The 230686-nt window shown below is 44.3% G+C and carries 179 protein-coding genes, 8 tRNA genes, 1 other RNA gene and 1 pseudogene (1 of these 189 cut by a window edge); 119 read left to right on the top strand and 70 right to left on the bottom strand.

The window, feature by feature from the left end:
* Window positions 1-200, top strand: the end of a protein-coding gene (gene gspE, locus AC58CZ_RS08235) for a type II secretion system ATPase GspE (RefSeq protein WP_494224006.1). 1354 nt of this gene lie to the left of the window's left edge; the window shows 200 of its 1554 coding nt (coding positions 1355-1554); its start codon lies off the left edge, out of view; its stop codon occupies window positions 198-200.
* 146 nt (window positions 201-346) lie between these two features.
* Here the strand turns inward: gspE and AC58CZ_RS08230 are convergent, their stop codons facing one another.
* Together AC58CZ_RS08230 and AC58CZ_RS08225 are read right to left on the bottom strand one after the other, a co-directional pair.
* Window positions 347-823, bottom strand: coding sequence for a Rid family hydrolase (locus AC58CZ_RS08230; RefSeq protein ID WP_494224007.1), 477 nt, complete (start codon window positions 821-823; stop codon window positions 347-349).
* An 87-nt stretch (window positions 824-910) separates the two neighbouring features.
* The gene (locus AC58CZ_RS08225; protein WP_494224008.1) at window positions 911-1639 is read right to left on the bottom strand and encodes a DUF4442 domain-containing protein; all 729 of its coding nucleotides are present in this window, start codon (window positions 1637-1639) and stop codon (window positions 911-913) included.
* Window positions 1640-1948: 309 nt separating this feature from the next.
* Here AC58CZ_RS08225 and AC58CZ_RS08220 point away from each other — a divergent pair, with 309 nt between their 5' ends.
* The 23 genes from AC58CZ_RS08220 to AC58CZ_RS08110 all read left to right on the top strand — a co-directional run bounded on the left by AC58CZ_RS08220 (window position 1949) and on the right by AC58CZ_RS08110 (window position 27407).
* The gene (locus AC58CZ_RS08220) at window positions 1949-3412 is read left to right on the top strand and encodes an AAA family ATPase (RefSeq protein ID WP_494224009.1); all 1464 of its coding nucleotides are present in this window, start codon (window positions 1949-1951) and stop codon (window positions 3410-3412) included.
* A 12-nt stretch (window positions 3413-3424) separates the two neighbouring features.
* The gene (locus AC58CZ_RS08215; protein WP_494224010.1) at window positions 3425-4972 is read left to right on the top strand and encodes a 5-methylcytosine restriction system specificity protein McrC; all 1548 of its coding nucleotides are present in this window, start codon (window positions 3425-3427) and stop codon (window positions 4970-4972) included.
* 233 nt (window positions 4973-5205) lie between these two features.
* A tRNA-Pro gene (locus tag AC58CZ_RS08210) sits at window positions 5206-5282 on the top strand.
* Window positions 5283-5390: 108 nt separating this feature from the next.
* Window positions 5391-5467 (top strand) — tRNA-Arg (locus AC58CZ_RS08205).
* Window positions 5468-5509: 42 nt separating this feature from the next.
* A tRNA-His gene (locus AC58CZ_RS08200) sits at window positions 5510-5585 on the top strand.
* Between the two features lie 434 nt (window positions 5586-6019).
* Window positions 6020-6955: an AraC family transcriptional regulator gene (locus tag AC58CZ_RS08195; RefSeq protein ID WP_071002397.1), complete on the top strand. Its 936-nt coding sequence runs from the start codon at window positions 6020-6022 to the stop codon at window positions 6953-6955.
* A gap of 292 nt (window positions 6956-7247) precedes the next feature.
* Window positions 7248-8303, top strand: a complete 1056-nt coding sequence (locus tag AC58CZ_RS08190) for a hypothetical protein (protein ID WP_494224011.1) — start codon at window positions 7248-7250, stop codon at window positions 8301-8303.
* Between the two features lie 227 nt (window positions 8304-8530).
* Window positions 8531-9733 (top strand): type II secretion system inner membrane protein GspF, encoded by a 1203-nt coding sequence (gspF, locus tag AC58CZ_RS08185; RefSeq protein ID WP_494224012.1) that lies wholly within the window; start codon window positions 8531-8533, stop codon window positions 9731-9733.
* Window positions 9734-10291: 558 nt separating this feature from the next.
* The gene (gene gspG / locus AC58CZ_RS08180; RefSeq protein ID WP_494224129.1) at window positions 10292-10732 is read left to right on the top strand and encodes a type II secretion system major pseudopilin GspG; all 441 of its coding nucleotides are present in this window, start codon (window positions 10292-10294) and stop codon (window positions 10730-10732) included.
* 241 nt (window positions 10733-10973) lie between these two features.
* Window positions 10974-11540, top strand: coding sequence for a protein-disulfide reductase DsbD domain-containing protein (locus tag AC58CZ_RS08175; protein WP_494224013.1), 567 nt, complete (start codon window positions 10974-10976; stop codon window positions 11538-11540).
* A 47-nt stretch (window positions 11541-11587) separates the two neighbouring features.
* Window positions 11588-13762 carry a cytochrome c biogenesis protein CcdA gene (locus AC58CZ_RS08170; protein ID WP_494224014.1) on the top strand — a complete coding sequence of 725 codons (2175 nt, stop codon included), beginning with the start codon at window positions 11588-11590 and terminating at the stop codon, window positions 13760-13762.
* 370 nt (window positions 13763-14132) lie between these two features.
* A complete protein-coding gene (locus AC58CZ_RS08165) occupies window positions 14133-15545 on the top strand; it encodes a phospholipase A (RefSeq protein ID WP_494224015.1) in 1413 nt (470 codons plus the stop codon).
* A 52-nt stretch (window positions 15546-15597) separates the two neighbouring features.
* Window positions 15598-16422, top strand: a complete 825-nt coding sequence (locus AC58CZ_RS08160; RefSeq protein WP_494224016.1) for a ComF family protein — start codon at window positions 15598-15600, stop codon at window positions 16420-16422.
* Window positions 16423-16690: 268 nt separating this feature from the next.
* On the top strand, window positions 16691-17188 hold the full coding sequence (locus AC58CZ_RS08155; RefSeq protein WP_494224017.1) for a GspH/FimT family pseudopilin: 498 nt from the start codon (window positions 16691-16693) through the stop codon (window positions 17186-17188).
* Window positions 17188-17754 (top strand): type IV pilus modification protein PilV, encoded by a 567-nt coding sequence (pilV, locus tag AC58CZ_RS08150; protein WP_075105693.1) that lies wholly within the window; start codon window positions 17188-17190, stop codon window positions 17752-17754. The genes AC58CZ_RS08155 and pilV overlap by 1 nt, the downstream gene beginning before the upstream one ends.
* Entirely contained in the window at window positions 17754-18737 is a 984-nt protein-coding gene (locus AC58CZ_RS08145) for a prepilin-type N-terminal cleavage/methylation domain-containing protein (protein WP_075105692.1), read from the top strand. The genes pilV and AC58CZ_RS08145 overlap by 1 nt, the downstream gene beginning before the upstream one ends.
* A 21-nt stretch (window positions 18738-18758) precedes the next feature.
* Window positions 18759-19634: a pilus assembly protein PilX gene (locus AC58CZ_RS08140; RefSeq protein ID WP_494224018.1), complete on the top strand. Its 876-nt coding sequence runs from the start codon at window positions 18759-18761 to the stop codon at window positions 19632-19634.
* Between the two features lie 32 nt (window positions 19635-19666).
* Complete coding sequence (locus tag AC58CZ_RS08135; RefSeq protein WP_494224019.1) at window positions 19667-23605, top strand: pilus assembly protein; 3939 nt, start codon at window positions 19667-19669, stop codon at window positions 23603-23605.
* Between the two features lie 12 nt (window positions 23606-23617).
* Complete coding sequence (locus AC58CZ_RS08130; protein WP_494224020.1) at window positions 23618-24169, top strand: prepilin-type N-terminal cleavage/methylation domain-containing protein; 552 nt, start codon at window positions 23618-23620, stop codon at window positions 24167-24169.
* Window positions 24169-24597, top strand: a complete 429-nt coding sequence (locus AC58CZ_RS08125; protein ID WP_494224021.1) for a type IV pilin protein — start codon at window positions 24169-24171, stop codon at window positions 24595-24597. The genes AC58CZ_RS08130 and AC58CZ_RS08125 overlap by 1 nt, the downstream gene beginning before the upstream one ends.
* 352 nt (window positions 24598-24949) lie before the next feature.
* Entirely contained in the window at window positions 24950-25435 is a 486-nt protein-coding gene (locus tag AC58CZ_RS08120; RefSeq protein ID WP_494224022.1) for a pilin, read from the top strand.
* Window positions 25436-25640: 205 nt separating this feature from the next.
* On the top strand, window positions 25641-26726 hold the full coding sequence (locus AC58CZ_RS08115; RefSeq protein ID WP_494224023.1) for a serine hydrolase: 1086 nt from the start codon (window positions 25641-25643) through the stop codon (window positions 26724-26726).
* A 210-nt stretch (window positions 26727-26936) separates the two neighbouring features.
* Complete coding sequence (locus AC58CZ_RS08110; protein WP_494224024.1) at window positions 26937-27407, top strand: prepilin-type N-terminal cleavage/methylation domain-containing protein; 471 nt, start codon at window positions 26937-26939, stop codon at window positions 27405-27407.
* Window positions 27408-27497: 90 nt separating this feature from the next.
* On the opposite strand, the gene fdxA is transcribed toward AC58CZ_RS08110, so the two are convergent.
* Window positions 27498-27821, bottom strand: coding sequence for a ferredoxin FdxA (fdxA, locus tag AC58CZ_RS08105; protein WP_011279554.1), 324 nt, complete (start codon window positions 27819-27821; stop codon window positions 27498-27500).
* A gap of 97 nt (window positions 27822-27918) precedes the next feature.
* Window positions 27919-31002: a DNA mismatch repair protein MutS gene (gene mutS / locus AC58CZ_RS08100; protein ID WP_494224025.1), complete on the bottom strand. Its 3084-nt coding sequence runs from the start codon at window positions 31000-31002 to the stop codon at window positions 27919-27921.
* Between the two features lie 459 nt (window positions 31003-31461).
* On the opposite strand from mutS, the gene secA reads away from it, so the two are divergent.
* Both secA and AC58CZ_RS08090 read left to right on the top strand, forming a co-directional pair.
* Entirely contained in the window at window positions 31462-34254 is a 2793-nt protein-coding gene (secA, locus tag AC58CZ_RS08095) for a preprotein translocase subunit SecA (protein ID WP_494224026.1), read from the top strand.
* Between the two features lie 232 nt (window positions 34255-34486).
* On the top strand, window positions 34487-35017 hold the full coding sequence (locus tag AC58CZ_RS08090; protein WP_252962646.1) for a hypothetical protein: 531 nt from the start codon (window positions 34487-34489) through the stop codon (window positions 35015-35017).
* A 98-nt stretch (window positions 35018-35115) separates the two neighbouring features.
* Here AC58CZ_RS08090 and AC58CZ_RS08085 read toward each other — a convergent pair whose 3' ends face one another.
* The 5 genes from AC58CZ_RS08085 to AC58CZ_RS08065 form a co-directional block, all read right to left on the bottom strand.
* Window positions 35116-35682: a YsnF/AvaK domain-containing protein gene (locus tag AC58CZ_RS08085; protein ID WP_212563954.1), complete on the bottom strand. Its 567-nt coding sequence runs from the start codon at window positions 35680-35682 to the stop codon at window positions 35116-35118.
* 242 nt (window positions 35683-35924) lie between these two features.
* Window positions 35925-36773 (bottom strand): DUF2382 domain-containing protein, encoded by an 849-nt coding sequence (locus AC58CZ_RS08080; RefSeq protein WP_093067530.1) that lies wholly within the window; start codon window positions 36771-36773, stop codon window positions 35925-35927.
* Between the two features lie 456 nt (window positions 36774-37229).
* Entirely contained in the window at window positions 37230-38411 is a 1182-nt protein-coding gene (locus AC58CZ_RS08075) for a thiolase family protein (protein ID WP_071002379.1), read from the bottom strand.
* A gap of 143 nt (window positions 38412-38554) precedes the next feature.
* Entirely contained in the window at window positions 38555-39913 is a 1359-nt protein-coding gene (locus AC58CZ_RS08070) for a homoserine dehydrogenase (protein WP_212563953.1), read from the bottom strand.
* Window positions 39914-40299: 386 nt separating this feature from the next.
* Complete coding sequence (locus AC58CZ_RS08065; RefSeq protein WP_494224027.1) at window positions 40300-41154, bottom strand: thioredoxin fold domain-containing protein; 855 nt, start codon at window positions 41152-41154, stop codon at window positions 40300-40302.
* Window positions 41155-41559: 405 nt separating this feature from the next.
* Between AC58CZ_RS08065 and AC58CZ_RS08060 the strand changes: the two genes are divergently transcribed.
* Window positions 41560-42489 carry a DUF808 family protein gene (locus AC58CZ_RS08060; protein WP_494224028.1) on the top strand — a complete coding sequence of 310 codons (930 nt, stop codon included), beginning with the start codon at window positions 41560-41562 and terminating at the stop codon, window positions 42487-42489.
* A gap of 125 nt (window positions 42490-42614) precedes the next feature.
* Here AC58CZ_RS08060 and AC58CZ_RS08055 read toward each other — a convergent pair whose 3' ends face one another.
* Window positions 42615-46811, bottom strand: coding sequence for an Rne/Rng family ribonuclease (locus AC58CZ_RS08055; RefSeq protein WP_494224029.1), 4197 nt, complete (start codon window positions 46809-46811; stop codon window positions 42615-42617).
* A 1203-nt stretch (window positions 46812-48014) separates the two neighbouring features.
* On the opposite strand from AC58CZ_RS08055, the gene AC58CZ_RS08050 reads away from it, so the two are divergent.
* Window positions 48015-49025: an RluA family pseudouridine synthase gene (locus AC58CZ_RS08050; protein ID WP_494224030.1), complete on the top strand. Its 1011-nt coding sequence runs from the start codon at window positions 48015-48017 to the stop codon at window positions 49023-49025.
* A gap of 139 nt (window positions 49026-49164) precedes the next feature.
* Window positions 49165-49878: an HAD family hydrolase gene (locus AC58CZ_RS08045; protein WP_423726535.1), complete on the top strand. Its 714-nt coding sequence runs from the start codon at window positions 49165-49167 to the stop codon at window positions 49876-49878.
* A gap of 362 nt (window positions 49879-50240) precedes the next feature.
* Here AC58CZ_RS08045 and yihA read toward each other — a convergent pair whose 3' ends face one another.
* Window positions 50241-50996 carry a ribosome biogenesis GTP-binding protein YihA/YsxC gene (gene yihA, locus AC58CZ_RS08040; RefSeq protein WP_494224031.1) on the bottom strand — a complete coding sequence of 252 codons (756 nt, stop codon included), beginning with the start codon at window positions 50994-50996 and terminating at the stop codon, window positions 50241-50243.
* 392 nt (window positions 50997-51388) lie between these two features.
* On the opposite strand from yihA, the gene AC58CZ_RS08035 reads away from it, so the two are divergent.
* From AC58CZ_RS08035 to AC58CZ_RS08020, 4 genes are all read left to right on the top strand, one after another.
* Window positions 51389-51724: a c-type cytochrome gene (locus AC58CZ_RS08035; protein WP_494224032.1), complete on the top strand. Its 336-nt coding sequence runs from the start codon at window positions 51389-51391 to the stop codon at window positions 51722-51724.
* A 323-nt stretch (window positions 51725-52047) separates the two neighbouring features.
* Window positions 52048-52716 (top strand): c-type cytochrome, encoded by a 669-nt coding sequence (locus tag AC58CZ_RS08030; protein ID WP_075107765.1) that lies wholly within the window; start codon window positions 52048-52050, stop codon window positions 52714-52716.
* Between the two features lie 291 nt (window positions 52717-53007).
* Complete coding sequence (locus AC58CZ_RS08025) at window positions 53008-54138, top strand: hypothetical protein (RefSeq protein ID WP_494224033.1); 1131 nt, start codon at window positions 53008-53010, stop codon at window positions 54136-54138.
* A complete protein-coding gene (locus AC58CZ_RS08020) occupies window positions 54114-54491 on the top strand; it encodes an RnfH family protein (RefSeq protein ID WP_494224034.1) in 378 nt (125 codons plus the stop codon). Before AC58CZ_RS08025 ends, AC58CZ_RS08020 begins: the two co-directional genes overlap by 25 nt.
* A 50-nt stretch (window positions 54492-54541) precedes the next feature.
* Here AC58CZ_RS08020 and AC58CZ_RS08015 read toward each other — a convergent pair whose 3' ends face one another.
* A complete protein-coding gene (locus AC58CZ_RS08015) occupies window positions 54542-54961 on the bottom strand; it encodes an outer membrane protein assembly factor BamE domain-containing protein (protein WP_494224035.1) in 420 nt (139 codons plus the stop codon).
* Window positions 54962-55288: 327 nt separating this feature from the next.
* Between AC58CZ_RS08015 and fur the strand changes: the two genes are divergently transcribed.
* The gene (gene fur / locus AC58CZ_RS08010) at window positions 55289-55723 is read left to right on the top strand and encodes a ferric iron uptake transcriptional regulator (RefSeq protein WP_058024231.1); all 435 of its coding nucleotides are present in this window, start codon (window positions 55289-55291) and stop codon (window positions 55721-55723) included.
* A 136-nt stretch (window positions 55724-55859) separates the two neighbouring features.
* On the opposite strand, the gene AC58CZ_RS08005 is transcribed toward fur, so the two are convergent.
* Window positions 55860-56981 (bottom strand): PilT/PilU family type 4a pilus ATPase, encoded by a 1122-nt coding sequence (locus AC58CZ_RS08005; protein ID WP_071002369.1) that lies wholly within the window; start codon window positions 56979-56981, stop codon window positions 55860-55862.
* 119 nt (window positions 56982-57100) lie between these two features.
* Window positions 57101-58156 (bottom strand): type IV pilus twitching motility protein PilT, encoded by a 1056-nt coding sequence (locus tag AC58CZ_RS08000; protein ID WP_058024233.1) that lies wholly within the window; start codon window positions 58154-58156, stop codon window positions 57101-57103.
* A gap of 365 nt (window positions 58157-58521) precedes the next feature.
* Here AC58CZ_RS08000 and AC58CZ_RS07995 point away from each other — a divergent pair, with 365 nt between their 5' ends.
* Entirely contained in the window at window positions 58522-59250 is a 729-nt protein-coding gene (locus AC58CZ_RS07995; RefSeq protein WP_494224036.1) for a YggS family pyridoxal phosphate-dependent enzyme, read from the top strand.
* Between the two features lie 66 nt (window positions 59251-59316).
* Here AC58CZ_RS07995 and paeA read toward each other — a convergent pair whose 3' ends face one another.
* Window positions 59317-60591 (bottom strand): polyamine export protein PaeA, encoded by a 1275-nt coding sequence (gene paeA / locus AC58CZ_RS07990; protein WP_494224037.1) that lies wholly within the window; start codon window positions 60589-60591, stop codon window positions 59317-59319.
* Between the two features lie 221 nt (window positions 60592-60812).
* Window positions 60813-62504 carry an NAD+ synthase gene (locus tag AC58CZ_RS07985; RefSeq protein WP_494224038.1) on the bottom strand — a complete coding sequence of 564 codons (1692 nt, stop codon included), beginning with the start codon at window positions 62502-62504 and terminating at the stop codon, window positions 60813-60815.
* 825 nt (window positions 62505-63329) lie between these two features.
* On the opposite strand from AC58CZ_RS07985, the gene AC58CZ_RS07980 reads away from it, so the two are divergent.
* From AC58CZ_RS07980 to epmA, 3 genes are all read left to right on the top strand, one after another.
* The gene (locus AC58CZ_RS07980) at window positions 63330-64487 is read left to right on the top strand and encodes an AI-2E family transporter (RefSeq protein ID WP_494224039.1); all 1158 of its coding nucleotides are present in this window, start codon (window positions 63330-63332) and stop codon (window positions 64485-64487) included.
* 77 nt (window positions 64488-64564) lie between these two features.
* On the top strand, window positions 64565-65683 hold the full coding sequence (locus tag AC58CZ_RS07975) for a DUF3410 domain-containing protein (protein ID WP_494224130.1): 1119 nt from the start codon (window positions 64565-64567) through the stop codon (window positions 65681-65683).
* A gap of 86 nt (window positions 65684-65769) precedes the next feature.
* Window positions 65770-66786 carry an EF-P lysine aminoacylase EpmA gene (gene epmA, locus AC58CZ_RS07970; RefSeq protein WP_494224040.1) on the top strand — a complete coding sequence of 339 codons (1017 nt, stop codon included), beginning with the start codon at window positions 65770-65772 and terminating at the stop codon, window positions 66784-66786.
* Between the two features lie 160 nt (window positions 66787-66946).
* Here epmA and AC58CZ_RS07965 read toward each other — a convergent pair whose 3' ends face one another.
* From AC58CZ_RS07965 to AC58CZ_RS07940, 6 genes are all read right to left on the bottom strand, one after another.
* The gene (locus AC58CZ_RS07965) at window positions 66947-67588 is read right to left on the bottom strand and encodes an SDR family oxidoreductase (RefSeq protein ID WP_423726543.1); all 642 of its coding nucleotides are present in this window, start codon (window positions 67586-67588) and stop codon (window positions 66947-66949) included.
* A 231-nt stretch (window positions 67589-67819) separates the two neighbouring features.
* On the bottom strand, window positions 67820-68269 hold the full coding sequence (locus AC58CZ_RS07960) for a YaiI/YqxD family protein (RefSeq protein WP_093067583.1): 450 nt from the start codon (window positions 68267-68269) through the stop codon (window positions 67820-67822).
* The gene (locus AC58CZ_RS07955; RefSeq protein WP_494224041.1) at window positions 68269-69597 is read right to left on the bottom strand and encodes a 5-(carboxyamino)imidazole ribonucleotide synthase; all 1329 of its coding nucleotides are present in this window, start codon (window positions 69595-69597) and stop codon (window positions 68269-68271) included. Before AC58CZ_RS07955 ends, AC58CZ_RS07960 begins: the two co-directional genes overlap by 1 nt.
* A 197-nt stretch (window positions 69598-69794) precedes the next feature.
* Complete coding sequence (gene purE / locus AC58CZ_RS07950; protein WP_494224042.1) at window positions 69795-70346, bottom strand: 5-(carboxyamino)imidazole ribonucleotide mutase; 552 nt, start codon at window positions 70344-70346, stop codon at window positions 69795-69797.
* A gap of 99 nt (window positions 70347-70445) precedes the next feature.
* Complete coding sequence (locus AC58CZ_RS07945; protein ID WP_494224043.1) at window positions 70446-71411, bottom strand: metallophosphoesterase; 966 nt, start codon at window positions 71409-71411, stop codon at window positions 70446-70448.
* Between the two features lie 83 nt (window positions 71412-71494).
* Window positions 71495-72103, bottom strand: a complete 609-nt coding sequence (locus AC58CZ_RS07940; RefSeq protein WP_494224044.1) for a rhomboid family intramembrane serine protease — start codon at window positions 72101-72103, stop codon at window positions 71495-71497.
* A 411-nt stretch (window positions 72104-72514) separates the two neighbouring features.
* Here AC58CZ_RS07940 and AC58CZ_RS07935 point away from each other — a divergent pair, with 411 nt between their 5' ends.
* Window positions 72515-74164, top strand: a complete 1650-nt coding sequence (locus AC58CZ_RS07935; protein ID WP_494224045.1) for a hypothetical protein — start codon at window positions 72515-72517, stop codon at window positions 74162-74164.
* A gap of 458 nt (window positions 74165-74622) precedes the next feature.
* A complete protein-coding gene (locus AC58CZ_RS07930; RefSeq protein WP_494224046.1) occupies window positions 74623-76215 on the top strand; it encodes an OmpA family protein in 1593 nt (530 codons plus the stop codon).
* Between the two features lie 155 nt (window positions 76216-76370).
* Here AC58CZ_RS07930 and nagZ read toward each other — a convergent pair whose 3' ends face one another.
* Entirely contained in the window at window positions 76371-77456 is a 1086-nt protein-coding gene (gene nagZ / locus AC58CZ_RS07925; RefSeq protein ID WP_494224047.1) for a beta-N-acetylhexosaminidase, read from the bottom strand.
* A gap of 556 nt (window positions 77457-78012) precedes the next feature.
* On the opposite strand from nagZ, the gene AC58CZ_RS07920 reads away from it, so the two are divergent.
* Window positions 78013-80223: a carboxy terminal-processing peptidase gene (locus AC58CZ_RS07920; RefSeq protein ID WP_494224048.1), complete on the top strand. Its 2211-nt coding sequence runs from the start codon at window positions 78013-78015 to the stop codon at window positions 80221-80223.
* A gap of 553 nt (window positions 80224-80776) precedes the next feature.
* On the opposite strand, the gene AC58CZ_RS07915 is transcribed toward AC58CZ_RS07920, so the two are convergent.
* Window positions 80777-81262 (bottom strand): FKBP-type peptidyl-prolyl cis-trans isomerase, encoded by a 486-nt coding sequence (locus AC58CZ_RS07915; RefSeq protein ID WP_494224049.1) that lies wholly within the window; start codon window positions 81260-81262, stop codon window positions 80777-80779.
* Between the two features lie 323 nt (window positions 81263-81585).
* On the opposite strand from AC58CZ_RS07915, the gene AC58CZ_RS07910 reads away from it, so the two are divergent.
* Window positions 81586-83616 carry a M61 family metallopeptidase gene (locus AC58CZ_RS07910; protein WP_497413144.1) on the top strand — a complete coding sequence of 677 codons (2031 nt, stop codon included), beginning with the start codon at window positions 81586-81588 and terminating at the stop codon, window positions 83614-83616.
* A gap of 327 nt (window positions 83617-83943) precedes the next feature.
* On the opposite strand, the gene copM is transcribed toward AC58CZ_RS07910, so the two are convergent.
* Window positions 83944-84795 carry a CopM family metallochaperone gene (copM, locus tag AC58CZ_RS07905; RefSeq protein ID WP_494224050.1) on the bottom strand — a complete coding sequence of 284 codons (852 nt, stop codon included), beginning with the start codon at window positions 84793-84795 and terminating at the stop codon, window positions 83944-83946.
* A 287-nt stretch (window positions 84796-85082) separates the two neighbouring features.
* The gene (locus tag AC58CZ_RS07900; RefSeq protein WP_494224051.1) at window positions 85083-85697 is read right to left on the bottom strand and encodes a pseudouridine synthase; all 615 of its coding nucleotides are present in this window, start codon (window positions 85695-85697) and stop codon (window positions 85083-85085) included.
* Between the two features lie 618 nt (window positions 85698-86315).
* Here AC58CZ_RS07900 and icd point away from each other — a divergent pair.
* The gene (icd, locus tag AC58CZ_RS07895) at window positions 86316-87575 is read left to right on the top strand and encodes an NADP-dependent isocitrate dehydrogenase (protein ID WP_494224052.1); all 1260 of its coding nucleotides are present in this window, start codon (window positions 86316-86318) and stop codon (window positions 87573-87575) included.
* 259 nt (window positions 87576-87834) lie between these two features.
* Here icd and AC58CZ_RS07890 read toward each other — a convergent pair whose 3' ends face one another.
* On the bottom strand, window positions 87835-90054 hold the full coding sequence (locus AC58CZ_RS07890) for an NADP-dependent isocitrate dehydrogenase (RefSeq protein WP_058024254.1): 2220 nt from the start codon (window positions 90052-90054) through the stop codon (window positions 87835-87837).
* Window positions 90055-90675: 621 nt separating this feature from the next.
* On the opposite strand from AC58CZ_RS07890, the gene AC58CZ_RS07885 reads away from it, so the two are divergent.
* The 4 genes from AC58CZ_RS07885 to AC58CZ_RS07870 all read left to right on the top strand — a co-directional run bounded on the left by AC58CZ_RS07885 (window position 90676) and on the right by AC58CZ_RS07870 (window position 95104).
* Window positions 90676-91986: a GNAT family N-acetyltransferase gene (locus AC58CZ_RS07885; RefSeq protein ID WP_494224053.1), complete on the top strand. Its 1311-nt coding sequence runs from the start codon at window positions 90676-90678 to the stop codon at window positions 91984-91986.
* Between the two features lie 76 nt (window positions 91987-92062).
* Window positions 92063-92566, top strand: a complete 504-nt coding sequence (locus tag AC58CZ_RS07880; RefSeq protein ID WP_494224054.1) for a chorismate lyase — start codon at window positions 92063-92065, stop codon at window positions 92564-92566.
* Between the two features lie 728 nt (window positions 92567-93294).
* Window positions 93295-94551, top strand: coding sequence for a serine hydroxymethyltransferase (gene glyA / locus AC58CZ_RS07875; RefSeq protein WP_075107723.1), 1257 nt, complete (start codon window positions 93295-93297; stop codon window positions 94549-94551).
* A 94-nt stretch (window positions 94552-94645) separates the two neighbouring features.
* Window positions 94646-95104: a hypothetical protein gene (locus AC58CZ_RS07870; protein ID WP_071002344.1), complete on the top strand. Its 459-nt coding sequence runs from the start codon at window positions 94646-94648 to the stop codon at window positions 95102-95104.
* A 175-nt stretch (window positions 95105-95279) separates the two neighbouring features.
* Here the strand turns inward: AC58CZ_RS07870 and AC58CZ_RS07865 are convergent, their stop codons facing one another.
* The 5 genes from AC58CZ_RS07865 to AC58CZ_RS07845 all read right to left on the bottom strand — a co-directional run bounded on the left by AC58CZ_RS07865 (window position 95280) and on the right by AC58CZ_RS07845 (window position 100117).
* Window positions 95280-95978, bottom strand: a complete 699-nt coding sequence (locus AC58CZ_RS07865; RefSeq protein WP_494224055.1) for a ZIP family metal transporter — start codon at window positions 95976-95978, stop codon at window positions 95280-95282.
* Between the two features lie 166 nt (window positions 95979-96144).
* Entirely contained in the window at window positions 96145-97419 is a 1275-nt protein-coding gene (gene gltS / locus AC58CZ_RS07860) for a sodium/glutamate symporter (protein WP_494224056.1), read from the bottom strand.
* A gap of 123 nt (window positions 97420-97542) precedes the next feature.
* Window positions 97543-97947 (bottom strand): barstar family protein, encoded by a 405-nt coding sequence (locus AC58CZ_RS07855; RefSeq protein ID WP_494224057.1) that lies wholly within the window; start codon window positions 97945-97947, stop codon window positions 97543-97545.
* 1 nt (window position 97948) lies between these two features.
* Window positions 97949-98692 (bottom strand): ribonuclease domain-containing protein, encoded by a 744-nt coding sequence (locus AC58CZ_RS07850; RefSeq protein ID WP_494224058.1) that lies wholly within the window; start codon window positions 98690-98692, stop codon window positions 97949-97951.
* Window positions 98693-98815: 123 nt separating this feature from the next.
* On the bottom strand, window positions 98816-100117 hold the full coding sequence (locus tag AC58CZ_RS07845) for a glutamate-5-semialdehyde dehydrogenase (RefSeq protein ID WP_494224059.1): 1302 nt from the start codon (window positions 100115-100117) through the stop codon (window positions 98816-98818).
* Window positions 100118-100517: 400 nt separating this feature from the next.
* Between AC58CZ_RS07845 and AC58CZ_RS07840 the strand changes: the two genes are divergently transcribed.
* The 10 genes from AC58CZ_RS07840 to AC58CZ_RS07795 all read left to right on the top strand — a co-directional run bounded on the left by AC58CZ_RS07840 (window position 100518) and on the right by AC58CZ_RS07795 (window position 112117).
* A complete protein-coding gene (locus AC58CZ_RS07840; RefSeq protein ID WP_494224060.1) occupies window positions 100518-100823 on the top strand; it encodes a hypothetical protein in 306 nt (101 codons plus the stop codon).
* Between the two features lie 354 nt (window positions 100824-101177).
* Window positions 101178-101975 (top strand): ABC transporter ATP-binding protein, encoded by a 798-nt coding sequence (locus AC58CZ_RS07835; protein WP_075107717.1) that lies wholly within the window; start codon window positions 101178-101180, stop codon window positions 101973-101975.
* 302 nt (window positions 101976-102277) lie between these two features.
* Window positions 102278-103078, top strand: coding sequence for a transporter substrate-binding domain-containing protein (locus AC58CZ_RS07830; protein ID WP_494224061.1), 801 nt, complete (start codon window positions 102278-102280; stop codon window positions 103076-103078).
* Between the two features lie 131 nt (window positions 103079-103209).
* Complete coding sequence (locus AC58CZ_RS07825; RefSeq protein ID WP_494224062.1) at window positions 103210-104115, top strand: transporter substrate-binding domain-containing protein; 906 nt, start codon at window positions 103210-103212, stop codon at window positions 104113-104115.
* 68 nt (window positions 104116-104183) lie between these two features.
* Window positions 104184-105113 carry a transporter substrate-binding domain-containing protein gene (locus tag AC58CZ_RS07820; protein ID WP_494224063.1) on the top strand — a complete coding sequence of 310 codons (930 nt, stop codon included), beginning with the start codon at window positions 104184-104186 and terminating at the stop codon, window positions 105111-105113.
* A gap of 458 nt (window positions 105114-105571) precedes the next feature.
* Window positions 105572-106306, top strand: a complete 735-nt coding sequence (locus AC58CZ_RS07815; RefSeq protein WP_071002335.1) for an ABC transporter permease — start codon at window positions 105572-105574, stop codon at window positions 106304-106306.
* A gap of 12 nt (window positions 106307-106318) precedes the next feature.
* Window positions 106319-107044, top strand: a complete 726-nt coding sequence (locus AC58CZ_RS07810; protein ID WP_494224064.1) for an ABC transporter permease subunit — start codon at window positions 106319-106321, stop codon at window positions 107042-107044.
* 192 nt (window positions 107045-107236) lie between these two features.
* Window positions 107237-107866 (top strand): fumarylacetoacetate hydrolase family protein, encoded by a 630-nt coding sequence (locus tag AC58CZ_RS07805; RefSeq protein ID WP_494224132.1) that lies wholly within the window; start codon window positions 107237-107239, stop codon window positions 107864-107866.
* Between the two features lie 282 nt (window positions 107867-108148).
* Window positions 108149-110374 (top strand): alkaline phosphatase PhoX, encoded by a 2226-nt coding sequence (locus AC58CZ_RS07800; RefSeq protein ID WP_494224065.1) that lies wholly within the window; start codon window positions 108149-108151, stop codon window positions 110372-110374.
* Between the two features lie 249 nt (window positions 110375-110623).
* Window positions 110624-112117, top strand: a complete 1494-nt coding sequence (locus AC58CZ_RS07795) for an alpha/beta fold hydrolase (RefSeq protein WP_494224066.1) — start codon at window positions 110624-110626, stop codon at window positions 112115-112117.
* 35 nt (window positions 112118-112152) lie between these two features.
* Here the strand turns inward: AC58CZ_RS07795 and AC58CZ_RS07790 are convergent, their stop codons facing one another.
* Together AC58CZ_RS07790 and hslO are read right to left on the bottom strand one after the other, a co-directional pair.
* On the bottom strand, window positions 112153-112896 hold the full coding sequence (locus AC58CZ_RS07790) for a hypothetical protein (protein ID WP_494224067.1): 744 nt from the start codon (window positions 112894-112896) through the stop codon (window positions 112153-112155).
* A 99-nt stretch (window positions 112897-112995) separates the two neighbouring features.
* Window positions 112996-113976 (bottom strand): Hsp33 family molecular chaperone HslO, encoded by a 981-nt coding sequence (hslO, locus tag AC58CZ_RS07785; RefSeq protein ID WP_494224068.1) that lies wholly within the window; start codon window positions 113974-113976, stop codon window positions 112996-112998.
* A 406-nt stretch (window positions 113977-114382) separates the two neighbouring features.
* On the opposite strand from hslO, the gene AC58CZ_RS07780 reads away from it, so the two are divergent.
* From AC58CZ_RS07780 to AC58CZ_RS07730, 11 genes are all read left to right on the top strand, one after another.
* Window positions 114383-115369, top strand: coding sequence for a glutamate/aspartate ABC transporter substrate-binding protein (locus AC58CZ_RS07780; RefSeq protein WP_494224069.1), 987 nt, complete (start codon window positions 114383-114385; stop codon window positions 115367-115369).
* 89 nt (window positions 115370-115458) lie between these two features.
* A complete protein-coding gene (locus tag AC58CZ_RS07775) occupies window positions 115459-116205 on the top strand; it encodes an ABC transporter permease subunit (RefSeq protein WP_494224070.1) in 747 nt (248 codons plus the stop codon).
* Entirely contained in the window at window positions 116202-116873 is a 672-nt protein-coding gene (locus AC58CZ_RS07770) for an ABC transporter permease subunit (protein ID WP_494224071.1), read from the top strand. Before AC58CZ_RS07775 ends, AC58CZ_RS07770 begins: the two co-directional genes overlap by 4 nt.
* Before the next feature lie 174 nt (window positions 116874-117047).
* Window positions 117048-117779, top strand: a complete 732-nt coding sequence (locus AC58CZ_RS07765; protein ID WP_494224133.1) for an ATP-binding cassette domain-containing protein — start codon at window positions 117048-117050, stop codon at window positions 117777-117779.
* A 330-nt stretch (window positions 117780-118109) separates the two neighbouring features.
* Window positions 118110-119369, top strand: coding sequence for an FAD-dependent oxidoreductase (locus tag AC58CZ_RS07760; RefSeq protein WP_494224072.1), 1260 nt, complete (start codon window positions 118110-118112; stop codon window positions 119367-119369).
* A 305-nt stretch (window positions 119370-119674) separates the two neighbouring features.
* On the top strand, window positions 119675-121453 hold the full coding sequence (locus AC58CZ_RS07755; protein ID WP_494224073.1) for an AMP-binding protein: 1779 nt from the start codon (window positions 119675-119677) through the stop codon (window positions 121451-121453).
* A gap of 126 nt (window positions 121454-121579) precedes the next feature.
* Complete coding sequence (locus tag AC58CZ_RS07750) at window positions 121580-123190, top strand: carboxyl transferase domain-containing protein (RefSeq protein ID WP_494224074.1); 1611 nt, start codon at window positions 121580-121582, stop codon at window positions 123188-123190.
* Window positions 123191-123361: 171 nt separating this feature from the next.
* Window positions 123362-124180 (top strand): enoyl-CoA hydratase-related protein, encoded by an 819-nt coding sequence (locus AC58CZ_RS07745; RefSeq protein ID WP_494224075.1) that lies wholly within the window; start codon window positions 123362-123364, stop codon window positions 124178-124180.
* A 70-nt stretch (window positions 124181-124250) separates the two neighbouring features.
* Window positions 124251-126368, top strand: a complete 2118-nt coding sequence (locus AC58CZ_RS07740) for an acetyl-CoA carboxylase biotin carboxylase subunit (RefSeq protein ID WP_494224076.1) — start codon at window positions 124251-124253, stop codon at window positions 126366-126368.
* A 15-nt stretch (window positions 126369-126383) separates the two neighbouring features.
* Window positions 126384-127304, top strand: a complete 921-nt coding sequence (locus AC58CZ_RS07735) for a hydroxymethylglutaryl-CoA lyase (protein ID WP_494224077.1) — start codon at window positions 126384-126386, stop codon at window positions 127302-127304.
* A 43-nt stretch (window positions 127305-127347) separates the two neighbouring features.
* Window positions 127348-128535, top strand: coding sequence for an acyl-CoA dehydrogenase family protein (locus tag AC58CZ_RS07730; RefSeq protein ID WP_494224078.1), 1188 nt, complete (start codon window positions 127348-127350; stop codon window positions 128533-128535).
* A gap of 135 nt (window positions 128536-128670) precedes the next feature.
* Here the strand turns inward: AC58CZ_RS07730 and AC58CZ_RS07725 are convergent, their stop codons facing one another.
* Window positions 128671-129399, bottom strand: coding sequence for a pantothenate kinase (locus AC58CZ_RS07725; RefSeq protein WP_494224079.1), 729 nt, complete (start codon window positions 129397-129399; stop codon window positions 128671-128673).
* A gap of 71 nt (window positions 129400-129470) precedes the next feature.
* A complete protein-coding gene (locus AC58CZ_RS07720) occupies window positions 129471-130445 on the bottom strand; it encodes a biotin--[acetyl-CoA-carboxylase] ligase (RefSeq protein ID WP_494224080.1) in 975 nt (324 codons plus the stop codon).
* A gap of 180 nt (window positions 130446-130625) precedes the next feature.
* On the opposite strand from AC58CZ_RS07720, the gene AC58CZ_RS07715 reads away from it, so the two are divergent.
* From AC58CZ_RS07715 to AC58CZ_RS07685, 7 genes are all read left to right on the top strand, one after another.
* Window positions 130626-131429 carry a TSUP family transporter gene (locus tag AC58CZ_RS07715; protein ID WP_494224134.1) on the top strand — a complete coding sequence of 268 codons (804 nt, stop codon included), beginning with the start codon at window positions 130626-130628 and terminating at the stop codon, window positions 131427-131429.
* Window positions 131430-131479: 50 nt separating this feature from the next.
* Complete coding sequence (locus AC58CZ_RS07710) at window positions 131480-132421, top strand: hypothetical protein (RefSeq protein WP_494224081.1); 942 nt, start codon at window positions 131480-131482, stop codon at window positions 132419-132421.
* Between the two features lie 66 nt (window positions 132422-132487).
* Window positions 132488-136432 carry an AAA family ATPase gene (locus AC58CZ_RS07705; protein ID WP_494224082.1) on the top strand — a complete coding sequence of 1315 codons (3945 nt, stop codon included), beginning with the start codon at window positions 132488-132490 and terminating at the stop codon, window positions 136430-136432.
* A 215-nt stretch (window positions 136433-136647) separates the two neighbouring features.
* Window positions 136648-137664, top strand: coding sequence for a cell division protein ZipA C-terminal FtsZ-binding domain-containing protein (locus tag AC58CZ_RS07700; RefSeq protein WP_494224083.1), 1017 nt, complete (start codon window positions 136648-136650; stop codon window positions 137662-137664).
* Window positions 137665-137971: 307 nt separating this feature from the next.
* A complete protein-coding gene (gene ligA / locus AC58CZ_RS07695) occupies window positions 137972-140086 on the top strand; it encodes an NAD-dependent DNA ligase LigA (RefSeq protein ID WP_494224084.1) in 2115 nt (704 codons plus the stop codon).
* A 3-nt stretch (window positions 140087-140089) separates the two neighbouring features.
* Window positions 140090-141688 carry a hypothetical protein gene (locus AC58CZ_RS07690; protein WP_494224085.1) on the top strand — a complete coding sequence of 533 codons (1599 nt, stop codon included), beginning with the start codon at window positions 140090-140092 and terminating at the stop codon, window positions 141686-141688.
* Window positions 141689-141907: 219 nt separating this feature from the next.
* A complete protein-coding gene (locus tag AC58CZ_RS07685) occupies window positions 141908-142768 on the top strand; it encodes a MauE/DoxX family redox-associated membrane protein (protein ID WP_494224086.1) in 861 nt (286 codons plus the stop codon).
* Window positions 142769-142804: 36 nt separating this feature from the next.
* Here the strand turns inward: AC58CZ_RS07685 and AC58CZ_RS07680 are convergent, their stop codons facing one another.
* The 3 genes from AC58CZ_RS07680 to AC58CZ_RS07670 all read right to left on the bottom strand — a co-directional run bounded on the left by AC58CZ_RS07680 (window position 142805) and on the right by AC58CZ_RS07670 (window position 146764).
* Complete coding sequence (locus tag AC58CZ_RS07680; RefSeq protein ID WP_494224087.1) at window positions 142805-143371, bottom strand: hypothetical protein; 567 nt, start codon at window positions 143369-143371, stop codon at window positions 142805-142807.
* A 179-nt stretch (window positions 143372-143550) separates the two neighbouring features.
* The gene (locus AC58CZ_RS07675) at window positions 143551-143961 is read right to left on the bottom strand and encodes a hypothetical protein (protein ID WP_494224088.1); all 411 of its coding nucleotides are present in this window, start codon (window positions 143959-143961) and stop codon (window positions 143551-143553) included.
* A 334-nt stretch (window positions 143962-144295) separates the two neighbouring features.
* Window positions 144296-146764: a YgiQ family radical SAM protein gene (locus tag AC58CZ_RS07670; RefSeq protein ID WP_494224089.1), complete on the bottom strand. Its 2469-nt coding sequence runs from the start codon at window positions 146762-146764 to the stop codon at window positions 144296-144298.
* Between the two features lie 519 nt (window positions 146765-147283).
* Between AC58CZ_RS07670 and AC58CZ_RS07665 the strand changes: the two genes are divergently transcribed.
* Window positions 147284-148594 carry an ammonium transporter gene (locus AC58CZ_RS07665; protein WP_494224135.1) on the top strand — a complete coding sequence of 437 codons (1311 nt, stop codon included), beginning with the start codon at window positions 147284-147286 and terminating at the stop codon, window positions 148592-148594.
* Window positions 148595-148604: 10 nt separating this feature from the next.
* Entirely contained in the window at window positions 148605-149237 is a 633-nt protein-coding gene (locus AC58CZ_RS07660) for a hypothetical protein (RefSeq protein ID WP_277077685.1), read from the top strand.
* A gap of 92 nt (window positions 149238-149329) precedes the next feature.
* Here AC58CZ_RS07660 and AC58CZ_RS07655 read toward each other — a convergent pair whose 3' ends face one another.
* A complete protein-coding gene (locus tag AC58CZ_RS07655) occupies window positions 149330-150082 on the bottom strand; it encodes a YidX family protein (RefSeq protein WP_494224090.1) in 753 nt (250 codons plus the stop codon).
* A gap of 144 nt (window positions 150083-150226) precedes the next feature.
* On the bottom strand, window positions 150227-150694 hold the full coding sequence (locus AC58CZ_RS07650) for an Lrp/AsnC ligand binding domain-containing protein (protein WP_494224091.1): 468 nt from the start codon (window positions 150692-150694) through the stop codon (window positions 150227-150229).
* A 246-nt stretch (window positions 150695-150940) separates the two neighbouring features.
* On the opposite strand from AC58CZ_RS07650, the gene rarD reads away from it, so the two are divergent.
* Window positions 150941-151960 carry an EamA family transporter RarD gene (gene rarD / locus AC58CZ_RS07645; RefSeq protein WP_494224092.1) on the top strand — a complete coding sequence of 340 codons (1020 nt, stop codon included), beginning with the start codon at window positions 150941-150943 and terminating at the stop codon, window positions 151958-151960.
* 284 nt (window positions 151961-152244) lie between these two features.
* On the opposite strand, the gene smpB is transcribed toward rarD, so the two are convergent.
* A complete protein-coding gene (gene smpB / locus AC58CZ_RS07640; protein ID WP_223334842.1) occupies window positions 152245-152721 on the bottom strand; it encodes an SsrA-binding protein SmpB in 477 nt (158 codons plus the stop codon).
* Between the two features lie 252 nt (window positions 152722-152973).
* On the opposite strand from smpB, the gene coaD reads away from it, so the two are divergent.
* Window positions 152974-153492: a pantetheine-phosphate adenylyltransferase gene (coaD, locus tag AC58CZ_RS07635; protein ID WP_058024491.1), complete on the top strand. Its 519-nt coding sequence runs from the start codon at window positions 152974-152976 to the stop codon at window positions 153490-153492.
* Between the two features lie 44 nt (window positions 153493-153536).
* Here coaD and AC58CZ_RS07630 read toward each other — a convergent pair.
* Window positions 153537-153587: pseudogene (locus AC58CZ_RS07630) on the bottom strand (hypothetical protein); the annotation flags it as partial.
* On the opposite strand from AC58CZ_RS07630, the gene AC58CZ_RS07625 reads away from it, so the two are divergent.
* The 11 genes from AC58CZ_RS07625 (at window position 153588) to recO (ending at window position 163365) form a co-directional block, all read left to right on the top strand.
* Window positions 153588-153836, top strand: coding sequence for a YfhL family 4Fe-4S dicluster ferredoxin (locus tag AC58CZ_RS07625; RefSeq protein ID WP_058024492.1), 249 nt, complete (start codon window positions 153588-153590; stop codon window positions 153834-153836). It begins immediately after the preceding pseudogene.
* 55 nt (window positions 153837-153891) lie between these two features.
* Window positions 153892-155202, top strand: coding sequence for an adenosylmethionine--8-amino-7-oxononanoate transaminase (gene bioA / locus AC58CZ_RS07620; RefSeq protein ID WP_494224093.1), 1311 nt, complete (start codon window positions 153892-153894; stop codon window positions 155200-155202).
* Window positions 155199-155915: a dethiobiotin synthase gene (bioD, locus tag AC58CZ_RS07615; protein WP_494224094.1), complete on the top strand. Its 717-nt coding sequence runs from the start codon at window positions 155199-155201 to the stop codon at window positions 155913-155915. The genes bioA and bioD overlap by 4 nt, the downstream gene beginning before the upstream one ends.
* A gap of 105 nt (window positions 155916-156020) precedes the next feature.
* Window positions 156021-156403, top strand: an RNA gene (gene rnpB, locus AC58CZ_RS07610) — RNase P RNA component class A.
* Window positions 156404-156524: 121 nt separating this feature from the next.
* Window positions 156525-156601, top strand: a tRNA-Met gene (locus AC58CZ_RS07605).
* A gap of 403 nt (window positions 156602-157004) precedes the next feature.
* The gene (gene lepA, locus AC58CZ_RS07600; protein WP_494224095.1) at window positions 157005-158804 is read left to right on the top strand and encodes a translation elongation factor 4; all 1800 of its coding nucleotides are present in this window, start codon (window positions 157005-157007) and stop codon (window positions 158802-158804) included.
* A 102-nt stretch (window positions 158805-158906) separates the two neighbouring features.
* Entirely contained in the window at window positions 158907-159809 is a 903-nt protein-coding gene (gene lepB, locus AC58CZ_RS07595; RefSeq protein WP_494224096.1) for a signal peptidase I, read from the top strand.
* A 143-nt stretch (window positions 159810-159952) separates the two neighbouring features.
* The gene (locus AC58CZ_RS07590) at window positions 159953-160345 is read left to right on the top strand and encodes a DUF4845 domain-containing protein (RefSeq protein WP_227674169.1); all 393 of its coding nucleotides are present in this window, start codon (window positions 159953-159955) and stop codon (window positions 160343-160345) included.
* A 103-nt stretch (window positions 160346-160448) separates the two neighbouring features.
* Window positions 160449-161246: a ribonuclease III gene (rnc, locus tag AC58CZ_RS07585; protein WP_494224097.1), complete on the top strand. Its 798-nt coding sequence runs from the start codon at window positions 160449-160451 to the stop codon at window positions 161244-161246.
* A 314-nt stretch (window positions 161247-161560) separates the two neighbouring features.
* Window positions 161561-162526: a GTPase Era gene (gene era, locus AC58CZ_RS07580; RefSeq protein WP_227675693.1), complete on the top strand. Its 966-nt coding sequence runs from the start codon at window positions 161561-161563 to the stop codon at window positions 162524-162526.
* Between the two features lie 62 nt (window positions 162527-162588).
* Window positions 162589-163365, top strand: coding sequence for a DNA repair protein RecO C-terminal domain-containing protein (gene recO / locus AC58CZ_RS07575; protein WP_494224098.1), 777 nt, complete (start codon window positions 162589-162591; stop codon window positions 163363-163365).
* A gap of 205 nt (window positions 163366-163570) precedes the next feature.
* On the opposite strand, the gene AC58CZ_RS07570 is transcribed toward recO, so the two are convergent.
* Entirely contained in the window at window positions 163571-164299 is a 729-nt protein-coding gene (locus AC58CZ_RS07570) for a GspH/FimT family pseudopilin (RefSeq protein ID WP_289116123.1), read from the bottom strand.
* A 585-nt stretch (window positions 164300-164884) separates the two neighbouring features.
* On the opposite strand from AC58CZ_RS07570, the gene AC58CZ_RS07565 reads away from it, so the two are divergent.
* From AC58CZ_RS07565 to mscL, 3 genes are all read left to right on the top strand, one after another.
* Complete coding sequence (locus AC58CZ_RS07565; RefSeq protein ID WP_058024499.1) at window positions 164885-166069, top strand: OmpA family protein; 1185 nt, start codon at window positions 164885-164887, stop codon at window positions 166067-166069.
* Between the two features lie 348 nt (window positions 166070-166417).
* Window positions 166418-168268 carry a translational GTPase TypA gene (gene typA, locus AC58CZ_RS07560; protein ID WP_494224099.1) on the top strand — a complete coding sequence of 617 codons (1851 nt, stop codon included), beginning with the start codon at window positions 166418-166420 and terminating at the stop codon, window positions 168266-168268.
* A gap of 272 nt (window positions 168269-168540) precedes the next feature.
* The gene (gene mscL, locus AC58CZ_RS07555; protein ID WP_494224100.1) at window positions 168541-168984 is read left to right on the top strand and encodes a large conductance mechanosensitive channel protein MscL; all 444 of its coding nucleotides are present in this window, start codon (window positions 168541-168543) and stop codon (window positions 168982-168984) included.
* 113 nt (window positions 168985-169097) lie between these two features.
* On the opposite strand, the gene AC58CZ_RS07550 is transcribed toward mscL, so the two are convergent.
* The 6 genes from AC58CZ_RS07550 to cysM form a co-directional block, all read right to left on the bottom strand.
* On the bottom strand, window positions 169098-169538 hold the full coding sequence (locus tag AC58CZ_RS07550; RefSeq protein WP_093067758.1) for a hypothetical protein: 441 nt from the start codon (window positions 169536-169538) through the stop codon (window positions 169098-169100).
* Between the two features lie 290 nt (window positions 169539-169828).
* Window positions 169829-170758, bottom strand: a complete 930-nt coding sequence (gene mutM, locus AC58CZ_RS07545; protein ID WP_494224101.1) for a bifunctional DNA-formamidopyrimidine glycosylase/DNA-(apurinic or apyrimidinic site) lyase — start codon at window positions 170756-170758, stop codon at window positions 169829-169831.
* Window positions 170759-170813: 55 nt separating this feature from the next.
* Window positions 170814-173351, bottom strand: coding sequence for a RelA/SpoT family protein (locus AC58CZ_RS07540; RefSeq protein ID WP_058025796.1), 2538 nt, complete (start codon window positions 173349-173351; stop codon window positions 170814-170816).
* Between the two features lie 379 nt (window positions 173352-173730).
* Window positions 173731-175284, bottom strand: coding sequence for a 23S rRNA (uracil(1939)-C(5))-methyltransferase RlmD (gene rlmD / locus AC58CZ_RS07535; RefSeq protein ID WP_083328877.1), 1554 nt, complete (start codon window positions 175282-175284; stop codon window positions 173731-173733).
* Between the two features lie 62 nt (window positions 175285-175346).
* Entirely contained in the window at window positions 175347-176171 is an 825-nt protein-coding gene (locus tag AC58CZ_RS07530) for a 3'-5' exonuclease (RefSeq protein WP_093067765.1), read from the bottom strand.
* A 27-nt stretch (window positions 176172-176198) separates the two neighbouring features.
* Window positions 176199-177155, bottom strand: coding sequence for a cysteine synthase CysM (cysM, locus tag AC58CZ_RS07525; protein WP_212564551.1), 957 nt, complete (start codon window positions 177153-177155; stop codon window positions 176199-176201).
* A gap of 593 nt (window positions 177156-177748) precedes the next feature.
* Between cysM and AC58CZ_RS07520 the strand changes: the two genes are divergently transcribed.
* From AC58CZ_RS07520 to tsf, 10 genes are all read left to right on the top strand, one after another.
* Window positions 177749-181216 carry an ATP-binding protein gene (locus AC58CZ_RS07520; protein ID WP_494224102.1) on the top strand — a complete coding sequence of 1156 codons (3468 nt, stop codon included), beginning with the start codon at window positions 177749-177751 and terminating at the stop codon, window positions 181214-181216.
* Between the two features lie 209 nt (window positions 181217-181425).
* Complete coding sequence (locus AC58CZ_RS07515) at window positions 181426-182238, top strand: crotonase/enoyl-CoA hydratase family protein (RefSeq protein ID WP_494224103.1); 813 nt, start codon at window positions 181426-181428, stop codon at window positions 182236-182238.
* A 293-nt stretch (window positions 182239-182531) separates the two neighbouring features.
* Window positions 182532-183791: a multidrug effflux MFS transporter gene (locus tag AC58CZ_RS07510; RefSeq protein WP_423609653.1), complete on the top strand. Its 1260-nt coding sequence runs from the start codon at window positions 182532-182534 to the stop codon at window positions 183789-183791.
* A 353-nt stretch (window positions 183792-184144) separates the two neighbouring features.
* A complete protein-coding gene (locus tag AC58CZ_RS07505) occupies window positions 184145-185017 on the top strand; it encodes a transporter substrate-binding domain-containing protein (protein WP_494224104.1) in 873 nt (290 codons plus the stop codon).
* Window positions 185018-185029: 12 nt separating this feature from the next.
* Window positions 185030-187237: an ATP-binding protein gene (locus AC58CZ_RS07500; RefSeq protein WP_494224105.1), complete on the top strand. Its 2208-nt coding sequence runs from the start codon at window positions 185030-185032 to the stop codon at window positions 187235-187237.
* Between the two features lie 62 nt (window positions 187238-187299).
* The gene (locus AC58CZ_RS07495) at window positions 187300-187662 is read left to right on the top strand and encodes a response regulator (protein WP_058025789.1); all 363 of its coding nucleotides are present in this window, start codon (window positions 187300-187302) and stop codon (window positions 187660-187662) included.
* 30 nt (window positions 187663-187692) lie between these two features.
* On the top strand, window positions 187693-188142 hold the full coding sequence (locus AC58CZ_RS07490) for a chemotaxis protein CheX (RefSeq protein WP_058025788.1): 450 nt from the start codon (window positions 187693-187695) through the stop codon (window positions 188140-188142).
* Between the two features lie 38 nt (window positions 188143-188180).
* Window positions 188181-188630 carry a chemotaxis protein CheX gene (locus tag AC58CZ_RS07485; RefSeq protein WP_058025787.1) on the top strand — a complete coding sequence of 150 codons (450 nt, stop codon included), beginning with the start codon at window positions 188181-188183 and terminating at the stop codon, window positions 188628-188630.
* A 394-nt stretch (window positions 188631-189024) separates the two neighbouring features.
* Window positions 189025-189810, top strand: coding sequence for a 30S ribosomal protein S2 (gene rpsB / locus AC58CZ_RS07480; protein WP_186475105.1), 786 nt, complete (start codon window positions 189025-189027; stop codon window positions 189808-189810).
* 363 nt (window positions 189811-190173) lie between these two features.
* A complete protein-coding gene (gene tsf, locus AC58CZ_RS07475) occupies window positions 190174-191055 on the top strand; it encodes a translation elongation factor Ts (RefSeq protein WP_494224106.1) in 882 nt (293 codons plus the stop codon).
* Between the two features lie 184 nt (window positions 191056-191239).
* Here the strand turns inward: tsf and AC58CZ_RS07470 are convergent, their stop codons facing one another.
* The 4 genes from AC58CZ_RS07470 to hflX form a co-directional block, all read right to left on the bottom strand.
* Window positions 191240-192049, bottom strand: a complete 810-nt coding sequence (locus AC58CZ_RS07470) for a lytic transglycosylase domain-containing protein (protein ID WP_075107657.1) — start codon at window positions 192047-192049, stop codon at window positions 191240-191242.
* 505 nt (window positions 192050-192554) lie between these two features.
* Window positions 192555-193244, bottom strand: a complete 690-nt coding sequence (locus AC58CZ_RS07465) for an LrgB family protein (RefSeq protein ID WP_075107845.1) — start codon at window positions 193242-193244, stop codon at window positions 192555-192557.
* Window positions 193245-193260: 16 nt separating this feature from the next.
* Window positions 193261-193695, bottom strand: coding sequence for a CidA/LrgA family protein (locus AC58CZ_RS07460; protein ID WP_494224107.1), 435 nt, complete (start codon window positions 193693-193695; stop codon window positions 193261-193263).
* Window positions 193696-194048: 353 nt separating this feature from the next.
* Complete coding sequence (hflX, locus tag AC58CZ_RS07455; RefSeq protein ID WP_494224108.1) at window positions 194049-195482, bottom strand: ribosome rescue GTPase HflX; 1434 nt, start codon at window positions 195480-195482, stop codon at window positions 194049-194051.
* Between the two features lie 307 nt (window positions 195483-195789).
* On the opposite strand from hflX, the gene AC58CZ_RS07450 reads away from it, so the two are divergent.
* Window positions 195790-196590, top strand: a complete 801-nt coding sequence (locus AC58CZ_RS07450) for a 1-acyl-sn-glycerol-3-phosphate acyltransferase (protein WP_494224109.1) — start codon at window positions 195790-195792, stop codon at window positions 196588-196590.
* 135 nt (window positions 196591-196725) lie between these two features.
* Here AC58CZ_RS07450 and AC58CZ_RS07445 read toward each other — a convergent pair whose 3' ends face one another.
* Together AC58CZ_RS07445 and AC58CZ_RS07440 are read right to left on the bottom strand one after the other, a co-directional pair.
* Window positions 196726-197766, bottom strand: coding sequence for an aldo/keto reductase (locus AC58CZ_RS07445; protein WP_494224110.1), 1041 nt, complete (start codon window positions 197764-197766; stop codon window positions 196726-196728).
* 48 nt (window positions 197767-197814) lie between these two features.
* A complete protein-coding gene (locus AC58CZ_RS07440; RefSeq protein WP_186475099.1) occupies window positions 197815-198312 on the bottom strand; it encodes an FKBP-type peptidyl-prolyl cis-trans isomerase in 498 nt (165 codons plus the stop codon).
* A 183-nt stretch (window positions 198313-198495) separates the two neighbouring features.
* Between AC58CZ_RS07440 and AC58CZ_RS07435 the strand changes: the two genes are divergently transcribed.
* Complete coding sequence (locus tag AC58CZ_RS07435; RefSeq protein WP_494224111.1) at window positions 198496-199152, top strand: DUF1294 domain-containing protein; 657 nt, start codon at window positions 198496-198498, stop codon at window positions 199150-199152.
* A 98-nt stretch (window positions 199153-199250) separates the two neighbouring features.
* On the opposite strand, the gene AC58CZ_RS07430 is transcribed toward AC58CZ_RS07435, so the two are convergent.
* From AC58CZ_RS07430 to AC58CZ_RS07410, 5 genes are all read right to left on the bottom strand, one after another.
* The gene (locus tag AC58CZ_RS07430) at window positions 199251-199865 is read right to left on the bottom strand and encodes an O-acetyl-ADP-ribose deacetylase (protein ID WP_494224112.1); all 615 of its coding nucleotides are present in this window, start codon (window positions 199863-199865) and stop codon (window positions 199251-199253) included.
* Window positions 199866-200091: 226 nt separating this feature from the next.
* Entirely contained in the window at window positions 200092-200742 is a 651-nt protein-coding gene (gene lspA, locus AC58CZ_RS07425) for a signal peptidase II (RefSeq protein WP_494224113.1), read from the bottom strand.
* Entirely contained in the window at window positions 200735-203593 is a 2859-nt protein-coding gene (gene ileS / locus AC58CZ_RS07420; protein ID WP_494224114.1) for an isoleucine--tRNA ligase, read from the bottom strand. Before ileS ends, lspA begins: the two co-directional genes overlap by 8 nt.
* Window positions 203594-204041: 448 nt before the next feature.
* Complete coding sequence (locus tag AC58CZ_RS07415; RefSeq protein WP_494224115.1) at window positions 204042-204599, bottom strand: redoxin domain-containing protein; 558 nt, start codon at window positions 204597-204599, stop codon at window positions 204042-204044.
* A 107-nt stretch (window positions 204600-204706) separates the two neighbouring features.
* A complete protein-coding gene (locus AC58CZ_RS07410) occupies window positions 204707-206344 on the bottom strand; it encodes a carbon-nitrogen hydrolase family protein (RefSeq protein ID WP_223334891.1) in 1638 nt (545 codons plus the stop codon).
* 534 nt (window positions 206345-206878) lie between these two features.
* Here AC58CZ_RS07410 and AC58CZ_RS07405 point away from each other — a divergent pair.
* Window positions 206879-207508, top strand: coding sequence for a BLUF domain-containing protein (locus AC58CZ_RS07405; RefSeq protein WP_494224116.1), 630 nt, complete (start codon window positions 206879-206881; stop codon window positions 207506-207508).
* Window positions 207509-207624: 116 nt separating this feature from the next.
* On the opposite strand, the gene AC58CZ_RS07400 is transcribed toward AC58CZ_RS07405, so the two are convergent.
* A complete protein-coding gene (locus AC58CZ_RS07400; protein WP_494224117.1) occupies window positions 207625-209067 on the bottom strand; it encodes a D-2-hydroxyglutarate dehydrogenase in 1443 nt (480 codons plus the stop codon).
* Window positions 209068-209402: 335 nt separating this feature from the next.
* Here AC58CZ_RS07400 and serA point away from each other — a divergent pair, with 335 nt between their 5' ends.
* A complete protein-coding gene (gene serA / locus AC58CZ_RS07395; protein ID WP_494224118.1) occupies window positions 209403-210629 on the top strand; it encodes a phosphoglycerate dehydrogenase in 1227 nt (408 codons plus the stop codon).
* Window positions 210630-210718: 89 nt separating this feature from the next.
* Here serA and trhO read toward each other — a convergent pair whose 3' ends face one another.
* The 4 genes from trhO to metX form a co-directional block, all read right to left on the bottom strand.
* A complete protein-coding gene (gene trhO / locus AC58CZ_RS07390; protein WP_494224119.1) occupies window positions 210719-211792 on the bottom strand; it encodes an oxygen-dependent tRNA uridine(34) hydroxylase TrhO in 1074 nt (357 codons plus the stop codon).
* Between the two features lie 252 nt (window positions 211793-212044).
* Entirely contained in the window at window positions 212045-212626 is a 582-nt protein-coding gene (locus AC58CZ_RS07385) for a tetratricopeptide repeat protein (protein WP_201600408.1), read from the bottom strand.
* 400 nt (window positions 212627-213026) lie between these two features.
* On the bottom strand, window positions 213027-213644 hold the full coding sequence (metW, locus tag AC58CZ_RS07380) for a methionine biosynthesis protein MetW (RefSeq protein WP_075107829.1): 618 nt from the start codon (window positions 213642-213644) through the stop codon (window positions 213027-213029).
* Entirely contained in the window at window positions 213641-214993 is a 1353-nt protein-coding gene (metX, locus tag AC58CZ_RS07375; protein WP_075107846.1) for a homoserine O-acetyltransferase MetX, read from the bottom strand. Before metX ends, metW begins: the two co-directional genes overlap by 4 nt.
* A 457-nt stretch (window positions 214994-215450) precedes the next feature.
* On the opposite strand from metX, the gene hemH reads away from it, so the two are divergent.
* Complete coding sequence (gene hemH / locus AC58CZ_RS07370) at window positions 215451-216470, top strand: ferrochelatase (protein ID WP_494224120.1); 1020 nt, start codon at window positions 215451-215453, stop codon at window positions 216468-216470.
* Window positions 216471-216585: 115 nt separating this feature from the next.
* Here hemH and AC58CZ_RS07365 read toward each other — a convergent pair whose 3' ends face one another.
* The 4 genes from AC58CZ_RS07365 to AC58CZ_RS07350 all read right to left on the bottom strand — a co-directional run bounded on the left by AC58CZ_RS07365 (window position 216586) and on the right by AC58CZ_RS07350 (window position 221620).
* Entirely contained in the window at window positions 216586-216936 is a 351-nt protein-coding gene (locus AC58CZ_RS07365) for a hypothetical protein (RefSeq protein WP_494224121.1), read from the bottom strand.
* Window positions 216937-217201: 265 nt separating this feature from the next.
* Window positions 217202-217738 (bottom strand): hypothetical protein, encoded by a 537-nt coding sequence (locus AC58CZ_RS07360; protein WP_494224122.1) that lies wholly within the window; start codon window positions 217736-217738, stop codon window positions 217202-217204.
* Window positions 217739-218003: 265 nt separating this feature from the next.
* On the bottom strand, window positions 218004-220892 hold the full coding sequence (polA, locus tag AC58CZ_RS07355; protein WP_494224136.1) for a DNA polymerase I: 2889 nt from the start codon (window positions 220890-220892) through the stop codon (window positions 218004-218006).
* A gap of 314 nt (window positions 220893-221206) precedes the next feature.
* Window positions 221207-221620: an organic hydroperoxide resistance protein gene (locus AC58CZ_RS07350; protein ID WP_071002265.1), complete on the bottom strand. Its 414-nt coding sequence runs from the start codon at window positions 221618-221620 to the stop codon at window positions 221207-221209.
* Window positions 221621-221758: 138 nt separating this feature from the next.
* On the opposite strand from AC58CZ_RS07350, the gene AC58CZ_RS07345 reads away from it, so the two are divergent.
* The 11 genes from AC58CZ_RS07345 to AC58CZ_RS07295 all read left to right on the top strand — a co-directional run.
* A complete protein-coding gene (locus AC58CZ_RS07345) occupies window positions 221759-222661 on the top strand; it encodes a hypothetical protein (protein ID WP_494224123.1) in 903 nt (300 codons plus the stop codon).
* Between the two features lie 181 nt (window positions 222662-222842).
* Window positions 222843-224438 carry a peptide chain release factor 3 gene (locus AC58CZ_RS07340; protein ID WP_494224124.1) on the top strand — a complete coding sequence of 532 codons (1596 nt, stop codon included), beginning with the start codon at window positions 222843-222845 and terminating at the stop codon, window positions 224436-224438.
* 217 nt (window positions 224439-224655) lie between these two features.
* A complete protein-coding gene (locus tag AC58CZ_RS07335; RefSeq protein ID WP_494224125.1) occupies window positions 224656-225510 on the top strand; it encodes a DUF3298 domain-containing protein in 855 nt (284 codons plus the stop codon).
* Between the two features lie 116 nt (window positions 225511-225626).
* The gene (locus AC58CZ_RS07330; RefSeq protein WP_494224126.1) at window positions 225627-226823 is read left to right on the top strand and encodes an FHA domain-containing protein; all 1197 of its coding nucleotides are present in this window, start codon (window positions 225627-225629) and stop codon (window positions 226821-226823) included.
* Window positions 226824-227060: 237 nt separating this feature from the next.
* On the top strand, window positions 227061-228557 hold the full coding sequence (gene trpE, locus AC58CZ_RS07325; protein ID WP_494224127.1) for an anthranilate synthase component I: 1497 nt from the start codon (window positions 227061-227063) through the stop codon (window positions 228555-228557).
* A gap of 194 nt (window positions 228558-228751) precedes the next feature.
* A tRNA-Thr gene (locus AC58CZ_RS07320) sits at window positions 228752-228827 on the top strand.
* Window positions 228828-228894: 67 nt separating this feature from the next.
* Window positions 228895-228978 (top strand) — tRNA-Tyr (locus tag AC58CZ_RS07315).
* Between the two features lie 85 nt (window positions 228979-229063).
* Window positions 229064-229137: transfer RNA gene (locus AC58CZ_RS07310), tRNA-Gly, on the top strand.
* 103 nt (window positions 229138-229240) lie between these two features.
* A tRNA-Thr gene (locus AC58CZ_RS07305) sits at window positions 229241-229315 on the top strand.
* Between the two features lie 211 nt (window positions 229316-229526).
* Window positions 229527-229844 carry a DUF6122 family protein gene (locus AC58CZ_RS07300; RefSeq protein WP_071002261.1) on the top strand — a complete coding sequence of 106 codons (318 nt, stop codon included), beginning with the start codon at window positions 229527-229529 and terminating at the stop codon, window positions 229842-229844.
* A gap of 315 nt (window positions 229845-230159) precedes the next feature.
* On the top strand, window positions 230160-230686 hold a 527-nt coding region (locus AC58CZ_RS07295; protein ID WP_497413145.1), incomplete at its 3' end, for a GTP-binding protein.

Raw genomic sequence — 230686 nt, 5'->3', positions numbered from 1 at the left:
TCGTACCAGTTGATGATACGCTGCGCCGTATGATTCATAGTAATACCGCTGAGTATGAGTTAGAAGCGTATGCTCGCCAGCAGACACCATCGATTCGCGCGGATGGTCTACGTAAAGTGATGGAAGGGCGAACGACGCTAGAAGAGGTACTGCGAGTGACGAAAGAAAGCGCCTTAACGGATGATACGATACTGGTATAAATGCTTAGCTATAAATGATGAGAAACGGTATTTGGAGAACAGTATTTGGAGAGCAAGGTCTGAAAAATAGAAAAAGATAACTGAGCGAAATAGTCAGTTATCTGGTCTTTTTTCTGAAATTAACGGGGTAACGTTTTCAACTGCTATTACTTGGCAGCGATGCATTCAATCTCAACGCTCGCTCCTGCGGCCAACTCCGATACGCCAAACGCTGAGCGTGCAGGATAAGGTCTAGACAGTTCTGCCTTATAGACTTTGTTAAAATCATCGAAGTCGTCCATATCTGCCAGCATAGCTGTGCATTTGATCAGGTCGGATTTTTGATAACCGTATTTGGATAGCGTGTTCTGGATATTATCTAATGTTTGCTTGGTTTCAGCGTCGATACCGCCTTTGACCAACTTGCCGTCTTTAATACCAATTTGTCCCGACATATATAATGTATTGCCAACACGTACGGCTTCTGAGAAAGGGTAGGGACCGCCATCACCCAAAAAAGTTGGGCTAGATTTAATATTAGCGGCAGGAGCTGTCGCCGGATTGGCGTTAGCACCAACAGCCAAGCCTAATGAGCACATAGCAACCAGTGGTACGATAGATAAATAGGTGCTAAGTTTGGACATCCTTGTCTCCTTATTAAGTTGATGGATCATAAACATGCTAGATGCGCCACAAAATGCAGATAGCAAATGTTATGTCGGTTTAATCGATTATTTGTTATTAATAGTCTCGTCATCTGCAGAGAGTGCGTCGTCTTGCTCGTTATCTACTGTAGTATCCGTATTATTTTCTGAGGCATTTTCATGTGCTTTGCCTTGGCGGCGCGCCTCTAGTTCAGATTTTGGAATCCAAGCCCAAGTCATCTCCACTACAATCGGGTCGCGGTCACTATCAGATTCACGGTCATCAATGACGCAAGGGATAACCATTTCACCTTTTGGCGTATTTAAAATCTGCAAGCGCTGCTCATCAGATAGGCTGGCTACGGCTGCAATTTGACCTTTTTTGATCGGGCGATAAAAATTAACGGAATAAGATTTAATCAGTAGTACGCGATCAGAGGGTAAGTTTAACCCCAGAATGAAGCCTGTTGCCGTTTCAGCTAGTAAAGTAATGGCTACCGCATGGATTGAACCAATATGGTTCTGTACCCCTTTGACATTGTTTAGACTGACGATGACTTGATTGGGCTCAACCATTTCATAGTAAACGCCTGTTGTCCCTACGTAGGGTACAACTTTGCCAAAGGCTTTTGAGAGAATACTTGAGCGTGCACTGGCAGGTAGATATTTGGTCACGGATAATAGTTTGGTAAATTGGTTACTGATTGGTTTTAGCGTGCTGCTGGGTTTTTCGATGGATGATCTTGTGCTGTCAGAGACTTTGGCTGGTTTTTTATTGGTCAGTTTGACGGGCAGTTTTTTTAATAATCCTGACATACAAATTTCCTTAACGTAGATAAATCGAATGTTGTTTTTGATAGTGGCAAACAGTAAGTGTTAGCAAGGCCATTACAAACACTATGGTACATTAACCGCTGCTTTCCTACTATTATTAGCATGAACTGCTGCGCTTATAAAACAGCAGTCATCTATATTGTGTTGCTAGGAAATAGTTTTAAATAATTAAAATCGCTCAATGATGATGCACGGATCTGCTTAGTAGACAATCTCTTACGAGACCACCGCGCTATAATAGCGTGATGTTGGTACGTCTTATTTCATAAATTTTCAATACTGGATGATGCTATGTCTGATATGTCTACTCACGAGCCGACCAATATTATTTATACTGGCGTCGCGGGTACTGGCAAAACCTATCGATTGCTCCAAATCGCGAAGCAATATACTGATTGTCTGCCTGAGACAGATAATGAAGCGCTACTTGGGCAGCTGTTGCAAAGCCTAAGCTGGCGTGATGTTGTATGCTTGATATTCTTAGATTTTCAGTCAAAAAAGCAAGATTTGGTAAAAGTACCTGAATTGGTTAATCATATATTCTTTGCTACAAAAGCACTGCAAAACGATCGAGAGAAAAACCTAAGCAATACCGCTTGGTCTGTATTGCAAATGCACAGTCCTACGACGTCAGATACAGTGAGTTATAAAAACCGTGCCAGCCAAGCGTATTTTGATAAAGATAACAGCGGCGCATGGTATTTACTGCCTGAGAGTATGGTGTTGCTAACAGAGTTGTCACAGCAATTGGCGGAGTTTCAGCAGGCACAGCATGATAACCAGTCCAATCAAAACCAAAACTCTGGTCAGCAGCGTTTTAGTATGGTGAGCTTTCATCAGGCTTACGGTTATGAAGAGTTTGTCGAAGGTATTCGTCCTGTTATGAGCGGCTCTATCCACGCAAATAACAGTCACTCGAGTAATACCCAGATGAGCTACGCCGTTCAAGATGGAGCGTTTTTAAAGCTATGTCAGCGTGCCGCGCGTGACTCTCAGCATCGTTACGCGATGTTGATTGATGAGATTAACCGTGCCAACGTATCACGAGTCTTTGGCGAGCTGCTCAGTTTGATTGAGCCAGACAAGCGCGCTGGCAAACCAAATGCGATGACGATTCATTTGGCGTATTCTGGGCGTGCGTTTAGTGTGCCTGCCAATATTGATATCTATGCCACTATGAATACCCAAGATCATTCACTTGCGCCGCTTGATATGGCATTACGTCGACGTTTTCGCTTTATTGATTGTCCACCGCAGCCTGAATTATTACCGATAATTGGTGATATCGCTAGCGCGACTGATCGTGCACAAGCAGAAACGGTAGATTTAAGCAAATTGCTAACAGGCTTAAACATGCGTATCACACAGACGCTAGGAGCCGAGGCGCAGTTGGGGCATGCTTTTTTATTTTCAGTCGATGATTTAGATCAATTACAAACGGTGTTGGTCGAACAGATCATTCCGCAGTTGGCGCAAGCTGCGGGCGGTCAAGTGGTTATATTGCAGTATATTTTTAGAGATGAGCAGCAACCGCTAAGCACCCAGTTCATCCACGACAGCCAAACAATGATAAATAATGATTTGTATGATCCGATGAGTAAGAACCATGCAACGACGCAACATCAAATGTTTGCAGAACAAGGCGCCTTTCTTGGTCAATCGATGAACGTAGGTGGCTATATGATGAATCCTGACCTTATTGCTAAGACTGGTGAGTTTGGCAAGCCCGCTACCTATCAGCGTTTGTACGAGTAAGGTGGCTGTTTAGTGAGAACTCATAATCAATACTATGCGCAAGGAAACTATATTAATGCAGATAATATTAATGCAGACAGTTTTTATGCTCGCATGCCTAACAGTAAGGCTCTCGTAGCAAATGTTATCACGGTATTTGAACATCAACGCCTCACAGCGTACGATTTCGCGCATGTCTCTGACTTTCATTGGCTAATGGCGCAAGAATTTGCCGTGTTTACCATCAAGCGTAAACAAGGACAGTGGCAACTCAAGGTTGGGCATCATATAGGAATTATCCTTTTGCCTAGTGGTATGACACTTGAGCTATTGCCAAAACTGAATCAATCCACTCAATATAATAATATTGCTCAGACTCGTCACTGGGTACAAGGCATGTTATCTGACTTAACTCGTCTTGATGCGCGTCAAAGTCGTAAGCTGCCTAGCATGAAAAATCTAGGTCAATTTAGTGATCAGTCAATGCCATTATCTGTAGAGGCTCCGCCATTGTCAGACTGGCTATTAGAGCAGTTTTTGCAGCGCTTGGTTCGTTATCAGCCAACCCAGCACTATCAGGCGCAGATCAATAACCAATCATCGCTACAAGGGCGGCTGGTCATCAAAGATCAGCTACGACACAACAGCATGCAGCCGCATAAGTTTGTCTGTGAGCGTAGTGTGCTCAGTCAAGATATGTTGGCCAATCGCTTGATTAAGAGCGCATTGGTATGGCTGATGCCGTTACTGCCTAGATCTACATGTACACCGCTCTTACGGCCATGGCAGCCGTTATTTGGGCTAAACCAGCGGGAACGACAGCGGCTAGAGTCAATATATACTCAAGCAAAGCAGCAGTTAAGCGTCCTGCCATTACAAAAACAGCAACTGCAAGCCGCACAGCAGTTGGTAGACCTAGCTTATTGGCTATTACAGCAGTCAAATGCATCGACAGGTTATGGTATTGACCCCACTCGACCAAACCTACCTCAGCCAAGATTGTGTCTATTAATCGATATGAATCAGGCGTTTGAACAGTGGGCGAGTCAGCGTATCGCGTCGATGTTTCAGCAAGTGAGTAGCCATTATCGTCCTTTTTATCAAACCCAAAGTGTCTGGCTCAATGATAGCGAGGGTCAAGCATGCGTATCGATACGACCAGATTTGCTGATATATAAAACGGCTGATAATGATAATAACCAAAATCAGAGTGACACCGCGGTTAGTCAAGAGACAGTAAACGGTTGCTATAGCCACGTCATCGATATCAAATGGAAATACCTGTCTCATGCTGGTGCCATTACTGCCAGCGATGCCTATCAGTTGACCAGCTATGCACAGGCCTATCAAGCAGGGCAAGGTTGGATGGTATATCCTGTATTAGGAGACAAGAGACGACCAGTGGCGCTTAAGCAGCAGATTTATCGTGACAATGGCGATAATAAAAGTAACATTAGCAGTGACATTAGCGATGGTACTAACAGTAACCACTCAAACCATGCGGATTTATGGCTAATACCGTTTGATGTGCTGACAGGTATGGTCAACGGTGATTTGCCTGCGAATTTGAATGAGGAATAATGATTTTATTAATGATAAGAATCATAATTAACGAAGGTTTTTAAAGAGACTATTTTTATAAGAATGCCTTTTTTGAAAGAATTTAGCATTTATTTAAAATTAATCGAAAATAGGTGTTGACACAATCGCCTTTACCCCTTAATATGTGCACCTCGATAGCGAGGAACATTAACAAGTTAGCGGCATTGCCAACAACGAGTTACTCAACAAACTATCGTGATAATAGAGAATTTCGGAGTGTGGCGCAGTTTGGTAGCGCATCTGGTTTGGGACCAGAGGGTCGTAGGTTCGAATCCTATCACTCCGACCATCTATTTTAAGAGCCTTACAGGCTTTTTTTTATGTATAATGATTTAGTTTCTGATATAGTAAAAGTTATATTATAGACTGAATGATAGTATATAAAAGTCCTCTAAGAGCGCCTGTAGCTCAGCTGGATAGAGCATCTCCCTTCTAAGGAGGTGGTCGCAGGTTCGAATCCTGCCAGGCGCGCCATTTAGCCTGCAAATCTTGCCTATTCTTTTGGCAATAGTTATGGCGGTTGTAGCTCAGTTGGTAGAGCCCCGGGTTGTGATCTCGGTTGTCGTGGGTTCGAGTCCCATCAGTCGCCCCATTTTATTTTGCATTGTCTGCATATAAATCCTATCTTTATACTAAACCTTATCGAATAAATAGCACTCGCCACTGTTGGCGTTTTTTTGTGCCTGCTTGATTTCTATTTCCCTGTATTATCCTATAATATTAAACGGTTAAAGCTTTCTGAACTTTTGATTGTTTAACGATTTATTGACTTCTTATTCATATCAATTTTGCGATAGGTTTTTCTTCAAAAACCTAAACTGACTGTGTCTACTCTACTATTTATTAGTACTGCTTATGAGTAAATAGACATCATGTTTTAAATCGGGCATTATGCTTAGGTCTTGATGCATCCTGCTGATTGAGACATCGTATTGGCTAGATCGAAAAAATTTAAAGCATTTTGGATACACACCCGCCTTTTTAAGATTTGTTGTTATTGACCCTGTATTATTGAGGAACTGATTGATGGACGCATTGAGCGTATTGCTACAGAATGTGCACCTATTTGAGACCAAGTATTATCGTTTGAATGGTGCTGGCAATTGGTCTTATTCTATGAGTAGAAAAGACACCATTTTATTTTACTTGGTGATGTCTGGTGGTTTTTGTATAGATGTTGGCAATGGTCTACGCGAAGCTCGTGCTGGTGATATGATTATGATCCCGAACGCGCATAAGCACGTAAGCTATGCACTCAATCATCATGGTGACGTGGCTGAACCCCTCGATGAATTACTGACCAATTGTCAAGATCGCACGCTTGAGATTGATGGCAATGGCGATCCTAATTCCTCATTGATTTTGATTGAATGTAAATACGATAAAGAGATGATTAGCCCTCTACTATCTGTGTTACCACCGATATTGCCTGAGCTCAATGATGCGGCTGATGGTCGGTTTGAGGTAATTGATGTGGAGATCAAGCTTTTGACCTTGGAGTCTGAGCGCGAACGCATGGGTAAAACGGCTGTGATCAATCATTGGGCAAGCATCATGATGATTGAATGTTTGCGCGTTTATATTGAAAGCTTACCTGAGGCGACTGAGAATTGGCTAAAGGCCATGAAAGATCCGTTTTTGACCAAGGCGCTTGCAGCGATGCATGAAGCGCCAAGTCAAAGCTGGACCATTCATAAGCTTGCAGAGGTGGCAGGTATGTCGCGCTCGAGCTTTGCCCAGCGCTTTAAAGATACAGTAGGGATGCCGCCGCTCACTTATTTGATTGATTATCGCTTGCGTTTGGCAGCACGTTATTTGCGCTTACAGCAAAATAGTATCAGCCGTATCAGTGATATGGTGGGCTATGCGTCAGATTCAACTTTTAGTCAGGCGTTCAAACGCGTTTATGGTGTCTCACCAAAAGCGTACCGTAAACAGTATCAACAACAAAAGCTTGCATAAGTTATTACTTTAACGTCCTCAGTGTTCATTTATTAAAAGCGTTAAGGCGACCAAGGTATCCTTAACGCTTTTTTCTGATTGATATATATCTAGCATTTGCCTAGGTAAAATACTTGGCAGTCAACTGGCGCTATTTTGGCTAGGCAAGGCTGACAATACGCTTGTGTTCAGGTACTATGGAATAATGAGTCGTCGAGGTGTGAGCGTTCATATTTGACGCATGATATGTGACTGTATACCAGTGATATAAAAGGATCGAGACGATGTTTATTTTTGCTGCTGATGGTATGTTATGACTGAACCGACCGCAAAGCCAAGTACAGAAGCCAATAGCCACCAAGGTACTACTGCAACTGCTAAAAAAGAACAGAAATCTGATAAAGCTAATGCGCAAGATAACGTGCATGCTAGCAAAACGGTGTCAGCTAATACGGCTGAGATGCCTGATAAAGCGGCATTATTAACGCTATTTACTTTGTCAGATACCAAAGAGAGCATTGATGAAGTAGGGGCTAGCGAGCAGCTTGACACCGATACATCAACCATACAGTCGACTGCTAACGAGTCAAACGTGGCCGCGCAGCGTGTGGCTCTTTATCATACCCAACACGAACGCACTCGACTGCTATATATGGCATCCGCCAATACGCGCCCCACGTATTTAGTACAAACCCTCAAATCACAATTTGCAGAATATCAGCAGTATTTGCTTGCTCAGCAGCTTGATAAGCGTGGTTTGATGGATACAGAAATGCTTGAACGACTTTGGCAGCAGCTGCATGTGGTCGATGATATTATTGCAGATATCGTGCATCATATGCCCGCTCAGCAGCCAGCAGGTTGGCAGCTTACCACGCAGGATGGGCGCAACCCGCTGTGCTTTGCTACTGTCGGTAAGCTAAAACATGGCAAGCCAATCCGCGATCAAGGCAGTCTCAATAGCTACGTGCTAGGTCACTTTGGCGTGAGCAGCTTTACCTATGATCGGGGGTATTATATCGGTCACGTGGTTGGGTATTTATTCAGCTGTTATTTTTGCGCGCACTTATCTATCAGTTATGGTGTGGCAGCGCTCGGTCAGCAAGTCGTTGCTGATTATGACTATGCTAGTCTTGAGACGCCGCACATGGTCAGGCTGTTACAGGGTCTGGATGGGTATTGTAAAAAACGTGTCTATCAATTGGCAGTGATTTGTGCGCGCTTGAGTGTGTTTGCAAGTGATAAACGCATTGAGAGAATGCTGATCGCTGAGGTCAATGATTTTGATAAAAAGTTACAGCAGCAGCATTTGGATGTCTTACTATTACAAGGCTTGATGCCTGACAGTAATGACTCAACGCCGCTTTGATATAGTCAATCCTAAATAAAACAGATACATTATATATCAAGGTGGAACTGGTCTAAATTTTCCTTGCGTGCTGTGCCTATGCAGACAGAGGCTGCGAAAAATTTATCCCAGTCCCACTGTATCGTTTTTATACTGAATTCACTATAGATAGTTTTTATAGACATTACCCTTTTTGTTAAGCCATACATCCAAACCCCTACCTGTGACTTTTTAGGATATCTGCCGCTATGCCCGCTTATCATTTTAAAGCGCTTGACGACCAAGGTAGTGTCCAAAAAGGCTTACTAGAAGGGGATTCTGCTCGGCAAGTTCGGCAGCAGCTGCGTGATAAGCAGTGGACACCAGTCGAAGTCAGTGCGGTCAATGACAGACAAAGCCAAAACAAAAGCCGCTATAAAAAACCATCTGCTTATGAGCTTGCATTACTCACACGCCAGTTAGCTGTGTTACTAGCGGCTGGTATTCCACTTGAAGAAACTTTGGCTGCTGTCGCTAAACAATCGCCAAAGACGCATATCAAATCTCTGATGCTGGCGGTACGCTCACATGTCCTCGAAGGCTTAAGCTTAGCACGAGCATTACAACAAGCCGCGAGCTTCCCACCGTTATATATTGCCACGATTGCCGCAGGCGAAAAATCTGGTCACTTGGATTTAATCCTTAATCAGCTAGCCGACTACACCGAAAACCGCTTTGCCCTCCAAAAGAAAATCCAAGGGGCGATGGTCTATCCGATTGTACTGATGGTCATGGCAATTGGCGTCATTATGGGGTTGATGAGTTTTGTGGTGCCCAAAATTGTGAAAGTCTTTGAGCAGTCCGAACAGGCCCTGCCATTAATTACTCAAGTCGTTCTGACGTTATCAAATATCATTACGCAGTGGTGGTGGTTAATGCTACTGGTATTGGCAGGTACTGCGTTTTTGTTTTATCGTTTTGCCCAAACGCAGGCTGGGAAATTGGCAATAGATAGTATGGTGCTCAGGCTACCGATATTAGCCAGATTGTCTAAGGGATTGAATGCGGCGCGTTTTGCTAGTACGCTTGCGATTTTGGTGCGTTCAGGGGTGCCGTTGATTGAGGCGCTACATATTGGTGCGGCAGTGACCACCAATTTGCACATCAAGCAAACGATTGTGACTGCTGCTGATAGGGTCACAGAAGGCTCAAGTTTATCCAGCCAACTCGAAAAATCCACTTACTTTCCGCCCATGATGGTACAAATGATCAAAAGCGGTGAGAATTCAGGCGAGCTTGAAAGTATGCTCAGTCGTGCCGCCACAATGCAGGAGGCGGAGGCCACCAATTTTATCAGTACCTTACTATCATTACTTGAGCCTTTGATGTTGGTTTTGATGGGCGTGGTGGTGATGATTATCGTGATGGCAGTGATGCTACCAATCGTTAATATGAATGACTTGGCAGGCTAGTCAATAGTTAACTCACTAGCTGAAAAATAGCCGATATGCTCTTCTCAAATTATCAACTATCTGCATTTTTATCCTCTCTTAATTACCTATCTTGCTAAACCCTACGTTAGCTTTCTTAAGATTTGCTTACTGTTGTATATTGTTGACCAAGCCAAGTTTTTGCTATGGTAAACCTAAGCACCACGTTATAGTGAAAGCGGGTCAAAACGATAGTGATAAATATCGATGATTATTTGGTGACGGCTACTTGCTGCTGATTACTTGTTGCTGCTGATTACTTGGTATCGACTGTAATGACAATCTGAGCACAGCGCTGGATAAAAATAAAACCATGGTTTATAGTGACAATAATTTAGGGTTTTATTGATAAGCTCCTAAATGCATGAGTGCTACTAGAACGCCACTTTTACTATTTACATAACTGTGATGACCAAAGCAATGACTATGACTGACACCCTTCAAGTAAATATTAGCCCAAAAAGTGCCAATACCAAAGATGACAATAATAATATTCAAGCCCATGGTGGCATTGTAAATGACCATCAGAGAGTCCATTCAATGACACATCGCAGCTTGATAGGTAAGTCTAGACAATCGGGATTTACGCTTATTGAGATTATGGTCGTTATCGTTATCTTGGCTATTCTTGCAGGCTTGGTCGTCCCAAAAGTAGTCGGGCAAAGTGACAAAGCGCGTGTCAAAACCACTGAAACCGCGCTCGCTACCGTCTCCAACGCGTTAGATATGTATAAAGTCGACAATTCACGCTATCCGACGACAGCGCAAGGGTTAGAGGCGCTTACCACACCGCCTGCGGATGCAAAAAACTATCCTGAAGGGGGCTATATTAAAGGTGGCTATCCAACAGATGGTTGGGAGAATGAATTGCAATATGTGTCGCCAGGTAGTGAAGGGCGACCTTATGACTTGTTTTCTTTAGGTGCAGATGGACAGCAAGGTGGTGAAGGTCAGGATGCGGATCTTTATGCTCAGCTATAAAATTTAGCTTTGTCTGCATCTAAAAAATCTATACCAATAAAATATCGTTAAACGCACTTGCTATCGTGCAATTAACGACCTATCAATATCAACCAATATCTTTTTATTGGTTGATATTTTTTATCGATACGTAAAATAAATACCATCTGATATGAACCTTGTATTGAGAGTCAGTAGTTTTATCAGTAGGTGTATGTCCGTACTGCCAGTCACTGGAAGCTAACATCAAAGGTAATAACTTATGTCAATAGAAATACCAACACTACAATCAGTCGCTATCAATAAACGCGCTACTCAGTTCCATGTGCTTGCGTTTACTGTTACAACCACCTCGTTGATGACAGCTTTATCAATGACATCAATCAGCGCACAGGCGGCAGGATTGAACGACTTATTTAATAGTAGTAGCGCTGCGCAATCAAAATTTTTACCAGTGGATGAAGCTTTCCAAGTGACTAGCAGCACCAAAGCGACCTCTAAGGGCACGCGTTTATCCATCACGTTTGATATCACGCCAGGACATTATGTCTATAAAGACCAGCTCGCGTTAAGCTTTCCCAAAGGGATAAATGCGACACCATTTACTTTTAATCAGACACCAGTGTCCATTGATGATCCAACCTTTGGTAAAGTTCCTGTATTTACGCAAAGGAGTGTTGTTGCCACCACGATGCTGACGACCAATAATGGTAAAGGTGCAAAAAATGCCCCGATTATCATTGGTTGGCAAGGCTGTGCAAAAGCTGGGCTATGCTACCCACCCGAAAAGATCAAAACTAAGGTAAATATTGCTGCGACACGTAGATAAGTATTGAGAAGTTTGATTCAAATATTGGTAATAACAGGTAGCTATTCATGCTCATGAAGACATCACAACAATCGGCATCATTGACTGCAAATACACATGCAAAAAAAGCGTATGTCTTAGCATGTGTGATTGCTAGCGGCTCGCTATTGACAGGGTTGTTAGCGACGTCAACGACAGCGCAAGCGGCAGGATTGGGTGATCTATTTGGCAGCAGTCAAAATACAGCGCAATCGAAATTTTTGCCAGTAGATGAAGCCTTTCAGGTGAGTAGCAGTAGTGCCTCTACCAAGTCAGGTACGCGTTTATCCATCGCGTTTGATATCACGCCTGAACATTATGTCTATAAAAATCAAATCAAACTGACGCTACCTGCGGGCGTGACGGCGGCACCTTTTACCTTTAACCAAAAGCCATATTCAATCGACGATCCGACATTTGGTAAAGTATTGGTGTTTGATCAAGCCAATATGGTCGCAACTACCACATTGACCAGTAACAACGGCAAGAACATCGATGATGCAGCGATTATCATTGGTTGGCAAGGTTGCGCCAAAGCGGGATTGTGCTATCCCCCTGAAAAAATCAAAACTACAGTCAATATCACAGCAGCATCGTCACAGAGCGCGACAAGTAATACCAACACTGAGGCAGAACGTGCGTCTATTAACGAGACGGCCGCGAGCGACAATCTGACTGATGCGACGATATCTGCTGGGAATACTGAAACGACATTTGCAACGACTGGTACTAGTAGCACCACGGCGCAAGCAGAACAAGCGCTGATGGATGAGGATGTTATTGATTATGATCTAATCGATGATAGTACTTTGGAGTACGAGTCTTTAGATGGTAGCACTGCAACGACCACGATTTCTGGAGCAAACGCCAATGTATCAAGTGACGCGACCAATAGCGAGAATGTAAATGCTAGCAACCTTGTCGATAGTGATCCCTTTGGTTTGGCGTCTCATCCTTGGCTCGCATTGGTCTTGCTATTTTTAGCAGGTCTAGGTTTGGCCTTGACGCCGTGTGTCCTACCGATGCTGCCCATCGTTGCCAATATTGTCGCCCGCGAGCAAAACCCAACGGTCAAACGCGGCGTCATCCTAACCACCAGTTACGCAATTGGTGTGGCGACTGCCTATGGTATTTTGGGCGCTGTGATTGCGGTATTTGGCGAGTCATTAGGTATTATTGGCTGGTTGCAAAATCCTATTATTTTGATTAGCTTTGCGATTGTTTTTGTCTTGTTAGCGCTATACATGCTGGATGCTTTCACTGTACGTTTACCGCAAGCACTCAGCCGAAAAATGCAAGGGCTTAGCCAAGCAGGCGATAGCAAGCTTGGTAGCACAGGTGGTAGTTTGATTGCTGGATTTTTATCTGCATTAGTCGTATCTCCTTGCGTCTCTGCGCCATTATTCGGTGCGCTATTAGCAGTCTCTACCATTGGTAGTCCGCTCTTGGGTTTCGCCGCCTTATTCATACTGGGTTTTGGTTTGTCAGCACCGCTTATTTTAATCGGCGCTACTCAGGGCAAAATCATGCCAAAAGCAGGAGAATGGATGAACTGGGTCAAGCAAGGCTTTGCGCTGCTATTATTCGCGGTAGCATTGCTATTAGTTGAGCGCGTGTTTATATCGCCAGTGATGCTGATGGTATGGGCATTATGGTTTATGGTGGTGGCGACATGGGCGTGGAGCTGGATTGGCAAAAGACGCATGTTAACCCAAGCCATGAGTCTGATTGCTGGTATCTGGGCTGCTTGTTTGATCGTGGGCGCAGCATTAGGGAATGATGATAGCCTGCATCCATTAGCTTCGCTAAGCGCTGCGCCGACGATGCTTCAGTCAGCGACTGGTCAGCCGATGGGCAACGATAGTGCGGCGACAGATAAAATGATCACCACACTTGCAGAGCTAGATACGATTGTTGCAGCATATCCTAATGTCCTTGTCGACTTGACAGCAGATTGGTGTGTTGAGTGCCGTATCATGGATAAAAACTTATTTCATAATCGCCCAGCACAGATGCAAGACTGGCAGCTGGTGAGACTTGATATCACGGATACTACAGAAGACTCCAAAGCCGTTTTGTCACGCTACAAGCTGTTTGGCCCGCCAGCATTACTCTATTATCAAGGTGGTCAATTGGTTAATCAGCAAGTGGGCGAAATCGGTCGCGTGGAGTTTGAGCAAACCTTAACGACGCTAAACAACTGATGGCTCACAACCCGTACTTAATAACCTGAGTAAGACTTTTGCTAAGGCTTAATAATGAAAAAAAAGCCAGCGTACGCCAATAATGGTACGCTGGCTTTTTAGTGCCACTAAATTATATGAGTTATACTTCTTTAAGATGCTGTTTTTATAGGTTTTTTATGTGTTTGAGTATATTTAATCTAGCAATAACGCTAGTATAGTGATTATATTTTCATTACAATAAAGTAACAATACTGAAGGGGTATATCAGTTTGTCATAACTGCTTCTGATGTTCTCGTATTTTCTAGTTTTTTAGCGGCGACGCTAACAGTTATATTAATTAACTCACATACTCTGCTGGCGATAATGCTGGTTAGATAAAGGACATTTATGTTTGCCCACATCACCACTCAGCGTCAATTACAACGTACTCATGTAATCAGTCGTAACGCCAGTAGTCGCACATTACATACTCATTTGAGTATTGCGGTTGCTATCGCGTTGAGTTGTACGGCGGTACAAGTACAAGCAGCTGACAATAGCCAAACTTATAACGAACTGCCAGTACCAGAAGCGGCGTTTGAATATGAAACCGTTGAGATGCCGCAGAGCGTAACCACACAGAGCGGTAAAGTAATCAGCAAAGAATTTATTGCTCAACAAGCGAAGCTGTTTTCTGAATGTACGCAAGTGCAGAGCAGTGCCGCTCGTTTGGCTTGTTTTGATAAGGTAGCTGAACAAGGTAAAACACCAAGCTACACCACGACCAAACAACCAGTTGATTTGGCAAAAACATTCAAGACGACTATTTCGGGTAATCCACAAGTTGTTTTTGTGGAAGAGAACTCGACCAATACTTTCAGTGATGAGAGCGCAACTGCTAATCAACAGTCTGCTACTAATGGCTTGGATACGGTCACAGACAATCAGCAAGAGGCTCAAGTTCTAGAAAGTGTGGGTGTCACTCAAGCAGATATTGAAAAATATACACCACTCAGTTTGGCATATGATCTCGATCAAAACAGTGAGCGCGGTACTTGGACGGTAAGACCATACCGTCCGACTTATCTGCTGCCATTATTTTATACTTTTGATCCTAATTTAAGCCCAAGCACCCCTTCTCAAGAAATTGAACCTTTTGACTCTAATGACATACGTGAGACGGAGCTAAAATTCCAGTTGTCTCTAAAGAGTAAAGTCGCAGAGGATCTATTCGATACCAGCGCTGATCTGTGGTTTGGTTATACCCAAGAGTCACATTGGCAGGTGTATAACGAAGACAATTCACGACCATTCCGTGCTACCGACTATCAACCTGAAATATTTTTGACTCAGCCTGTGACGGCAGATCTACCTTTTGGTGGACGTCTACGGATGTTAGGCGCGGGTGCGGTGCATCATTCGAACGGTCAGGACGATCCGTTATCACGCTCTTGGAACCGTGCTTATCTGATGGCAGGGGCCGAGTGGGGCAAGCTGTCAGTCATACCGCGTGTCTGGGCACGTGTCAATAATGAAGATGATAGCAGTGAAGATAATCCAGATATCGAGGACTACATGGGTTATGGCGATATCAAGTTCTTATATGATTTGCCTGCCGAGCAAAGCATTAGCGGCACCTTGCGCTACAATCCAAGCACCAATAAAGGCGCTGCCCAAATCGATTATATCTATCCATTGTCAGAAAACGTCAATGGTATGGTGCAGCTATTCCAAGGTTATGGCGAGTCCATTGTTGATTATAATCATGAAAACACCTCTATTGGTTTCGGTATTGTGCTGAATGACTGGAAAGGCCTCTAATATAAGCGATTCTTACCATATTTATGATAATCAATAGTCTATGCACCGCTTAGTGCCTTATCAAACTGGACTGTGGCTGGCAGAGTATTTAAATGTACGCTGCCAGCTATGCCGTATTTATCGCAGTACATCACAATCTCAGCTATTGATGCAGCAATCACAGGCTAATAGTAATGACGCATCGAGCGAACATTCTGAGTTTTCCCTTTCAAGCAATCGATCCTCGTTCGCTCATATTTTTCATCAAATCAATCACCGCTTAAATAGAGGTCTACTCTGTACTTATTGCCATAATAGTATCGCATGGCTGCCACAGCCTTTTGATGTTGACATTGCTGCTGGTAGATCCTTATCTATCCAAGTATCCACCTATTATGAATATCCAATCCGTCAAGCGATTCGGGCGTTTAAGCATCATGAAGACATGACAAAATTGCCATTGTTGTTACATGCATTACGCCAGCTACCACGGCCACATGGCTGTCATCGTAATAATAGCGTGATTGTTGCCATGCCAACGACCAATCAGCGGCTAGTAAAACGAGGGTTTGATCCTGTCAGTATTTTATCATTGCAACTGTCAAAGCATTGGCAAATTCCTTTATGGCACGGTGTGGAGCGCATTGATGATACGGTCAGTCAGCAAGGACTGACTCGTGCCGAACGTCTAAGCAATTTAGACAACGCTTTTGCACTAACCGAAAAGCCTCCGGTAAAACGCTTACTATTGTTCGATGATGTCTCTACGACAGGCGCAAGCTTGCAAGCATTGGCACGTGCATTCATCTCATCTGAGCAAACAGTGACCATAAATGCTCAAAGCCATAGCAATTATCATATTTCTGCCTATGCGTTAGCTCATGGCAGTCAGTCCTAAAAATCATCTATCTAATTGAAATTATTAATATATTGCTTATATATCATCGTAACGCTATATTATTAAATACATATATATTTACTGGTCTATCAAGTATGTATTATTGTTCATCCGTATATAACATGAACAGAATGTTGTGGAACAAAAATTGCATATTATTAGTTAAGCTAATTATAAAACTATTAGCAAAACTGACACCAGATTTTAGTTATTTTAAAACAAAGACTGATCAGAGACAGACATTAGCAGTGCTAAATAGGAATTTGATGTGAACGCATCTATGAATAGTCTACCGACCTCGCTAAGAACAGCCAGTTTAGGGTTTACCTTGATTGAGCTGATGGTAACGATTGCTGTTCTTGCAATTATTGTAAGTATTGCTGCACCAAATATTAGCACACAGCTTGCCAATCAGCGTGTTAAGTCGACGGCTGCGACGCTTGAGAATGCGTTAAAAGAAGCGAAAGTCGAAAGTGTTATTCGCCGTCAAGATATTCGAGTCGTATATAATAATACTGCCAAAACCATTGTCTTGCAGAACACTAGTGGCACTGTGTTGGCGACTTATAATGTTAATTCTACAAGCACAGTATCTATCAATCCTAATACAGTAACTGCGGTGACTTTTCAACCAAATAAAGTGACATCTAACGTTGGCAAAGTTACTTATACTATTTGTGATAGCAGTTCAGTAGTAACACCACGACAAATTGAAGTTAACACAGTAGCAAGCATTAGTAACAAGAAGTTAGGAGGTACTTGCTAATGAAAAACATCAATAACCAGTATGGAGTGGGCTTAGTAGAGGTGCTAGTGGCACTGTTACTATTAGCAGTTGCAGTGCTTGGGTTTTCAGCTATGCAAATGACTGCTGTAAAAGCTACTGATGAAAGCCTCATGCGTACGCGAGCATTAACTATTATGAGAGGAGGCGCGGAAACAATACGTGCGAACTCAGGTGGAATAAGCGCTTTCAAAACTGCTGTAAATGGCAGTACTGATTCTATAACGATAGATGGTGTCACAATCACAAAAGATAGTTGTGTAAAAAATACAGCTGGAGCACCTGCTGCCACAGATAGCTGTACTATTGAGCAGCTAGGGGCACGTGATGGCTTGTTGATGAAATCATATGCGGTGCAAAATGATATTAAGTTGGGCTTAGTGCCTAACGGCTGTCCTGGTACATCAGGTAATCAAGAGCGCCAATGCTTTGTAGCTAGCTGGGGTGATACTACTGTAACTCTAAGCGATAGTGATGCGAATGCCTGTGCCAATGCAAATGGCACTTATAAAAATGGTGCAGAGTGCTTTATTATGGAGGCCTACTGATGCCAAACCTTAACAGTTATGAGTGTAGTAATTGCGATCAGTCTGGTTTTACCTTAATAGAGTTGATGATTTCATTAGTCATAGGTTTGATTGTCTCAGCCGCTGTTATACAGATATACGTAATTAGTGTTAAGACGAGTAGCGTGCAATCTAGTGGTAGCGAGTTGCAAGACGCTAGTGTGTTTGGGCTACAGCAATTAGAAAAAAAAGTTCGCTTGGCTAATTTAGGAAACCCTATTAATAGAATAGATGGAACGACTGCAAAAGGTGGTATCGTCTTAACAGGTGCCAACCTTGGGGTTGCTACCACACCTTATACCGATACTGGTTATTTGACAAGGCGCGCAGGTGATCCTACTAGCGGTACAAATGGATGGACAGGTATCTCAAATACTGCTGTTGCTAGTGATCAACTGACAATCCAATATACCAACATAACAGGTAGCCCTTTCAGTGATTGTGAGGGCTCGGCAGTTGAGGTGAATGATATCGCTATCGAGCGTTATTTTTTGCGACCTGTTACGAATGATAGCAGTAGTGGCGCTATTAAAAACCTAGTACTAGCGTGCGATGCTGGAAGGGTGGATTTTGCAGCAGGCAAGGTTAGAACGATAAGTGGTACAGATCCGCGTAATTTTGGTCAGGCTGGTCAAGAGTTTATTACTAATGTGGATCAGTTCAAGATCTTGTTAGGTGCCCAGTATGATTCGGGTAGTAATGCAGGTCAAATTATGTATTTACCAAGCAGTGCCTATTTATCGATAACTGCTAATAAACCAGCAATAACGGCAGTAAAAATAGGTTTAATCGTTCATGGTAGTACTCCTATATTAGGTAGTGATGATCAAACATCTTTCATGCTGTTAGGTCAAAATAATGTACTGAAGACAGACACTGCGCGCCAGAAGCAAGTACGTACGACTTATGAGACAACAACCTTCTTACGCAATGCTCGTGTAGTCAACGTAAAAACCAGCCTATAAACTCTGGTAAGGAGAGTAAGAATGACGATCCATCGCTATTCACCAAATTCAACCATAAAAGACGTCAAAATGACTATTGGATATCGGAGTGCTGAGCGAGGCGCAACGTTGATAGTAGTGCTACTATTCTTAGTGTTGATTATGCTAGCTGGTGCTATAGCGGTGAGACAGAGTAATACTGATCTTAAGATTGCTACGAGCGATCAGATCAACACAGTATTATTGCAGTCTTCAGATAGCGCCAATCAAAAGCTCGAAATGATGCTGAATGGTAGCTCAACATCCACTGAATACATTGATGTAACGAGTGCGGCAGGCGTGTTTGGTCATTTCTTACTAAATCCTGAAAATTCGACTAATGAATTTATTTACTGCTTTAATCCGCGCACCAAAAAGTATTTGGCATCTAATGCTACCATCATGGTGAAGGGCACGACCGCCAATCCAACAGCTTATTGGAGTGGTTTGAATAATGGTATATGTGATTACAATAGCGCTGATGGCTATACCAGTGCTAGACAAACGGTAGTTACTCAAATGAGCGTGACTGTTGCCCCTGTCGACCCAAATGCGGAAAGGTTTGGACATGTAGTTATTGGTAAAGAGATTGAGGATAGGACCAGTAAAAAATTTACGTTCGATATCAGATCTGCTTCAGCGTTACCGTCCTACAGCGAACCTAAAGCTAATGGTGACAATTGTTTTGCACAGACCAGTATTAAAACCAATGTGATTGGTAGCAAGAAATCGTTAAGCGACTGTATGCTCGCCGCCAACACTCCAAGTAAAATGCTATATGAGCAAGCGGATGTCGAAAATATCTCTTCTTCTACGAAATGTATTCCTTTCGGTAGAGGTACATTGAATGCAGAGTGCGTTCTCAAAACTACGCCGTAACCAGTTTAGTCATTATATAAAGGATAGAAGCCATGAAACGACCAAATACCGTATCGCCAATGAGTGGTAAAGTTGGGTTGCCTTTGAAGTATCTGGTTGTTGCCATGGCTGCTATGGTCGCTTTGCCCGTCGCACAAGCTGATGTCGCGGGCAAAAAAATCGGTGATTTGGAGATATATAAGGCGGCTGAAGGTGGTAAGACGACTATTACGATGATGCTAGATACGTCAGGTAGTATGAGTATCTATCAAGTCAATTATGCTTGCGATCTACCTGCAGGTACTAGTTACATTCGAGGTTCAGAGCCTTCCTCAACTGATCCAAGTTATGCGAGAAATTATTGCGATACTAAGAAGTATTTTTTTCGTCAGGATAGAGACTATACTAACGTATGGTATCGCTGTGGTAACGAAGAGGGTTCAGGCTCTAACGATTATAGTTTTAACGATTGTGGTACAAGAATAAATTACGTTCCAGCAATCAGTGGTTTTGAGTACGTAACCTCTGGCTCTAATAATAGATATTTTTATAAAAGTACAAGAACCTATGATCGCTTGACACGTCTCAAGGATGCTATTTTTACCTTAATGGATAATGCTCAGATAGACTCTAAAAAAGTAGCCATAGGTATTGGTCAGTTTTCTACACAAAGTAATAGTAATAATCAGTTTACAGGTGCTGATGGTCGAAGTGGCAAAATACTAGTACCAGCAGCACTATTGAACGATACCCAACGTAGTCTCATTAAGAAAGAAGTCGCAGATTTGATAGGATCCAATGGTACTCCTACTGCAAATGCTTATGCAGAGGCGGGTGCTTATATGCTAGGTACTAATACGCGCTATTTGAATGGAAATGGTAATTATAGTGGTTTTAATGACTCCGTTAAGGACTCTAAAAGTAATGGCAACAATGGTAATTATATTAGCCCACTATCGTCTCCTTCTTCTTGCGATGGACGAGGAATATACTTTTTAACCGATGGTAACCCAAATAGTTCGCCTGATCCTGCAAGAATAATGCGTACGGTACTAAATAATAATAATTTCTCCATACCTTCAGATTCGTTGCCTGATGGTAGCGAAGGCAATAATGGTATGCCTGCAGTAGGAGCTTTTGCGAGAGCCTTACGTGACCCTACAATCAATCCATTAGGTACCGATAGAGAAATATTTACGGCAGTAGTTGGTTTTGGCTCAAGCTTTAACGTAGACAGGGTAGTGGATGCCAGAAAAGATCCAGCAGATCGCATTATTCGCAATCTTCCTTATACCAATCCAAAAACAGGTATCACTGCCAATCGAGATTTTTATAATTGCACAAAATTCACAGATATCGACGCAAGAAATGCCTGTAATTGGGGCGAAAAGACAACTGCAGCATTGCCAGGGGTTGGTGGATTTGGTGAGGGTGGTTTCTTTTCAGCACAGTCTACCGAGGATATCGTTAATAGCATTACAACCTTCGTAAGCGATTTGAATCAAACTCTACCTTCCACACCGTCGGGGACTATTATTATCCCAGACGATCCCTATCGTGCTGATAGTCAGCTTGCTGTCGCCTACTATCCAACTATACAGCCCAAAGTTGCTGAAAACTCAGTGATTTGGGAAGGTAACCTAAAGAAATATAGTTTAAATGAAGGCACGCTATATGGTAAGAGTAATAATAAGCTCTTCAAAAATATAGCAGGGGAGTTGAACCCAGCAGCACAGGATCTGTGGTCAGACACTAACTATGCTGGCGCCAATGACAAAGTAGAGTCTGGTGGTTTTTATTCTCAGCTAAGTACACCATCGACGGGTGTTGCCTCTGTTAGAACTTTATATGTAGAAGATTGGGAAAACAGTACTAGCAAAAAGCCAGTATTGAAAAAGGTGAGTGTCAATGCTGCAGGTAAAGTGTTGGTAAATAATGCTGCTTTAACAAATACATCTTTTGTGGATACAGCAACCTATAATGAAGCGACGTTAAGAAAATTACTAAATTTTTTAGGTTTTGCTAATCTTCCAGCGACAACAGTCAATGTGAAGGACATGACGTTGACGAGCGCCAATGCAACTCAGCCTATCAAGGTACTAGGAGCGACGATACACTCGACTCCTGCTTCAGTATCATACTCAGCAAACTTAGATGAAGATGGTAGAGTTAACACTACTCGTGATGATTATGTACTATTTGGTTCATCGGAAGGTGGTCTGCATTTGGTTAATGCTGACAATGCCAGTACGAGTGGGAATGGTGGTAAAGAAAAATTTGTCATTATTCCAAGAGAGATGCTGATAGATCCCGAAAAATCAGCAGCATTAGTGAAAGATGCGACCAAGACTAGTACTGGTTCACCTAATTTTGGTGTGGATGCTCCTTGGATGGTGAGCGCTGACTACAAGTATGACTTTACAAATAAAAGAGTCAATATTGATACCGCTGATGGAAAAGGTATCTATGCTTATGGTGGTCTGCGTATGGGTGGTGAGGCATTATATGGCCTGAACCTTATTAATAACGAAAGTCCAAGTATGATGTTTGCGATTACGCCAGCGACTTCAGGTTTTAGTCGTATGGGCCAAATTTGGGAAAAGCCTACTAAAGCTAAGATAAAAATGAGCACAGCTGCTAGTGATAAAGGAACAGATGTTCTGGTATTCGGTGGTGGTTATGATATGTGTTATGAATATGAAGGCTTTCAGCTAGGAGTGACTAACTCAGAACTAAAAGAATGCTCAGGTAAAACTTCTGTCAAAGGTAACGCAGTATATATCATTAATGCCAAAACAGGCGCACTCATCTGGTCAGCTTCTAGTGATTCAGGCGCAACGAAAACAGTAACCACTATGAAAAATAGTATCGTTGCTGGCGTGACTACGCTAGATCGTGACAATGATGGCTTTATGGATCATATCTATTTTGCAGATTTAGGTGGTCAAGTCTTCCGTGCTGACTTTACCAATGCAGGATTTGTAAAGCCTTCTACGACAGCCACAGCATCATCGCCTGAGACCTCTTTTACTAACACTCGAGTTACTCGAGTTCTTCAAAGTGCTTATACTGGCTCTGATACCAAGTACAATCATCGTTTCTATGAGCGCCCAGTCGTCAGTTTTTACCGAAACCCCGTTAGCAGCAGTTTATTTGCACTCGTAAATGTCATATCGGGTGATCGTAGCTCACCTTTATCTAAGATACGTGATCTTAGTAAGTCTGATAGACTCTATGGCATAATGGATACCGATGTCACAAAGGCGGACAATATTTTTTATGCGAGCAACTTTACGACAGCAAGCAATGCCAACGGTCAAAAAATAGCTGATTTGACAGCCAATAATTCAGCAAGTAGCAATCTAGTTGAGTTGCCTAGTGCTATCGGCACTTTGAGCGCTACGGGCTATACAGTAGCGCAAAAAAATACTGCTATCTCAGTGTTACAAGGTACAACAAAGAATGGCTGGTATATTCCGTTAACGAACTTTGACGGTTATGGCAATGTCAGATATACCAAAGGTGTCGGTAAGTCTGAAGTGATCGATAGCTTCTTATATACGACTGCCTATAATCCAGATATGAATTATGGAACGGTAGATTCTTGTTCTGCTAAGATTACTGGTGGTTCAGAGAGACAACTATATTGTTTGCCTTATGGTATTTGCACTGATGATGCCTCCAAAAATGGCTTAGGCGGATTTGTCAGAGCAGGTAAGGGTATTCAAGAGCTTACTTTAGGGCCGCGAAGCTCGACGCTTTCTAACCAACGCTTGCTTATCGGAACCAGAACTCTAGCAGAACGTGCAAATGATCGAGTAAATTTCGGCTCTGATACAGGTAAGGGCATTTTTGACGTAATATCAAAGCCGTATGGTTTAAATCAAAACCTGTCAGCTACTGATCTTGTTGCAGGAAGTGGTACTGCTCCTGACTTGATATTCAATGATCGATTTACTCTTCAGCCAAAAACATGGTATGAAGTAGACTGATGAGACAGCAATATGAAGAAAGAAGTGTTTAGGCAACAGACAGGCTTTACGCTCATTGAGCTAATGGTTGTGGTCTTTATCATCGCTATTCTGGCTGCGATAGCTATTCCGTCGTACAGACAGTATGTTGTTCGCAATTCAGAGCACCAAGCACAAGCACGTCTGCAGCAGCTTGAGATAGAACTTAATCGTTGGCGTGCCACTGCTCTGACTTACAAAGGATTTCAGCCTAGAAAGACAGCCAGTGATGGTACAGTCAGTAACGGTTATGATGACGCACCTACTAATCAAACTATATATGTGCCAGCGGGTAGCAATAATGGTAATTACAGTTATAAGATTAGTCTAGTTGATGCTAGTACGAACGGTACTCTAGCGCCTGCCACTACTAGCTTTTCTACCGCGGGAAACTCATGGCGTATGCTTGCTGAGCCTAGTCCTAGCCTCACAAGCTTTGACGCGCACCTCTTTATGCTAAGTAGTAAGGGGTTACGGTGCCAGAGCAAAGATAGAACGGTGCAAATAGCTTCTACTGACTGCGGTGCGAGAAAGGAGAGTTGGTAATGTCCACAATTACTAAAGTATTTAAACAGCAATACGGTTTCACCTTAATTGAAATGATGATTGTGGTTGCTATTATTGGTGTGCTTGCTGCGATTGCATATCCCAGCTACCAACAATATATTATCAAAACTAAACGTACTGACATGATGAGTGAGATGCAGAACATCGCTGCTCAGATTCAAAGTCGTAAGCTGGCACAAGGTTCTTATAGTAATGCGCTTATTACAGGGCTAGGTGGCGAATATCCTAAACAAGGGGATGCTCTATATACAGTAAGCTTTACACCTGATCCACTCACGTCAGAATGGGAAATTATCGCTACGCCCGAAGATGGTCAGATGGCAAATGATGGTGATCTTAGTTTAAACTATCTAGGAGTAAAGTGCCGAACAACTGTTACTCCTTGTACAGGCAACAATTGGAACTAACCTTTTTAAATATTTTCTGACAAAAATTGTCATATAGAATTAGATTAAATGAATGAAGTTTACATAAACTGACAATTTTTAGCAATAAACTGGTAATACTATTTTTTAGTTTAATACTTTTAGGTCATGAAATCGGTAAAAAATATCAAGATTGATCGATTGATGACCAGCTATTGGCTAAAACCTAGAGACAATAAATGCCAATGGTCCAATTTAAAGAGACTAATATTTTTTTAGCATATTGTAAAAAGTTGGCATAGTATCTGCAACAGTTATAATAAGAGAAATATTATATTTATAGCTGGCAGTTAGATAATAATTCTATTGCCATATTATCCAAAAGGACAAGTCTATGAACGCTCAAAAAGGTTTTACCCTAATCGAACTAATGATCGTTATCGCTATTATCGGTATTCTAGCGGCGATCGCTATTCCTCAGTATCAGAACTATATCGCTAAATCACAGGTATCACGTGTAATGAGTGAAGTTGGCGCCATGAAAACTGCAGCAGAAACATGCATAAACGATGGTATTGAAGCTTCTGATTGTGAGTTTGGTTGGACTAACAGTAATTTGATAGGGGCTGCTACTAAAAACTTGCAGGGAGATAAACTAGTGGCCACATTTGGTGCTGTTGACGCAAACAGCACGATAGTCGCTACATTTGGTGGTAATGCTGCAACTTCTATTAAGACACAAACATTAGGTTGGGTACGTACACCTACAGGATCGTGGGCTTGCTATACAACAGTTGATGCAAAATATCGCCCTGCAGGCTGTATGGCTGATACCGAGGCAAAAGCAGTAGCCTCTACAACAACTGCAGCAGGTGAGTAATTCCATAATCATAATATACAATAAGTATTGATAAGAAAAAGGGACTCTTGTAGTCTCTTTTTTTATGTCTTAAAACCCATTTCGTTGAGCGGCTATGTTTAAAAATATTAAAAAAACTGACTTTTTAATTATTCTGGGTTTATTAGTAATCGTATCAGTATTTGGTTATTATTATGGTAATTCGTTAGCCCGAAATCATTTATGGGTGAAACTCTATCCCATTCGCGCAGAATTATCCGTCCGTCAAATCGCTTGTAGTGACAATAGCCCCTCATGGCTTGCCGATATTCTAATCTACCAAACCAAACATAATAATGCCCCTGCCAACCAAATTGCTTATATAGAGCCTAATGGCACACTGCATCACTGCGAAAACGGCTATCAGGGTAAGTATCCTATACTATCGGATACCACAACCGAGCAGACGCGCTTTCGCTATGCTAGCGTCACTAAGCTGTGGACAGCGGATGCGATATTAGCACTGGTTAAAGAAGGTGGATTATCCCTAGATACCAAACTTTCAGCGATCATCACTGAGATTGACACGCCAAAAGATGCGCGTATCAAAGACATTACTATCGGACAGCTATTATTGCACCGTGCTGGTTTTGATCGTTATAGCGTCTTTGGGCAGGACATGTTTGGTATCGGTAAAGATATTTGTCCTAATAATTTAACTGGTCTAAATGATATTACATTGGGATTCGACCCTGACAGTAAGACTAGCTATTCTAATTTAGGCTACTGCCTATTAGGCGAGGTGATTAGTCGTTTAAATAGTAATAAGCCTTATACAGACATTATCGCAAGCCAGTATGATTTTGCTGATACTCATTTAAAGTTCGTTTCAAATAGCGCTATGCCTGATGAAGTGACTTACAATTATGTCGAAACAGGATTGACTGGTCATGCCGATATATATACCGCCTTTGATTATGACGCACTGGCTTCCGCCGCTGGACTATCAGGTAATGCGATAGATTTGGCGCAGCAAGTCAGGGCTATGGTGGCTAAGCCTGAACCTAATATACTATCGGATTCTAAGAAAGTAGGATGTGACCCTACGCAGATAAAAGAATGTTATGGGTATGCGATGGTCACTTATCAGCCCGATCCTCAATCAGTCAAAGTACACTATCGTGATGGTAACTTATTAGGCTTGTCTTCTTTGGTAGCGGCCAGTGATAGTGGCGGCGTGGTGGCCTTATTGAGCAATGGCACATCAAAAGAAGGCGTCAAGGGCAGTAATAAGGTGAAGATGATGATATACCAGCATATGCTTGATCAATAGTAACAAGCGTAGGCTAGGCTCTTAACTTAGCTCATATCATACAAGGCAAAATGCTGAACGAAATGTCCAGTGTATGTAAAGTCTGATTAAACCAAAAAAGCCAAACGCACTGTTTGGCTTTTTTATGTTTAATAACTGGATAACCACCCCAAGCCTAACTGGCATACTCTCTGCACCATAGCAATTATCCCATTAATTGATAATAATGCTATGAAGTATCAATATCATACTGCCGCAAATCGTCACCTGACACCATCAGGCAGCGCGCAATCCGGCTATACCTTGATAGAGCTAATGATCGCCGTCGCTATCATCGGTATCTTGGCAGCGACAGCGACCATCAGCTATCAGACGCAGGTCAGAAAGACCCAGATCATAACTATTTATAAAGAAATAAATCACTTTCGTCTGCCATATCGTACCTTGATTGACAATGGCGCAGGGGTGATAGATTTTAGTCCTCGTGGGCTAAATATGCCAGCCCAGACCAAATATTGTCAGTTTAGTGTCACAGCACCGCTGGCTGGCAGTACGACAGCAAATGCTATTATCTGTCGTATTCACAACCTGCCTTATTTGCAAGCGCAGACGCTCAGCCTTGATTATTTAGCAGATGGAACGTGGCAATGTCAGGCAAGTGCGGGTATCAAAGACGCATATCTACCACAAGCTTGTCAGTAGTTATGATAAAAAAACCACCGAACAGCAGTTGCCGCTCGGTGGTTTTTTATTGACGGGGTTTATCCACGCATCAAAGTGCGATCAGGCTGCCTACTTCTCTAAATACTGAATCTTACCCTCGACGCCGTCCCATTTGGCGGCTTCTGGCATCTGCTCTTTCATCTCAGTGATGTTTGGCCATTTTTGCGCCAGCTCTTCATTTAGCTGAGTGAACATCTCTTGCCCCTTCGGCACTTCATCTTCTGAGAAAATCGCATTGGCTGGACATTCAGGCTCACATAGTGCGCAATCGATACACTCATCAGGATCGATGACAAGGAAGTTTGGGCCTTCATAAAAGCAGTCCACAGGACAGACTTCTACACAGTCGGTGTATTTGCAAAGAATGCAGTTATCTGTAACGACAAAGGTCATAGTGATGTCTACCTGTTATTGATTTGGCTTTTGGCTAAATAGAATAGTCGAAAATAAAGCGTATTTTAGCGCCTTTACTACGATTTGACAATTCCCTTTAGTGACCAATGATTTTTTTCAAATGATAGATCAAATCGTGCGCTTGTTTGGGTGTCAGGCTATCAGGATCAATGGCGCTTAGTTCGTCTTCTATGCTAAATAACTGATTTTGCTTTAGATTATCCTCTATATTTGGCGATTGTATCGCGTAACTACTTTGTGGTTCTAGAACAGCGTTACTGTCAGATTCCGGCTGTTTATCCGTTACTGACTTAGCTAATTCATTTTTATCATCAATAGTTTTTTCATTTTCTGCTTTTAGATGGTCTATTAAGTAACGTTTGGCGTCATTTAATACTTGAGTGGGGATACCCGCCATCTTCGCGACATGCAATCCAAAGCTAGAACTTGCAGCGCCCTCACAGATCTGATGTAGTAGCAGTAGCTGACCGTCGACTTCACTGGCGGCGACGTGGACGTTACGAATCTCGTCACTTGTCTGTCCCAATTGCGTCAGTTCAAAATAATGAGTGGCAAATAACGTCAGGCAGCCAATATCGACTAGACGGTTGACACAGGCATGCGCGATTGCCAAACCATCAGTGGTGGCGGTACCGCGTCCGACTTCATCCATCAATACCAGTGATTTATGGGTCGCTTGATTTAATATATTGGCTGTCTCTATCATCTCAACCATAAAGGTAGACTTGCCACCAGCCAGATCGTCCGCTGAGCCGATACGGGTAAATATTCGGTCAATATCACCAATATGTGCATACTCAGCGGGCACAAAGCTGCCGCAATGAGCAAGCAAAACAATCAGCGCTGTTTGGCGCATATAGGTAGACTTACCACCCATATTAGGGCCAGTGATGAGGAGTAATCTTTCAGGATGTCCTTTTTCAGCGTCATCAACATGGGCACTACCCAGCACGCAGTCGTTCGCGACAAAATAATTTGTACTTGATGCAGCACCGTTCCGATTGTTCGCGTTCGCTTGATTTAACGCCGCTTCGACCACGACATGACGACCTTGGCGGATATCAATATGGGTCTGATTTTTGGCTACAGATTTATTTTGATTTTCTGAAACTCCTCCCATAACTGGGCGTTGCCAATGGTAAGTCGTCGCAAGCTGCCCCCAATTACTGAGGACATCTATTTGGGCAATAGCAGCGCTCAGTTGTTGTAGCTCAGCCAAGTTCTCGTTTAGTTGGTTTAGCAGCGCTTGGTACAGTGTTTTCTCACGAGCCAATGCCAAAGATTGCGCACTCAGATATTCTGTCTCGACCTCTTTTAATTCATCAGTAATAAAACGCTCACTACTCTTGAGCGTTTGCCGACGAATAAAGTGGGCTGGGGCATTTTTCGCTTGCATCTTGGGCAATTCAAAGTAAAAGCCACTGACTTTATTAAACCCAACTTTTAGACTCGGTAATTGATTGTCTTGACGCGCTCGCTCTACCATGTCGTCCAATGTCACTTGAATATTGTCGTGAAGATGGGTCAAACGATCAAACTCTTCATCATAACCGGCAGCTATCATACCGCCATCACGGATATGTGCAGGTGGTTCAATGACAATGGCGCGCTCGATTAACTCAGCCACCGCTTGAACGGCTGGCAGCCTGGCGGGCAATTGCTGCATCAACATCGGCAATAGACCAGCATCTTCATGGCTGATACCTGACGCTGTCAGCAGAGTGGTAAGCTGGGCGCTGCTATCGATACCATCGGCAAGCTTGCGTAAATCACGAGGTTTGGCACTCATCAGCCCGATGCGACTGCTGATGCGCTCAATATCGCCAATGGTATTCAGTGTTTCTCGTAAACGTGTCACCAGTGAGCTATTTTCTGAATTTTGATTCGAATTACCATCCGCATTCAATAGGGACGTTATCGCGTCTAGACGCATATTGATGCGCGCATGCTGACGCAGTGGACGCTTCATTTGCTGTACGAGCAGTCGCTTGCCCATTGGCGTTTGACAATGGTTAAGGGCGGATATTAGGGAAGTACCGCTACTACTGACTGGACTAAATAACTCAAGGTTTTGCTGACTATTGGCATCAATAATCAAATAATCGTCACTGTATTCCACGATCAGCTGATTGACTTGTGGCACATGGCGCTGCTGCGTTTGCCGTGCATAATGAATAAGCGCAGCACAGCTAGTTTGCGCCAGCAGGCTATCTGCGATACCCAAACCATCAAGACGTTGCACCTCAAACTGCTGACAAAGTGTGTCGCTCGCGTGCGTACGGTGAAAGTCATTGGCCGCGACTTCTATAATAGGGCAGTCCAGATGTTGCCGTAACCACAGCATCCACTCTGCATCAGTGCCGCCTATGCTATCGCTGAGTGCTTCACTAATGATACATTCACTAGGCGCAAAACGAGCAAGTACCGTCAGCATTTGAGTTTGCAATCCATCTATATTGTCTTTATCTGCTATTAGCGTCTGAGTAGTCAATGTACCTGCAGCTAGATCCATTTGGCTAACAGCTGCTTGTAACGTCTGGCTATTATCTTGCGTTTTTAAATGAGCAATATCGATGGCGACGACAGTCGGTGTATGGTTTGGTGCAATGAGTGCATCATCAGTAATAGTACCTGCTGTCAGCGTTTTGACCACTTCACGGCGCATGATGCTACCAGCCGCCGATTTACTTTTGTCTTTTTTTTGCTTGTCGCCCATCGCAGGGATATTAGCCTTATTGTTGGCGCTGCCAGCATTGGTCGTTGTCGACTCGTCACTTTGCTCACACACGACAACCGTTTGCCCAGCCGCGATGAGGCGTGCCATATAGCTATCGGCTGCATGAAAAGGAACACCCGCCATCGCTATCGGGTTGCCCGCTTTATCCGTACCACGACGCGTCAGAGTGATGTCTAATATTTGCGCCGCCCGCTTAGCATCATCAAAGAACAGCTCATAAAAATCCCCCATCCGGTATAGCAGCAATGCTTGTGGATAGTTGGCTTTCATGGTTAGATATTGCACCATCATTGGCGTATGATCTGCTAAGTTATAGACGGTATCGCCGATGCTTAAACAGTCAGATGCATTTGGTTTTGATAAGGCATTATCTGATTGAGTAGAAATAGATGAATGATTTTGGACGGACGGCTTTACGGTCATGCATAGTCTCTTATTGTGTTTCGATAGATTTTTATTAAATAGCATTTGCGGCAGCTGGTTTCGGATTAGCGCCAGTTTTATAGATTGTTTTGGTACGATAGAGTTGATATAACAAATGCGCCTGGTACGTACCGAAGAAGGATATAACGATTAGATTTAGGCTAGATTATATCGACAGCGCCATATGACAGTTACCTCATAGCTATCACATACAGGCGCCAAAAAAGCTAAGAAATTTAATAAAGTAAGCGCTATTTTAACACGTCCTGCTCGGTTTTTGCCTTGGCAAATATCTACTTACCGCCCTTGTATCCATCAGCGCCATAACCATATATAATGACGGCACACTTAATTGGGCGATACTAAATTAGGTAGTACTTAGTCGGGTAATGACAAGGCCACGAGCTAAGCTTTGGCTAATGCGCACTAATTATCGAATATTCCATAGGTCAAAAAATTATGTTATCAAAGATTGTAGGCAGTGTGGTTGGCACCAAAAATGACCGCGAACTAAAACGCATGCGTAAAGTGGTCAGCAAGATCAACGCACGAGAGGCTGAGATACAAGCCCTGTCTGATGAGCAACTACAACAAAAAACCGAAGAGTTCAAAGCACGTCATCAAAAAGGCGAAAGCTTAGATGCACTATTACCAGAGGCGTTTGCCGTCTGCCGCGAAGCCTCATTGCGTGTCAATGGTATGCGCCACTATGACGTACAGCTGATCGGTGGTATCACTTTGCACGAAGGCAAAATCGCTGAGATGAAAACGGGCGAAGGTAAAACCCTAATGGGCACCTTGGCGATGTATCTCAATGCCATCAGTGGTAAAGGCGTTCATTTGGTCACGGTCAACGACTATCTTGCGGCGCGTGATGCGGAGCTCAACCGTCCGCTCTTTAACTTTTTGGGCATGACTGTCGGCGTGATTTACTCACAGCAGCCGCCACAAGAAAAAATCGACGCCTATCAAGCTGATATCACGTATGGTACCAACAACGAGTACGGTTTTGATTATCTGCGTGACAACATGGTCTTTAGTCTAAAAGAGAAAAAACAGCGCCCGCTAAACTTTTGTATTATCGATGAGATTGACTCAATCTTAATCGATGAGGCACGTACGCCGCTGATTATCTCAGGGCAAGCCGAAGACTCTTCGCGCATGTATGCGCTGATTAACACCATCATTCCACGGCTTAAGCGCTCAAAAGACGAAGAAGCCAATAAAAATAACGAAGATGAAGATTTTTGGATTGATGAAAAAAACCGTCAGATTGAGATCAGTGAAAAGGGTTACGAAAAAATTGAGCGCTTCTTAGTCGAAGTGGGCGAGCTGGGTGAAAACGAAAGTTTATATAGCCCAAGCCGCTTGCCGTTATTGGCTCACGTTCAAGCAGCCATCCGTGCGCATCACGTATTTGTCAAAAACGTCCACTATATCGTCGATGAAGGCGAAGTGGTTATCGTTGATGAAAACACGGGCCGTACTATGCCTGGTCGCCGCTGGTCTGAAGGGCTGCATCAAGCAGTAGAAGCCAAAGAAAATGTTGAAATCCAAGCAGAAAACCAAACGCTTGCGACCACGACATTCCAAAACTACTTCCGTCTATATGACAAGCTGTCTGGTATGACGGGTACCGCTGATACTGAAGCGGCAGAATTTAAATCTACTTACGATTTGGATGTCATCGTTATTCCAACGCATGAGCCGATTGCTCGTATCGATATGGATGATCAGATCTTCTTAACCAAGTTAGGCAAATACAAAGGTATTATCCGCGAGATCAAAGAGATTCAAGCCAAAGGTGCGCCAGTATTGGTCGGTACAGCGACCATTGAAGCCAGTGAAGAGCTGTCTTATTTGCTCGATCAAGAAGGCGTGAAGCATAACGTCCTAAACGCCAAGCAGCATGAGCGTGAAGCTGAGATTATCGCACAGGCTGGTAGCCCAAAATCAGTGACGATCGCCACCAACATGGCAGGTCGTGGTACGGATATTATCCTTGGTGGTAACTGGCAGTCATTTATTGAAGATGTCGATTCGGTCAGTCCAGAGGAGATGCAGCGCCTAAAGTCTCAGTGGCAGGTAAAGCACGATCAAGTGGTAGCGGCTGGCGGTCTACATATCATTGGCTCTGAGCGCCATGAGTCACGTCGTATCGATAACCAGTTACGGGGTCGTGCTGGTCGTCAGGGTGATCCTGGGATGTCACGCTTTTTCTTATCGCTCGAAGATGATTTGATGCGTATCTTCGCAGGCGATCGCGTGGTCAATATGATGCGTGCCATGGGTCTCAAAGAAGACGAAGCCATCGAGCACAAGATGGTCTCAAAATCGATCGAAAACGCGCAAGGTAAAGTTGAGAGCCGCGATTTTGATGCACGTAAGAATCTGTTGAAATACGATGACGTCGCTAATGAGCAGCGTAAAGTGATTTATGGTCAGCGCGATGATTTGCTTGCTGAAATGGACTTATTAGAAGCCATTGAAGTGATGCATCATGAAGTCTATAACGCCATGATCAACCAGTTCATTCCGCCTGGTTCTATCGACGATCAGTGGAACATTGACGGATTAGAAGATGAGCTTGAGGACGAGTTTAAAGTCACGATGCCGATCAATGATTGGCTAGATGAAGACCGCCGTCTAGATGAAGAAGGACTGCGTGCCAAGATTATCCAAACAGCCATAGACCGTTATCATAGCCGCCGTGAGCAAATGGGTGAGCAAGACGCCGCCCAGCTTGAGCGTCACTTTATGCTACAGAGTCTAGACAAGCACTGGAAAGAGCATTTGACACAGATGGATCAGCTGCGTAAAGGTATCCATCTACGCGGCTACGCGCAGAAAAACCCTGAGCAGGAATACAAGCGTGAATCATTTGAATTGTTCCAAATGATGCTTGGGGCGATTAAGTCTGAAACGGTACAAGATTTATCACGTGTTCATATCCCAACCAAAGAAGAGCTAGAGGCGTTGGAAGCTCAGCAGCGTGAGAATGCTGCGCATATGCAAATGCAGTTTGAACATGATGACGTAGATAATTTAGATAGCAATGTAAACAGTGCAGCCGCTCAGCCGCAACCACAAAACCGCAGCCTTAGTGGTACGGCAGCAGCTGGCGCTGCTATGGCAGCCAGTGGTAGCAACGCCAATGAGCCAAACCCGTATGCTGGTATGAATATTAGCCGTAATGCCCCTTGTCCTTGTGGTTCAGGGCTCAAGTACAAACAGTGCCACGGCAAAATCTAATCACTATGGTCTTTTAATCATTAGCAACTATGATTAAAGTCTGTAGACTGCTAAATAGTAAGCCCTTATCTCAACCAGATAGGGGCTTTTTTATATTTTATCAAGGCTGCTTGTTCTATAATTTACCGTTGTATAGCAGATGAACACTTTGTATTGATTGCTTACAAATTCAGCATAGGCGTGAATTTATGGACACGCTATAGTGTTTAGCATATTTATTTGGGAGAGCGTTATGAGTTTAGAATTATTAAAAAAATTGCGTACCTCAGTCGCATTGACGGGGTTGCTCGCTGGTGCATTAACGATCAGTGCCTGTCAGCAGCAATCAGAGCCAGAGTCAAGTATGGAAGATGGTGTCAATGCTGAAGAATCTGTACCAATGTCAGCCGAGCCTGCTGAGCCAAGTGATGTCGTTGTAAATACTGAAGATGCTTCACTTAATGAAGTAGAAGGTGATACGGTCGCATCGGTAAACAGCGGTGTGACGCAGGTATCGTATCTGTGTTCACCTGAGCTAAAAGTTGAAGCGACTTATAAAGAAGATGCCAATCAAGTGGTCGTTGCCACTGATATGGGAACAGTAACACTGAATCAGACCAATGAAGGCAGTAATCCAGAAGTGTTTGAAGTTGCCACAGGGTTAGATGGCGGTCAAGGGTTTACTCAGTGGCGTGTGGCGCATGAAGAACGCGAAACTGGTGTCATGCGTACAGCTGGAGAAGATGAGTCAACCGTAAATACGTTTGAATGTAATAAAGTATAAAATTTTGATTACTACGTACCACACAAAAAAAGCAACGCTGGTTTGGCATTGCTTTTTTTTGTCAGTGATTTATATGCTTGCTATCAACGCCAAAGGGCTTATTTTGGTCGAGTAGCATTGGCCTCATGTGCCAAAAACCCTTCTTCAGTCACATCGAGCTCTTCATGTTTCAACTCTACTTGAATACTATCGGTATGGATATGTGTGCTCTTATTGACATCAATTTCTTGGACGGCGTAGGTATCTTTAGTAATAGTTGCTACTTGGCGTGATAGAACGATTTCAATCGGCTCGTTACCAACCTCTATTTGTTTACCATTGACGGTCACCACGGCTTTACTATCTAGTGAGGGTTCAACATGACGCAATATATCTCTGTCATCATAGTTACCTGACAGTAATTCTTGACTCTCTGCATCATGATACTCAGTGCGAATGGTAATGTATTCTTCTATAAGCTCAATAGGCACTTCAATGGTCTTGGTGCGGGCATGCTTGGTAACAGTCACTTTACCAACGTCTAGGCGCTCTTTATTGATGACAGGTCGCTCTTCTAATAGCTCCAAATGCCCAACATTGACGACATTGGAGGTTTTATCAGCTAGTGTGCTTTTTTGGCTTTCCAAATCGTCTTGGTATAAGTTTTCCGTATGGTCAGTAGTCATTTTTATTTCCTTATAATTATAAGATGATGAATCGGGCAAAATGCAATGTTAACGAATGATATTGAATTTATTACTATTATTAATCATTACTATAATAACTCACGTCCCCATATTATCGATACAAAAAAGACCAGAGACATGCTCTGGTCTTAATCTGCTAAGTCAAAATGCTTAGCTACCTATTATTATCACATCTCATAATGAAATCACAATGTCATTAAAAGACGCAAAGTATCAGGGTATTACATACCACGAGCGCGGCGTACATCATCTGCTGTGATGTCATCACGGTCAACTAAGTTGCCTTCACGGTCGACCACATTACCGTCATTATTAACGTCTAGCTCTTCGCGCTGGATAGTCTCAACGATAGTTTCAGTATGACGCTCTGTTGTTTTACCAACATTAACTTCTTCAGACACATAAGTGTCTTTACCAACACGAGCACGTTCTGCTTCTAGCTCAACTTCAACGGTATCATTAACGTCCATATCACCGATGCGGCGGTCTGTTGGGCGATCAACGCTAGTGCGCTGAATATCAGCATGTTCTTCTTCTAGCTCAACCTCGACATTGCGCTCTTCAGTCACAACATGTTTGCCAACTTTTACAAGACCTGCAACGATACGGTCTTTATTGACAGTCAAACGCTCTTCTAAAAGCTCTAGTGTGTTTGGTGCATCATAAGAATGGTCTGCGATGTCTACGCGCTCTTCAGCTGGAACGGTATCAGCAGTAAACGCTTGACGATCTTTTTCGTATTGCTCTTTATAGCTGTACTGATAGTCGTGGTCATATACTTCCATGGCTTCTACTTGAGACTTGGTCAAGCTATCGAAGAAAACATCATCACCAACAATACGAGCAAGACCCGCTGGTACTAATACCTCTTTTGAGCTAAACCAGCCACCTGCATCAACGATTAGGTAACGAATACGGCCAGTAGTGTCTTCTACTAATGCACCTTCGATTTTACCAATTTTTTCTTCGTTCACACCGTAAGCAGTTTTGTCTGTTGGATCATAATAGTCATCACCGATTAGGTCACGATGGGTGGCTTGAATATCTTTTAAACGGATTAGTTGGCTCATTATTGTCTTCCTTTTTTATGAGTTAGTATTTGTAAAAATTATTTTATAAATGGATATTCTTAAAATTGCTGATGAATACTTATTTTAAATTCTGGGCAAAAATTACTTCAATAATCGAACTTCAATAAGTAAGTTAAGAGATATATCACAACATCTCTGCATCAACTTGTAGCCATCCTAACACTATGATTTTGGATGAAATACATGAGCAAGGTAGCAAAATGTGCGCTTGGGGTAATTACATGTAATAGGCTGTAAGTGGTATAACATAGGTGGGGTACAACTTAACGAGTCTTAACACAAAGAAATGTTTGAAGTTAACGTTGAATCAATAGACACAAAAAAACCGCAGAGCAATGAGCAATGCGGTTCTTGAACAAAAAATAAATACCAATAAATGCGTGAAGTTAAATGTTACGTATTATCTGAACAAAGACACGCTAGTATTACTTTTACTTAAGGAAGCTCAATAGCAACGGCAACTGCTTCGCCGCCACCAATACAAAGTGTCGCAACGCCTTTTTTGCCGCCGGTACGCTTGAGAGAATTGATGAGTGTCACTAGGATTCGTGCACCTGAACAGCCTACTGGATGACCAAGCGCACAAGCGCCGCCTTCAACGTTAACTTTGGCGTGGTCGATGTTTAGCTCGTCCATAGCCGCCATAGTGACCATCGCAAAAGCTTCGTTAATTTCCCATAGATCCACATCAGCGACTGACCAGCCAGCATTTGCTAGTACTTTTTCGATGGCACCGATAGGAGCGATGGTGAATTCGCTTGGGTGACGAGAGTTTGAAGCAGTGGCAACGATGCGAGCTTGATAATCCAGACCTTCAGCCTTTGCTTGTGACTCTTTCATGACGACGACAGCAGCAGCACCGTCTGAGATTGAGCTGGCATTGGCTGCAGTGATCGTACCGTCTTTTGCAAATGCTGGGCGTAAGCTTGGGATACGATCAGCATTCGCTAGGCCTGGTTGCTCATCAGTATCGACCGTTTGCTCGCCTTTACGAGTTTCAAACGTCACAGGCTCAATTTCATCTTTGAAGTGATTGTCTTTGATAGCGGTTAGCGCGCGACTGAGTGATTCGATGGCAAACTCATCCATCTTTTCACGTGTATAGCCTTTTTTATCCGCCATTTCTTGAGCGAACATACCCATGAGCTTACCAGTCTCAGCATCTTCTAGGCCGTCTAAGAACATATGATCTTTGACTTCCTTGTGACCCATGCGGTAGCCACCACGCGACCCTGGCATCAGATACGGTGCATTGGTCATTGACTCCATACCACCAGCTACAGCAACATTGAAGCTACCAGCTTTGATGCCATCATGTGCTTGCATGACGGCTTTTAGACCTGAGCCGCATAGCTTGTTGATGGTGACCGCGCCAGTCGCGTCAGACAATCCAGCTTTGCGCATGGCTTGACGGGCAGGGCCTTGACCCAAACCTGCAGTCAAGATACAACCCATGATTACTTCATCAATATCATCGACACTAACGCCTGAGCGTTCGACAGCGGCTTTGATTGCAGCAGCGCCCAAATCGCTAGCACTCATGTCTTTTAGTACGCCTTGGAAGCCGCCCATTGGTGTACGTGCGCCGTTTAAGATTACAATTGCATCATTTGACATCGTTATTATTCCTTATTTACGTATTTTAAATGAAAGTGCCTCATAGAGAGGTAAGGGCTGGTTCGCTGTTACTCTTTATCAGTTAGCACTTGCCTGGCTCACTGATAAAGGGGGTGATAAGCGTGGCTTGCTAAAATTATGTTTTAAGCCAGCTCATCTAAGCGAATGCGTACTACTTTATCAGTAATGGTCTCTAATTTTTCAATTTTTTCGATAGCGATATTCATCTGACTCTCGACCACAGGTAGGGTTAAGATAATGACAGGTACTTGACCCACTTTATGCGCAGGTTTCTGTAGAATGGCATCGATATTGATACCTGCATCGCTTAGGATGCGAGTGATGTCCGCTAAAACACCTGGGCTATCATAAGCATGTACACGTAAGTAGTAACCAGTAATCATCTGCTCAGCACGTAATATTGGTGTGTCTGAGAGTTGCTCAGGGATAAATGCTAAGTGCGGTACATGGTGTCCACGATTGTTTTGCTCGCTGCTGTTTTGCTCGTCGCCACTTTTGCTACCTAATACACGGACGAGATCCATGACGTCGGCCATCACTGCCGAAGCAGTAGCACCAGCACCAGCGCCATCACCGCAGTAGAGTGTTTGCCCAAGTGGATGTGAGTTGACCAATACCGCGTTTTTTACGCCGTTGACATTGGCAAGCAACGCATCTTGTGGAATAAGCGTTGGATGTACACGCAACTCAACGCCAGCATCATCACTGTTGCCTTGACCATCACGGCGTACTGCAAATCCTAAATGTTTGATGCGATAGCCAAGCTCTTCGGCGTAGTTGACATCTTGTAGTGTGATACCAGTGATGCCTTCACAGTAGACTTTGTCAAACTGTAGCGGGATACCAAAGGCAATCGAGGCAAGCAAGGCTAGTTTGTGCGCCGCGTCGATGCCTTCCACATCAAAAGTTGGATCTGCTTCTGCATAACCCAGCTCTTGCGCCTCCTCTAGTACGTCGGCAAATGGGCGACCTTTGTCACGCATTTCGGTCATGATAAAGTTGCCAGTACCGTTAATGATACCTGCGAGCCAATCAACTTTATTGGCAGCAAGCGCTTCGCGCATCACTTTGATAATTGGGATACCGCCTGCCACCGCTGCTTCATAAGCAACATGGACATTATTTTCTTCAGCAAAGGCAAAAATCTCATTACCGTGTTCAGCCAATAGCGCTTTATTTGCAGTTACGACATGCTTACCGTTTTTAATAGCTTGCATGATGACGTCTTTAGCCAAGGTCGTACCACCAATCACTTCGATAACGATATCGACATTGTCGCTTGCCGCAATTGCCATCAAGTCACTGTTTTGCATGATGCTGGTATCAATATCATCACGCTGACGGCGCGTACCCACTTCGGTAATAATAATATCGCGTCCACTACGGCGTTTTAGCTCATCTAAATTGTCATTGATTAGGTTGATCACACCTGTTCCGACGGTGCCTAAACCAAGTATCGCTAGTTTGATGGAATTGCTCACAGTATCCTCAAGAGGTTAAATATAATGAAGCGGGCATAACGCTGGGGCAATAGCAAATGAGTCTGCGGCATAACACCGGCAGTCTATAGGCATTTTCTAGTGCTACTTTGCATACATACTTCATTATAGTTGAATAAAAAATGCTCAGATAAAAGGGTATTGCTAATTTTGCATCGCGCTTTATCGTATCATACCGACAAGCAGTTGTGACGTCTACACAATGTCGATAAGGTTATATAGGGTATAGATTATAGAATAACTATCGTGCTCATCTGTACTTGGCATACTCAGATATTGCTCAAGCGGTGCTGTCTTATATTTAAATCCATTCATATAAACGGTAGATATTAGAATATATTAAAAATATCACATGTTAGGATTAAGTATTAGTTTGCACCGACAGCTTGCGCCAGTTGTGCTGCAGGTAAATAGCCACCTACTTGCTCGCCTGCTTCAGTAAAGATAGCAGGGGTACCGCGCACACCCAGTCTGGACCCTAGAGCCATATGCGCTTGCACAGGGGTAGCACAGCTAGGCGCTTGCACATTGGCACCCATTTTTGCTTGATCCATCGCTGCGTTACGATCCTGACTACACCAAATCGCTTCCATCTTTGGCACAGACTCTTGACTGCGTGGCCATGCGAGATATCGCACTTCGATACCGCGCGCATTGATATCATCCATTTCTGAATGTAGTTTACGGCAGTAGCCACAGTCGGCATCAGTAAAGGCATAGACGACCGCTTTGGTTTCGCCTTTTGCTGGATAAATAATCATCTCTTTTTTATCCACGGCTTGTAACGCTTCTTGCGCGGTACTGGCCGCCAAAGCAGCACTGATATCCACTGGCGCAGCACCGCCAACGGCAACGATCTGTCCTTGGATAATATGCTTACCCGACTTATCGGTAAAGAAAGAGGGTAGCCCTTCAGCCGTCACCCAATAAATACCATCCATATCTGTTGGTACCGCTGAGACGATCGTTTCTTCGATACCAGAGGCCTTTAGGTTTGCTCGTAATGCACTAACTACTGCAGAATCATTATCAGCTGACGCTTTGGCTGGTGCATCCTTGGTCTGCGCCGCGTTGACAACACTGGTATTACCGGTTGCATCCGCTGCATTGTTTGAGCAGCCAGCAGCAACACCTACTAGCAAGACACTCATCAAAAAACGAGATAGGGTAGTACGAGAGAAAAAATTATTCGTCGTGGTATTTTTGCTAATGGATGACGGCATATGGATTTCCTATAGGCATCGCGCCTAGATATGAGTTCGTTATATACAAAGCGTTGTGGATTACAATATATAGTAAGGTGTCTGAATAATGTTTTAAAGGTTTAATTTTACAGAAGTTTTTATAAATGATTGATAGTAAAGATAAGCGGTAAAATCGCTATATTAGCATATTTATGGATAATGACAGCTCAAATGGACTGTCTAATAAATGCAAATAATCCCAACTTTTAAGAATAGCTGACAACACAAATTCAAAAAATAAGATACATTTGTACTATGTAATGTATGGGCGTGCCCTTGTAGTCTACTGCTAACAGCATTGTTATTATAAGAACTCTAATAAAATACGTTGTTTTAATGATTTCAGTAGTACTTACTTCAACAAATTTGCTTTAAGGAGCACACATGGCAGGTGCCAGTTTATTAACCTTACTTGATGATATCAGTGTGATATTGGATGACGTCTCCGTCATGACCAAAGTCGCTGCCAAAAAAACTGCTGGCGTGTTAGGCGATGATTTGGCGTTGAATGCTGAGCAAGTCACTGGTGTCAAAGCCAACCGCGAACTACCTGTTGTCTGGGCAGTCGCCAAGGGCTCATTCATCAATAAGCTCATTTTGGTGCCAGCAGCGTTATTGATTAGTGCGATTTATCCACCGCTTGTCACGTTTTTATTGATGTGTGGCGGTCTATTTCTAGTTTATGAGGGGGCAGAAAAAGTTATACATCGGTTTTGGCCACATGCATTGCCACATGATGAAGAACAAAATGCTCGCCGAAAAGCCAATGCCGATGAAACAGTCGATTTAGTGGCATTTGAAAAAGAAAAAATCAAAGGGGCCATACGTACAGATTTTATCTTATCCGCTGAGATCATCGTGATTGCACTAGGCGCAACGGCAAGTGCTACTTTGCTAGAACGCAGTTTAGTACTATCTATTTTAGCAATTGGTATTACGATTGGTATTTATGGTTTGGTCGCTGGTATTGTCAAAATAGATGATGCAGGCCTACATCTGATGGAGCAAGAAAGTACGTTTAAGCAAAAAGTAGGTAAGGTGATGTTTGCTGCTGCGCCAAAGCTCATGAAGTTTTTATCCATTGCAGGGACGTTGGCTATGTTCTTAGTGGGTGGTGGTATCTTAGTACATGGTATTGGCTTTTTGCACCATGGTGTAGAGGATATCGCACATCTCACGGGTATTTTTGAAGGAGTAACAACCACCGTATTAAATGGTGTTATTGGTTTTATTATTGGTGCGGCAGTTGTGGCATTGCTTACTGTGATTGATAAAATTCGCGGCAAAGATGATAAGGCTTCTTCTGCTCATTAAGCTGGTTTGTGGTTTTATCTTATGTCCAATTTTATTCTAAATAGATAATTAAACAGAAACCTATTAAAACAAAAGCCCCAAAGCTATTAGTAGCTTTGGGGCTTTTATATTTCTGCTTCTATATATTAGCTTTCGCTATCGGTATCATCAGACGCAAGCTTCTCAGCTTGGGTCGGTTTTTTATGATCCGTTTTGGGCTTGCGACTGCGTGCCTTTGGAACCTTCGGCGTCGTCAGGTTAAACATGCCGGTCTGTGGCAGCAATTGCTCAGCTACATTCTCGATCATGTTTTTATAGCTGGCGATGGTGGTCTTAGATTTAGCTGCTTGACTGTCATCTTTGCTCGTTTCTTTAGCAGATTCTTCTACTTTAGATTCGGTTGTTTGCTCAGCCTCTTCTGCATCAGACTTTTCTACATCTGCCTGTGTTGCATCAGCTTCCGTCGTATTGACTCCTTGTGCTTCACTGGCTTGAGCTTCTACACGGTTAGCAGCTGATTGCGCTTGCTCGACTTCTAGCAATTTCTCACTATCAGCGCTGACATGGTCAGCCTGAGCTTGATTGGTCAGTGCTGTCGCTTCAACGTTATGTGCATCCACTTCGCTATTGTTTTGCTTAGTATTTACTAGCGATGCTTCATTGCTCGAAGTCTGCTTTGTAGGAACACTCAACACAGCTGGCTCTTGGTAGTCAGGATGCTGACCGCGTGGATCATTGCTGGCACGCTTGCCAATGGCACGTGGTTCAACGGCGGTTTTGCCTTGAGCTACTGCAAATTGACTGACTGCTTGAGTCATCGCTGCGAAGCGTGCCAAGTAATCTGCTGCTAATGGCTGGTAGCCATAGTTGCTAAAGTCAAAGCGCTGACTGGCCATATTGTTGCTATGGTTGTCATCGACAGCATTCTCAACGTTGGTGCTATTATCTGCAGATTGCGCTTGCTCGTTATACAAGGCAATTGTTTCGATAAAGCAGCTGATAACGCCATTTTCTGCTAAGCGAGTTTGCGCGTCTGGCAGCGTCGCACGAATAAACTCACCAACGGTGCCACGTATCGCTGCTGCACTTACAGTAGTAGCTTCGACCTGAGGTGTTGCTTTTGCTTGCTGAGCACGTACCACACGTGGGTCGTTGCTAGCTTGACCAAACTTCTCAGCAGTCACGTAACGTTCACCAAACAGTAATTCGTGTGTTAACTCAAGTGCTGAGTTACTCATGCCTTTATTATTGGCACCACTGTCATTAGCTGGAACTTTTTTAGCTTCTTCAGCTTCGCTGACATTATCAGTGGTACCAGTATCAGTGCTCTCAGCTTTCTGATGCTCGGGCTTGGCTTTGGCCTGCTCTGCATCAGCCGTTTTTGTACTAACTGACTGACTGTCTACGTCGCCAGCAGAGGCTGGTTGGTCGCTAGTAGAGGCTGGTTGCGCTTGTTCTGACTGATTTTTATTATCAGTGCTCTGCTTACGATCAGTTGCATTGTTTTGCACCTTAGCGTTAGTAGTCGCCTCTTGGTTGTTTTGAGTTTGATTCTCAGACGCCTCTACCGTACCCTTTTTATTGTCACCTTTTTGGTCAGTATTTTTCTCACTGTTACTAGGCTTGTTGGCAGCTTGCTGAGTAGCGTGATCTTTTGTGCTCTCGTTCTTTGCCGTGCCGTTTGTTGAGCGTTGTTTATCGCTAGATTGAGGCTTAGCAGGCGTGGACTTGCTATCATCTAAAGATAAGTGCACAACTTCTGACGCCTTTAGCTTGGTCGGTGCTTCATTGACTTGTAGCACGACTTCATTAGGGTCCTGACTACGACGTGTGCCAGATTGGTTTTTACCATTGGCATCGTCGCTATTTTTACCATTTTGCTGCTTGTTTTGCTTAACATCGTCAGCCGTTAGCGTCTCACCGCGCTCTAGCTTTCCGCGTGAGCCACGTTGGCTATGCGATTTACGCTTAGCGCGGACTTGCTCATCAGCTTTTTGGCCAGTTTCGTTGTCTGCGTCATTACGATCGTTTGCTTTTTGGTTATTGTCTTGACGAATGCTGTTGTCTTGACGGTTATTACGATTGCGATCGTTCGTACGTCTGTTTTCCTGTTGACGCTTGTCTTGCTGTTGTTGGCCTTGCGTGTCAGACGATTTCTCATCAGCGCCACTATTGGTATGGTTAGTCGTCTCGTCAGTCGCTTCTTTTCTTTGACGCGGCTTTGAGTTTCTTGACTTACGCGGCTTACGTCTTCTTCTGTCTTCGTTATTGCTGTCATCAGTATCGCTGTCGTTAGTACGGCGTGTCTGTTGACGATTAGCGTTGCTATCTGATGGTTGGTTGTCGTTTTTCTGATGATTGTTTTGTTGAGTTGGGTGCTCACTATTTGAAGCGGCACTATTCAATGCATTGCTATCAACTTGGCCAAATGAGCCTAAGCTTTGTGCGCCAGTATTTACCAAGGCCTCGATCGCTTCAGCGGCATCGCGACTACTGACACTAGGTGTGGTGGTGGCTTGCGGTGCTTGCGCAAACAGATTTGATAACCAAGCGACTGCTTTTGGTTGAGTAGTGGCTTCCACATTTTGAGTCTGCGCTGCGACTGGCGCTACAACGTTTTTAGGTTGACTGGCTTGTGGTGCACGCGCTGGCGCAGCGTCATTAGCATTTTTATGATTACGGCGATCATTGCTATGATTGACGGTATCGTTCTGCGTAGCTGTGCTCTGCTTGTTGTTATCATTTGATGGTTTACGAGGCTGGCGAGTAGGCTGCTGCTCAGGGCGCTCTTTTTCAGCCGTTTGCCAGTCGACATTGTAGCCAAGGTCACTGTGCTCTTGTTGCTGAGTATCAGTGATACGCTCGTAACTCGATGGGGCAAAGCCATCGCGGTTAAAGTGCAGCTTAAAGTTTGGTGACTCTAAATGGGCGTGCGGCAAAATCGTGATACGAGTGCCACTGTCTTGCTCAAGATAAACCAAGCTGTCACGCTTTTCATTTAGCAAAAATGCTGCGATGTCGGTTGGAACTTCCGCTTGCACTTCACCTTGGCGTTCTTTGAGCGCAATTTGTTCAATTTGACGCATGATAGAGAGCGACAATGAACGCAGGTCACGAATCATACCGTTACCATGGCAACGTGGGCAGATATAACCAGTTGATTCTTCTAATGATGGACGTAGACGCTGACGGCTCATTTCCATCAGACCAAATTTAGAGATATCACCAAACTGGACGCGAGCACGATCGTATTTGGTCGCATCAATTAGACGCTTTTCTACTTCCTTTTGATGCTTATTGTCATTCATGTCAATAAAGTCAATAACGATCAAACCACCCATATCACGCAAACGCAGCTGACGGGCAATCTCGTCGGCCGCTTCTAGGTTGGTATGGTAAGCGGTCTCAGCAACGTCTGAACCTTTGGTCGACTTAGCTGAGTTGATATCGATAGAGACCAAGGCTTCTGTTTGGTCGATGACGATTGAGCCACCTGATGGTAGACGCACCTCACGCTGATAGGCCGTTTCGATTTGTTTTTCGATATTAAAGCGCGAAAACATTGGTTCATAATCGGTATATTTGCGTAGCTTTTCGGCTTGTTTTGGCATCACTGCATCAATAAAGCCTGCTGCTTCAATATAAGCGTTTTCGTTATCAATCCAAATCTCAGCGATATCATCACGCAAATAGTCACGGACAGCACGGGTAACGACACCTGCTTCTTGATGGACGAGGCGTGGTGACGGATATTTTTGGTTTTGTTCTTGGATGGCCTGCCAGATATTAAGCAAATGGTTAAGGTCATGTTGCAAGTCTTCTTGCGTCTTGCCAATACCTGCTGTACGAATGATAACGCTCATGCCTTTTGGCAAATCAAGATTGCTCAGCATACGTTTCATGTCTTCGCGCAGCTTGCCTGAGATTTGACGTGAGATACCGCCGCCACGAGGATTATTTGGCATGAGTACCAGATAGCGACCAGCCAAAGAGACATAAGTCGATAGGGCAGCGCCTTTGTTACCACGCTCTTCCTTTTCGACTTGGACGATTAGCTCGTCGCCTTCTTTAATCAGTTTTTTGATGTTTTCATCACGTGGGTTACCGCTTAGGTATTCGGCAGAGATTTCACGAATCGGCAAAAATCCTTGGCGCTGAGAGCCGTATTCGACAAATACCGCTTCGAGCGATGGCTCAACACGGGTTACATGGCCTTTATAAATGTTAGATTTTTTTTGCTCGCGGGTACGATTTTCTAGGTCGAAATCATATAGATGATTGCCTGTACATAAGGCGACACGAATCTCTTCGTTTTGAGTTGCGTTGATCAAAATGCGTTTCATATTTATATCCTATGAGTACGCATAACAACGATGAGACAGTCTTTAAAAGATAGTGGCAAGTGTGGCTAATATGACATTAGCATTTGTAGATATCAGTGAACAGTAGAACGTAAATCGTGGGTTTCGTAAAGCACGTGGGCTTTTTCAATGGCTCTTTTACCTGAACTTATGAGCGGTGCTCACATTAATATAAATAAAATAGGGTGTAAGGCTATGATACTTATATTCTATTATCAATAAACTTGGTACATATATGAATATGTCAGCGAATAAAAACTCTCTTAATGTCAGTACGTTCTATTGGTAGTGACGTTGGCGCACGTTGTAAGCGTGGGCGACGGTCAGTTACGGGTCTAAAAAATACTGATATTAAAAAGGCATATTGCGGTAGCCATTCATCCTTCAAAGTCTAACAATAATATCGCGGTCGTGATTGCTACTATTATATATCGTAGCGTCATCAGTCAGCGGTTATCTATTCAGGCAAAGCGATTGGTTACTCTTTATTTATCGTTCTTTATATATCGTCAATAATATCTTGGGTGTCTCAAGGTTAGGTATCACAGCTTTGGTTATCAGCGGGGCGTACTTGGCAAACAGAGTAATGGACCAGCTTGTCAGCATGGTATCGTATTTACCTCTTTATCTTCATCTGTTTGACCACCAATACTCAGGCAGCTATCGAACTATTTTTCGATCCTAACGCTAACCGACCCATACTTGCTCAACTATGCTGTCATAAAGGACCATCAGATAAGTAATCATTAAATAATAAATAGTTATCAAAAAAAGTCGTTGTCATGCAGTTAGTGAGTCAATGTGGTGTTGTCATCCGTTAATAAATAGACTGATCGTCAAAGTTATTAACGCGATGGTATTTAGTGTCACTATTTGTTTTATGGTACCGAGTAAAATTCGATACAGTGTTTTAATTTATAGGGCTGTGTTTGGTAACGAATACCTTTAAATGCTAATGCCTCTAAACGACTGGCCCTACAATTAGATGAAACGTTTCATAGCAGCAGGGTAAATAGCATTGACCTCTTTACTAACAATCAGTAAACACTGGAAAGTAATAAAACAGTAACCAGCTATCTGAAACAACAATGATTATTGCTGTCACCTCTGCTTAATTGTCGCTCAACATGCTAAACTATAACAAATCTTTGTGTAAATACCTAACTAAAAATGACAAACTCAAAAATGACTGACGACGCTCCTACCCATGAAGCCCCTGCTATTTTCAATAGTAAAACCCGCCCACAAAGCGCTGACGATGAGATTAGCAACTTTGGCAAGGTAAACTACCTTGAAGTGACGCGACATCAACATGACCAGCGTTTGGATAACTTTTTGCTCAATCGCTTGAAGGGTTTGCCAAAATCGCACATCTATAAAATGATTCGCTCAGATGAAGTGCGCGTCAACAATAAACGCTGTAAGGCACATGATAGATTGCAGCGTGAAGACGTTGTACGTATCGGACCTGTGGAGTTGGCAACACGTGACAAACCTATCATCAGTACTGAGTTTGCCAAAAGCTTGCTGGCACGTGTGGTCTATGAAGATGAAGGTCTGCTAGTACTAAATAAGCCTTCTGGCATTGCAGTGCATGGCGGTAGCGGCTTGGACTTCGGCGTCATCGAAGCCATGCGTGAAGTGACGGGTAAAAAGTATCTAGAGCTGATTCACCGCATCGACAAAGATACCTCAGGTCTGTTGATGATCTCCAAAAAACGCTCAACACTCAAAGTATTGCAGCAGCATTTGGTAGACAAGACTATTCAAAAGCACTATCTATGTCTGGCCAAAGGACAGCCTGCGCTGAATGAGCAACGTATCAATGCACCATTATTGCGTTATACACTTGCTAGCGGCGAACGCCGTGTCAAAGTAGACGCACAAGACCCACAAGCGAAAGAAAGCCAAACAGACATCATCGTCCATGATCGCTTTATGATTAATAGTCAGCCAGTAAGCCTCATCGAAGCCAAGCCACTAACTGGCCGCACGCATCAAATCCGTGTACATTTGGCTCACATTGGTCATGCTATCTTGGGTGATGATAAGTACAACGTTCATGACAAATCAGGCGTTCATCGCCTATGCCTGCATGCGTGGCGCTTAGATATTCCGGGTTATGACGCTATTACCGCACCATTGCCAGACGACATGGCGGATTGGCTACCAGAGACAGCCAAGTTGCCTGAATAGGTCTAAATATAATCATTTTTGTCTAAAAATGTAGACCTTTATAGAAACATGAAAACGTCACGATACCTTATTTAATCAATAAGCTGCCGTGACGTTTTCGTATCTGCTACTTACTATTGTTATTCGTTAAGGTGAATCCATGACTGCATTATTTACCACTGATACGCCAGAACTTACTCAGCACTCTCAGCCAGCAGATGAGCATCGTCTATCTGATAAGACACTAGTTATTTTTGACTGGGATGGCACGCTGATGGATTCTATCGGCCTAATTGTGGATTCTATGCATGTGGCTGGAGAGGCACATGGATTTGAGACGACTGATAAAGCGGTGAAAGACATCATTGGTCTGAGTTTAATGAATGGTATCGAGATTTTATATCCTTATGCAGATGAGTCGCAGACGCTCGCCATTCAGCAGACTTATGCAGAGTACTATATTGCTAATAGCCACTGCACGCCACTCTTTGAGCCGATAGAGGATATGTTGCAGACTCTGCAGGAGCAGGGCAAAAAGCTTGCGGTCGCCACTGGAAAAAAAAGAAAAGGGCTAGATCGTGTATTGGATGCCTCTGACAGTCGCGATTATTTTGTCATGACACGCTGTGCTGATGAGTCAGGCTCAAAGCCTGATCCGCAGATGTTGACTGATATCTTGGATTACACGCAGCAGCAAATATCTGATGCCGTGTTCATCGGTGACAGTATCTATGATATTCAAATGGCAACCAAACTGGGTATGACCAGTATCGCGGTCAACTATGGCACGGCAACAAGTGCAGAGCTTGCAGAGCAAAATCCGACATATCAGGTTGACACGCCGCAAGCATTGGCTAAGCTATTGTGTGCTTAAATAAAAGCCTTTTTAGCTTATATAAAAAAAGGGTTCATCGATATTAACGATAAACCCCTTTTTTTATTTGAGACTAGGGCGTGTTGAACATTCGCAAATAGGCACTGCTGAGCGCTAAAATTGTTCCAGACAAGGCACAAAGCGACGATAATGCAAATGCCTTAGCGAGATTTGTAACGCAGTATGGGGCAATTTTAGCATCAGCCCCAACGATAAAAAGCAGGGGACAGGACTCTTTTTTGCCGCTTCATCGTTAAAAATAAGCGCTTAGAGTGACTAAACTTATTATTTTTAACATCGAATCGCCTAAAAAATAGTCGCTGTCAGTGCCATGGTCGAATGTTCAACACGCCCTATAATTTCTATTTACTTTCTCCTTGACTGCTTTCTTTTTCAATGGCGTCTTCTAACTCATCGCCTTCTAATAACGCAAAAGACGATTCAATGATTTTGTCATTATCCAGTTGATAATCGTACCATCTACCCATGACACCAGCCAGCTCATCTAGACCTTCTTTTCTCAATGCTGAAAATAACTGGATAGTACAGTTTAAGCCGAGTTTTTTGAGTCTTTTGCGGGTATTGAGTAGGGCATTTTTGGACGCGCCATATTTTAGCTTGTCAGCTTTAGTCAGCAAGATGTGTACGGGTAGGTCACCATCTTTTGCCCAATGCAGCATCTGCTCGTCAAAAAACTTGAGTGGGTGACGAATGTCCGTCATCAGCACTAGGCCAGCAAGGCTTGAGCGCGATACTAGATACTCTTCTAGCTCGACCTGCCATTCTTTTTTCATCTCAAGTGGTACAGCGGCATAGCCGTAACCTGGCAAATCAACCAGTCGTCTATCAGTGTTACCGATACTAAAAAAGTTAATCATCTGCGTGCGTCCTGGCGTTTTGGACGAGCGTGCAAGCTGGCGCTGATTGGTCAAAGCGTTGATAGCTGAGGATTTACCAGCGTTCGAGCGTCCTGCAAAGGCAACTTCTAATCCCATATCAGGTGGGCAAAGCTTAAAGGTAGGCGCTGATGTCATAAATTCAGTCTGCTGAATTTTCTGACGGGATTTGGTGTTGAACAGCGCATGTTCGGCAGCAACATCGGTAAACGGGGTATTCATAAATGGCTCATTAATCTTAAAAAATTAGATACGGGTATAAAATTCTGGTTAGCTGGTGGGTTGGCTTAAGCCATGACTTCAATTTAGCAAATATGCAAAAAGTGGTAAGAGGCTCTTCTTTATCAGCGCTTACACCTTGTAAAGTTAGCGATTTGATATTATCCGCTATTCTATACTATTACCTGTCTTACTTATTGAAATAACTGCGATTAGCATCATATAAATAGTAGGATAACATTAAAGTTAATTGTTGATTAGAATAAGTTTTTAGTGTTAACAAAGCTGAATATAATTTATCTATGTTTGCATGACATATATTGTTACAATGTTTAATAAAAGACATTTAATAGAACGATTGATGTGACACGTGAAATCTCACGAGGAGGTGCTCTATGTTTTCAATCAATAGACTTCTTGGTAAGGGCTATCATGCTCTAACAGTTGGCAGTGCTGCCTTATTGCTAAGTGGCATCATGATCAGTAGCGCAGGTGCGGCTGATATTGCTACTACTTATGATAACTCATGTGCAGCCTGTCATGATAGTGGCGCACTAAATGCTATCAAAAAAGGCGATAGTGCCAAATGGCAGAAACTTATTGAGCAAAAGGGCATGCCGACACTCATTAAATCTGTCAAAAGTGGCATGATTCAAATGCCAGCAGGCGGTCTTTGTAACACCTGTAGCGATGATGACTACCGCAAGCTTATCGAGTATATGAGCAAGTAGTCCATTTAGACATGAAGCTTGAAGCGATAAGTAAGATAGAGCGCTGGGTTTACAACCTGAATGCGCTTTTTATTTTTGCACTGTATTGTAGGCTATGCTCATCAGAAAACTGATGAATACTACGATTAAGTAGGCAAATGATACAAAGTCTTGCTATAATAATCGAAAATAAACCCTGATGTTAGTAAGTACTTTCAGACTGCTTGTGTCCAAGACCTCAAAATATATGCCACGCCTATGATTAAAGAGGCGACTATATTAGGTATCTTATCCGTGCAATCACTCTAAATAATGCTTACGCCGAGCTAGTAGGATTTGTATCAATGAAAAAGTTAATCGCTGCTGCCAGCTTATGCGTTGCAAGTTTCAGCGTACAAGCTGCTATTATTGTTCCTGAGTATGACGTCGATGCAGGTCAGAAAATTGCAGAAACCGTTTGTGCTGCTTGTCATGGTCTTAATGGGGTCAGTATTGTTCCTGCGCAGCCAAACCTTGGCGGCCAAAATGTAAAATATCTTTATAAACAGTTAGTTAACTTTAAAGCAGGCTATCGCAAAAATGGTATCATGCAGTCACAGGTTGCTAACTTGTCTCAGCAAGATCTAGCCAACGTGGCAGGTTACTACTCTAGCCAAGCGCCTTGGGGTGTTGGATACGGCAACCCTGCAACGAACCAAGAAGCCACCAAACTATTCTTGGGTGGCGATAAGTCACGTGGTGTGATTGGCTGTGCTGGTTGTCATGGTCCGGATGCTGCAGGTAACCCTTGGGCAGCGTTTCCAAAATTAGGCGGACAGCATGCTCAATACATTGCCACTCAGCTAAAACTATTCCGTGCCGCTGGACGTGCTGATGATATCGATAGCGATGATCAAAAACGTGTCAATGATGCTGCGAAAGAAGGTGAGATGGGTATGATGCAAACCGTTGCATCGAAATTATCAGATCGTGACATTCGTATCTTGTCAGACTATGTGAGTGCTATTCACTAATTAAACGGCACTGATGATCACTATCTGATACGCACGTTGTAGATAGAATTATTGATCATGTCTGAATTACTAAACCCCGATTTCGGGGTTTTTTTATAACTGTTTGTCCCTTATATTGAAAAGACAGTGTACAGCTGAATTCCTTTACAGAGGCAACTCATTGCTCTGTATAATTATAAATTACCGTTATTCACTTTATACCATACTCAAAAATGCGATTAGCTGTATCGAACTCGTTTTGCTTGCTACTGTCGTTTTTGTGAATGGTATTAGATCGTTTGGATTGAGATTATGATGATCCGTTATGCTTCTTATTTTATCGCGGTATTGTTACCGTTATTATTATTTCGCTGGTTTGCCCCTGCTTCAATCGGTGAGATCGATTTTTGGTTATTATGGCTGCTAGCAATGGTGTTGGTCGCGTTGCCAGTTGTTTATGCTGAGATAGCTTTGGCTTATCGTAGTGTCGAGGGACCTTTGGCCGGTATGCAAAAGCTCACTCGCGAATCAGATGCAAGCCCAATATGGCGAAGCTTTGGTTGGCTGGCTGCATTGGTTTCTATTGTGATTGCAGCATTGATCATATCAGGTGCCAGTACAGGGATATTAACCGCTTTGACTGAGCTTAATAGTACCCCTGATGTACCAAGTTTTGCGGTTGCCGCAGGGTTGATGGTTATTACTGTGCTATTAAGTCTGCTTGGGACCGCGCCTTTGCCTATTGGCCTCGGATTGATGGTCGTTGGATTAATATTGGGCATCGCAAATGGTGTGCCTAATATTAGTTTTGCTATGACCGATATTAGCTTGGTTGAATGGGCGCGGGCAGTGGCGCTAGCATTGGTCAGTGTTGGTGCGGGTACAGGGTTGTACTGGTTCGGGCAAAACTTGGTCAGTAAGCAGACGGTCACTGCCGTGGAAGCAAACAGCCAACAGGCACAAAGTAGGGCTGCTCGTGACTATCGTGCCACTAAATTGGTATTACCAATTTGGACTTTGCAGCTATTGGTAGGGGTTGTCGCGTTATTTATTAGTGGTATGTCGTTACCACCGATTGGACAACTACTCTATTGGGCTGGCGTACTATTCGTCGTTAGCTATTTGCTGCATTACAGTACTCAGCAGTTAGCGCATAAGTTTGGGCTGTTAGTCAGCTTGATAATAACTTTTGTTTTAGCATTGCTACTGGTGGTTGCGATTCCGACGACTTGGCTGGTAGGCATTCTAGTTATAGTGAGTAGCATAGCGGTACTACTATTATCGGTATTTGCAGGATGGCAGATGAAGATCAGTCATTTACGCAAATCATTGAACTTTAGCAGCGAAGCATTCTATAACTTATGGCGAGTCGCGATACGTCTTGTCGTACCGCTGGCATTGCTATTGGCGTTAATAGGTTGGGTAATACAGTGGTTGAGCTAACAGGTGATGGCAGTAAGCATAGCAATGCGCTGCAATCGGAGTTAATGACAGTCTATCTTGCGTATGCGGAAGATGAGCAGCGCCAGCATTATCTGGCGTTAAAGGTTAGACAAGGTACGAGTCTGTATGAGGCGCTAGGCAAAGCTGGCTGGCTTGAAAGGTTTGCAGCGCTGGCAAAATGGTGTGAGCAAGCAGTAGACATTACAACGCCAACCGCTAAACGTTGGCATGTGGGCATCTATGCACAAAAACAGCCGCTGAATTATCTATTGCAGCCTTTTGACCGTATCGAGGTATATCGCAGTTTAAGCGCTGATCCAATGTCTCAGCGCAAAAGTAAATCTCGCGGTTAAGTTATTATTTATTTTAACTGTTAGTCATTCGAGCTGATAAATCGTACGGATTACGATGCTGGTAAGCTCTCGATACCTTCGATGCGAGTGACCAAACCATTCTCATCAAAGTAAACGACTAAGTGTTGGCTTGCATTTTTGACATCAGCAATGCCTTTACGGCGGCCTTCGGTGCCTGCTTGGTAATCGTAAATGTAATCCCAGCGCTTAGGCTCAAGGGTATCTCTAATCGCAGGACTGCCAAGGATATAAAGTACTTGGTTCTGATTCATCCCTACTTTTAGTTTTTGTGCTTGGGTTTGAGTAATCGCTGTGCCTTGAGGCAAATCAATCTTATAAACGCTCAATAGTGAGCAGCCAGACATAGCGACAGTAGCGCTCAGCATACTGGTGATAACAATGTTACGTAGTACGCTGGCATGGCTTAACGGACGAAAATTTAATGTCTTTATCATGGTAAGATGACTCATAAGAAATGAATTAGGCGCGGCCAAAGTTAGATGGTGCGAGTCTGACCGACAATCTTGGACAAATGATACGTCATTTACTTGCAATTGCCTACCACTTACGACATTATTTACCAAACACCACCTGAATGGTTTTATTATTTATATTTTAAATTCATAGGCTTGCACTGCGGTTATTCAGGGAATTATAAAGCAGTCCGTTACCTCATCAGCACTGTTTTGAGGGTGTTAAAACCACTTATATTTAATAAAGAATAATCAGCAACGATTATTTATCTCATATTTTTTAGTTTTTCATTTGCTAAGACTGTCACAGTCAGAAGGGATATTATGGCTTCTTTTACCAATCAAGATTTACGTAGAGCAGGATTGAAGGTTACGTTACCTCGTATTAAGATTTTAGAGCTGCTAGAAAGCGCCGAGTTACACCACATGAGTGCAGAAGAAATATACAAAGCGCTCATCGAACAAGGTGAAGATGTTGGTCTTGCCACGGTCTATCGTGTACTCACCCAATTTGAGCAGGCGGGCATCGTTGAGCGTCATAACTTTGAAAATAACTTGTCAGTGTTTGAAATTACCCAAGAAGAGCATCACGACCATCTGGTCTGTGATGTTTGTGGCAAAATCATTGAATTCCATAATGAGATGATCGAGGAAGAGCAGCTGAAAGTCGCAGAAAAGCACGGCTTTAAACTATCAGGTCACTCGTTAGTCTTATATGGTATCTGTGCTGACCAAGCTTGCAGAGACAGTGCCAAGTAAAGACCTTGGTTATCAATTAAAGCTTTATTTTTATAAATGACTCTAAGATCTCTTATATTAAAAAGCCCTCATTATTGATAATGAGGGCTTTTTTGAGTTTAATTTTTCAGTATGTACTGACATCACTCTCAATAGCTTAACTGATGTCTAACGATAAACTATCCGCACCTTCATCTAAATTAGCCTTACCGTTTTTGCTACTGAGCTTAATTTTCAGACGTAAGTCGTTAGGGGAGTCAGCATGCAAAATTGCCTCTTTATAAGTGATCTCTCCTTGTTCATACAAGTCAAAAAGCGCTTGATCAAAGGTTTGCATACCGCTGTCTCGAGAGCGTGTCATGACGTCTTTGATTTCATGCACCTCACCTTTACGAATATAGTCGCTAATTAGCTGTGAGTTTAATAAAATCTCAATAGCAGCACGGCGTCCTTTGCCATCAGGGGTTGGAATGAGCTGCTGAGCGATAATGGCCTGCAAGTTCAGTGACAAATCCATAAATAGCTGATTATGACGACTGGTTTCAAAGAAATGAATAATACGGTCAATCGCTTGGTTGGCATTATTGGCATGCAAGGTTGCAAATACCAGATGCCCTGTCTCAGCGTACTGGATAGCGTAGCTCATGACCTCACGGTTACGAATCTCACCAATCAAGATGACATCTGGTGCTTGGCGCAGCGTATTTTTTAGTCCTGCTTCAAATGAGTGCGTATCGATACCGACTTCACGCTGAGTGATGATACAACCACGATGTTTATGGACAAACTCGATAGGGTCTTCTATGGTAATGATATGCCCATGAGAGTTTTGGTTACGATGTCCAATCATAGCCGCGAGCGTAGAGGATTTACCTGTGCCGGTCGCGCCGACCAGCAAGATAATGCCGCGCTTTTTCATGGCCAGTTCTTTGAGCGCTGGCGGCAAGCGTAGTTCCTCAACAGTTGGGATCTTATTCTCAATTTTCCGTAAAATCATTCCTGCCATATCGCGCTGTATGAATGCACTGACCCGAAAACGTGCTTGCTGTGCTTCATCAGATATAGCAAACTGACACTCGTTCGTCTCTTTAAATTCTTTTTGCTGGCTAGGGGTCATCACTCCTTTGACTAACATCATGGTTTGATCAGCGGTCAAAGGGGTTTTACCGACAGGTAAAATTTTTCCATTTACTTTCATGGAAGGCGCTACATCAGCAGTAATAAAAAGGTCAGAGCCATTTTTATTAATCATCAACTGCAATAATTTATCAATGTCCATATCGTACCTGCATTCGATGTAAGTCGATTAAAAGTTATTTAGAGTAGTGTATTAAAGGTCATTCATAGAGACCAATAACAATTTAGCACCATTCACGCTTTTTTGTGATTTGGCTGAGACTATAAAAATGCCTCAGGTTGCTTGGCATAAGGACGAGCCACATCTTTACTGATGGTGCCTTTGCCAACCAAGTTTTTTAGCGTTTGATCGAGTGTAATCATGCCTTCGCCTGCACCCGTTTGGATGGCAGAATACATCTGAGCAATTTTGTTTTCACGTATTAAGTTACGGATAGCGGGTGTGCCTAGCATGATTTCATGGGCTGCCACACGTCCACCAGCTTGACGACGCAATAGGGTTTGTGAAATAACGGCTTGTAGTGACTCCGATAGCATGGCACGAATCATATCTTTTTCGGCGGCAGGGAACACGTCGATGACACGGTCAATCGTCTTAGCGGCTGAGCTAGTATGCAGAGTGCCGAATACTAAGTGTCCTGTTTCTGCTGCCGTCAGTGCCAAACGAATGGTTTCAAGGTCACGTAACTCACCAACCAAGATGACATCTGGATCTTCTCGCAATGCTGAACGTAATGCAGGCTCAAAACCTAAGGTATCGCGGTGCACTTCACGCTGGTTAATCAGGCTTTTTTTCGATTCATGGACAAATTCAATCGGATCTTCAATTGTTAAAATATGCTCTTTACGACTTTCGTTAATATAATCAATCATGGCCGCTAGCGTCGTCGATTTACCCGAACCAGTTGGGCCGGTCACCAATACCACGCCACGTTTGAAGTCTGAGACACGTTTGAATACATCGCCCATCCCTAAGTCTTCCATGGTCAATACTTTAGAAGGAATGGTACGAAATACCGCGCCTGCGCCGCGATTTTGATTGAATGCATTGACCCGAAAACGTGCCAAGTTTGGAATCTCAAAAGAAAAATCTGTCTCAAAGAACTCTTCAAAATCAGCGCGCTGCTTGTCGTTCATAATGTCATAAATGAGCTGATGAACCACTTGGTGCGTCATCGCAGGCATATTGATGCGTGTCATCTCACCATCGGTACGAATCATCGCAGGCATGCCAGCTGAAATATGTAAATCCGATGCTTTATGTTTGACCGTAAAACGTAGCAAGTCTTCGATACTTAAGGTGTTTTTTTCAGCCATAATCCGATATTCCTATCAATTAGTCAGGGTAAGACAAAAGAGCATAAAGGCACGTGGTAAACTATTCATCAATCGCTTTGTTCAAGCGTAAAATATTGAAGAGTGAACCAGCATGCCGTCTTTACCACCGCTATCATATTCAGTAGCATATGTTAAAGCATGTAACAATATCATAACAAGACTGTGAGTATTTAACCATCTACTCCTTTAAGAAAATATGAAATTAGTCATTTTTCAGCTAATTTCATATATGGGCGATAAATAATTTTTATTAAAAATATTTAAATTAAGCAGTCTCAGCCATAAACTTTTTATAAAACCTATTAAAAATTAAGTAAATTTTGAGAGCCTTATATATGACTGATATGAAAGAAACAAATCAAAGTATTGATAATCAGACGCTTGTCGCTAATTGGCAGCAAGTCAAAGAGCAAGTGACCCAAGCCTATGAACAGGCATCTGAGCGAGATAGTAGATCTGCCAACACTACCATTTTGCTAGCCGTGTCAAAAACCAAGCCTGCCAATATGATTGCTACTTTGGCGAATGAAGGACAGCAGCACTTTGGCGAAAACTATCTACAAGAAGCCATTGAAAAAATAAATACGCTAAAATCGAATCCTGCATGCGCGGATATCGTCTGGCATTATATCGGCAGTATTCAGCGTAATAAAACACGCGATATTGCCGAGCATTTTGATTGGGTGCAAACCCTTGAGCGCGATATCATTGCCAAACGTTTAAACGATCAACGCCCAGATGAGCTCCCAGCATTGAACGTATTAATTCAGGTAAATATTGATAACGAAGACAGCAAGTCAGGTTGCCTACCAGCAGAACTGCCAGCATTGATCATAGCGATTAAAGGCTATGAGCGCTTGCAACTGCGCGGGTTGATGATTATCCCTGCCAAAGCAGACACAGATGCCTTTGCTCGAACCAAGGCATTGTTTGACGATATCAAAGCCAGCCATCCAGAGTTGGATGCTTGGGATACACTTAGTATGGGGATGAGTGGCGATATGACAGAGGCGATAGACAATGGCTCTACTATGGTGCGTGTTGGTACGGCTATCTTTGGTGCGCGAGATTAGTTTTGTGCGCGAGACTAGAATGCTGCGTACTAGGCCAATTGAATAAATGATTAATTGGCCAATCAATCAAACCGTATCTTCTCGTTTGGTCACTAGCATTTGCGTGATTTTTAGATTGTCCGTTGCAATGATTTCAAACCGATAATTAGCATACTCGATCGTATCGGTCTTCTTAGGAATTTTGCGAAGCATATACATCATAAAGCCACTGATGGTCTCATAGTTCTCACTGCGCGGTAAATCGACGATATCTAATGCGCGAATGACGTCCTCAATAGGTGTCATTCCATCAATCAGCCATGAGTTGTCTGTACGCTGAACAATAGGCTGTTCCTCAAGCGTCACAAGCTCACCCATCACAATGCTCATCACGTCTTTGAGTGTGATAACACCAACCACGAGTCCATATTCATTCACGATGACAGCGAAGTCTGCGCCAGTCGATTTGAACATCTCTAATACTTCAAACAAAGACAACGTATCAGGTACAAAGAGCGCAGGCTTTAGCAGAGATTTGTTTGTCAGGCTAACCTCTTGCTGATTTAAAACCAAGGCCAGAAAGCTACGAGACTCTACATAACCCACGATATGTTCTAGGTCGTCATCATGGCAGACCAAAAACTTATTGTGTGGCTGCTCAATCATGATATTTACGACTTCTTCGGTACTTGTCTTGGTATCAAAATAAACGATATTTTCGCGTGGGTTCATCACTGAGGTGACGGTACGCTCCTGCATATCAAAGATATTTTCTATCAGATGATGCTCTTGCTTTTTTAGCACGCCTGCTTCAGCGCCTGCATCCATGACGGCATAGATATCTTCTGGTGTCATATCGTCTTGGCGAATGGTTGAGATACCAAAGGATTTAAAAAGGATATTTGCAGCGCCATCGAACACCCAGATAATGGGTTTTAATACAAAAATCAAGAGAATCATTGGGCGTACCAGTCGTACCGCTATCGCCTCAGCACTCGACATTGCCAAGCGTCTGGGCATGAGATCGGCAAGTAATGAAAACAGACTGGTGATGAGTACAAACGATATCACTGAAGCCACCGCTTCACTATTAAACATCTGCTCCAGATAAGGACTGATGGCTGACTCGCCCACAGCACCCGCCGAGATAGCAACCGCATTGAGTACTATCTGTACGACCGTGATAAAGCTCCCAGGATGATCCTGCATATTGAGGACATCAAGTGCGCGAACATCGCCTTCTTTTGCCATGATTTGCAATTTGATTTTGCGCCCTGCGGCAATCGCAATTTCAGCAGCAGAGACAAAGGTACTCAAGGCAAGTAGAAGGAGAAGAAAAACACTGGCAGTTAGCAAGCTCATGACATACTCGAAAAGAAGTAAAGAGGAATTGGGTCAAAAATAGTCAGTAGGTAAAGGGAGAAGATCAGAAGGTGGACGGTAAATTTGTTCATGTATAAAAACCAAAAAAGCTGGGCAAGCACCCAGCTAATAGGAAAAATTCGACGTTTTGTCAAACGATCTGACTTGCACCTTTCAACTCATAAATTCGTAAATCATATAAGCTGAAAGGCAAGTGCGATTTAGCCTTTAATTGACCACTTATTGACCAACGGATAGCGGCGTTCACGTCCAAAAGCTTTGTGGCTGATCTTTGTACCGATGGGCGATTGCAAGCGTTTATACTCGCTATTGTCTACCATCTTGATGACTTTTGCGACCATCTCAGCATCAAATCCTTTATCGATAATTTCCTGATAGCCCATATCTTCATCGATATAAGACATCAAGATACCGTCCAATACATCATAATCAGGCAAGCTGTCTTGATCTTTTTGATCTGGACGTAGCTCAGCAGATGGCGGACGAGTAATAACGCGCTCAGGGATGACAGGCGTGTCTTCTAGGCGATTGCGGTAGCTTGCTAACTTATACACTTGTGATTTATACACATCTTTTAGTACGTCAAAGCCGCCAGCCATATCGCCATACAATGTTGAGTAACCAACCGCTAATTCTGATTTGTTACCTGTCGTGATCACCAAATGACCAAACTTGTTGGAGAGTGCCATCAACACAACACCGCGAGCACGGGCTTGAATATTTTCTTCGGTTGTATCAGCTGGCGACTTGTTAAATAGGGGCGCTAACGTATGACGGATACCTTCGACGGCGTCGAAAATAGGACACACGGTATAAGAGACATTTAAGCGACGTGCTTGTGCTTGTGCATCTTCTAGACTGATTTGAGAGGTGTATTCGTACGGCATCATGACGGCATAGACCTTGTCAGCGCCCAACGCATCGACCGCGATACAGAGCGTCAGTGCTGAATCAATACCACCTGATAGTCCAACAATAATGCCAGAGAATCCTGAGTGATTGACATAGTCGCGTAGACCGACGACCAATGCCTGATACATCTCAGACTCACGGCTTAGGGTTAACGGCGCTTTGGCTTGACTATTGAATTTAGCCGTTTTGACATCTAAAGTGGCCAATAATAACTGATTCATGAAACGCGGTGCTTCATGGGCCACGCTGCCATCGGCTTGCACAGCCATAGAGCCGCCATCAAATACAAGATCGTCTTGACCGCCAACTGCATTGACATAGACGATAGGCAAGTTATTTTCGCGGCTGCGCTTGGCAAGCATGGCTTTGCGGTTGTTTTGTTTTTCAATCTCAAAAGGTGAGGCGTTTAAGCTAACAATGAGGTCAGCACCTTGTTTTTTGAGTTCAGCAATCGGGTTTTTGTCCCACAAATCTTCACAAATGAGCAGGCCAATCGTAATGCCTTTATAGTCAAATAAGACTTGATTGCGACCTTTATCAAAATAACGGCGCTCATCAAATACACCATAGTTTGGCAACATCTGCTTGTGATAGAAGCCCTTTTGATGACCATTATGTAAGATAGCAGCGGAGTTAAAAGTACCGTGATGATCGACATGCGGATAGCCGACAATCATGACGATATCGTCGATATCACTCAAGGTAGATAAGGCGCTTTTGACACGGCCTGATAGGCTTGGGCGTAGCAATAAATCTTGCGGAGGATAGCCTAATAGCGCCAGCTCTGGAAATACGATAACGTCAGCACCTTGTTCGCGTGCTTGTAATGCAAGCGTGCGCATTTTTTCAACGTTGGTTGCGATATCGCCTACCAAAAAATGTGACTGCGCTAAAGCAAAAGTGACCGTATCTTGTGGTTTGTTGGTCTTGCTGGCTTCATGTGAGGGGTTAAGATTGGGATTATCAGTGTCTTTTGACATTGTTATTGTTCCTATCGATATATTATTAAAATTTGGTGAGTCTGTATTGATTTAAAATAAAATCAAAGTAAGTCCGAAATTCATTCAAAACTGCGTGCTTGCTTATCAAGCTCGAATGTTGAGTTGATATGACAAGCCTAAATCCTACATAATTGCTTAGACAATGCTTAAAAGCATAATTGCTTATGCCTCCTATCCCAAATGATCGTGCCATCCTAAAATGAGATCTTATGATAGTCTAGAAGAAGACGATACAAGAGGGTCTGGAATCTGCTTTGATAGATGCGATGTTTATGCAACGACAAAAATAAAAGCGTACAAATGCACTTAACTATATTGAAAAGCTTAAAATAATTGCTTTAGTATAACATCAATTGTCGTGACAAATAGAACGCACCAGTGAATTCCCTGATAAGATTGCAGTTTAATAGCTGAATATAAAAGCAGCTGCGATGACACTGTTTTTCACAGTAAATCCATGCATTATGCGCTAGTCATTCCGGTCATCATCTAGTAAGCTTGCATAGACAAAGTTGTAAGTAAAGATTACAACATAGCGTTATATAATTATCATAATCTATTGCATAATGGAGCGTAATAGCTGCGTTTTTCGCGATGTTATTTATCAGAGTGATAGTTTGTAAATACGCAGTATTGCCATGTGATTTAATGGGTTTGACACCGTTTTTTCTTTATATACTTATAATCTACCATCCTCGCTAATGGATACAGTTTATGGACAGCGTCTATAAGCTGATGTTCATCACACATTTATAAACTTGCCAGCAAAATTATCTTTTGCTGTCCGCTCTTGGTTTATACGCTATGATTGAAAATTGGACAAAAGAATTTATTATCCAGCGCTTGCTTGCGATTACTTTGCTGGTTGCGCTGTTCGTATTATGCTTTAAAGTGGTGCAATTTTTTATTGTACCGGCATTGTGGGCGGCAATTTTGGCGTATGTGACGTTCCCTATTTATGAGTTTTTTCACGAAAAAGTTAAACTGAGTCCAGATTTTAGCGCTGCCATTATGACCGTGAGCATCTCCTTGATAATAGGTGTGCCACTGGTTATTGGGGTGTTTATTTTGCAGCAAGAAGCGTTAAGCCTAATCAGTAATTTGGTCTATCGTATTAAAGTGGGCTATTTGGATGTGCCTGACTCATTTAAAGACTTACCGATTATCGGTCAGCAAATCAAAGACGTACTGTGGCGAATCAATAAAAACCCAGAAGGCACGCTAGAAGCCTTCCGTCTTTGGGTTCAGTCGCACTTGTATTATGGCAAGGTAGCATTTGACGTGGTGTTCAGTGGTCTGGCTAAGCTGGGTATGGCGCTGATGACACTATTCTTTTTTTATCGTGATGGCACCAGTCTGGTTCGCCAGATTCGCCAAGCGCTGCGTAACATCATCGGCAATCGCATCGACGGTTATATCGACTCTGTAGGTACAACCACGCGTGCGGTGGTATACGGCATCGGGCTGACGGCATTGGCTCAAGCGCTATTGGCTGGTATCGGCTATTACTTCGCTGGTGCGCCAAGCCCTATCTTATTGACCATTGTCACGTTTATTATTGCGTTGATTCCCTTTGGTACGCCATTTGTTTGGGGCGGTGTTTCTGTCTGGCTCTTGAGCCAAGGACATACTGCAGAAGGAATTGGTCTGGCACTATGGGGCGTGTTTGTTATTAGCTGGGTGGATAATCTCATTCGACCTATTGTTATTAGCGGCGCAACCAAAATCCCATTTATTATTATTTTTATCGGTGTGTTGGGCGGTCTAACCGCATTTGGGTTTGTTGGATTGTTCATCGGCCCTGTGGTACTGGCTATCGGTCTTGCCGTATGGCGCGAGTGGATATCGCAGCACAAAAATGAGATATTTGCGCCGCAAGGCGTCACGCTCTCTGACTCAAATGCCATAGCGCCAGTACATAATCCAGCACAAGACACAGTCAGTGGAAATGAGTCTACATAGAAAACCCTTATCGATAGAGAAAATTGCCAATGACAAACAATGATATTGCAGATGCTATGGACAATAAGATAAACCAGATGGCCAAAGGTATCACGATCGTTGCTGATAGCAATATCGCTAGCCTGAATGATTTTTTTAATGACGCTACATTAGGTCAGTTGTCTGGGCAAACAGTCAAAATTATACCGGTCGCTGGTCGTGATATTGACGCAAAGCTGCTGTCTGAAGTACAGCCAGATATTTTGTTAATACGCTCGGTCACGCAAGTCAATGAGGCGCTGTTGGCTGATAATCAAAGTGTGCAATTTGTTGGCTCAGCGACTATCGGTACAGATCATGTCGACCAAGACTATTTAGCGATGCGCAATATTACTTTTGCCAATGCCGCTGGTTGTAGTAAGCACTCTGTGGCTCAGTATGTACTGACAGCTATCTTGACTCTGCGTCCAAACTACTGGCAGCAGCCTGTGACACTCGGTATTATCGGCCTTGGCAATATTGGCAGTACGCTTGCTCAATATGCCAATGATCTGGGCTGGCAGGTACTCGGATACGATCCACTATTACCAAGCTCTACTATTAATAATGCCAGCCTTGAGCAGGTGCTCTCTCAAAGTAACGCGGTGAGTTTGCATGTGCCTTTGACAAGTGAGAAAGTTGATAGTGATGCTAAAGGCAGTGACTATCCAACGCGTCATCTCATCAATGCAGAGACATTGGCCATGATGCCTGCTGATACCATATTGATTAATAGCGCGCGCGGCCCTGTGGTCAATGAAAATGATCTCAAGAACGATATTGCTCTTACTGGGCGACAAGTAGTTTTGGATGTGTTTGAGCATGAGCCAACGGTTGCTGATAGCCTCCTATCTAAGCTCAAAATCGCCACACCGCATATCGCTGGCTATACATTAGAGGGCAAGCTACGTGGTACACAAATTATCTATGATGCCTTGTGTGAGAAGCTAGGGATAATACCTGCTCAGTCTATGTCCAACCTGCTACCGCTTAACCTGTTTTTGTGGTCTGAGTTAAAAGCAAACCCAGACAGATTGTCAAAATTTTATGACATTATGCAAGATGATGCCTCGTTGCGAAGCAAAATATCTGATGAAAATCCTGACAAACAAGTGAATGGCGCTGACTTTGATGGTTTGAGGCGTGATTACCACTTGCGCCGTGAGTGGCAATCCTAATCTAGCAATTTAACAATACTATTCTTAAAAACATAAATAATCTACGTCATTGAGGCATTATTATTTATGAATCACGGTAGACAGTCATGAGCCAATCAAGCAGTACCTCTAGTAATCAACCTAACTACGCACCAACCATGACACTAGCAATGGCACAGCAGCGTGCCAAGTTTATCGGTGATATTCGCCAGTTTTTTATCAGTCGTCAGGTACTGGAAGTGCAGACGCCGCTCTTGTCGCAAGCGGGGAACACCGACACTTTTTTGCAATCAGTGGCAGCGCACGTGACCTATCAAGATCGTCCTAGTACTTATTATTTGCATACGTCTCCTGAGTTTGCGATGAAGCGTTTATTGGCGAGCTGGCAAGTGCCTATTTATCAGATTTGTCCTGTGTTTCGGGATAATGAGATAGGCCTGCGTCATAATATCGAATTTACGATGTTAGAGTGGTACCAGCCCAATTATAGTCTCGATGATATGGCAGGTGAGCTTAATGAGTTGCTTACGGCGCTTTATGGTCATCCAATGGTGATGAGCCATTATCGCTATGTCGATGCTTTTATGGATTTTGTCGGTATACATCCACTGACAGCGAGCCTATCTGCGCTCCAAGCGGTAGCAGAAGATAGAGGGTTGATAGGGTTTGATTTTAATGATGCTGATGATAGCGAAGCAAATCGTCGCCAGAGCTGGTTAGACTTACTATTTAGTCATGCAGTAGAGCCAAATTTGGGACATGATTTGCCGACACTGATCATAGAATATCCACCTGCGACAGCTGCATTGGCAAAGACAGCGCTAGATAAAGAAGGCAATAAAATAGCGAAACGTTTTGAGCTGTATATCAATGGGATTGAGATTGCCAACGCTTATGATGAGCTGGCAGATGGTCCAGCATTGCGAGCACGTTTTGAGCAAGACAATCAATTACGCCAGCGTCATCATCTGCCGCAAATGCCGATTGATGAGCATTTAATTGCTGCATCTGATGACTTGATTCCTTGTAGTGGTATTGCGGTCGGTGTTGATCGATTGCTCATGGTGATAACGGGCGCAAAAACTTTAGAGGAAGTGATTGCTTTTCCGAGCGGTCAAGCATAACCAACAGATAGTTTTTATTCATAGCAGCAAGAAAAAAGGTCGTTACCGATTTACCAATTGAGTATTGGCGAATCGATAACGACCTTTTTTATAATCTGATTCAGTGATTTGGCTTACGTAGTTATAGCTTGGCAGTCAAATCTACCTAAACAGTGATGGTTTATACTGTAGCAATGGCTTCATTGATGTCGATATCACCATTGTGCAAGTTGAATACTTTTCCAATAGTATTATCGGCGGTTAGGACAGCCGCCAGTGTCGTTGCGACATCTTCAATAGCATTTTCACCAGAGCTGGTATCATTGATAGTGATTTTGCCTGTACCGTCACGCTCTTTCAGTGCACCCGGCTGTACGATTGTATAGTCGAGTGAGCTATTATTCACGAGCCAATGATCAGCGTAATGCTTAGAGATATAGTAGTCTTTTAGATCTGCAATGTTAGGGTTGTTATCCCATTTCTCAGTTTCTAGTGAAAAGACAGAGCTAAGCATAATATAGCGTTTGATACCTTTGTCTTGCGCGGCTTGCATGGTCTTTACTGCACCGTGTAAGTCGACCTCTAATACATCTTTACCACCAGATCCTGCAACAAAATAGACAGCATCAATATCTTGATCCAGTTGTTTCTCGATAGACTCTTTGCTGGCGGTAATATCCAAATCTAGCTGAGTATAGCTGTCATTGTCAAACAGCTTTTTTTCTTGGCGAGTCGTACCAATTACTTGGTGTTCGTCAGCTAATAATTGCTTAACCAATTCACCACCGACACGGCCACTGGCACCAACGACTAAAATTTTCATAATCATTCCTATTGTTATTTACATTCTGTTATTTAAGCGATTCAGTGAATATTTTTATCTCAAAAACTGACTGTATCGTAACAAAAATAATCCGCACGCTTCGTTATAAAGCGTGCGGATTGGATAGGAGTTGGTTATAGAGTGTATACGGTTTGCAAGAAAGCAATATTTGCCAAGCAAGATTCGCTATCTAGAGGATAGTACTTTAATGAGATTAGAAGGGTAACAGCGCTAACGAACTAAGCGATTAAGACCGTCGGCAAAAGCTTTTTTATCGCGGTCGCCGTAGGGTTTTTGACCGCTCATCTCTTGCAGCTCTAGGACACCAGTACCGCGCATGGTGTCCATGAAGTCACGCATATTAAGCTTTTGCTTGATGTTATTTTTGTCATAGACCACGCCGCGTGTGGTTAGCACCAAGCCGCCTTTGTCCAAAATATCATTGGCTAAAGGTATGTCGCTCGTAATCGCCAAGTCGCCTGCCTGTATTTGCTCGACGATATAGTCATCAGCCTTGTCAAAGCCTGATGGTACAACCGTCATGACGAGTAGAGGAGATTTGCGTAGTTTGATTGGCTGGTTGGCGACGAATATCGCCATCGTTTTGGTACGTTCAGCCGTTTTGATAATCAAATCTTTGGCAATCAATGGTACGGAGTCGGCATCCACCCAAATTTGCATTATTTTTCGGCCTTCTCTGTCTTTGGCGACAATTCTGCCAGACTGTCTGCTTCACCACTGTTATCTTCTAAGACGTCGTTTTTAGCTGCAGCATCTGCGGTATTAGATTGAGTATCGATATTCGCGTACTCTTTGTCCAAACCTACTTTATTTGGCAATACGGCAACCAGCTTTGCCATAGCGGATTCTAAGTCAGTCACGTCATTGGGCATCAAGGTAATATGAGCAATCTTGCGATCATCACGCTCAGCTTTATGATAGCTATGATAGTGAGCGCCATCGATATTTAGCACGGCACTGATATCAGGATATTTGCCAAGTACGTTGACCATAATCGCTGGATGGACGTTGTCCGTATCACCGAGTGGTAAGTTGACCACAGCACGGATATGGTTTTCAAACTGGCTAGTAACCGCGCCTTCGATGCTCCAGTGGCCAGAGTTGTGTACACGCGGGGCAATCTCGTTCGCCAGTATCGTGGTATGACCGCGATCATCTTTGGTGACAAACAATTCAAGTGCCATGACGCCCACATAGCCTAGATGGTTCATGATTTTTGTAATAGCATCGGTCGCTTGCTGGAACAGATGACTGGTACCGACGGCAGGTGCTTGAGTTTTTGCCAAAATACCGTGGTGATGATGGTTTTCAACCAAATCATAACAGCGTACCTGACCGTCTTGCGCTCTTGCTGCAATGATAGAGACTTCACGATTAAAATTAATGAAACCTTCAGCAATCAATGGTGCAGGCGTTGGCGTGAGTGACCCTTTACCACTGACCGCGTCTTTTAGCGCAAGCCAAGCTGCTTTAATGTCACTCTCTTGTTTGATAACAAACTGACCTTTGCCATCGTAGCCACCGCGGCTGGTTTTCAAAACGATAGGCAGGCCTAACGCTTCACAAGCTTGTTTTAACTCAGCTTCAGAATGAACAGCCATAAATGGCACGGTGGCAATATCGAGCGTATTGAACATCTGCTTTTCTTTTAGACGGTCTTGGGCGATATCAAGCGCAATCAGTGGCGGGAACATACCTTGCTTGCTGCCAGATTTTGACACGCTCGTTAATTGCTCGACCGTAGACGTTGGTGTGTTCTCGAACTCTAGGGTAAAGACATCAGCGGCTGCGATAAAGTCTGCTAATTGATCGCTATGAAACACGTGACCGTATAGGCTGGCAGGGCATTCTGAATTGTCTTCTAAAAACACGCATTGGTAACCGAGTGGCATCGCGGCTTCGGCAAGCATCATACCAAGCTGACCACCGCCTAAAATACCGATGGTACGAATGGTTTGGGTAACAGGATAAGCGTTTGCTGTAGTCATGAAAGGCTCTTTGAATAAAAGTGAATGAGGTCTGTGTTGTATTAAAATTTAAAACGCAATGGGTGAAAATAGGAAAAGGTGCACTATAGGCACCTTATATCTAGTATGACTTACTTAAAAATAAAAAGTGGTAGCTCTTGTTTTTAGGCGATCAATACAAAATACCATGCTAAAAAAGCTAGTCACTCTATATTTATTTAAGAATTAATAATACCGGGTGTTGGGCTAGCGAGAATGGTCTCGGTTTGCGTCTGACGCATCTCATCCAGCTTAGTAGCAATCGTTTCATCATGCAAGGCCAAGACTTGAATCGCAAGTAGGGCAGCGTTATAAGCACCAGCGGTACCAATTGCCAATGTCCCAACAGCAACGCCTTTGGGCATTTGTACAATCGATAGTAAGCTATCCCAACCACTTAGCATAGAGGATTTTACAGGGACGCCAAATACAGGTAGTGGCGTTTGGCTGGCACACATACCAGGCAGATGAGCGGCGCCGCCTGCACCCGCGATGATCACTTGCAGACCATTGTCTTTTGCACTTTTGGCATAATCAAATAGCCTGTCAGGTGTACGGTGAGCAGAAACCACTTCACACTCAAAGGCAACATCAAAGTCTGCTAGCAATTGTGCCGCGACGCTCATGGTCGCCCAATCAGATTGCGAACCCATAATAATGCCGACTTTTGGCTGACCTGCAGGGGAGGTGATGGGACCGTTCTGATTAGCCGCAGTATTCGTGGTGCTCATGATTGGATATCCTCAAAAAGACCATCATACAAAAATTTTGCTACACTCGTAAAGCCAAGTTTGACTTTTAATAATGATAAGGTGTTAATAGCATTTATATCACTGGTTTATCTCCGCTTTTTTGTCATGATAATGCTGCACAAAGCGAGAAGCTGTCAGTGGTAATGGCCGTTCGGTATCCAACTGATAGCAAGTCAAGTAGCCACTATCTACCGCTGCCGAATAATCAGTACAGGCGACTTGTGGACTGAGTGGCTCAGGTGTACCAGTGAGCCAATAGTGACCGACAAATACAGGTTTATGTGTTTGTAGCGCAAAGTCAATATTTTCAGCCAGTGCATCAGGCGGTATTTGTGTCAATGCGGAGGACGGTGCACGAGCGACCTCACGAAGCGTGCGCTGGTTCAACGCATCAAGCCACCAACGCACCCGCACTCGTCTGCGTTCAGTACCTTCTTTATCTACCATAACGATGCCATCAGGCAACCCTGTCTCAACCCCTTTTAATACTCGCTCTAAGGCATCAAAAGCGATAGTATCTTCTTTAGCGGTTGCGATTAGACCTTCAGAGGTTAGGCAGTTGTTATCCGTCAGCAGTGGCCCTAGAACCGCCATGCTATCTACATCCCAGCAAGCATGGACGAAACAGGCATAATCTGTCTCAATCCACAGAGGTATCTCGTACAAGCGCTGCAACCAGTATTCGTGCTGCTCTGAGCCGAACGGTATCTCTGCCAAGAACGTTTCATGTTGGCATTGATGTACCGCATTATGTGAGCGCAGATACTGGCTAGAATCCTCAGGATCGAGCGTAGCATAAGCCAAGGCATTATATTCATGATTGCCCATCACGGCATCGGCCACGTCCGCGTCTAACATCGCAAAGACAATCTCTAATGTGGCCAGTTGCTGCGACCCACGGTCAATCAAATCGCCAATGAATAATGCCCTGTGACCTGCCGGTGGCACAAAATGCTGACCGTTATGCTCGTATCCTAATTGGTTTAACAAACCAACGAGCTTGTCTGCATAACCATGAATATCACCGATAATATCTATAATCATAATGAAATATTAAATCTCAAACGTAAAAGTAAACAACTTGATTAATTGTCCTGATTCAAAGAATTTCTATTTGAGAAAACAGTTTAAAAACCAGGCGACAATAAAGCATTTATAAAATGGGGTAGTACTTTAGGCTCTAAAATAATCGTAGCAATGACGCCAAATGCGCCGCCCCACATATGTGCCATATGATTGATTTTTGAGCCACCGCGTTTGTCCGCGTAAATACTATAAAATACATAAGCGACGGCAAACAGTATCGCAGGAATAGGAATAATGGCAAATAAGTAAATTCGCTCCCACGGTGCTAGCAAAATAAAGGCAAATAAGACTGCCGACACACCGCCTGATGCCCCAAGACTTAAGTAACTGGCATCGTCTTTATTTTTAAGGTAGCTTGGAATCATGGCAACAACAATAGCCAACACATAAAAAACCACAAAACCATAGCCGAACAAAAATGAACGATATAGCCCTTCAATAGCTCGGCCAAAGAAGTATAACGTAAACATGTTGAATAGCAGATGCATACTGTCGGCATGAATAAAGCCATGCGTGACAAAACGATCCCATTGTCCGTTATTTACAGCGGGTGGATAAAAGATAAGACGGTTGAGTAATTTCTTGTTTTGCCATGCTAATAAGCTGACAATAACAGTAATGATGATAATAAGGGTCGTATGGTTTAACAAAGGAAAATCCTTAGGCCGCGCCTGATAGGTGACAATGCAATAAATGGCAATGCGATAAATGACAATGTTCAAAGCCTAAGCGTTAGGGCTGAGTAAAAACAAATATGACCATTAATTAATATATTGATACTAAGTTAATATATTGATACTAAGTTCAAGTTGCTCGTAACGTAATTAGTTAATACTAACAGCAGTTATGCTGATACAAATATCTATTATGTGACAAAACGATGCATTTTTATGCTTTTATAGTGAGTAATGTAGCAGTGTATCATGTGAGATAAGTGAAACCTCTATATAGACGTCGATGCTAAAGAACGCTTGACAGTTTCAGGGCAAGTAGCCGTATATACAACGAACAATAAGTGCTTAATTTTTGCGGATTCAAAAAGTCGAGAGAGGCAGTGATCCATGAGTATTATCGATCAATTAGAACAGACCGTCACCCCCGCTATATTGGGCGAGCATAATCGCAGTGATAGCGTGGCTTATATCAGCTTGCTTGAGCAGTTTTATGCCATTTTAGCCACGCGCTTAGCGGTGCCACAGGTCTACTCGCAACTACTTCGTAACGATCAGGTGATGGCTAATGACAGTATTGCCGAGCGGCCTTTATTTGAGCAGCTATGGCAAGACCAAGTACTACAAAAAACGATTATCCAAAAGCTGTCAGCCGCGCATCATATTGATGAGTCGATCACTGCTCAATTGCTAATTAATGCAGCATCCTTAGCCTATCGTGAGCTAAAGGTTTTGGCTAATGGACAGTTTTTGCCAGCATTCTTGCAAGGAGAGCAGTCGACGCTGCGCCCATATTTACCTATATGGTCAGCGTCAGTTATCACTGCTACTCAAGGCGCTGGACACGAATCAATGTCAAACTTTGTCGCAGATGTCGCAGATGTCGCAGATAATGGTATCGCGCCATCAAGTGATACCGTACCGAATAAACTTAGTGAGCCTGATCTAAGTACTGACGCAGTCGCTGCAACGACAGCTACTACAGCCGCTTATGTGGAAAACGCTAATATAAGCGCTACTGACGCATTAAATGACGATGAGCATTTTGGTGACAGTAATGACGCTATCCATGCCAGTCCAGCAGCTCATCACTTGGCAGAAAATAGCAACATCAAGCGAGAGCGCGTGCGCACTCGCAATCAGCGAAACGACCTACTGATGCGAGTATTTTTATTGATAGTTGCACTGGCTGCGATGGCACTGGCTGCTTGGGCATTATTAATAAAACCCAAAAGCGACCTACCAGTAGAACCGGTTGCTGTCGCGCCTGTGGTTACTCCAGCACCGCCACCAGCACCAACGATGACTCCCATTGAGTTCATCGTTGGCGTAGATGATAGTGGCAACCTCTATACTTGTAGCGCGACGGTCGGTGATGCAGCGCTACAAAGCTCTTTACAACAGGCACTCAATACGAGCTTTGGTGAGCAGGCGAGTATATGTGAATTTACCGTACAGGATGGAATGGCAACTACTATCGCAAACATGCCTGCGGAGATATTGCCCAATGTCCTGACCATGCTCAGATCGACACCGTTCGCCCGTCTACACTTACAAAACGATCGTCTGACAGTAGAGGCGCCGGATGACATGCTACTACAACAATTGGTCACAAACGTACGTAGTTTAGCACCAACCATGGCAGTCGATAGTACTGCGCCATTGCCACTGCCTAACAACAGTAATGGTGATACGACATATGGTATGGCTGGCACTAATGGCGTAAACAATCAACTCGGCGATGGAACAGGCGCTAATAACCAATACAGTAATGACGGTATGAGCAATGGTACTGGAGAATATCAAGCCGCTGATGATGAGACCGGTGATCTTGTGATACCTGCTCCTCAATCTAGTAGTGGCGGGCTTAGTAACAACGCTAATGGCTTGCCTAGCAATGCGCCCAGTAATCTTCCTAGTATTCCTAGTAATTCGCCTTCTGGTAGCAGAACGAGTAGACCAGCAGGTCCTATTTCTGAGTCAGAGGTAGATGACATGGCGAGTAGTGTGATCGTTGCAGAACCGGCACAAGTCAGATAAGCAGGTATATTATATGAGCAAACATATCAGGCGAGACAATCGAATACACTTAGTCTGAGTGCCCTTTTATAAGTGCTCTGTATATTAAGTAAAGAAGCGGTATGAATATCTCATAGCGCTTTTTTTTGATAATTATTTCGCTCTTTTTTATATTCATTGTATGCAGATTAGAGAATGAGCGACTCTAACCATGATTCAATTGTTATTAACTTGTACCTGAATGCACTGGTAGTTACGCGTACAGGCTCAAATATTACTTAATGTATCATTTGCACAACAACGCGGCGACTGTAAATACAGACTTAACAATTTTATAATGTTTATGAATAAATATTCTTATCAGGTAAAAAAGGTTCTTACAAAGACATTTTTTGAATTAAATAAACGCAGAATATTAAATAATTTTATAGGTTAAGCCATTGAATGCTACCAATAAAAGTTAATAGGAGAATTATATTATGGATATTATCAGTCATTTGACGCGTACCGTCAGTCCAGCTGTATTAGCGGATGATCACAGTCCTGCTAAGGCAAATCTTCTTGAGCAGTTTTATGCCATTTTTGCTGCCCGTCTTGCAAATGATGAGACATATAGTCGATTTGCCAATGAGAATATCGCGCGTGACGACAATGCTTTTTATGATCGCGTGTGGACAGAAGGCGCGCACCGTGACCAAATCTCTCGTGAGCTCGCTAATGCACATGGTGTCGATGAGACCGCTTCTCGTGGTCTGATAGCTATGGCAGCGCCCCTTGCTTTTCACGAAATCAAAAGCTTGGCTGGTACTACCCCTGTACCGCAATTTCTCAATGACAATCTCAATAGTTATCAGCATCATATCCCTGCATGGGCGGGGGCTGTCTTACCTGCGAGTGCCATTGCAGCAACTCCTGCTGCGGCGCCTATATCCGATACGGTCAGTACCGCGCCACTACAGAAAGAAAAAGAGCCACAAGGCAGCTTTATGAAAGCCCTATTACCGATTATCGGTTTGATTATTTTGGGTGCATTGGCTTGGGCTTTATTAAGAGGCTGTCAGGAGAACCCTGAGCCTGTTGCTACGCCGATGGCTACCGCGCAGCAAGACGACCAAGGTAATGAGCAAGCAGTAGTAGCAACTGACATCGAGCCTGCCTCACTCCGTATCGCCACTGGCGAAAATGGTGAGCTATACGCTTGCCGCATGAACGTAGGTAATGAGACACTACAGACGACAGTGATGAATGCGTTAACAGGCGCTTTTGGTGATGAGGCCAATAAATGCCGCGCTGATGTCGATGATAATTTTGCCATAGATATGCCAGCCGCTGCACAGCTTACTACGATATTGCCGATCGTCAAAAATGTACCGAATGCTAGCATGGTGATTAAAGGCGATACCATCACGGTCAATGCACCTGATGATGCGGTATTGGCCCAATTGGTGACTGATCTACAAGCCGCTGCACCAGCGATGATGGTAGAAGCTGAAGGTCCATTAGATCTACAAGGTGAGATTGACGAGAGTGTGGCTGCTGCAGATGCTGCTATGACCAATCTCGGTGACGATCCAGACCCACGTGATGTCGCGCGTGCTCTGAGCCTTCAAGTTATCAACTTCCAAGTGGATGAAGCTGTCATCCCTGATGTCAATAAAGCCATTCTTGATCGTGCTGCAAAAATCATCAATGAAGTGCCTGACATGAACCTGATGATTATCGGTCATACAGATAGCCAAGCATCGGATGCTTACAACATGGAGTTGTCTCGTGAGCGTGCTGAGTCAGTAAAAGAGTATCTGGTGGCTCAAGGTGTTGATGCGAGCAAACTTAGTACGAAAGGTATGGGTGAAACAGATCCTATCGCTGATAACTCAACTGAACAGGGGCGTTTCCGTAATCGCCGGATTGAGTTTATGGTCAATGACAAAATGGTCGATCTGAATGATGACATGATCATCAACAGCGACTCGCTTGACCCAGATTTGAATCCGCTAGACAGCAATAATGATGATTTGTTGCCTGATGGCGATGATGCGACTCAAGGTACTGCGGTAGATCCAACGAATTAAGCAAAAATCATCTAATTTGGTAGTAGTTAAGTCTAAAAAACCGCACCTTAACGTGAACCGATCCCCGTAAGTTGTGTCCAACTTATGGGGGGCAGTTCATAAAGATGCGGTTTTTTATTTGCCAAATTTTTCAACGGTTTCGTATGAATACAAGGCTACTTATAATCAGTAGGGTCTTTTGATTCATTGGCAGGTTTATCAACTTGTGTATCAGACTCAACGTTAAAAAAGCTCTGAGTGACATTGTTCTTTGCTTGTTGCCAATAATCAAACTGCTGGCAAGTAGACTCAAGATCACCTTGCCACTTCGGTATATTGCCGCACATGGTTTTGATACGCTTCTGGTTAGGATAGGGTAGTTCTTGCGCCGCTGCCGCCGCTTCATGCGCGGCAACGCGATCATTACATACCAAAGCGATATCGCAGCCAGCTTCAATGGCCGCCTTTACACGAGCGCTGACATCGCCAGCAGCCTTTGCCCCTGCCATTGATAAATCATCAGAGAAAAGCACACCATCGAACGCGAGCTGATCACGAATGATATCTTTTAGCCAAATTTTAGAAAATCCAGCGGGTTTGTTATCTACTTGCGAAAAAATCACATGCGCTGGCATCAAAGCATCAAGCAGTGACAGCGTTTGCGCAAAAGGTTGCATGTCACTATTGATGATCTCGTCCAAGCTACGTGTATCGATGGCCTCTGATACATGAGAGTCAGGAGCGATAGCGCCATGACCAGGGAAATGCTTGCCAGTGGTGGCCATGCCAGCCGCTTTCATGCCGCGCATAAACTGCGTGGCTAGGGCAACGATTGTTTGTGGCTCCTGATGAAAGCTACGGTCACCGATAACTTGGCTGATACCATCTCTATCCAGCACGGGCGCAAAGCTCAAATCAATACCTACTGCCATCACTTCGGCTGCCATCAGATAGCCACAGTCGTATGCGCAGCTGAGCGCACGGCTTGGATCGTGATTGAATAACTCACCAAGCCTACCCATAGCAGGTAGCGGTGTGAACCCTTCACGCAGCCGTGCGACTCGTCCGCCTTCTTGGTCCACCCCGATCAGGATGTCTGGGTTGTGGTACCGGATATCGTCACATAATGCGCGTACTTGGGCTGCATCAGCGACGTTGCGTCCAAACAATATGACCCCGCCAATCTGTGCTTGTTTGATCAAGCTGACGTCTTCTGCGGTCAGTGCGGTATTATCGATATCAATCATTAAAACGCCGTACATTGCGTCATCCTTATTTTTTTGTGTATTGTTATATTATGGGGTTGACCGATCATCGATGTCCAATCGCTTAGCAGTCATTACTCATGCACTTTATTATGACAGTTATTATCAATTGAGCCTAATGTGGCAGATTATTGGCATCAAATCAATTTGTGGGTAGTCGGCGAATTAATGCTAATAGCCTTAAGTCGCTATGTGTGATAAAAGTGATAGAAAGTTTGGTATGTGCAGGCGTTGCGTGTAAGATTGCTTATACAGTTTGAGACAGTTCAGTATTTATGCACATGATAATATTGATTTTTGACTATATATCAGGATTCGATAATAAGCGTCAGAATCTGTACTCAGAATCTATATATTATTCAGAATCTATATATAAAGGCGACGGAATAATAAAGCTATAGCGTTGTAAGCTCATAGTAATAAGTAAGCTAAGGCAAAGTAAGACAGACATTGAGCAAAAACAGACGACAGTCATGGGCAATAATACATTCATCAGTTTTTAATTTTTATAACACAAATAATATCACTAACTTCAAATAACTAGGTACATATGATGAAAAAACAACCAGCACAGTGGTTACTCAGTGCAGCGTCAGTGGGCATCGCCGGTATTATCCTGACACAAAGCTACGGTACTGCCGTAGCAGAAACCAATACGGGAAGTTTTGTTCAGACACCTGAGCAAAAGGTCACTACTCGCCAAGTTGCCGCTTTGCTGGATCGCAGTCATTACCTTAATCAGCCATTAGATAGTAAAACCGGTAGCGAAATCTTATCAATGTATATTGATAGTCTCGATCCAAACCATACCTTGTTTTTGCAATCTGATGTCGATGAGCTGAAGAAAAAGCATGCCGATGATTTTGGCGCTCGCCTCAAGCAAGGCGACCTATCCGCAGGGGTAGAAGTCTTTGATCGTTATCGCAAACGCTCAAACGAATACTTTGCCATGGCAACCAAGATGCTCAAGAAAGATATTGATTTGACCGGTGATGACACCATCATTCTTGATCGTGAAAAGCTCGGACATTTCAAAACCAAAAAAGAGCAGCGTGACTATTGGGAACGTCAGCTAAAGTTTCAGCTGATGAGTATTACGCTGGGACAAGAAGACGAAAAAGCCAAAGAAAAAGTGTTTTTAAGCAATCCAGATATCACTCGTGGACAGGACTTGGTACGCAACGATGAACGTACGCCAAATGAGATTTTGCAAAATCGTTTGTCGCGTCAGCAAGAGCAGTTTAAGCGTCTCAAAGATGACGAAATCATGGAGACGATTCTAAACACCGCCATGCTGACCTATGATCCGCACAGTAACTACTATGCGCCGATTCAAGCAACTGAGCTGCAGATTCAGTCGAGTTTGCAGCTAGAGGGTATCGGTGTTTCTATCCGTCCTGATCGTAAAAACCCAGATTACACCCGTATCGTGACCTTAGTCGATGGTGGCCCAGCCGCCAAATCTGGCCAAATTAAGCCCAATGACTTGATCGTGGGTATCGCAAAAGATGGCGAAACCATGACGGACGTGGTTGGCTGGTCAACGCGTGAGATCGTCAGCTTGATTCGTGGTAAGCGCGGTACATCGGTCACGCTCAAGCTGCGTCAACCTAATACGCCAGATGCCAGTGCCCGTACGGTCACTGTGGTGCGTGATATTATCCAGCAAGAAGAATCAGGCGTGACGCAGCGAGTGGTCGAGGTGCAGCGTCCTAATATCGACAAAACACCAAAACGCATTGGTGTTCTTGAGATACCGAGCTTTTATCTGAACTATCGTGCGCGCCGTAATGGTGAGGACTACCGTAGTGTCAGTATCGATACTGAAAAAGCGTTAAAAAAATTGAACGAAGAAAATATCGATGGGCTCGTGGTGGATTTGCGCAACAACCCTGGCGGCTCGTTAGATGAAGTTGCCAAAATGCTAGGATTCTTTATTAAAAGCGGTCCATTGGTACAGATTCGTGATAATCGTGGCAATATTCAAGTATACCGTGATAATGATGGCGGCGAGCAGCTCTATGACGGCAAAATGGTCGTCCTAACCAACCTAGCATCGGCCTCAGCCAGTGAAATTTTTGCCGCTGCTATTCAGGATTATGGTCGTGGATTGGTGGTTGGTAGCACAACGACAGGTAAAGGCTCTGCGCAGATTCAGCTTGATAGCTTGGCGTTAGGCTCTGCAACTTTAACTCAGCGTAAGTTCTACCGTATCACAGGTGGTAGTACGCAGAATAAAGGCGTGGTACCTGATGTTGAATTGGTCAATATCTATGATGATGCGACCTTTGGCGAACGCGCCCAGAAAAAAGCCTTGCCTTGGGATACCATCAGAACGGCGCCTTATAAGCCTGAAGGGAAGTTTGCCAATGACACTTTAGCGACGCTCAATCAGCAGTCTAAAATTCGCCAAGAGAAAAATCCGCAGTTTGTGTATCTGTCGACGCTGAATGATATTCGTAATATGGATGATGAGAAAAAACCAGTTCGTTTAGATATTAACAGCCGCCGCGCCAAAATGCAGCTGATTGAAAAGCGTTCGTTAGAGGCTGAAAATAGACGTCTGATCGCTACTGGTGAACGCCCCTATTCTAATTGGAATACGTATCAGGCCGCGATGGATGCAAAGTTTGAAGAGCGTAGCCGTATGAAAGCTGCTGAGCGTCCAGAGCTGCCAGAAGATGAAGCCTTTATTAATGAAGCGGCCTACCTAATGCTAAGTGCTGAACCCAAGACCTTACTCAGTCCTGAAGAGAAAATATAAGGGGTTATACGATAGTTAGTATTACCATGTAAGCATATGCTTACATGGATTGACGTTTAGACCACTTACTAGTGATAGGACAATCTGCGATTATAACTGTACGGCACGATTCATTGATACTAGGGATTGGTATCTTAAAGGTCGCATCAGGGATAAGTGGTTTGCTGATTAGGGATGATAAGGCTGGATGCCTGTTAGTTATGAGATACCCCGGGATTAGGTATCACATCACGCTAACATGGATGGTTAGTAATAAAAGCCGCATGACGCTTGTCGTTATGCGGCTTTGTTATGTCTGGATCTAAGAGTTATTTCTGGCGCTAGCTTACGCTTCTTTGATAGATTTGTGAGAATGGCTATTGAGCTTAAGGATGCTCACAGAAGCGCAATGAATGCTTCATTGTTAGAACGCTCTTTTTATCTACATCTAATCAATAAGCACTTATGACAGACATAAAAAAAGGCCAGTAGACAGTGCTACTGGCCTTTTTGATGAGAGGATAAGCTCAAATATAACCTATTCTCTAACCGTCTCACGATACTCTAGAAGAGATTAGTGCTCAACGCCACCTGCGCCATGTATATGGCCGTGGTTTAGTTCGTCTTCAGTTGCTGCACGTACTTCTTGGATTTCAACATCAAACGTCAAACGCTTACCAGCCAATGGATGGTTGGCATCAACAGTTACTTCTTGGTCGGTTACGTCAGTGACTGTCACTAGCATCACTTGGCCACCAGCTTCTGACTGGAACTGCATACCAGGCTGAATATCATCAACGCCTTGGAAGTTTTCGCGTGGTACGCGCTGTACCGCTTGCTCTTGATACTCGCCATAGCCATCAGCAGGCTCAACCACTGCGTTGACTTTTTCGCCAGCAGATTTGCCTTCTAATTGTGATTCTAGGCCTGGGATGATGTTGCTGTGACCGTGTAGATAAGCAAGTGGCTGACCTTCTGGAGACTGGTCAAGGATATTGCCTTCGTCGTCTTTTAATGTGTAATTGAATTTGACGGCAGTGTCTTTTGCGATAGTAGTCATAAAATATCCTAAGTATATCTATGTAAAAAATTAAATACGGTTGCAATAAACCTAAAAAAGCCAATCAGCAAGCCAAATAGCCACAGTATTAGTCAATTATCATCAGTTTATTAAAGTAACTTTAGCAGTTAGCATCTTTAATTGAGATGGCGTATATAAGTTTCAAGGCAAAAAACATAAAAAATGCCAATTAATGCCACAATTTATCATAATAACTGCTATTTTCTATAGTTAATCGATAACTACTGGCCACTCAGGGTTTGGGAGTTGCGTTTTTTGGGAAGGACTCCTAACATAACAATAAAATAAGGATGAGAGATACTATGACTGCATTTGCCGATAATACTAATAACCAGCTAACGAGCGACGTTTCAATCAGCCATGATGATATCAATAATATGGCTGATATCAGCTACCAATTCGATTTTGCCCGTTTTTCTGAGCATTTGGTGGATGTGTCACTGTCCTTTACGGCAACAGCTAATACTCCTCAGCTCTGGCTACCAGCATGGATACCAGGCAGTTATCTGATGCGCGAGTTTGCTCGCAACATCACCGCTGTGCATTATCGAGTAACAGACAGCCAAATAAAAGAAGGTGACGGGCTTTCTGAAACTTATCGTGCACAAAAGGTAGATAAACTTACGTGGCAACTCCCCACTATCACAGCAGGACAAAGGGTAGTCGTCGAATACGAAGTCTACTGCTACGACCTATCGGTACGTACTGCCTATGTCGATCAGCAGCGTCTGTATGGTAATTTTACCTCACTTGCACTCGCGGTCGACGGGCAAGAGCAGATTCCTGTACAAGTCAGCTTGATTGTTCCGGAGTCGTTTTTGTTAGATAAAGAAGAAAGTCATGTAATCTTGGCATGTGGTTTGGCATCTACGCATCTGCGCGTTGATGGTCAGAGCGAAGATAAACGGCACTGTTATCAATTACGGGCAGATAATTATCATGAGCTGATTGATTATCCTTTTGAGATTGCAACACAGAATAAATTTGATTTTATTATCCATGACAGTCAGCATCAGACACTTCATCACAGTTTTTATCTCTCAGGCAAGCATAGTGCCAATATGGGCAGGCTACAGCAAGACGTCACCCAAATTTGTCAGACTTATCTGGACTGGCTGGGGGATGCCCCCTTTCATGATTATACCTTTATGACGTTTGCCAGTGGTCAGGATTACGGCGGACTTGAGCATATCAACTCTACGAGTCTGATTACCCCGCGCCGTGACTTACCAAATGCTGATGAGCCAAAACTACCAAGCACGGATTATCAGCGGTTTTTGGGCTTGTGCAGTCATGAGTACTTTCACTCGTGGTGGGTCAAAACCGTGCGTCCTGATGTCATGATTGATGTTGATCTACGCCGTGAAGCGTTCACGCCGATGCTTTGGGTATTTGAAGGATTTACATCTTATATCGATGATTTTATGCTGCAAGCATCTGGCGTGATCAATAAGTCAAACTACCTCAGGTTGCTAGCGGAACAAATCAATCGCTACTACCAGACGCCTGGTCGCGGCAGTCAAAGTGTCGCAGAGTCAAGCTTTGATGCGTGGATTAAGCTGTACCGAACGGATGAAAATACGGGCAATGCAGGTATCAGCTACTACAATAAAGGCGCATTGGTGGCATTGTGTCTGGATTTGATATTGCTAAAAAATACAGATGGTCGCTATCGTCTATTCGATGTGGTCAAAGCGTTCTATACCCAAGCAAAGCAAAATGACAGCAAGCGTATCGGCGTCAATAGCGCGGATATGGGCGACGTGATTGGACAGTTTATGTCGATAGCGGAATGGGAGGATTTTGAACGACGTTATGTCAATGGGGTAGAAGAACTGCCAATTGAGTCGCTACTGCTCGCAAACGGTGTCAAAATGCAGGTCAATACCAAAGAGACTGCGGATAAGCATGTCCCATGGGGTATGCGCTGCAATGAGACACCCGCTGGACTCAAAATCAATCGGGTGAACCGCGGTAGTGTTGCCGCCAAAGCAGGTATCTCAGCCCACGACGTTATTATCGCGATTGATGGCATCAAGGCGGATAGTAAGCAATTAGCGTCGCTCAGTAATGCAGCGCGCACTGTTGAGTGTCATCTATTTCGCCGCGATGAGCTGATGTGTGTGCAAGTGCAACCTGATGCACTGCCACAAGCTGATGCACTGCCACAAGCTGACGGGAATGACAGTGATATGCCTGAAAAAGAATTTCCTCATAAGGTCAGTCTGCGCTTAGTAAAAGGTGATCCAACGTTAGCAGATCATAGCGATCCTAAGCAAGCAGAATCCGCTTGGGAGCCATGGCTGGATGTGATGAAGCGTCAGTCAGCATAGTCACATCGAGAGATATAAGTAAGCAAAGCAAAACCCCCTAATAAGCAAATATGGTTATTAGGGGGCTTAGGGCGTGTCATCAATTAACCCATTCAATCATTTAGCGGTCTTAAAATGGCTAAATCTTGTCAAATATCGTCAAAAATATTGTGAATATACCTATATTCTCTACAATTTTTTCCTCATTTGACTACTATTTATCTCATTTTAAGCCTCGCTATCTAAATGATGACACGCCCTAAATCATAGTTGATAGGTTTTTTTAATGTTCTCAATCAATATTTAGCAAAAAATAATCTATTTCACATTTTTATACTGAGTTGATTACTACTGCTCTTTGGTTTTATTATCAGGGTCCTCACTGGCAGGCTTCTCGTTTGCAGTAGTGTCGCCGTTAGGCTCGACAACCTCAGCATTATCGTTTTCAACATCGCTCGTCGCTTTAAGCGCGGCAATCCAGTTTTGCATGAGCTCAATCTCTACTTGCTGAGTATCGATGATATGCTGTGCCAATTGACGCATTTCTTCATCAGTACCGTATTCGAGCTCGATTTTTGCCATATCTACGGCGCCAATATGGTGTGGTAGCATGCCACGTGCAAATGCCATATCCGGCATAGGATCAGCAATCCCCAATGTCATCTCACCATGCATGCTTTCCATGCCCTTAGCGTAGGCCTGTTGCATAGCAGCGGTATTGGGCTTAGGTTTGGCTGCGTCAGGATGGCTGGCAAGCCATTTGTTTAGGATATCAATCTCAGCTTGCTGCGCCGTGATGATATCTTGAGCAAGCTGGCGCATGGCATCATCTGTACCGTACTTTAGCTGAATTTTTGCCATATCTATCGCGCCGCGATGATGCCCAAGCATGCCTTTGGCAAACGCGGTATCAGGATCGTTATAACCCATACCGATCATCATCTCATCATGCATACTGGTCATGGACTTTGTGTAGTCTTTGAGCATATCCGTCATCTGAGTGTCATCTGTGACGTTTTCGCTATCTACCGATGTATCGTGGCTCATATTCTCATGCTCAGCATGAGTCATGTCAGTCATTGGCGGGGTGGCTTCTTCTACAGGCGCTGATTGATTATCTGCTGCTGGCTGACACGCACCTAATAGCAGTGCAGTAGAAATGCTGGTGGCCAACAGAACAAAACGATGAGAAGCAATCATGATATATCCCTACTATAAGAAGACCAAATGATAAATAAATGAGGTCTATTTTACATAAATAATGACGTGCTGAATCTTAACAGATAAACCTTACCCATTCGAGACGCTATGTTTAACAAGAAGTAATATATTTACTTTAAATGAAAATATATGTCGGTGTAGTCGAACCACTATTAAAGTGTTACAGCGTTAGACTCGTTTAGCCTACTACTGTAGTACTTGCACTCGTCTGCCTTGTACCACTTTTAATATTGATTGACTATAGTTAAGCGTTTAGATGTGACAAATTAATAGCTGATACCCAATTGCTGATAGTGCTCACTAGTTAAGTGAATGCGCACAAACTCGCCAACTGCTATGTCACCTAATTCAAACCCTGCCACCGACCAACGTATCAAACGTAGGCAGGGCAGACCAACATGCGCGGTCATTCGTCTGACTTGACGGTTTTTACCTTCATAAATTGTCAGTATCAACCATGAGTCCGGTACGCTTTTACGCTCACGTATCGGCGGATGACGTTGCCAGAGCGCCATCGGTAGCTCATCTTCACTGACGTGTTTAACCTCAGCAGGCAGAGTTTTGCCATCTTTGAGCGTCACGCCACATTTAAGCTGATTGAGTTGCTCAGCAGTAGGAATGCCCTCAACCTGTACCAAATAAGTCTTACCTTGCTTACGTCCAGCATTGGCTTTTGGCGGATGGGTAATTGCTTTATTGACTCGGCCATCATCGGTCAGAATAAGTAACCCTTCGGACGTTGCATCAAGCCTACCAGCAACTCGCAAAGACTTATCAATAAAGTACTGCGATAGGGTGGCATGGTCATTGTTGCTATCGTCTCTGAACTGACTTTGCACCCCATAAGGCTTATTGAACAAGATGAGACTAGAAGTCGGCATAAAGTGATATTTCCTGAAGGTAAATGAGTGATTAGCAGTCTTTGCGTATGTTTAATCAAGCAAAGTCAGTACTAAAAAATAAGAACAGAGATATCGTGTTTGATATACGCTGTGCGATGTATTTTGCTACAAAAGTAGGACAGCAACCGCGAAAATTTACTGCTACTCTAAATCCATATTTTTATAGGGGTATTTATATTTTTGATAGTAATAAACCTATCATCTACAAGATAAAATGATTGTCCAGGCCTTTGTTCTATTACTATCAACAAGATAATCTATTATAACCCTTCAAGTATTATAAAGTTATAGATGCTGCATTTTATTAATAATTTATAAATTGTATATGTGATATTTATTATTAATTTAGTCAATAACACTGAATTTAATAATAAGCAGTTCCTATGCACAGTTTTAGTTTGTATTTACATCAATGCATATATGTTTAATTTGAAGCTATTTTTTAGTATCGTTCAATCCAATGCCGCAAGTATCTCATACATCAGACTTTGTTTAGCTAATAAGCGTCTAGAGCGCGACCATTATAATAGAAAAGCTAGCATAATAACGTGTTCAGTTCGCTTGCGATGTATAACTTACCACTAAGGAGTTTTATCCATGTCATATGATAAGGTCATCGTACCAAGAGACGGCGAAAAAGTAACCGTGAATGCTGATTTGTCGCTAAATGTGCCCAATCATCCGATTATTCCGTTCATTGAAGGTGACGGTATTGGGGTGGATATCACACCTGTCATGATAAAGGTGGTCAATGCGGCGGTCGATAAAGCCTACCACGGTAAAAAATCAATTATCTGGATGGAAGCTTACTTGGGCGAAAAAGCGGCCAAAATATATGACGGTGAATATTTACCAAGTGAGACATTAGAGATTTTAAAAGACTACGTCATCAGTATCAAGGGACCGTTGACCACGCCAGTGGGTGGTGGCTTTAGTTCGTTGAATGTGGCTGTACGTCAAAATCTTGATCTGTATGTCTGTCAGCGACCAGTACGCTGGTTTAAAGGCGTGCCAAGCCCAGTACAGCATCCTGAGCTGACCAATATGGTGATCTTTCGTGAAAATACAGAAGATATCTATACAGGTATCGAGTGGAAAGCAGGCAGTGATGATGTCAAAAAAGTCATCAATTTCTTAAGAGAAGAGATGGGTGTGACCAGCATTCGCTTCCCTGAAGACTGCGGCATCGGTATCAAGCCTGTCTCAAAAGAAGGCTCGCAGCGCCTAGTACGTAAAGCCATTCAGCATGCTATCGATAATGACTTGCCAAACGTGACCCTCGTGCATAAAGGCAATATCATGAAATTTACGGAAGGCGCGTTTAAAGATTGGGGGTATGAGCTGGCAGCAGAGCGTTTTAATGCTGAGCCATTAGATGGTGGTCCATGGATGACGATGAAAAATCCCAAAACGGGTAATGACATCATCATCAAAGATGTGATCGCTGATGCATTCTTGCAGCAGATTCTGATGCGTCCGGCAGATTACTCCGTAGTGGCAACACTCAACCTGAACGGTGACTATATCTCTGACGCGCTAGCGGCGGAAGTAGGCGGTATCGGTATTGCCCCAGGTGCCAACAAAGGCGGCGCAATCGCTGTTTATGAAGCGACGCACGGTACTGCGCCTAAGTATGCTGGTCAGAATAAAGTAAATCCAGGCTCATTGATATTGTCTGCGGAAATGATGCTGCGTGATATGGGTTGGTGTGAGGCGGCGGATCTCGTCATCAGTGGTATCCAAGGCGCGATCGCCAATAAGACGGTCACTTATGACTTTGAGCGTCTGATGCCAGATGCTATCTTGCTCAGTACTTCTGAGTTTGGCAAAGCCATTATCAAGCACATGGATGCGTAATCGCATTAATGCCTAGAGCGTTAAACTTTATTATATTTATTCAAGGCCGCTTACTGATGTAGGTGGTTTTTTTATGTGTTTGAAATGGATAAACATAGGCAAGTTGTTTATTATCATTTTGAGATAGGCACAAAAAAACACCTCAACGTCCTAAGACGGCTGAGGTGTTTTGTTTGCTAATACTTAAACTTACCTAATCGATCTGTGTATACAAACCAGAGCGATTAGGATTAATGTTTCAAGATCAATTGCTTATTACTTATAGCGATGCCAAGGCTTCGTTAAACAAAGCGCTTGGACGCATGGCTTTTTTCGCAAGCTCCTCATCGGCGTAGTAGTAGCCTTTGATATCGACTGGTTTACCTTGAGCGTCGTTAAGTTCTTTGACAATCGCGTCTTCGTTTTCTGCCAGCTTTTGCGCCAATGGCGTGAACTGTGCTTTTAGCTCGCTATCTTGATCCTGCGCCGCCAGCTCTTCAGCCCAATATAGCGCTAGATAGAAGTGACTACCACGGTTATCAAGCTCACCAGTTTTACGTGATGGTGATTTGTCATTCAGCAGCAGTTTTTCTGTCGCGGTATCGAGCGTGTCCGCCAAGACTTGAGCTTTAGCATTGTTGTCGTTGCTTGCCAAATGCTCCAAAGAGACGTTCAAGGCCAAGAATTCACCAAGTGAATCCCAACGTAGATGGTTTTCTTCGGTGAGCTGCTCAACATGCTTTGGTGCAGAACCGCCAGCACCCGTCTCAAACAAACCGCCGCCTTTCATGAGTGGCACAACCGATAGCATCTTAGCACTGGTACCAAGCTCTAGGATTGGGAACAAGTCAGTTAAGTAATCACGTAAGATGTTACCAGTCGCAGAGATCGTATCGAGGCCACGAGCGACACGCTCTAGGGTATAACGCATGGCGCGAACCTGAGACATGATTTCGATGTGTAAACCGTCAGTATCATGATCTTTTAGATACATTTTAACTTTTTTGATGAGCTCGTTCTCATGTGGACGGTATGGGTCGAGCCAAAAGATAACAGGCGTATTTGATTCACGGGCACGGCGTACAGCAAGCTTGACCCAATCTTGGATAGGCTCATCTTTAACCTGACACATGCGCCAGATATCGCCTTTTTCAACGCGTTTTTCGAGCAAGACTTCATCGGTCTCAACGTCGACGATACGAGCAATACCAGCATCGCTAGATTCAAAGGTCTTGTCATGCGAGCCGTACTCTTCTGCTTTTTGTGCCATTAGGCCGACGTTTGGTACGGTACCCATGGTCGTTGGGTCAAAGTTGCCATGCCATTTGCAGAAGTTAATCATTTCTTGATAAATACGAGCAAAGGTAGACTCTGGCATGACGGCTTTACAGTCATACATTTTGCCATCAGCGCCCCACATTTTACCGCCTGAACGAATCATCGCTGGCATAGAGGCATCCACGATCACATCACTTGGTGAATGGAAGTTGGTGATACCTTTGGCTGAATCAACCATGGCCAGACGTGGACGATGCTCCTGACAAGCATGTAGGTCGCGCTCAATTTCTTCACGCGTTGAGGTTGGCAAAGTAGCAATCTTATCGTATAAATCTGCCATACCGTTGTTGACGTTGATGCCAAGCTCGTCAAAGAGTTCGCCGTGTTTTTCAAACGCATCTTTGTAGTAAATGCGGACCGCATGACCAAACACGATGGGGTGTGAGACTTTCATCATGGTGGCTTTGACGTGTAGTGAGAACAAGATACCCGCTTCGCGGCAATCTTCCATTTCACGCTCATAGAATTCAAGCAAGGCTTTTTTGCTCATGACCATCAAATCGATAACTTCTTTGTCTAGTAGATCGATTTTAGGTTTCAATACTTTTTTGGTGCCGTCGTCTAGCAATAGCTCCATGCGAACCGTGCGCGCCTTATCTAGGGTCATAGATTGCTCGCCATCATAGAAGTCGCCGCCATGCATGTGCGATACATGTGTGCTTGACCATTGCTTCCATTCACCCATTGAATGTGGATGCTTGCGTGCATAGTTTTTGACGGCTTTTGGTGCGCGGCGGTCTGAGTTACCTTCACGTAGTACAGGGTTTACGGCACTGCCTAAGCTCTTACCATAGCGCTTACGTAGCTCTTTTTCTTCATCCGTTTGTGGATCATCTGGAAAGTCAGGGATGGCATAGCCTTTACCTTGCAGCTCTTTGATGGCTGCTTTGAGCTGCTGGACAGAGGCACTGATATTTGGCAGTTTGATGATGTTGGTGTTGGGGTCTTGAGTCAGGCGACCAAGCTCAGCTAGGTTGTCAGGAACACGTTGCTCTTCGGTCAAGTATTCAGGGAATTCAGCCAATATACGTGCCGCAACAGAGATGTCACTAGTTTCAACTTCGACACCTGCGGTCTTAGTGAACGCTTCTACAATAGGTAAAAAAGATAGTGTCGCAAGCGCTGGGGCTTCGTCAGTTTTTGTATAAATAATTTTTGACATTTTATTTGAATCTTCCTTTAGTTGTCGTTAATAATAAAGCTCGAATATAATGTTGAATATGGGTTAATGATACTATGCAATGCTCAATGATATCGTTCGAACAAGTACGTCGTATGTAGCTGCTTAGCAATATTTAAGTTAGAGATATTCAAGATTGATAAAACATTTTCTTTTACTGATGTTCACTACAAGGGCGTTCTCAGATGGCACGTTGACTGCCCTGTAAAACTGCCAGACAGCAAGTCGCTGACGGTATATTATAATAAACCCACTATAAATTCGAGAGGATGTCAATCACGTACCATGAACTAAGTATACTGTTTTCGCTCATATCTTAGGGTTTCAAATTATACTAAGCTGGTAGTAACCTTATTCTAACAGTCATTTGTTGCGATATCATCTTTTCAATAATATGGACGGTGTTTTATTGACCTTTATATTATTCTTGAGAGGACATAAGGATAATCCTAAAAACCACCAATGTCACGATTGGTGGTTTTTTATTGCGTCTCAAAAAAACTTTGCAAATTGTGACAGCAAAACCGCAAAAATTTGCTAGGCTAGGTCATCAACAGATTGGTTATCGATAAATATATAGCGATTATAAGAGTGACGGTGAGTATGAGTTTAGAGTATGCGCTGATGAATGATACTAGCTGGCAGAGCCAGACCGATTGGCAAACGCCAGACACGCCTTTTATGTCATTTGCTTTTTGGCAGGCGCTTGCTGAGACAGGCGCGATTGGAGAGCGGGCAGGGTGGCTACCGATATTTATTTTGGTGCATCGTGTCGACGATGACGTTGAGGGTGCCGCTCTGCAGCCAGTCGCGGTGCTGCCAGTATTTATAAAAGGCCATCATCGCGGTGAGTTCGTATTCGATCATTCATGGGCAGAGGCGTATGCGCGCTATGGTCTCGACTATTATCCAAGATTGGTCACTAGTGTGCCGTATACGCCGATTACGGGTCAGCGGCTTTGGCTGGCAAAAGGGGAAAGGCTCAATGAAGAGATAATCAAAACAGCCATCGCAGGTGTCGATGATATCGCTCAGCAAGTCGGCGCCTCAAGCTGGCATGGGCTATTTGTGACGCCTAATCTAGCCTCTATTGCGACCACGTCTATGCCGACCGAAATTGATATAGAGCGTGCGCTAGCAGCACAAGAGCGCGGCGTAGAGTCCGCGCCGATTGAGATGCCGATATTCGAGCGCCAAGGTTGTCAGTTCTTATGGCAAAACAAAGATTTGCTCAATGACAGTCAGCCCTTTGCAGACTTTGATGCGTTTTTGATGACGCTAAAAGCTAAAAAGCGCAAAACCATCCGTGCGGAGCGTCGTAAAGTGGCGGAGCAAGGTATTATCTGCCAGCGAAAAATCGGCGATGCTATCAGCGATGCAGACTGGAAGGCTTTTTATCACTGTTACGTGATGACTTATGCGGTACGCGGAAAGCAGCCTTATCTGACGATAGACTTTTTTATGGCATTGGCAGCGAGTATGTCTGAACATATTATGCTCGCGCAAGCACTCGATGCCAGTGGTGAGATTATTGCCAGTAGTTTGTTCTTATATGATACACCTAATAGTGGTAGTGTTGATAATAGTGCAACCTTGTACGGTCGATACTGGGGCGCGCTTGGTGAGTATGACAGCTTGCATTTTGAGCTGTGTTATTACCAAGGTATTGAGTTTGCCATCAAGCAAGGGCTAGCGTCCTTTGATCCAGGCACGCAAGGAGAGCATAAGTTGGTTCGCGGATTTATCCCAACGACCACGCACTCGCTTCACCGTATTTATGATCCGCGTTTTGTCCCTGCGATTGGCGATTTTTGTGCTAGAGATCGGATGCATATGGCACAATATCGCAAGCAAGCCCATGAGGCACTACCATTTAACGCGGACAATATGCCAGCCTTTGATACGCTTCATTGATATACACCATTAATGCCAACCATTAATAATAGCCTGCAGGCATTTACTTTACACATTTCACGATTAGCCGTTAATTATGTCCACAAACTCTATTGCTAGTATTGCCACCTCTCTGCCTCCTATTGAACTCGTATCGTGGCTCAATGCTGAAGGTTCGCTCACAGCCATGCTAGAAGAGAAGGCAGGGCAGCCGTTACGAGTGGAGCGTAGCTTTGAGGGTTATCGGCTGTTGACGCTGCAACAAAAGCGACAATTGGGTCTGCAAGGCTCAGCGCTAAATCATCCATTGCTGGCGTGGATACGTGAAGTACAGCTATACGGCAATGACGAGCGGCCGTGGGTCGGTGCGCAAAGCATCTTTCCGCTATCAAGCCTAAAAGGTAAGGCGCGACGCTTGCAGCAGCTAAAAGGTACGCCCATCGGTTATGTGTTATTTAAACGTCGGCGCACAGTGCCAAACCAGCGATTTGTGCGACAGACGAGCGAGGGCTGGCAACGGCAAACGCGCTATGACTGGTATGGCCGTTCATTACTTATCAGCGAAACCTTTTTGCCGGCATTTTTGTCCAGTGATACTTAAAAACGTTTTATTCTTATATACACAAAGAAAAGACTAGGGTCAAAAATTTGCATTGAGTAAAACCTTTAGGGCGTGTTGAACATTCGCAAATAGGCACTGCTGATCGCTAAAATTGTTCCAGACAAGGCACAAAGCGACGATAATGCAGATGCCTTAGCGAGATTTGTAACGCAGTATGGGGCAATTTTAGCGTCAGCCCCAACGATAAAAAGCAGGGGACAGGACTCTTTTTTGCCGCTTCATCGTTAAAAGTAAGCGCTTAGAATGACTAAACTTATTATTTTTAACATCGAATCGCCTAAAAAATAGTCGCTGTCAGTGCCATGGTCGAATGTTCAACACGCCCTATTTAATTGGCTATTTATCTGTGTTATATCGCCATTTAATTTGCTCATCTTCAGGCAGGCTTTTTTGCGCTCATCGCACAATTTTTCATGTTACACTTACGCTTTCGCAATGCTATCGATGCCGCTGTATATCGATTTTATTGACGGATCGGTCAAGTTAATGCAGGCCAACTGCCTGTGTTTATTCTTATGTTAATTTTTACTGATAGTCGCCATTCACAATCATGGTCGTACCATAAAATAGCTGGCAAAAGAGCAGCGTGCACAAGTACCTAGCATACTTTGAGCAACGTCGATGCAGTGTTCGTTTGGTTGTGGGCAAGCTATCAGCTTCTTTTTAATGATACTTTTTCAATGACAGTCACTACTTAGGACATTATTATGTTTAAAGACATTTCTATCAAAGAGTTTGATCCGACCCTTGCTGAAGCGATGGCCGCAGAAAGCGTTCGTCAAGAAAATCACATCGAGTTGATTGCCTCTGAAAACTACTGCTCACAAGCAGTGATGGAAGCGCAAGGCACTGATTTGACCAACAAATACGCAGAAGGCTATCCTGGTAAGCGTTATTATGGTGGCTGTGAGCATGTCGATGTCATTGAACAATTGGCCATTGACCGTGCAAAAGAGCTGTTCGGTGCTGAATACGTCAACGTCCAGCCACATTCAGGCAGCCAAGCAAACTCTGCCGTATTTTTAGCGTTGCTAGAAGCCAATGACACCGTACTTGGCATGAGTCTAGACGCTGGTGGCCACTTGACGCATGGCGCGCACATCAACTTCTCAGGTCTGAACTACAATGCCGTACAGTATGGATTGGTAGATGGCACTGGCCTTATTGACTATGATCAAGTAGAAGCCCTAGCGCGTGAGCACAAGCCAAAAATGATCATCGCAGGTTTCTCAGCGTATTCACAAGTCGTTGATTGGCAGCGTTTCCGTGACATCGCTGATGAAGTAGGCGCGTATCTATTGGTAGATATGGCACACGTTGCTGGTCTTGTTGCGGGCGGCGTCTATCCAAGCCCAATACCTTTTGCTGATGTGGCCACTACCACCACACACAAAACCCTACGTGGCCCGCGTTCAGGTATGATCTTGTCGCGTGATGAGAAATTAGCCAAAAAGCTAAACTCAGCCGTATTCCCAGGCAACCAAGGTGGCCCGCTCATGCACGTCATCGCGGCAAAAGCGGTTTGCTTTAAAGAAGCGCTAGAAGACAACTTCAAAACTTATCAGCAGCAAGTCGTGAAAAACGCACAAGCCATGGCAAAAGTCATTCAAGAGCGTGGCTATGAGATCATCTCTGGTGGTACTGAAAACCATCTCATGCTGATCAGCCTAGTGAAGCAAGAAATGACCGGTAAAGAAGCGGACAAATGGCTTGGTGATGCACACATCACTGTGAACAAAAACGCCGTACCAAACGATCCAAAATCACCATTTGTCACCTCTGGTATCCGTATCGGTACGCCAGCCATTACTACTCGCGGCTTCAACGAAGCGCAAGCAGCTGATTTGGCAGGCTGGATCTGTGACGTGCTAGACAGCCGCGGTGATGAAGCGGTTGCAGCTGAAGTACGCGGTAAGGTAGAAGCCATCTGCAAAGAGCTACCAGTGTACGAAAAAAACCAGTAAGTATTAACTGACTCTATTTGAGAGTTGTATAACAAAAAACCGCTTAGCACTTGCTAGGCGGTTTTTATTTTTAATCACAGTTAAGGAAGATACGATGTCTATTTCAACAACTATGTCGTTTTGCTTTTGTAGTGTTCGCGAGGAAAATTTAACCAGCATACTTGTTGGTGATATGACACTGGATGAGCTAAGAGAAAATCGCGATAACCAATACTTAGATGTGAGACAAGCGTCTCTTGAACATTATACGGAAGAACTGGTTGAGTTATTGGGAGAGGGGCATTATGCCTTGTGCGATTTGTTGTTTTTGGCAAACAATAGCACCCCGCTGCATGAGCAGCATGACGGTTTATTATACAATGTGGCCGTCGTACCTGAGATCGTCAAAGCGTTTGCCGCGACAGACTTAAAAAAATTGGTACACGATATCGGCTACCACGAAGCAGAGAGCCAAGAAGGTTTGAATACGTTTCGTGAGAATTTAAATCACGTTCACGAGTTATTTAAGTTTGCAGAAGAGAACAAGCTCAACGTGATTGGGTTTACGCTTTAGTGAGTCGATCATGTTGCTGCATGACGCCGCACCTAGACATATTGGAACCGAATGTCAGATAAATAAAAACCGCCCAACATTATTGCTGGGCGGTTTTATTCATTCAAATAATTGTGCGATAAGAGCATGCTCATGCAATAAAGGGCAATTTTAAACCCTACGAATATTTAGAATCTCAGCCACCGAGTTGATTGAGTCCTAATGCCAGCACCAAACCAATAGCAGTGCTGATACCCGCCCAATGGTTGCCATCTTTAAATGCAGACGGAAAAACTTCTGTCGCTAATGAAGCAATAACTGCCCCTGCGGCAAAACAGTCAATTGCACTAATTACTGCATCATCGACATCTTTGAGAAGCGTTTTGCCAATAATAGCTGCTAATGATAATAAAATAGCTGCACCAATCCATAGCATGAGTATTTTTTTGTGACTGCTACCACCATCGCGCATTTGTTTGGCACCGCCTGCGGCTTCTGGGAGGTTTGATAATAAAATAGACCCTGCTAGTGCCGCGACTTGTAAAGCGTTACCACCAATCAGCGCGACGCCAAGCGCTAAGTTTTCTGGGATACCATCAAGCGTAATAGCAGCAAGCAAACCTGCCCCGCCTTTGTTTTGCATTTTTTCATCAATCAGATAGTCAATACCCGTAAAGACCACTGCGCCTAACACGGTAAAGGCGACAGTCGTCCACAAACCACTCTCGCCAATCGCAGGTTGAATCATCTCAAGTACCACTGAGCTCATGAGCGCACCACCTGCCAGCGCAAGCAGATTGCCTTGTATCCAGTCAGGCATGTAGCCGTATAGACCCCACAATGCACCAATAACGAGTGCGCCTGAAACCACAAGAATAATGGCAAATACCAACATAAAATGCCTCGATACTTTTAATAAGTTTTAATAATTCTGAGTAATGTCTATTGATACGATGAATGGCGGTGAGATCACATTGTATTTGATAATAATGCTATCACACGATGTGACTCATGCAATCTCCTCAAGATTAATCACGGTTTAAATACGCTCAGACGTAGTATTACATAAACGGCAACTTGGTGAATATTTGCAATATCGTGGCATTGACGATATCGACAAAGAACGCACCAACCATTGGCACTATTAAGAAGGCTTTCGGCGAGGGGAGATAGCGATCCGTGACTGCTTGCATATTGGCAATCGCTGTCGGGGTAGCTCCCATACCAAAACCGCAATGTCCTGCTGAGAGTACTGCCGCGTCATAGTCTTTGCCCATGACTTTAAAGGTAATGAGGTAGACGTAGATAATCATGATGATGGTCTGTACGATCAATATGACCAATACAGGCCCTGCCAAATCCGTCAACTGCCACAGCTTCAATGACAGTAACGCCATTGCCAAAAACAGACTCAAAGACGCATTACCAAATACATCAATCGAGCGATCAAACATCTCAAAATTGAAGACCATCGTTAACACATTGCGAATGATGACGCCGCCTGCCAGTGCCCAGACAAACGTCGGTAGCTCAAACCATGTGCCCTCAGCCACGAGCGTCATCCCATCGGCAAAAGCCAATGCCCCTGCAAATAGCGCTAATGTCTCGATAGTAGAGGATGCTGTGATAAAGCGCATGCTATCGGGTCTCTCAAAGATGTCTTTATTGCTCCCTGCAGTATCCTCATCATGTTTGGTGCTATATAGAGACTGAGCACTGGCAACTTTTTCAATATCACTGGGATTGGGATCCGCTGGCGTCGGTTTTAGACCCAGTCGGTTAATCAAGCGACGTGCCACAGGGCCACCGACGATACCACCAGCGACCAAACCATAGGTCGCAACGGCGATACCCAGTGTGGTCGCACCGACCACACCGTAGTCTTGTTCTAAAGTAATACCCCAAGCACCTGCCGTACCATGACCACCCGTCAGCGCGATAGAGCCTGTGACGAGACCAAGCAGCGGATCAAGCCCTAGCGCACTTGCCATGGCCACGCCAACGACATCTTGTAGCACGATAAAGACGGATACCACGATCGTAAAAATCAATAACGGTGTGCCACCTGCCTTTAGGCGACTAAAATCAGCACTCAGACCGATAGAAGCAAAGAACATCAGCATAGTGGCGGTCTGTAAGCCTTGATGAAAGTTGAAGCTATATCCCCAAACCATATTGAGAATATAGACCACAACCGCTGCGACTAAGCCACCTGCGACAGGTTCTGGAATATTGAAGTCTTCTAAAAATTTAATCCTTTTGACCAAAAAACGCCCCAGTAGTAGCACCAAGGTCGCGAGTATCAGTGTGTAATAACCGTTTAAGGTAATCTCCATAGGTTAATCCTTTGTATAAAATAAATTAACCTGAATTCGGGATAAATATGGCTTTATCTCGAATTCAGGTTTCTATGATGACGAATCGTTGTCGGTGACTATCAGCGCCTCACTCTTTCACCGCTAAGTATCATTCTCAAAAGGCACAATAATCCACAGTTGCGGCTTACCAAAGTCGCTATAAGCATCCTCAATGATGCTTTTAAAGATATTGAAGTCTTCGGTGTTTATCTTTTTTATTACCGTCAAATCAAGCACTAAGTGCCGCACATCGCTGTCTGTCAGACAGTCCCATGCACTGTCCCAATTGTGTGAAAAATAGCTGGGGAAGTGGCAGGCACGCGCCAGACTCGTCAATAGCGTGGTTTTGTCCAGTGTGTCACACGCAGGTATGGTAACAGCCTGAGTAGGAATGACGGCAGATAGCGCTGTACCGTTTTGGTTAATGGGGTCTTGACTGACATAGTGGATGGCTTGGCTCGTATCTTTCTGATTCATGGCTTCTTGATTCATATTCGCTTGTTTCATGTTAGTGCACCTCCAGCTTTTGAAAACTATCATAATGATCGACGGTTAAGTAATAAACAGTGGGCGGATAACCACCTGTGACGATACGCCGCGCACCGCGATGTGAGACGCCAGGGGTGGGTACGGTGTATTCGCGGTAGTAGCCTTGCGATTGTGCTGGCAGTCTACCTTCACGGTTATAAAACGTCGTGCCGTCCTTATTGGGATAAGGGTATGGCCCGCCTTGTTGAATCAGCGCAATCGTTTTATCGATCTGTGCATCGCCCGTGATGCTAGTGGTCGCTGTGTCAGTTGTGGCGACTTGACTGGTATTGTCAGACGTATACTGAGATAACGTCGAGCCTAAATCACCAAAGAAGTAGACAGCGACAGCGATAATGGCAATGAGGCTAAATAGGGTACTGCCTAGGCTTCTCTTGTTGCGAGAGCTATTTTGACGAGTGTTTTGATGGTTGCGATTTGAGGGGCGGCTGTGATTATCTCGCTTGCTATTATTGGGCATCTGCCTTGGTGTATTTGGTGCAGTATCTGGTTCAATGCTGAGTACGGCTGACGTCACTTTGGTGGCACGCAATTGGTTTTTATCATTACGACTACACGTGAAATAGACACGTCGACCAACCGCTATCGGCTCCGCCAAACTTACTTTGCTAATATGAAAAAACACGTCTTCATCTTGATTATCGACATCGATAAAGCCATAGCCTTTTTCGTGATTCCAATGCTTAATCTTGCCGCTTTGCATGGTGGCACCGCTCCTTATTGTTTAGGTGTCCGTAATATAAATGCCTATGATTATCATAAAAAAAACGCCAGCACAATGGCCGACGTTTTCAAACTTTTGATTCAATCATGAATACAGATTTAGTTATGCACGTACTTCACCATGACCATAGACGATCCATTTTTGTGAGGTCAGTCCCTCAAGACCGACTGGGCCGCGCGCATGGATTTTGTCCGTTGAGATGCCAATCTCAGCACCAAGACCATATTCAAAGCCATCAGCAAAACGGCTAGAGGCGTTAATCATCACGCTTGCTGAGTCCACTTCACGAATAAAGCGTTGCGACTTGGTATAGTTGTCCGTGATGATGACATCGGTATGATGGCTGCCATGTGTATTGATATGTTCAATCGCCTCATCGATACCGTCGACGACTTTTACCGCAAGAATAGGGGCAAGATATTCTGTATCCCAGTCCTCAGAGGTAGCAGCAGACAAGTGACCGTTTAAGGTGATCACATCGGCTAAGATACTCTCAGCACTTTCGTCAACACGCAGCTGCATGGCATCATCGGCCTCGATAATGGCGGTGGCAATCTTTGGTAATAAATCTTTGGCGATAGAGGCATCAATCAGCAGCGTCTCCATCGTGTTACACGTACCATAACGATGGGTTTTGGCATTGACACTGACTTTGATGGCAATCTCAGGATCCGCATCGCTATCGATAAAGGTATGGCAGTTGCCGTCTAGATGCTTGATCACAGGGACGCGGGCGTCGTTGCTAATACGCTCAATCAGACCTTTGCCGCCACGCGGTACGATAACATCGACATATTCAGTCATGGTGATCAGCTCACCAACAGCAGCTCGATCGGTCGTTTGCAATACCTGCACGCTGTGCTCAGAGAGATCCGTGTGGTTGAGACCTTTTATGATGCATTTGGCAATCGCTTGATTGGACTCAAACGCTTCAGAGCCACCGCGTAAGATGATGGCGTTGCCTGATTTTAGTGCCAGTGAAGCAGCTTCTAAGGTTACGTTAGGACGCGATTCATAAATCATGCCAACGACGCCCAGTGGCACACGCATTTTGCCCAAATGAATCCCTGATGGCTGATAAGTCATATCCGTCACTTCGCCGATTGGATCAGGCAGGCTCGCCACGTCTTTTAGGCCTTGGAGCATAGCGTTGAATCGTGCTTCGTTTAATTCCAAGCGATCGAGCAGAGCGCTATCAAGCTCGTTTTTGTGACCGTTGTCCATATCGATTTTATTGGCTGCCAAAATATCTGGCTTGGCATTGACTAGCTCATCATGAATGGCCATGAGCGCGGCGTTTTTGTCGCCTGTGTTGGCTGCTGCGAGCGCACGAGAAGCGGCTCTGGCTTGCTTGCCAACAGACTGCATGTAGGTGGTAATATCCGTCGTATTTGCTTGACTCATCAATTATTCTCCTTATGTGATATCAGTTTTATATAAATAAAAGCGCCTAAAAAGGCGAAAATTTAGCAAAAAATCAGTTTTGAATGCCTATTTAGCGGTCCATAGGTCATTATGCTATTTAACATAGAGGAGATTGCGGCGATAGTAAAGATGATTTTGTGAACAGAACCCGCTTTACAAAGCATCAAAGTAACTTTACAAAGGGATGTTTTAAAGTTTACTTCCTAGTGTTTAAAAAGGGTTGCTTCAAATATTTTGTGAGCTGTGTTTACGTGCCTTTAACAGAACTGCGCTGTAAATACTAAGGTAGCTGCGATGTATCATCAGTATAGTAGGCACTAAGAAAACGGCACTATCAATAAATGACGCTGAATCATATGACAAGTAATGGAGAATAACGATGACGACTAAAAACACGACATACAAAAACTGGATGACGATTGGCTTGGTTGCAGGGGTGCTTGCGCTCAGTGCTTGTAGTAAAGATGAGACACCAATGGAGACGCAAGCGGATACAAGCGTTGACGCCCAAACCAGCGTTGAAGAGAATGCAACCGCAACTGCGAGTAGCTCTGACGACATCGCCGTTGCTAGCGCCGATGACGGTATGGCTGTCAGTACAGGGGATGATGTGGCTGTGGCAACCGCAGATGATGCAGAAGTACTGGATGGTACGGAAGATTCAGAGCATGTATCGACGTACTAAGTTCTATGGCGCGCCAAACGCTATGATAGTGTGTTGGTCAATATAGCATTATCAGATAAAACAACGTCTGGCACGCGAAAGTGATAAAATAAAGCCCAGAGCGATAAATATGGTCTGGGCTTTTTTGTGCCAGTCAGTTATCCATTACTGATTAACTGACTGGTTAAACACAAGATTTGCCTTTTTACTGTGTAATAAGAGACAATATGGCATTTTTCTCTTGGCCTGCTCAGGCGTAGCATTAGCATAATAATGCTATAGATGCTGATACTGTATAGCTCTTATTTATAATATACAGCTCTTATTTATTTTTATTCGTGTTTTCACTCATATTTATTGGAAGTCTGCTGAACCATGCTTGATACTGCAAAAAAACCGACTCGGCCTATCGCCTTAGACTTACAAGACATCCATAAAAGCTATGGCTCATTAGAAGTACTCAAAGGGGTATCTCTCACTGCCTATGACGGTGATGTTATCTCTATTTTAGGCTCATCGGGCTCAGGTAAATCAACCTTGCTGCGCTGCATTAATTTGCTCGAAAACCCCAATCAAGGTCGTATCCTGATCGGTAACGAAGAGCTCATGCTAAAACCTGCCAGATCAGGTGAGCTGCAAGCGGCGGATGTGAAGCAGTTAGAGAGCTTGCGTGCTCGCGTTGGGTTCGTCTTCCAGAACTTTAACTTGTGGCCACATAAGACGATTTTGCAAAATATTATTGAAGGACCAACGCAGGTTCTCAAGATCAAAAAAGCCCAAGCGATTAGTGATGCTGAACAACTGCTCGACAAAGTCGGTTTGCTCGATAAAAAAGACGCCTATCCAGCGAACTTGTCTGGTGGTCAGCGTCAGCGGGTGGCCATTGCGCGCGCGCTTGCCATGCAGCCGCAAGTGCTATTATTTGATGAGCCAACCTCGGCGCTGGATCCTGAGCTGGTCAATGAAGTACTGGCTGTGATGCGAGAGCTGGCAGAAGAAGGGCGTACCATGCTGATCGTCACTCATGAGATGCGCTTCGCCCGTGAAGTATCAAGCAAAGTGGTCTTTTTGCATCAAGGGGTGGTTGAGGAGATCGGCACACCTGAGCAAGTCTTTGACAATCCTACCTCTGAGCGCGTCAAAGATTTTATGGCCTCTCATCGTCCGCACTAATCCTGTCCAAATCAGAAATCGGATGGCGGTAGAGTACTACTGACTCTACCGCCATCGAATCCTATCAAATATAAAAATCACTATAGCGTAACTATTGTTTATCCTTTATTGCCCAATAGTCACGGTGAGTATGCAAAACGTTTGTTTTTGATTTTTTACTCAGGTATTATCAAAAAGGTTTATAGTCGGTCAATTTTAACGGCTGTCCATTATTCTGCTATCTATATTGCTTGTCTGTCAGGGACGTCAGAGAACAAAGTATCAGAACCCCATATCCATACCCATCAGAATTTAAGGAACATATGATGTCGAACGCTCGTCTATTGTGGTCATCGATGACCGTCTCTGCTGCGCTCATGCTAAGCGCTTGTAGCCAACCTGCCGATGAAACTACCGAAGCCAATGCCGATGCACCTGCCGCAGAAACGACTGGCCAAACCATCCGCATTGCAACCGAAGGCGCTTATCCTCCGTTTAACTATACCAATGCTGATGGTAGCTTGAGCGGTTTTGATGTCGATGTTGCCAATGCTTTGTGTGAGCAGATGCAAGCCAACTGTGAAATCGTTGCTCAGGATTGGGACGGTATTATCCCAGGTCTATTGGCACAAAAATATGATGCCGTTATCGCAGGTATGTCAATCACGGCTGAGCGCCAAGAAAAAGTCGATTTCAGCGAACCGTATTTTGCCAATACGATGGTATGGCTCACCAACACTGATGGCAGCTTTGATCCAATGGTGATCCAAAACGTCACGCTTGGTGGACAGCGTTCTACCACGCCAGGCGCTTATCTACAAGATAACTACGAAGGCAAAGATGGCAATACCGTTCAGCTATATGACAACTACGACAATGCCTACTTGGATCTAAAGTCTGGTCGTAGCGATGCGGTACTGGCCGAAAAAGTCTCTGCCAAATCATGGCTCGCTGATAATAAAGAAGGCTTCGGTATCGTTGGGGATGAGATTGATAACGATGACAATATTGCTATTGCCGTGCGTAAAGGTGATGGACTCAAAGCGGAATTTGATAAAGCATTGAGCGAGATCCGTAGTAATGGTGAGCTTGCCCGTCTTGAGCAGCAGAATTTTGGTCAATAATGACTCACTAAAGACTGCTGCGAATACGCGCGCGCCACTGACAAGTACTGAGTAAGTGGCGCTCAATAAGGCATCAAGCAGCACGTAATAAGTGACGATATGGCTGGTGACTATATTAAGGAATAATAGGTATGACAATTTCAATAACATCATCAATGAGCAAAAAAGCATTGTGGCTAGCACCGCTTAGCGCCGCGATGCTAATGCTAGCAGGTTGTAACAACAGCTCAGCACCAGCAGAAAGCGCTGAAGCTGATACCGCGACTGAAGCACCTATGAATATCAAAATCGCGACAGAATCAAGCTATAAGCCATTTAGTTACACCGATGCTGATGGCAAACTGATCGGCTACGAGATTGAGTTGGTTGACGCATTATGTGCACAAATGAAAGCAGAATGTGAAGTCATTTCTCAAGATTGGGATGGTTTGATTCCAGGGTTGAATGCACAGAAATTTGATGCAGCCATCGCTGGTATGTCAATCACCCCTGAACGTAAAGAAGTGGTCGACTTCAGTGACCCTTACTTCCATAGTGGTATCATCTTGATTGGTAAAAAAGGCGACGATATCAGCATCGATTCGCTCAAAGGTCAACCAATTGCCTCACAGCGCTCTACTGTTGCATCGCAGTATCTACAGGACGAGCACGCGGATGCTGATATCAAGCTATATGATACTCAAGACAATGCCTACCTAGATCTAACCTCAGGTCGCGCACGCGCGATGATGTCTGATAAAGTCACTGGCACTGATTGGCTAAAAACAGAAGCGGGTAGTGGCTACGAGATTAAAGGTCAAGAAATCAGCAGCGACGACGATGCAATGGGTATTGCCTTCCGTAAAGGCGATCCATTGGTTGCTAAATTCAATGCGGCATTGGCTGAGCTAAAAGACAACGGCACGTATGATCAAATCACAGGCAGCTACTTTGGTACCAGCTCGACCGCTGCGGCACAAAAAGCAGTCGTGACTGATGGCGTCGATGAAGTCATAGTCGTTGAAGAAGACGCACCAGCTGAAGCGGCAACGAACTAAGACGACGTCTTCTGCATAGACCGTCATTTTCAAAAGTGTTGTTTACCCAAGAAAACCCAAGGATGATCATGAGCAATCACTGTGTTCCAGTCCGTGCTACGACTGGCAAATCTATTATTAGCGCTATGACGAGCAGCCGTCTATCTGTGCCATTACTTACGCTAGCGACTATTTTTACCATCGCTGGCTGTAGCAATAGCCAAGAGAATGCGGCCGATACCAGTTCTGATACGACCGAAACAAAGGCAACTAAGGATGAAGTATTGCGTATTGGTACGGAAGGGGCGTATGCACCTTTTAACTATACCAATGCGGATGGGACACTGGGTGGTTTTGACGTTGAGATAGCCAATGCCATCTGTGCCGATATGCAGGTGACTTGTGAGATTATGGCGCAAGATTGGGACGGTATTATTCCTGGTCTAAAAGCCGGTAAGTATGATGCGATTGTCGCGGCGATGTCCGTTACGCCAGAGCGTGCAGAGCAGGTTAGCTTCACTGACCCATACTTTAGCAATACCTTGGTTTTTTTGGCCAAAAAAGACAGCAGTTTTGACCCTAGTAACCAAAGCGACATCGACGCTCACTCGATTGCCGCGCAGCGCTCGACCATCTCATCACAGTGGTTCGAAGACAAGTATCCAAACGCTGACATGAAGCTTTATGATACGCTGAGCAATGCGTTTTTGGATCTAGGATCAAACCGCGTCGATGCGATGATCTCTGATAAGTTGCCTGCGATAGAGTGGCTGAGCTCTCCTGCTGGTAGTAAATATGCACTAAAAGGTGAAGAGATTGATATCAATGATAACTTTGCGATAGCAGTACGCCCAGGCGATCCGCTACAAGCAAAAATCAATCAATCTTTAGCCAATATTAAAGCCAATGGTACTTACGATAAAATCAATCAAAAGTACTTTGCTATACCAGAATCTGCGATGCAGACCTCAGATGCAGACACGCCTGAGCAGCCAGTCGCAGAGACCGCCGGTCAGTAATTTTACCAGCTGCACGCTACGGCTTTCATAAGAAAGGTTTATAGCCAATAATAGTTGATTGTTTCTTAATAAGAAGGACGTTGCCATGATGGTGACGTCCTTTTTTATTGACTGTCCTATCAACGAATACACATTATGAGTGCCTATCAAGGTTGCTCAAATTTAGTCGGTTTATTGTGTGCTTCTAGAGGTAAGTGTCTGTTTAAGTACGGCTTAGGCACAGCTTTTACGCGTCAGTATTAACATCACGGCGAGCGAATATGATAAAATCAGCGCTCATTTCTACTGTGTCAATTATCGCAGCGCCAACCGTATTGCTCTGACGTCATTTTTTTGATGACGACCATCTGTATTAAGGTGGTATAAAATACGGTGATGGGCTGCGTTCAGCTATTGATGCTGATTCTTTTAACTCATATTTTGCAAATTGCTAATATAAAGAGACTGAGTGGATAATCGTGTTTGACTTACAAGGATTTGGCGCGCTTTTATTAAGCGGCGCTACCGTCACCATACAGCTTGCCGTGACCAGTTTAATCATTGGTCTGGCCTTAGGCTTGCTTGGCGCAACCGCAAAGATGTCCAATATCTGGTTGCTGCGTAAGCTTGCGACTGTCTATACTGCGACGATGCGCGGTATTCCTGAGCTGCTATTGGTGCTCTTTATTTATTATGGCGGCTCAATCTTATTGATGAGTATCCTCAAAAAGTTCGGCTACAACGACTATGTCGAGATTAGCGCTTTTTGGGGCGGTGTTATGGCGCTGTCGATCGCGTTTGGGGCGTATGCGACTGAGATTTTTCGCATGTCCATTCAAGAGATTCCGATAGGGCAACGAGAAGCGTCGCAAGCGATTGGTATGCGTCCTTTTCAGACCTTTTATCGCATAACCTTGCCGCAAGTATGGCAGATTGCATTGCCAGGTTTGGGCAATTTATTTTTGGTATTGCTCAAAGACACCGCGCTGGTGTCGGTCGTGGGTCTCAAAGACATCATGTATCAGTCGTCGCGTGCTGCGCAGTCAACACAGCAGCCGTTTACCTTTTATATGGCAGCCGCGATTATTTATTTGGGTCTGACCATGTTGATTACTGGCTTTATGATGTGGCTTGAGTGGCGCGCCAATCCAGCGGCACGCTATGCTAAAAAGATAAGCCGTCAATCCACTCACAGTCAATCGACCATAGGATAGAGGAGAGATACTATGGATTGGAATTGGCAGGTCATTTTTGATCATATACCTGATTTACTGAGCGGTGCGGTACTGACTGTACAGCTGGTCGTGATCTCAGGTATTGTCGGATTGTTTTTTGGTTTGATTCTAGCGCTGCTGCGCTTGTCGAAGAGCTGGTTAGTACAGATATTGCCATTTCTTTATATTTTCTTTTTCCGCGGTACGCCGCTGCTGGTGCAGATATTCCTGATTTACTATGGTCTCGGTCAGTTCGGGGCGGTGCGTGAGTCGTTTTTATGGGAGCCGGTGCTCAGTCAAGCATACTGGTGTGCCATCATCGCCTTTACCCTAAATACCAGTGCATATCTGGCAGAGATTATACGCGGTGCGATTCAGACGATACCTGTCGGTGAGCTTGAGGCGGCCGATGCGCTTGGCATGTCAAAATGGCAGAAGCTGACACGTGTAACGTTGCCGCGTGCGTTTGGTATTGTGATACCCGCCTACAGCAACGAAGTGATCTTTATGCTAAAGGGCAGTGCGCTCGCATCGACCATTGCATTGATGGATATTACGGGGGTGGCTCGTACGATCAGTGCGCGTACCTATACGCTAATGGAGCTGTTCTTTGCCGCGGGTATCGTTTATCTTGTGCTGTCATGGGTTATCTTGTTTAGCTTTAGACTGTTTGAAAAACGTATGAACCGACACGCCAGCTATGTGCCACCAGATGTGGTGACCAACACGATTCCGTAGAGAGTCACTAGTCATGAATGGTCGCCAAGATGACAATAAAGGTGACGGTAGACAATATAGTAGGGATTGCTGAAAAATATTTATCATTTATAGGGAGAGTCTAGTATGAGCCAATCGCCACATATGTCATTAGCAAATGCCATCACCGCTGGTGTCAATGAAGAACAGAGCATTGAGCAACACAATGAGCGTCTGCGTAGCTCTATTGGCAAAGTCGTCTGCGTGGGGCGTAACTATGCGGCGCATGCAGAAGAGCTTGGCAATGAAGTGCCGTCATCGCCCATACTGTTTATGAAGCCCGCCTCTTCTGTGGTATCTACTCGCCATGATGTGATCCGTCCCAATCCAGAGATATTCGGCGGGACGCATTACGAGGCTGAGCTATGTATTCAGCTGTCAGCTGACCTGTCGATGGCAACGATTGAGGAGGCACAGCAGGCGATTGGCGGGGTGACCTTGGGGCTGGATTTGACCTTGCGTGATTTGCAGAGCATCCTTAAAGAAAAAGGTCATCCATGGGAGCGTGCTAAGTGTTTTGATGGGGCATGCGTGCTTGCTGACTGGATCGACCCGCAAGCGTTTGGCAATCTTCAGAATGTACATTATCAGCTCACCATCAATGATAAGCTGGCGCAAGACGGTGATAGTGCTTTGATGCTGTTCCCTGTCTATGAGCTGCTGGTCAACATCAGCCATGCTTTTAGCTTACAGGCAGGTGATGTGATTATGACTGGCACACCAAGCGGCGTGGGTGTACTACAAGCAGGCGATAAGCTCAAACTAACATTGGGTGCTCATGAATGGGTAACACAAGTGCAGTAAGCTTGCTAAATGAACCAGTACTAGTCGTCATAAATATCAAAAAGCCCTGAGCCGTTGCTTGGGGCTTTTATTTTTTAGACTTTATATATTTTTTCAAAATTTTTAATCCTTATATCTCTCAATAATTGTTTGTAAAATTATTTGTCATGAGTTTGTCATCTATCGTTCAGCGTGCTGTCATAAAGAGTCAGTAGACTTAAGCGGAATTCGTATTTTTGTGGTTGTAATGTGACGCCGCGACCCACTCTCCGCCAATCTAGCCCAATAGCAAGGTGACTGATAATGACATTATTGAATAAAGAACTAGAGCTCGCTCACGAAATCGTTGAAGATTCAAACCCTACTAATAATACTGATTTTCAGACGGTTATTAATCGCCGTCTGAATCGCCGTAGTATTCTAAAAGGTGGTACAGGGTTGACGGCAGCAGCGTTTTTTGGCGCGCTACCTTTGGTTGGTTGTAGTGATGACGATGACAATATCAGCAGTCCTATCGTCGAAAATGGCGATGATGCTGCTATTCCGGCGCAGGGTGATTTGAAGCGTCCTGAAACCTTAAAGTTTAAGGCCGTAGCGCACTCAACTGCTGAGACGATGACGGTGGCAGAAGGTTACAAGGCAGAGATGATACTGCCGCTTGGCACACCGCTGATGCCTGGCCTTGACGACTGGAAAGACAATCGTGAGCAGTCGGCAGAATCATTTGAATGGCGCATGGGCGATAACCATGATGGCATGTGGTTCTTTGGCAAAAACAACAATGCCTATGATGCCAAAGCCTCAGAGAATGGCCTACTGGTTATGAATCACGAATATGTGAATAGTGAGGAGCTAAGCCCGTTTGGCTATTATGTCATCGAAGATAAAGATGCTGCGCCTTTATTCCAACGCAGCCGCCTTGCCAGCGATGTGCGCCGTGAAGTCAACTGCCATGGTGTGGCCGTGGTTGAGATAAAGCGCCGCGCAAATGGCATGGGCTATGAGATGGTGCCAAACTCCAAATACAATCGACGTATCACTAGTAGTACGACCGCACAGTTGGCAGGCCCTGTGGCAGGTTCTGATTTGGTCAAAACCAAGTTTGACCCAACAGGTTTTCAGACGCGCGGCATTAATAATAACTGCGGTGCAGGCTTGTCACCTTGGGGCACTTACCTGACCACAGAAGAGAACTTCTTGGGTGTGTTTGCGCGCGGACAAGATGCCAGTCAGTTAAGCGCCAGTGATAACTATGGTCGCGAGCGTTACGGTGCACCAGAAAACTCTCCAGGCTCCAGATATCTATGGCACACTCCTGACGCCAAAGACGCCATCATCACAGACGAGTTTTCACGTTGGGATATGACTGCTGTTGGTGCTAGTGCTGCTGATGATTATCGTAATGGTTTCAATACCTTTGGCTATATCACTGAGATTGATCCGTTTGACCAAAACTCTACACCGCAAAAACGTACCGCCATGGGTCGATTTGCCCATGAAAACTGTGCCTATGCACCCGTTAAGCAAGGCAAACCTGTGGTATTTTATATGGGTGATGATGCGCGTGGCGAGTATATTTATAAGTTTGTCTCCAAAGCGATGTGGTCAAACAATGATATCGGTGGTGGCCTAAAAGCGGGTGATAAGTATCTCAACGAAGGCACACTATATGTTGCTATCTTTAATGAAGATGGTAGCGGTGAGTGGAAAGCACTTGTTCAAGGTCAAAATGGACTAGATGCCTTCAATAGTGCGTTACCATTTAATAGCCAAGATGAAGTGCTGGTCTATGCACGCGCTGCTGGCGATGCCGCTGGCGCCACCAAGATGGATCGACCAGAATGGGTATCGGTCAGTCCTATGACGGGCGATGTCTATGTGACATTGACCAACAATAAATATCGCGGTGTGCGTGATGACCAACCTTTATCAGCTGCCAACCCGCGTAGCTATCAAGTCAATGGCAAACCAAGTGGTAATGACAACGGTCATATCATTCGCTGGGCAGAGACGGGCGGCGATCATGCCGCAACCAGTTTTGAGTGGGATATCTATCTGTTTGGTGCACCAAGTAACTTGTCCGCAGAGAATTTATCGCAGTTAAGTGCTAGCAATGATCTGTCTTCTCCTGATGGTTTATATTTTGATCCACGTGGTGTGTTATGGATTCAAACGGACGATGGTGCGTATACCGACACTACCAGCTGTATGCTGCTTGCGGCATTACCGGGCAAAGTCAGCGATGGTACTACCATCACGACGTCAGCAGGACAGCAAACACGCATTGGCATGCCGGCTAGTAACGACAATATCAAACGCTTCTTTGTCGGCCCTGAAGGCTGCGAAGTCACCGGTATTACCATGACACCAGATTTCAAAACACTGTTTATCAACATTCAGCATCCAGGTAATACATGGGGTGCGGTCGCTGGCGGTAGTACTCCGCGCTCAGCAACAGTCATGATTACCAAAGAAGACGGCGATGTCATATTGGCGGAATCATTTGAGTCGGCAGCCAGCCCGGCATAGCTCGGTAAGCGCTAGATGACAAAATAGTAGAAAGGCATATTCACTAAATAAAAATCCCAAGTTTCGGCTTGGGATTTTTTCTTTTGATGCATATATTAGTTAATGCTTTAACAATAATAAAGATACCGTTTATCATCCATACGTCACTTTTGGTCACAAACGAACGCTAAAACTAAATCATTCGCTTCTATTTGCGACTGTTAAAGGATAGTATAGAAAAACCCCCTTTTCGCTAAACGTGCCAATACTATGAGCAGTCAAAATTTGTTTTATAACAACCGTGTTAGTGACAGTAGCGCTCAGAATGATAGCAGTTATACGCGTAATCGCCATGAGCTTGATGCGCATTTTGTCTCAGCTGATAGCGTGCCACGGCATGGTGATTTGTACGAGCAGATAGATCAACTCGAAGCCATCGATATGGATGAGCTGGTCAAATTATTGGCAGACGCAGAAGACAATGAGCAAACGACCAAAACCCCTGTCTCTTTGGCGGATTTTTTTGAAGGGTTGGCGCAGCTTGCGACCATGGGAGTGGTTGAGATGACTGAAATCGTCGAGTCCATTCATCGTGAAGTGATTCTACGTCCGTTAGGTCGATTCAACGACAAGCACCTAAATAAATGGCAGCGTGGTCTCACTGGGCGCATCTATGGCACGATACGTCATATCATGCTCATGGTCGGTAACAATCTGGCCTCTGTACTACGAATATACAAAAACTTTATCGTGCAAAAAACAGCTCAGCCGTTGCCTGACTCACTAAAAAAGCTGGTCAATGTCATCAATGGTGTCATGGGTGATCATCTGGTCAACAATCAAAATGCCCTCGCAATTCCGATGATGTTATATACCAAAGATGGTAAGCCCCAAAGTGAGCGGCTATCAGGGCGGATTGCTATTTTGTGCCATGGCTTGTGCATGAGTCACTTAAGCTGGCAGTCACAAGAAGGCAATAATCTGGGCGAGGCGATTCATATCAGTCAGCCCGATACCACCGTTCTGTACTTAGATTACAATACAGGTCGACGTATCTCACGCAGTGGTCGTAAATTCTCTCAATTACTACAGGACTTGGTCGATAATAACCCAAATATTACTCAGATAGATTTGGTGGGTCATAGCATGGGCGGCTTGGTGGCGCGCAGTGCGCTGTTTTATGGTGAGCAAGAGCGCCTAGATTGGATAAAGCGCGTGGGCAATCTCATCACCCTAGGCTCACCGCATCATGGGGCAGTGCTTGAGCGTATCGGTAATTATGTGCAAGACATCATCGCCAAGTTGCCATTTGCAGGCTCGCTTGCTAAGCTCGGTGATATGAGGAGTGCGGGCATTATTGATCTGCGTCATGGCAGTATTCGTGACGCTGACTGGAAAGCGTTAGAGGGACGCAGCGTATTACCACAAGACTTCCGTCATCCTGCGCGCCTGCCAAGTGGTATCAAAACTTACTTTGTCGCCAGTGCATTGATTGAGACACATTACGAATCTAAGATGACGGATTTGCTAGGAGACAGCTTGGTATCGGTCGCATCCGCGTTAGGTGAAGATGATGCCGAGCATGCGTTGTTTGTGCCAGATGGTCATAAAGCGGTGTTTTATGGCGTCAATCATCTTAACTTAATCCATAGCAGGCGAGTGCGTGAGCAAGTCGTTGAATGGCTGCTCGATAATGGTCTAAGCGACTATGCTGGACGTCCGCGCATACATTCTTATCCTAGAAGTTTGGCTGTGGCGGTGTAAGCTGGTGTTATTTAGCATTAAATGTATTAGTAGTTTTAAAGGTAAGTATGGTTGATTTTCTTATTAAGCTTTAAGGAGTCACTTTTTATTTGCTCTAAAAGCTCATTTAACTGGTCTATATTCTTTAGAAGCAAGTTACCTTGAATATTTTGCAGCCTTGTCTTTTCTTTATACGAATTTTTCTCACTTTCTGCAAGAAGATTTTTGATTTGCCCATTATTGTTGGTAGCTTGCGATAAAAAGGCTTCTCCCATAATATTGAGAGTTTTGTCTAAATTTTCTTTATTATATAAATCAAATTCTGTTCTGTAATGTACAAGCCAAATTAGAAATTTTTCGAAAAGGTCTGGGCTTATGACCGTAATATTTTTTGAAATGCTTTTATCTATAGCCAAATATATTGTTGATAACTCAGTATAAAGCCCTGACATTAAAAACCAATGACCTATCTTACTTTCTGTAGTCATTTCATTCCAGTTAGGAAATTTTGGGTGAGTTAGCTTTTCAAATGTAATAGTTAAGCTTAATAGTTCATCATAAACTGCTATTTTTCGATCAAATAACTTTTGATATGTTTGCTGTGATATTTGATGAAAATGCTCATTTTTAGTGAGTAGTTTTTCATGATCTTGTTCAAGTCGTTTTAAACGCTCATCAATAGCTGCTTGCTCTTTTCGTCCAATTCTTTCAAGGTAAATTTTACCGAGGTAGATTATAAGCCCACCTAAAACAGCATTGCCACCCAAATTGATAATCAATTCTTGCCAAAAATTACTCATAGCAAATACCCATACTTTAAAGACTTAGTATAGAACAAAAACCCCTCAAGCATGACACTTGAGGGGTTTTTATGAGGGCTGATGCTTAGTGATAAAAAACTAATCAGTAAATACCGCTGCTACATCATCTTTGTTGAATTTATAGACTTCACCGCAGAATCCGCAGTCCATCTCAAACGTACCGCCTTGCTCATCAACGATATCTAACGCTTCTGCTTCACCGATTTGCTCGATGGCCATCTCACACTTCTCGCGTGAGCACGTGCAACCAAACGCTAGGGGAGCAGGCTCAGGGGCGACAACGTTTTCTTCGTGATACAAGCGATACAGAATCTCATTGGCATCCAATGTCGTCAGCTCTTCTGCCTTGACCGTGCGCGTCAACACGCTCAGACGTGTCCATAGATCATCGTCGATACCCGCATCTTGGTTTTGCTCAACTTCAGACGTTTCTTCTGCAGTACGCGGTAACATCTGTACCAAGATACCACCCGCTTGCAAGCCATCAGATGCCAAGTTAATGAGCGTCGGAATCTGTGCTGATTGCTTTTGATAATGCGCCAAGCAGTCTGCCAGATTGTCGTGGCTACGCTCAACGATACCTTGGTACGCTTCGCCACCTTCAGGGTGAATATTAATGAACAATACCCCTTGTCCCATAGCACCCAGCTCAGCAAAGGCATCTTTGGCATGGATCATATTGTCCCAAGCCTGCACTTGCTCATCCGTCTCGCCTTTCCAGCTGGCAAGCGCACGGATGATACCGTCTTGATCGCATTCTGCCATCGCCCAATTCAGCAAGCTATCGCTGTCTGATGATTGCAACTGGATAGAGAGACGACCGTTAATTTTGACGGTACTGATAAGTAAACTCGCTGCCGTCAGCATCTCGCCCAATAAGCGTTTGATGGCTTCAGGGTAGGGCTTTTGGGCAATCGTACTGGCGTAACTGCGTGATAGGCGCACCACATCACCGCGCACGGGCGAGTCTTCAATAAAAAAACGTTGGCGTATGTCGTTGTCGCTATGAGTGCCAGCAGTTTGGCTGTCCGTATTCGGGACTTGAGTATCTTGTGTCATAAGTCATTTGTAGTATTAAGAAGTTGTTAGCTTTATGGGGACTATGGCCAATTTATCAATCGTAGCAACCACAATATTATGATTACAATGTTTTCTTGATTACATGTACCAATGAGGGACAAATCTAGGTATGAATGAGTCAGCTATCTGTCTATTTCTATAGTAATGCAGTAATTGGGAACCAGCGGCTTTTAGGTAAAAAATAAATATATTCCAAAATATCACTTCCTTCAAAAAAATTTACCATCTGGCATAAATTTGTTGTACAGTAACATTGAGTTGCATTGTGACAAACAACAGCAACAACCGTACGGATGCGGAGCAATGAGGTCGGTCAATCAGACTCGTGTCTTCAAAGCACTCATTCAATCTTGTGATAAAAGCTTGCGATAAAAGGATGTATTTCATGACCCACTTATTTTCTAAACCATTAACGTTGTCAGCCTTTATGGCATTGGGCTTAGTTGGTTGTAACAACAGTAGCCAGACCAATACAGAAGCTGCGCCAGCAGATGACGCCACGACGACAGAAGCAGCTGCCACTGATACCAACGGCACGCTACAAAAAATCAAAGACTCAGGCACCATCGTCGTTGGTCACCGTGACTCCTCTATTCCATTTTCTTATATTGCTGATGATCCTAATCAGCCTATCGGCTATGCCCACGATTTAGAAATGAAAGTCGTTGAAGCCGTTAAGCAAAAGCTAAACATGCCAGATCTCAACGTCCGTTATAACTTAATCACCTCGCAAACGCGTATTCCATTAGTACAAAATGGTACGGTGGATTTTGAGTGTGGCTCAACCACCAACAACGAAGAGCGCCAAAAACAAGTGGCATTCTCTAATGGTTTCTTTGAGATTGGTACGCGTCTATTGACCAACAAAGACTCTGGTATTCAGAATTTTGAAGACCTAAAAGGCAAAACCCTTGTCACCACGGCAGGGACGACCTCAGAGCGTTATATCCGTCAATACGATGCTGACAACAATATGGATATGAATATCATCTCAGCAAAAGATCACGGCGAAGCCTTTTTGATGTTAGAAAATGGTCGTGCTGATGCCTTTATGATGGATGATGTGTTGCTCGCAGGCGAAAAAGCCAAAGCCAAAAATCCTGATGAATGGGTTATCGTTGGTGAGCCACAATCGTTTGAGATTTATGGCTGTATGATGCGTAAAGACGATCCTGAATTCAAAGCCGTCGTCAATGAAGCGTTAAATAATGTCTTTAGCTCAGGCGAAATCAATAGCATTTATGACAAGTGGTTCTTGAACCCTGTCCCACCGAAAAACGTCAATCTAAACTTTGAGATGTCTGACAACTTAAAAGCGTTGATTGCCAATCCGCATGACGGTGCTCAGCCAAAAGTGGCGACCGCTCAATAAGCTCTTTGTCCCTCAATATGGCTTGTCTATAGGTCAGATATTATGTGTCTGACCTATAGTCTTATGAATCGCTGCTCGGAGAGACAACCATGAATTATAGCTGGAACTGGGGCGTGCTCTTTGAGCAAACTGGTATCGGTCACGAGCTTTATATCCATTGGATGATTACAGGTCTTGGCTGGCTGCTATTAATCGGCAGTATCGCATGGGCCATCGCCATGGTCGTCGGTACCATCTTAGGCATCATGCGCACGCTGCCGAGCAAGACGGCTCGTACGATTGGTACGGCTTATGTGACATTCTTTCGCAATATTCCATTGCTGGTACAACTGTTCTTTTGGTTTTACATCGCACCCGGCTGGCTCACGCCCACGATACAAGAATGGTGGTATAAGGACTTGTCGCCAAATACCTCAGCCATGCTATCGGCAAGTATCGGTCTTGGCTTATTTACCGCTGCTCGTATCGTTGAGCAAGTTCGTACAGGGATTGAATCCCTACCTGATGGGCAGACCAATGCCGCATATGCACTGGGTTTTAGTATTCCGCAAGTCTACAAAGAAGTGCTGCTACCACAAGCCTTTCGTATTATCTTGCCGCCGCTTAGCTCGGAGCTGACCAACTGCTTCAAAAACGCCTCTGTCGCCTCGCTCGTTGGGGTAATGGAGCTGATCAGTCAAACCAAAACCATCAGTGAATACACGCAGAACAGTATTGAGATTTATACCTACGCGACGATTATTTACCTCGTTTTCAATTTATCATTGATTGCTCTGATGGGGCTTATCGAGCGTAAATTGCGTGTGCCTGGGCTTATTGCGGGAGGTCAGAAATGAATATGATGACCGAATTGGCAACAGCCTATCCTGGTTTGATGGGCGGTATGATCACTACCTTAAAAGTGCTGTTCTTGGCAATTATTGGTGGTATTAGTTTGGGTACCGTATTGGCGTTGATGCGCTTGTCTGGTATCAAAGCGCTTGAAGTGCCTTCGAGGCTATACGTCAACTATTTCCGCTCAGTGCCGCTGCTCTTGGTACTACTGTGGTTTTATTTTGCTGTACCGATGATTTATTTTTGGATAGCAGGTAAGTATCTACAAATCAATGCCGCTTTTGCCTCTTGTGTGGTGGCCTTCATGATGTTTGAGGCTGCCTACTTTTCAGAAGTGGTGCGTGCGGGTATTCAATCGATCGGTAGCGGTCAGGTCAATGCTGCCAAAGCGCTTGGCATGACTTACGGGCAGACCATGCGTCTGGTCATCTTGCCGCAAGCCTTTCGCAAAATGCTACCGCTGATTTTGCAGCAGTGTATTATTTTATTCCAAGATACGACGTTGGTGTTTGCTATTGGTTTGACGGATTTTTTCCGCGCCGCTTACGTCCGCGGTGAGCTCATGGGCTTACTCACCCCTTATATCTTAGGTGCTGGCGCTGTCTACTTTGTGATTAGCTTAAGTGCGTCTATGGGCGTGCAGCAGCTACAAAAGCGTTTGCGGTTTTAATAGATGTCTCGCTTAAGATTTTGAGCGTTAAGATTGTGGTTTGGTATTTTGTTTTAATTTTTAAACGACGGTTATCGATAATAATGTGGTTAGGAGCCAGTGATGAGCAATGCTGATACATACATAAATTCCTTTGGTGGACTGGTGACTAACAATGGCCATGCGACTGATGAGATGGTCATTCAAATGTCCAATGTCAGCAAATGGTACGGCGACTTTCAAGTACTAACTGACTGTACTGCCCACGTGCATAAAGGGGACGTGGTCGTCGTTTGTGGCCCTTCAGGTAGTGGTAAATCGACGCTGATTAAGACAGTTAATGGGCTTGAGCCTTTTCAAAAAGGTAACATCACGGTCAACGGCATCTCTGTCGGTGATTCAAAAACAAATCTGCCTAAGCTGCGTAGCCGTGTCGGCATGGTGTTTCAGCATTTTGAATTGTTTCCGCATTTGACCATTATTGACAATTTGACAGTGGCTCAGATTAAGGTCTTGGGCCGTAAAGAAAGTGAGGCGAAGCAAAAGGCCATGGCGTATCTAGACCGCGTTGGTCTGACGGTACAAGCGGCAAAATACCCAGCCGAGCTCTCTGGCGGTCAGCAGCAGCGGGTGGCGATTGCCCGCGCACTGGCTATGGATCCTGTGGCGATGCTCTTTGATGAGCCAACCTCAGCGCTCGATCCTGAGATGATTCAAGAGGTGCTTGACGTCATGGTCGAGCTGGCGCGTGAGGGCATGACCATGATGTGCGTGACCCATGAGATGGGTTTTGCCAGTCAGGTTGCCAATCGCATTATCTTTATGGATGAAGGGCATATCGTTGAGAACTGTAGTAAAGACGAATTCTTTGAAGGGGCGAAAAGTGATCGTGCGCAGATGTTCTTATCGAAGATTTTGAATCATTAATCACCTTGGCTGTATTGATGCTAGTGCTTCAAACATAAATGAAATCATCAATAAAGAGCGTCTATTAATAGGCGCTTTTTTATGGGTGTTAATCTAGCAATTTGGTTTATAGTCAATCAATATTAAAAGTGGTACAAGGCAGACGAGTGCAAGTACTACAGTAGTAGGCTAAACGAGTCTAACGCTGTAACACTTTAATAGTGGTTCGACTATAGATGAATATGTGATTGGTTATACGGTTAGATAGGTGAGTGCATGTCTGTTTACTGATACAATGGCGCTCATCCTTTTTGATAATTAGAATAATTCATAAACCATATTGGAGTTTTTATGAGCGTAGACAATCTATCTGTAGCATCGGCAACCTCATCAAAAAATGGCGTTGTCATCATTGGCGCAGGCTTGGCAGGCTGGCATGTGATTGATGCGATTCGTGCAAAAGATGCAGATATTCCGATTACCTTGATCACCTCCGATAGTGGCGATCGTTATCACAAGCCGATGCTGACCATGGCGATCAGCCAAAACAAGCGCGCATCAGACCTAGTACGAGCAACAGGTAGCGATGCGGCAAAAACCGCAGGCGTGACCTTGCTGGCTGACACACAGGTCACAGATATTGATACGGCTACCCAGCAGTTACAGCTTATCTCTGCTAATAGGCCAAATCCCGCCCACACGGATTATGCGACGATCAGCTATGGTAAGTTGGTGCTGGCGATGGGCGCGCATCCTATTTTCCCCAAAAGCTTGCCAGAGGATTTGGTCTGGCATGTCAATCATATCGAGCAGTTCGGTCAGCTACAAGAAAAGCTGGCAACTGGTAGCCAGCATGTCGCCATCGTTGGCGCTGGTATGGTCGGGACAGAAATCGCGGAAGACTTGCTAAAAGCAGGTCATCAAGTGACCTTGATTGATTTGAACGATGCGCCGTTATCACAGATGCTACCAGCCAAAGCGACGGCACGTATTGCCAAAGCAATTGAGTCACAAGGTATTCAGTTTTTGGGCGGCTCTCAAGTCTCTGCTGTTACCCGCGTGAGTGGCAATGACGACAGCAGCGATAGCGAAAAGCTAAGAGTAGACTACGCACCGCTCGCCTCAGCCGAAGGCAGTACCGATGCAGAGCAACCTGAGCCATTGATCGTAGACCATGTGATTGCCAGTACAGGTCTGACCGTCGACGGGCAACTACCAGCGGCAGCGGGCGTTACGTTTGACCGTCGTACAGGTATTGTGGTTGATGAAGCGACATTGCGCACCGACACTGCACACATCTATGCCATTGGTGATTGTATGTCTATCAATGGGGTTGCCTGTCGTTATGTGGCGCCACTACGCGCACAGGCTGCGACCATCGCTGATGATATCTTAGGGCACGAGCACAGCGGTTATGATCATAAACCACCAATGATTCGCCTAAAGAACAAAGCGATTTCGGTGATGGTAACGGGTGTGCCAAACGCGGCTGGGAATTGGCAAGTGAAGACGGAGAGTGATGAAGAACTCATCATGGACTTGTTAGATGACACTGATGCAGTGAGCGCAACGGTGACAATCAAAGCGCCTGCCACTCCCAAAGCATCCTGATAGACTTGTTTAAAAAGCAAGTTTAAAAGATCACGTTACTGATTGAGCCAGCCCATTCCTTATGATGTGGCTGGCTTTTTTATTTCAAAAACCTGCCATGTTTTTGTGGTATCTTTTTTTAATCAAGGTCTTTAAATAACCAATTAAATGATACATACCGTATTGATATTGTTGACATGCTTTCATTTATAGCGTTATAGTAGCTGAATACTATATCAGACCGAATCAAGGAAGAAGGTTTGCTCGCCAGCGATTAATCAGCACTATCTATGAATACTATAAAAAGTAAAACGAAAGGACTCGTTATGACTCAAAACTCTAATTTCGATGCGACTCACGTTGATTTCGATGCTATTTTAGATAATATCCCTAGTATCAATATGGGCGCACGTTCAGTAAATGCGCCGCTCACCCAAAGCTATGATAAAGGTCCTGATGTGCCGCTGATTGAAGCGACAATCGGCGACTTTTTTGATGCCATTGTGTCCAAATATCCAGATCGTGAAGCGCTGGTCGTCTGTCATCAAAATATTCGCTGGACATATCGTGAGCTACAGCAGCAGGTCAATCAGCTAGCCAGTAGTATGATTGAAATGGGGCTTGAGATTGGCGATCGCATCGGGATTTGGTCACACAACAATGCTGAATGGTTGCTGATGCAATTGGCCACCGCAAAAGTCGGCGTTATCCTTGTCAATATCAACCCTGCCTACCGTACCTTTGAGCTGCAATATGCCCTGAACAAACTCGGCTGCTCAGCACTGGTGCTTATGCGTCATTTTAAAACCAGTGATTATGCCAGCTTGATTCGTGAGCTCTGTCCTGAGATTTACCATAAAGATTATACCCAGCTTGATTTGGTTGAGATTCCAACGATCGAGCGTATCATTTGGATTGATGAGCCAGACTCTGATGAGGAGTTTGGTTTCATGCAAAAGTTCTCTGCATGGATGGCGGAAGGCGACGCCAACGATCCACGCGTGGCCGAGCGTCAAGCCCAGCTCAAAAATACTGATGCCATCAACGTGCAGTTCACCAGTGGCACGACAGGCACACCAAAAGGCGCAACCTTAAGCCATCGAAATATCCTTAATAACGGCTACTTCATTGGTGAGGCCATGAATCTCACGGAAGCCGACAGACTGTGCATTCCAGTACCCTTGTATCATTGCTTTGGCATGGTGCTTGGTAATCTCGCGATTCTCACGCACGGCGGCTGTATCGTCTATCCAAACGATGGCTTTGAGCCATTAACGGTATTAAAAGCGGTTGAAGAAGAGAAATGTACAGGTCTACATGGCGTGCCGACGATGTTTATCGCGGAGCTTGACCATCCTGAATTTGAAAACTTTGATTTATCTACCTTGCGTACAGGCATCATGGCAGGTTCCAGCTGTCCGATTGAGGTCATGCGCCGCGTCATCGATAAGATGCATATGAGTGAAGTCACCATTGCCTATGGTATGACAGAGACCAGTCCAGTCTCTTGCCAGACCAATGAGCACACCCCTCTTGAGAAGCAAGTCTCGACCGTAGGATTGGTACAGCCTGCACTTGAGGTAAAAGTGATCGACACCGAGACGGGCGAGATTGTGCCTATCGGGGAGACTGGCGAGCTACTCACGCGTGGTTATTCAGTGATGAAAGGCTATTGGGGTAGCCGTTTTAAAACGCGAGAAGCCATTCAAGATGGTTGGATGCACACGGGTGATTTGGCAACGATGGATGAAGACGGCTATGTGAAAATCGTCGGCCGGAGTAAAGACATGGTGATTCGCGGTGGTGAAAACATCTATCCAGTCGAGATCGAAAACTACCTTTATCGTCATCCAAAAATTCGCGATGTGCAAATCGTTGGGATACCCGACGAGCGTTATGGTGAAGTGCTCGCAGCGTGGATTATTCCTAAAGAGCCGGGCTGCTTGACCGAAGAGGAAGTCCGTGAATTCTGCAGCGAGCATATCGCTCATTATAAAGTGCCAGCTTACTATCGCTTTGTCACTGAGTATCCAATGACCATCACGGGCAAGATTCAAAAGTATAAAATCATTGAGCAAATGAAAGAAGAGTTGGGTTTGTCGTAAGCTTATTTATCAGCTCTAAAACACTAAAGATGAACTATGTGAGTCATACTTAAAAAATAGCAGTTGGATCATTCATATAAAAGCTACTCGCATTTACGTATCTATGTATCAAAGAAAAGGGATATCATGAGCGCTATCATAACCAGTAAACTGAGTCCAAACTCAAGCGACTTTCAGCAAAACAGTGCGGCGATGCAAGCGATCGTTGACGATTTATATGTGCACCTGCGTAAAGTTGCCCAAGGCGGCTCAGAGCGCGCCCGTGCCAAGCATCTAGCACGTGGCAAGCTACTACCACGCGAGCGTGTCGAGCGTTTGCTTGATGTGGGTACGCCGTTTTTGGAAGTGGCGCCGATGGCCGCTCATGACATGTATGGCGAAGAGATTCCAGCGGCTGGCGTGATTGCGGGTATTGGCCGTATCAATGGTATTGAGTGTATGATTGTCTGTAATGATGCCACGGTAAAAGGTGGCACCTACTACCCAATGACAGTCAAAAAGCATTTGCGCGCTCAAGAGATTGCGCAAGAAAATCATTTGCCGTGTGTTTATTTGGTTGATTCAGGTGGTGCTAATTTACCCAACCAAGATGACGTGTTCCCTGATAAAGAGCATTTTGGCCGTATCTTCTTTAATCAAGCCAACCTCAGTGCAGCATGTATTCCGCAGATTGCTGTGGTCATGGGTAGCTGTACGGCTGGTGGTGCGTATGTGCCTGCGATGAGCGATGAGTCTATTATTGTTAAAGAGCAAGGCACCATCTTTTTGGGTGGTCCGCCACTGGTAAAGGCCGCAACAGGCGAAGAGGTTACCGCAGAGGATTTGGGCGGTGGCGATGTGCATACGCGGCTATCAGGCGTGGTCGATCACTTAGCGCAAAACGATACTCATGCGTTATCCATCGCCCGTAATATTGTCAGTCATTTGAATCGCCCTGCCAAACACATTCCTAATCAAATTACGCCGCGACCGCCACGTTATGACGCCAAAGAACTGTACGGCGTAATTCCGACGGACAAGCGCAAGCCATTTGATATCAAAGAAATCATCGCGCGTATCGTTGATGACAGTGCATTTGATGAGTTCAAAGCGCGTTTTGGCACGACATTAGTGTGTGGATTTGCGCATATCGAAGGGATGCCTGTGGGTATCATTGCTAATAACGGCATTCTATTTAGTGAGTCGGCGCAAAAAGGCACGCATTTCATCGAGCTGTGCTGTAAGCGCAAAATTCCATTGGTATTCCTCCAGAATATCACAGGCTTTATGGTTGGGCGTAAATACGAAAACGAAGGCATTGCCCGCCACGGTGCCAAAATGGTGATGGCAGTTGCCAATGCCAAAGTACCGAAATTCACCGTCATCGTTGGTGGCTCGTTTGGCGCGGGTAACTACGGTATGTGTGGCCGTGCTTACAGTCCGCGCTTTTTGTGGATGTGGCCAAATGCCCGTATCTCTGTCATGGGCGGTGAGCAAGCAGCCTCGGTCTTGGCAACGGTCAAGCGTGACAATTTTGAACGTAAGGGTGAAGCGTGGAGTGAGGAAGATGAGGCGGCATTTAAAGCACCAATTCGTGAAATGTATGAAGCGCAAGGTCATCCCTATTATGCCACCGCGCGTATGTGGGACGATGGCGTGATTGATCCTGCTGATACCCGTCATGTATTGGCATTGGGACTGAGCGCTGCCTATAACGCCCCGATTGAAGAGACGACGTTTGGTGTCTTTAGAATGTAAGCGCTAAGGTCTGCTCGTGATGAGAGAGTGGTGCGACAATCTTTTTAAATACGATTCTACCGCGACATCGGGTTTTGACATCTTACTTTCTTATATGAGCATTATGATGGATGACCCAAACGTTGGGCTAAGTATTTACATAGACATATAAATAGGAACATAGAGAAAGTTATGAAAGAAGCAAAATCAAAAAATAGTAATAATTATAAAAGTCTATTAGTCGATATAAAACAACACATCGCTACCGTGACGTTGAATCGTCCCGAGATACGCAATGCCTTTAATGACGAGATGATCGCCGAGTTGACAGATGCCTTCACCACCCTTGGTGTGGATGACGAGGTGCGTGTCATTGTACTCGCGGCAGCTGGCAAAGCGTTCTGTGCGGGTGCCGATCTAAACTGGATGCGCGCCATGGCGGACTATAGCTATGAAGAGAATTTAGCGGATGCGGATAAATTGGCGCAAATGCTCAAGACGATTTATGAATGTCCCAAGCCGACGATTGCGGCAATCCAAGGCGATGTCTATGCAGGTGGTATGGGTCTCGTTGCCGTCTGTGATGTGGCCATCGCCGTGAAAATTGCCAATTTTTGCCTGAGCGAAGTGCGTTTGGGCTTGGCACCTGCGACCATCAGTCCTTATGTCATCCGAGCGATGGGCGCTAGAGCTGCGCAGCGTTACTTCTTAAGTGCAGAAGTGTTTGATGCCAAAAAAGCACGTCAGCTTGGCTTTATCCATGAGCGCGTCAGCGAAGAGTGGCTGGATGATGAGGTAGCGACACTTTGTGCCAAAATGGTCAAAAATAGTCCCGATGCGGTCAAGACATGCAAACAGCTATTACATGATATAGCAGGCGCGCCTATCACTGATGAGCTGATTGCCGACACGGTCAAAGGAATTGCTGATATTCGCTCATCAACACAAGGAAAGGAGGGCGTGCAAGCCTTTTTGCAAAAGCGGAAGCCTGACTGGCTAACGGCAGACTAACGATAAACGAATAGATAAACGGACAAATAGACAAGACGTCAAATAATAACGACAAGATACAGGGATAGTTATGTTTTCTAAAATTCTAATTGCCAACCGTGGTGAAATTGCTTGCCGAGTGGCCGCAACTGCCAAGCGTCTGGGCGTCAGTACCGTCGCGGTGTATTCTGATGCTGACCGCGAAGCCAAGCACGTGGCGGTCTGTGATGAGGCGATCTATCTAGGCGGTTCGGCACCAAAAGACAGCTATCTCAAAGGTGATGCCATTATTGCCATCTCTAAGCAAACAGGTGCTGAGGCCATCCACCCAGGCTATGGGTTTTTGAGTGAAAACGCCGATTTTGCACAGGCCTGCCAAGAGGCTGGTTTGGTGTTTATCGGGCCCTCTGCTGAGGCGATTCGCGCCATGGGCGGCAAATCTGAGTCCAAGCGCTTGATGGGGGCCGCTGGCGTGCCGCTGATACCCGGCTATCATGGTGACAATCAAGACGCCCAGTTTTTGCAGCAGCAAGCAGATGATATTGGCTATCCAGTATTGATTAAAGCGAGTGCAGGCGGCGGCGGTAAAGGAATGCGTATCGTTGAGCAAAGCAGTGATTTTATTGACTTGCTTGACTCGTGCCGCCGTGAAGCAATTACCAGTTTTGGCAATGATCAAGTGTTGATCGAAAAATATGCGCTCAAACCACGCCATATCGAAATCCAAGTATTCGGTGATACGCATGGCAATTACGTGCATCTGTTTGAGCGGGATTGCTCGGTACAGCGTCGCCATCAAAAAGTATTGGAAGAAGCGCCGGCACCGGGCGTCGATACGGCCATGCGTGAAGCGATGGGTACGGCTGCAATTGAGGCGGCGCGTGCGGTTAATTATGTCGGCGCTGGCACGGTTGAGTTTATTGTGGAGCAGCGCGAAGGTACGATGAATTTTTATTTCATGGAGATGAACACGCGCTTGCAAGTTGAACATCCGGTCAGCGAAGCCATTACTGGTGTGGATTTGGTCGAGTGGCAACTGTTGGTCGCTGCGGGTCAGCCATTGCCAAAATCGCAAGACGATTTGACGATCAATGGTCATGCGATCGAAGCGCGTATCTGTGCTGAAAACCCTGACAATAATTTTTTGCCAGCGACAGGAACGTTATTCACTTATCAAAAGCCTGAGCACAGCACCTTTGTCATTGATAAAAACGGCGCTGATGTGCGTATCGATGATGGCGTACGAGAGGGTGATGTCATCAGTCCTTTCTACGACTCTATGATTGCCAAGCTTATTGTGCATGCACCTACGCGCGAGCAAGCGTTGGCGAGACTAGATCGAGCATTGGCGCAGACGCGTATTGTGGGTCTACCAAATAACGTGGCATTTTTGCGTTATATCTTAAATACCGACTCATTTAGCAACGCCAATCTTGATACGGCATTGATAGAGCGTGAGCAGGACAAGCTGTTTGATCAGCATCCGCTTGGATTATCGACGCTTGTGGTGACGGCTATTACGCAGCAGCTTGCGAGCGAAGCCGTATTACAAAAGATAGACAACGACCCCTTTAGTAAGCCGACAGGGTTCCGTGCTTATAGCGATTATACTCGCACATTTAGCCTCATTTATAATGAGCAGTCATATATTGCTCGTATCAGCAATTGGCACAATGTGAGTTGCTTTGATAATAAAAAAGGTAGTGAGAATCTCAGTAGCTTTGCGCTTGTCATTGGTAAAGAAATCACGAATACGCAGGATGATAGCAATATCAATGTCGCCGCTCAGACCGAAACGGTTTATGAAGGCCAAGTCAGCTATGATAGCAGTGATGCGCACAATCATACCTTATGGTTAGAGGGTGCACGTATCAGTGCGCAGAGCTGGGTCAATAATGAGACAGTTTATGCGTTCACAGATAGCGGACGCGATGAGATTACCTTAATTGATGTGATGGCGCATGTGGGTGAAGACACAGCAGCAGTCGGCAGCCTAAAATCACCGATGCCAGGGCAAGTCGTTGCATTCAAAGTAGCTGTTGGCGATACTGTGAAAAAAGGTGAGCCGCTTGCGGTCATTGAGGCCATGAAGATCGAACATACCATTACCGCACCAACTGATGGTGTGGTAGCAGAATTATTATTTGCAGCAGGTGATTTGGTCGCTGATGGTGATGAGCTACTGCGTATCGATAGTGAAAGCGAATAGAAAAGGACAATAAGCATGAGCCACTCGTATCCAAGCCATGTCACCATCGTCGATGTCAGTCCGCGTGATGGATTGCAAAACGAATCCATGACGGTACCGACTGAGGTTAAGCAAACGCTTATCAATGATTTAATTGACGCAGGGATTAAAAAACTGGAGGTGACCAGTTTTGTCTCGCCAAAGTGGGTGCCACAAATGGGCGATAACAGCGCATTGCTTGATGCGCTTGCGCCAACGCGGCAGACGAACGTTTGTTACTCAGTACTCGTGCCCAATATGCGCGGCTTTGACAATGCGATTGCCTACCGTCCTGATGAAATTGTTATTTTTGGCTCAGCCAGCGAAACCTTTAGCCAAAAAAATATCAACTGCAGTATCGATGAGAGTATTGAGCGTTTCGCGCCCGTTGCCGCTGCGGCAAAAGCGCAAGGTATCAAAGTACGCGGCGTTATCTCTTGTACCGTTGGTTGTCCTTATGAAGGCGAGATTGACCCTAGCCAAGTCGCTTATGTCACCAAACGGTTGATTGAGATTGGTTCAGAGCAGATTGGCATTGCTGATACCATTGGTGTGGGTACACCCCTCAAAGTGCAGCGCGCCCTACAAGCAGCGCTTGAGTATGCTGATATCGCCATGTTATCAGGTCATTTTCATGACACCTATGGTCAAGCACTCAGCAATACCCTAGCGGCATTACAAATGGGTGTCAGCGAATTTGATACCTCAGTCGCAGGCCTCGGTGGCTGTCCTTATGCCAAAGGCGCAACGGGCAATGTCGCGACCGAAGATGTGGTATATATGCTGCATGGCATGGGTATCAGCACGGGTATCGATTTGGAAAAATTGGTCGTGGCAGGCGAGCGTATTAGTGGGTTTTTAAAGCGTCCAAATGGCTCAAATGTGGCACGGGCTTTGATTAATAAACGTCAGTCTTAAAAAATTATCGTAAAAATGAAATACTAAAAAACAAGGAATGGTTATGAGTTTACCTGGATTGAACTTTCAGCTTGGCGAAGATATTGACGCGCTACGTGATGTCGTACAGCAGTTTGCGGCAAACGAAATCGCCCCACGTGCAAGCGAGATCGACAGCAGTGATGAGTTCCCTATGGATCTGTGGCAAAAGATGGGCGATCTGGGTCTACATGGCATCACCGTCCCTGAAGCGTATGGCGGCTCCAACATGGGCTATGTCGCTCATATGGTGGCGATGGAAGAGATTAGCCGAGCGTCGGCATCGGTGGCGCTTAGCTATGGTGCGCATTCTAATTTGTGCATTAACCAAATCAAACGCAACGGCTCTGAAGCGCAAAAACAAAAATATCTGCCAAAGCTCATCAGCGGCGAGTTCATTGGTGCATTGGCAATGAGTGAGACCGGTGCTGGTTCAGATGTCGTCAGCATGAAGCTCAAAGCCGAAGAAAAAGACGGCAATTACATCTTGAACGGTAGCAAAATGTGGATCACCAATGGCCCTGATGCGGATGTGATGGTGGTCTATGCCAAGACCAATCCTGAAATGGGTGCCAAAGGTATGACCGCCTTTATCGTAGAAAAAGGTATGGAAGGGTTTGGTACCGCGCAAAAGCTCGATAAGCTTGGCATGCGTGGTAGCCATACGGGTGAGATGACTTTTAACAATGTCACCGTACCAAGTGAAAATATCTTGGGCGGTCTCAATGAAGGCGTTAAGGTACTCATGAGTGGCCTAGATTATGAGCGTGCCGTATTAGCCGCAGGTCCTATCGGCATCATGCAAGCAGTGATGGACAATGTCGTCCCTTATATCCATGAGCGCAAGCAGTTTGGTCAAGCAATTGGTGAGTTTCAACTTATCCAAGGCAAAGTGGCTGATATGTATACTATTTTGCAGGCAGGTCGTAGCTTCTTATACACCGTTGGTAAAAACCTCGATATGCTAGACGCGCACGGCGCAGGACACAGCCGAGAAGTGCGAAAAGACTGTGCTAGTGTGATTTTATGGTGTGCCGAAAAAGCCACATGGATGGCAGGTGAGGGCATTCAGATATTTGGCGGTAATGGGTATACCAACGAGTATCCACTCGGTCGCTACTGGCGCGATGCTAAGCTGTATGAGATTGGCGCAGGTACTAGCGAGATTCGTCGTATGCTGGTCGGTCGTGAGCTGTTTAACGAGACCAAATAAAAAAGGGTTAGGGCAGTAGCTAGCAAAGCTTTGACCTTATAAAAGAGAAAAGTATCTAATAAAAAAGCAGCACGCTTTAAACGTGCTGCTTTTTTTGTCAGTGTGACAGTATGATATTGGCTTATCTATGATGGATTATGACTTATTACGATAATCAAAATACCGTGCCAGACCATTTAATAATAAATCATCACGCAAGCGTACGGGGCGATTGACATGCTGCGAGATAGTGGCTGCATCGCCGCCTGTCATGATCACTTCAAAGTTTGGGTGACGACGGCTAATCTCATTGATTGCACCAACGATAGAGAGCAAGATGCCACGGTGCACCGCGTCTTGGGTGGTCATGCCTTGGCTAACACTATCAAATGTACCGTTAGAGATAGTGATTTGCTTGGTTCCAGAAAACAGAGACTCGCGTTGTAAGTAGATACTGGGAAAGATATAACCACCCAAATGCTCAGCGTGATCAATCAAGTCAATGGTCACCGCCGTACCGCAGCCGATCACGCATTGGCGTTTTTTCTTATCGACGGCGCCGAGCATCTGTAGCCAGCGGTCACAGCCGAGCTGCTGGTCATTATAAGCACTTTTCATAAGCGCATGCGCGGCATCAACATGGACAAACTCAAATGGAATGTTCAAACGACTGAGCGTCTCTGACACTTTAGCATTGAGCGCATCGCCCAGTACGGATGAGATACCAATAAAATCGGGCGCATAACGCTCAAAGCGGTCGGTCAGACCCATGAGTAATTCAGCGGGTGCTTGCAGATGCTGCTTGGCATCATGTGAGACTATCTGCCCGATATCGTCGGTCAGCCAGTATTTTAGGCGGGTATTGCCAAGATCAAGCCAGAGCATAAAAATCCCTTTATATAGCGCTCGTTAATGATGGTGCTCGTCAGTGTTATGATTAAGCCTAGGGCGTGTCCCTAATAAATAACGTCAATACGTCCAGTAAAAAGCGTAGAAATCTTACCGTTATCTTGCTGTAATTGCAAACACCCATGAATATCCACGCCGCAAGCGACTCCCGTCATGACTTTGTTCTCATTATTATAGTCTTGGGTAACACGTAAACGCAGACCGGCTAGCGCATCCATCGCTGCAAACTGCTGCAAAAATCTATCTAAATAATAGGTATGCCCCGTTGGTTTTTCGATGGCCAAATGCTCAAATCGAGTCATCGCTGCCATCAGTGCTTTGCTCATCTGCTGATACAATGTTTGTAAGTCTGGCAGGCTCGTGGCAGCTGCCACTTCTGGATGTAGCAACTCATGGATGTCCTGTAAGCTGATCGCTTGATAGCTCATCCCCTCAGAGGTTTGCGCGGTGAGCGTTGGCGCAGCTTTTACATTTAACCCAATGCCTAGTACCACACCAAGCAGCTTGCCAGATTTGGTCACAGGTTCTATCAAGATGCCAGCGAGCTTTTGAAAGGGCAATGTGCGCTGAAGTGAGATGGCGCTGTCTAAAGCTGAACCGTCGGGTGCAGAGTGCGCCAATTCAGAATGATGACTGGCTTGACTCTGATAAAACCCCAAATCATTTGCCCATTTCACCCCAATTGGCGTCAATCCTTGTGCTTGTAATTGCTCATTCAAGGCTTGGATAACAGGCATTTTTGCCAGCTCAAGGCCAATAATCAAAGACAGTAGCCCACTAATCGGCATATGTACGGGGTGATATAGCGACAGATAGACATTGCCGCGCGGCGACTGCCACGAGCGCCCATGTTGTCCACGTCCCGCGCTCTGCGTCTCTGCGGTCAAGACGTGTACGGTAGCAGCATCTAGCGTGCCATCTTGCAGCGCTGCGATCAGCTCGCTATTGGTCGAGGCGCTACTGGCAACGTGGCGGTGGTTAAGCTCGGATAAAGCGGGAGAAAAATTGGTGAGTGGTGGCATAAGTTTAATCGATGTGGTTAAAGGAAACTTTGATATACTAAGCGGTTACCAAAGACAGCATACCAAAGACAGAATAAAGGTCACGTTAAGATTTGGCAAATACAGTTAAGTGCGCTAAGAAACCAGTAAGTAGGCAATAAAATTAATACTAGGCCAGTATTATAAAAGGTTTGTTCTATGATGTTATATGTGTGGTTTGTGATTGCAGGGGCGTTTGCAGGTGTCAGTGCAGGCTTGTTTGGCGTGGGCGGCGGCATGATTATCGTCCCCGCACTGGTCTGGATTTTTACCGCGTACGACTTTTCGCCAGAAGTAGTAACACACCTAGCCATTGGTACGTCTCTTGCGACCATCGTGATCACTTCGATCAGCTCACTGACGGCCCATAATAAACGCGGCGGCGTGCGCTGGGAAGTATGGCGCAAGATGGCGCTTGGCTTGGTGGTGGGGAGTTTGGTCGGCGCTGGTATCGCAGATATGATTGATGGTCAGGCACTACAAGCCATCATCGGTGTTGGCGCGCTACTGGTTGCACTAAAAATGCTGTTCTTTTCTAATAAAGAGCAAGTAGGTAAGCCATTGCCTTCGGCTGGGATACAGTTTGGCGCAGGTACGGGCATTGGCATGGCGTCGTCTATCTTCGGTATTGGCGGTGGTAGTTTGACCGTACCGTTTTTGAACTGGGCGGGGCTGCCGATGAAGCAATCGGTCGGTACGTCAGCGGCGTGCGGTCTACCCATTGCTCTGGCTGGCGCGGCTGGATTTGCCTGGTTTGGTCAAGATGTGGTCAATCTGCCTGAGGGCACCATCGGATTTGTCCATGTCATAGGATTTTTGTGTATTTCGGTGGCGAGCTTTGCAATGGCAAAAGTGGGTGCCAAGCTTGCCCATGTATTGCCTGCCTTGATGCTCAAGCGCGCGTTTGGCGTATTATTGATATTTGCAGGAGGGCAGTTGTTATTAAGTGGATTGGGTGTGTTGTAATCACGGCACATCTTTGTTGTAAAAAATGTAAACCATGAGACATTCTTAGTATGAAAGCAGCAGAAAAATATCGCCGTGTCTTTGGCTCGGTGAGTCATTTAAAAGATCAGCTATCATGGACGACTGGTCTTACCAATATGGTAGAGTTTTTGGCGTGGGAGCCCAAGCAAATTCTTGGAATCACCAAAAAGCAATACGTACGCCAAATAATCGAATGGGCTACCCAGCCTGAGCTAGCAGGCAAAAGTGTAGAAGAGATTGAACACGCCATTATCAAAAAGCTCAACGCAAAAATGCATGACACGGAGCAATTAGAAACCTATTCATCCCAAAGAGTTGGCATCTGTCATCCTAGAGAAGCTGTGCGCCGCGTAAAATTCTTTTCTGAAGAGTATCTAAATAAAGAGTTCGATATCTTTTTAAGTTTATGTAGTGATGTCTACTTAGACTCATTGTATCAGCAATTCATCGCCTTTGAGCCAAATGGATCATGGTCGACCCATGGCAACAGCGGATTGTTTGAGGCAAGTACCGAGCTAAAAGCGATGTATATGGACAACTTGGCCTACAACCATCAGGCGAATGTGCTGGTAGCAAACGAACTAAAATTTAATGGTCGAAAAAACCCAGACCAGTTGCTCAAGTACTGCGTGATGTATGAGCATTTACTCGAAAAAGGCTTTATCGATAAAGGTGCCAAGTTTTTACTGCTGTTCATCGGTGGCAGTGAGCTAGAGCACAACAAGCAGCGCTTAGCCGACCGAGAGCTGGCACTGTGTCACAAAAGACCCAAGAAGTATCAGCATCTCTTAAGACCAGAGCTGTTAGACATCGTCGATCATCTGCAAGTGGCCAGTATCACGTGGTCAGCATTGATTGAGTTCAATCAGCGCTACTTAGCAGAAAACGAGGTCAGCCAAATGGAGCAAAAACTATTACGAGGGTTTCATCAAAGCCTGAAGGCAAAATCGTTTATGCACTTAGACGTTTAATCCTAAAAACTCACGACAATTTCAGGTAGAATAGCCGCCTGTTTCCGCCACATCTATTGACTATTCATGCGTTTAAAATCTCTAAAGCTGGCAGGTTTTAAGTCCTTTGCCAACCCAACGACCTTTACCTTTCGCCATGGCATCACTGCCATCGTCGGGCCAAACGGCTGCGGCAAATCCAATGTGATTGATGCCATACGCTGGGTGCTGGGTGAGACCTCTGCCAAGCAGCTGCGTGGCGGGGCGATGAGCGATGTCATCTTTGCTGGTACGCAAGACAAAGCGGCCAAGAGTGTAGCGAGTGTCGAGCTGACCTTTGAGCATACCCAAGATGAGCAAACGGGCATTCGCCATGAGCTTAACTTGTACCAAGAGCTGTCCGTTCGCCGTCAGGTCAATAAAGACGGGCGCTCGGATTACTTTATCAATGGTACGCGCTGTCGCCGCCGCGATGTGGTCGATGTGTTCTTGGGTACAGGGTTGGGTGCGCGTAGTTATGCGGTCATTGAGCAAGGCATGATTGGGCGAATTGTTGAGTCAAGTCCTTTGCAGCTGCGTGAGTTTATCGAAGAAGCGGCTGGGGTGTCGCGCTATCAGGCTCGCCGCGAAGAGACACAAAAAAAGCTTGAAAAGACAAGAGACAATTTGGCGCGTCTGCACGACATGCAAAGCGAGCTGCTCCGCCAACAAAAGACACTGTCCAAACAGGCAGCGAGCGCGCAGCGTCACGAAGAGATCTCACTAAGCTTGGCTGATATTGAGCAGCAGCTTGCCATTCAGCAGCTCTATCAGGCCAAGCAGCAGCATCAGCAGCAAAAAATCGCACATGAACGCAGCGCCGCTGAAGTGTCGATATTGCAAGCGGATTATGACACGCTAAAGGCAAAGCAAGATAAGCTCACCGCTCGTATTAACCAAGAGCAATGGCTCAAAGATGATGCCCAAAGCGCGCACTATCAGCAGCAGCTGGGCTATCAAAATGCCGAGCATCAACTGAGTGATGCCACTGCACAGCTGGCAGCCATTGAGCAGCAACTGTCTCACTTGGCGCAGCAGCGTGAGCAATCACTCGCTGATATCGAGCGGCTTAACGCTGAACAAGCTGAGCAGAATCAAGCGCTAGAAGCGTTACGCCCACAGCTCGCTGAGCTGAGCGACAAGCGTGATAACCACAAGCGTCATGAGCAGCCATTGCAGCGCGCATGGCATGACGCACAAAACCAGCTGTCGCGTCTGCAAGACAAGGCACGTACGCTTGAGCAGCAGCAGGCGATTAATACCCAAGCACAAAAGCGCCACCAGCAAAGCGATGATAAGTGGCAACGCCGCGAGCAAAATTGGCAAAACCTCTGGCAGCAATTGCAGCAGTCTATAGCGCCATCTGATAATACTAATGCTGTTAGTGCCAGTGCTGATGCAAGTCAGGCAGCGGACGAGCAAGACTTGCATCAGGTGCTAGAAGAGCAAGTCGCTAAGCTGAGCAAACAGCTACAGCAGATTGAGCGTCAGCAAGAAGGGGTGGACGAACGTCTGTCTGAGATACAGCCGCAAGCACATCACTTGCAGCAGCGACTGAACACGCAGCAACGCGAGTTGAGCGATGATGAAAAACGTCATGCGTTACTCGCAGGTGAATACGACACTTTGCATCAGATATTGCATCCAAAACCTATATCAAACTCTCAAAACAAAGCAGCTGCAACAAATAACACCGATAGTGCCGCTGTAAATACGCAGCAATTGGCTATTACGACGCTGCGTGAACAGATTGAACTGAGTGCGACAGGGCAAGCGCACGCACAGCTGCTCGATAGTGTTTTAGCGTTATGGCTAGACAGCCATGTATTAATTGCAAGCCACACTAATTCAGCACGTGCTGATCATGTGAATGATGCGGATCAAAAAGCCAATAGTTTGAGTTTGTGGCAAGCACTTGAAGATGATGTTACTGATTTACTGACTTATCAAACCATACAAAACACCTCAGCCAGTACAAAAGACAAAACACTAGCAACGGGTCATAGCCTATGGTTGCCTGCGAAGCAAAATAAAACCAGAGACAGTGCCTTTATCAGCGACTTACCAGAGAGCTTAACTGATAAAGTGTTGCCATTATCACAGCTGATTGCGCAGCCTGCGCTTGCGCTATGGCAGCAGTGTTATCTATACACAGCGCAGTTTGAGTCTACTAGTGAGCATGATATTAACGTGTTTGCCGATGTCTTAAAATCATTACCGTCATCAGCGCTTCTACTGACTGCTGATGGTTGGGTCATTAGTCGTCAAGGTACGCTTAATTTGAGTAAGCTTGCGGGCGCGCAAGACGATCAAAGCGAGGGCAGCAGTCAGTTTCTCACCCAGCGTTTGGCGCAGCGCACGCGTTTGCAAACGCTAGAGGACCTGCTCGGTGAGCTAGAGTTGAGCATCGACAATCAGCAAAAATCCATCGCAAAACACCAGCGTGACTATGACGCATTGATGGTCAGTCTAGAAGAAACGCGTGCCCAAGCTGAGCAATTAACCCGTGATAAGCATAAATACCAGCAGCAACTGACGACTGAGCGCGCCAATGCCGAGCGCTTGCAAGCAGACAGCCAACGCCTAAATGCTGACAAAGCGGCGCTCGAGCAAGAAAAGCAAGAGCTTGCGCATGAGGCGCAGACGCTTATTCGTGAGCAGCAGGATATCGAACGCGAGATCGCCACACTTAAGCCGCAAATAGCAGAGGCACGAGCGACCAATCAGCAATTACAATCTGAGCGCAGCGAGCTACACCGCGCACGTCAAGCCGATGATGAGGCTTGGCAAGCGTTACAGCTACGTATTCAGCAACATGAGATGCGCTTAGAGCATCGTGTGAGCAGTCTGGCGCGTGCAACCGAGCAATATGACAAGTCATTAGAGAGTGAGCAGAGTCTACAGGCGCGCCATGATAAGCAGCAGAGCACATTACCAACGTTGCAAGCGGCACTGCAGCGCGCACAGACAACGCGCGATAAGCAGCAAGCGTTACTGAGTGAGCGCGATACTGCGCTCACGGCACTAAAGCAAGCATATGCTGAGCAGCAGACGGCATTTGATACGTTGCAAAATACCTTGCAGACGCAGCAAAGCGAACTTGCACAGCATGCAACTGAGTTAGCATTAAGTGCTGCGCGTTTGGAGGATGCCAGTAGACATACCCAAAGCGCTCTAGATGCTTATACTCAAGTGAGTGAGAAGTACAAAACGCAAGCAGAACAGCCTCAACAAACCATGAGTGTCTCAAACTTGCTGGCAGACTTTATCGCCCATGATCGCCGTGTGCGCCCAGACAAAATCGCTGAGCTTGCGTCCGAACGCGCCAAGCTTGCGCAGCAGTTAAGTAAGATTGGCGCTGTCAATCTTGCTGCTGTCGCGGAGTTGGCCGAGGTCAATGAGCGCTTGGAGCCACTTGCGCAGCAGACCACCGATATCGCCGCCAGTATGCAGACATTGACTGAAGCGATTGCTTCGATCGATGAGACGACCAAGACGCTATTTATGCAGACGCTCGATGCGGTCAATAATGAGCTGGCCAATTTGTTTGCCAAAGTCTTTGGCGGCGGGCAAGCCAGTCTGACACTGAACACAGACGAGATGCCAGCCAATACGCCAAAGTCGGAGCAATGGCGGGCAGGGCTTACCTTGATGGCGCAGCCAAAAGGCAAGCGCAATAGCCGCCTAGCCGTACTCTCGGGCGGTGAAAAAACGCTGACCGCATTGAGTTTGATTTTTGCGATATTTAAGCAGCATCCTGCCCCGTTCTGCGTGCTTGATGAAGTTGATGCGCCGCTCGATGATGCCAATGTTGCGCGTTTTACTAGCCTCATTCATGAGTTGGCAGATGACTTGCAGTTTATCTTTATCAGTCATAATAAACTGACGATGCAGATTGCCGATGAGCTAAAAGGCATCACCATGCCAAGCGCAGGTATTTCTACCCTAGTCAGTGTGTCGCTCGATGAAGCCGCGCGTTATGTAGAGAGCTAAGACCAAAAAAGCCAAAATTAAAAGCGCTATGAGAATCAAAGCGATGCAAATATAATCAATCCATCGGCATAAATACAAATATGCTTGACCTCAGTCCAGCATACTGGTTATAAAGTACACAATGTGGTGACGACATGGGTCAGCCATGCTAGAATATTGCCATTTATGCTCGTTTGTGTATTCCCTTTTGTTATATATACTAGGATGTATTTATCATGACCGCTATTCAGTTTGTATTGATTGCCATTGCCGCGTTTATCGTGCTCGCAGGGCTGTTTATGGTCATTCGCAGTTTTAAGCGCCGTAATGGTGCTGAAGCTGCTGCGGTCAATTATGATAAAAACGGTATTCCCATCATACCGCGTCATGAGCGCAATATCGTTGATCAGCCAGACTTTGATGATACGGTTGCTGGCGAGACGAGCATTGGCCCTGACCGCACTTATCTGAATGCTGTCGTTGAAGAAGAGCCATTGACGCAGACTCATACCAACGTCGATGCCCAGCTGACTGCTGAGCGTGACACTATGGCGGATGAAGATCATGACGTCGTCGACAATGAGGACTATGCGCGCTGGCAAGAAGAGCAACGTCGCGCTGATAATGCTGAGTTTGCAGAAGCGGCTGAGCAGATGCATATCGAGCAAGAGCCTGATGCATTCTCTAGCCTCATGTCGGCAACAGATAGCTTGATGCCATCGATTGACACGGCAGAAGAGCCAAGCTTCGATAACAACAGCCCGATACTGGATCAGCATTTATCAGAATCAGGCGATGACGCGCAAAACGGCCCCTTGATCAATGCCAAAGACAACATCAATATCACTATCTTGCCGCACCAATATCGCGATCGTCCAACCGCGATTATCCGTGGTCGTGACCTGCTGGCATTGATTGATAAATATGGTCTACGCTATGGCGCGATGAATATGTTCCATCGCTATGAGCAAAAAGACGGCACGGGTATGCTGTGGTTTAGTATGATGGGTATCACCGACAGTGGTATCGCGCCCTTTGATCCGCATAGTGTCGCGACCAACACGTATAACGGCATCGTTATGTTTTTATCATTGCCACACCCACAAGCCGTGCGCAGCTTCGATAGCATGATGAGCATTGCTTATATGATGGCAAGCGATCTTGATGCGATTATGCTCGATGAAGAGAACCAACCAATCACGCCTGAATACAAGCAGCAGCTACGTAACCAAGTTCGTGACTATGAAAGCTAAAAGCTTAAAGACTTGAAAGCTCAAAGACTTAAAAGCTAAGAAAGTTAACAGCTGATGAGTATAAAAAATCATAGAAAGCGCAAATAGCGATTCACGTTATTTGCCTTTTTTAATGGGCTATAGTTTCTGCAAAAATTTAGAGTCGATCCAAGATAATTTAGATACGAGGAAGGTGAGTGAAAGTACTACACATAGTAGACTGAGCGAGCCTGACACAGTAGCTGATTTATATGGGATTGGCTATATCCGAGCCTCCTGTAAACTTGTTATCATATCGGCATCTTGAATGACAAAAAAGACCCCGACTATGACTGACGCTACCTCACCAAATAATTCTAAAAACCTATCTGCTCAAGTACAAAGTGCAACATCTAATATAGCCAGTTCGGCCAATGACGGCACAAATAATAATGCAGAAATTGTCTCGCAAATGCGCACGCTTATCGAGTCGATAAAAACGCACAACTACGCCTACTATGTGCTTGATAATCCAATCTTAGAAGACAGTGAATACGATCAATTGCGCCGCTCGCTGCTTGAAATCGAAGAAGCCTATCCAGACCTGATACAACCTGACAGTCCGATCAATCAAGTCGGCGATATGCCGCTATCGGCCTTTACCCAAGTCACGCATGATATTCCAATGTTGTCCTTGGGTAATGTTTTTGAATATGATGATTTGCGCGACTTTATGCGCCGTGTCAATGATCGTCTTAGCGACTCGCAGCAAAACCCTGAATACGAGATGGAGTTAAAGCTTGATGGATTGGCAGTATCCCTAAAATATGAGCATGGCAAATTTGTCCAAGCGGTCACGCGCGGTGATGGGCAGACGGGTGAGGACATTACCCAAAATGCCAAAACCATTCGCAATTTACCCCTATGGATCGCCGATGCGGCTGATATCGAGCTGTTAGAGGTGCGCGGTGAAGTGTTGATGCCAAAAGCAGGGTTTGAGCGCCTCAATCGTTTGGCGGAAGAAAAAGGCGAAAAAACCTTTGCCAATCCACGTAATGCCGCCGCTGGTAGCTTACGTCAGCTAGATCCCAGCATTGCCGCCAGTCGTCCACTGGCCTTTTACGGTTATTCGGTCAATCAAGGACTGCCTGAAAATATCGACACTCAATCAGGGGCGCTGGCATGGCTCACCGAGCTTGGCTTCACCGTCAGCGCTGTAGAAGTGGTCGCCAATCCACGCGCCGCACAGACTTATTATGAGTCAGTGATAGAAAGTCGTGCCGATTTGCCATTTGAGATCGATGGTATGGTGATTAAGGTGAATAGCCTTGCCCTGCAGCAGCAATTAGGCTTTTTATCTAGAGAACCACGCTGGGCGACCGCTTATAAATTCCCTGCCGAAACCGTGATGACCCGTCTTCATACTATCGAATGGCAAGTCGGGCGTACCGGACAGATTACCCCAGTCGGCAAGTTAGAACCTGTTAAAGTCGGCGGCGTCACCGTCAGCAATGTCACCTTACATAACTTTGGTGAAATTCAGCGCTTGGATGTGCGCGCAGGCGATATGGTCAGCGTCCATCGGGCAGGCGATGTGATACCCAAAGTCACCCGCGTCTGGCACGAGCAGCGCCCAGCCGATAGCGAGCCTGTCACCCTACCTTCGACTTGTCCTGTCTGTGATTCGCCTGTCATCCTACCAGAAGATGAAGCATTGGCGCGCTGTACAGGCGGATTGTTTTGCCCAGCGCAGCAGACCGAGGCGCTGATTCACTTTGTTTCACGTCGTGCTATGGATATCGATGGGCTTGGCGCGAGTTGGCTGATTAGCTTCTTTGAGCATGGCCTTATCAAAACGGTTGCTGATATCTATCAGTTGCACAATCATGCGGATGAAATGGTCACCTTTGAAAAACTGGGTGAAAAATCGGTACAAAACATCATCAACGCTATCGAGGCGAGCAAGCACACGACATTGGCGCGCTTTATCTATGCGCTGGGTATTCGCGGTGTTGGCGAAGGCACCGCACAGAACCTTGCGCAGCAATTTGGTGATCTTGACGCTTTAATGACTGCCGATATTGAGACCTTAATAAAAACGCCAGATGTCGGAGAAATCACTGCCGAGCTGACCTACAAATTCTTCCGTGCGCCGCACAATATCGAAGTCATCACCGCTTTACGAGAAGCAGGCGTGCATTGGGATAAAGTTGAGCAGGTCGCATCAGAAGGTCTGCCACTCGATGGGCAAACGTGGGTCATCACCGGTGCGCTTGAAAGCATGGCGCGTGATGAAGCCAAAGCCAAACTGCAAGCACTAGGCGCAAAAGTATCAGGCAGCATCTCGGCAAAAACCACTGCGCTACTGGCAGGGGGAAAAGCTGGCTCTAAACTGACCAAAGCGGAAAAATTGGGCGTTAAAGTGGTGGATGAGGAAGAGTTTTTGGCGATGGTTGGGGAGTAGGTTATGGATGCTAATGTGTTAGAAGGTTTTGATGACGCAACGCGTAAAGAAGTTGAAAAATTACTGCAAGTGACTCGTGAGAAGGATGGAAATAAAGCCTATGCAAGCGCTCAAATCGATATATTCAGATATATGTTGAAAACATATGAGTTTGGTGATGATAAACTTGATAATGGTATATTTTATTTACGTAATGTGAAAGAAGCCGATGGAAATAATTATTATTTAGCAATATTTTTTATAGCCGCAACACAGAGTATTCTTAAGAAAAATTATGATGAAAATTGCCTGTTATATATAAGAATTTTAGAAGAAAGTAAATGGTTAGTTGATATTTCTTTTGATTATGCTTTTAAAATTGCTACAGAGTGTCTTGCAAATGGAAGTTGCCAAAACTCTAAGAAGTTATTTAGTTTGATTGGAGGTTCTTATTCATATCAAGCGACTTGCTATGAAAGAGTATGTGAATTAAAAATCAAGGTGGAGACCAAAGAAATAGGAGGGCTGAGTGAATCTTTGATAAGAAAGGTAGAAGAAATCATAGATATCTTAAAGCTAGATTTCTTTCCTTTAGCAGAAAACAAGCAAGCTCCTGAAAGGAAGTTAGCACACTATACTGGTACGTATACAACCAATAAGCTGCTTTCTAAAGAAGAAAATAAAGACAAGCCAAGCGCCTTTCGTTTAAATACCATCAATAATGTTAATGATCCTAGCGAAGGTAAACTACTTACAAACTACCTTGAGTCTATGAAAGAGACCTCTTTTTATAAACCTGATTTCGATGAAAATTTGCATGCATTTATCAGTTGTTTTACTTTTAACCATGACAGTTTAAATCAGTTTCGATTATACGGAAAAGAAGAAAATAAAGAAGCCTCTGGTGTTAGCTTGGTTTTTAACAAAGAGTTTTTTAAAGAGACTGACTCCCAGTCTGGTATGAACAATATATTTATTAATAGAACGATAAATAATGTAAACAATGATTCAGCTAAGAAAGTAGAAAAGCAGCCAGTGATGAGATGCGTTTATATTGATCCTACTTCCGACTATACCCATCTAGCTCAGAGGAATCGGCTAACATTTTTCCGTGAGTTTGGTCGTGAAAATTTGGAAGGAGATAGTATCGCTAAAGCCGAAGCTGAATGGAGTGAGTATAAAAATTATATAAAAAAGAAAACAGAGGCGTTTAGAAAAGCATTTAAAGAGATAAAGGAGATTTATCAGGCTGCTATAGAAAGTAAAAAAATCTTAAAGAGCGTAAGTGAAGAAGATGTAGATGAGATAGAGAGCTTACTAGACATGATAATTCTACCTCTAAAATATCTAGTCAAACACTCAGCTTTTCAGGAAGAACAAGAATGTCGTATGGTATATATTACGTCACTAGATGATCCTAGAGTGCAGATGGATTTTGGCAAGTTTCTATATGTAGAGTATGAGACAGAAGTAAAACCACATTTAGATAAAATCTATATCGCACCAGCCGCAACGCAATATCAGCCTTACTTGGCAAAGCTATTATGCGGTACAAATAGTTTAGGGAAAAAAATTAAAATTGACCTCTCAAACAATCCTTTTCGCCTACCCACCAGCCACTAAAATAAAAAGCGTGCGTTACCCCAGCGCACGCTTTTATTTTACCTTCCCTATCACTACACAGTAAAAGTCCATCTCTACAAAACCCGCCAATTATCATTAAACATAACAAAGTTAACAAGACTGATTCAGATCGCCCTTACCGATGCTTATAAGATAATAGTCACAGTCATAAAAAAACTATTATCGAGCAGCGAATAAGCAAAACGTAAGGAGCGCGTTATGGCAGACAATACTAACAATAAATCTGATACCGACACCATAGACAACAGTCACAACCAAAAAGTGCAGCATCTCATCGATACCCTACAAGGCGAGCATATCCAAGAGAAGGGCGGGCAGTCTGCCATCATCTTTCGTATGGTGATGTCCGATCATTTATGCCCGTTTGGCCTCAAATCAATCGATGCGCTCAAGCACGCAGGCTATGACATCATTGATCGTCATATCACGACCCAAGATGAGAACACATTGGTCAAAGAGACGCTTGGGGTCAAGACCACGCCGCAGACCTTTATTGATGGCAAGCGTGTTGGCGGTAATGATGATCTACAGGTATTTTTGGGCAATCACGAACCCGAGACAGACGACGACACCACGTACGCGCCCATTATTGCGATATTTGCTGTTACCGCCCTGATGACACTGGCATTATGCTGGGCATTTGCCGTTAGTGTCTTTTCGATACAAGCGCTCATGTGGTTTGTCGCGCTATCCATGTGTGTATTGGCGATTAAAAAGCTTGAGGATTTAGAAGGGTTTACCACTGGATTTTTGGGGTATGATTTACTGGCGCGCCGCGTAGTACGCTACGCCTATGTATATCCGTTTTTAGAAGCGTTTGCCGGTATTGCTATGCTTGCCGATCAGCCTTGGCTCAATCCAATTGCGGGTCTGGTCGCCTTTATCATCGGTTTGATCGGCGGGGTGTCGGTTATTAAAGCCGTCTATATCGACAAGCGTGAGCTAAAATGTGCCTGCGTCGGCGGCGATAGCAATGTGCCACTGGGCGCGATCTCTTTAACCGAAAACGTCATGATGTTCGGCATGGGTGGTTATATGCTGATTCGCGCTTTATTATAATCAAGTGGTTTGATGATGCGTAATAAATACATCGAGCTACTCCGCCATTTCCCCATGCGCCTTTGCGTCACCTTTTTTGCCATCTGGTTTGATCACAATAGGTAATACCAACCCTTTAGCAAAGTCGTCTGATAACACATAATCATAGCGACTGGCAGCGACATCGGGCGTGGTGTGAATGACCAGTGTCATCTCGTTACCATCGGTCAGCTCATGTGAGACATAGGTTTCGCTCAACTGATCCAAGGCTTTGGATAGCGCTTCGTTACTTGCCATACTGATAGTGAGGTTGTGCTGCGCTGTCGCCGCGTCCACATCGAAGTACTCTGCATAGTCACGGACGTTTTGACTATCGATTGCAAATGGATACTTATAGTTGGTGGGATCGGCAGGCTTGGTACCACTAGCGACTAACGACCAGTCTATCTGATCGGCTGCTGGTGTTGACGAGTCTGATGCGGTCGCTGCTGTTTCGGAGGCTTGGTTAGGGGTTTCGGTGCTATTATCACAGCCTGTTAGCGTCCACATACTAGCAGTTGCGATTATCATCATCGTTATCAGACGCGTCGCCATCGGGTTATCCTTTTTATTATTGATCATCATTAATGTGTGCTAAAGGCTATTTTGACAGCTTTCTTAATGGTTCTCTAGCGAAATGAGACAAACAAGTCATGGTTATAAAAATATCAGACAGACAAGATTTATAAAAAGCACGCATAAAAAAACAGCCACTCTAGGGTGACTGTTTTATTTTTGATAAATCTCTGCTTATCTTTGATTGATTAGAGTTGGCAGTTTACTTTATATTCTTGACCGCTTGCCCATTTCATCGCAAAGATTCCTTTGTCACCTTTCATGTGCCATGCATAGACTGCTTTTGGATTTGAGTCGTTGACATAGCTTGCGACGTCACCTTTTACATCACCGTTTAAGACGAGCTTTTGTTCTGTCCATTTTACTTTAGGTAAGGTGGCATTGAGCATGACTTGTTTTTTGTTAATAGACTGCTTTGCCATGATGATGCTGCCATCGGTACAGGTATATGGGGCTGCTGCCATGCGATCATAAGCGGCAGTGACTTTTTCTGGCGCAGGGGTATCAGTCGTCTCTGGCGTGGTAGAGGCAGTCGTGGCACAGGCGCTCAGTAAGGCAAGTGCAGGTAGGGCAGTTGCAATTTTAGTGATGGTATTCATCATTCTCTCCAAAGTATTACTGGTGTCATTTACTTGTTCTTAATAATGCGTTTAGCATATAAGGGCTTATAGTAGCGAAAACGAAGTATTGCCGTGTTAGAAATTGTTCATTACCTATTAGCTTCGTTACCCAATCGCTGACTAATGTAACTTACCATCGCCAACGCATTGAAAGATAAACGATAATCATTTGAATTTTATGCATTAATAAGTCAGATAAAAAAAGCACCTATCAACTGAGCGCTGATAGGTGCTTTTCTTATGGGTCTAATACGATCTACGTTTAGTTCATGTTTCTATACTATTCATATTATTAAAACTATTTCTTATCAAGCTATTTGGTTTTGCGCGGTGGCAGACCTGTATGCTGAGTTTGGAAATTGCCTTTGCTGACTTTTTTCTTGGTATTTTTGCCGACCGTATTTTTGCTTGTGCCAGCACGGTTTGACGAGTTGTTGCTACGTTTCACTGAATCATTACCAAGGCGACTGTTCTTTTTGCGTGCTGACTGATAGCTGTCTTGCGCCGCATCGCGACCTTCTAAGCTTGCATTGAATGGCGGAATCAAGCAGCCACGGTTTTTACCGATCAAGTCACTACGCCCCATGTCTTGTAGCGCTTTACGTAGTAGTGCCCAGTTTTTTGGATCATGATAGCGTAGGAACGCTTTATGCAGTTTGCGCTGCTTGCCAGATTTGACAATATCCATATCACCTTCACTACGGCTGATCTTATGTAGTGGGTCTTTGTGCGTGTGATACATGGTCGTGGCGGTTGCCATCGGGCTTGGATAAAACGCCTGTACTTGGTCAGCGCGATAGCCATGACTTTTTAGCCACAGCGCAAGGTTCATCATGTCTTCATCACGGGTACCCGGGTGGGCGGCGATGAAGTAAGGAATCAGATACTGCTCTTTACCAGCCTCGGCGCTGTACTGCTCAAACATCGCTTTGAATTGATCATAACTGCCCATGCCCGGCTTCATCATCTTCGATAACACGCCTTCTTCAGAGTGCTCAGGGGCAATCTTGAGATAACCGCCGACATGATGGCTGACCAATTCTTTGACGTATTCAGGATCTTTTACCGCCAAATCATAACGCAGACCAGACGCGATAAGGATTTTTTTCACGCCTTTGATATCACGGGCTTTGCGATACAGTTTGGTCAAATTACTGTGATCGGTCAGCAGGTTTTCGCAGACATCAGGATAGACACAAGAGGGCTTACGGCAGTTTTTCTCAATCGTCTCGTCTTTACAGCTTAGACGATACATATTGGCTGTTGGGCCACCAAGATCAGAGATCACGCCAGTGTAGTTAGGTGCGGTATCACGAATCGCTTCGACTTCGCGCAAGATTGAGTCTTCTGAACGGTTTTGGATGATACGGCCTTCGTGCTCGGTGATCGAGCAGAAGGTACAACCACCAAAACAGCCGCGCATGATATTGACCGAAAACTTAATCATGTCATAAGCAGGGATACGCGCATCGCCATAGCTTGGGTGCGGCAGGCGCGCATAGGGCAGGTCAAACACATAGTCCATCTCTTCTGTCGAGAGTGGAATCGGTGGTGGGTTCAGCCAGACATCGATAGAAGTATGCGAGTTACCTGCACCGCTGCTATGACGCTGCACCAGCGCGCGGGCGTTACCCGGATTGGTCTCTAAATGTAAGATACGGTTGGCATGCGCATAAAGCACAGGGTCAGATTTGACATGCTCATAGTCAGGCAGACGAATCACCGTTTGCTCACGTGGGGGCATTTTGATTTTATGCTTACGGGCAGTCTTTGGCTTATTAAACGCATTGTCAAAGCCGCGCATCTGTACCACTTGGGTATCAGTATCCACTTGGTCGGCATTAATGACTTTGTCAGTGACTGGCTCAGCGACAAAACCCTGATACTGTGACGACATTGATAACATAGATGACGGCATGGCTTGCCCAACAGGCGAGTCCGATGGCTTGTTTTGCTCAATTGAGCAGCTATCAACGTCTTCGGTCATGACATACGGGTTGATGATCGGATCGACACGGCCAACGGTATCGACATCGTTACTTGCGACCTCAGTCATATCCGCTTGCCAATGACGACGCGTTGGGGTCAATAAATACGCTGTACCGCGTAGCTTACTCATTTGCTCAAAGCTATAGCCTTTCGACAGACCATGTACGACATCGACGATGGCGCGCTCAGCATTACCATATAATAAGACATCCGCACGCGCATCGAGCAAAATACTACGGCGCACTTTGTCTGACCAATAGTCATAATGCGCGATACGGCGTAAGCTGCCCTCAATACCGCCTAAAATAATAGGCACATCAGGATAGGCTTCACGGCAGCGCTGGCTATAGACGATAGCCGCGCGGTCAGGGCGCTTATTAGCGACGTTCCCAGGAGAGTAGGCATCATCACTACGGATTTTACGATCGGCGGTATAGCGGTTGATCATACTATCCATATTGCCAGCGGTCACGCCGTACGCATAGACAGGCTTACCAAGCTCCATAAAGGCATCTTTGCTCTTCCAATCTGGCTGCGCGATGATACCGACGCGAAAGCCTTGTGACTCAAGCAAGCGACCGATAATCGCCATACCAAAGCTTGGGTGATCGACATACGCATCGCCCGATACGATGATAACATCGCAAGCATCCCAGCCCAAATCGTCCATTTCTTTGCGGCTCATCGGTAGATAAGGCGCCGGCTCGTAGCAGCTCGCCCAGTGTTTGTCATAATCATAAAGTGGCTTGGTGCCTTGTTTAAAGGCAGTGCGGGCGATGGTATCGGCAGACATGGGCGGACCTGTTAATTAGAAAATGGCACTAAAAATACAACCTTTATTCATTATTGATGATAAAGGCTGATTTAAAAGCGCTCATTTTAACATGAATCACCTTCACTATGCGACCTATTCTATGAGTGGTGATTGCCGATAAGTTATTGATAGCGCGAGATAAACTGCTTATGCAAAGTGAGCGACTAGCCCAGCCAAACAATGGTAAAAATGGTTTCAGCAGAACCGTCACATTGTCGCAAGCATGGTTGTTAAAGTGCAGTTATCAAAGTATGGGTTTGGTCAGTACTAATCATTTGTTTTCTCATGTTTGTTAGCCGTTCTGATTTTCATCCATAGCTTTTGGCATAGCTTTTGCTCCAACCCCGTTAGGGCTTATTTGTGTGCATTCATGATTGAAAATGGTGCACCGATAAAAATTGAACGGATAGATAAGTGTTTGGAGATAAAATGAGAACATCATCTGTTGGGCTGAATGCGATAAAAGGGCTACTAAGAACATTACTGCACAAGATACTTATGCTGGGGACGCTATTGTTTGGCACGATCGCCAGTGCACAAGCGGTCGCGGCTGACACAATGACGGTGGCGCAGCTACTCGAATATCAAAACATCGCTTGGATTATTTGGGGCGGGGTTTTGGTGTTCTTTATGCAGGCAGGTTTTGCGCTACTTGAGAGCGGCTCCGTGCGTGCCAAGAACGCGGTAAACGTGATGATGAAAAACTATACCGATATGTGTATCGGTGGTCTGGCGTTTTATTTGGTGGGTTTTGGGTTGATGATGGGTACTAATCATTCGGGGTTTGTCGGTACCGATCATTTTATGCCAGTCAATCTATCCAATATGGACTGGGCACTGATGTTCTTTCAGATGATGTTTGCGGCGACAGCGGTGACCATCGCGAGTGGTGCCATGGCAGAGCGTGTCTCGTTTATCGGCTATGCAGTCGCCGCCTGTTTGATCTGTCTATTTATCTATCCTGTGTTTGCCAGTTGGGTGTGGGGTGGGTATTTCGGCGGAACAGGGTGGCTAGCTGAGCTTGGTTTTATTGATTTTGCTGGTTCGACCGTCGTGCATTCTATCGGGGGTTGGTTGGCGCTGGCAGGTATTTTGGTCATTGGGCCAAGATTGGGCCGCTTTGCCCCTGATGGTACGCCAAGACTCATCGCAGGTCACAACATGACGCTATTGGCGCTTGGCGGGTTTATCTTATGGTTTGGTTGGTTCGGCTTCAATGCTGGATCGACATTATCTATCACTGGAAATATTGGCTTGATTGCCGTCAATACTTTTATCGCTGCGGTCAGTGCGGTGGTGAGCTACATGCTGATTGCTCGGACAATGAGCAAAGCCATTTTGCTCAGTGATAGTGTCAATGCCAGTTTGATTGGTTTGGTGTCTATCACGGCAGGCTGTGCCACGACGACGCCCGTTTTCGCCGTTGTCATCGGTGCCATCGCCTCTGTGGTCTATATTTTATCCACGCAAGCATTATTGAAGCTCAAAATAGACGACGTGGTATCAGCGGTGGCAGTGCATGGATTCGGCGGTGCATGGGGTACACTCGCGGCTGGATTGTTTTATACAGGGGACTTATTTAACTTATCACGGCTGGGCGTACAAGCGCTAGGCGTGGGCGTGGCGTTAGCTTGGGGACTGGGGTTGGGTCTTGTGATGTATAAACTGATTGATATGAGCTTTGGGTTAAAGGCCAGCCGCTTACATGAGCAGCGTGGCCTTGATTATACCGAGCATGCCGAGCTTGGGTATCCTGAATTTCAAAAGCAGATGTTCGATGCGAAAAGCCTAACAGAGCGGCATTTATAGGAGAGAGCTGATGAATATTGATACTCAATCCGTCGACCAAACCGTGTCCGCGATGGCAGAGGTGCTGTCAGAGTATTTACATCCTGAAGAGGTGCGCCTGCTCAAGCGGCAATGGCAACAGTACTCAACTGTCTCTGTCAAAATGATGCAGCAATGCATCTTGGATGCGACAAGGCGCTATCCTGAACTACAAGATCACAAATCTAAAATTCGTAAAGGCTTTTGGGCTACGTTGCAAGTGGATAGTCAGCAGACAGTGGAGTCTGACAGTCACAATGGCCATAACGAGACAATCAATGCACCCGTACCTATCTCTGAGCCCGTTCTCGCATTTTATACCGTGATAGAAGCGCTGCGCAGTCAGCTAACGGCAGCAGACAGTCGCAGCTTTTTTCATAGTATGCACCAAACTGTTTCGCAAGAACGCACCTTCAAAGGGCATCACATCAATATCAATCAGTTTTTGGAAGGTAATCGTCCACCTGTACCGGACAATGAGCACCTGTTAAACAATCTGATGCAACTTGCCTACGTGTGCTTGTGCGATATTACTGGTCCTGTAGAGGCAGATGAGATACTGTTTCAAGCAGCACAAACGGCCAAGCAAAGTTATCCAAAAGCCGTCGTCGAAAAATTATTTTAACCTATCAAGTGAGCACGTTACGAGCAAGTACGGATATCGCCTCGTAACGTACCTTATGGTTTCAGGTGAGTCAGTGCGCTGTCTGATAGCTTTTAATTATCTAATAATTGAAGCGGGAAAGTCACCACGTCAAAAGCAAGGGCAAAGGGAAGTAATACCAGTTTTTGCGCACTATTTGGTCCATGACGGTTTGTGTTTTTTTGCTGCGTTTGAGTATAAAAGCTTACCGTATAAGGCTTGGTTAGAGCGCGATAATTTGACTGAATCAAGCTTAAATTACTGACCTGTGGGTAGATAGCGCCTTTCACGGGGACATTAAAACAAAAACGCTGGGCACCAATACGTTGATCACTGGCGGAGGTACACTCTCGGGCATTATTTTGTAAAAAGAACTGATAATCTGTGCGTCCAAACTCGTCTTTTAATTTGGCATAAGAAAGCTTCATCTCCCCTTGGAAGTGTCCATCGTTATTGGGTACATAAAAACTCATGTCATTGTCAACGTGAATGTTTTTTTGCGTGAGATTGGTGAGCAAACTGGTCATCTCAGTCCCACCTTGGGTGAGTACGTAGCTGTTTTTTTCACCAACGATTACCATCGTTGCATTTGGCGTTTTTGGTAATGCTTGCGCCGGACGACCAAAAGCGATCACTTGATCTTCTGACAATGTCTGCTTGGTCGTGATGATATGGTCATTACTTTCTAGCAATGAGCTGGTCGCGCAGCCTGATATTGCGAGCACAGAAGTCAGCAAAGTCCCTGTTACCAAAGATTTTGGGCTTATATGCTTTAGTATATTATACCTGCTATTGGTCTTGTGATGGCAGTCTGGTTGATAGGTCATGATCAGGCTTCCTTGTCTACTTCGATGAATAAAAAATGTCCTAACTATTATCAAACTTATGTTAGTTTTTTACAAGTTTTGAATACAGTTTAAACTCTTATTATTAATAAAAAAGCTGATACCAACTAATAAAGATAAATATATTTAGTCTAAGGTAATCTTGGTTCCACTCTTGGTAAAGTTCATCACAAACTGACTTTTAAAGTTGCGTACATTATTTTCGTAAGTCAGCAAGCTACGGGTGAACTGGTGGTAGTCGCTCATGTTCTTTGCATTGACCATCAGCATAAAATCAAAATCGCCAGATACTTCATAACAGCTCATCACTTGCGACTGCGCGTCCATCAAGCGCTCAAATCGATGTTGCATCGACGTATTGGAGCGCTCCATCTCTATCATCACCACTGCGGTCAGACCGTAACCCACTTTATTGGGATTAACGATGGCGACTTGCTTGGTAATCACGCAGCTGTCTATCAATGCTTGAATGCGACGCTGAGCTGTCGCAATAGATACATGTACTCGTTCTGCGACAGTTTTAAGCGGTAATGTCGCATCGTCTTGTAACAGATTTAAAATGGCTTTATCAGTGCTGTCTAGAATATGGCTCATGATAATGTACCCTCATTAATTGTTATTACTAGGTTATTGATTATAAATATTATCACTAATAATTTAAATTTAAGAAAATAGTTATTTATATGACACTATTTTGATAAATTTATCCATAAATACGTTTTTATAGAAATAATATATCAGGGCATCCTAGTAAAATAGATGATACCAACCAAAGCTGCTTAGGAAGACAAGGGCCAACAGTTGGTTTTCTAACCTCTATTAATAGCTACGGTGCTTATCATGTCTATCTCAATGCTCTCCAATGTATTCGCTAATGCGCTAGCAACCACTGCTTCACGTTTGCCATTGCCTGCGATTTGGAGGACTGGTAACGCGCAACAACGGACGTTGATGTTGGGAGTATCATTTGCCATCTTATCCAATATCTTGTTTGGCGTGCTCTATGCGTATAGCAGCTTTCTGACGCCTTTGTCAGGCACGCAAGTGTTTATCTGGCGCATGCTAGCAATGTGGGCGGTGTTGGTTGGCTACTTATTGATAAGTGGACGGCTAGGCATGCACATCGATAAATTGCGTGCACTGCGCTCGTTCAAACAGTGGGCATGGTTACTACTACCTACGCCGATATTTTTGAGTCAGCTTTGGCTATTTATGTGGGCACCGGTCAATGGGCAAGGTGTACAAACCGCGATGGGCTATTTTTTGTTTCCACTCATGATGGTGGTGTTCGGTTGCCTGCTGTTCGGCGAAAAGCTCAGTCGTCTACAGTGGCTGGCGGTCGCATTTGCGGCGGTAGGGGTGTTTAGTGAAATCATTCGTACGCAGAGTGTTTCTTGGGCGACATTGTGGGTGTGTGGTACTTATCCGATATATTATATCGTGCGTAGACTCCAAGGCATTGACGCCATCACTGGTATGCTGGTCGATCTGACCTTGTTTGCCCCATTTGCGCTTGGTTACTTGTACTTTTTTGCACCTAGCAATTTGGCGATGGTAGCAGGGTCTGGATTTTTGATCATGATGTTAGTTGGTCTTGGCGTTTTGAGCATCCTAGCAATGAAAACCAATATTGATGCCAGCCAAATGCTACCCGTCAATGTCTATGGCATGATGAGTTATATAGAACCTGCTTTGCTATTTATATTGGCGGTGACGGTGCTCGGTAATCCGTTTGAATCAGCGATGATCTATAGTTATGGGTTGATCTGGTTGGGTATTGCTTGTTTGATTGCTCATGGGATAAAGCAGCTTCGCGCTCGTAAAAGTGTGCCATCATCAATCAAAGGGCAGGTCGCGTAAGCGGCTAGTAGGGTAGTTAATGAGTATTGTCAGTCACGAGTGTTAACAGTTGATAAGTATAGTGGATTCAATTTAAAAATGTTATAGCGTTACTGGTATAAATTTTCCTTGCGTGCTGTATACACAGAGGCTGTGAAAAATTTATCCCAGTAGCGCTTTGGAACTTATGACAGTTTTGTTTTGAACTGACTATATAAGCATTGATAAGGTACAAAAAAGGACGGCTCAATATTTACTGAGCCGTCCTTTTTTATAATGATTGTTCGACAATACTTGAATAAATATTAACCCAAGTGTTGTTTGAAACCACGCTGCTTATCACGTTCCCAGTCACGATCTTTTAACGTCTTACGTTTGTCATGCAGCTTTTTACCTAATGCGAGGCCAATTTGGCATTTCACTAGCGAGTTTTTCCAGTAGCAAGACAGCGGTACGCAAGCGTAGCCTTTTTGATTGATTGCTCCAGACAGTTTTTCGATTTCACGACGATTGAGCAGCAGTTTGCGCGTACGAATACTGTCTGGACTAACGTGCGTAGAGCTCGATAGTAATGGCTGAATGTGCGCACCAAATAAGAAAGCTTCGTTATTGCGAAATATGACGTACGCTTCAGTGATGGTCATTTTTCCTGCACGAATGGCTTTGACTTCCCAGCCTTGCAATGCCAATCCCGCTTCAAAGGTTTCTTCGATAAAATATTCATGACGCGCTTTTTTATTGGCGCAAATCTGATTATCAGGTTTTTTTGATTTTTTTGACATAATTTCTCCATAAGGATTGCCTAAAAACACAGGCGCCTTATTTGACCAGTCCTACTAATTCCTCATCTTAACCCATTCAATGGTATTGAATTTTATTTGGATTATAAGTCAGATGAGTCGAACCGCCTATTGTATCAAAGCCTCTGGTGAAAAGGTAAATCGGCTGTTAGGACAAATGTAGCAGATAAGTATTAAGTTTGAGCAAAATTTGCTAGCATATGGCCTAATATTACCGATTATATTAGCCATGCTATGAGCCATTCTATTTCTCCCAACTCCTCAAAGCTACACACCAAAATTCTATATCCTGGTACGTTTGATCCCATTACCAATGGTCATGTGGATTTGGTGACACGCGCAACCAAGCTCTTTGATGAGGTTGTGATCGCGGTTGCCTCGGGGCATCATAAAAAACCTCTATTTAATTTTGAAGAGCGGGTCGCTTTGGTCGAAACCGTATTTGCCGATTTGCCGCAAGTCTCGGTGATTGGCTTTGAAGGGTTGCTCGTTGATTTTATGCGCGAAAAACACGCCACGGCAGTGCTGCGCGGGCTGCGAGCGATGTCCGATTTTGAGTACGAGTTTCAACTGGCCAATATGAACCGCGAGCTTGATGAAAACTTTGAAGCCGTATTTTTGACCCCCTCTCAGAACTATTCATTTATCTCATCGACCATGATTCGTGAAATTGCCAAACTCGGTGGCGATGTCAGTAAATTTGTCCCACCTTGTGTGTTGCAAGCTTTTGACAAAAAGTTAAATAGTAACTAAAAGATGCTGCATCAAAAATACTCTGCTAGCACTTGCTAAAACAGTCAAGCGCAGCCAGATAGGGCTAATATGAGCAAAAATATAAGGAGCAGTTTATGGCGCTATTAATCACTGATGAGTGCATTAACTGTGATGTGTGTGAGCCTGCTTGCCCAAATGAGGCCATCTCAGAAGGCGATGATATCTACGTCATTGATCCAGATCTATGCACAGAATGTGTCGGGCATTTTGACGAGCCACAATGCGTGGTGATTTGTCCCGTCGACTGTATCCCTCATGACCCCAATCATGTCGAGACAGAAAATGATTTATTAGCCAAATACAAGCGTATTACGGGTCAATAAAATCTTGATAAGCGATTGATGACGTTTGGGTTTACAACGTTTTAGGGACAATACAATGACAACCAAATCCATGCAAGTAGCCAGTGAGTTCGATCAGCAACATCTTTGGCACCCGTACGCCAGCCTGCCGCCTACCTATTCCAATATCGTTATCGATCGCGCTGAAGGGATTTATATCATTACTGAAGACGGCACGCGCTTAATTGATGGTATGTCGTCATGGTGGGCGAGCGTCCATGGCTACAATCATCCTAAGCTAAATGACGCACTGACTCAGCAGCTGGGTAAAATGGCGCACGTGATGTTTGGTGGCTTGACCCACCAGCCAGCGATAGATTTGGGCAAAAAACTGCTCGATATTGTACCTGCTGGACTTGATGCGATTTTTTATGCTGACAGTGGCAGCATCGCGGTAGAAGTGGCACTAAAAATGGCGCTGCAATATCAAGTGGCTGCCAAGTGCCCAAACAAGCAACAGTTTGCCTCGACCCATTCAGGCTATTACGGTGATACGTGGCACGCCATGAGTGTCTGTGATCCTATCAATGGAATGCACAGTCTGTATGGCAAGCAATTACCGATGCAACATTTCGTTCCTGCGCCGCCACTTGGGTTTGATCGCGTATTGACAGTAGATGATCGTGAAACATTAGCTCAGTTTTTTGCAGAGTATGGCGCGCAGCTGGCAGGATTTATTATCGAGCCGATTATTCAGGGCGCAGGCGGCATGCGTTTTTATAGTCCTGAATATCTACAATTGCTGCGTCAACTGTGCGATAAGCATAATGTACTATTGATTGCCGATGAGATTGCCACTGGGTTTGGGCGTAGTGGCAAGTTATTTGCCTGTGAGCACGCCAGTATCACCCCTGACATCATGACTATTGGCAAAGCGCTGACCGGCGGCTACATGACTTTTGCCGCAACGCTATGTACCCGCAAAATTGCCGATACCATTCACAATAGCGACTATCCAGCGCTGATGCATGGTCCGACCTTTATGGGTAATCCGCTCGCCTGTGCGGTCGCCTGTGCATCGATTGATTTGATCCTATCTTATGATATCGAAACGCGTACCGCCAATATGCAGCGTACGATGGAGCAAGCCCTGACGCCAGCTGCGCAGCTGGCAGGTGTTGCCGAGGTTCGTTGTTTGGGCGCAGTTGCTGTGATTGAGTTAGATGACGCCGTTGATATGCCTATTTTTCAGTCTTTATTGATTGATCATGGCATCTGGGTCAGACCCTTTGGTAAGCTGGTGTATATCATGCCGCCTTATGTGATTACTGATGATGAGCTGACGACCTTATGCCAAGCGCTGCTAAAAGTAGTGCGTACGTATTTAGAAAACCGAGATCAACCATGAGTGTATTATTTATCTCCGGTATTGATACCGATATTGGCAAAACCTATGCCACGGGTCTGCTTGCCAAAGCGCTTATGCAACAAGGTGTGGGCGTCATCACTCAAAAGTTGGTACAAACGGGCATCAGTAAACAAGCAGATGGCGAGCTAGGCATTGCAGATGATATTTTAAGTCACCGTCAATTGATGGGAATGCCATTACAACCATGCGATCTGGACTTTACCACTTGTCCTTATCGCTATGAGAAGCCTGCGTCACCGCACTTATCTGCCGCATTAGCAAACCGTCCTCTTAACATCAATGTGATTACCGATGCCACCAACGCATTGCAAGCTGATTACGAGGTGGTATTGCTTGAAGGGGCAGGCGGGCTACTGGTACCGATAAATGAGCAACTATTAACCTTGGACTATATTGCCAAGCAAGGCTATCCTATCGTCTTGGTCACCTCTGGCCGACTGGGCAGCATTAATCATACGTTGCTTAGTTTGGAGGCGATAAAATCGCGCGGCTTAATGATCCATAGTGTGATTTACAATCATGTCCATGATGATGCTGAACAAACGGATGCTGAGATTGCCAACAGTACTATTGATTTTTTGCAGGCGTATTTGGCGCGCCATTACCCCAAAGCGCACTGGCTGGTCTTGGCCAAACAAGCAAATGAACATTCAGATAATGCTGACATAGCGTTGCCAACAGCGTTTATCTAAGTTTTTAAGGTATTTTTAAGGTGTTTTTGAGGTAGTCACAGTCATTCTGAAAATAAGCCGAAAAGACATTCCCATACAGGCGTTAGTTTTGCTATACTAGCGCGCTTGGTAGACTAGGCGATCGCTGCTGCACACTGGCGACAGATGAGCAGGGGAGGAAAGTCCGGGCTACATAGGGCAGCGTGCCAGCTAACGGCTGGGCAGAGTAATCTGACGACCAGTGCAGCAGAGAGTAGACCGCCTTTGACTTAGTTGATTGTCGCAAGACACCAATGTCATCGGTAAGGGTGAAAGGGTGCGGTAAGAGCGCACCGCGTGGATGGCAACATCTCACGGCATGGTAAACTCCACGCGTAGCAAGACCAAATAGGCATCGACATGGCGCGGCCCGCGTTCGATGCGGGTAGGTTGCTTGAGCGTATTAGCGATGATACGCCTAGAGGAATGATCGTCCACGACAGAACCCGGCTTATCGGTTTACCAAACCTTTTTTATCGTTTGTCGTAGTAATCGTTGCAATTAATCTGAATGACATTCGTTTTTTTGCAAAAAATGCCCATTAGGGGTTGACGGCGGTCAGCAGCTTGGGCATAATGTGCAGCCTAAAACGGCGATGTAGCTCAGCTGGTTAGAGCGCACGACTCATAATCGTGAGGTCGAGAGTTCAAGTCTCTCCATCGCCACCATATATAGCAGTATTAAAAAAGCCAATCTCTCTGGGATTGGCTTTTTTTTGCCTGAAATAATCTTTCATTTAAGGTTTGTATGAGCTATTGCTTAGTTAAATACTCCTTGTTAGATGTCTGTCAGTCTCGCTTACTTGATAAATACTTTCTCTGCTACTAAAATCGCCTTACTTTGCAGTAGAAAACTGCTAGAATACTCTTTGGTATGTGCGTACAAAAGCGCAGCAGAGTTACCGTACTAAGTACTGGGCTTTAGGCGAGGTTATCCATTCTAAGGATTACGATCGACACAACAGTTGACCTGTAGCATACGTTTTAACGAAGCATACCTATCTTATCAAGTGTACTTGACCATATTTATCTCTTATCTTTATTCTATCACCTTTAATTTAGTAGGCGCTTTGTGACTGCATTAGCCAATATTCGTAACTTTTCAATCATTGCCCACATTGATCATGGTAAGTCGACCCTTGCCGATCGTTTTATTCAGATGTGCGGTGCCTTGCAAGATCGCGAGATGCAGGCGCAGGTGCTCGACTCGATGGATATTGAGCGTGAGCGCGGTATCACTATCAAAGCACAATCGGTAACATTATTTTATGACCATCCAAATGGTGAGCGCTATCAGCTTAACTTTATTGATACGCCCGGCCACGTCGATTTCTCGTATGAGGTGTCACGCTCATTGGCCGCTTGCGAAGGCGCGCTATTGGTGGTCGATGCCGCGCAAGGCGTAGAAGCACAGTCGGTTGCCAACTGTTATACAGCAGTGGATCAAGGTTTAGAGGTGATGGCAGTCCTTAATAAGATTGATTTGCCGCAGGTCGAACCTGAGCGTGTTATTCAAGAGATTGAAGATATTATCGGAATAGAAGCCATTGATGCCCCTCGTGTTTCAGCGAAATCTGGTCTTGGGGTGGATAACCTATTAGAAGCCTTGGTTGAATTCATTCCAGCACCGACTGGCGACCGTGAAGCACCCTTACAAGCGCTTATCATTGATTCATGGTTTGATAGCTATCTGGGTGTGGTCTCACTGGTTCGCGTACGTGAAGGGACGGTAAAAAAAGGCGATAAGATCTATATCAAATCAACGGGCGATGCTCATCCAGTAAGCTCTATCGGTGTATTCACGCCCAAACCTGTCGATACGGGTATTTTAGAAGCGGGTGAAGTAGGCTTTGTTATCGCTGGTATCAAAGATATTGCAGGCGCGCCAGTTGGCGATACGATTACGCATGCCAGTACGCCTGATGTTGAACGTATCCCAGGTTTTAAACAGATAACGCCACAAGTATATGCAGGAATGTTCCCAGTCGATTCGAGTGATTTTGAAAAATTCCGTGAAGCGCTGCAGAAATTGCAAATCAACGATGCGTCATTATTTTTTGAGCCTGATACTTCAGACGCGTTAGGCTTTGGATTTCGTTGTGGCTTCTTAGGCATGCTACACATGGAGATTATCCAAGAGCGCTTAGAGCGTGAGTATGACTTGGATTTGATCACCACTGCGCCTTCAGTGATCTATGAGATTGAAAAGAAAGGCGGTGAAGTCATCTATGTTGATAATCCATCAAGACTGCCTGAGCCCAACAATATCGAAGAGTTCCGTGAGCCAATTGCCCGCTGTCAGATTTTAGTACCGCAAGATTACTTGGGTAACGTCATGACGCTATGTATCGAGCGCCGCGGTGTGCAGGTTGATATGCGCTTTATGGGTAAGCAGGTTCAGGTTATCTTTGATATTCCGATGGGTGAAGTTGTCATGGATTTCTTTGACCGTCTAAAATCAGTCTCGCGTGGTTTTGCATCACTGGACTATAATTTTGATCGTTATCAAGTGGACAAATTGGTTAAAGTCGACGTGCTAATCAACGGTGAAAAGGTGGATGCCTTGGCAATGATTGTACACCAAGACCAAGCACGTTTCCGCGGTAATCAGCTAGTGACCAAGATGAAAGAGCTGATTCCACGTCAGATGTTTGACGTGGCGATTCAAGCCGCAATTGGTAGTCAGATCATTGGTCGTAGTACAGTAAAAGCCATGCGTAAAGATGTCTTGGCCAAATGCTATGGCGGTGACGTATCGCGTAAGAAAAAGCTGTTGTCTAAGCAAAAAGCAGGTAAAAAACGTATGAAACAAGTGGGTAGTGTGGAGATTCCACAAGAAGCCTTCTTGGCTGTTTTACAAGTGGACAGTTAATACATCGCTTTATCTGAGAAAGTTCTGGTACATAACAGTTGAATATCGTCAGTTTTTTGATCAAAGCAACTAGACAAACAGCACGTTAATAGGCAATTTGGTATGGATTTTGATTTCAATTTAATTTTAGTGCCGTTGACCATAGGATTAGGAATTGTCTGGCTGCTAGATAAGCTGGCACTCAAGCAGCGCAAAACTCGCGGTCGAGGCAAAGAGAGCCTACTGGTACGCTGGGCCTATGATTTTTTTCCTGTGTTGGCAGTGGTGTTAATAGTACGCTCGTTTTTGATTGAGCCTTTTAATATTCCATCATCTTCTATGGTGCCAACGCTATATACGGGTGATTTTATTGCGGTCAACAAGTATGCGTATGGCGTTCGTCTACCGCTAACGTATAATAAAGTTTTGGATACTGGCGAGCCTGAGCATGGCGATGTAGTGGTATTCCGTTATCCTGAAAACCCAAGCATCTACTATATCAAGCGCTTGATTGGCTTGCCTGGCGATACCGTCAGCTACAATCAAGGCACAATCTCTATTAATGATGTACCAGTGGAGACGACGCCTGTCGATTTTTCGGCCAATGCAGAATTGACGTCACAACTTTATTTGCCAGGACAGATGGGTCCAGGTCAGGTGCTCACAGAAGAGAGTGCTGCTGCGATGGGTCAGGAAGAAGAGGACGCCGCACAATATTTCCAAGAGACACAGGGTAAAAACACACACCTTGTTCGCTACTTAAATGGTATGAACAGCTCACAGTATGCTCCCTTCCTACAACAACAATCACCAGAAGTTGTAAGTTCAGAAGGTACAGAGTGGCGCATTAAAGTACCAGAAGGTCATTATTTTGTGATGGGTGACAACCGTGATCGCAGTGCAGATGGTCGCTTTTGGGGATTTGTTCCTGATGAAAATTTAGCGGGTAAAGCGGTCTATATTTGGATGCATAAACCACCAGGATTAAACTTACCAACTTTCGAGCGTAATGGTACCATTGATTAATACCATGAGTACTCTATTGATTGAGTTATCGATAATAGTTTTATGCTAATATCGTTACTATTCAATAAATAGCGTTTTACTATCTAAGTCATAGGTATAGAACGCTATTAAAAATAGTCATCTATCTGTAGAGGGATATCATAATGCAGCAGTTATCTGGTCTTGCCACGCAGCGCGGTGCTAGTGTGACAAACATCGTTCTCATTATTATGATGTTGGGTATCGCGGTTAAACTCCTAGTGGCCATTGTGCCTGCTCAAATTGGTGACTATCAGCTCACGAAACTTTTGAGTGCAGAGCTTAAAGTAGCCAATGACAATAACGAGACAGCCAAGCAATTCGTTGAGCGTGTTAATAAACAGCTATCCATCAATGCTGACTATGACACCAATGCAGAAGATGTATTCACTTTTACCAATAAAAAAACGGGCCAATTGGCCATTCATAAAGAATATGCAGTAACCAATACGTTCTTTAGCAATGTCGATATTGTGAATCGTTTCGAAGGAGACATCGATATGGCTACAGCAGAATAAATAATTATAAGATAGGACAGCGCTTTAGTGTCCTCAACAAAATCCAATATAGACTCTTATTAAACTGAATCTGTAAAACAGAAGGGATAACCACAAGCCACGCATGAAACCAACTTCGCAACATTCCCACGCGGTTCTTACTCCTAAAAAAAATAGCACGTCTGTCGACACGCTTGTTGTTAGCTCAGAATTTACTCAGCGCTTAGCAGTCTTAACGCGCAAGTTAGGCTATGTATTTAATGATTTGAGCCTGCCAAAGCTTGCATTGACGCACCGCTCATTTGACAGCAAAAAAAATTATGAGCGTCTAGAGTTTTTAGGTGATGCGCTTTTGGGCATGATTGTGGGTGAGGCTTTATACCATCGTTATCCTAATCAAAACGAAGGGCGTCTAACCCGTATGCGTGCAACTTTGGTCCGCCAAGAATCATTGGTTATTATCGCGCAAAATCTAGAGCTGTCTAACCATCTGATATTAGGCGTTGGTGAGCGTAAGGGTGGCGGCCGTAATCGTGCTTCTATATTGGCGGATGCGGTAGAGTCTTTGATTGGTGCCATCTATTTAGACAGTCAAGATATGGATATCACTCGTCATTGCGTACTCTCTTGGTATGGAGACTTGATTGACAACGTCAATGACCAAAAAGCACTAAAAGATGCGAAGAGCCGTTTGCAAGAGTGGTTACAGTCTAAGCAATTTGATTTGCCAAGCTACGAGCTTATGGAAACACGTGGCAACGCTCCCCATCAAATTTTCGTAGTACGCTGTCACGTGAATATTCAAAACTGCCCTGATATTACTGAATCTGGTGAAAGTCGCCGCATCGCTGAGCAAAAAGCAGCAGAGCTTATGATCAATCAGCTGCACAAACTTCCAGGATCCGCTAAAAAACGCTCTTAGCAAATATTCGCAGGCGATTACAGGCTTATTTCTGAGTCAACAATACCGCTTTTGAGTGATGAGACCTGAAGCGGCATAGACCTAATTTACCTTATATACTACTTATTTCAAATATTACCAGCTGATATCCAATAGTAACTACACCGACAAACTATTAAGTCATATTTGGCTGGATATAAACCCTATAGGATTAACTTATGAGCAATCACCCTGATGTGCCATCGAATAATGAAGATAGTACTCAAAATATGATTGAAAATACAGATGTCGATACGAATGCAGATAGCGTAGAAAATATCACAATCGACAATGATATGGCGATTGAAGAGTTTTTTGCGCCAAATACGAATGCTCGTATGGCTGACGACTTCAGAGCTGGTTATGTTGCCATTGTTGGACGTCCAAATGTGGGTAAATCAACGTTGATGAACCACTTATTGGGTCAAAAGCTGTCTATTACTTCGCGTAAGCCGCAAACGACGCGCCACCGTATTCATGGCATTTTGTCCAATCATGAGATGCAGGCAGTGTTTGTAGATACGCCAGGCATCCATCGCAATGAAGTACGTGCCATTAATGAGCGTATGAATAAAGCGGCAGTATCTGCTCTAGTAGATGTTGATCTAGTATTGTTCGTTGTTGACTCAGATCAATGGCGTGATGATGATCTATTGACGCTGCAAAAGCTTGGTGATACCAATTTAACTGTTGTATTGGTCATTAATAAATCAGATACTTTAAAAGATAAAGGCAGCGTATTGCCGCTTATTGAAACCTTTAATGAAAGTTTTGACTTTGCTGATATCGTTCCAGTATCGGCGCTCAAAAACCAAAACTTAGATCGTTTGCAAGAAGTGATTGCCTCACATTTACCAGTTGCTGCACCTATTTATGATACAGAGCAAATCACTGACCGTTCAGAGCGATTCTTAGCGAGCGAAATCATTCGTGAAAAAATAATGCGTAGTGCGGGTGATGAAGTGCCATACGACTTGACCGTACAGATCGATGCGTTTAAAGATGAGCCTGCGCATACAGATCCAAAAACGGGGCGTCCACGTAAAGCATGCACCTTTATTGATGCAACTATCTATGTTGAGCGCAGTGGTCAAAAAGCCATTGTCATTGGTGATAAAGGTCAACGCATCAAGCAAGTCGGTATGGATGCTCGTAAAGATATGGAGCAGCTGTTTGACAAAAAAATCATGCTAACGCTATGGGTCAAAGTTAAACGTGGCTGGTCTGATGACGAACGTGCATTAACCAGTTTGGGATATTGATAGCAATCAAGGATAGTGCGGTAATATTGCTATCCATATGCTAAATGCTGAGGTAATAAACGATGCGTAACGAAGCGTTAATTGGCTATTTATTACATCAGCGTCCTTATCAAGAAAAGCGTGCATTGTATTATCTTTTTTCTCAGCAGCATGGTGTCATACATGGTGTTGGGAAAAAAGGCGCGCCGTTATTTATGCCTTTACAGCTATTTGCCACTGGCAAACGCGACCTAAAGACATTCACTCAAATCCAGATTACTTCGCAAACCACTCCTCAAACAAATAACGAGCAAAAAGAGAGTGCCCCTGCCATACTTTCTACTGTGCCTTACAGTAGTATCAATGGGCAGCATCAATATGCGGCGTTGTACCTTAATGAGATACTGTGGCGATTGTTACCGACCGAAGATCCAATGCCGGTATTGTGGCAACATTATCAGGACAGTTTACAGCAGCTGAAGCAACCTTTAGAGAATAATGAGCTTCGTTTATGTTTACGCCAATTTGAGCAGCACCTATTCAATGAGTTGGGTTTTACCTTAACGCTAACGCATGACAACATCGAAGATACTATCAAACCTGATTGTGTGTATCGCTTTTTACCTGATGTAGGGCTAATACCAATCATGCAGAATGCTACAGATTCTGAGCATTTGGATAGTACTACCGGACAAACTGTATTTAAAGGTATCGATATTCTTGAAATGGCTTACCTAGGTATTACTAAAGCAACGCTGAATAATTGGTCAAAGCTACATCGGCATCTGATAGATCATCTGCTTGATTATCAACCATTACAAAGTCGGCTGCTATGGCAACAGCAACAACGTTATCAATAAAGAGATTATCATTTTTAAATCTATTGAGTTTAGGCCATGGCTTAACTTGTGGGAATATCGATACTGTTGCCTAGGTCGATGGTATTGATGAGTTAAATATAGAACACGCTATGATTTAGGATTATAGCAAGCTGTTGTTATGGTAAAAAATGCGATGTATTAAAATGCTTAAAGGTAATGTACTTGCTACTTTGTCCGCATTCAATTACCCATCACAATCGGTAGGGTGGTCTTGATTAAGCTTCTGACTGACTCTACCGTTTTGATTGAAAGAAATTTGGTACATTGCATCATTATAGGTAGATGTGGGGCAGTACTTGATATGGCCAAAATGCCCCCGAGGTTTGCCACTATCACCCCAAAATTTGATGTAATGGCGACCCGCTCCGACTCTGAGTTTCAGTGTACTATATTTTAAATTAAAATATTGATTGAGTACTAGAGTATCAGCATTTGTATCGAAGTTTTTGTTACCGTTTTTGTCTACGAATAATATAAGCATGTTGTCACTATTGCGGTCGCATTGTATACCGTCATTCGATAAACAAACCAATACATCTTGTCTAGTGATATAGCTTTCAGCTTTTGCCAAAGCGAGGGCGTTCTCTAATTGGGTTTTGACGCGTTTGGCTTCCATACGCGTTAATTGCGTCAATATGCTTGGCGTTGCAATCGCTACTATGATAGCAAACACCGTTACAGTAACAATCAGCTCAACAAGAGTGAAGCCATTCCTACCTTTAGCTCTTAAAGCTTGCAAATGCATTGCAGAGCGTTTATTACATATAGTTAACTGGTGTAGTGGAGCGTACAACTGATTTATTCGAAATATTAGCCTATCATGACTAAGCATTCCCTTCATAAAAGTAGATACAGGTAAAACCACTATCAGTAATCTGCGATAATTTGATGATGTTTTATAAAGCGATTTCATAGATTGCTACATCCTATGGCTTCAGACTTTCCAAATAGAATAATCGCGCTTATTTGTAATATCTAGCTAATCCATTATGTAGAAAAAATACTTGATAAAGACTAGTATTTTGGTTTGTTGGCAGTATACAAAATTATTACTTTTCTATAAGTTACTTCGAATATCAAATAAAGTCGACTATTGTAATATAAACAGAATATATGTCTATTGTCAAAAAATGTTTCAATTAGTGAATAATTTGCATTAGGAATAGAGAAAAATTATTAATTGTAATAAAATATGTTCAAACGATAGGTGCTAGTTAATTTAGTATCTATCGTGAACTGACATACAAAAGATAAAAAGCGTAAGGTGTGTTAGTTCTAAGTAACTTAGAATGGCTATTGTGTTTTAGTTACAACATTATCGTGTAATAATGTGTAGCTCGTTAACGAAAAAAGTTGTAAACTGAATGGATAATCGCTAAGCTACTTCTTAATTGGTTTTGCTTTGTAACCTAAAATGCGTAAAAGATGTCTAATTTAGAGCGTCTTGAGAATCGGTTTTGCTTAATGCATCACTAAAATTATCCTTTGGAGGAAGTCCATGAAACTGAATAAAATTGCTCTAGCACTGTTCGCTGTAACAGCTGCACCTCTAGCAGCTAATGCTGGTGTTACTATTAGCCCACTATTATTAGGTTATCACTACAGCGAAGGCGCTGATGATGATCAAGCTGAATTACTAGGCGACTATAGTGGTAATGGTGATAGCTACTATAAAGAAGATGGTTTATACACTGGTGCAGCGTTAGGTATCGAACTTACTCCTTCTACTCAGTTCCAAGTAGAGTATGGTGTATCAGATACTGATGCTATCCGCCAAGACGGTTCTGATAATTTCGACGCAGAACAAGAAATGATCTCTGGTAACTTCTTAATTGGTACCGAAGAGTTCACTGGTTATACTGATAGCGCTCTTAAGCCATATGTATTAGTTGGTGCTGGCCAATCTAAACTTGAGATTAAAGACTCTTCAGGTGACAAAGTTAGTGGCACTAAAGACACTATCGGTAACCTAGGTTTAGGTGCTATGTATCGTATCAACGATGCACTAAGCCTACGTGGTGAAGCTCGTGCGATTCATAACTTTGACAACAACTGGTGGGAAGGCATGGCCTTGGCCGGTCTAGAAGTTGTACTTGGTGGCCATCTAGCACCTACAGTAGCTGTACCGCCAATGGAAGAGCCAATGGTTGACAACACTCCAGTAGTTGTTGTTGAAGCTGACCTTGATTCTGACGGTGATGGCGTACCTGATAGTATGGATGCATGCCCAGGCACTCCAATGAATGTAGTGGTTGATGAGCGTGGTTGCCCAGTACCAGTAGATATTACTGATGAGCTAAAAATGGAACTACGTGTATTCTTTGATAACGATAAATCAGCTATCAAAAACCAATACAAGCCAGAAATCGCTAAAGTAGCAGAAAAAATGCGTGAGTATCCAAACTCTACAGCTCGTGTAGAAGGTCATGCATCTAAAACTGGTCCTTCAGCACGTTATAACCAACGTCTATCTGAAGCTCGTGCCGTTGCTGTTAAATCTATGCTAACTAACGAATTCGGTATTGCTCCAAACCGTCTATCAACTGTTGGTTATGGTTATGACCAACCAATCGCATCAAACGATACTGAAGAAGGTCGTGCTATGAACCGTCGTGTTTATGCCATCATCACTGGTGACAAAACTATGACTGTTGAACAAACTAAAGATATGGTTGTTCAGTAAGTATTAGATAATTAATCGTATAGTTAGATATATGGTTACAAAAAAAGCTACCCAATTGGGTGGCTTTTTTTATTTATGTATTGAGAAAAGTAAGTTATTTCATAAATTTATGAATCAATAATGTTATACTAGCCACCCAAACATTCTGTAAATTGACAGAATGTACATTAGCATAGCTATCTGTACGATGAATTTATCGGCATAGATATTTGATTATATTGAGATTTTCTGAGCGATAGCATTTATTGTGTATCATCTAAAATTCAATATTTATCTGATTGATGATAAGAGTTTATCAAGCGGCGCTTATTGCTACTGCATTTTTTTAAGACGACACGAGCATTTTATATGGCGAACGATATCAAACACCTGCGTAACATTGCAATTATTGCCCACGTTGACCACGGTAAAACAACTTTGGTTGATAAATTATTACATCAATCTGGTACTTTTGGCGATCGTGCAAATATTGCTGAACGTGCAATGGATTCAGGTGATATTGAGCAAGAACGTGGTATTACTATTTTGGCTAAAAATACAGCCATTCGTTGGACAGATCAGACTTCAGGAACTGAATACCGTATTAATATCGTTGATACCCCAGGTCACGCCGATTTCGGTGGTGAAGTTGAGCGTGTGATGTCAATGGTTGATTGCGTACTTTTGGTTGTTGATGCTGTCGATGGCCCGATGCCTCAGACTCGTTTTGTAACGCAAAAAGCATTTGAACAAGGTCTAAAGCCGATTGTTGTTATCAATAAAATTGACCGTCCTGGCTCACGCCCTGATTGGGTAATGGATCAAATTTTTGATTTGTTCGATAATCTAGGTGCAACTGATGAGCAGCTTGATTTTCCAGTGGTTTATGCATCAGCGTTAAATGGTATTGCAGGTTTGGAAGCAGATGATTTAGCTGATGATATGACGCCACTATTTAAAACTATTGTTGATGTTGTACAGGCGCCGCAAGTTGATGCAGACGCACCATTCCGTATGCAGATCTCAAGCCTTGATTACAATAGCTTCGTTGGTGTGATTGGTATTGGTCGTATCCAGCGTGGTAAGGTTAAAACCAATACACCAGTTACTGTCATTGATAAGCATGGTAAGACACGTAACGGCCGTATCTTAAAAATTATGGGCTACCATGGCCTTGATCGTATTGATGTTGAAGATGCACAGGCTGGTGATATCGTTTGTATCACGGGTATCGATGCGCTTAATATCTCAGATACGATTTGTGATCCTAGTAATGTTGAAGCATTACCAGCATTAACAGTTGATCAGCCTACCGTATCAATGAATTTCCAAGTAAATAACTCACCATTTGCTGGTCGTGAGGGTAAGTTTGTCACGTCACGTAATATTCGTGAGCGTCTTGAGCGTGAGTTGATTCATAACGTTGCACTACGTGTAGAAGATACTGAATCTCCAGATAAGTTCAAAGTATCAGGTCGTGGTGAGCTTCATTTATCTGTACTTATTGAAAACATGCGCCGTGAAGGCTTCGAGATGGGTGTTTCAGGCCCAGAAGTTATCGTAAAAGAAGTTGATGGCAAGCTACAAGAGCCGTATGAAAACGTTGTCTTCGATATCGAAGAAGAGCATCAGGGTTCTATCATGGAGCAGGTTGGTCTACGCAAAGGCGAAATGACCAATATGGAGCTCGATGGTAAAGGCCGTATGCGTATTGAAGCAACAGTACCAGCTCGTGGTTTGATCGGTTTCCGTTCTGAGTTTTTAACACTGACCTCAGGTAGTGGTATCATGACGTCAAGCTTTTCGCATTACGGTCCACAAAAGATCGGTGATGTGGGTGGTCGTTCAAACGGCGTATTGGTTTCTATGGCAAATGGTACCTGCCTAGGCTTTGCACTGTTTAACCTACAAAAACGTGGTAAGTTATTTGCTGAGCCACAGCTTGAAGTTTATGAGGGTATGATTATTGGTCTTAACTCTCGTAACGATGATATGACGGTTAACCCAACAACCGGTAAGCAGCTTACCAACGTACGTGCTAGTGGTACTGATGAAGCGTTGACGTTGACGCCAGCAGTTAAGTTCACGCTTGAGCAAGCGCTTGAGTTTATTCAAGATGATGAGCTAGTTGAAGTAACACCAAAAGCAGTACGTATCCGTAAACGCTATCTGACTGAAAGTGAGCGTAAGCGTCACGGCCGTAGTAAGAAAAACGCATAATATCGACAGTATAAACTACTCAATTTTTTAGAGCGTTGATTTTCAACACCAAAATTTAATGTCCTTTAGACATCGAAGTAGTTAAAGAATTAGCAGTATAGGGGGAGCTATAGTGGTTCACTTTATACTGCTTTTTTTTGTTGTAATTTTTAAAAAATAAATACAAAATGAACATTAGTTTTGATGTGTTCAATGATTAACGTTAGAGTGAAGTATGATACTGATTATATAAAATATCTATACGCCTATAGATAATTCTTGAGGAGAATACGATGAGTATGGTTTCAGAATTTAAAGAGTTTGCTCTAAAAGGCAATGTGATGGACTTAGCAGTTGGTGTGATCATTGGTGGGGCTTTTGCTACCATCACTAAATCATTGGTAGATGATATCATTATGCCAATTGTCGCTTTCATTGCAGGGGGTGAGATTAACTTTAAAAATATGCTTTTAGTATTGGGTGATGTGCCTAATGGGGTTGCTATGACCTACGATGCACTCAAAGAAGCTGGCGTTCCTGTATTAGCATATGGTAGCTTCATCACTGTACTCATTAATTTTCTAATTTTAGCTTTTATTATTTTTATGATGGTGAGACTAGTAAATAAAATGCGTCGTACGGAAGCTGTAGAGGAAGCTGTAGTAGAGCCATCAGAAGAAGTACAGTTACTGCGTGAAATCAGTGCCAAATTAAGTAATACTCATATTGTAAAATAATAACGTACGGTTTAGTGGTAACAAAAAAGGCTAACTTTACGTTAGCCTTTTCTATTGTCTATTCACAAAGTCATATTTTGTGATTTATGCTAAAAACGATCAAACACAGTAGTTTATGGCGTGACAACCACGTAATCGTTGGTATTAATCAAAATCTCTGATGGTTGGTCAACGACAATACGCACAGTATTATTGTCAATAACTTGTGATTTATAATAGTTGTCTTCTGCAACTGTACAGCCTAAACATCTTCCCATAGCATCCCAAGGCTCAACAAATAATTTTTGCTGCGCTTGATCGGCATTTCCACCGATAAGAGAGAAGGGTAGGCTCACGATATAGGCGGCGGTACCAGCCACAGCATTGACCAGTTGTAATGGTTTACCAACAATCGTATCTACTACCATCGTCTCATACGAAGGGCCAAAGTCAGTTTCGTCTATTTCTATGGCTGCAAAAGTAGGTTGCATACTAGCAGCCATTAACGCTAAGGAAGTAAAGACAGGAAACAACTTTTGCTTAACTGCGCGTTTGTTTGTGGCTTTAACCGTCATAACGATATCCTAAAATTTACAATTAGTATGATTAATGGCTGCTGCTGTCTCCAAATAGGAATATCGCGGCAACGACAGGTAAGGTAAGTATTACAGAAGAATAAATAGTGCGCACTATTTTTGTAAGCGCTAGCACTATTAAAGCAAGATGTACGCCAATAAGCAACAAGAATACATGGGATATTCTTATGTGAGTAAAAAAATATATCAAACTAGATTGTATTTATTTTGAAAATAGTAGCAGATTTGTCTTTAGTTAAGGTAAGAAATCATATGACCACTAATTAAGCTTAAGCTAGCGGCTGACAATTTGGACAATAAACGCTGGCTCTACCATTGAGCTTAACATTTTCTAGAATGGTATCGCATTTTAGGCAATGCTCTCCTTGTCTACCATAAACATTTAAAGTCTGCTGAAAATAACCCGTTTGACCACTCGCGACTGTAAAATCTCGTAGCGTTGAGCCACCAAGTTCAATGGCTTTTTTTAGAATGTCTTTAATATGATCAACCAAAACAACAAGTTGGTCAAATGAAAGTTGGTTCGCTGGGGTAGCGGGATGTATGCCTGATAGGTAGAGGCTTTCCGTCGCATAGATATTACCGACACCTACCACGACTTTTTGTTCCATAATGACAGATTTGATAGCTCGTGCGATGGACTGTGCTCGTTTGGTCGATGGTTTTTTGTTAGAGCCTGTATTGTTATGATCTTTATCGGATAAGTTATTACGTTGAATAACGTTATAAAGATATTCTGCGGTAAAATCTTTTGAGAGTGGCTCAGGGCCCAAGTGGTCCAGTAATTTGCTACCGTAATCTTCATACCATAATACTGAGCCAAATCGTCTTGGATCGTAATAATGTAGCTGAGACTTTGCATTTTCAGAATCCCTAAATACTACTATTAGATGATCATGTTTACGTTTGTCAGTGCCATAACTGTGCTGCTGTAAACTACCTGACATGCCTAAATGAATCAAAAGCTTAAGTGGGGATACCATGGCATCATTATCATTAAGCACTGTGGGCAAAAATTTAAGAACAAGATATTTTGCTCGGCGTTCAACGCTATCTAACGTGCAGTCAGCCAGACTACTTAAGTCATCTGGCATCGCCCAACGTAGCTTGGGTTCAAAGACCTTTATGTCAATCACCTGTTGTCCTAATAATGGTGCAAGGCTAGTCTTGGTGGTTTCTACTTCTGGCAATTCGGGCATGATGTTTTATGACAACTCTATTTTTGAGTGAATAATTGGTAGCTTAGCATTTCAACTAAGCCACAGCGCGACGAGCATGTAAGACACCGTGCTGTTGCTCTAGTTTCGCCAGTAACTTAGATAGATGCGCTAGCCCTGAAACTTCGATATGAAATTTCAAAAAGGCGATATTGTCATCGTTACTAAGCGTTTCAACTTTGCGGATATTGACGTTCTCTTTATCAATAATCTGTGTCAAATCACGCAACAGGCCGCGTCTGTCATACGCCTCTACGTGGATATCAACTGGCTGATAGCGACCAGATTGTACTTGCCAAGCTGCCTCTATTTTGCGCTCAGGATCACGCTCGACCAAACGCAGATACTCAGGGCAACCGCGGTTATGAACGCTGACACCTCGCGATAAGGTAATGTATCCGGCAATTGGCTCACCATGTACAGGATGGCAGCAGCCTGCTAAATTGATTTCAATATTATCCAGACCGTCGATACGGATTTTGTAGGCATCGAGCTTGCTCGCATCTCTAGTATCGACGTGCGGTGCAAAGTTCTCTGGTGGTATCTCGGGTTCTAGATGTAGCTGCCGAGAAATATGGCTGGTTAGCTGGTTGAGACCGATATCACCTGTGACGAGCCCCACGATAATATCATCGGTCGTATTGACATGGAAATGCTGGATATAGTCATTTAAGTCAATGCTATTGGGATGCACGGATAGGCGCTCAAGCTCTTTGCTAAGCATCTGACGACCTATTTCAATATTCTTATCACGGTCTTGTTTGTTGAACCATTGACGCAGTTTTGAGCGTGCGCGATTGGTATGAATATAGCCCAGTGAGGCGACTAGCCAATCACGATTGGGCTCACGCGATGCCTTAGTGATGATCTCAACTTGTTCCCCTGTTTTTAGCTGATAAGTCAATGGCACATAGCGCTGATTAACTCGGGCTGCCTGTGCACGGTTACCAACTTGGGTATGCACATAATAGGCAAAATCGAGAACGGTTGCACCTTTTGGTAGCTCGGTGATGTCGCCGTCACGGCTGAAAATATAGATACGCTCGAGCTCATCAAAATCAACGAGTTGTTCTTCTTCGTCAAACTCCATGTCATCTAGCTCTTCGCCTGTCATGACAGCTGAGCGCGGCTGGTTACGGGTCTCGTTGTTAATAGACAGTAGCTGACGTAGCGAGCTGATTCTTTGATTTAAGTAATTGTCTTTTTTATTCTTCAGGCCTTCTTTGTAATTGACATGTGCGCACATGCCAAGCTCCGCCTCAAAATGCATCTCCTGAGTACGAATTTGCACTTCAAGCGATTTGTTTTCGGCAATGACGGCGGTATGTAGTGAGCGGTAGCCGTTTGACTTTGGGTTGGTAATATAATCGTCAAATTGCTCAGGAATATAACGCCACAAACCATGTACCAAGCCTAAGACGTGATAACAGTCTGAAGGATTATTGACCAATACTCGTAATGCACGAATATCATAAAGCTGGTCAAAGGATAAACCTTTGAGCTTCATTTTGCGGTAAATAGAATAGATATGCTTGACGCGTCCGGATACTTCGCCCTCAATGCCAGCATTCGCTAATGCCTCATTGAGCTTGTCTTCTACACGCTGAATATAAGACTCGCGTTCGCTTCGCTTTTCGGACAGTAGCTTGGCAATCTCTTTGTACCTATCGGGCGCAAGGTAGCGAAACGCCAGATCCTCAAGCTCCCATTTAAGCTGCGCGATACCTAGGCGATGCGCTAATGGGGCGTAAATAGTCATGACCTCACGCGCGACACGAGTTTGACGCTCTGGCCTAGAAAACGTCAACTCACGCATGGCAAAGGTACGCTCTGCCAACTTAATGAGTACCACACGCACGTCGTTGGTGACAGAAATGAGCATGCTATAAATATTTGATAGCTGGTCACGCTGATTATTGACGAAATGATCTTCTAAGCGTTTATTGCTCTCAATAATCTCTGAGAGTTTCCCCATTGCTAAAGTGTCTTTAACAAGGGCTAGGATATCCGCACCAAAATTTTTCTCAACTTCAGCAAGACTAATGATGGATTTGCGTGCACTGCGATATAGCATGGCAGCAACAAGCGCATCTTCATCTTGATAGAGATAGGTCAATATGTCTGTCATGCCAATACCAGTGACGTAAGCACCTGAGCGCTCAGATTCGCTAGTATTCATGTGACTACGGATAAACTCACAAGCAGCACTCAGATGAGGTACAGACTCTTGTCCGATACGCTTCGCCACATTGTCGAGCCACGTAGGTACATCGATATTGGCTTGATCTAAATCAATGGATTCGAGCTCTTCATCTGAGAGCGTATAGGTGTTGTCCAGATACTCGTTTTCAAGCGCGGGATCGAGGCCATCATAAGTATGTGCCGCTGATCGATCAAACGTAGTATGTAGCTTGTGAGTTGACAGCTGGTATTTGATATCGAGAGGAATCTGGGCGTAGCTGTTGGCAGATTGGTGAGAGCGTTGGCTCGCTACCAATTGCGCCGCCAGTGTGGCACTGTCGGCCTGCGTGGTTTGTCCATCCACCAACGGTAACCCCTCACGAATTTTTACCATAGCCGACTCCTCTTAGCTATTTTGAATTGATTATAACCTCATCTACTATGCACACACTCTGAATGAACGATTCATAAAGTGCTAGCTATAAACCAATACAACTGCTAAAAATCTGATTTTTAGCAGCCATAAAATGCGCGTAAATATATAAAGCTACGAGTACAAATGCTGCTTATACGGCGATATACAGTATAAGAAGATTGTTTACTATTATCTCACTTTGAAAAGACAAATCAAGCGAGGCTCTGTAATGACTGTGGTTAATTATGTGAAATAGTCGTGAGCTATGGGCAAAATATTATCCAAGCTTGGATTCAGTGTTGCGGTCATAATACGGCTACTTAAGAGGCTATTACGAATTATAAGATACGTATAAAAATCAGCTGTCTACTTTTTCAAAACGAGCGATAGACTCGACGTGTCCAGTATGGCAGAACATATCCATGACACCCGCATGCGTCAAGCGATACCCTTGCTCTAGTAATGCTTTGGTATCACGGGCGAGGGTTGCTGGATTACAAGAAACGTAGACGATACGCTCAGCGTTGAATTTTGGCAAATACTGCATAATCTCCCAAGCACCAGAGCGCGGGGGGTCGATGAGTAAGGCGTCAAAACCCTGATTGGCCCAAGGTTTGTCAGTGCAATCTTTTGTCAAATCTTGACTATAAAATTCAGTATTGCTGATACCGTTACGACGAGCATTGTCAGCCGCACGCTTGGTCATGGCCTCACTACCTTCGACACCCACCACAGAACCTGTTTCACCAACGAGACGTGCTAGCGGCAGGCTAAAATTACCCAAACCACTAAACAGATCCAGTACTCGCTCACCTGCTTTTAAATCTAATAAGTCGCAAGCCAGCTTAGTCATTTGGCGATTGACAGATAAATTGACTTGGGTAAAGTCAGTAGGAATAAATTCAAAGGTCAAATCATATTCTGGCAGTTGATAATACAAGCGACCAAACTGCTCGCTTAGATCATCTGCCTCTGTCAAAGCGATACGTTCAATACTATCAGCGCCTTTTGACTGTAGATATAGCTGCCAATTGCGCGCTGCAAAGAATGCTTTTAATTTGTCTATATCAGCCTCTGACAGCGGCTCTAAGTGACGCACGATTAGTGCAACAGGTTGATTGCCGTCAGGCAATTCTGGCAATTGCTCACCCATCGCAAGCTCAAGCTGAGCAATCTTGTCACGGCTCTCTAGCGTGCTGATGAGCGTCTTTAAGTTCTCAATCTCAAAACCGATGCGTGGGTCTAAGATATGGCACTCATTGAGCTCTGCCAAAAAGTTACTTGAGCGCTCACGAAAGCCGACCAGCGCGGTTTCTTTTTTGACGACATAGCGCACGCCTAGACGAGCCTTGGTGCGATAGCCAAGACGATCACCTACGACAGGTGCTAGCCAGTTATCAGGTTCTACATTGGCTTGATGCATGAGCATCTCAGCAAGTACGGACTGCTTAAAATTTATCTGCCCATCGGGCTGCCAGTGTTGTAAGTTGCAGCCACCGCAAACACCAAAATGTGGGCAAGGCGGCACAGCACGCTCAGGATTTGGGTTAGCAGTAATACTGATTGCATCGCCTTCCTCAAAGCTGGCACGGCTATTGGTTATTTTGACCAGTGCGCTTTCACCCGGTAGAGCAAAGCTTACAAATATTTTTTTGCCATGCTTATCTTCAGCGTGGCCATCATCAACCCCAAAACCATTGCCATAGATGGCAACACCGCGACCATCATGTGACAAACCATCAATGTTAAATGGAATCGGCTCTGCATCTTTTAGACGGCGGCGCGTTTTTGATGATGGCTTAGATTTTTTCTTGCTGGGTGGAATGGCAATCTTTTGGCTATCATTCGTTTGAGTAACACCGTTCTGCGGAGCAGAATTGGCTATTGAGGTTTTGGAGTCGGTGGGTTGCATAAACCTGCCTTAATAATAAATAACTATAAGAGGAGAATAACAAACTGCTAATAATACGGTTTCTATAATTTGGGTGCCGATGACCAGTCAGCGATGAACTCTTGATGTCTTGGGCTACCATCGGCTTGGGTATATTGTGCTAGATAGTCGTAGCTCTGCTGTTGCCAAGCATCAAAGTCTGGTGAGGACAGCTTTCCTGTCAGACGTAGCCAACGAAGATAGATAAGCCAAGTGTTCATCACATCAGACTCACAATAGATGGAGAGTGTCTGCCAATCACCACTACTGACGAGCGCGCCCACCATGCTACCATCAACGTCAGTTTTGCCTGGTAATCCATATAAACTGGCGACGATATCCATGGCTTCGCGGCGACTGGCACCGTACTGACTAAATCTGTCCATCAAATCAAGATGACGCGTATGGAAACGATTGACGTAGTTATCAAAGCGCATATTTTTGATACGTTCACCTTCTTCAAACAGCCATGGCGCTGATAAATCATATTGCATAGCGCGATATATCAGTACAGGTATGTCAAAACCTGAACCATTCCAACTGATGAGCTGTGGCAAGGTCTCAAGATCACTGAATGCCCGAAAAAACTTGGCAAGAATGTCTTTTTCGCTAAACTTATCCGCGGTCAATGAAAATAGCGATAACTTGCCATCTTTGATATATAAAGCGGAAATACAGACAATGCGCTGCAATGGCAAGCGCATAAAATCGTGTCCTGCCTCTTGCATGCGGATGGCTGTCAGTGCGCTTAAGGTGTCTTCATCATTCAGTGCAGCCAACTGCGGATAAATACGCCGTGCGCCATCGATATCGGCGACCGTCTCGATATCGAAAACTAGTATAGGGTCGGACGGTAGAGCTTGTGACATAAAGAATCCTGCATTTTTATAAGCTTACTATGCTGCGTTATCTGCATCATTATCGATATGACTGTCATCAACATTGTATAAACCTGTCGATAAATAACGGTCTCCACGATCACAGACGATAAAGGCAATGACGGCATTAGGGTTTGCTTTTGCCACTTGGGTCGCTGCCCATGCAGCTGCGCCCGAAGATACCCCAGCAAAAATACCTTCAGTTTTTGCCAGTTTGCGCATGTAGACTTCAGCGATACGCTGATCGACATCCATGATCTCATCGACCAAGTCTGCGTCAAAAATACCCGGCATATATGCCGCAGGCCAACGGCGAATACCAGCGATAGACGCGTCTTCATCAGGCTGCAAACCGATAATTTTGATGTCAGGATTTTGCTCTTTCAAATAACGTGAGACACCAGTGATGGTGCCAGTGGTACCCATTGAGCTAATAAAGTGGGTGATCTTACCGTCAGTTTGTGCCCACAACTCAGGCCCTGTGGTGAGATAATGCGCTTGGCTATTGTCAGGATTATTAAACTGATCCAGTACGATGCCTTTACCATCGGCTTGCATCTGCAATGCCAAATCACGTGCCGCTTCCATGCCTTCATCGACTTCAATCAACGTCGCGCCGTAAGCAATCATGGCATCTTTACGCTCTTGAGTAGAGTTGGTTGGCATCAGTAATGTCATTGGATAGCCGCGCATCGCCGCGACCATAGCTAATGCAATGCCAGTATTGCCGCTGGTGGCTTCAATCAATGTATCGCCGGGTTTGATATCACCGCGCTGCTCTGCTTGATAAATCATATTAAAAGCAGGGCGATCCTTTACAGAGCCTGCGGGATTATTGCCTTCTAATTTGGCTAATAATGTGGCGCCATTTTCGATATGCTCTTGTTCAGGTAGGCGCTGCAATTGAACCAGTGGCGTTTGACCAACACAATCGGCAAGCTTGGTGACTTGAGTGATAAAGTTAGCGTTTGACATGGCCGTTGCGGACATAAGAAATCCTTATTTATTTTCTAAAATATTTTTTGGGCGATAGGCTGTGATCGAATCACTATTTTTTATTGTCTGATCATCATTTGAGACAAGCGTTTTGTGTATTGGCTTATAGTGACAGATAAACCAAAACTTAACGGCAGTAGCGTACGCTCTCATTCATCATGAGGGTAAACCATCTATTGTGGCAAATAAAAAGTTGCGTCATTATATCATTTTGTTGCTAGCTGCGCTTATTGCATAAAAGAATAATGGCCACTGGGTTAGCCTATGACTGGTCATTTTTTGAGTGAGGCATCAATCTATTTGGTAGTGTAGCGACGCTGTTTCTTGATAAAGTGAGTTTGTGATAGAGCAAGCCAACATTGAGTACGCCTTATCAAAAGTCTGTTAGTCAAAGTGACTATTTGGCCGAACTCTAATGTTTAACCGCCATTTATAGAATCCTGTTAAGATAATCTTGAGCCATAAAAGGCGTATCATTAAAAAACAAGCTAGCAAGCTTAAGCATTTTTTATGGTAGCGTAGAGACCGTAACAAAATTCACAGACAGCATTTTCGTAGAGAGTAGAGCGAGCATGGCATATAAAAAACGTTTCAATACCAGCAGTGCCTATGGGCAGCTGATCCTGTTGGTGTTTTTACCCATCTGCGTGTTGGCGGCGGTAGGGGGTATTTTGGTATTTCACGAAACCATGCGTGCGAGCGATTCAGAGCAAGAGGCACTGGCTGAGGCGGTATTGATTCGTTATACACCAGTCATTGCAGAGCTGATTCCTGATTTGTTGGAGCAAGAACGTCAGCAAGCAAAAAGCAACACAGATGAGGCATCACAGAGTGCGATGACAACGCTCGAAAGCATACAGGATAAACTCGGGCGTATGCAGTCTGAGCAGCATGTACAGCGTATTGCTGTTATCAATGAAGGCAATCAAGTATTGGCGACCGTAGGCTATGGTCTGAACGAGAAATGGCCGCTAATCAGTGACTCAGCAAAGTTTTTATCGCAAAAACCAACGCCTGTAGGCACGGCATATGGCAGCGTGTTGGGTGAGTTTGAGGGGCAGACGTTGTGGCTACTGGTCGATATGGACAACGAGCCACTTTATATCGCCCGTTATCGTATTGCGATGGCGCTGGTGATTACCGGTCTGTTTACCATTCTGATTTTATTACTCAGCTTAAATATTTACTCAAAGCGTTGGATTGCACCTATCTATGAGCTGCGTTTGCAATTACAACGTACCCATGTTGATAACTTATATCAGCCTGTACCAGTAGAGTCAGATGGTGAGCTTAATTTATTACAGCAAGATTTGGTCAAGACATTTCGTCGCCTCCATAGAAGTTTTCAGGAGCTCAAGGATCATGCCGAGCAAACCGAAGACGATCTGCGTTTGGCATTTGATGAGATGGAAATGCAAAACATCTCTATTCGAAATGCGCGTGATGCTGCCATCTCAACCAGCCAAGCCAAATCCGCATTTTTGGCCAACATCAGCCACGAGCTGCGCACGCCGTTGAACAGTATCGATGGCTTTATTAACTTATTAGCGCGTCACGGTGAGCTCAATCCTGAACAGGATTTATACGTACAGACTATCCGCAAATCCTCAGCTCACCTACTTGCCTTGGTCAATGATGTTTTGGATTTCTCTAAGATTGAGGCGGGCAAGTTGGTGCTTGATCGTCATGAGTTTGATTTGTATGACACCATTTATGATGTGGTTGATATGCTCTCTCCTGTCTCTGCGGAGAAAGGTCTACGTATGGCTGTCTTGTTCTATAACGACGTGCCCATGCGTATCAATGGCGATGCGCTGCGCCTCAAGCAGGTATTGACCAATATCGTGGGGAATGCCATCAAATTCACAGACAGTGGCGATGTGGTCGTACGGGTCAGCTTGGACGATCATCGTGATAACTATCTGATGATCAGTGTGCAAGACAGTGGTAAAGGCATTTCGCTTGCTGACCAAAAAATGCTGTTCCAAAGCTTTAGCCAAGGTGATCCGTCAATCACGCGCCAATATGGTGGTACGGGGTTGGGTCTGGTTATCTCCAAACAATTAACGCGTCTCATGGGCGGCGATATCGGCTTTCATGACAACGCTCAAGAGAACATCGCCAATCAAGGCGCGACGTTTTGGTTCCGTATGCCAGCCCATGTCGATGTGCTAGAGGCACCAACTGGTCAGACCATTGAGCTGCCAGTATTGGCACCGCTTGCAAGCGAGACTGATGAGTTCAACGTCTTGGTTTGGATCAGTCATACGGCCTCAATACAAGTGTTGAAGGCCAGCTTGCAGTACTTACCGATTAAGCTCACTCAAGCCAATTCATTGCCAGGGGTGCTTGAGTCGCTCAAAGAGCATGGCAACTTTTGGGATTGGGTCATCGTTGATGATGACACGCAAGACGATATGATGGCGTTACTCAAGCAAATCCGTCTCCATTATCAAGGCAAACTTGCCGTGTTTGGCTATCAAGTGGCAGCTGACCAAGCACTGCTAAACCGCTATCAAGCCAATATCTTGTATGAGCCCTTAGACAAAAGACAGCTATACGCGATGCTCGATACACAAAACCGTAGTATGCCTAAGAGCTTACAAGAGCCGCGCTGGAAAGGGATTACCGTGCTAGCAGTTGATGATCATCTGCCAAATCTATTGGTACTTGATGCACTATTGAGCGAGCTTGGCATACAAGTCATTACAGCGAGTAGCGGCTTTGATGCCATAGAGATTATCAGCAAACAGCAAACCAAAAATGTCAAATCTGCTAAAAATGATAAGCAAAGTCTATCGAGTAAAACGCAACTCTCAAAAGCCGAGACACGTGATGAGGTCAATAAAAAATCAAGCAAAACATTTCATGCTGAAGATATGGGGATCGACGATAAAATCGCTGCCCAAGACAAAAATCATATCGATTTGATATTTATGGATATCCAAATGCCGCGTATGTCAGGTCATGAAGCAGCGAAGCAAATTCGGAGTATTGAAGCGGCTGATAGCCGTATTCCTATTATCGCCTTGACAGCCCATGGCCTAGCTGATGAGCGTGATAAGCTTATCGCCAGTGGTATCAACGACTACGTCGGCAAGCCCATCAGTCAACCTCAATTGTTACAAGTGCTACAGAAATGGTTAGGACGCCAAAACACCACGCCGCAAATAACGGCATTGGCTGATACTGATTTGCAAGCTTCTAATTTGCAAAGCATCGATTTACAAAATACCGACTCCGAAAATATACACATCACAGAACAATCGACGTCGCTTTCAGATCAAAAGACCGCTATTTATCCGATGGTCAAAGACAATGAAAGCGTTCGTAATAGGACTGAAATCACAGAACCGCCAAAAGTCACTCGACCATTATCACTGAAAAAAATCCGTGATGACTACTTGCGTGACAGTCAGCCACGTGACGATTATAGACGAGAGGCTACCCGTGAGAACCAGCCTCGCTATGAGAGCTTACGCTTACATAAGCAAGGGCAAGAATCATTATTATATCCACCAAAAGAACCGACAGATAATTCTGCTGAAGACATAACAGCGAATATGGATAAAAGGCTATATGAGCAAACGGATCACAACCTCCATCAAAAAAACCTCAGTACAATGGATACGTCTGATATTTTAGACTGGCAAGATGCGCTTACTCGCTCAGCAAACAAACCTGATTTGGCAGCCAAGCTCATCATTATGATGCTCGATACGATTAACGAGGAAAAGCAAGCACTGACTCAAGCATGGGAAGCTCGTGATCGTAACTTGTTGGCACAAATTGCCCATCGCATATTGGGAGGCAGTCGTTATACAGGAGTGCCGCAGCTACGTCAGGCCAGCCAAGACTTGGAGGATAAGTGCTTATTGAATGTACAGCATACAACACCGGTACAATTTGCGATGATTGAGCCATATTATGAGGCACTACTTACCGCACTGAATAATTTACAAAACGTGGATTTATCGGCTTACCCTCAGCTCAACTATCATCGTTTGAGCGAAAATGACATGACGTGGAAAATGATTTAGAGCAGGCAATCGGACCGTTATTATGCGATGTAATAAGTGAATTGCATACGATACCGATCACTAGCGGCCAGATAATGTGCGAATATTAAAAGGTAGACGCTTGATACAGTATCGTAGCAGTCAGTTATTGCTACGGTAGAGTAGGGTTAAGCCTGCTAATATTGTGACCATCATTACTATAGTTACTTTATTCATTAATAAGGATTATTATGAACGTGGTTGCCAGTTACCAGTATGAAACATTACAAGTGCGTGTCGTAGACAATATATTAACGGTCACCTTAAATCGTCCAAATAAAAAAAATGCCATGAGCTTTCAAGTCATAGATGAGCTGATTATGGTGGCAGAGCGCATTAGCAAAGACAAAACGATACGCGCGGTTATTTTAAATGGTGCAGAAGGCACATTCTGTGCAGGTATTGATTTAGGGGATTTAAACCATCCAAAAAACCAAGTCTTTGCCATTTGGGAGCTTATTAAGCCTTGGCAAAGCTCGTTTCAACGCGTCTGCTTAATATGGCGTGATCTGCCAGTACCCGTTATTGCTGTACTAGAAGGCTACTGTATTGGCGCTGGGCTACAATTGGCCTTGGCCTGTGATGTGCGTATTAGCCACCCAGATTGTCAGCTGTCTATTATGGAGGCCAAATGGGGTTTGGTACCGGACATGGGATTGACGCAATCGGCCTTTGGGGTAGTACGAGAAGACGTTCTCAAAGAGCTTGCCATGACTGCGCGCATCATTAATGCCAATGACGGCAAAGAATTAGGATTAATCAGTCATTGTAGTGAGGCGCCGCTTGAGCAAGCACGGCAGCTGGCGGCTGAGTTTGCTGAGCGTTCTCCTGACGCTGTGCTAGCGAGCAAACGCGTAATCAATGCGATGTATGAGCAGCCTGCAACTACCTTATATAAAGAAAAAATCTGGCAAATTAAGATGATGCTTGGACGCAATCGCAAGCTGGCCCTTAGAAAAGCAAAGCAAGCCAGCACCATATTTAGCAAACGTCAGTTCCGCTAAAACTTTCTCAGTTTTGGTAGATATTGTCTTAAGGATTTTATCTGAGACAATTTCGGCCTCAGTACTTAGATTAAAAGTACGCCAGACATATTTTGATAAATTACGTTGATTGTTTTTAGTTGTTAAGGCTTGTTTCATTAGTCCCTTATGGCTATTGAAATACGAGTGGACAGCACGATATAACACTGTCCGCTTGCACAGATTTAGATAAAGATGCACTATTGTCGTTAAAATATCTATTTCATGCATCTTACAAGCGCTTAAGTAATCATCACTATATAAATGGTCTAACTATGTCTGCCCCAAAGTCCTCTCTCCCAAATAAACCTATCGCCTCCGAACGAGTACGTTCTGCTGATCTGCCTGTTGCATGGATTATGATGCTGGGATTAATGGTTGCGGTAGGACCGTTATCCATTGATATGTACCTGCCTGCGCTACCATCAATGGCAGATGATTTTGGCGTATCTACGGCATTTATGGCCAACTCTGTGCCAGCGTATTTTTTGGGTTTGGTATTCGGGCAGTTATTTTATGGCCCTTTTAGTGATCGTGTTGGCCGTGTTAAGCCTTTATACATAGGTATGACACTATATGTGATCGCGTCCATTCTTTGTGCGACCACTGACAATGAATATGTATTATTTGTAGGGCGAACGATGCAGGCATTGGGCGCTTGTGTAGGGGCAGTGGTGACCCGAGCTGCTATTAGAGATCGCCTAACCGCCAAGCAAACCGCAAAAGCTTTTTCGATTATGATTTTGGTTATGGGCTTAGCACCCATATTAGCGCCGTCGCTTGGTGCACTATTTTTACAGTTTTTTGATTGGCATTCCATTTTCTGGTTTTTGGCCGCTTTTGGTGCCCTAAATTTATTGCTTACTAAGTTTTTCTTTTTTGAGACATTGACCGAAGAAAATCGTAATGTGCGTCCTGCAAAAGAGGTGCTTAGTCAGTATTGGGATTTATTAAAAGATCCAACCTTTAACTATCCAGCGATTGGTGGAGGGTTGTTGATGGGTGCGATGTTCGTCTATATCAGCTCAGCCTCTGAGCTTATCATGGATACCTATGGTGTATCGGCGACGCACTTTGGCTGGCTGTTTGGAATGAATGCAGCAGGGTTTGTGGGTTTGACTCAGTTGAATCAGTGGTTGACCAATCGCTTTCGTATTTTGAGCATATTACGCTTTGGGACGATGATGCAGGTGCTCTCTGCAGGCACGTTGTTTTTTGTCGGTATATTTTTGGGGACCGATGCTTGGTTGCCACTGGTGCTAGCGTGTATTTTCTTTTGTATTGCAGGCTTGGGATTGACCCAGCCAAACGCCTCAGCGATTGCGCTGGCTTTTCAAAAGCAGCGTGCGGGTATGGCAAGCGCGCTGCAAGGCTCGCTGATGTTTTCAGTGGGTATTTTTGGTGGTTTATTATTAAACTTATTCCCTCTCAATCCAGTGTTAAAAATCGGTATTGCACTTTTTGTCCTGATGAGCTTGGGTGCGTTTTTAATCTGGCAGATAGACCGTAACCTAAATCTTGACGATGCAGAGTAAGTATAAGGTTTCATCGTAAATTAAGTACTCATAAAAAGCACCCATACGTTTAGAGCGTATGGGTGCTTTTTTATGTCTGCTATTAATTTGTATATAAAATTTTCTTTTTGATAAAGCTTTTTCTACAAGTTCTATAAATATTAATAATATATATATTGTATAGATATATATGAATTATTATGTATATATAACTAATTGTATATAACTGTCAAACATTATTATTGCAATTGTAAAGTTAGGTAAGTATTATCTAACGTAACTTTCTGTAAGTAAATATTATAGGAATATTGCTTAACCTCTCTAGATTGTCATTCATTAAATTGCATAACCACATTAATTCTCAAGGATAGATTATGAAGCAGCTATACCGAATATTACCAGTCTTTTTAAGCGTAGGTATCTTTGGATGCAGCAACTCTAGTACACCAGAAAGTACTGCTGCTGAGAACACGCCTGCAGAAGGGCAGGAGGAGTTTGTCAGTAGCCTTCCAGATTCAGCGCCAGTTTTAAAAGTAGCAACCACAGGGACCATGCCTCCTTTCTCGTTCCAGGATGACTATGGCAATATGCAGGGCATTGACATTGACTCTATTCGCGCGCTTGGCGAAGAAGAAGGGTTCAAAGTCGAGTTTTATAAAGAAACGTGGCAAAACATGTTCGACACAGTAGAGTCGGGCAGTCGTGATTTAGCGATTTCAGGCATCTCTTATAAAGATGAGCGTGATGCTAAGTACGGGTTGTCTCAGCCTTACTTCTTTAACCCTGCCGCCATCATGTATGCAAAACCAGAATTGAATATTAACAGCCTAGATGATTTGCAAGGCAAAAACATCTCTGCAATGGAAGGCTCTAAGCAGGTCGATCAAGCACAGCAAATGGGTAAGTACAACAACTTCTCAACCAGAACGACTGCCTTTTTATTGTATGAAGATTTAATGCAAGGCAAAGTAGATGCGATTTTGCATGATCTACCTATCTTGCAATATACGGCAAAAAACCATCCTGAGCAAAAAGTAACCATCGTTCCTTATGAAGGGCAAGACAATCCATCAGCACAGCAGGTTATTTTGATGGCAAAAGGTAATACTGAGCTCATTAACAAAATCAATGACGGTATTACCAAGCTAAAAGCGGAAGGTAAGTTTAAAGAGATTGAAGCTCGCTGGCTTGGTGAGACTACAAGTCCAACGGCTAGTGCTTCTGCCACCACTGAACAAGCAAACTAAGGGACGTTTGATATGGCTACAATAAATAATGGAGATAACAAACGTTATCGCGGCTTGATTATTTCGATTGCACTGTTTTTGTCTTTGATCGGTGCTTTGCTTGTATTTACTTTCTATACCTCAAGCTTGCTTGAAAGAAACACGGTATTGATTGATCAGACCAACCAAGTGGCAAACAGCGCACAGTCAGTTATTAAAGATTTGTTCGATTTGGATAGCAGTTACGGTGAAGATACCAGCTCGCCGCACATTCAGCGTGTATTGGAGCGTTTGGAACAGAATACAGCACTGATTAACAATACGTTGACGGCTATCGGAGAAGGCGGCACGATTACCGACGATGCTGACGGCAAAACGTACAAATTACCGAGCGTTAGCGGTAGTGCGCAAGAAAATGTACAAGCGGCAAACGAGCAATGGCAGCTACTTGAGCCTAGAATTGAAACTTACTTAAAAGATGCTGATAACGTACTGGTCGATTCATCAGATGATTTGACTCAGGCGGTAGAGCAGGCAAAAACCTCAAGTTTGCTAATGAACGAATCATTAGATGATTTGACCAACGAAGTGTTTGATGATGCAGAGCGCCAAGCCAATACCATTCGTCTAATTCAGGCACTTGGGGTTGTTGCGATTTTTGCTTACTTCTTGATCTTCGTATTCTTCTTTGTACGCCGCTTACGTGAGACGGATGCTGAGGCATTTGCGGCTCGTCGTGAAACGCAAGAGATTATGGAAACGGTAAATACAGGTCTATTCCTACTGGACAAAGACTTAAATATTGGTCAGCAGCACTCGCGCGCGCTTAACGGTATTGTCGGCTCTGATAGGCTAGCAGGAGAAAACTTTACCAACGTCTTGCGTGGTCGTATTTCTGACAAAGATCTTAAGACCACTCAGCAGTTCATTGAGCAGCTTTATAATCCTCGAGTTAAAGAAAAATTGGTAGATTCTCTAAATCCTTTGCACAAAGTGATGCTACATAACAGCTCTGATGATAAAGGACTTAACAATCGCTTCTTAGACTTTAAATTCTCACGTGTGTATGAAGATAAAGACATTGCGCGTATTTTGGTTAACGTCAACGATGTGTCAGATGCTGTTTACTTAGAACAGCGTTTAGAAAAAGAGCGCTCGCAAAACGATATGCAGATTGAGATGTTAACCACTATCTTGAATGTAAATCCAAAAATCATTAATGAGTTCATTAGCAATACCCAAGCGCATATCGAGCGTATGAACAACATCTTGAAAAACCCTGGTAGCTCACAATACGAGCTTGAAGGCAAACTAAATGCGATCTATCGTGAAATGCACAGCTTGAAAGGTGAGGCTTCTGCGTTGAAATTGCATAGCTTTACCAAAATCGCGTCAGAAGCAGAAGATAAGCTGCATGCATTGCAAAATCAAGGTCAGCTATCGGGTAATGATTTCTTACAGTTGGCAGTACACTTAGATGACTTACTAAGTCTATCAAATACCATTGCGACCTTGGGTGAACGCATCAACCGCTCAGCACCACCTAAAGCGGCGACAGCAAAAACAACCATAGCGTCTAGTGATGATATCTTAAGCAATAGTGTGTCAAAAGCGCCGGTTGCAAACCATCAGTCAGTGAACAGCATCGATACTGATGGTGGTCTAGAAATTGATTTAGATAATGAAAACGATGATCGACTGTCTTTTTACAATGAGTTTGCAAAAGAGATCGCTGCCAGACAAGGTAAGCATGTGCAGCTAAAAAGCACGACAATGGCGCAAACTCACATACCAGAGCACCTTGCCAAGCCAATTAAAGAAATCAGTATTCAGTTGCTACGTAACGCGGTTGTGCACGGTATCGAAACCCCAAGTGTTCGTCATTCGGCTGGTAAGCCTGAAGTCGGTACGATTGATTTGGAAGTACAAGACAATGGTTCAGATGTCACACTAGTAGTACAAGATGATGGCCAAGGTATCGACTATGAAAGCATCCGTAATAAGCTAAGCAAAGAAGGTCGCTTCAGTGAGGAAGAAGCAAGCCAGCTCAGTCAAGGCGATTTACTCAAGCAGTTATTTTCTTCTGGGTTCTCTACCAAAGAAAACGCAGATGAAGATGGTGGGCGCGGGGTTGGACTGGATATCATCAAAGCACAAGTAAAAGACTACAATGGCAAGCTGAACGTAAATAGTGAGCTGGGTCAAATGACACGGTTTGTCATTACTTTACCAAAAGCTTAATTAAAAACAGTAACGATATTGTCAGGGACGACAAGCATTTCATTAAAGGTAATAGAGAAGTTATGCATAAATTAATGATTGTTGATGATTCAAATATTATCAGAAACCGTATTCAGCGCGCATACGACTCAGGAAAGTTTATGCTGGTTGCAACAGCGACTAGCGGCGTTCAAGCCATTGAAAAATTTAACATTCATCGTCCTAACGTGATCACCATGGACTTGACCATGCCACAAATGGACGGACTTGAGTGTATCGAAAAAATCATTGCGATTGATCCTGATGTACGTATTTTGGTCGTATCAGCGTTGTCTGATAAGGCCACTGGTATCGAAGCTTTATCACTAGGTGCCAGCGGTTTCTTGTGCAAGCCTTTCTCAGAAGAGGAGCTCGTGGAGTCTTTGTATGAGCTGATGCAAGACTAATACCATTCATCGATTAAAGCAGATGTCATTATGAAAGAACAAAAGCTACAGATTTTTTTGAGTATTATTAGTAACTATTTTAATCAGTTTGGTGGAGAAGAGCTAATTGCTGATACGCCTTACTTGTTAGAAAACAAACAGCCAAAAGTCCACGATTATACAGGTGTTATTGGTATATCAGGTGGACAAAAAGGCGTGGTGTATTTTTCGGCAACTCGTCAATTACTGTCTTCAATATTGGATAGCATGGGTGAAGCTGATAAGAGTGAGGAAAACTACATCGATTTGGCTGGTGAAGTTGCCAACACGATTTCGGGTAATGCGCGTAAAGAGTTCGGCTCTGAATTTCATATCTCTGTGCCGTTTGTGTTCAAAGGCGCACCGCAAAGTATTGTGTTGCCGAACGATGAGCGTTCTTTTATCATTCCCATCACTTGGCACTCACAAGTTGGCGAGATTGTGGTTTGTTTGCAGGACTAATACTGCCACCACGTAATACAGATGGATATTAATATATTATGTTTAAAGTAGAAAAGTTGGGTGTGTTTCTAAGCTCGATCAATGCGTTCTTTGCGCAGATCGACGGCTCAGAAGTATCTATCGATACCCCTTATTTGAACAACAATAAAACGGCAATTGGTTTTGATTATAGTGGTGTCATTAAGATATCAGGGCCTCTTGAAGGCTGTGTCTATGTCAGTGCACCAAGCGTAATGTTGCGAGAAGTGATAAATGTGATGGGTGAGCCTGACTCTTCGATCACGATGATGAAAGACTTGCTGGGTGAAATGGCCAATACTATCTCTGGTAATGCCCGTACAGAATTTGGTTCTGAATTCATTATCTCTCCGCCGCAGATTGTTGAAAGCGCACCAAGTGTGTCTTACTTACCTAGAGATCGCCAAAGCTATATCACGCCATTCACATGGCGCGGTTACAAGGCTGTGATTGGTATCTGTATTGCATAATCTAAGATGAAACCATTCATATAAAGTCTAAAGCCAGAAATAAAAAGCGATACGAATGTGTCGCTTTTTTTATTGCACTACCGATCTACTGTGTCTGTAACGTATTGAGGCACTATGAATAAACTGCTGGAGACTTTAAGGTATTATGTGATAAAATATAGCGCAGCTATTTTCATAGTTTAGATATAATTAGTTTAAACGTACAATGGCTTATTTTTGAAACCAACCAATGACACACACATCATGGCAAAAAATTGCTGGGTGTTTGGCGACTTGATTAATTTGCGAACCATTAGGGCTTTAGTAATAAAGACTAGTCAGTAGCAGATGCGTGTCGCCAAATAGGCTGTTTTTGTGATGTGGAGGCATAACCCAACCAATAGGATATATTATCATGGCTACAAAGAATCCAACCAAAATCGAAATGCGCGACTTACTACAAGCTGGCGCTCACTTTGGTCACCAAACACGTTTTTGGAACCCAAAAATGGGTCCATACATCTTTGGCGCACGTAACAAAATCCATATCATCAACTTAGAGCACACCGTAAAAGCGTTCAACGAAGCGTTGACTTACGTAAACGGCCTAGCTGCTAAGAAAAACAAAGTATTGTTTGTTGGTACTAAACGTGCTGCAAGCGGTATCGTACGTGAGCAGGCAGCTCGTGCTGGTATGCCTTACGTTGACCATCGCTGGTTAGGTGGTATGTTGACTAACTGGAAAACACTACGCCAGTCAATCAACCGTCTAAAAGAGCTAGAAAAGCAATCAGAAGATGGTACTTTTGCGAAGCTAACCAAGCGTGAAGCGCTAGAGCGTACCCGCGATATGGAAAAACTTGAGCGTTCACTAGGCGGTATCAAAGATATGGGCGGCCTACCTGATGCTATCTTCGTTGTAGACGTAGATCACGAAGCAATCGCTATTAAAGAAGCTAAAAACCTAGGTATCCCAGTTATCGGTATCGTTGATACTAACTCTAGCCCAGACAACGTTGACTACATCATCCCAGCTAACGATGATGCTATCCGTGCTGTGACTTTGTACGTAACTTCTATGGCTGATGCTATCATCGCTGGTAAAGAATACGCACAAACTCAAGCTGGCGGTAAAGCTGAGCAAGCACCTGCTACTGAAGAAGCACCAGCTGCAGAAGAAGCTGCAACTCCAGCAGAGTAAATAGCTGAGTTAAAAAGTTTAACTTTGTAAGGATATCTTGATAGTGTGGCTATCAGCATCCATATAATGTTATGAACAGCGTATAAGCTCATAATAGGCATGATGTAGTTTTACTCGTCATGCCTTGTTATTGAATAGAGCATTATTAATGAGGCCGTTATACATAACCGAGTAGCTAATGGGCGAGTATTATCGCTCGTACTGGCTATAGCGCTATGTTTTTTAAGATGTTATCTTTTTGACATCATTGATGGCTATATTGGTAATGACTCAAAATGAGCGGTCTTGCTAGATTTAAAGTAACATTAAGATATCGAATAGACATTAATTCCTCTTATACATAACTATACTAAGGTGACTCTTATGACAGAAGTAAAAGTATCTGCCAAAATGGTAAAAGAACTGCGTGACCGTACTGGTCTTGGCATGATGGAATGTAAAAAAGCGTTAGAAGAATCAAACGGTGATGTTGAAGTTGCCATTGATAACCTACGTAAATCTGGTCAAGCAAAAGCAGCTAAAAAAGCGGGTAACATCGCAGCTGACGGCGCTATCATCATCGCTCAAGACGATAGCAAAGCGTTCTTGTTAGAAGTTAACTGCCAAACTGACTTCGTTGCAAAAGACGACAGCTTCACTGCTTTTGCAGAAAAAGTGGCTAACGTTGCACTAGAAAACAACGTCACTGACGTTGCTGCTATCTCTGAATTGCCTTATGGTGATGGTCAGACGGTTGAAGAAGCACGTGTATCTCTAGTACAAAAAATCGGTGAGAACATTCAGGTTCGCCGTGTTGAAGTACTTGAAGGCGCTAACATCGCTGCATACCGTCATGGTCTACGTATCGGTGTAGTGGTTTCTTATGAAGGTGGCGACGCTGAAACTGGTAAAAACCTTGCCATGCACATTGCAGCATTTAACCCTGTTGCTGTCGATGATGAAGACGTTGCTGCTGATGTATTGGCACGCGAAAAAGACATCATCGAAGCCAAAGCAAAAGAGTCTGGCAAGCCTGACAACATCGTTGAAAAAATGATCGAAGGTGGCCTACGTAAGTACCTAGACGAAGTAACTTTGCTACGTCAGCCATACGTTATGGACAACGACAAAAAAGTTGGTGATGTCCTAAAAGCGGAAGGCGTAAAAGTGCTTGGTTTCAAACGTCTAGAAGTTGGTGAAGGCATTGAGAAGAAGCAAGAAGACTTCGCTGCTGAAGTTGCTGCAACTCAGGCTGCTAATAAGTAAGCACCAAGTAAGAACTAAGTCATATTGGAAACTACTGTGAGTGCTGATTCAGCGCTCACAGTTTATCTTTATAACTGATGACCTATCAAGATATAAAGCGTCCAAGCACAAAAAAGCCCGTTAAGAAATTAACGGGCTTTTTTGTGTCTGGCTTTTTAGGTCGCCGCTCTATTTCATTTCTAGCTTAGCGTAAAGCATCATAAGCTGAGTTAGCATAGCTGGCACTATTCACATTATTGCTAGTGCCGTAACTGACGTTGCGCAATCCACTGTTAATGCTGCTACTTGTTTGATTGCTGGCACTCATACTGGCGCCAGATAGCCCAGCATCATTCTTATACAAGCTATGATAACGGCTCATGACTCTTTGTACATAGTTACGGGTTTCTTTAAAAGGAGGAATACCGCCGTATTTATCGACATTACCTTCACCTGCATTGTAGCCAGCTACTGCATGTTCGACATTGTTATTGAAACGGCGCATGAGCCAAGCGATATATTTGGCTGAGCCTTCAATATTGTCTGCAGGGTTCCAAGGGTTACTTACATTAAAGCGACGAGCCGTCGCTGGCATTAACTGCATGAGGCCTTGCGCACCGACAGGTGAGCGAGCATTGGGATTGAAAGCAGATTCGGTATGCATCATTGCTTTCATAAGGGCAGGATCTACGCCATTACGTTCAGCAGAGGCGCGAATGTAGCTGTCGTAAGCATTGCGGCTACCACTCTTGCTAGCGGCACTGCTACCATAGTCATTGCTACTATTAATGCCGTCATACATTTTAGAGTCTTTATAATAAGTGACTTTAACTTTCTTAGTGAATTTATCAAAATTGCCACTAGGATTGACGTTGGTCAGTAGTACTTGTCCAGCTTTGTCTTTATAGATATACATATTGCCAGCGTTGGCAGCAGTAGAAAAAGTAGAGAGGGCAATCGCACTTAATAAAATAGGAGACAAACAGCGAGTAATCAAAGTAGCAGTATTTATCATAGTGTTATCACTTTTTATCGAATAATAGCAAATTGTTTTGCCTATAGACGCGTCATTTTACGCGCTTAAGCGGTCATCGGGGTTGCAGGATTTTATAGCTCGTCATCGATATAGCCACCTAGCAAATACCACGTTTAACAAGAACCACTTGCAATAGATACAAAAAATAATAGTTGCTTACTATAACATATAATAACTTTTTGCCGCATCAGATTGACAAAATAAGTTGTAAAATCAAATTTTTATCGTTAAACAAACTTAAATAAATCAAAGTGCTATATTTTTGAAGATTGTTAAATATCTGTTTATATTGGATTATAGGCAAGCACTTTTTTGATGCATACCTTATTTTAATTCTCTAAAATGCAAAGGTGATGACAATGGTTGGATGAGCCAAATGTCATGTCTATTAGTCTCGTTACTGAGTAAGCAATAACAATAAAAATAATGATTGAAATGATGAAAAAGTGCTCAGTCATCTGTCAAAGCGGTAAGCAAAATCAGTCTAGATGCCTAACGCACTGATAAATACAGGCACCCAAATGGCAGTCACTAAACCATTGACTGCCAGTCCAAATGCCGCATATCGTCCTGCCGTATGGCTGATTTGCCACGCTTCTACTGTACCAAATGCGTGAGCCGCCAGCCCTAGCGCGAGACCCTTAGCTCGATCATCATTGATACCGCGAAACAAAAAACGGGCGACAGCGCCGCCAATGAGACCTGAGACGATGATGATCAGGTTCGCCAGTGCTAATGGCGCATTGATTAAGTCTGCAACACTGAGGCCAATGGGAGTAGTCACAGAACGGGTAGCAAAAGCAAGTATGCTGTCGTGACTCAATGAAAATAGATAAGCCAATGACATGGGCAGTAGGGCGCCAATGACACTAGCAATAGCAACGATCAAAGAGAGCTTTTTGACAGGCAGTCCTTTAAAGTTCATTGCGGCTAGTGGTACCGCCAAAAGTACTGTGACATATCCTAATAGATGATCGAATATAGGCTTTGCCGCGCTGTAGTAATTGTCATAATCCCATTGCAATAAAAATAAGAAGACCAGTACCAAAACGAGCGCAGTAATTACCATTGGTAACCATGATAATTTACGCGCTAACACACGTGCAATGACGTGTGCCGCCAAGGTTAGAAGTACGGCTGCTAAGGTCGCCATAAATACGCTGTCAAAAGTCATAATATCTCTCCGCAGCTCACGGCTGTTCCTTTTGCTGATTAGTCGTGCCGCTGTCGGCATTGGCATCTTGATTCAACCAGCGATTGGCCAGTAGCGCGAGTCCCCACATCGGTATGAGCGTGCTTACTATCATTGTGACCATCACGCCCAACAGCTCATCTCCTAGCGCGAATAGCAGTAAGCCTGCACCCGCTGAGACGGGCAGAAATGCAAAACCACTATCGACGAGGAGGGTGTTACTGGCTTGAGTGAGCCAGTTAGGCAACCCTTCGAGCAATCGCCATATCATCAAGATAACAAACATCGCCACCAAGCCGACAATATTGGCGGCTTTTTCGATACCTGCCAACTGACAAAGAACCACAGCCGTCTCTCGGACAACGATAACCATGGTCAACGTTAAAATTAACGAAATCCATAGCGGGAGATGGGAGGAGTGAGCAGGCTTCATAAGCAGTGTGGCCAAGTCAGATATAGGTGATGAGTTTATAAAAACGAGCGGGCGATGGTATCAATAATATAACGTGAAAAATAATATTATGAACGCTGATAATAGATAGACAGTAGTGACATTTCAACTTTTGAGTGGCGAGTATTACCTATCAATATTTGTTGAATGTATAACCGTTGATTATATAGAGAATAAGCTTACTAATAAAGCTTGTAGACACATTCAAAAAAATAGACGATATCGATTGATACCGTCTATGCTATTTTAACCTACTGTATAAAAGATTGCTGTCTAACAGTATGAATCAAAGGTTTACTTATCTATTGACGTCAACAATCGTTTTTCAGCAGCGACTATTTTTCAGAATCAGCGGTTTGTGAATTGAGCGCATTAAATTCGTCAAATGCTCTTTCTTCTTCTGCTGTCATCGTCGGCTCTTCAACTTCATGTCCGTCGGGCTGCTCAAATTCCTCAAGTACTGGCATCAGCAATGTTGCTTGTGCAAGCGGTAATACATCGGTGGGCTTGAGATTGGCTTGTCCGAGTAGTTGTCTTAGTCTATCGCTTGGCAAGCGAATCGTCAAGCACTCATGGCCGCTATCATCATAGCTTTCTTCTTCAATAACACCAAGCTCGTACAAGGTATTTTTTAACTGTCCTGCATGATAGGGTAGCGTCAAATCAAAAGTGGTCAATGTGCCAGTTAGTAGCTGCTGCACGGCTAATGACAACTCTTCTATGCCTAAGTTCTCTTTAGAAGACACATAGACACGATTAGGTTGACCTTCGCTAGCATAACCAATACGTGCAGGCTCGTCAGTCAAATCAATCTTATTATAAACATTGAGTACCGGCACATCGTTATCAATTTCAGCCAGTACCTCTTTGACCGCCTGAATTTGCTCATGCATATCTTCACTAGAAGAATCGATGACGTGTAATAATAAGTCCGCCTCTAGCGTCTCTTCTAGCGTTGCATGAAAGGATTCAACCAATTCATGCGGCAAATGACGGACAAAACCTACCGTATCAACCAATACCACACGACCAACGCCTTGCCAGTCTAAGCGGCGTAGCGTTGGATCGAGTGTCGCAAATAGCTTATCAGCTGCGTAGATATTTTCATCGACTAAGCGATTAAATAAAGTGGATTTGCCCGCATTGGTATAACCAACCAGTGAGATAGTCGGTACGTCTGATTTTTGGCGACGTGCCCGGCCCTGAGCACGAGTCTGTCTGACCTTCTCAATTCTACTTTTGAGCTGCATGACGCGCACTTGTAGCAAGCGACGATCGGTCTCAAGCTGGGTTTCGCCGGGGCCACGCAAGCCAATACCCCCTTTTTGACGTTCCAAATGCGTCCAACCACGGACCAGACGCGTCGATAAATGGTTCAGCTGAGCCAGCTCTACTTGTAGCTTACCTTCGTAAGTACGAGCCCGCTGAGCAAAAATATCCAAAATCAAACCAGTACGATCCAAGACGCGGCACTTCACCAAAGCTTCGATATTACGCTCTTGTGAAGGCGACAAGCTGTGGTTAAACAGTACAATATCCGCATCATGCTCGCGCACCAGTTCTGCAATTTCCTCCGCTTTACCGCTACCAACGAAATACTTGGCGTCAGGGCGTGCACGTGAGCCTGTGACCAGTGCCAAGCGATCGGCACCTGCTGAATCTGCTAGTAGTTCAAACTCATTGAGATCGTCAGGATCTTGAATTTGGCGAATGTCTAAATGTACTAAAATGGCGCGCTCGCCACCTTCATGTCTTTCAAAATAATCCAAAGAGTATCACCTATGTAATAAAGTAAATGTCTCGCTATCAGTAGCTCAATAAGGCTTGGCATAGCGTTCATATGAGTATCTATATGTGGTCTTATCACTTGATATTAAAGGGTATGAGCACAATTAGCGATGGTTTTATGTTACAGCGATGACTGGGATTAATTTTTTATAAATCTGCTTTATTGCCCGTTTGTATAAAAGTGAGCAGCCACTGAATGGATACCCTATCACTGAGCGTATGAACTTTGTTATACTGGGCTCGTTTTTTTGACTATTAAACACCCGTTATTTAATCATGAGGGCGAAGATGAGCCAAGCTAAATCAAGCTTTTCACTCAGACGACAGTTGGGACGCGGTAAGCAAATTGCTGGTATGACCACCACCATCGCTGGTGGTATGCGTGCCGCTCAACGCATTGGGGCATTTAAGCAGCCACCACGCGAAAAACTACCACGCTACATCCAAACGTTTTGTCGCAAGATGGCAGGCTCATTTGGGGTCAAGGTCGTTGAAGTCGAACCAGTAAAGCAACATCACGGCCTGTGGGTATCGAATCATGTATCATGGATGGATATTCCTGTCGTGGGCACTGTGAGTCCAGCATTCTTTTTATCCAAAGCTGAGATTGGTGAGTGGCCTGTGTTCGGTAAGCTCGCGCATGCGGCAGGCACACTTTTCATCGAGCGCGGCTCCGGTGATGCAGGCTCCGTATCCTCACAAATAGCTGATTTCTTAGCCAAAGGTTTTTCGGTGATTTTCTTCCCTGAGGCGACCACCACCAGTGGCAAAAAAATCAAGCGTATTCATGGGACATTGCTCCAGTCAGCGATAGATGCTGACGTGCCTGTTAGACCCATTGTTATTGCCTATGTCGATAAAGATGGCACGCTTAGCGACGCGCTGCCATACTATGGCAAGATGACAATGAAGGACAGCATGAAAAAAGTGCTCGATAGCAAAGATGTCACCGCGTATGTATTGCCATTGGCGCCGCTAGATCCAAAAGGCTGTACCAAAAGTGAGCTGACTAATTTGTTGCAAGCACGTATGCAAGAAGGGTTGGCAGAACTGCATTCACGAGTACTTCGTGTACCCGTTGAAGATTGATTGGTCATATATAGTTAAGCCAGTTTAGTTAATAAAAAGGCGCAAATCGCGAGTTATATGACTGCGATTTTCGCCTTTTTTGTGTCTATAATAAATGCAGGTGTAGCAATTTATAGATAGCTGATCTAGATCGAACTAAGGGGATGGATTGGGATGTTGTGTGTGTACCGCTTCAATCGCTTCCAATACATCTGCTGTTAGCTCCACATTGACACTATCAATGTTTGACTTGAGCTGTTCGGTTGTCGTCGCGCCAATGATATTGCTAGTGACAAAGTGACGTGAATTGACAAAAGCCAATGACATTTGCGCCATGTCCAACCCAGCATCAGCGGCGATCTTTGCATATTGCTCGGTTGCTGATAGCGCTTGCTCATTGGTATAACGGGCAAAGCGATCATACATCGTCAAGCGTGCGCCATCTGGACGCTTGCCATCGAGATATTTACCAGACAATACGCCAAAACCAAGTGGCGAGTAAGCAAGTAGCCCCACGTTTTCGCGATGGGCAATCTCAGCCATACCAACTTCGTATAAACGGTTTAATAGGCTATATGGGTTTTGCACCGTGATAGGCGCGATCAAGCCATTTTTATCCGCTTCCCATAGATAGCGCATGAGTCCCCATGCCGTATCGTTTGATAAACCATAAGCACGAATGCGACCTTTTTTGATTTCATCATTTAAGGCCTGAATGGTCTCTAAAAATGGTGTTAAGTCATCTAATGACTGTGCTGCCATGTCCTCTGTATAGCCGCGCTGACCAAAAAAGTTTGTCTTACGCTCAGGCCAATGTAGCTGATAAATATCGATATAATCGGTTTGCAAGCGCTCAAGATTGCCATCAATAGCGCTGCTGATATGCTGCGCGTTAAAGCGTGTTTGACCATCACGCAAAAAATCCATTGGTGATATTTTGCTGGCAAGGATGACTTTGTCACGCTGTTTGGTTTTATCAAACCAAGTACCCATGAATCGTTCGGTATCACCTTGTCTGTCTTTATTTGGTGGTGATGGATACATCTCTGCTGTATCCCAAAAGTTGACGCCCTCAGAGAGTGCCATGTCCATTTGCTCATGTGCTTGAGCTTTATTATTTTGCTGTCCCCAAGTCATCGTACCTAGACAGATCTTAGATACTTTTTCATCGAGCTGCGGTAACGTTGTATATTGCATTCGATTGTCCTTTCTCGTTTTTTTATTGTGGATTGTGCGTTTGGACAACTACATAAGTTGTATACCAGTGACGCCAGGTGGTGTGACCTTAAAGATTTTTACTTTAAATAATACGTCTTGCCCAGCCAGCGGATGATTGAAGTCGACTTCGACTTGGTCATCATCAATGGCGCTGATCGTACCGGGCAAGGTGTTTTTGCCTTTGTCTTCGAATTCAACCATCATACCGACTTCTGGATTGTCAGCGACGAGCGCAAATTGAGTACGGCTAAAGTGTTGGATGTTTTCAGGGTTCCATTCACCAAATGCCTGCTCTGGCTCAAGGTGAGCGGTACGAGTGTCGCCTGCGCGTAGATTCATAAGTACCTGCTCAAACCCTGGCAACAAGCTTTCATCGCCGATAGTCAAAGAGACGGGCGCATCACGACTAAACGTTGAGTCAATGACCGTGCCGTTTTCTAATGAAACTTCAAAGTGTAGGCTAACAAGGCTACCAAAGGTGATGCGCGTGTCTTCATTTGGATTAATAAATTGAGATTGGGTCATAATAAAAAGCCATCGGTTGCTGGAATAAAAGAATAGAAAATAATGAGTTGGATTGCAGTGTTTTTAACTAGACTATTATAGTGTAAGAAATGATAAGCCATCTGCGATTAGATGTAAGCGTCAATAATGTAACGCATATGGTGTACTATAACTGGCAATTCTAAAAGATATGAGGTGTCGGTGGTGAATAAACAACAAGGCACTGTCAAAAAATGGCAGGATGATAAAGGGTTTGGCTTTATCGAAACCGAAGCAGGGGATTCAATCTTCTTTCACGTGAGTGAGTTTAGAGCGCAGCGCCGTCCTAATATCGGTGAGGCAGTGGTCTTTAGTATCGGACGAGACAATCAAGGGCGCTTGCGGGCAACAGAAGTACAAGAGCTGCACTTTGTACAACAAAAAATGGCACAAGAAAATCAGCAAATTCGTCAGCGCAATCATAAGCGTAGCCATCAGGCAGAGTTTGAAGCAGGACAAAAAAAACGCTCGTTTCTTGGACTGGCTTTTTATGGTGTTTTAGCTCTATTAGCAGCGACAGGTAAACTGAGCTGGCTAGTGGTCGGCTGGTATGCTGCACTAGGGTTAATCACTTATATAATGTATGCCAAAGACAAAGCCGCTGCGCAAAGTGGTGACTGGCGTACGCCTGAGTCCACCTTGCACGTGCTGAGCGCGCTTGGCGGTTGGGTAGGGGCGCTATTGGCTCAGACGTATCTGCGGCACAAATCACAAAAGCCTGAGTTTCGAGTTACTTATTATTTGACCGTTGTTGTGAACATGGCAGGTTTGTTGTTTTTATTGGCAGGGGGCGGATTGGCATTTTTGGAAGGGCTATTATAAACATCATCGGTTATACAATCGTTCTGATATGAAATCATGATATTGAAAATGACGTGCTACATTGATCTGATAGTAGCCAGACTATACAAGCCTATTGATTATTTTTGCGCTAATACCTGTTTATAAACGGCGGCATCTTTGTCCGAAAAACAGCAAAAAATCACATCACAAAGTGAGAAATCATCGGCTTGCTTAAGATGGCTGAATATAAAATCTATAACAGTATTAATGGCTATCTCAGTTGCTGGCTCTAATGGATAACCGTAAACGCCTGTACTGATGGAAGGAAAGGCGATACTGGCAAGGCCTTGCTCAGTCGCTAATATCAAAGATTTTTGATAACAACTGACGAGCAGCGCTGACTCACCTCGATTGCCACCATGCCAAATAGGGCCGACCGTATGAATCACATACTGTGAGGGCAAGTTAAATGCTGGGCTCATTTTGGCATCGCCTGTTTGACACCCATTCAATGTACGGCAATATGTCAGTAGCTCAGGGCCCGCGGCTCGATGAATCGCACCGTCCACACCGCCGCCACCCAGCAAACTTGAATTGGCCGCATTAACGATGGCATCCACGTCTAGCGTGGTAATGTCTGCTCTCAATACCGTTAACGTCACTGACTTCTCAGTGCTTAAGGGCCCGTTATTCGCTGTATCGGGGATGGTGATTTGCTTTTGGAAAATAGGGTTTATATGATTGGTTGACATAAAAATTCCTTTTAATCATTTGTCTTTAATAGAGTCTAAAGGATTCTTGGCACTTAATTGTATATTGTGTGAGTACGATAAGTGGGACTTTTTACATATGGGTGTATGAATCATACAAAAAATTGTTTAAGTCATCAAAATCAACAGCTAAAAAAAGGGTGGGTTACGACTGCGTAACCCACCTTTTTTATTTATCAATTAAATTAATACCTCTAACTATAGATGGTTATGACCGTGGCATTTCACGCTTCCTTTCCAAAAACAGCATATCGATGACAATCAGTACAACCCCGAGAGAAATTCCAATATCTGCGATATTAAAAATGGGATAATGCCAAACATCAGCATAGTGAACATGAATAAAGTCAATCACATGACCATGTAGTAAGCGGTCGATCAAATTACCAAGCGCACCGCCCAATACCATGGCAAGTCCAAGCGAGAGTAGCGTAGCTTTACGAGGCGCTTTGAGTAAATAGATGATCAGAAACAGCGACATGAGTAATGCCAGTCCTGAAAAAAACCACTTCTGCCAACCGCCAGCATCTGCCAAAAAGCTAAATGCTGCGCCGTAATTATAAGCAAGTGTCCAGTTGAGAAATGGCTCAATCACGGGCACTGGATCATGAAAGGTCAGCTTGGTTTCTGCCAGCCACTTGGTCCACTGATCTATGACAATGATAATCAGCGCCAGTGCATACCACATAAAAGCACGAGTACCATTGGCCACCAGTTTTGGTGTCTTCTTTGTTGACTTGCTCAGGCGGCCTCTAGGCGTGGTTGAGCTACCTGTGGTCGCATGAGCAGGCTTGGGCGAATGATCAACCTCAACCTGCGAGTCATGCGGGCTTTCAGATGAATCCGTTGGGTTAGGCATAATGACGTACCTCGCCGTCACCACTGACGTTGGTCACGCAGCGCGCGCATAGTTCAGGGTGTGCGCTATCTGTGCCGATATCATCACGGATGTGCCAGCAGCGTACGCATTTAGTACCAGTGGCAGCGCTAACTTGTACCACTAAGTCGATAACTTCATCTGTACTCTCTGCGGTCGTATCGTCTGTCTGCTTGGACTCAGTAGGTGCTTCGCTCATTGGCTTTAGTTCTGCGTTGCTAGTGATGAGTACAAAACGAAGCTCTTCATCAAGCTTGGCTAGACTTTCATACATGGCACCGTCAGCGTATAGGCTCACATCGGCAGATAAGTTGGCATTGATGATTTTTTCACCACGTGCGGTTTCGATATGCTTGTTTACCATGTCTTTGGCGAACATAATACGCTGCCAGTCATCATTGCTGATAGCACTTAGCTCAAACGCTGGGAACTCGTACCACTCTTGGGTAAACACGTAGCCGCCTTTATCAGCCTCACGTTGGTTCAGTACTTCCCATGCCTCTTGCGCCGTGAATGATAAGATCGGTGTGATCCAGCGAATCAGCGCATGAGCAATATGGTAGATTGCCGTCTGGGCAGAGCGGCGCGGCTGACCGTCTTTTTGGGTGGTGTACTGACGGTCTTTGATGATGTCTAAATAAAAACTGCCCAAGTCTTGCGAGCAAAACGCGGTCACGTGCTGGGTGACTTGGTGAAAGTCCATCGCATCATAGGCACTGATGATTTGCGCTTGTACGGTTTGCGCGCGCCCAATGATGAATTTATCAAGACTGACCAGCTCGTCCATCGGTACACTGTCGGTTGCAGGATTGAAGTCATCAGTATTGGCCAGTAAGAAGCGCAAGGTGTTACGAATACGGCGATACATATCGATCGCGCCTTTAAACACCGTCTTACCTGCGCTCATCTCATAACGATAGTCGCTAGACGCAATCCACAGACGCAACATGTCCGCGCCCGTTTTGTTGATCTCTTCTTGCGGCGTGATGATATTACCCAATGACTTACTCATCTTACGACCGTTTTCATCGACCACAAAACCATGGGTCAGTACTTGCTTAAACGGTGGGCGCTCATACATGGCCTCTGACGTCAGTAATGACGTTTGGAACCAGCCGCGATGTTGATCAGAACCTTCTAAATACATGTCAGCTGGGTTGGTCAATTCATCGCGTTGCTCAAGTACGGCGAAATGCGTCGTGCCTGAGTCAAACCAAACGTCCAATGTGTCCGTTGCTTTGTCATAATCAGCCGCTTCGCTACCTAAGAAGTCCTCGCAGCTGGCGTCAAACCACGCTTCAACACCGCCCTCAGCGATTTTTTGCGCCGCAGTTTCCATCAGCTCAAGCGTATTTGGATGCAGCTCGCCTGTTTCTTTGTGCGTAAAGAACGTAATCGGCACGCCCCACGTACGCTGACGTGAGATACACCAGTCAGGGCGACCATTCATCATCGCTTCGATGCGGTTCTGCCCCCATGCAGGTGTCCAGTTGACCGATGGAATATCAGCAAGGGCGCGAGCACGTAGACCTTGGGTTTCCATATTGATAAACCACTGCGGGGTCGCACGGAAAATAATCGGTGACTTGTGACGCCAGCAATGTGGATAGCTGTGTTCAATTTTGGTATGGCTGATTAGATGGCCATTGTCATGTAGGGCAGCGATGATTTTTGGATTGGCCTTATAGATGTGTTCACCAGCAAATACCGCAGCACTGTCTAGATAAACGCCCGTACCGCTCACTGGGTTTTCCACTGGTAAGTTGTATTTTAGACCAACGATATAATCGTCGAGACCATGACCGGGTGCAGTATGTACCAAACCAGTACCACTATCGGTGGTCACATGATCGCCCAAGATGAGCGGCACTTGGCGGTCTTCAATCAATGGATGCTGAGCGCTCAATCCTTCAAGCTCACTGCCTGATACGGTCGCGAGGACGCCTTTATTCTCAAGTTTGAGTTCACTTAGCGCAGTTTCAACAAGATCAGCTGCTAGTAGCAGGTTGCCTTTTTTGGTCGCAACCACGCTATAGTTATGCTCAGGATGGACTGAGATGGCTTGGTTAGCAGGCAGTGTCCACGGCGTGGTCGTCCAGATAACCGCAGCGATGTTGTCTGCGATACCTGCCAATGCGGTCACTTTATCCGTGCCAAGTACATCAAAGCTGACATAGATCGCGTCAGAGACTTTGTCTTGATACTCTACTTCAGCTTCCGCGAGAGCTGAGCTACAGTCCAAGCACCAGTTAACTGGCTTCATACCACGAGTCACATGACCATTGTCATAGATTTTGGCAAGCGCGCGTACGATGTTGGCTTCCTGTGCAAAGTTCATAGTCAGATAAGGATTGTCCCAATCACCGAATACGCCTAGACGCTTGAAATCTGCCTTTTGCAATTCAATCTGAGTGTTGGCGTATTCGCGGCATAGACCACGGAATTCGGTAGCAGACACTTTTTGACCGACTTTGCCGACTTTGGCTTCGACTTTTTGTTCGATTGGCAGACCATGACAATCCCAACCAGGGACATAAGGCGCATCAAACCCTGACAAGGTTTTTGATTTGACAATAATGTCTTTTAGTACTTTATTGACCGCGTGACCCAAGTGAATCTGACCGTTGGCGTATGGAGGGCCATCGTGCAAAATATACTTAGTCGCACCAGCACGCGCCTGACGAATTTTACCGTACACGTCATCTGCTTCCCAAGCAGCTAACCAATCTGGCTCGCGCTTGGCAAGGTTTGCGCGCATCGCAAATGGCGTATCCGCAAGGTTCAGCGTGTCTTTGTAATCTTGGCTTGGTGTGTCAGTGCTTTTATCAGTCATAGAAGGTATCTTTTTAAAAGGTAGGTTTGTGTGTCGGTTAAAACCGGCTACAAGGCTCGATGTTCAACGTATTTCAATATAGTGCTGAGGTTAATGCTGTGTCGATAATACTTAATTACTAATAGTAGGTATATTGCTCATCATAGTCGGTTTATCAACCGTCATGTCAATAAATACCCATTGTTGCTCATTAGTCCGCAAATAGTTACGTCAATAATAAATGGTAACGAGACGATTGCAACATAAAATATGCTAGTAAAAATAATTCAAAAAAATATTTAGATCGGCAGCTATTATATGACAAAAAGAGTAGGGTAAAAAGAGCTGAGCAATTTCATCCTCATTTTGACCAATATCAACTGTTTATCTACGTTGCATGTCGTTGATGAGAGTATAACGATGACCTCTTCGCAAGATAATTTATTAAAAATAAAGTCAGGTTCAGCCGCTAAAAAATTGATGATAACCAAAGCCGCAGTTTTAACGACCATAGTGGCTGAATACCTGTTAGCCCTTGTGTCATCTTGCCATTCTCTAATACCACATAGGATGGTGTGACTTGTCCTTGCCAATCCGCAAAGATATCACCTTCTTGGTCATTTATCGCGGTGAAGTCAAACTGATGCTGATCGAGGTAGCTGCGTAGCTCTTGATTTGAGCCTGACTGCACAGCGATAGTGATGACAGCATGATCGTTTGTCGCTGCTAGCCTATTTATCGTTGGCGATGTGACGCTACAGACCGAGCACCATGTCCCCCAAAAATATATCAGTGTTGGCTGCTGGCGACTCAGCTCGGCCAAATCCACCGGTTGCCCTTGATAGTCCATTAATTGCAATTGCGGATCGGCTGGCATGACAGGCTGTCGCCACCAGTTGACCACACTATAAATCACCAAAAATATCACCCCATAGAGCAGTGCTGTCTTAAGCACAGACAGGATGCGCTGTTTGGGTGTTTTTTTCGGTTTTTCGAGGGTTTTGTCGATGCCAATATCAGTCGTCATAGGGGCTGCTTTTATACTTTTATGTGTTGATAGATAAAAATAAACGGCTGATGATGCAGCCGTTTATTGGATTAAAAAGTCAGTAGGGAGTTATAGCAGATACGTTATTATGGCTTTTGCGCACGATTCTGCAATGGATCACCAGTAAGCACACTGCCTGAGTTTTCGCGGCGTTCTTCGTCACTTAATTTGCTTGCAGGAACTTTGGATTTACGTTTCCATTTTAAACTAAATAAGTCATCACGGCGGTCGATCAGGTTGTGCACTGAGCCTTCGTGACGCACGTGAGTCAGCTTATCTAAGTTGACATCAGAGAAGAAAATCATCTCGGTATTGGGCGTGGTCTCTGCCATGATGGCATCATGTGGGAATGCAAAATCTGACGGTGAGAAGATAGACGACTGTGCGTACTGAATATCCAAGCTTTCGACTTGTGGCAAGTTACCTACCGAGCCGCAGATCATGACATAGCATTCGTTTTCAATGGCACGTGCTTGAGCACAATGGCGTACACGCAAATAGCCGTTTTTGGTATCTGTCCAGAAAGGCACGAACAAAATATCCATATCATCAAGTGCTAACAGGCGTGCAAGTTCAGGGAACTCAACGTCATAACAGACCAAAATACCAATACGCCCCGCATCGGTGTCAAAGACCTGTACTTTATCGCCGCCTTCAATGACCCACGCGCTACGCTCATGCGGGGTGATATGAATTTTGCGTTGCTCTTCAACCGTACCATCACGGCGGCACAGATAACTGACATTGTACAAGGTATCGTCTTCGTCTAATAAAGGCATAGAGCCTGTAATGACATTGACGTTGTAACTGACGGCCAAATGTGAAATTTCATTTTTAAACCATTCGGTGTAATCGGCCAAAAAGCGAATGGCGATGTTTTGGTCAGTAGACTCGCACAAGCCCATCAGCGGCGCATTAAAGAACTCAGGTAGACAAGCAAAGTCAGAGTTATAATCGGCCATCACATCGACAAAGAACTCCACTTGCTGGAGCAGTTCTTCTGGCGACTCGACCTCACGCATCTGCCACTGAATACCACCGATACGCACCTCAGATTTACGCGTATTGGGCTTATAATCTTTTGGCTCATAATAAATGTTTGACCACTCAAGCAAGGTGGCAAACCCTTTCGATTGTTTGTCATCTGGTAGGTAAGCGGTCAAGATACGCTTGACGATAAACCCGTTTGACAACTGAAAAGACAATGCAGGGTCGTGAATTTCGCGGCTCTCAACAGCGTCAATATATTCGCCTGGGCTTAAGTCTTGGTGGTTATGGTAGTTAGGAATGCGGCCACCAGCCAAAATAGCGCGGAAGTTGAGCTGACGACACAGCTCTTTGCGTGCGTCATAGAGACGGCGACCGAGACGGTAGCCACGATAATCAGGGTCAATCAGCGCATCCAAACCATAAATAGCATCACCCTCAGGGTTGTCTCTAATGATTTCTTTTTGCCCGATCAAATCATCATAGGTATGCGGGTTAGAAAATTTGGCATAATCAACACGCATGGACAGTACAATACCAATTAATTGATCATGGTCAAACAGCGCAATCTGCCCTTCAGGAAAGGCGTCTATGAGCGTATGAATGGTGTTTTTTGACCACGCGCCGCCTAGGTTGACGTAGACGCGATCCATCAAGGCTTTTAACTGGGGGTAGTCTTTTTTCTTGATCTCAGCGATCGTGAGATGAAAGTCATCTGTTTTTTCGATTTTACTCATGATATTCCTATATTAAATCTCTACTAAATTTGAGTATGCGTAATGCAATGATCCTAAGCACTCGATTTTGTCAATTTTTATGAAAAAAAACCAATAAGAATATTCCAGTAGTCAGATATAGCCTTTACAATAATTATTACCCTATTTACAATGGGTTATAGCAATATTTTATGCCATGTTGCTCAGTTTATTTGAGGTTTATTCTGACTGATATAGAGGAATAAACCTTAGTAATCATTGCCTGCCGTATTACTTGGTTTTTTATTGGATTGTTAATAACGAAATACAGGGTTGTCCAATGCCTTTACAACGGCGACTGTTTTGCTATTTATTATCTAAATATAAAATCTAAGTAATATCTATCAGTATCATTCATTTTGCTTGCTATGATAGCAAGCTATATAAGTAATAATAGTCTCACGTAGTAACTATTTGCTACGTTTTTGTGAGTCTGCAGCTTTATCTACTTCAGGCATAGTATCGTCTTGCTTGTTTCATTTGGCCAGCGTTATCGGCTTTTAGGATTATTTTATTATGCCCTTAACTCGTAGCAATAGAATCAAGCAATGGGATGCAATACAAGAGTCAGTACTGGTTCAATTGGTCTATGTCAGTACACTAACGCTCGGTTCGCGCCTGAATACCTCGATATTTGAGGATATAGAGGCCCATGCTCGCGATTATAATGAGCAGCATGGTATTACTGGTACATTATGTTATGGCAATGGTCAGTTTTTGCAGTGTATCGAAGGCGAAAAAAGACATGTCTTTGCGCTACAAGAACGTATCTTTGCTGATAATCGTCACAAAAATATCGAAGTACTTTTACTACAAGAGATTAATCATCGCAGCTTCTCAGACTGGCGTATGCGTCTGCTGTTTTTGGAGCGCTGGCTTTGGTCGCCTGCCACCAAAGAACAAGCTGCGCAGCTTTCACCATTTTTACCGTTTGCACCGCACGGCTGGTCACCTGATCGTACTGAGCAATTTTTGCAAATTATCAAAAATTTCGATACCCCACCACATATCAAAGCAGCGGGCATTACTTACAATGCGCTAGGCAATATGTTCCGCCATATCGCGGCACCGCATCAAGCATTTTTGATTATTCAAGGGTTTTTGAGTGTCTTGCTAGTTGTGGCGCTGGTACTGTTATATCTATAAATCATGTTTTGTTAAACGTAAATTTGGGTTTTCCAAATATAAAGTTGCAAACATAAAAAAGACGCTAGCCTTTAGGTTTAGCGTCTTTTTTTTGAGATAAATCGTTAGCCTACCAATCACATATCAAAAATCTTGCCACGATTCATAATATTATTAGGATCAAACACCTTTTTGACCTCACGCAAGTAATCGATCTCAGTCTCACTACGGCTATAGTGCAGATACGGCTTCTTGGTCATACCCACCCCATGCTCAGCAGAGACTGATCCACCATACTTCTGCACTGTCTCAAAAACGTGTTTATTCACTACCTGACACTCGGCAAAGAAATCATCCTTGCTCATGTTCTCAGGCTTTAAGATATTCAAGTGCAAATTGCCATCGCCAATGTGACCAAACCAGCACACCTCAAAGTCAGGATAGTTACTGCTCACAATCGCATCAATCTCTGCGATAAACTCAGGCACATGACTGATCAGCACGGACACATCGTTCTTATAAGGAGTAAACACCGAGATGGTCTCTGAGATATACTCGCGTAGCTTCCACAGCTCAGCGGCTTGCGATAAGCTCTGGCTCATCACCCCATCAACAACCCAGCCTTCTTCCATACACTGCTCAAAGATGGCCATGGCTTTTTCCATGATCGGCTCGTAGGGCGCTTCAAACTCTAATAGCGTATAAAACTTGGTACGTGACTCAAACGGCTCTTGTACTTGACCATGTGCCATCAGCTTATCAATCGCCACCTCGTCAAAGAATTCAAAGGCGGTCAAATCAATCTGGGCTTGAAAGGCAGAGAGCACATTCATGACGTCACTAAAGCTGTCCATACCCAGCACCATGACATTTAGGTCTTGTGGCTGACGCTCAAGCTTGATTTGTGCGTGAGTGACAAGACCTAAGGTTCCCTCAGCCCCGATAAACAGTTGACGTAAGTCGTAACCCGTGGCGTTTTTCACCATGCCGCGGTTGAGGTGCAAGATATCCCCTTTACCCGTAACGACGGTTAAGCCCATAATCCATTGACGGGTCATGCCGTAGCGGATGACTTTGATGCCGCCAGCATTGGTACCAATATTGCCACCCATTTGACTAGAGCCTGCTGAGGCAAAGTCGACAGGATAGTAGAGATTTTTTGATTCGGCAAACTGTTGTAGCTGTTCGGTGACAACGCCCGCTTCAATCTCGACCATGCGGTCCGCTGGATAGAACTGGCCAATCTGGTTCATTTTATCCATACTGACGACGATCTCGCCATTGGCAGCAACCGCGCCTGCTGAGAGTCCGGTACGACCACCACTAGGAGTGAGGACGACGTTATGCTCATTAGCCAGTAGGACGATGGCTTGTACTTGTTCGGTGGTCTTTGGAAAGACGATGGCAGCGGCAGCGGGGGCGAAGTGCTTGGTCCAGTCTTTGCCCCAGTGCTCTAAGCTTTCGGCGTCGGTCTTTATTTGGCTGGGGTCGAATTGATGAATGTCAGTCAGTGAGCTTAGGATAGTCTGCACAGCGTTGGTATGGGTTTGGGATGTGGGCTGATCGGTAGTTAGCGTCATGGTCAAATCTCAATATTGGCGTAAGCATGATGTTGGAGCTACTTATTATATAGCGAAATGGCGATAAATTCAGTGAGGAGTCGGCTCGTGATGGCAATAAGTGGGTGATAGTTTCTAAATAAAAAATGAGACAAATAATAAAAAGTGGTTTGTTTGATTTCAAACCGAATGATTCACTATAGCATAAAAATTTTTCAGGCTTGATAATCAATAATTCATCTAATCTGCTAACATCGGCGTCAAATTTTGTGTAAGATATCTGGACTGTTTTCGTTTCATCCATCACAGATTATCCAACAGTTAATCTTATAAAACAATTATAGGACAGTTCTCATATGGCGTTATCACTACAAAAAGACAAAATCCGGTTTTTATTGCTTGAAGGTCTACATGACAATGCCCTAAAAGTATTGGAAGGTGCTGGTTATCACAACATCGAGAATATCAGTCACGCGTTAGACAAAGATGAGCTGATCGAAAAGATCAAAGATGCCCATTTTATCGGTATTCGTTCGCGTACTCAGTTGACGCGTGAAGTACTTGAGCATGCGCATAAGCTTATCGGCATTGGGTGCTTTTGTATTGGTACCAACCAAGTCGATCTCGATGCGGCTCGTGATTTGGGTATTCCTGTCTTTAACGCGCCATTTTCGAACACCCGTTCGGTGGCTGAGCTAGTATTGGCTGAAGCGATTATGCTGTACCGCGGTATTCCTGAAAAAAATGCAACCGTACATCGCGGCGGCTGGGGTAAGTCTGCGACCAATTCACACGAAGTGCGTGGCAAGACTATCGGTATCGTCGGTTACGGCTCTATCGGCTCGCAGTTGTCTGTGCTCGCAGAAAGCTTTGGCATGAAAGTCATCTATCATGATGTCGTGACCAAACTGCCTCTAGGTAATGCGGTACAAGTAGGCAGTCTAGAAGAGCTGCTCTCAACCGCTGATATCGTGACATTACATGTGCCTGATGTGCCAAGTACGCGCTATATGATGAAAGCTGAGCAGTTCGCTCAAATGAAAGAGGGCAGCTACTTTATTAATGCGGCTCGCGGTACGTGTGTCGAGATTGATGATCTGGCGGATGCGCTTGAGTCTGGTAAAGTGTTGGGCGCGGCTATCGATGTGTTCCCAAAAGAGCCAAAGTCAGCTGACGAAGAGTTTGAATCACCACTACGTAAGTTTGATAATGTGATTTTGACGCCGCATATCGGTGGGTCAACGCAAGAAGCGCAAGCTAATATCGGCCTTGAAGTCGCTGATAAGTTTGTTAGATACTCTGACCAAGGTGATACGGCGACGGCGGTGAACTTCCCAGAAGTCTCTATCCCGTTCAAAGAAAACTCGCATCGTCTGTTACACATTCACAAAAACGTCCCAGGCGTACTGTCTCAGATCAACCGTCTGTTTGCTGAAGCGGGAATTAACATCCTAGCTCAGAGCCTGATGACAGAAGGGGATGTTGGTTATCTCGTGATGGATGTTGACTACAACGATTCGACCGCAGCACTCGATCAATTAAAAGATGTAGAAGAGACTATCCGCGTACGTATCTTATTTTAATTGGTACGAATAGCTGATATAAAAAGGAGAGGCTCTATTCATTAGAGCCTCTCTTTTTTTACTTCTTTTTTATTGTACTAATGCTAAGCTTAGTTTGCTTTATCTTTATTGCCTTCATCTGCTAGACGACGTGCTTCAGTTTTGGCCGCTTTGCGTTTTTCTATGACATCCATCATGTCACTACCAATATGAGCTTCACCGCGCTTTTTCGCTAGCTGCATTTGATGCTCACGCTCACGGAAACGCGCTTTTTGCTCATCGGTCGCTTTGTCGATACAGTGTGGGCAGGATTCGCCTTTGATATAGGCCGGGCTTTGCATGTCATCGCTAGTGATCGGCATACGGCAAGCAAAACACTGCTCATAATTACCTTTTTCTAAGTTGTGATTGACCGATACACGGTTGTCAAACACAAAGCAATCACCTTGCCACATAGAGTCACTGGCTGGGACTTCTTCTAGGTATTTTAAAATGCCACCTTCTAAATGATAAACTTCTTCAAATCCTTGTTCGCGTAGATAGGCAGTCGACTTCTCGCAGCGGATACCACCTGTACAGAACATGGCGACTTTTTTATGCTTGGTTGGATCCAGCTCTTTTGATACGTATTCTGGAAACTCGCGGAAGGTCTCAGTGTTTGGATTGACGGCATTTTGGAACGTACCGATTTGCACTTCGTAATCATTACGTGTATCGATGAGAGTCACTTCAGGATCTGAGATCAGTGCGTTCCATTCGCTAGGTTTTACATAGCGACCGACCGACTGTAGTGGGTCGATGTTTTCTACGCCCATGGTAACGATTTCTTTTTTTAGCTTTACCTTAGTGCGATAAAAAGGCTGCGCATCGGTATAAGACTCTTTGAAAGTAAACGTACCAATCGCTTCGATATTGCGTAGGTAGTCAAGGATGGTATCAATACCCTGACGCGTACCAGAAATCGTACCGTTAATGCCTTCGCTTGCAAGCAACAATGTGCCTTTGACATCGTTATCTAACATCGTATTTAAAATTGGCTCGCGATACTGTTCAAAGTCAGTAAAGCGTGTGAATTTATAAAGTGCGGCGACGACGATATTATTAGTAACGCTATCGTAGGCGGGGGCTGATTGATTGTCAGTTATCACTGTTTCTTTGATATTACTATCTTGAGTGGTGCTCATGTCTTTCTCCTGCTGGCTAGGTCGCAAACCTAGTGCGTTGGGTTTAAAGTATTTGATAATTTAATAACATTAACATAATTGTGGAATTGATGAATGCGCGCTTAGTGTAGCAAATTTTGGCAGGGTTTTGAATAGCTTAAAATATGTCGCTTGAGACTAAAGAAAAAAGTCAGCGATTTTTCTACACGACAAAAAACAAAAAAGCCCAGTAAAATACTGAGCTTTTTTATATTCACTGCGTAAGCGTTTGGTTCACTTACTCTGAAACCAAGTATCTGCTTTGTTGCGGGCACTAGCGATATCTGCACTGGATAAGTTCAATGCCAATTGGCCGATTTTACCACGCGCCTTGTTACGAACTTTTTCATCGAGCATGCCATCACGGGCAGCTAAGTCGTACCATTTATAGGCATCAACCAGATTTTTTTGTTTTTCATCTAACAATGCAAGTGTATAACTGGCACGGTTGTCGCCACGCATCGCGGCTTTTTCTAGCCAAAGACGCGCTTGCTGCAAGTTAGGCTGTACGCCTTCACCGCGTAAGTACATGATAGCAAGGTTCAACTGAGCAGGGGCAACCCCTTGTTGAGCGGCTTTGGTGTACCACTGGATTGCTTGTTGAGTATTTTGTGCAATACCTTCGCCTTTTTGCAAGCGCTTGGCTAGATAAAACTGAGCATGATCGTTACCTTGGGCAGCACGACTAGACAGCTCGCTCACAGGCATCAGCTCAAAACGTGAGGTATCAAGCGGTACGTTTGATATTAACTCAGCATTGGCCAAACCAGCACAAGAAAATAAGGCAGTAAACAATGCGGCTTTTAATAGTTTCATAGCAGCTCCAAAATTAGGCAGTTAATACGCAAGAAAATTGTACCGCTAAACATTGTCTCGCTAAAGACAGTTAGGCGGCGATAACAATTAGGTGACATCTTGCGATATGAACTTACCTAATCATCAGCAATAGAGTTTTTAATTTTGTATCATCGATTTAGCCCAACTGATTAGACAAACGGTCGTAATAGTGGGGTAACTGACAACATTTTGCTAGCTTAACACCCAAACTTACGAAACTCAAATACTAATTACAAGATTTAATAGCTGCTTATACCTGATTGTCCTCAGTAAAATCATAGAGTTACTATAAGACAATCATTAGTTAACAATTTGCTAAGATAAAAGGTTCGGCAATAACGGTCACTTTTCCTTCTAAGCAAAAATCAAATATCTGACATTACTTCGTTTTTTTCTTTGTCACTCGATAGATGGCAACATCGGCGAGTAGATTGGGTGCCTGCCTAATCAATGCTGTCATCAGTGGGGAATGACCTTTATCAGAGTCGCTTACCGCAAAGCGATTAACGATATGAATATCATGCTGCGCACACAGTTGCTCAAAGTCTTTAAAGGTACATAGATGAATATTGGGGGTGTTGTACCATTCATAAGGCAGTGCCTCAGACACCGGCATCATCCCTTTGAGTCCTAAATGAAGACGGTTTTGCCAATGGGCAAAGTTAGGGAATGTGATGATCGCCTCTCGGGCGACGCGTAGCATATCGAGCAGCAGCACATCAGGGGATTTTACCGCTTGTAGCGCGCGTGCCATGACCACGGTATCAAAGCTGTTATCGGCAAAGCGTGCCAAGCCATCGTTTAGGTCTTGCTCAACAATCGACAAGCCGTTGCCAATGGCTTCGTTGATTTTGTCTTCATCAATTTCAAGCCCGTATCCAGTGACGCCTAACTTCTGCTGTAAGTGCGCGAGCAGCTCGCCATTACCGCAGCCCAAATCAAGTACATGTGCTTGCGGTGCGATCCAGCGCTCTGCCAGTTGGTGATCCATTCTCATGAGCGCTCTCCTGTGGCTGGGCGGCTAGGGTTAATAAATGGCGCTGTCAAAAATCCTCTAACAGCACCCATGTAGCGAGGAATATCAAATAAAAAAGAGTCATGGCCATGCGGCGCATCAATATTAATATAGCTAACAGGTTTGCCAGTAGCCATCAGCGCATCGACAATTTCTTGCGAGCGTTCTGGTGCAAAGCGCCAATCGGTGGTGAATGACACAACCAAGTACTGGCATTGTGTATGGGCGAATGCCGCTTTGAGCGCAGAAAGCTCTTGCTGTCGATCAGACTCAATGTCTTCAATCGTCGCTACCGCATCTTCTAACTCATTCTGCGCATTGGCTTTGCTAGACTCGACTGACGCCGCGATAGAATTTTCTAATGGCACGGCCGACTCTGTATTGTCTTTTGCTACCGCTGATGAGTAGTCACGTGTCGGGTCGAAATAATCTAATGCCTTGGTCATAAGTAGATAGGTATTGGCATCAAAGTTTTCACTAAAGCGCTCACCTTGATAGCGCAGATAGCTCTCAACCTGAAACTCGACATCGTAGCCATACATAAACTTGCCAGATTTTAAGTCACGACCAAACTTGGCTTTCATCGCGTCATCAGTCAAATAAGTGATATGACCAACCATCCGTGCTAATATCAGGCCGCGACGAGGGTAGGTACCAGCTTGTATGTAGCGTCCATCCTTAAAATCAGGATCGGACAATATCGATTGGCGTGCGACTTCGTTAAAAGCAATATTTTGCGCAGATAGCTTCGGTGTACTCGCAATCACCACACAGCGTTTTAGCCTGTCTGGATAATCGACAGACCATTGCAGCGCTTGCATACCGCCCATCGAGCCGCCAACGATAGCATGCCATACGTCAATGCCCAGACGATCTGAGAGCATGGCTTGGGTTTTTACCCAGTCTTTAATCGTGATAAGCGGAAAGTCAGGGCCGTAGACTTGTGGCTCATTACTGTTATTTGCAGTGCTATCGCTTGAATCGATACTGTCATCCGAACTAATGCTATTGGGATTAATAGTTGTTGGCCCTGTTGAGCCAAAACAGCTACCGATATTGTTGACGCACACCACATAAAAGCGATTGGTATCGATGGCTTTGTTCGGACCAATCATATTGTCCCACCAGCCCGCTTTTTTGTCATCAACGCTATGAAAACCAGCTGCATGATGATTGCCCGATAACGCATGACAAATCAAAATCGCATTTGATTTATCGCTATTGAGCGTGCCGTAAGTCTCTACCATCAAGTCAAACGAGGGCAGAGTACGGTTACATTCCAAGGTCAATGGCTCGGCAAAATGGAATTTTTGTGGCGTAACCACACCCACAGATCCAGCAGCAGTATTGGCTGAGCTGTTTACGTGAGTTTGAGAATTAGGGGACTGGTCACTGGTATTATCAGAGCGTGCGTTCAAAGCTACCTCGCAAGACAACAATCATCAATAAAATAAGAGCAAAATAGGAAGGTGTTGACAGACTACTTCACTTACACGGTTTTTATAAACTGGGCTTGTATATTGTATGGTGATGCGCGTAGGAGTACAACCGCCGAGCAGGTCTTTTAAACGCCGTTTTTATCGCGTTAAATAGTAAAAGGTAAATGATAGAAGACTAGCAACTGCGTATCAAATTGTACAAGTGCGCTTTTGCCATACGTGATTCATGGATAAAATGCTACACTAATGCGGTGTTTATTCAATGATGTCTTAACAATCCTGCATCTTACACTGCACCTCATGTTGTGACATCGCCTATAATAACTTACTGCTGATAAATAGTGCTGCTATGAAACCTGAATTGCCTCCACGTATTGCTGTCCTGTTAGTCAACCTTGGTACACCAGATGAGCCGACGGCACCCGCCGTACGTCGCTATCTCAAACAGTTTTTGTCAGATCCGCGAGTGATTGAGATTCCCAAGTTTTTGTGGGCAATTATCTTGAATTTGTTTGTCCTGCCAAGTCGTCCTAAGCGCGTGGCAAAGGCTTACGCGAGTATCTGGGAAGGAGATTCGCCGATTCGTAAAATACTAAAAAGCCAAGTTGAGCTACTAGAGCCGCGTTTGGCAAATAGCGTAGCGCCATTTCGCGTCTCTGTACATCCTGCGATGAGCTATGGAAATCCTGGACTGCCTGATGTCATGGATGCGTTGCGTGGAGAAGGGGTGGATCACTTTGTCATCTTACCTTTGTTTCCGCAATACTCAGCTTCTTCAGGTGGCGCGGTATATGATGCGCTGACGAAGTGGACACTTAAGCAACGTAACTTGCCAAACTATACCATCGTCAAAGATTACTTTGCGCATCCACTATATATTCAGGCATTGGCTAACTCGATACGCCGTTTCCAAGAGAAGCATGGTAAGCCCGAAAAATTAATGTTTAGCTTTCACGGTATCCCGCAGCCCTACGCTGATAAAGGCGACCCGTATCCTAAGCGTTGCAAGTGTACCGCTGCGCAAGTGGCACATGCACTTGGTCTAAAAGACGACGAGTGGATCATCAGCTTCCAGTCACGCTTTGGTAAGCAAGAATGGGTAAAGCCGTATACTGATGTGGTATTAGAAGATTGGGGCAAATCTGGTGTGCGCTCAGTACAAGTGATTAGCCCTGCATTCTCAGCGGATTGTCTTGAGACGCTAGAGGAGTTGGCCATTGAAAACCGCGATAATTTTCTGGAGGCAGGCGGGCAAGAGTATCACTATATTCCTGCGCTAAACCTCGATGAGACACACATTGAATTGCTCGAAGCGTTGAGCTTGCCTCTTGTAAAAGGCTGGGCTGGCACACTTGATGGATGGGTTTAATCAGCTGAAAATATCTATTACTATCAGTGAAATGACAAGTCATAAAAAAGCACGCTTAACGATATTAAGCGTGCTTTTTCGCTCTAAAGGGCTATATCAACCGCGGTGCTAATTTCTAAAAATCATCGTCATTACTACGCTCTGCGGCATCTCTATCAGCAATATCCATTGTATCTGGATAATCATTGTCATCAAGATTGTCTTGAACCAAAACTTCATCCACACGCGACTCATCAAGGTTTTGACGATGCATAGGCGTTAATCCTTGGGTAGCATCACTACCGACTTCTGAGTTATCAAACCCTGCATTGTTGTCAATCACATCATCGTCGTCGATAGTGTGCAACATCGGATTGTCTAAATCGACCAACTGGTTGTCTTGATTGTCAGTGCTGTCATTATTGTCGCGGCGATTGCCATCGATATGATCCATCTCTTCTGGTAGTGGATTCTTTGTGTTTTCCATCAGTCATTCCTTGTTGTAATTATTAGCAGTAAAGTCATTGTAAGGGCTTATAAAAGCGTTGCTTATAGCGACATTGATAATCTGTCCATAAGTTTGTACGGTTATTGGGATTTTCACTAGTAGTAAGGTGTGACAGGATGTTCAAAAAATGTAAGGCGATTGCCAAAATGCAAAACGGCTACTCATATTGAGCAGCCGTGAGTTTTCATAAAATTGCTTAAAAGATCTTTGTTACTACGTCATTAATAGTATCGTGACTATAATTTTAATTATCAGCGTGTTTGAGCTCATAGTTTAATTTCTGCACAAGACATGATTCATAATCAGCCAGTTTGAATCGCCATAAATACGTCAAGGCAATACCATAGATGACAGTCTCAGCCAACTCTTCGACAACTTCACCAAATGTATGCGGGAACATAATGGCGTTCTCGCCCATATATTGAATGATTGCCAGCGCGGTAACCATGAGGTAGAGCGAGACCGGCACGTTCTTTAACACTGCCCAAAGGTAGTGCCTCGAATAAGCTAATAAGCCAAGCGCAACGAGATAGATAACGGTCAGCACACTGTCTTCCCACCAATCATAAGAGTGATTTAAAAACGAGAAATCGCTCGGAACCAACAAATCTGGTAGATAGTTTAGCTCGCGACGAATGACGGTAAAAAATACAAGTACGGCTGCCAACCAAAAGGCCTGAATGTGATTGATATGACTTTGTATCATGTACTGTGTGCAACGCAGCAAACAGACAAATAGCAAGATCATACCAGGGATTTCAATAATGCCATCTGAACTCAAAATAACTGGCTCCTGCGTATCAAAAAAATGTGTCAAAAACAAAAAAGTGAGCCCGTAGGCTCACTCTAAACCGAAAAACATCTAACGAAATATGCATAATTTACTATAACGCTATTATAACCCAATATGGTAATAATAACGTCATAGAATATAACCAAGTAGTCATAAGTGGTTGTTTATATAGATGATACAGTGGGTTTCAAAACCCATCATAACCCATAATATCTTTAAGCTCACTAGCGTTCTAAGTTGACCAAATCAATGATTAATGCGCCTCATCCCAGTTTTGACCGCTATCAGTCTCAACTAGTAGTGGCACTGCAAAGTCGACATGCCAGCCTTTATCTACGGCCGTAGTCGTCAAGACATCTTGCATGGCATCGGTAATCAGTTGGCTAACCGCGTCTACTTTATCGGCATCCACTTCAAACACCAGTTCATCATGGACTTGCAGCAGCATTTTGGCTTGATCTTTCGGCAATACCTTATCAACGGCAATCATGGCAAGCTTAATCAAATCAGCAGCGGAACCCTGTAGAGGCGCGTTGATTGCGGCGCGCTCAGCGCCTTGCTTGACCATACGATTGCTATGATTGATATCAGGGGTATAGAGTTTACGGCCTAATATCGTCTCGACATAGCCTTGCTCGTACGCGCTGGCACGGGTGTTGAACATATAGTTTTTGACACCCGGATAGCGCTCAAAGTACATATCGATATAGTCTTGCGCTTCACCGCGGCTCATCTGTAGCTGCTTGGCAAGTCCAAAGGCACTCATCCCGTATAGCAGTCCAAAGTTAATGGCTTTGGCATTACGACGTTCAGTTGAGGTAACGTCCGTAACGTCCTTGCCAAGCACTTCAGCAGCAGTGGCGGCATGAATATCTAACCCTTCGTTAAAAGCGTGCGTCAAGTGCTTATCACCTGAGAAATGCGCCATGAGACGAAGTTCGATTTGTGAATAATCCGCGGCCAAGATCACGCGACCTTCTGGGGCGATAAAGGCTTGGCGAATCAGGCGGCCCGTCGCCGTACGAATGGGAATATTTTGTAAGTTAGGATCAGTTGATGACAGACGGCCAGTACTGGTCAGAGCCTGATGATAGCTGGTATGCACGCGGTCGGTCTCAGCATCTGCAACATTATCTAGTGCATCGGTATAGGTGCTTTTGAGCTTAGATAACCCGCGATACTCTAAGGTAATATCGACTAGCGGGTGATCGATTTTTGATAGAACCGCTTCACCAGTCGAGTATTGACCAGACTTGGTTTTTTTACCGCCCGGCACGCCCAGCTTTTCAAACAGCATCTCGCCAAGCTGCTTCGGTGAGCCTAAGTTGAACTCTTCACCAGCAACTTCATAAGCCCGTTTTTCTAGTGCGATAATCTCTTCATCAAAGCGTTTTGATAGCTCGTTTAAGAAAGAGCGTTTGATGAGAATGCCGTTTGCTTCCATTTGGCAAAGTATCTCTGCCGTTGGAATCTCTAGCTCGTTTAGCAATTTGGCATTATTGGTATCATTTGCCAGCTCAACGCTGAACACGTCAAATAACTGATAAGTAATATCAGCGTCTTCACAAGCATAGTCACTCGCAATATCGATAGCCACTTGGTCAAAGGTGACTTGCTTCGCGCCTTTGCCTGCGACTTCTTCAAAGCTAATCGTCTGCGTTTGCAGATAATGGCGTGCCAAATCGTCCATACCGTGTCGAGTCGCTGCCGCATTGATAACGTAGCTGGCAAGCATGGTATCCATCGCCCAGTTATTTGGCTGCTCATGTATCGCACCGACTAGGTCGATATCATAGTGAGCAAGGATATGCGCATCGTACTTTAGATGCTGTCCGATTTTACCGATATTAGGATTTTCTAACACAGGCTTTAAGCGCGCCAGTACGGTATCGCGGTCGAGTTGTCTCGCTGTTAGCTCATCACCTTCTAAGCGGTGGGTGAGCGGGATATAATAGGCCTCGTGAGCTTGTACAGCAAAAGATAGACCGACGATTTGCGCCTCGCGCCAATGAACGCTGGTAGTTTCGGTATCGATAACAAAGTGCTGAGCTGCTTCTAATAATTCGACCAAGCTATCAAACGCAGGCTCGTCGAGCACAGTATGCCACGCTTTATCCTGATGGTTACTGCCCGTCATATTATCAATATGGGTCGATTGCAGCGATTTGGCAACTTGCGCTTGTGACTCAGCGTCTGCTTGGCTGTCAGCGACACTTGGCGCGCCATTCGCAGGATGGTTTGGATGATCAAGAGATGCCAGCTCATTTCTAAACTCAAGCTCGGTATATAGGGCGCGAAGCTCCTCTATATGCGCACAAGGATCGGTGTTGATTTTGAGATCATTCCAATCTTGGCCGATTTCCAAATTGGTGACGATGGTAGCAAGCTTTCTGTTAAAAGGAATATCATCGGCGTGTTCGATCAAACCTTTTGCGCCGCGGCCTTTGATAAAGCCAATGTGCTTGAGCATGTTGTCGATGTCACCATACTCAACCAACAAGTCTTTGGCAGTTTTCTTACCGATACCTGGCACGCCTTTGATCCCATCAGAGCTGTCGCCCATGAGCGTTAAGAAATCAATCATTTGGTTTGGGTTAATACCAAACTTATCGATTACCGCTGGTGTATCCGTGACTTTACCAGTAAAGCTGTCTTCTAAGATGACGCAATCATTAACCAACTGCATCATGTCTTTATCACCCGTTGAGATGACCACATGGTGACCTTGCTCGACGGCACGATAGGCAAGTGTACCGATGATATCATCGGCCTCTGCACCCTCAATACGTAATAGCGGAATACCCAAGGCGCTGACCAAACGATGAATATAAGGAATTTGCTCTACCAGTTCTATATCGATAGGCGGACGAGCGGCCTTATAGTCAGGCGACATATGATGGCGAAAAGTCGGTGACTTGGTATCGAAGCAGACGGCCATATGAGTAGGGTGATAACGACGCATCAGTTTTAGCAGCGCATTCAAGGTACCGCGAATCGCATTGGTGATTAGACCCTGCGAGTTTTGCATGGTCTTTGGGAGGGCATGATAGGTGCGAAACAAATAATACGAGCCGTCAACCAAAATAAAAGGCGGCTGATCTTTGTCTACGTGACTGGTATCCATCAGCGCGACGTTAGGCATGTCGTCAAAATTCGGTAAGTTTTTAGGATCGAGTGCTTGATGGGAGTTGTGGTCGTTATCGGCGGTATTGTCAGCTATATTATCAGTCATAAAAGTCACTTATCAGCTATTAGATAAAAATATGCCTTTTATTATAACGATAAAAACAGTGCGTGCCGAACTGCTTAACCGTTACGAGATGTTCTAGCGGTTTTATTTTTTCACCAAAATTTCAAACAAAAAAAGAACCCAGACCAGCTGAGTTCTTCTATAATTAACGTATTTTTAATTAACTACTTTCTTAATTAATCATTGATAATGAGTCTCATAATGCGTTACTTTACTTCTGAGGTGACTTCAACATCGATGTTGCCGCGTGTGGCTTTAGAATATGGGCACACTTGGTGCGCTTTCTCGACCAACTGTTGAAACTCGTCAGCTGACAATTCTGTATTTTCACCAATGACATGAATTTTAGCAGCCAGTTTATAGTCATGGCCTTCGCCTTGAAGCAAATCTACTTCAATTGAAGTGGTTGAATCAAACTTTGCTTTTTCCATTTGCTTAACAGCTGCAAGGGCGCCATCAAAGCAGGCACTGTATCCCATGGCAAATAGTTGTTCTGGGTTATTGCCCTCTTTTCCAGAGCCTGGTGGTACCATGTTTATAGTCAGGTCATTGTCACTTAAGCTTGCTGAACCTGCACGGCCGCCAGTAACAGTCGCTTTGGTTGAATATAAAGTTTTCATAACACATCCTTTGTTTTGGTTTTTAGATTTTCGTGGTAAAGCCAAATAACCAACCTAGGATAACAAATCATTAAAACAGCTCAGTGAGTCAGTAGTAAATATTTACGACAACTTTGTAAATCATAAGGACATTGTTCGATGAATAGAATGGTTGCGATATCTGTTGTTTTCTTCTGGACAATGCTTACTTTAATAGGCTGCGAAGTAGATGACGCCAGTTATGGTTCTGATAGCGACAATATTACGCTGACGAGTTTTGCCAATAGTTACGATAGTAAGGCCAACGATACTGCCGTTGCGCGCATCGATGAGACCTATCGTACAGGCGCACGCGAGATCAAAACCACCAATCTCATCAACAGTTATAGCAACCAGAGCCTAAATGATTTAGACAGAACGGTACTGGCAGATAATTTCGAAGGTCGACTCGAAAACAAAGACATCGAAGTCAATGGTCGCACGGTCAAACGCCCTATCTATGAAAAAAACAGTAATAACAAACTAGGCTACGAAACTACCTATCAAACACTGGACTTGTCAGGTCTAACGACTCGTAGTTATAGTGCTGGCAAGAATATCGAAGACCGCCGAGGTATTCTCACTGATTTGAGCAATTACTCTAATATCCCCTCTAATGTTGCCTTCCCTGAAGGCTCCGTTTGTTACATTCCAGTCGTGACAAGCGAGCGCTCGTTTTTGGCATTTAATGAGAGAAATAAGACAGGATATACCTCAATAGGAAAATGGATTGACGCTGCCAAGCAACGCTTTAGTGACGACAGAGATCATAGAACCTCTCAGTTTGGTGTTGGTATAGCAAATAAGCAAAAAGCGGCGCAAGTGATGTTCTTTGAATACAAAAATCAACCTGCCTATGAATATAGTGGTGTGGAGTATGGTAAGGATATTTATGAGGCAAATTATGTTGCCAAAGGTAGCACCGATCCGAATATAGATAGCCGTTTTGGCGTGGTGGATTGTACGCTTGTGAACGAGGTGGCCGCAGACTTTATAACTGAGCAAATCAAGCGTTATTATTGATCTTGAGCCATCGCTATCACCAAGCCAAAAAGGCTTATTCACACGCCCTATCTAATTGGTAGAGCGTGTTTTTTGTGCGTGAACTCTGCACCCTAACGCGAAATCGGCTACAATACGCTCATTATTGATTCTATTTATTTAGATTGACTTCTAAATGACACAACTGTTGAAGCTGAAAACTATGAGCGTAGATCCAAAAAAACTCAACAAAGAAGTGGCCAAGCGCCGCACCTTTGCCATTATCTCGCATCCCGATGCTGGTAAAACCACCATGACTGAAAAGCTGTTGTTATGGGGACAAGCGATTCAGGTCGTAGGCGAAGTCAAAGGCCGTAAGACCGATCGCCATGCCACCTCAGATTGGATGAGTATGGAGCAAGAGCGTGGTATCTCAATCACCACCTCTGTCATGCAGTTCCCATACAAAGACCACATGGTCAACCTATTAGACACCCCAGGTCACGCCGACTTTAGTGAAGATACCTATCGTACGTTGACTGCCGTGGATAGCGCACTGATGATGGTCGATGGCGCAAAAGGTGTCGAAGAACGAACTATCAAGCTGATGGAAGTTTGTCGCATGCGCGATACGCCAATCATTTCGTTCGTTAACAAGCTCGATCGCCAGATTCGTGAGCCGCTTGAGCTGCTTAGTGAAATCGAAGCGGTACTAAAGATTCAATGCGTGCCCGTCACGTGGCCGATTGGTATGGGACAGGATTTTGTTGGAGTGTATCACCTTGCAGAAAACAAAACCTATCTTTACGAGAAAGGCAATGGCGGCAAGATGACCGTCTCTGAGACACGCGAAGGCTATGATTATCCTGATATACGCGAGCGTCTCGGGCAATTGATGTTTGATGCTTTTGAGGAGTCACTCGAGCTGGTACAGATGGCGCTAGAAGAGTTCAGTGTTGACGCATTTTTGGCAGGTGAGATGACGCCAGTTTTATTTGGCACGGCATTGGGTAACTTTGGTGTCAACATGGTACTCGATACCTTGGTCAAATACGCGCCGCCACCAAAAGCCCATCCAACGACTGAGCGTAAAGTATCAGCAACCGAGACCGATTTCACAGGTTTTGTTTTTAAGATCCAGGCAAATATGGATCCGCGTCACCGTGACCGCATCGCCTTCTTGCGCGTGTGCTCTGGCAAGTACGAGAAGGGCATGAAAATGAAGCACGTGCGTCTGGGTAAAGACGTTCGTATCGCTGATGCCTTGACATTCTTGGCAGGTGACCGCGAGGCGCTAGAAGAAGCCTATCCGGGCGATATCATTGGTTTACACAACCACGGAACGATCTCTATCGGTGATAGCTTCACTGAAGGTGAGGAGCTGAGCTTTACCGGTATTCCTCATTTTGCTCCTGAATTGTTCCGCCGCGTGGTACTAAAAGATCCGCTCAAATCTAAAGCATTACAAAAAGGACTACAGCAATTAAGCGAAGAGGGTGCCACGCAGGTATTTATGCCGCAGATTAACAATGATTTGGTCTTGGGCGCGGTTGGGGTGCTACAGTTTGAAGTGGTCGCGCATCGCCTCAAAGAAGAATACAAAGTGCAATGTACCTTTGAGCCAGTATCGATTGCCACTGTACGCTGGATTCACTGCGATGATGACGTGGCTTTGGCAAAGTTCAAGAAAAAAGCCCATGACCAGTTATCAATCGATGGTGGTGGTTATCTGACTTATCTTGCGCCATCACGGGTCAACTTACAATTGATGCAAGATCGTTATCCAGAGATCACCTTTAGCAGCACGCGTGAGCATTAAAATTATTTGTATCAAATATACCGTATCACTGTATTGTTCATTGATTAAGACACGCTAGCCGTGTCTTTTTTATTGTCCGTTATTTATGCGGCAAATAAGTCAAGAGAGGTTTTGAGTGATTAGCAACACTCCAAAAACACAAACAGTGTTCCTACAATACAGCGTCATTGTTACGGTAAAATGTATTACAACATTTTATATTTATAAAAGAGGATGCATGAAAGCTATGGTTCAATCTCATCTTAATAGGTTCACACTGACGCATATTTCTTTAGGCGGAGTAGGGCGTACACGGCGAATTGGTCTCTTAGCAAGCGGTTTACTGATGGGTGCCGCTAGTCTGTCCGCAAATGCAGGTAGCCTTATCAGCTCAACAGAGTATCTCGATTATCAGTTACCAGAAAAAATTCAAAAGATATGTACTGAGCGTGATAATTGCCCAGAAATTGAAGTCAAATATCTCAAAAGCAATCACAGCTGGATAGACAACACCGTCAACGCACGTATCGATAATTTGGTCGTTAATAGCAAACCCACTGAGTCAGCACCTATTAAGACGAAAAGCAGTCAGAAAGACGTCACGGCTGCGATTAATGAATTTGCGACATCGCAGTTTCAAGATATGCCTGAAGAGGTTTCTTGGGCTTATAGCTTGATGGTGACGCCTGATTACTTGGGTCATGTTAATAACTTTGAGCTGTTTGAAATCAACTCCTACGTCTTTACTGGTGGTGCACACGGCATGCCTTATAGCGAGTATCTAACGTTTAATCTGACCACCAAAAAACAAGTCACTCTTGATGACATGCTAATCAAAGGCAAAAAGCCTCGTTTTGAAGCACTCGCGCATGATGCGTATAAAGCATGGGTGAAGACCGTCGCTGATGATGTCAGTAGCTATGAGAAAAGCTGGCCGTTTATGTTGAGCGACAATGTGACCTTGACAGAGACAGGGATTAACATTCGTTATCAGCACTATTCTATCGGTCCATACGCCTACGGTATGCCGGTATTGAGCATTCCGTATAGCCAGCTTGATAAGGTCATCAAGCCTCACTTTATACCAAAATAGATCAAGCACATGACCACTAATTACGCTCTCTATCATAGAGTGGTCAGTGAATAAAAATTGATAGTAATTTGCTTAAAATCGTTTGAAAATTAATAGAAAAAATAAGGAGTAACAAGATGACGGTTAATACAGATAGTGTGAGCACGGCAGCACAAGCCAGCACATGGCAATTAAATGCATTAACAGAGGCGCTGGGCGATCTGACACTGACAGTCGAGGATAGCTTGTCTGTTGGTCGCGGCAGTGATAATGACGTGGTACTCGGCAGCAAGCAAGTATCTCGCAATCATGCCATTCTAAGCATACTTGATGGTCAGTTATACGTAAAAGACTTAGACTCTTCTAACGGTACCTTTATCAATGATCAACGTATCGCGGGCAACGAATCCAATCAATTACAAGCTGACGACACGCTTGGATTTGCAAGCTTTAGCTTTCAGGTACAAGCGCCTGTCGCTGCTACAGCAGATGGGACACTAGAGCCAGTCATAACGGACGATACAGTAAGTAGTGTCAGTGATGAGACTGCCCCAGCAGAAACTACTGAGAATTTGCATGATGAATATATCATCGAAGAGCATATCGTCAGCGAGCCAATCGTAAAGCAAACGAATATTGAAGAGATTTTACCCGCTGCAGAGGATGCACAGAGTCCATCTGTCGATACTACTTCTTCAGACACCGTAGTAGATTTAGCAAGTGCGCCTGTAGTTGACAGAGCGGAAGTGGCTGAACCAGCGCCTCAAGAGCCAGTAGTTAAAGAGACAGGTATTGAGGATGTCTTGTCGGCTGCACAAAGTGCTACGCCTGCATCGATTGAAACAGCACCAGAAGAGTCAGAGCCAGTATCTGAGACGTCTGTATCTGAAACGCCTGTATCAGCGGCGACTGAGTCAACTGTAACGGAGTCAGAAGCTGTGACGACTGCAGAGCCGTTGACCCCAACAGTATCTACTGATGATGAACCATCAGTATCGCAGCCAACAGTAAGTGAAGAACCTGTAGTAAATGAAAAACCAGTAGTAAGTGAAGAGCACGACAAAACGACAAAGACTGAATTACAAGAAGAAGCCGATCCTGAGGTTTTAAAAGCCAAGCAAGCAGCGACCGCGCAGTTTTCGGGTACGGCAAATTTAGGGCAGGCTCATGATCTTGGCACCCAAGGCAACAACGCGATGGATCAAGAAATCAGTAATCCAGCTCATACAGGACAAGTAGAGAAAAAATCTAGCGGTGGTTGGTTTATATGGGTATTTGCTGCCATTTTGATTATTGGCTTGGCATTATGGCTATTTAACATGGGCGTCATGTAGTGACATCTATCCGTAGTTTGAATACGAGCGTTTATCCATAGCTATCCTGATTGATAAGCAGTCCGTTACCTCAGTTAGTTTATGGGGGTTGAGGCCTGAACTTAACTGCTGTATGAATCGTCATTCAGACAAACTGCTTTTTATAGCGCTAACATTCAAATACGGTGTTGGCGCTATATTTTATGGTTCAGTCCACTGTTTTATTTTTTGCCATTCTGCTGCTAAGAGAGCGTTACTATGATGACTTTCCAAGAATATCAAGCGTTTAAAGATCGGGGTTTTAGTCATGCACCCTTAGTCAAAAAACGTTTGATGGATGCACAGACGCCAGTGTCTGTGTTTTCCAAAGTACGTGATTTAAACGGCTCTGCATATTTGTTTGAGTCTGTGGTAGGCGGTGAGCGCTGGGCAAGATACTCGATGATCGGCTTGGGTAGTGATCTTATTTTACAGTACGCTGATGGCAATATGACTACCAAGCGGAACGATCATATCGATACAGCAGCAGTAGAGAATCCTTTTGATTATATCCGTCAGCTGATGGCGCAGTATCAGATGCCGACTGCTGAAGATGTGCCCACCATGCCAAGTTTTAGCGGCGGCCTAGTCGGTTACTTTGGTTACGACATGGTACGTATCATTGAGCCTAGTGTGGGCCAATCTGACGCACCCAATCCGATGTCGATGCCAGATATGTGGCTGATGCTTTCGATGAGTGTCATTGTTTTTGATAATTTAGAAAATACCTTATCGATCATCGTCTATGCTGACTGTCAAACCGAGGAGGGCTACAGCTTAGCTATCCGTGAGTTGGAAAAAATCGAAGAGAAGTTGGCAGAACCGTCCAATTTGTCCGCGCCAGTGATGCCCACACCAAAATTTATCTCGCAAACCGGTATGGAAAAGTACTGCAGCGACGTTAAGAAAATAAAAGACTATATCGCAGCAGGCGACGTCATGCAGGTGGTTCCAGCACAGCGGTTGACGGCAGATTACACAGGCGACTCTCTAGCCGTCTATCGTGCATTACGCTATCTAAATCCATCGCCGTATCTGTTTTTGGTGCATGGCTATACGCTTGATGATCACAAACGCTTTGATATCATTGGCGCTTCTCCTGAAATCCTGTCCCGTATCGAAAACGGCAAAGTCACCGTACGGCCACTAGCAGGGACGCGCAAGCGTGGTCAGAATGAAGCGGAGGATCTGGCACTTGAACAAGAGCTGCTCAATGATGAAAAAGAGACTGCCGAGCACTTAATGCTTATTGATTTGGGTCGCAATGATATCGGCCGTGTTTGTGAATATGGCAGTGTCAAAGTTACAGAAAAGATGTTTATTGAGCGCTACTCACAAGTCATGCACATCGCGTCCAATGTGGAGGGTATGATAAGGTCTGATAAAGACGCGCTAGATGTATTTTGTGCCACGTTTCCAGCGGGTACACTATCAGGCGCGCCCAAGATTCGCGCGATGCAAATCATTGATGAGATAGAGCCAGTACGTCGGACAGTATTTGGTGGTTCAGTGGGCTATCTAGGTTGGAATGGCAATATGGATACCGCCATTGCTATTCGTACAGCAGTGATGCGCCGCGGTGAAATCCATATCCAAGCAGGCGCAGGTGTTGTTGCTGATTCTGTGCCAGAAGCGGAGTGGGATGAAACCAATAAAAAAGCATTGGCGTTGGTCAAAGCGGTAAAAATGGCCTGTAATGGACTACGCATTCGCTAGTTATATAGCCAGCTATGCAGCGCATATAATCACAATAGATCAGAAGAGTAATTACGTTGTTATTTTTCTATCAAAAAAATAACAACGTAATCAGTAGCTTGAATATTATTATTAAAATAATAAAAAAAAAGATAAAAAAGGGCTTGCGCATCTCAAAATATTTGATAGAATAGCCACCACTTTAGAGAGAACAAGCCGACTTAGCTCAGTTGGTAGAGCAACTGACTTGTAATCAGTAGGTCGCCAGTTCGATCCCGGCAGTCGGCACCATCTCTTTTAAAGTAGCTTTTTATGAATTTGTCTTAAATGAGAGTCATTTTTGTTCAAAGCACCCTTAGGTGGGATTGGGGAGCGGTCAAACCCAACAGACTGTAAATCTGTCGCGAAAGCTTCGAAGGTTCGAATCCTTCTCCCACCACCATATTTTTTTAAAAGTTTGTTATAGCGCCAAGCATGCTCTATATAGTTTCTAACTCTCAGCTAGAGTTATTAAGATCAGAGTAAATGCGGGTGTGGTATAATGGTAACACCTTAGCCTTCCAAGCTAATGACGCGGGTTCGATTCCCGCCACCCGCTCCATATATACACCATCGCAAAGCCTATTAATTATTCATCACGACATCAGTTATTACTACTGTATCGTGATATTTTTTTTAGTGCAGCTCAAAGGTTTACACTATACGCTCATATAGCTCAGCGGTAGAGCACTCCCTTGGTAAGGGAGAGGTCTCGAGTTCAATTCTCGATATGAGCTCCATTTATTATGTAAATCCTCTATGCTTGTTTTGCTATTTATATATAGCTTTGCGTCGATATCGAAAATATAAAATATTGAAACATATAAAATTAGTACGACAGGTAACGATTTAAAGGTGACACTGAGGTGTTGCCTTTTAGTGCTGTCAGCATATTAATAAACATTGCTTTTGATGATTCGATATCAACAGAATTAAAACTGGTAAACGAGTATGCAAACGTTTATACATTACTTTTTGCATTTTGGTTTCCCTCTCGTTATCGCAGTTGTATTTTTTAAGAAAGAGTGGAAAAAAGCATATCTGATATTGCTTGCGACTATGTTAGTTGATTTGGATCACTTAGTAGCAGACCCGATCTTTCAGGCTAATAGATGTAGCATTAATTTTCATCCGCTACATACGTATTATGCGATGCTGGTATATGTTGCTTTGCTCTTTTTTCGTAAGCCTTTTAACATCATTGGAATTGGATTGCTTTTTCATATGTTAACGGATTTTACGGATTGCTTGATGATGTCATCTAGCTGATATAATAGCTTTGCACATCGAGCCGTTAAACGGTTATAAGCAGTAGCATATTTAAGACCTCTTTAGATAATAGAAAAATAGGTTTCGAGCAAGAGATGTATGACTATTGAGGATAAGTCGGCGTATAATAACGGATACAAAAATTAGTTCGAAGTGCTGTTTGATAAGAAGCAGTGGTTCGTGCGGTTGATAGCTAGGTTTATGATGAGTTAGTTTTATTATGAGCCATTAAACAGCTTTTTATTGATCATTCACCAAAAAAAAGAGGAAATACCCATGGCAAAGGCCAAGNACCAAAAAAAAGAGGAAATACCCATGGCAAAGGCCAAGTTTGAACGTAGCAAGCCACACGTCAACGTCGGTACCATCGGACACGTTGACCATGGTAAAACCACCCTTACCGCTGCAATCGCAACCGTAGCTGCAATCACCTCTGGTGGCGAAGCAAAAGACTACGCGTCTATTGACTCAGCACCAGAAGAAAAAGCACGTGGTATCACCATCAACACCTCACACGTAGAATATGACACAGACACACGTCACTACGCACACGTAGATTGCCCAGGTCACGCCGATTATGTTAAAAACATGATCACCGGTGCCGCTCAGATGGACGGCGCAATCTTAGTTGTATCAGCAACTGACGGCCCAATGCCACAGACTCGTGAGCACATCTTGTTGTCACGTCAGGTTGGCGTACCATACATCATCGTATTCATGAACAAATGTGACATGGTAGATGACGAAGAACTACTAGAACTAGTAGAAATGGAAGTTCGTGAACTATTGAACGACTATGACTTCCCAGGTGATGACACCCCAATCATCCACGGTTCTGCTAC

Source organism: Psychrobacter sp. CR212, assembly GCF_059693765.1.
Note: the sequence above shows the minus strand (reverse complement) of the source record. Positions and strands in the feature narration are given on the sequence as shown.

What these genes read in the sequence shown, in the direction of transcription:
- bioA (WP_494224093.1), top strand. Translation starts at nt 153,892, where the DNA reads ATGACAACCAAATCCATGCAAGTAGCCAGTGAGTTCGATCAGCAACAT.
- AC58CZ_RS07470 (WP_075107657.1), bottom strand. Translation starts at nt 192,049, where the DNA reads ATGATAAATACTGCTACTTTGATTACTCGCTGTTTGTCTCCTATTTTA.
- AC58CZ_RS07960 (WP_093067583.1), bottom strand. Translation starts at nt 68,269, where the DNA reads ATGCAAATTTGGGTGGATGCCGACTCCGTACCATTGATTGCCAAAGAT.
- AC58CZ_RS07570 (WP_289116123.1), bottom strand. Translation starts at nt 164,299, where the DNA reads ATGAAATCGCTTTATAAAACATCATCAAATTATCGCAGATTACTGATA.
- AC58CZ_RS07490 (WP_058025788.1), top strand. Translation starts at nt 187,693, where the DNA reads ATGAAAGAACAAAAGCTACAGATTTTTTTGAGTATTATTAGTAACTAT.
- era (WP_227675693.1), top strand. Translation starts at nt 161,561, where the DNA reads ATGGCGATTGAAGAGTTTTTTGCGCCAAATACGAATGCTCGTATGGCT.
- AC58CZ_RS07955 (WP_494224041.1), bottom strand. Translation starts at nt 69,597, where the DNA reads ATGACTACAGCAAACGCTTATCCTGTTACCCAAACCATTCGTACCATC.
- AC58CZ_RS07590 (WP_227674169.1), top strand. Translation starts at nt 159,953, where the DNA reads ATGCAGCAGTTATCTGGTCTTGCCACGCAGCGCGGTGCTAGTGTGACA.
- mutM (WP_494224101.1), bottom strand. Translation starts at nt 170,758, where the DNA reads ATGCCCGAATTGCCAGAAGTAGAAACCACCAAGACTAGCCTTGCACCA.
- AC58CZ_RS07910 (WP_497413144.1), top strand. Translation starts at nt 81,586, where the DNA reads ATGACTGCATTTGCCGATAATACTAATAACCAGCTAACGAGCGACGTT.
- AC58CZ_RS07800 (WP_494224065.1), top strand. Translation starts at nt 108,149, where the DNA reads ATGACATTATTGAATAAAGAACTAGAGCTCGCTCACGAAATCGTTGAA.
- tsf (WP_494224106.1), top strand. Translation starts at nt 190,174, where the DNA reads ATGACAGAAGTAAAAGTATCTGCCAAAATGGTAAAAGAACTGCGTGAC.
- AC58CZ_RS07765 (WP_494224133.1), top strand. Translation starts at nt 117,048, where the DNA reads ATGGTCATTCAAATGTCCAATGTCAGCAAATGGTACGGCGACTTTCAA.
- AC58CZ_RS07440 (WP_186475099.1), bottom strand. Translation starts at nt 198,312, where the DNA reads ATGACCCAATCTCAATTTATTAATCCAAATGAAGACACGCGCATCACC.
- AC58CZ_RS07715 (WP_494224134.1), top strand. Translation starts at nt 130,626, where the DNA reads ATGTTATATGTGTGGTTTGTGATTGCAGGGGCGTTTGCAGGTGTCAGT.
- AC58CZ_RS07945 (WP_494224043.1), bottom strand. Translation starts at nt 71,411, where the DNA reads ATGATTATAGATATTATCGGTGATATTCATGGTTATGCAGACAAGCTC.
- AC58CZ_RS08110 (WP_494224024.1), top strand. Translation starts at nt 26,937, where the DNA reads ATGAAGTATCAATATCATACTGCCGCAAATCGTCACCTGACACCATCA.
- AC58CZ_RS07520 (WP_494224102.1), top strand. Translation starts at nt 177,749, where the DNA reads ATGGCATATAAAAAACGTTTCAATACCAGCAGTGCCTATGGGCAGCTG.
- AC58CZ_RS07810 (WP_494224064.1), top strand. Translation starts at nt 106,319, where the DNA reads ATGGATTGGAATTGGCAGGTCATTTTTGATCATATACCTGATTTACTG.
- AC58CZ_RS07720 (WP_494224080.1), bottom strand. Translation starts at nt 130,445, where the DNA reads ATGCCACCACTCACCAATTTTTCTCCCGCTTTATCCGAGCTTAACCAC.
- lepB (WP_494224096.1), top strand. Translation starts at nt 158,907, where the DNA reads ATGGATTTTGATTTCAATTTAATTTTAGTGCCGTTGACCATAGGATTA.
- AC58CZ_RS08125 (WP_494224021.1), top strand. Translation starts at nt 24,169, where the DNA reads ATGTCCACAATTACTAAAGTATTTAAACAGCAATACGGTTTCACCTTA.
- AC58CZ_RS07540 (WP_058025796.1), bottom strand. Translation starts at nt 173,351, where the DNA reads ATGGTAAAAATTCGTGAGGGGTTACCGTTGGTGGATGGACAAACCACG.
- AC58CZ_RS07335 (WP_494224125.1), top strand. Translation starts at nt 224,656, where the DNA reads ATGAAAGCTATGGTTCAATCTCATCTTAATAGGTTCACACTGACGCAT.
- AC58CZ_RS07775 (WP_494224070.1), top strand. Translation starts at nt 115,459, where the DNA reads ATGAATTATAGCTGGAACTGGGGCGTGCTCTTTGAGCAAACTGGTATC.
- mutS (WP_494224025.1), bottom strand. Translation starts at nt 31,002, where the DNA reads ATGACCGTAAAGCCGTCCGTCCAAAATCATTCATCTATTTCTACTCAA.
- cysM (WP_212564551.1), bottom strand. Translation starts at nt 177,155, where the DNA reads ATGTCAAACGCTAACTTTATCACTCAAGTCACCAAGCTTGCCGATTGT.
- lspA (WP_494224113.1), bottom strand. Translation starts at nt 200,742, where the DNA reads ATGCCTAACCCAACGGATTCATCTGAAAGCCCGCATGACTCGCAGGTT.
- smpB (WP_223334842.1), bottom strand. Translation starts at nt 152,721, where the DNA reads ATGTCAAAAAAATCAAAAAAACCTGATAATCAGATTTGCGCCAATAAA.
- AC58CZ_RS07890 (WP_058024254.1), bottom strand. Translation starts at nt 90,054, where the DNA reads ATGTCAAAAATTATTTATACAAAAACTGACGAAGCCCCAGCGCTTGCG.
- AC58CZ_RS07965 (WP_423726543.1), bottom strand. Translation starts at nt 67,588, where the DNA reads ATGAAAATTTTAGTCGTTGGTGCCAGTGGCCGTGTCGGTGGTGAATTG.
- AC58CZ_RS07660 (WP_277077685.1), top strand. Translation starts at nt 148,605, where the DNA reads ATGAATATTGATACTCAATCCGTCGACCAAACCGTGTCCGCGATGGCA.
- typA (WP_494224099.1), top strand. Translation starts at nt 166,418, where the DNA reads ATGGCGAACGATATCAAACACCTGCGTAACATTGCAATTATTGCCCAC.
- recO (WP_494224098.1), top strand. Translation starts at nt 162,589, where the DNA reads ATGCGTAACGAAGCGTTAATTGGCTATTTATTACATCAGCGTCCTTAT.
- AC58CZ_RS07745 (WP_494224075.1), top strand. Translation starts at nt 123,362, where the DNA reads ATGAAAGAAGCAAAATCAAAAAATAGTAATAATTATAAAAGTCTATTA.
- AC58CZ_RS07725 (WP_494224079.1), bottom strand. Translation starts at nt 129,399, where the DNA reads ATGCTCTGGCTTGATCTTGGCAATACCCGCCTAAAATACTGGCTGACC.
- trhO (WP_494224119.1), bottom strand. Translation starts at nt 211,792, where the DNA reads ATGAGCACCACTCAAGATAGTAATATCAAAGAAACAGTGATAACTGAC.
- serA (WP_494224118.1), top strand. Translation starts at nt 209,403, where the DNA reads ATGGCGTTATCACTACAAAAAGACAAAATCCGGTTTTTATTGCTTGAA.
- AC58CZ_RS07650 (WP_494224091.1), bottom strand. Translation starts at nt 150,694, where the DNA reads ATGAGCCATATTCTAGACAGCACTGATAAAGCCATTTTAAATCTGTTA.
- AC58CZ_RS07975 (WP_494224130.1), top strand. Translation starts at nt 64,565, where the DNA reads ATGGCCAAAGGTATCACGATCGTTGCTGATAGCAATATCGCTAGCCTG.
- AC58CZ_RS07790 (WP_494224067.1), bottom strand. Translation starts at nt 112,896, where the DNA reads ATGAGTAATTTTTGGCAAGAATTGATTATCAATTTGGGTGGCAATGCT.
- AC58CZ_RS07350 (WP_071002265.1), bottom strand. Translation starts at nt 221,620, where the DNA reads ATGAAAACTTTATATTCAACCAAAGCGACTGTTACTGGCGGCCGTGCA.
- AC58CZ_RS07770 (WP_494224071.1), top strand. Translation starts at nt 116,202, where the DNA reads ATGAATATGATGACCGAATTGGCAACAGCCTATCCTGGTTTGATGGGC.
- AC58CZ_RS07795 (WP_494224066.1), top strand. Translation starts at nt 110,624, where the DNA reads ATGAGCAGTCAAAATTTGTTTTATAACAACCGTGTTAGTGACAGTAGC.
- AC58CZ_RS08195 (WP_071002397.1), top strand. Translation starts at nt 6,020, where the DNA reads ATGGACGCATTGAGCGTATTGCTACAGAATGTGCACCTATTTGAGACC.
- AC58CZ_RS08035 (WP_494224032.1), top strand. Translation starts at nt 51,389, where the DNA reads ATGTTTTCAATCAATAGACTTCTTGGTAAGGGCTATCATGCTCTAACA.
- AC58CZ_RS07530 (WP_093067765.1), bottom strand. Translation starts at nt 176,171, where the DNA reads ATGTCACAAGCTCTACCGTCCGACCCTATACTAGTTTTCGATATCGAG.
- coaD (WP_058024491.1), top strand. Translation starts at nt 152,974, where the DNA reads ATGAGCCATTCTATTTCTCCCAACTCCTCAAAGCTACACACCAAAATT.
- gspF (WP_494224012.1), top strand. Translation starts at nt 8,531, where the DNA reads ATGCCCGCTTATCATTTTAAAGCGCTTGACGACCAAGGTAGTGTCCAA.
- AC58CZ_RS07995 (WP_494224036.1), top strand. Translation starts at nt 58,522, where the DNA reads ATGAAAGAAACAAATCAAAGTATTGATAATCAGACGCTTGTCGCTAAT.
- glyA (WP_075107723.1), top strand. Translation starts at nt 93,295, where the DNA reads ATGTTTAAAGACATTTCTATCAAAGAGTTTGATCCGACCCTTGCTGAA.
- AC58CZ_RS08085 (WP_212563954.1), bottom strand. Translation starts at nt 35,682, where the DNA reads ATGACTACTGACCATACGGAAAACTTATACCAAGACGATTTGGAAAGC.
- AC58CZ_RS08050 (WP_494224030.1), top strand. Translation starts at nt 48,015, where the DNA reads ATGACTGACGACGCTCCTACCCATGAAGCCCCTGCTATTTTCAATAGT.
- AC58CZ_RS07505 (WP_494224104.1), top strand. Translation starts at nt 184,145, where the DNA reads ATGAAGCAGCTATACCGAATATTACCAGTCTTTTTAAGCGTAGGTATC.
- ligA (WP_494224084.1), top strand. Translation starts at nt 137,972, where the DNA reads ATGACTGACGCTACCTCACCAAATAATTCTAAAAACCTATCTGCTCAA.
- AC58CZ_RS07485 (WP_058025787.1), top strand. Translation starts at nt 188,181, where the DNA reads ATGTTTAAAGTAGAAAAGTTGGGTGTGTTTCTAAGCTCGATCAATGCG.
- AC58CZ_RS07340 (WP_494224124.1), top strand. Translation starts at nt 222,843, where the DNA reads ATGAGCGTAGATCCAAAAAAACTCAACAAAGAAGTGGCCAAGCGCCGC.
- AC58CZ_RS08170 (WP_494224014.1), top strand. Translation starts at nt 11,588, where the DNA reads ATGCTCATGAAGACATCACAACAATCGGCATCATTGACTGCAAATACA.
- AC58CZ_RS08090 (WP_252962646.1), top strand. Translation starts at nt 34,487, where the DNA reads ATGAGTTTAGAATTATTAAAAAAATTGCGTACCTCAGTCGCATTGACG.
- AC58CZ_RS07465 (WP_075107845.1), bottom strand. Translation starts at nt 193,244, where the DNA reads ATGACTTTTGACAGCGTATTTATGGCGACCTTAGCAGCCGTACTTCTA.
- AC58CZ_RS07780 (WP_494224069.1), top strand. Translation starts at nt 114,383, where the DNA reads ATGACCCACTTATTTTCTAAACCATTAACGTTGTCAGCCTTTATGGCA.
- AC58CZ_RS08075 (WP_071002379.1), bottom strand. Translation starts at nt 38,411, where the DNA reads ATGTCAAATGATGCAATTGTAATCTTAAACGGCGCACGTACACCAATG.
- AC58CZ_RS07665 (WP_494224135.1), top strand. Translation starts at nt 147,284, where the DNA reads ATGCTGGGGACGCTATTGTTTGGCACGATCGCCAGTGCACAAGCGGTC.
- AC58CZ_RS07405 (WP_494224116.1), top strand. Translation starts at nt 206,879, where the DNA reads ATGCCCTTAACTCGTAGCAATAGAATCAAGCAATGGGATGCAATACAA.
- AC58CZ_RS08225 (WP_494224008.1), bottom strand. Translation starts at nt 1,639, where the DNA reads ATGTCAGGATTATTAAAAAAACTGCCCGTCAAACTGACCAATAAAAAA.
- AC58CZ_RS07415 (WP_494224115.1), bottom strand. Translation starts at nt 204,599, where the DNA reads ATGACGACTGATATTGGCATCGACAAAACCCTCGAAAAACCGAAAAAA.
- AC58CZ_RS07685 (WP_494224086.1), top strand. Translation starts at nt 141,908, where the DNA reads ATGGCAGACAATACTAACAATAAATCTGATACCGACACCATAGACAAC.
- purE (WP_494224042.1), bottom strand. Translation starts at nt 70,346, where the DNA reads ATGAGCACCACGAATACTGCGGCTAATCAGAACGGTCCCATCACCTCC.
- AC58CZ_RS07515 (WP_494224103.1), top strand. Translation starts at nt 181,426, where the DNA reads ATGAACGTGGTTGCCAGTTACCAGTATGAAACATTACAAGTGCGTGTC.
- AC58CZ_RS08230 (WP_494224007.1), bottom strand. Translation starts at nt 823, where the DNA reads ATGTCCAAACTTAGCACCTATTTATCTATCGTACCACTGGTTGCTATG.
- AC58CZ_RS08130 (WP_494224020.1), top strand. Translation starts at nt 23,618, where the DNA reads ATGAAGAAAGAAGTGTTTAGGCAACAGACAGGCTTTACGCTCATTGAG.
- AC58CZ_RS07445 (WP_494224110.1), bottom strand. Translation starts at nt 197,766, where the DNA reads ATGCAATATACAACGTTACCGCAGCTCGATGAAAAAGTATCTAAGATC.
- AC58CZ_RS08145 (WP_075105692.1), top strand. Translation starts at nt 17,754, where the DNA reads ATGCCAAACCTTAACAGTTATGAGTGTAGTAATTGCGATCAGTCTGGT.
- pilV (WP_075105693.1), top strand. Translation starts at nt 17,188, where the DNA reads ATGAAAAACATCAATAACCAGTATGGAGTGGGCTTAGTAGAGGTGCTA.
- AC58CZ_RS08080 (WP_093067530.1), bottom strand. Translation starts at nt 36,773, where the DNA reads ATGAGCCAACTAATCCGTTTAAAAGATATTCAAGCCACCCATCGTGAC.
- AC58CZ_RS07865 (WP_494224055.1), bottom strand. Translation starts at nt 95,978, where the DNA reads ATGTTGGTATTTGCCATTATTCTTGTGGTTTCAGGCGCACTCGTTATT.
- AC58CZ_RS07510 (WP_423609653.1), top strand. Translation starts at nt 182,532, where the DNA reads ATGTCTGCCCCAAAGTCCTCTCTCCCAAATAAACCTATCGCCTCCGAA.
- AC58CZ_RS07430 (WP_494224112.1), bottom strand. Translation starts at nt 199,865, where the DNA reads ATGTCAACCAATCATATAAACCCTATTTTCCAAAAGCAAATCACCATC.
- AC58CZ_RS07345 (WP_494224123.1), top strand. Translation starts at nt 221,759, where the DNA reads ATGAATAGAATGGTTGCGATATCTGTTGTTTTCTTCTGGACAATGCTT.
- AC58CZ_RS07495 (WP_058025789.1), top strand. Translation starts at nt 187,300, where the DNA reads ATGCATAAATTAATGATTGTTGATGATTCAAATATTATCAGAAACCGT.
- AC58CZ_RS07450 (WP_494224109.1), top strand. Translation starts at nt 195,790, where the DNA reads ATGAGCCAAGCTAAATCAAGCTTTTCACTCAGACGACAGTTGGGACGC.
- trpE (WP_494224127.1), top strand. Translation starts at nt 227,061, where the DNA reads ATGATGACTTTCCAAGAATATCAAGCGTTTAAAGATCGGGGTTTTAGT.
- rnc (WP_494224097.1), top strand. Translation starts at nt 160,449, where the DNA reads ATGAAACCAACTTCGCAACATTCCCACGCGGTTCTTACTCCTAAAAAA.
- AC58CZ_RS08065 (WP_494224027.1), bottom strand. Translation starts at nt 41,154, where the DNA reads ATGCCGTCATCCATTAGCAAAAATACCACGACGAATAATTTTTTCTCT.
- rarD (WP_494224092.1), top strand. Translation starts at nt 150,941, where the DNA reads ATGTCTATCTCAATGCTCTCCAATGTATTCGCTAATGCGCTAGCAACC.
- copM (WP_494224050.1), bottom strand. Translation starts at nt 84,795, where the DNA reads ATGATTGCTTCTCATCGTTTTGTTCTGTTGGCCACCAGCATTTCTACT.
- AC58CZ_RS08140 (WP_494224018.1), top strand. Translation starts at nt 18,759, where the DNA reads ATGACGATCCATCGCTATTCACCAAATTCAACCATAAAAGACGTCAAA.
- AC58CZ_RS08015 (WP_494224035.1), bottom strand. Translation starts at nt 54,961, where the DNA reads ATGAGTCATCTTACCATGATAAAGACATTAAATTTTCGTCCGTTAAGC.
- AC58CZ_RS07710 (WP_494224081.1), top strand. Translation starts at nt 131,480, where the DNA reads ATGAAAGCAGCAGAAAAATATCGCCGTGTCTTTGGCTCGGTGAGTCAT.
- AC58CZ_RS08000 (WP_058024233.1), bottom strand. Translation starts at nt 58,156, where the DNA reads ATGGCTGAAAAAAACACCTTAAGTATCGAAGACTTGCTACGTTTTACG.
- hemH (WP_494224120.1), top strand. Translation starts at nt 215,451, where the DNA reads ATGAAACCTGAATTGCCTCCACGTATTGCTGTCCTGTTAGTCAACCTT.
- AC58CZ_RS08025 (WP_494224033.1), top strand. Translation starts at nt 53,008, where the DNA reads ATGATGATCCGTTATGCTTCTTATTTTATCGCGGTATTGTTACCGTTA.
- AC58CZ_RS07385 (WP_201600408.1), bottom strand. Translation starts at nt 212,626, where the DNA reads ATGAAACTATTAAAAGCCGCATTGTTTACTGCCTTATTTTCTTGTGCT.
- AC58CZ_RS07565 (WP_058024499.1), top strand. Translation starts at nt 164,885, where the DNA reads ATGAAACTGAATAAAATTGCTCTAGCACTGTTCGCTGTAACAGCTGCA.
- AC58CZ_RS07845 (WP_494224059.1), bottom strand. Translation starts at nt 100,117, where the DNA reads ATGAGTCAAGCAAATACGACGGATATTACCACCTACATGCAGTCTGTT.
- AC58CZ_RS08045 (WP_423726535.1), top strand. Translation starts at nt 49,165, where the DNA reads ATGACTGCATTATTTACCACTGATACGCCAGAACTTACTCAGCACTCT.
- AC58CZ_RS07855 (WP_494224057.1), bottom strand. Translation starts at nt 97,947, where the DNA reads ATGAAACAAGCGAATATGAATCAAGAAGCCATGAATCAGAAAGATACG.
- AC58CZ_RS07760 (WP_494224072.1), top strand. Translation starts at nt 118,110, where the DNA reads ATGAGCGTAGACAATCTATCTGTAGCATCGGCAACCTCATCAAAAAAT.
- hslO (WP_494224068.1), bottom strand. Translation starts at nt 113,976, where the DNA reads ATGACACAAGATACTCAAGTCCCGAATACGGACAGCCAAACTGCTGGC.
- bioD (WP_494224094.1), top strand. Translation starts at nt 155,199, where the DNA reads ATGAGTGTATTATTTATCTCCGGTATTGATACCGATATTGGCAAAACC.
- AC58CZ_RS08220 (WP_494224009.1), top strand. Translation starts at nt 1,949, where the DNA reads ATGTCTGATATGTCTACTCACGAGCCGACCAATATTATTTATACTGGC.
- yihA (WP_494224031.1), bottom strand. Translation starts at nt 50,996, where the DNA reads ATGAATACCCCGTTTACCGATGTTGCTGCCGAACATGCGCTGTTCAAC.
- AC58CZ_RS07885 (WP_494224053.1), top strand. Translation starts at nt 90,676, where the DNA reads ATGAGTTTAGAGTATGCGCTGATGAATGATACTAGCTGGCAGAGCCAG.
- AC58CZ_RS07625 (WP_058024492.1), top strand. Translation starts at nt 153,588, where the DNA reads ATGGCGCTATTAATCACTGATGAGTGCATTAACTGTGATGTGTGTGAG.
- gspG (WP_494224129.1), top strand. Translation starts at nt 10,292, where the DNA reads ATGACACATCGCAGCTTGATAGGTAAGTCTAGACAATCGGGATTTACG.
- nagZ (WP_494224047.1), bottom strand. Translation starts at nt 77,456, where the DNA reads ATGTACGGCGTTTTAATGATTGATATCGATAATACCGCACTGACCGCA.
- AC58CZ_RS07985 (WP_494224038.1), bottom strand. Translation starts at nt 62,504, where the DNA reads ATGTCAAAAGACACTGATAATCCCAATCTTAACCCCTCACATGAAGCC.
- AC58CZ_RS07915 (WP_494224049.1), bottom strand. Translation starts at nt 81,262, where the DNA reads ATGACTACTATCGCAAAAGACACTGCCGTCAAATTCAATTACACATTA.
- mscL (WP_494224100.1), top strand. Translation starts at nt 168,541, where the DNA reads ATGAGTATGGTTTCAGAATTTAAAGAGTTTGCTCTAAAAGGCAATGTG.
- rpsB (WP_186475105.1), top strand. Translation starts at nt 189,025, where the DNA reads ATGGCTACAAAGAATCCAACCAAAATCGAAATGCGCGACTTACTACAA.
- AC58CZ_RS08165 (WP_494224015.1), top strand. Translation starts at nt 14,133, where the DNA reads ATGTTTGCCCACATCACCACTCAGCGTCAATTACAACGTACTCATGTA.
- AC58CZ_RS08175 (WP_494224013.1), top strand. Translation starts at nt 10,974, where the DNA reads ATGTCAATAGAAATACCAACACTACAATCAGTCGCTATCAATAAACGC.
- AC58CZ_RS08190 (WP_494224011.1), top strand. Translation starts at nt 7,248, where the DNA reads ATGACTGAACCGACCGCAAAGCCAAGTACAGAAGCCAATAGCCACCAA.
- AC58CZ_RS07400 (WP_494224117.1), bottom strand. Translation starts at nt 209,067, where the DNA reads ATGACGCTAACTACCGATCAGCCCACATCCCAAACCCATACCAACGCT.
- AC58CZ_RS07980 (WP_494224039.1), top strand. Translation starts at nt 63,330, where the DNA reads ATGATTGAAAATTGGACAAAAGAATTTATTATCCAGCGCTTGCTTGCG.
- icd (WP_494224052.1), top strand. Translation starts at nt 86,316, where the DNA reads ATGTCATATGATAAGGTCATCGTACCAAGAGACGGCGAAAAAGTAACC.
- fur (WP_058024231.1), top strand. Translation starts at nt 55,289, where the DNA reads ATGGCTTCTTTTACCAATCAAGATTTACGTAGAGCAGGATTGAAGGTT.
- ileS (WP_494224114.1), bottom strand. Translation starts at nt 203,593, where the DNA reads ATGACTGATAAAAGCACTGACACACCAAGCCAAGATTACAAAGACACG.
- AC58CZ_RS07930 (WP_494224046.1), top strand. Translation starts at nt 74,623, where the DNA reads ATGGATATTATCAGTCATTTGACGCGTACCGTCAGTCCAGCTGTATTA.
- AC58CZ_RS07825 (WP_494224062.1), top strand. Translation starts at nt 103,210, where the DNA reads ATGACAATTTCAATAACATCATCAATGAGCAAAAAAGCATTGTGGCTA.
- AC58CZ_RS08135 (WP_494224019.1), top strand. Translation starts at nt 19,667, where the DNA reads ATGAAACGACCAAATACCGTATCGCCAATGAGTGGTAAAGTTGGGTTG.
- fdxA (WP_011279554.1), bottom strand. Translation starts at nt 27,821, where the DNA reads ATGACCTTTGTCGTTACAGATAACTGCATTCTTTGCAAATACACCGAC.
- AC58CZ_RS07675 (WP_494224088.1), bottom strand. Translation starts at nt 143,961, where the DNA reads ATGAATACCATCACTAAAATTGCAACTGCCCTACCTGCACTTGCCTTA.
- AC58CZ_RS07820 (WP_494224063.1), top strand. Translation starts at nt 104,184, where the DNA reads ATGAGCAATCACTGTGTTCCAGTCCGTGCTACGACTGGCAAATCTATT.
- AC58CZ_RS07920 (WP_494224048.1), top strand. Translation starts at nt 78,013, where the DNA reads ATGAAAAAACAACCAGCACAGTGGTTACTCAGTGCAGCGTCAGTGGGC.
- polA (WP_494224136.1), bottom strand. Translation starts at nt 220,892, where the DNA reads ATGCCTAACGTCGCGCTGATGGATACCAGTCACGTAGACAAAGATCAG.
- AC58CZ_RS07880 (WP_494224054.1), top strand. Translation starts at nt 92,063, where the DNA reads ATGTCCACAAACTCTATTGCTAGTATTGCCACCTCTCTGCCTCCTATT.
- AC58CZ_RS07935 (WP_494224045.1), top strand. Translation starts at nt 72,515, where the DNA reads ATGAGTATTATCGATCAATTAGAACAGACCGTCACCCCCGCTATATTG.
- AC58CZ_RS08055 (WP_494224029.1), bottom strand. Translation starts at nt 46,811, where the DNA reads ATGAAACGCATTTTGATCAACGCAACTCAAAACGAAGAGATTCGTGTC.
- AC58CZ_RS07655 (WP_494224090.1), bottom strand. Translation starts at nt 150,082, where the DNA reads ATGACCTATCAACCAGACTGCCATCACAAGACCAATAGCAGGTATAAT.
- AC58CZ_RS07300 (WP_071002261.1), top strand. Translation starts at nt 229,527, where the DNA reads ATGCAAACGTTTATACATTACTTTTTGCATTTTGGTTTCCCTCTCGTT.
- AC58CZ_RS07705 (WP_494224082.1), top strand. Translation starts at nt 132,488, where the DNA reads ATGCGTTTAAAATCTCTAAAGCTGGCAGGTTTTAAGTCCTTTGCCAAC.
- AC58CZ_RS07740 (WP_494224076.1), top strand. Translation starts at nt 124,251, where the DNA reads ATGTTTTCTAAAATTCTAATTGCCAACCGTGGTGAAATTGCTTGCCGA.
- AC58CZ_RS07500 (WP_494224105.1), top strand. Translation starts at nt 185,030, where the DNA reads ATGGCTACAATAAATAATGGAGATAACAAACGTTATCGCGGCTTGATT.
- AC58CZ_RS07900 (WP_494224051.1), bottom strand. Translation starts at nt 85,697, where the DNA reads ATGCCGACTTCTAGTCTCATCTTGTTCAATAAGCCTTATGGGGTGCAA.
- AC58CZ_RS08005 (WP_071002369.1), bottom strand. Translation starts at nt 56,981, where the DNA reads ATGGACATTGATAAATTATTGCAGTTGATGATTAATAAAAATGGCTCT.
- AC58CZ_RS08120 (WP_494224022.1), top strand. Translation starts at nt 24,950, where the DNA reads ATGAACGCTCAAAAAGGTTTTACCCTAATCGAACTAATGATCGTTATC.
- AC58CZ_RS07870 (WP_071002344.1), top strand. Translation starts at nt 94,646, where the DNA reads ATGTCTATTTCAACAACTATGTCGTTTTGCTTTTGTAGTGTTCGCGAG.
- AC58CZ_RS07830 (WP_494224061.1), top strand. Translation starts at nt 102,278, where the DNA reads ATGATGTCGAACGCTCGTCTATTGTGGTCATCGATGACCGTCTCTGCT.
- AC58CZ_RS07670 (WP_494224089.1), bottom strand. Translation starts at nt 146,764, where the DNA reads ATGTCTGCCGATACCATCGCCCGCACTGCCTTTAAACAAGGCACCAAG.
- AC58CZ_RS07460 (WP_494224107.1), bottom strand. Translation starts at nt 193,695, where the DNA reads ATGAAGCCTGCTCACTCCTCCCATCTCCCGCTATGGATTTCGTTAATT.
- AC58CZ_RS07700 (WP_494224083.1), top strand. Translation starts at nt 136,648, where the DNA reads ATGACCGCTATTCAGTTTGTATTGATTGCCATTGCCGCGTTTATCGTG.
- AC58CZ_RS07550 (WP_093067758.1), bottom strand. Translation starts at nt 169,538, where the DNA reads ATGACGGTTAAAGCCACAAACAAACGCGCAGTTAAGCAAAAGTTGTTT.
- AC58CZ_RS07730 (WP_494224078.1), top strand. Translation starts at nt 127,348, where the DNA reads ATGAGTTTACCTGGATTGAACTTTCAGCTTGGCGAAGATATTGACGCG.
- secA (WP_494224026.1), top strand. Translation starts at nt 31,462, where the DNA reads ATGTTATCAAAGATTGTAGGCAGTGTGGTTGGCACCAAAAATGACCGC.
- metW (WP_075107829.1), bottom strand. Translation starts at nt 213,644, where the DNA reads ATGAGAATGGATCACCAACTGGCAGAGCGCTGGATCGCACCGCAAGCA.
- AC58CZ_RS07840 (WP_494224060.1), top strand. Translation starts at nt 100,518, where the DNA reads ATGACGACTAAAAACACGACATACAAAAACTGGATGACGATTGGCTTG.
- paeA (WP_494224037.1), bottom strand. Translation starts at nt 60,591, where the DNA reads ATGAGCTTGCTAACTGCCAGTGTTTTTCTTCTCCTTCTACTTGCCTTG.
- gltS (WP_494224056.1), bottom strand. Translation starts at nt 97,419, where the DNA reads ATGGAGATTACCTTAAACGGTTATTACACACTGATACTCGCGACCTTG.
- AC58CZ_RS07750 (WP_494224074.1), top strand. Translation starts at nt 121,580, where the DNA reads ATGAGCGCTATCATAACCAGTAAACTGAGTCCAAACTCAAGCGACTTT.
- AC58CZ_RS08030 (WP_075107765.1), top strand. Translation starts at nt 52,048, where the DNA reads ATGAAAAAGTTAATCGCTGCTGCCAGCTTATGCGTTGCAAGTTTCAGC.
- AC58CZ_RS07680 (WP_494224087.1), bottom strand. Translation starts at nt 143,371, where the DNA reads ATGATGATCAATAATAAAAAGGATAACCCGATGGCGACGCGTCTGATA.
- AC58CZ_RS07850 (WP_494224058.1), bottom strand. Translation starts at nt 98,692, where the DNA reads ATGCAAAGCGGCAAGATTAAGCATTGGAATCACGAAAAAGGCTATGGC.
- rlmD (WP_083328877.1), bottom strand. Translation starts at nt 175,284, where the DNA reads ATGCAACCCACCGACTCCAAAACCTCAATAGCCAATTCTGCTCCGCAG.
- AC58CZ_RS08060 (WP_494224028.1), top strand. Translation starts at nt 41,560, where the DNA reads ATGGCAGGTGCCAGTTTATTAACCTTACTTGATGATATCAGTGTGATA.
- AC58CZ_RS07410 (WP_223334891.1), bottom strand. Translation starts at nt 206,344, where the DNA reads ATGAGTAAAATCGAAAAAACAGATGACTTTCATCTCACGATCGCTGAG.
- AC58CZ_RS07330 (WP_494224126.1), top strand. Translation starts at nt 225,627, where the DNA reads ATGACGGTTAATACAGATAGTGTGAGCACGGCAGCACAAGCCAGCACA.
- AC58CZ_RS07755 (WP_494224073.1), top strand. Translation starts at nt 119,675, where the DNA reads ATGACTCAAAACTCTAATTTCGATGCGACTCACGTTGATTTCGATGCT.
- epmA (WP_494224040.1), top strand. Translation starts at nt 65,770, where the DNA reads ATGAGCCAATCAAGCAGTACCTCTAGTAATCAACCTAACTACGCACCA.
- AC58CZ_RS07690 (WP_494224085.1), top strand. Translation starts at nt 140,090, where the DNA reads ATGGATGCTAATGTGTTAGAAGGTTTTGATGACGCAACGCGTAAAGAA.
- AC58CZ_RS07365 (WP_494224121.1), bottom strand. Translation starts at nt 216,936, where the DNA reads ATGGAAAACACAAAGAATCCACTACCAGAAGAGATGGATCATATCGAT.
- AC58CZ_RS07735 (WP_494224077.1), top strand. Translation starts at nt 126,384, where the DNA reads ATGAGCCACTCGTATCCAAGCCATGTCACCATCGTCGATGTCAGTCCG.
- AC58CZ_RS07835 (WP_075107717.1), top strand. Translation starts at nt 101,178, where the DNA reads ATGCTTGATACTGCAAAAAAACCGACTCGGCCTATCGCCTTAGACTTA.